Source organism: Alcaligenes sp. PF14 (assembly GCF_037150615.1).
Taxonomy (GTDB): Bacteria; Pseudomonadota; Gammaproteobacteria; order Burkholderiales; family Burkholderiaceae_B; genus Alcaligenes; species Alcaligenes phenolicus.
This window is the reverse complement of record NZ_JBAGRS010000005.1, coordinates 170,915-399,412: the sequence shown is the minus strand read 5'-3', so window position 1 is coordinate 399,412 and position 228,498 is coordinate 170,915. Positions and strand designations below refer to the sequence as shown.

Here is a 228,498-nt window from a genome sequence, read left to right as displayed (position 1 = left end):
AGAGGTGGATACGGACGTACTCAAGACTTTGCCTGCTCGTGAGATCTCCGCCGGTCTGGCGGAGGTTATCAAATACGGCATGATTTACGACCTGGACTTCTTCAACTGGTGTGAAGAGCAGATTGCGCCCATGCGTACGCTGGAACAAGAACAAATCGTCTATGCGATTCGTCGCTCCTGCGAGGTCAAGGCTGAAGTCGTTTCTCAGGACGAACGCGAATCTGGTCTGCGCGCCATTTTGAACTTTGGTCACACTTTTGGCCACGCGATCGAGTCCGGCATGGGCTACGGCCAATGGCTGCATGGTGAAGCCGTGGGCTGCGGCATGATTATGGCTGCCGAGCTCTCCGCCCTGGTTTGCGGCTTGCCCGCTCAGGATGTGGCCCGTATCAAGGCCCTAGTGCAAGCCAGCGGATGTCCGATCACTCCACCACAATGGCCTGCGGACCGTTGGCTGGAATTGATGCAGGTGGACAAGAAAAATGAAGGTGGCCAGCTGCGTTTTGTGCTGCTGGATAAATTAGGCCATGCCAAGGTGCAGGCGGTCGCGCCTGATGTGGTACGCCAGGCATTGGCCCGCTTTACAACGGTGGAACAGGAGTAAAACCTATGCAAATGCTTGCCGCTTATGCCTGTCACCCTGAACAGTCCCGCGGTCGGCGTTATGCAGAGGCAGCGCCCCAAGGCCGTAACGCCTTTCAGCGGGACCGCGACCGGATCATTCACTGCAATGCCTTTCGCTTGTTGGAATACAAAACCCAGGTTTTCATTAACCACGAAGGTGATTTATTCCGAACACGATTGACGCATAGTCTGGAAGTGGCCCAGCTGGCGCGGGCCATTGCCCGCAATCTGGGTTTGCACGAAGACCTTATCGAAGCGATCTCCCTGGCCCATGATCTGGGCCACACTCCTTTTGGCCATGCAGGTCAGGACACCTTGAATAGCTGCATGCAAAGCCTGCGTCCCGAGGCCGGGGGCTTTGAGCACAATCTGCAAAGTCTGCGGGTGGTGGACGAGCTGGAAGAGCGCTATGCCGCCTTCAATGGCCTGAACCTGTGTTTTGAAACCCGCGAGGGGATTTTGAAGCATTGTTCGCTGAAGCACGCCCGTGAATTGGGCGAGGTCGGCCAGCGCTTTATTGATCGTACCCAACCGTCGCTGGAAGCTCAAATGGCCAATCTGGCCGATGAAATTGCTTACAACAATCACGATATTGATGACGGTTTGCGCTCCGGCCTGATCCGCTTGGAACAATTGCTGGAACTGCGCCTGTTCAACAGTCATTACGAGCATGTACAAGCCCAATATCCGGGCTTGAGCGGTCAACGTTTGGTGGCGGAGATTATCCGCGGCATGATCAACACGCTAGTGGTGGATTTAACGGAAACCACGCGCGCCAAGCTGGAAGAGCATCGCCCGGACAGCGTGGATGCGATTCGTCATTTGCCCCGTTTGGCCGGATTCTCGCCAGAGATGCGGGCGCAGGCTGATGAGCTCAAACGCTTCTTGCACGCGAATCTGTATCGCCACTACAAGGTGGTGCGCATGATGAGCAAGGCGCAGAATATTGTGCGTGAACTGTTCCACGCTTTTCTGGATGATCCTCGTTTGCTGGCGGCGGAGCATCGCCGTGAAGACCCGATTGCTCAGGCCCGTGCCATTGCTGATTACATCGCTGGCATGACGGACCGCCATGCCATTCGCGAGCACGACGCTATCTTCAAGATGTAGCTCTTGCAGCCTGTGGTGGAGTTACGCGACCTGCTATTGGCCAGTAGCCGTGTGCTGTTCAGGAGCTCTTCTTCATTGATAAAGCGCCAAAAAACCATGTTTTGGTGCTCGAGGCCTGAACAGCGTGGTCTTTTAAGAGAGACAGCCTTTAGCGCTGCAATAAAGGCTTCAGATAGCGCCCGGTATGGCTTTGCTCGCAAGCGGCAACAGTCTCCGGGGTGCCTTGCACCACAATCTGCCCACCGCCCTGGCCACCTTCCGGTCCCATGTCCACAATCCAGTCTGCCGTTTTGATCACATCCAGATTGTGCTCAATTACGACCACGCTATTGCCCGACTCAACCAGTTTGTCCAGCACTTCCAGCAAGACAGCAATGTCCTGGAAGTGCAGGCCGGTTGTGGGCTCGTCCAGCACATATAAGGTTTGACCGGTACTGCGCTTGGACAGCTCCAGTGACAATTTCACCCGCTGCGCCTCACCACCAGACAGGGTAGTCGCGCTTTGACCCAGGCGGATGTAGGACAAGCCCACATCAATCAAGGTAGTCAATTTACGCGCGACCGCTGGCACCGCATCAAAGTATTCCAGCGCCTGCTCAACCGTCAGGTCCAGCACTTCGCTGATATTGCGGCCTCGGTAGCGAATGTCCAGCGTTTCACGGTTGTAGCGACGGCCCTGGCAGACATCACAAGGCACATAGACGTCCGGCAGGAAGTGCATCTCTACCTTGACCACGCCATCGCCCTGGCAGGCCTCGCAGCGGCCGCCTTTAACGTTAAAGGAGAAGCGGCCTGGGTCGTAGCCACGCAAACGCGCCTCGGGCACGCTGGCGAACAGCTCACGAATGGCAGTGAACATGCCCGTGTAGGTAGCTGGATTACTGCGTGGGGTACGACCAATCGGGGTTTGATCGACGTTGATGATCTTGTCGAAATGCTCCAGGCCTTCCATACGATCGTAGGGCGCCGGTTCGGCATGGGCACGGTGCAGCAAATGCGAGAAGGCGGTTGCCAGCGTGTCGTTGATCAGCGTGGATTTGCCCGAACCGGACACGCCGGTAATGCAGACCAGTCGTCCAGCTGGAATCGCCAGATCAACAGACTTCAGGTTATTGCCGCTGGCACCATACAGACGCAGCCAGTTCAGGCTGTCATCAACAGGACGTCGTTTGGGCACGGCAATCTGACGCTTGCCAGACAGGTACTGACCGGTCAGAGAGTCGGGGTTCTGGGCCAGCTCTGCGGGCGAGCCTTGAGCGGTAATTTGGCCACCATGTTCACCTGCGCCGGGGCCCATGTCGATGACATAGTCGGCGGTGCGTATCATGTCCTCGTCGTGCTCGACCACGATCACGCTATTGCCCAGGTCCCGCAGGTGCTGCAGGGTCTGGATCAGTTTGTCGTTATCGCGTTGGTGCAGGCCAATGGAAGGCTCGTCCAGCACGTACATCACGCCGGTCAGACCGGAACCGATCTGGCTGGCCAGACGAATGCGCTGGGCCTCGCCACCGGAAATGGTGTCGGCGCTGCGGTCCAGAGACAGGTAGTTCAGACCCACATTGTTCAAAAACTCCAGCCGCAGGCGGATTTCACGCACGATGCGGTCGGCAATTTCTTTTTTCGCACCCGTCAGCGACAGGCGCTCGAACCAGGCCAGGCAGTCGGACAGGGCCAGGGCTTCGACTTCATAAATGGCCAGTCCTTTGGCTTGTCCTTGCGCTGCGGAGTGAGTCTGCGTGCACTGTGCGGCATTGTCAGACAGCTGGTCGACATTGAGGGTTGCGGAGTGGGCAGACGCGGTGCCTGCATGATGCTTGCACCCAGTATGGCTTGGAATCGGATCATCCCCGATACGGACGTGACGCGCCTCCAGACGCAGACGTGCGCCATGGCAGGCCGGGCAGGTCTGGGTGCGACGCAGCTTGTTCAGTTCCTCGCGCACGGCGCTGGAATCGGTTTCCGCCCAGCGACGCTGCAAATTCGGAATCACCCCTTCAAATGGGTGCGTTTTTACCGTGGTGCGGCCCTTCTCATTCAAATAGAGAAAGGGAATTTCCTCCGCGCCGGAGCCATACAGCACGGTGCGGCGCAGTTCTTCGGGTAGAGACTCGAAGGGAGCCTCTATATCAAAGTGATAATGAGCCGCCAGACTGGTCAGCAAGGTGTAGGTAAAGGCATTGCGTCGGTCCCAGCCCGCAATGGCACCGCCCGCCAGACTCAGTTCCGGGAAGGCCACCACGCGTTCAGGATCAAATACATCTACTTGCCCCAAGCCACTACAGTCCGGGCAGGCACCTGCCGGATTGTTGAAGCTGAACAGGCGTGGCTCCAGCTCGGGCAGGGAATAGTCACAGACCGGGCAGGCGTAGTGGCTGGAATAGGGCTGCTCCACTCCATTGTCCAGATTGACCACCAGACAACGGCCATTGCTGGTGGACAGGGCGGTTTCCAGGCTTTCTGCCAGACGTTGCTGGCTATCGGGCCGAATGCGCAGACGGTCTATGACCAGGTCCAGGTCGTGTGCCTGTTGGGCATTGAGTGCAGGCAGATCTTCAATGCTGGAGATCTCGCCATCGACGCGTACCCGTACAAAGCCTTGGGCTTGCAGGCCGCGCAGTTCAAGCTGCAGGTCACCAACCAGGCCACGGTGCATGGGTGCCAGCACAGCAATACGGGTTTCAGGTTCCCATTGCAGAATCTGGTCTACCATCTGGCTCACGCTATGAGCCTGCAAGGCCAAGTGGTGTTCCGGGCAGTAAGGGGTCCCGACCCGCGCGTACAATAGGCGCAAATAATCGTGGATCTCGGTAGTGGTCCCCACGGTGGAACGCGGGTTATGGCCTGCTGCCTTTTGCTCGATGGCAATGGCAGGCGACAAACCTTCGATCAAGTCCACATCTGGCTTGTCCATCAGTTGCAAGAACTGACGTGCATAAGCGGACAGGCTTTCCACATAGCGCCGCTGGCCTTCGGCATACAAGGTGTCGAAGGCTAGAGAGGATTTCCCAGAACCGGACAGCCCCGTCAGCACGACCAACTGGTGGCGTGGCAGGTCTACGGAGACATTTTTCAGGTTGTGGGTACGGGCACCACGAATGCGGATGGCTTCCATCGCTTTATTTAGGCTTGTCAAAAGGCAACTTGCTACTATAGCGCGTTGCGTCAGAATTTATGTGAACGGGTATCCGGGCTCTCTGCTAGCCCAGTTGTGACAGAGTATTAAATGAGTACACACCAAACCATGAATACGGCCGGATCGCGCCCAGCGCGCCTGAGTCTGACTCAGCAAGAGCGCAAGGCCAGCATCCTGCTTGCCCTGTTGTTTGCCTGTCGAATGCTGGGTCTGTTTTTGCTGACCCCGGTCTTTGCAGTGGCCGCGCACTCCTTGCCCGGCGGTAATGATGCCGCCCGTGTGGGTCTGGCATTGGGGGCCTATGGTCTGACGCAGGCTGTCTTGCAGATCCCCTTGGGGATGGCATCGGATCGCTTCGGACGCAGGCCGATTATCGTCATCGGCATGGCCTTGTTCGTGATCGGTGGGGTGATATCCGCGCTGGCTCAGAATATTGACTGGGTGACGGTAGGCCGCTGTATTCAAGGTCTGGGGGCAGTTTCAGCAGCCATTTCCGCCTGGGTTGCCGACTCCACCCGTCCCGAAGTGCGCACACGTGCCATGGCGATGGTGGGTGGCTCCATTGGGCTGTCTTTTGCTGTCTCGCTGGTGCTCTCGCCAGTGCTGGTGGGGCAATTTGGTTTGTCGGGACTGTTCTGGGCCATCAGTTTGCTGGGCTTTGTCTGCTTGTTGATTGCCGCTTTTGTCGTGCCCAGCGCGCCTAAAGCACCAGCCTCGATTGTGCAGGTTACCGCCGGACAGGTGTTGCGTCATTTGGACTTGCTGCGCCTGAACTTTGGCGTGTTCTGTCTGCACTTTATCCTGATGTCCCTGTTCATCGTCGTACCGGGCATTCTGGCGACCTTGGGTGGCTACGGTACTCAGGATTTGTGGAAGGTGTACCTGCCCGTTATTCTGGTTTCTTTTGTGCTGATGGTTCCTGCGGTGTTCTGGACAGAGACCCGCAAGCGTCACAAGCATGCGCTGGAACTGTCTGTGTTGCTGCTGATTGTGGTGCTGGCCGTGATGCCATGGGCGCGCGATTCGCTGGTTCCCATGGTGGCCGCGCTGACGTTTTTCTTCATCGGCTTTAATGTGCTGGAAGCCTTGCAGCCTTCCTTGGTGTCGCGTGTGGCGCCACCAGAATACAAAGGATTGGCGCTGGGTTTTTACAACACCTCCCAGTCCCTGGGCGTGTTTGCCGGCGGCCTGATCGGCGGCATCCTGGCAGGGCGAGGGCTCACCCAATGGGTCTTGTGGACCGGAGCTGCTCTGGCTTTGCTCTGGTTGCTGACAGCGCGTGGTTTCAAAGACAAATATTAAAAGGCATTGCCTGTTACGCTTGTGCAAAGACGTGGCAGGCAGCAACAAGTAAAGTGGCTGGATTGGCCGCAAGAATCAAGAGCTGGGCGGAACAGGTGACACCATCAGGTGCTTAGCCATATACGCCGTTCAAGGTGCCGTAACAGGATCGATGGCATGGATAAAACTGCCCTTCCCGGAGCGGGGAGGGAGTGTTAATTAAGGCACGAATCCACGATAATACGGCTTGATTTAGAATTTTTGACTACAGGATTTTTTCATGGCATCGGTAAATAAAGTCATTCTGGTGGGCAATCTTGGCCGCGACCCAGAAGTACGCTACAGCGCAGAAGGCTCGGCCATCTGCAATATTTCCATTGCCACGACTTCGCAGTGGAAAGACCGTACCTCTGGCGAACGCCGTGAGGAAACCGAATGGCACCGTGTGGTGTTCTACAACCGTCTGGCTGAAATTGCAGGTGAGTACCTGCGCAAAGGCCGTCCCGTCTACGTAGAAGGTCGTCTGCGCACCCGTAAATGGACAGGCCAGGACGGTCAGGAGCGTTTCACCACGGAAATCATCGCCGAGCAAATGCAAATGCTGGGCGGCCGTGATGGTGGTGATATGGGCGGCGGCAGCATGGGTGGTGGCGAATACGGTGGCGGCGGTGGTGTACCTGCGCCGCAACGGGCTCAGCGTCCAGCGCCTCAACAACAGCAGCAACAACAGGCCCCACGTAATAACGCTCCTATGTCGGACAATCTGGCCGATATGGATGACGATATTCCGTTCTAAGGCTTAGCCCTTAGGGGGACTGAAGTTCAAAAACCCCGGCAAGCATCGTGCTTGCCGGGTTTTTTTTCGTTCGTACAAACACTAATGTGTACCGATATTCAATCTTGTATACAATCTATAAAAAATGAATGCAAAATAGGAAAGCAATGACCACGATCAAAACAGCAAGTCACAGCGATGGGGTGTATGAGTCGGTGCGTGCTCACGTTCTTGGCCTGGTGAAAAACATTGATGAGCCCGTGCGGGTTCGGGAGGAAGAGCTGGCCAAGATGCTCAATGTCAGCCGCACGCCGGTGCGCGAAGCACTGCTGCGTCTGGGGCAGGAAGGCATTTTGACCATGGAGCCTCGGCGCGGTGCCTTGCTCTCGCCCTTGACCAAGCAGGACTACATCGAATGGCTGAAGCTGCGCATTGAACTGGAGGCCTTTGCGGCGCGTGAAGCCGCCTTGAATGCCTCGCAGCGGGATGTGGATGCTTTGCGCGCGCTGTTTGCGCCCTTCAATCAAGACAATGTGGAAGAGCGTGTCAGCGAATATGCGGCAGCCAATGTGGAATTCCACGCGGCCATCATGCGTCTGGCTGCAAATAGCTTGCTGGAGAAGGTATGGAAGTCCTTTGGGCACCGCGACATGCTCAAGACCAAAACCATCGAGCGCCTGAAACGTGCGCACGAGTCTTTGGCCGAGCACCTGGCCATGATCGACGCGATTGAAAAACGGGACGCAGCGCTGGCAGATCGTCTGGCGCGCGAGCACGTTCAAGGGCTGCTGACGCAAACCTTGAACAGTTCCAACAACATCCGATAAGGAGGTTTGCTGTCATGAAGTTACTGACCTTTGTAGCCGCAGGGGAAACGCATTTGGGCGGCATGCTGGACGATGATCGGGTGGTGGATCTGACACAGGCCTGGGGGATGTACGAGCATCCTTTACGTGCTCGGCAGGCTCCCACTGAAGTCATCGACGCTATTTTTATGGGCGATGAGATCCTGATCAGCCTGCAGCTTTTGATGGAGCAGGCAAGCCAGGCCAAGGCTCCCGTCCATGCTGCTTCAGATCTGTGCTTTCTGGCTCCTGTCCCGAATCCGGCCAAAAACATTTTCTGTGTGGGGCGCAATTACCGCGCCCATATCGTGGAAGGCAATCTGGCACGTGGTCGTGCGGCGGATGACTTCCCCAAAGCCCTGGAGTTCTTCAGCAAACCGCCCACCACGGTGGTGGGGCATCAGGCCCTGGTCAGCCGCCATGCGGCTCACACAAAGATGCTGGATTATGAAGTGGAGCTGGGCATTGTGATCGGCAAGGAAGGCCGGGACATTCCAGTTGAAGACGCGTTGGATTATGTCTTTGGCTACACGGTGATCAACGATATTACGGCGCGTGATCTGCAAGCGCTGCATGGTCAGTGGTTCAAGGGCAAGTCACTGGACGGCACCTGCCCGATTGGGCCGGTAGTGGCATTGAAGACCTCCATTGCCGACCCCAACGCGCTGGATCTTGAATTGGAAGTGAATGGCGAACTGCGCCAATCGGCCAATACGTCGGACATGTTGTTCGATGTGCCCAACATCATCGCCCAGTTGTCGGCGGGCATGACCTTGGAGCCAGGGGACATTATTGCAACAGGCACGCCCTCCGGGGTTGGCTTTGCCATGCAGCCTCCACGCTCTTTGGAACCAGGCGATGTCATCAAAGCTCGTATCCCCGCTATAGGCGAGCTGGTCACTACTATTGAGTAAGGTTGACGACTATGCGCTTTAAATTAATCCTGTCAGGCGTGGCTGTATTAAGCGCTTTAACGGCTGTGCCCTCGCTTGCGACGGCACAGGAATATCCCACCAAACCCATCACCATCATTGTTCCGTTCCCGGCGGGCGGCACGCTGGATAACCTGACCCGCAGTCTGGCGCAGAAAATGTCGGATGACTTCAAACAGCCCGTCATCATCGACAACAAGCCCGGTGCCGGTACGGTGATTGGTACGGAAATCGTGGCCCGCGCCGCGCCGGATGGCTATACCTTGGGGATGGTGGCAAACAGTTTTGCCATCAATCCCAGCCTTTACAACAACTTGCGTTACGACACGGTGAAGGACTTTACGCCGGTTAGCTGGGTGGCCTACACACCGCACCTGCTGGTGGCGAATCCGGATGTGCCGGTCAAGAGCCTGGCGGATGTCATTGCTACAGCGAAATCCAAACCGGGCGAGCTGTCCTTTGCGTCCTTTGGTGCAGGTACATCGCCGCATATTGCCATTGAACGCTTGAAAGCAGAAGCCAAGATTGATGTGCTGCATATTCCGTACAAAGGCCAGGCTCCGGCGTTGAACGATTTGCTGGGCGGTCATGTAGACATGATGTTTGCTAACACGCCTGATGTTTTGCCCCACGTGAAATCCGGCAAGCTGCGTGCAATTGCCCTGGCGAACGATACTCGTCTGGAATCTATCCCCGAAGTGCCTACTTTCAAAGAAGCAGGCGTGGACAATATGAACTCCAACTCCTGGTACGGCGTGATTGTGCCTTCCGGTACGCCAGCACCGATTGTGGAGAAGCTCAGTGCTGAATTTGTCCGTATTGTGAACCTGCCCGAAATTCGTGAACGCTTGTTGGCCCAAGGACTGGAACCTGCGGGTACGACGTCGGCCGAGTTTGCCGAGTATCTGAAGTCTGAAATGGAAATGGCCGCCAAAGTGGTAAAAGCCTCCGGCACCAGCGTGCAGTAAACCCTTAACGAATACGAAAGAGCCCAGAGAGCTCAAGCTACTAATCAGGAGATGAATATGATCAAAGAAATTATCCGTTCCGACAAAGTGACTCCCCCTCGCGCCCCCTTGTCGCCTGCTGTGCGATCCAATGGCTTTGTGTTTGTGTCGGGCCAGCCAGGCTTTTTTGACGATCGCCAGATTGCTGAAAACGATTTCGACGCCCAGATGCATCAGGTCATGGCCAATGTGAAAGCCCTGCTGGAAGAGGCGGGCTCCACCTTGGACCATATCGTCAAAGCCAATGTGATTCTGAAGAACGCTGGTGACTTTGCTCGCATGAACGAGATCTATCGCACTTACTTCAAGGACGGCGAATACCCGGCCCGCACCACGATTGCTGCGGATATGGGGAACCCCTTGTTCCTGCTGGAAATTGAATGCATCGCCGCCGTCGCGGAATGATGAAATGAAAAAAGGCCGACATGAAGTCGGCCTTTTTTATTCAAAACGCTCCCTGAGCGGAACGTCGCAAGCTAATCAAACCTAGGCCAGTTAAAACCGCAAAGATTGCACCAGCGGCAAAGGTGCCTTGGAAACCTATGGTATCCCAGAGCACGCCGGCAATGACGCTGGCCAGCAGCAGGGCGATACCGGTGAGCAGGTGGAACATGCCAAAGGCGGTGCCGCGCAGTTCGGCAGGGGCGCTGTCAGCGATCAAGACGTTGAACAGGCCTTGGGTAAAGCCCATATGCAGGCCCCACAAGGCAACGCCCAGGCCCAGACCCAGCAAGCCGGGCACGAAAGCCAGGATCAGGTCCGCTGCGATCAGCAGGGCCACACCGATCAGCAGCAGGTCAGTTTTACGCATACGATCTGACAGCACACCGGCGGGGTAGGCGGACAGAGAAAAAGCCACACTCATGACGACCAGGACGGCAGGGGCCCACATGGGGGGCAGGCCGCTGGATTCACCCCGCAAGATCAGAAAAGCTTCGCTGAAACGGGCCAGGGTAAAAGCCAGGCCAATTGCGACAACCCACCAGTAGCGGGAACCCAGGCGGCCCAGGTCTTCCCGGTTCAGAGGCAGTTTGCGGGGGCGGGTGGTGGCCGGGATTTTCGGTTCGCGTACAAAGAACACCAGAACGGCGATGGCCGCAAAGGCAGGCAGCACGGCAACCCAGAAGATCAACTGATAGTTGTTTGCCGTCCACCACATCAGGCCGATAGCCAGCAAGGGGCCAACAAAAGCACCAATGGTATCCAGGGTCTGACGCAAGCCGTAGGCGGCACCTCGCATTTCCGGCGGGGTGACATCGGCGACCAAAGCATCACGCGGCGCACCGCGTATGCCTTTGCCGATGCGGTCTACAAAGCGGGCACCGACCAGCCAGTCCAGCGAGTTCGCCAGTGGAAAAATGGGTTTGGTCAGGGCGGCCAGGCCATAGCCAATTACTGCCAGCAGTTTGCGCTTTCCAAAACGGTCGCTGACCGCTCCGGAAAACACCTTCATGATGGAGGCGGTGGCCTCGGCAATGCCTTCAATAAAACCGACCGCCAGTACCGATGTACCCATGACGGTGACCATATAAATGGGCAGCAGGGCGTGGATCAGCTCCGAGGAAATATCCATGAACATGGACACAAAGCCCAGTGCCCAGACGCTGCGGTGGATTTTGGCACGGGAGGCGTCGGCCGTCGGGGTAAGCGCGGGATTAGCGGTTTTCTTCATGAGCGTCATAGACCATTTGGGCATACGCATCCAGCCGTGCCTTGCACTCTTGCAGGCGCTCTTGAGCAACCTGTGCCAGGGGGGCGCCATAAAAATCCAGTTTCTGGATTTTCTCGTACCAGTTTTCCAGCTTCTTCAGATCGGTTTCTTCTTCGTCCAGTTCGGCGTAGGTGAATTTCTGAATCGAAATTTCCTTGTCGATTTCGGCCTCGAAGTCTTTGCAACGGCCCAGCAGTTCCTGGTACTGCTCGTTGCGGTCGTCCGTAAAACGGGCGATGACTTTGTCCTCTTGTGCCTTGTCCAGAGCAATGGTCTCCAGCAAGACGCATTCACCTTCCATGGTCGTGATGTCGTTTTCCAGCACCTTCAGACGGCGCACATGCTCGTCGGTTTTGGGCAGGACACATACCCCGTTTTGCAGATACACCGCACCCAGCGCTTTCAGGCGCCGCCATAAGGCCAGCCGTTTTGCACTAGGTTCAGGGGGGACTTTATAGGTCAGTAACAGCCAGCTCATTGAAGTCATATTCTTGATTTTAAAGTAACGGCCGTTTCATATTAATTGAATTGAATGAATACAAAAAGAAGCAGTGAGGTATGAGCGCCGACCCCGGTTCTGCCTGCTGCCGTCTGAACGGAGGCCGGATTCTGTATCCAAGTGTTTGGTCTTGTATCTCTGCTTGAACAAGAACGCGGCTCTTTATCTTGGGGAAAACCAGTAAAAAATTTCGTGCCAAGCCCGCATGCCGTGTGAGGTTGAACTGTTTTCAGACGGCCTGGTTTGTGGGTTTCTGGCCTTGAAAGGCCGGTCTGTTTGCTACTGGTAGCCGCGGTTTTGCGCTTTCCAAGCCAAGGAGCAATCGCTACCATGACAACACCTATCCACTTTGTTCAGTTTCTTGCACGACCGGTCTCAACCACAAGCAGCGTGCAGACTTCAAGCCCAGGTTTAGGTAAAGCGCTTGTCCTTGGACAAGCTCTTGTTGGTTATGAGGTCAGTTGGTTATGAGGTCAGTGTGTTCGTTTCCGGTTGTTGCGCGATACAGCGCCGCACTTTCGCGGTGGGAATCAATACGGAGGAATGCAATGAGTAAGCAGAAAGCAGTCCAAGCAAGCCAAGGTCCAATCGATGTTGCCGCTATCCGTGCAGCTGCCAAGAAGTTTGTGGACGACGGGGCGGTGGCATCCGGCTACAAGGGTAATCGTGAAGAAATCATTCAGATGCTCAATGAGGCCCTGGCCACCGAGCTGGTCTGTGTGATGCGCTACAAGCGCCACTACTTCACCGCTACCGGCTTGAACAATGAGCCTATCAAAGCCGAGTTTCTGGAACATGCCCAGCAAGAAGCCGAGCATGCCGACCGCATTGCCGAACGTATTGTGCAATTGAACGGCGAGCCGGATTTCAACCCGGCCAATCTGGTCCAGCGTAGCCATGCAGAGTACGACGATAGCGACGATATCAAATCCATGATTCGCGCCAACCTGATTGCCGAGCGTATTGCGATCGAGTCCTATCGTCAGATGATCGAGCGCATTGGCGACACCGACCCGACCACTCGCCAGATGCTGGTTGAAATCATGGCGGTGGAAGAAGAGCACGCCGACGATATGGGCGATCTGCTGGATATCTAAGTAATTTGCGCAGGTGCTCACCAAAACCCCGGTATTTTCCGGGGTTTTTTTCTGCCTGAATTCTGAAAAGGAGTACAGTATCGGCTTTCCTACCTATCGGTAGGTAGTTTTGATTGACATCGCTATATACGGGGGTGTGAGCGTGTTTGAATTTCTGTTCTTCCGCACTGTAGAGGGTGTGACATGAGCGAGCTGTCGCGTGCCAGAAGCCTGGCCTGGCCCTTGATCTTGTTGCTGGCCTTGTTGACGGCATTGGATGCCATGGCCATTGATATGTATTTGCCGGGCATGCCTGCTATCGCGCAGGAGCTGGGGGCTTCCCCTGGCCGGATTCAGCAAACCTTGTCGGTGTTTCTGGCAGGCCTGGCCTTGGGCCAAGGTATTTACGGCCCTTTGCTGGATCGCTTCGGGCGTCGAGTGCCCTTGCTGCTGGGTGTGGTTATTTTTGTGGTGGGCTCGGTTTTTGGCGCTTTGGCCACATCGGTTGAAGCCTTGTTGGCGGCGCGTTTTATCCAGGCGTTAGGCGCCGCAGCGGGCTTGGTCACACCGCGTGCCATTGTGGCGGACTTGTGCGATGTCAAAGAGTCGGCAAGCATCTTTTCCCTGCTGATGCAGGTGATGATGATTGCACCGATTGTGGCCCCCATTCTGGGTGCCTACCTGTTGAGCCATGCAGACTGGCGTGCCATTTTCTGGATGCTGGCGGCATTAGGGACGATGGGGCTGCTCTGGGGACTTAAAGCCATACCGGATTCGCTGCCCGTGAGCCAGCGTGTGCCTTTGAACCCCGGTCATATTGTTCGCGCCTACGGTCGCGAGCTGGGTAACAAGGCTTTCATGGCATATACCGGCTCCGGTGGTTTCGCACTGGCTGCCTTGTTTGTCTACATCAGCGGCTCGGCTTTTGTGTTCACGCAGCATTTTTCCTTGTCGCCGGCCGTATTCAGCTATGTGTTTGCCGGTAACTCGGTGGCGCTGGTTCTGGGTGGGGTCGTCAGCAATTATTTGTTGAAGGCCGGGATGCCCACCTCTCGGGTGCTGGCTTTGGGACTGATTGTCCATACGGCCTCGGCTCTGCTCCTGTATGTGGTGGTGCAAGCTGATGTCGCGGGCCTGATTCTGTATGCCGCCTTGATTGCTGTTTCGGTGGGCTCTTTAGGCATGGTGTTTGGCAACGTGACGGCCTTGACCATGGATGTGGCTGGCCCACAGGCTGGGACGGCTGCAGCCTTGATGGGCATGTTCCATTACCTGATTTCGGCGGTGGTGGGCTATATCGTCAGTCTGGCCATGCCTGGGCCGCAGGTTTTGCCTGTGGCAATTGGTGGCTGCGGTCTGTTGGCTATTGTTCTGTATGTTCTGGCTGGCCGTTGCCGCACGGTGACCCGATCAGTCAGTGAGCTGGGGGTTGTAAAATAGGCAGTTGCTGCGGGCCGCGAAAGCGGCCCTGATCATTGGCCTTTGACTGAGAGCTGTTGGACTGTGAGCAAAACCACGACTGAAAAACTGCAGGATGCCGCGTTGGCGCGCTTTGCTGTTCAGGGCTTCGATGCCACCACCATGAACGAGATTGCCGCTGATGTCGGCATCAAGAAGCCCTCGGTCTACGCCCATTTCCGCAACAAGGACGAGCTGTTTCTGAACCTGATTCCGAAGATTGTGGAAGATGAGCTGAACCACGCCCGTCAAGTTCTGCAGGGAGGCGATGACATCAAGGAGCAGTTGCGAGCGTACCTGGAAGGGATACAGGAGCGCTTTGAGCAATCACATCAAGTGCGTTTCTGGATTCGCACCTTGTTTGCGCCGCCTGTGCATTTGTACGATGTGGTGATGCAGCCCATGCATGTGTTCATGGACGATCTGGAACGCATCATCCATCAAGCCTTGGCACAGTCCGCTTTGGCCAAATCGGAAACAGGTTTGAGCGTGGAGACCCTGGCCATGACGTACATGGCCTTGATCGACAGTCTGCAAAGCGAGCTTCTGTTTGGTGGTGCGCACAAATACCAGCGGCGTCTGGCATCGGTCTGGAGGGTATTTGAGGCGGCCTTGAGAGCAGGCCGCCCGGCCTGATCAGGTTTTCTCGCCGTTCTGGGCGTCCTGATAGGCTTTGGCTGCATTGTGCACGTGTTGGGTGGCCAGCAGGTTGGCCAGATCACCATTACCGGCCACAACCGCATTGAGGATCTGGGAGTGATCTTCCCAGTTTTGGCGGATGCGCTGCAAATTGCTGGGCGCAAATAACAGGGCGGTGCGGTCACGCAGGGAGCGCATGAGCTCGGTCAGAACAATATTGCCCGACATGGTGGCCAGGGTTTCATGAAACTGGCGGTTCAGGGATTTGAGCAAATCCAGATTGCCGGCATCCATGGCTTCATGGCCCTGGCTCAGAATGGTTTGCAGCTTTTCGATATTGGCTGGGTCCCGGCGTTGGGCGGCCAGTTTTGCATTCAATCCTTCGAGCGTGGCGCGCACTTCAGCCATGTTGTAGGCAATCTCGGTCGACAGGATAGCCACTGAGGCCCCACGTCGTGGTTCGATCGTGACCAGACCTTCGGAGGCCAGCTCGCGCAGGGCTTCCCGTACCGGAATACGCGAGACGCCCAGTTCGCTAGCCAATTTACCTTCTACAAGGCGATCCCCCGGATGAAATTCTCCGCTCAAGATACGCTCGCGCAATTGGTCACGGATAACCGCAAACAATGACGCATGTTGATCGCCCAAGCGACGGCTTTCCGCGCCGGAAAGGGTGTTGGGAAGGCTGAAACTGGGGATATTCATGGTGCGACCTGTGCAATTGGGCAAAAGGGCCAGCCACGATTATACGGTGTGAGCGCATTTTTCTGAATATGGTATACAGTTTGCGGCCTAAGCATCCTCATCACACGCTGCGGGCGATCAAGACCACGGCGCTTAGCGAACAAATCCCCAATAGCAGTCTACGCATTAGCGGCATGCTGACTTTATGACGCCATCGTCCTGATAAGGCGAAGCCCAGCAGCATGAAGGGGTAGAGCACAATGCTGAGCATTGCCTGTTGCCAGGAGAACAGGCCAGCCACCATAAGCAGGATCAAGGACAGGCTTGCCCCTAAAAACAGAATAAGACCCAATGAGGCGCGTAGCTGTGCAGGAGCCAGGTTTTGCATGGCAATTGCCAGAGCGGGAGCGCCTACCGAGGTCAGGGTTCCCATGATGCCCGAGGCAATGCCCGCCAGGATCATGTTTCGTTTGGAAGGCAGGATGCGCAAGCCCCAGGCACTCAGTGCGACTGCGGCCAGAATGGCCAGGGCAAAACCCAGATTCACCGCCTCTATGGGTAGTTGTGTCATGGCCAGTATGGCAATGATCGATCCGGTGGCACGGCCACCCAGTGCACAGACAACCACATCGGGCACGATATGTTGACGCTCTCGCAAGGCCGCCAGCAAAGAGACGCTGCCACCCAAGGCCAGTAGAGGGCCTGGAACCAACTGCGGAAATATCAAGGCGGCAATCGGCGCGACCAGCATTGCAAACCCAACTCCGCCAACGCCTTGCAAAAAGGCGGCCAACACAACCAGCAAAGCCATGAGCAGCCAGGAGAGCGGGTCCACCAGATCAATCAAAGCCGCCATAGTTTCCTCTTCATTTGTATAAGGTATTCAATCTAAGTGTTTCAAACATAAAATTCTTAGAGTTTTCCCCAGTTTTTGATAGTTTTTTCTGATTCGAAATCACAATTGAAGATAGTATACCGTTTCAGATGTGCTCGATATTCAGAAAAAAGAGAAGGAAGGGGGATACATGCAAAGCGACGTGGTGCTCAGTGCGGCGCACTGGGCTTATTTGATCAGCGTTCTGGTCATCATCATTACGATGATTTTCCGGGCCAATGTGGTGGTGCCATCGGTTATTGGCACCTTGGCGGTCGTCACCGCCATGACTGGCAGCCCTATCCAAGGCTTCATCAGTATTTTTTCAGCCAGCTTTGTGGCGGCCCAGGAACTGTTCAATATTTTCCTGGTAATCACGTTCATGACTGCCCTGCTGAACTCGTTAAAGAGGCTGGAGGCCGATGTGAAGATGGTGGCCCCCTTCCGCAAGGTCATGGTCAATAGTGCCTCGTCCTTTCTGATGATTGCGGCGGCTACCTACTTTATTTCCCTGTTCTTCTGGCCTACACCCGCTGTACCTCTGGTGTCGGCCATTTTGCTGCCGGCGGCGATTGCGGCTGGCTTGCCTCCCCTGGTCGGGGCGATGGCTATCGCCATCTGTGGGCAGGGCATGGCGCTGTCGTCCGACTACATCATTGGCGTTGCTCCTGGCATCAGCGCCAAGGCAGCCGGTGTCGGAGCCGATGTTGCCGTGCTGGCGGATCGTGCGCTGGTGCTTTCCTGGATTACCGGTGGCGTTGCGCTGACGTTGACATTTTTGCTGATGCGCCGCTATTTCAAACCGGCAGATAGCCGTTTGCTGGATGCCTGGATGCGCCAGGCGCCGGATAGCACCCTGGATGAAGTGGAATCCCAAGGCACGTATGACAAGGCCGAGATTGCTCGTGGCACGGCGGGTAATGAGCACACGGTGCATCCCGGCCTGAGCCCCAAGGAAGAGCGCTATTCGCGCATTCTGGCCTGGATTACGCCACTGGCGTTTCTGGCGGTGATTGGCATCATGCTGTTGCCCCGCTTTATCCCGTCCTTGCCTGTCCTGCGGGGTGGCGACGCCGCCGGTTTGGTAGGGGGCGTGGCCTTTGTGTTGATGATGATTGCCACCTGTATGGCAGAAGGGCCGCGTCGCATGCTGGACACCTGCCCGGATCATATGACCGATGGTTTTGTATTCGCCTTTCGTGCCATGGGTTCGGTGCTGCCCATTGCCGGTTTCTTCTTCCTGGGCGCCAGTGAAGCAACGTCTGCCATTTTGGGCACCCCACTGGAACAAACACCCAGTCTGCTGTTCGAGCTGATCTCGGCGGGGCAGCATCTGATTCCGGACAATCATTTTCTGGTGGCTTTTGGTGTTCTGTTGGTGGGCATGATCTCGGGCATTGATGGCTCGGGCTTCTCGGGCCTGCCATTGACAGGAACCCTGGCCTCGGCCTTGAGCCCGGTATCCGGGCTGGAGGTTGAAACCTTGGCTGCGGTAGGACAGATCGGTGCTATCTGGACGGGCGGTGGCACTTTGATTGCCTGGTCTTCATTGATTGCCGTGGCGGGCTTTGCCCGAGTGCATGTGCTGGATCTGGTGCGAGCCCTGACGGTTCCTGTGCTGGCGGGGATGGCCCTGTCAACAATTTGCGCTGTGCTGGTGTTCGGATGAGCGATATGAGTACGACAGCCTATCGCGCCGGTGAAAAGCAGGGCTTGGGGAAACATTGGGCCGTTGCTGCCGGGCACCCCTTGGCGGTGCGGGCCGCGCAGGCCATGCTGGAACTCAAGGGTAGTGCAGTGGATGCGGCTATTGCTGCCGATGCTGTCATGGGGGTTGTCGAACCTATGGCGACAGGCATTGGTGGCGATCTGTTGGCCATGATTGCATCGCCCGACAGTATGCCAGTGGCTTATAACGGCAGCGGAGCGGCGCCCCTGCTGTTGAAGGCTGAGCAGGTTCAGGCTTTGCCTGTGGGACGGATTCCGGAGCGTCATGTGTTGTCCATTACCACGCCTGGCCTGGTGCGAGGGTGGTGGGATATGCACCAGCGCTATGGCCGTCTGGACTGGGCCTGCTTGTTTCAGCCTGCCATTCAGGCAGCCCGGGAAGGTTTTGCGGTAGCGCCGGTGGCAGCGCGTGAATGGCAGATCTTTGATTTTGTACTGCACCGCGATCCCGTGTGTGCCGCGCTGTATAGGGCGGGCAAGCCTCCCAAGGCGGGGGAGCAATACCTGAACCCTGAACTGGCAGCTGTCTTGCAGGACATCGCCACGCAAGGCCCCGATGCCTTCTATCTGGGGCGTCCCGCGCAGCAGGCAGAGCAGGCAATGGAGCAGGTACAGGGGCTGTTGAGGGCTGAGGACTTTCGCCGCCATAAAGGGTTCTTTTGCGAGCCTGTCAGCGCATCGCTGGGAGAGTTCAGTCTCTATGAATGTCCCCCCAACACGCATGGGGTGGCAGTCCTGGACGCCGTGCAAAGCGCCTGGAAACGCCCGGTTGACCAGGATGCGGCGGAGCTGGAACTGGTCAAGGCGACCGAAGCGGCGATGGCTCAGGCTTCACGGGTCGTGTGTGATCCGGCAGGCAATACGGTCTGCACGGTTGTGGTCGATGCAGATGGGTTGGCGGTTACGTTCATGTCCAGCATTTTTAAACGATTCGGTTCTGCGTATGCCGTGCCCGGCTGTGGATTTGTGCTGCAAAACCGGGGTTTCGGTTTCTCCGAGCCTGGGCATGTGAATGGCCCTGGGCCGGGAAAACGCCCTTATCACACGGTTGTTCCGTCTTTGGCCTTGAAGTCGGGTCAGTTCCATATGGGGTTGGGTGTGGTGGGTGGTTTGATGCAACCCCAAGGCCAGATACAGATATGGACTCGTGTTCTGCGTGATGGCTGGCCTTTGGAGAAAGCCTTGTTTGCACCGCGCTGGCGTTTGGAGGGGGCGGGGCGGTTGGCCCTGGAAGACGGCTTTGATGCAAGTCGGGCGGCCTTCCTGCGTGAACACGGGTACGTGCCACCCGATAAAGGCGTAGGCGAGCTGGCTGGTCGCAGCGATTTTGGCGGCGCTCAAGCTGTTGAGCGCTTGGTGGACGGCCGTTTGCAGGCTGTTTCTGACCCACGCAAAGATGGTTGTGTGGCGCTGGATTGATAATCAGGCAGGGTTATTCCCTACTTTCTAAAATAGTAGACGGTATACAATATACTTAAATAGTCCAAACCTCATCTTTCGTCGGCTGCTGTCAGGGCGACGTCTTTCAACAAGGAAACAGTCATGGAAAAACTGCTGAATCGCGATGAATTTCGCACCGCATTGGAAACCGCCATTAAAGGGAAAAGTGCCAATACTTCCCCTTTCAGCATTGCCTGGGCCAGCGGCAAATTAAGCCGTGAGCATCTGGCTCGCTGGGCTGAAAACCATTACCACTATGTCGGCCCTTTTGCTGACTACCTGGGCTATCTGTATGCCCGCACCCCCGCCGAATACGTAGAAGCCAAAGACTTCTTGCTGGCCAATATGTATGAAGAGGAAATTGGGGGCGACCGTCACACAGACCTGTTGATCCGCTTTGGCGAAGCGTGTGGCACGACACGGGCTCGGATCGAAGATCCTGACAATATGAATGCCACCACCCGCGCCTTGCAGGCTTGGTGTTACGCCATTGCCATGCGTGAAGACCCCGTTGTTGCCGTTGCAGGGCTAGTCGTGGGTCTGGAGTCTCAGGTGCCCTCCATTTACCGCAAGCAGACACCGACCCTGCGTGAAAAATACGGCTTCACCGATGAAGAAGTGGAGTTTTTCGATCTGCATATCGTGTCCGACGAGATTCATGGCGAGCGCGGCTACCAGATCGTTCTTGAGCACGCCAATACCGTAGAGCTGCAACAGCGTTGCCTGCGCATCTGCGAAATTGGCGCCGAGATGCGTCTACTGTATACCACCTCCTTGTACAACGATTACGTCAAAGACGAAATCAGCCTGCAAGAACTTCAGCTGGAAGCAGCCTGAGCCAGACAGCCGAGCGGGCAGATGGGCTGCCCGCCGACCTAGAAACAAGGAAGTACAGCGGTGGACAATCTCAAGGACGTCGTTTTCGACAATTACATTGATGGGCAGTGGCTGCCCAGCCAGAGCGGGCGTACGCAGCCCAATCTGAATCCGGCCGATCGTGACGATGTAGTGGGGGCTTTCCCACTGTCCACGGCTGAGGACGCAAAGGCAGCCGTTGCTGCTGCTCAGGCTGCCTTTGCAGGCTGGCGAGCCACGCCTATCTCCGCTCGAGCTCGTGTGCTGAATGCGGCGGCAGCCTGGCTTGATGCCAATGTGGACCGTATCGCTCAGGGCCTGACGCGAGAAGAGGGCAAAACGCTGGCGCAAAGCAAGATGGAAGTCGGGCGCTCGGCCCAGACCTTGCGTTTTTATGCGGTTGAAGGCCAGACCTATACCGGCGAGACCTTCCCCCAGGATGATGCGCAGCAACTGGTGTACACCCAGCGTGAACCATTGGGCGTGGTGTCCGTGATTGCGCCCTGGAATTTCCCTATCTCCATCCCGGCACGCAAAATTGCCCCCGCCTTGATCACCGGTAATACCGTCGTGTTCAAGCCTTCATCCGACACACCTTTGACGGGCTATTACCTGTGCGAAGCCTTTGCGCAAGCCGGGATTCCGGCGGGTGTGCTGAATCTGGTGCATGGCAGGGCCAGTGAAGTGGGGCCCACGCTGGTGCAATCTCCTCAGGTACGCGCTATTTCGTTTACTGGTTCGACCCAGGCGGGTGAAGACATTTGTCGTCAGGCACGCATGAGCACCCGGACTCAAATGGAGCTGGGTGGCAAAAATCCCTTGATTGTCATGGAAGACGCCGATCTGGATCTGGCCGTCAAACTGGTGGTTCAAGGCGGATTCTCCTTGAGCGGCCAGGCCTGCACAGGAACCAGCCGCGTGCTGGTGCATCGTCAGGTCAAAGAAGAATTCACGCGGCGCCTGGTAGAGAAAGTCAGCGCTTTGACCGTGGGTAATGGTTTGAATGGCAACCCCGATCTGGGCCCGATTGCCACCGAAAGCCAACTGGAAAGCATTCTGGAATATGTGGCCATCGGCAAGCAGGAAGCCACCCATTTACTGGGCGGCGAACGTTTGACCGAAGGTGACTACGCACGGGGCCTGTTCATGCGTCCGGCTTTGTTCACAGACGTGACCCAGCAGATGCGTATTGCCCGCGAAGAGATTTTTGGCCCGGTGATTGCCTTGCTGGAAATCGATTCCTACGAGCAGGCGCTGGCCATGGCCAATGACACCGAATACGGCTTGTCGGCCGCCATTGTGACGCGCAGTGCCGACTATGCGCATCGCTTTGCCAACGACATTGAAGCCGGGACAGTCAAGATCAATCGCACCACAACCGGCAACTTGATCAATGCTCCCTTTGGTGGACTGAAACAGTCCAGCACCTCCACCTTCCGCGAGTCGGGCCGGGCGGGCCTGGAGTTCTATACCCAGATCAAGACCGTGTATCGCGGTATCTGAATTTTATTAACCCGAAATACTGAGAAGACATATGAAAAAGATCCTACGTCTCGAACAGCGCGAAGCGCGCTTGATGGTGGACGCGGCGATTGCCAAATCCAAGGAGATTGGCGTGCTGGAGACCGTTTGCGTGGTTGACGAAGGGGGCTACCCCATCGTGATGGAGCGCATGGATGGGGCACGTATTACCGGCGCCCAGATTGCCTGGAACAAGGCGTTTACCGCTGCAGGCCACAAGCGCTCCACCCACTTGTTCACCACGCCGCCTAATGGCCCCGCCTTGCCGGGTAACGAAGCCTTCGGGATTCAGTTGAGCTTTGAAGGTCGCTTTGCTGCTTTTGTAGGCGGCTACCCCATCGTGGTCAACGGCGAAGTCATTGGTGGCATAGGCCTGAGCGGTGGTAACGGCGAGCAGGATACGGCAGCCGGTGTTGCTGGCTTGCAGGCCTTGGCCGAGGCCTTGAAGGCAGAGGGTCTGGACGTGCTGGTTCAGGCGGACATCAAGAAATAGTGGCATCAGGAGGACGGGTCATGGCCCATCGTGTCGATATCAAGGAAACCGGCGAGCAGTTTTGGGTAGAACCGCAAGAGACCATCTTGCAGGCCGCCCAGCGCCAAGGCGTGCGCATTTATAGCGACTGCGAGTTTGGTGGCTGCGGGACCTGCCGCATTCAGGTCACCCGTGGGAAGGTTTGTTATGAGGATGACTGCCTGCCCATGAGCATTGCTGATGAGGAACACGAGCAGGGCCATGCCGCCGCCTGCCAGGCACGGCTCGATGCCGATATTGAGATCAGTCTGGCCGCACATCGAGATGACTTGCCTGAAACCCGGCAAGTCCGGGCGCAGGTTCACAGCGTGGAAAGGGCATGTCAGGGGATCTGGCGTCTGATTTTACAGTTGCCGCAGGACGTGCAAGTGTCGTTCCGTCCAGGTCAGTATCTGAACATCTTGTTCGAGGACGGGCATGCACGCAGTTTTTCCATGGCCAATGCCGATGCCGCACAGGGGCGCATTGAATTGCATGTGCGGGAAGTGGAGGGTGGGCGTTTCACCCAGGTATGTTTGCCGACCCTGAAAGCCGGCGACGAGCTGCTGCTGGAACTGCCCTTGGGCGTGTTCTATTGGCGTGAGCGCGACTGGCGACCCATGGTCATGGTGGCAACCGGAACTGGCATTGCTCCCATCAAGGCGATTCTGGAGTCCCTGCTGGACAAGGATGATTGCCCGCCTGTCAGCCTGTATTGGGGAATGAATCGGCCCGAAGACCTGTATCTGGCCCAGGAGATTGAATCTTGGGCTGAGCGCTTGTGCGAGTTCCGTTTTGTCCCTGTGCTCTCCCATGCTGACGAGAGTTGGCAAGGCGCGCGCGGCTATGTGCAGCAACAGGTGTGCCGGGATGAACCTGACCTGTCAGAGCATGCCATTTACTTGTGTGGCTCGCCCGTGATGATTGAGCAGGCCCGTGGTTTGTTCAAGGAGCATGGCGCCAATGAGCAGTTCATGTATGCCGACGCCTTCAACTTTCAGTCTGATCCCAGCTCGGCAGAGCCTTCTCTTGTCTAGGCTCGGTGTGGGAGTTGGTCCTGACCGGCTTCGGGGTCGCGCTTCTTGCGGCCGCCAAACAGTTCAGTCAGCGAAGGCAGATTGATGAGCGGGATACGACGGCGCAGATGCTTGCGCTGGGCCAAGTGTGGCAGCAACTGCTCGCCGACGGGACGCTGCAGATAGCGAAGTTCGACGGGGGTTTTCATGATGATCTCGTTAATGGGTTTGAATTGAATTAAGTATACCGCAATAGGGGTTTCTACTCAAATTGACGGATATTTGTGTCTAAAAACAAGAAAAACTGTTGATTGAAGGTTGCGGTTTTTATCTTGGTATACCGTTCTTGGTTTTTTCAGGCGGTCAGGGCTCGCAATCCGGTCGCATTATCGGCAGCCAGCAGGAGGTTTCATGCCAACCATTACTTTTCATAAAAACGGCCAGACGCATGTGGGTGAGGTGCAGGAGAACACCAATCTGGTGGTCCGGGCGGGTATCAAGCAATTTCCCTTTCCGCATTTGACCTACGGTTGTGGCATGGGCAAGTGCGCTAAGTGTGCCTGCCGTGTTCTGGAGGGGGGCGAGCATTTGCCAGCGGCCAACTGGAAAGAGAAAAAACAATTGGGCGAGCGACTGGATCAGGGCTGGCGGCTGGCCTGTCAGCTATGGATTAATCAGGACATCGTTCTGGAGCAAGCTGAAACACAGGAGGTGCAGTGATGTATGTGGTGCTGACCAGCAAGCCAGGGGAATACCGCACGGAACCGGGCGTGGGCGTGGAGATGGTGGCGGCCTATGAATACCATTTTCAGGGTCGTTTCAAGGCGGTGTTTGTCATTGCGCGTATTCAGGAAGGTTCGCGCGTTCGCATTGTGGAAGAGACGCCAAATGGCACGGTCAATGACATCCCTACCCGGCAAATGGAAAAGTTTGCAACAGTCGAACAGGCTTATGAAGAACTGGCCGGATTGACGCACTTTGGCAGCATACAAGCCGAATTGCGTCAGTGTGAGCTTGACGGACACCAGGCAGGGGCACAGACCCCGGCACAGCAGCAATCCTGAGGTAGCAGAATATGGTTCAGATTACATTTGCGTCGAATAATGATTTGGTGGTGTCTGCCGCCGAGAACAGTAACTTGCTGCGGGTTTCCATCCGTGAGCGCGGTGGCATCCCGTTCAAGTGCGGGGGCGGGATCTGCGGCACCTGCAAATGCCGAATTACGGAAGGGCTGAGCAATACGGATGAGGTCAAGGCCAAGGAACACAAGCATTTGTCCGAGCAGGATCTGGCAGAGGGTTTTCGTATGGCGTGCCAGACCTTTGTTCGTGGTGATGTTACGGTGAGCTGGTAAAAGGAGCGGCCATGCTGCATTTGACCGATCAGCAACTACACGAGCTGCTTGATGCGCCTGCCGTACAGGAGGTGCTGGAGCAGGCTTTCATCGAGTTTGGGCAGGGCCAGGCGGCCCAGCAGCGTCGTGTACGCACGCAGGTGGGCGATACCCGTTTGTCGACCTTGGGCGCGGTCATCCCAGGCCAGCAAGTGGCGGGTGCCAAGATTTATACGACCGTGCATGGCGCATTCAATTTTGTCATTGTGCTGTTTGATGCACTGAGCGGACAGGCTTTGGCCACCTTGGATGCTGGCGCCATCACGCAGTGGCGTACTGCAGCCTGCTCGGTACTGGCAGCACAGCGTGGCGCCAATCCCCATTCGCAAACCTTGGGAGTGCTGGGTCTGGGTGCCCAGGGGATGGCGCATGCCCTGCAGTTTTGCCAGACCTTTGATTTGCAACGTGTGCTGGTGTGGAGCCCGAATGTCGATGAGAAGCGCTGCCACCAGCTGGAGCTGGAGTGTGGTGTGCCTGTGCGAGCCGCCCGAGCGGAAGAGATCGCCGCACAGGCGGATATTCTGGTCACGGCCAGCCGCAGTCGCGACCCCCTGTTTGATGGACGCAGCCTGAAGCCAGGCTGCTTTGTCGCCGCCGTTGGCTCCAGTTTGCCAACAGCGCGGGAATTGGATGATGCCTGCCTGCAGCGGGCAGGCAAGATTGTGGTGGAGTGGGGTGAGCAGACTCTTGCGGAGGCGGGGGACCTGATTCTGGCCGCGTCCGATTGCGGCGTTTCGGACAAGTTGTGCGAGTTAAGCGATTGGTTGCAATTAGACCGGGGACAAGGCTACGACGCACAGGGAATTTGCGTGTATAAATCAGTGGGTGTGGCGATTGAAGATATTGCCGTCGCTGGGTTGGCGTATCGCCGCCATCAGCTTGGCAAGACAGCGCAGGAGGCGCTTGCCGCACACTGAAAACGACAATAATTCAAGCATGTTGGGGGTAGGCAATGGGGATGGCAGGCTTTTCTTCTTTAGGCGAATTCAAGCAGGCACTGACCCGGGACTACAACCGCATCAACAGCAGTATTTTTGCATCAGGTGTCGTGACGCTGAAGATTGATGTGCTGGAGGATCGGATCAGCATGTTGGCGGTTCATAAACGCCAGCCTGCCTTGCAGACGTTGAGCCGTGAAAATGCACATATTGCTGATCTGGCGGATCTGTATCTGATCAAGGCCTTCAAAAAGGAGATGAAGCAGGTTTTGGTGGATGAGTATGGCCTTGATGTGGTGGCCATATTCAAGGACTACGACGCCGCGGCGCAATTGTCTTCCACCATGGTGTTGTTGCAAAAAGGAGTGTGAATGCAGTGGCATTGGTGAGAACCGTTGCCCTGAATTCCGAACCGATAAAAAGAAGCTGACTGGTAGACAGTCTTGTTGTCCTTCCGTCCGAAGTGGATTGCCGGATGTGCAATTTGCCCTGGAGCCAAGCTCAGGCCCTGACAGGTCCGCTTGGGGAAGTTGCCGACAGGAAGTGCTCGCATACCGCCGGCCTCGGACTCTGGGATTTCCCAGGGCCCGAGGCCGGCTTTTTATTTGGAGACAAAATCATGGCCTATGTAGCCGATTTGCTGGATGCATTGAACGTAATTACGGGGGGACGCATGGTGTCCTGTATGGATGAGGTCAAATGCGGCCACCATCCCTTCGTGATCTGGAAGTCCTCTGGAATTTACGGCAAGGAAGTACTGGAAATTCCAGGGCTGATTCATGGGGACCCTAACAAGGAAGTGCGCAAGGTGGCGGTGTGCATGACCATGTCCGAATTGAGCATTGAGCTGGCGGGCGCAACCGGGGTGGACGCCATTGTTGCGCATCATCCGATTGCCGATGCCGCCAGTTGCGGGGGCGTGACCCTGAAGGATTACCTGGACCTGTATGGGGTGGCTGCCCTGGAATGTCATGAGGCGTTTCATGGTCTGCATCCGGGCATCGCGTATCTGCATGGCCACAAAGTAGCGAAAAGCGATATTGCCTATGGAGGCATTCATGGCAATGTGATGTTCGTGGGCGAACCATTGGATGGGGTGAGCACTTTGGGCGACATGCTGGATCGGCTTGACGGCTTCATGGGGCTGGATCTGGAGGATCAGGTCTTGCAGGCCGAACGCCGCATCAAGGGCAATGAACACATTCTGGAGACCAGCACCTTGACGCGTGGTGCGATTCGGCTAGGGGAGCGCAACAGTCGCGTCGGTCGTATTTTGCACATTTTTCCGCATACGGGATTCAGCCCCGACCATCTGCGTCAGGCGGTGGCCGAGAACCCGGGCGTTGACACGGTGCTGGCCTCTATCAGCCGGGTCTACGACGGTCATGCGCTTATCGAATGTGCTCGTGAATTGGGTCTGAATTTCCTGGTGGGCAATAGCCACGTGCTGGAGATCCTGGAGAATGGCCTGCCCTTGGCCTATGCCTTGAGTGCCTTGCTCGATGGCGTCGAGGTGGTCATGTTCCGTGATCGGGTGACGTCCACGCCTGTGCACCAGGTGGGCGGGGCCCGCCTGCGTGAATACGCCCAGCATTTTTCGACGGCTCATTTGATGGGCAAGAACGTGTTGAGCTTCCAGTAGGTCCAGCTTCCTGAACGGAGAGAGACATGGATAACAAAACAATAGAAATAGACAAAGTAGTGCATGTAGCGCCTGCGGGCCGTCGGCCCATGGAGCGTATCGAGGCGGTGGGCCTGGGCTTGCTGCTGCTCGCCATGCTGACGCTGTTTTTCTTTCCCGCTACCTTGTCGGGCGCGTTTGATACGGTGCTCAACAAGGTCAAGCCCGTGGTGGTGGATGTATTTTTGACCGGGCAGGTTGGGGTGGCTGTCATTATCAGCGTCATCATTGGACGCTTGCTGGAGCGTTTGGGTTTTACCGATGCCATGATGCGAGTGTTCATGCCGGCGATGCGGGCCATTGGAATCAATCCGGCCGTCATTATTCCCAGCGTGTACAACATTTTTGGCGATATCAACGCCGCTGGTCGTATTTCGGGGCCTTTGTTGCGGCAGGCTGGTGCAACCAAGGACGAGCAAAAGATTGCGGTAGCCACGATGGTGCAGTCTCAGCAGTCGTTCTCGACATTCATGCTGGGCATGATGGCTTTGACCTTTGCCGGAGTGAATGTTTTTGCCGTGGTGCTGATTGCGATCTTCGGCCCCTTGTTGCTGTCTCCCTTATTGCTGTCGCGGCTGGTTTACCGCAATGTTCGCTCGGTGGATCTGTTGGCAGCCCCCCGTTTCACACCGAATATCGATTTTGCGCCCATGCTGTTCAAGGCCGCCCGCGAAGGGGTGGAATTGTTGCTACTGGTCCTGATCCCGGCTGTGGCCCTGGTGTTCTGTGTCATTGGTTTGCTTGAACATATCGGCATTTGGGCACCTATCAGTGATGTGCTTGAGCGCGGTTTGCTTGCGCTGAATATTCACCCTGAAACGGGCGTGCTGGCGATGCTGGTCAGCCCCACTTTGGCAATGGGCAAGTTGCAGGCGATGGCTTCCACACTGGATCCATCTCTGGTAGTGGGTTCATTTGTACTGGCGTCGTCCGGTTTGCCCTTATCGGCTGTCTTTGGACAGATTCCGGTGGTCTGGGCTGAATGCTCGGATCTGAATGAAAAAGAAGTCATGCTGGCCGCCGTTCTGGGCATTGTGATGCGCTTGTTGACGGCAGTGGTACTGGCTGTGTTTCTCACGCCTTTGATTGTCTGAGTTCCTGTTTGTAGTTCCCCCACTTTAGGAGCGCTGATGTTGGCGCTCTTTTTTTATTTTGTCTGTTTTCTCCAGGCGTGGTGACTGCCATCGAACTGCCATAAAACTGTAACAGGGCTGAAAGAACACTTGTTTAACCTGAGCCTGTCGTAGTCTTTTTAAGGCAGGGCACTTCGGTGACTCTGGTTCTTTAAGTTGATGCCTTTTTCTGTCCGGCAGCGTGCGCTGCGGCCCATTGCGCTTATTGATGCTTTGCTTTTGTGCACGGTGTTGTGCCGTGCCGCAAAGCAGGATGCCGGGTGTGGCTTGGCGATGTACTGGCCTGAATGCCTTGTAGGGGACGGAGCATGAACCAGACCCTGGTGACGGTGTTAAGCGGCTATGGTGGCAAAGCGCCAGCCGCCATTCTAGTGCAGGCATGTGGCTTGCGATTGCTGCTGGATGCCGGCGGGCCTCTGTATCCTGGACAGGTGTGCGACTGGTATCAAGGGCTGGAGGTAGACGCCATTCTGGTGACGCACGATCATCAGGATCATATTGGCTCCTTATCCAAGCTGCCTGAACACATACCTATATATGCCACGGCCTCTACGGCGCGCAGCCTGCCTGCTGGGCGGATCTGGCGTGAGCTGCCAACCCGTGGCACGACCTATATCGGCGATATTGCCGTGCGTACCGGCTTGTCCGGCCATGCTTTGGGGGGGGTCTGGCTGCATCTGGATGTGGGCGGTGGGCTGTTCTATAGCGGGGACTTTTCCTGCGAATCCCTGTTGTTCCCCTTCGATTTGCCACCACCTGCGTATCTGGCTTTGCTGGATGCATCTTACGGTTTGTACGATCAGTCTCATCACGTGGCCTGGAGCATTCTGGAGTCTTTGCTGGAGTCGCATCCTGCCTTGTTGCCCGTGCCGCCGTCAGGTCGGGCGATAGAGATTGCCTTGTGGCGCCAGCAGCAAGGTTTTGAGGACTGGAGCATGGACGCGTCCTGCTACGAAAACCTGACCCGCATGATCAGCCAAAGCAGTGACTTGTTGTTGCCGGGTGTGCAGCAATCCTTGCGTGAGTTGATGCCGCGTGCGGCTACGTTTGATCCGCAAGCGCACCTGCTGCTGGCCGGTGAGCCGGACGGCTGTCAGGGCAAGGCAGGGGAGTTGATTCGCGAGCACCAGGCGCGGGTTGCGGACCCCAATGCCCAGTCTGGCGAGCGCTTGTTGATTCACACCGGCTATGTGGCTCCCCATGCACCACGTGGCACGCATACCTTGTGCTGGAATGTGCATCCGCGTTTGACGGATTTACGCTGGCTGGTGGACATGGTGCAGCCACGCTATTGCATGCCTTTGTTCACGCAAATGCATGATTTGCCGACCTGGCGCAATGTGATGGGACCGGCCCTGAGCCTGGAAGGTCACTGGGAACTACCAGCGACCTCCGTAGGCGTGGTTTAAGCGGTGTAGCGTTCCAGCAAGGCTTCGCGTCGAGCGGGGCTGAGCTTCAAGGCGTTCTGGAGGAAGTTCTCCAGATTGCCATGCGTTTCATCAATCGTCTTGAAGGCGGTTTCCAGAAACTCGGGCTGGACGCCCCAGAGAATATCCAGCACTTCCTCGCTGATGCCACGGTTATCGGGCAGATTGGGGCGGCGGAAGAACTGATTGGTCAGCAGATAGTCGTGCATCACATCATCAGGGTGTACGCCAGTGGCGCGGTGCAGTAGGGCGACGGCAAAGCCGGTGCGATCTTTCCCCGCCGTGCAGTGCATGACGACAGGGGTATCGGTTTCCAGCAACTGGTCAAAGACCCGTCCAAACGTAGCGGCATGACCAGTCACGAATTCCGTGTAGGTCTTGTTCATGGTGCCGTAGGCAGCTTTGACGTCCACTTCGCCTTTGGCAAGCATGTCCAGAAAATCAGGCAATACGGTGGGTTCGACGGTCAGCGCATGACTGGTCAGAAAACTGTACTGGTAGGGAGAGCGTTTGCGCTCATGTGCACCCCGGAAATCCAGTGAGCAGGCAATACCCAGCTCTTGCAGGGTGTCCAGGTCCTGGCTGCTTAAATCCGCCAAATGGTCCGAACGGTAGACGCGACCTTTACGAAAGGAGCCGGAGTCTGTGGCATAGCCGCCAATATCACGGAAGTTGCTGGCCCCTTCTAAAGGGCAGGATAGGGAACTGGGCAGCGGCGATACGGACACGGCGGACTCCTGTTGAAACGGTGAAAGTCCCATGTTAACGGTCTTGGACGGGATCTGCATATGACAATGCGGTGACAGCTGGGGAGTGCGGGAGGACCGAAAGCACAATGAATGCAAGTGCACGGTTCTGTATCCTCAGAAAGCCATGTATATTCTTTGCTGGCAAGGCCCAGGCAGACAGGCTGGTACACCGCGTTCACGTTCTTGAGGCTTCGGTTTGCTGAAAATGTGAAAAGACTTCAAGGTGACGCTGGCGTTTGACAGCCTGCACCGACTAGACAAGAACAGGTGCCGTGCCGAGCCAAGGGGGGACAAGTCTGATGACGCATTCACGCATCGCTCGCGTGCTCATGTGCTGCAAAAAGAGCCCCAGGATATTGGCTAAAGTAGGCCCAAGGTATAAGGTCAATGGTTATTTGAATAGACCGGCGATCAGCCCGGGCGGCCCACAACCGTAATTTTTCAAGGAACAAGCATGTTTGAGCATTTGCAGGCCTATGGTGGCGATCCGATTTTCCGTTTGAACGAGGCATTTCACGCCGATCCGCGCGATCGCAAGGTCAACCTGACCATTGGTTTGTATTACGACGACCAAGGCCGTCTGCCTTTGCTGGATGTGGCTCGCCGGGCTGAAGAACAATGGGCGGCCAAGGGCCAGCCCCGTGGCTATCTGCCTATTGAAGGTTTGGCTTCCTACCGCAGCGCCGTGCAAAAACTGGTTTTTGGCGCCGACAGCAAAGTGCTGCAAGAAGGTCGTGTTGCGACCATTCAGACATTGGGCGGTTCGGGGGCCTTGAAAGTGGGTGGCGACTTCCTGCACGAAGCCTACCCCAATAGTGAAATGTGGATCAGCGATCCAGCCTGGGATAATCACCACTCCATCTTCCGTGGATCGGGCATTCCTACCCACACCTACCGTTATTACGATCCAGCCACGCGCGGTCTGGATTTCACCGGCCTGATGGAAGACATTTCCGTCCTGCCCGAGCACAGCATTGTCTTGCTGCACCCCTGCTGTCATAACCCCACCGGGGCTGATCTGAGCGACGAGCAGTGGCTGCAACTGATCCCTGTGCTGCAACAGCGCAAATTGATCCCTTTCCTGGACATGGCTTACCAGGGTTTTGGCCGTAGCCTGGACGAAGACGCTTTCGCCGTGCGCGCCATGGTCGATGCTGGCCTGACGTTCTTGCTGGCCAACTCCTTCTCCAAAAACTTCTCCTACTACTCCGAGCGCTGCGGTGGCTTGTCGGTGGTGTGCCAGAGCGCGGATGAAGCCGATCGTGTTCTGGGTCAGCTCAAGGCCGTGGTGCGTCGCATCTACTCCAACCCGCCATCGCACGGTGGTCAGGCCATTGCCACCATCTTGTCCGATGAGTCCTTGCTGGCCGAGTGGACGGCAGATGTGGAAACCATGCGTCAGCGTATCGCTGCCATGCGTCAGCGTGTGCACGATCGTCTGAAAGAGCTGGCTCCCCAATACGACAGCAGCTACTTCGTCAAACAGCAAGGCATGTTCTGCTACACCGGCCTGACCAAAGAGCAGATCCAGAAACTGCGTGACGATTTTGGCGTGTACGTGCTGGAGTCGGGCCGCATCAGCGTGCCAGGTCTGAACCAGTCCAACGTGGATTACTTCGCGGAGTCGCTGGCTGCTGTGGTGGCCTAAGACACTGACGTCTTTCCAGCAGGATTAAAGAGCGTGTTTATGGCCCCTTCTGGGGCGGTAAACACGCTTTTTTGTTGATGCTGGAAATGCATCCGCAACTGCGTGGATTGCGTGGTAGAAAGCGCTTATGCGTACTTGTCTGATCCAGGCGCTCGACTTGTTTTGCTCACCTGGCTGGGTGCTTGAGCCTGAACTGAAAAGTGGAACGGTGTAGAGCTAAGCCATCGAACAGCCCTGCGCTTATATAGCTGAAGCACTCAATGGTTTAGTGCTTAGCCACGGCCAGGCGAGCAAGGTCTATCGGCAATCCAGCCGTGTTTCGTCGTGCTGCGACATTGCTCAGGCTAATGCTTGCAGCAGCAGTTCCTGATTGATCTGCTCCTGCTGCCGCGCCCGGTTCAACAAATAGCGATGGAAATCCTGGCTATGAGGTGACTCAAATGCACCCGCCCGTCGGGTCAGCACATAGGGCCAGGGCAGAGGCAAGGAATGGGAGAAGGGCAGGATTAGCTGCCCGCTGCGTACTTCCTTTTCTATCATCGAGCATTGCGCCAATACAAAACCCTGACCGGCCACCGCAGACTCCAGCGCCATGTGCGACAGAGAAAAAACCCGGAAGCGGTCCAGGGGCGTATCGCCTATGTCTATATCCAAAGACTCAAACCAGTCGCGCCAGGATGGCGGCGAGGTAAAGCGTGGCTGCCAGTCCGAGGACAGCAAGGGATAGTTCAATAGATCACGAGGATGTCGCAAGGCGGCTTGCCCCTGGAGCAGGGTCGGGCTGCAGGCGGGAACGACACGGTCTGTATACAGCTCGGTAAAGCTGCGGGGGCGGGCGGCGGCCTGACCGTAGGTAATCCGAAAGTCGATTTGCTCGGCTTCCAGATCCGGCTCGGCATGGCTGCCTTTCAGATGCAGTGTCAGCTCCGGGTCGTACTGCTCCTGCCATTGAAATGCCAGCGGAGCCATCCAGGTTTTAAGCATGGACGGCAAAGCGCTGATCGAAAGCAGGCTGGTGTTGCGCGACCGCTCCATTTCTTGCTGGCCGTCGCGTAATAGCTCAAATGCCTGTGTACAGATTTCATGAAAGCGCACCCCTGCCGCTGTCAGTCGCAAGCGTTTGCCTTCTTTGTAAGTCAGGCTGCAGCCCAGCGAGTCTTCCAGCAAACGTAATTGCTGGCTGATGGCACCGGGAGTAATTTTCAGACGACGGGCGGCTTCTTGCAGGCTTTGGCTATGGCCCAGCGTCTCAAAGACTTGCAATGCACGTAAGGGAGGCAAGGTATCCATGATGATCAGACCCCGTCCAGAAAAGTAATTTAACTTTAGAAATTCTAAACGATATGGATAGTAGGCTGAATTTGATTGCGACTATCATGACAAACAAGAGAACATGAATGGGCTCGTTCAGCCATCATGCACCGCATTTAGAGTTGGGGGTAAATCATGTTTGTACGCAATGCCTGGTATGTAGGCGCATTGGCTACACAGCTCGGTCGCAGCTTGCAGCCTGTGCGTATGCTTAGCGAAAACCTGGTGCTGTATCGCCGCGAAGACGGCCAGCCCGTGGCCTTGGAAGATTCCTGTCCACACCGTCGCCTGCCTTTGTCCAAAGGCCGCTTGATTGGCGACCAGGTGGAATGTGGCTACCACGGCCTGACGTTTGATTGCAGCGGCTCCTGTACCAAGGCACCCGGTGTGGCGCAAATCCCTAGAAGCGCGGTGGTGCGCAGCTACCCCTGTACGGAGCGTTTTGGCCTGGTCTGGGTCTGGATGGGTGATCCTGAGTTGGCTGATCCGTCCAAACTGATCGACATCCCCGAGTGGGAGAATCCCGAATGGGGTGTGAACCGTGGCGACGCCATGGAACTGGACTGCAATTACCTGTACGTCACGGACAATTTGCTGGACCCTTCGCACGTGTCCTGGGTACACCAAAGCTCGTTTGGTAGCCCCGACATCATCGGCCTGCCCTTGACGGTGAAGGTTGAGGACAATGGCGTGACGGTCTCGCGCTGGTCCAAAAATGTGGAAGTTGCGCCGTTTTACAAGCAGTTTGTGAAATTTGAAGGCAATTGCGACCGCAAGCAGCAATACGAAGTGCGTTTCCCGTCGCTGGCCGTGATCAAGGCCATCTTCCTGCCCGCCGGTGCGGCTACCGAGGAGCCCAGCGAGTACCACCAGGACGTTTTCCTGATGGACTCCTATAACTTCCTGACGCCTATCGACGAAGAACACACCCGCTACTTCTGGTTCCAGCTGCGCAATTTCAGCCCGGATGACGAGGCCATCTCCAAGATTTTCAACGAAGACGTGCGCCACGCTTTCCTGGAAGACAAAGTGGTTCTGGAAGAAGTGCATAAAGCCCTGAAAGAGCGTCCTGCCGCTTTGGACTTGCCCTTGGATTCTGGTCCCTTGCGCTTCCGTCGCAAGATCAGCCAGATGATCCAGGCTGAACAAGCTGTCGCCAGCGAGACAACAACGGCTTGAGTGCGATGAATACGACTGCATCACCTGTGCCCACCGAAGCCGCAGCCAACCGACGTTTTCGGGACTATCGGGTACTGGAAAAGCTGCGCGAAAGCGACGTGATTACTTCGTTTGTGCTGGAGCCAGTTGACGGTGTTGTGCCACCTTATCAGCCAGGCCAGTATCTGGTGTTCCGTCTGGAGATTGACGGGCAAACTGTGCTGCGTAATTACAGCGTGTCGGGGGACCCAGACTGCACGGATCGTTTGCGTATCTCCGTCAAACACGAGAAGGCTCCGGCAGGCTTGAACGTGGCCGATGGTGTGGCTTCCACCTGGCTGCATCAACACGTGCAGCCAGGTGATGTGTTGAATGCGGCCGGCCCTATGGGCGAGTTCGTGCTGGACGAGAGCAGCCAGCGGCCTGTGGTGTTGCTAAGCGGTGGCGTGGGCCAGACCCCTTTGCTGGCCATGCTGCATCGTCTACTTAAACGCAGCCAGCGTAAGGTGTATGTGATTCATGCATGCGATAACAGCGCGGTGCATGCCTTTGCCGATGAGATGCGTGAGCTGGTGGCACAACGCGAAGGCGTGCAGCTTTACTTCTGCTATCGCAACCCGACTGAACATGATGAGCAAGCAGGTTTGCACCATGTGGCGGGACTGATTACACGTGAGCAGTTGCAGAGTTGGCTGCCACTGGATGATTACGAGTTTTACCTGTGTGGGCCCAGTGCCTTCATGCAGAGCAATTATGGTGTGCTGCGTAGTCTGGGTGTGGCACGTGAGCGCATTCACTACGAGTTTTTTGGCCCGGCGACGGTGCTGGAAAACACCTTGGCGGATGATGGTGCAGCCAGTGCGGTTCAGGATCATGTCCAGCCTGCCCCCTCCAGTCGTGTCGATGCGAATGTGTTGGAGCTGGATTCGCCTGTAGAAGCAGTAAGGGGAGACGCGACAGCAGGGGAAGATGCGGCGCAGACGGTGACATTCCTGCCCGATGGCCGCCAGGCCCAATGGCATGAGGACTGCCCCTCCTTGCTGGATCTGGCGGAAGAAACGGGCTTGAGTCCGGACTTCAATTGTCGCGCAGGCCTGTGCAATACCTGCATGTGCACTCTGGTGTCGGGCGAGGTCGACTATTTTGAAGAGCCGCTGGACCCGGTGCCAGAGGGCAAAATCTTGTTGTGCTGTTCCCGTCCCCGTGGACCGGTGGCCGTGGAATTACCTTAAGAGTTTTTCAATTGCTTGTTGAGGTTTGCCCCGTCCTTTTGGGGCGGGGTTTTTTTCAAAAAAATCATATGCTTCCTTGTTGGAAGTCAGGCGGATTGTCGATGTCTGGAGCAGGGGGTGTGGACATGAGGACTGTTGAAGTGGCGGTCCTACATAGGCTGGCTACCTTGCTATAGCTGGGCTTGTTCGCTTATCCAATCACTAAAGGCACGGACCTCTGCTTTTTGTGTCGCATCGGGCAAGGTCACCAGGGAGTAGGCAAAGCGGGCTGGCCGTTCCTGCGCTGGATTACGGCGCAGGACAATGTATAGGCGCGCAGGCTATACGATGGTTTGACTCAGGCAACAGCGTGGGTGACGTATGACTTGAGTTTGGGGATGGCTGGCGACACACAGAATTGAGTACGTCTGATTGCATTGTCGTCCGCCGTAGCTCGCTCCTGACATTATTCATGAACAGTGACGACGGGTGATCTAAATGAAGGGAAGGCTTATCGAAAGCCTTCCTTTTTTAACCTTAAACCTCGCGTTTGGGCCTTGCCTCCAGCAACATCAAAGCAAGCAAAACCACACTGCTCATTCCCAGCCCAAAGACTACCAGCGGCCACGCAGTGTCCCCATCCAGCAAGGTCACTGCCAAGGTGCCGATCACGCTAACGATCAGGCTTTCCACGCAGAAGTAGATTGCCACGGCGGAACCGGCTACATCATTGAACTGGGCCAAGGCGCCATTGGCGGTGACGGATACCGTCATCACAATGCCCATGGCGGCTAGCCACATGGGCAGGATAAAGCTGCTAAAGGAGGGTTCCAGCAGGAGTTGTCCTGCTGCCAGCAACAGGGCGGCTAGGGCGATCAAACCCATACCGCGTCTCAGGCTCCCGGCCGTTCCCCAGCGAGCCACAAAGGTTTTGGACAGGCGGGTGGTGGCAATCATCACTAGGGCAACACTGGCAAAGGCCAGGCTGAAATTCACTTCTGAATAGCCAGCTTGTCCGATCAAGACTCGGGGCGCGGTCGAGAAGTAAACAAAAAATGTCCCCATCCCGGTGGAGAAGCCCAGGGTATAGACCCAGAAGGCCGGACTCTTGAAGACGGCCAGTGCGCGCTGCTGGGAATGCAGCGGTTTGGCAGGTCGGGTCTCCTGCCATCTGCACAGCGCATGGATCCAGGCTATGAGCCCCATCGCTGCCAAACTCAGGAAGATGGCTTGCCATCCTCCCATACGGGCAATCAGAGCACCTGCAATAGGCCCCAAGGCGGGTACGAATGCCAGGATGGAGCTGAACAGGCTATAGATCACTACCCCTTCGGGGCGGTCTGCATACACATCGCGCACTGTGGCAAACAGGGCCACAAGGGTGGCCGAAGCCCCCAGTGCCTGCAGCACCCGAAAACCAACAAAAGCCCAGGCGGAACTGGACAAGGCAGCGGCGGTTGAGGCCAACACGAACAGGGCGGCCCCTGTCAGCAAAACAGGTCGTCGGCCTATGCGATCCGAAAGGGGGCCAAAGATCAGTTGCCCCGCACCCAATAGCAGCATGTAAAGGCTAAGGGTCAGCTGGATGATGCCTGGGGTCGTACCTAGAAGTCCCGGCATGGCCGGGACGACGGGCAGGTAAATATCCATCCCCAGGGAGGCGAGGATGTCAAAGGGCGCCATCAGCAGCAGGGCAGCCGGCAGCGTATAAGCCCAGGAAGAGCGTGAGGAAGACATAACAAAATTACCACTCGAAAAAGAAATCGGGCGGCGTCTGTTTGTTATCAATCAGCGGGATTGGAAGTACAGAACGCCGCAACAAGACCAGAGCTTGTTGCGGCTTACTCAGTTGCTGACTTAGTGCTCGTCATGCAGACGGCTCCTCTCATAATCGTTTGTTGGTGTGTCGCGGATTGGATACTTTAAGGTGGCGGCTGGCCTGGCCTTGCTGCGACAACTGCTCATTATAGGGGGAGGTTCTTACAGCCTTGAAGCGTCAGCTTGTGGTGGTTGTTTTTATGCCCGACACCGTTTTGGCAAGATGCGACATCGCTGCTCTGGAGCCGCTGGTCTTGTTCTTCTTTACCCGGATGGCGGCGGCTTTCAGCAAACGCTGGAATGTCGGGCACTGCGTATGGTTGGCGGCGGGGCAGTGCGCGGCGTGGCGCAAACCTTCGCTCATGGCTTTCAGGCGCTTGATGGTGGCATCCAGTTGATCGGCCTTGGATAGCAGCAATTGCCTGTCCACCTGCGCAGAACCATCGGGAGGCAGCATGGCCCGTATTTCTTCCAGCGACAAACCGCCCGCTTGCCCCAAGGCAATCAAGGCCAGTTGATCCAGCACTTGGGGCGTAAAACGACGCCGTTCTCCGGGGGCGCTGACTGCACGGATCAGGCCTTCTTTCTCGTAGTAACGCACGGTGGAGGAGGGTAAGCCGGTTTGCTTGGCAACTTCTGAAATATCCATCTTGTACCTGTTGACTTGAAGTTGACTTCAACTTCTATGATTGCTCAAAAACAAAGTGCTTATCAACGGAAAGGATTGCCAATGTTGTCGATCAATGAATGGGTGCATGTGATTCTGATCGGAGTCGGAGCCACTATTTTCATGGATATCTGGGGCCTGATTCAAAGGGCGATGGGCGTTGCCACGCTGAACTACGCCATGGTGGGGCGCTGGGCCGGGCATTTGCTGCGTGGCCAGATCGCACACAGCAGTATCGGCAAGGCTGAGCCGATTGCGGGAGAGTCTGCCTGGGGCTGGTTCATTCACTATGCTGTGGGCATTGTTTTCGCCTTTTTGTTGCTTGCGGTTTACGGCACTGAGTGGCTGCAAGATCCCCGCTGGTTGCCCGCCGTCATGGTGGGCATGGCTACGGTCGTGATGCCCTTTTTTGTCATGCAGCCCGCCATGGGAGCCGGAGTGGCGGCCTCGCGTACCCCCACGCCTTGGACCAACCGCTTGCGCAGCCTGCTGACACACGCGGTTTTTGGTTTGGGCATGTACCTTGCGGCCTTGCTGATCAAGCAGGTGGTTTAAGGATATGTCATTTGTTGGGGCCTCTGTCATGGGTGGCCTGCTCTTTTTGTGCGTCAGCCAGTCCCAGGATGCCGCTTCCGAGCTGACCGGGGACTGAGCAGGAGGCACTAGCAGTATGTGTTTGGTTAGGTCTGGAAAACCGCCTCGCTCATGCAATCAATAAAGGCGCGCAGCTTGGGCGACAGGTTGCGGCTGGCAGGCCAGACAATCCACAGTGGCACGGTGTTATGGGTGCATTCATCCAGAATGGTTTGCAGCCGTCCGCTGCTTAAATGCTCGCCCACGGTGAAATCTGGCAGGCAAGCGATGCCTTGCCCTTGCAAGCTCAGATGCACCCGCATTTCCACGCTATTGCAAACCAGTGTGCGGGGCAGCTCGGGTATGTCCTGAGTTTCGGAAATTGGCCATTGTTCCAGCCGCCCGGTATTGGGGAAGCGGTAGTGCAGGCAGGCATGGTGTTGCAGATCTTTGGCGTGCAAGGGGCGACCATGCTCTTGTAGATATTCGGGGGAGGCAGCCAGGACGCGACGGAACGTGCACAGACGGCGGCGCATCAGGCCGGAATCACTCAAGGCGCTGGCACGGATGGCAGCATCAAAACCTTCGCCAATCACATCGACCAGACGGTCAGAAAAGTCCAGATCCAGTTCCACGGCCGGATAACGCTGCATGAAGTGGCTGATGGCCTGCTGAAACAGGCCGCTGTAGCGCGGCAAGCTGATTCGCAAGGTGCCACGCGGCATTTCACTGGCTTGGGACATTTCCAGTTCTGCCGCTTCGATTTAACTCAAGATGCGTCTGCAGCGCTCCAGAAAAACTTTGCCATCGGCAGTCAGGGCCAGAGTGCGGGTGCTGCGGTGAAACAGGCGCACTTTCAGCCGCTCTTCCAGGCGGGCGATGGACTTGCCTACTGTGGAGGGCGACAGGCCGGATTCGCGGGCCACGGCCGAAAAGCTCAGGCGTTCCGCCACGCGTACGAACAGGCCGATATTGCTCAGGTTTTCCATCATGGTGCCGACTCTATTTAAGAATTTATTTCCTAAGTATTAATAACTGTAGTGTATTTTTCTTTGATGGGGTGACGCTTAAGCTCCTGAAATCGACCCCGATCATGCGGGTATTTCACGCCGTGTTCATTTCTGTTGGGCACGCACGCTTTAGCAGTCAATGAGAACCATGCTTTCCTCTTCTTCATCGCCGGCCATGCGTCGGCTGCAATTATTGTCAGCCTGTTTAACGGCTTTATTGATCCCCTTGTGCTTCACCGGCCCGGCAGTGGTGCTGTCGGCCATCAGTGCAGAGTTAGGTGGTAGTGCCGCCCAGCTGAGCTGGATCATGAACGCGTACATCCTGAGTTACGGCGGTGCCATGATGGTGTCAGGCAGCCTGACGGACATTTACGGCCAGCGCCGCATCTGGCTGATTGGCATGCTGTGGTTTTGCGCCTTTACCATTGCCATTCCTTTCATGCCCTCCGTGTTCTGGATTGATATTTTGCGCATGATGCAGGGCCTGGGCGGTGCCGCCGCTTTTGCCGCTGCCATGTCCTCCCTGGCTCCCTTGTTTGAAGGACGTGCACGGGCGCGGGCGTTCAGCTTGTTAGGCACGTCTTTCGGGCTGGGGCTGTCTTTTGGTCCCTGGTTTTTCGGCTGGATTGTGGAGGCGCTGCAATGGCAAGGCGTGTTCTACGCGACCGGGGCTATTGGCGTGGTCGGTTTGTTGCTGGTTCTGATCAGTACCAAGCCCAGTCAGGGCGGCTCGCAGGGTGCATTGGACTGGCCGGGTGCCATTAGCTTTACGCTGGCTTTGGGCCTGTTTACTTATGGCATGTTGCTGATCCCGGAACGGGGCTGGTCCGATAGCTGGGTGCTGTCCACCCTGCTGGCGTTTGTTGTCGCCTTTGTGGGCTTTGTCTGCATAGAGCGCCGCGTTACGCAGCCCATGATTGATTTGAGTTTCTTTCGTGACCCCGGCTTTGTGGGTGTGCAGGCTTTGGCTGCAGCCCCTGCATTCCTGTTCATCGTGCTGATTGTGTTGTTGCCCGGTCGCTTTATGGGTATTGATGGTTACGGTGCATTGCAGGCCGGGCAGATGATGGTTTGGCTGGCTGCGCCTTTGTTGATCGTGCCTTTTGTGGCGGCCTTGCTGACTCGCTGGCTATCGGCAGGCACCTTGTCCAGCCTGGGTTTGCTTCTGGTGGCCGTGGGTTTATGGACTCTGGCTGAAGGCTTTGAGGCAGGTGGCGGTCCAGCACTGCATCTGCCTTTATTGCTGATCGGCGTGGGTATCGGTTTGCCCTGGGGCTTGATGGACGGGATGGCGGTCAGTGTGGTCAGCCCGGATCGGGTTGGAATGGCGACGGGTATCTTCAATACGGTGCGAATCTCTGCGGATGGTGTGGCCATTGCCGTGGTCAGCGTGCTGCTGGCTACCTTGATTCAGCAGCACCTGAGTGTGGGCAGCACTACGTTTACACAAGCAGCGGTTTTGGAAGCGGCCAGTCGGGCGGCTTTGGGTGAATTGCAGTTGGCCGCGCAACAGCTGCCTGGTTTGGAAGCGCAATTGACTGCCAGTTATGCCGCTTCATTTTTGACGGTGCTGCATGCGCTGGCAGGCCTGGCGGCCTTGATTGCCGGTCTGCTCTTTGTCTTGTTGCGACAGCCCAAGCACGCTTTGCAAACGGCCTAGAAGACACCGCGTGCGCTGCACGCGATGCCCAAGGTGAACGGGCCCCAAACGCCTGGGACAGGTATCCAGGTTTTGGGGGCCGTTCTACACCCACAGCAGCGGTGTGGGCGTGGGTTACGACGGGTGTTCAGGCCTGTTGTTTGGGCAAGGACAACCATTCTTCAGCAGTAATGCGGCTGATGTGCTCAGTCCGGTAGTCCTGCAGGAACGGGTTGTACTTGTTTTCCTCGGTGTGATGATGGCGAAAGCCACACTTGCTTTGCGCGATCTGCGATTGGGCATTGTTGGCAAAGTAGCCGCACCACAGTGCTTTCAGCTTCAGCGTTTCAAAAGCGTGTCGCATCACTTCGTGCATGGCCTCGGGGATCAAGCCCTGGCCCCAGTAGGGCACGCCAATCCAATAGGCAATTTCGCCTTCTTCTTCGCCGATCTCGAAGTTGCTGTTCTTGCCGATCAGGATGCCGATGCAACCGACAGCCCGGCCATTATCTTTGTGCTCGACGGCATACACTTCAGGCATATTGAAAACTGTGCGGATAATTTCGGCACTTTCCTCAACGCTGGTATGCACCGGCCAACCTGCAATCGGGCCGACTCGCTCGTCTTTGGCGTATTCGTACAAGTCCTTGGCATCGGTGTCCTGCCAGGGGCGTAAAATAAGTCTTTCTGTTTGAAGTGTCATTTTCTTTACTCACCATTCATCAGAAAACAGAATAGAAGCTGGCTGGTTTGGCGAACAGAGCAGGACCTTGGTAGTTTCGGTACTTTTAGCAAGTCCTGTCGGTTGCCGGGCCGTGAAGGGCAGAGGAACACCATGCATCAGATTCCACAACTATTCAGCGCCAAAGATAGCTGGCTGACAGGCCAGACCACGCTGGCCGAAGGCGTGGGAATGCCTTTGTCTTTCGGTCATGCCTATATGACCTTGATGATCTGCCTGTCGGGTCGTGCTTTGGTGAGCTTGAACTTCAAGGATCAGGTCGTACGGGCCCATGATGTGCTGGTGCTGGCCGAAGATACGATTACCTTGCTGAGACGGCGCTCACGCGGTTTCAAGGTGTTTTTTCTGTTGATGCCCAAGAACCTGGCGTCAGAAGTGGCTTATCAGCTGCCTAATTCCTTGTTCGTGTTCCTGCACGACAATCCGCGGTGTGTGCCTCCGCAGAGAGATCGAGCTTTACTGGCGGCCTGGTTGCTGCAACTGCACGAGATTGTGCAGACCAGCACGCTGCATCAGCACATCATGCTGCGTAATCAGCTGCAGAATTTCTTTCTACATATTGCCCAGCAGATTCCGTCCGAGTATCAGGGCGGCCAGCCGTTCAGCCGTCAGGAAATGATCAGCTGGCGGTTTTGGGAACTGGTTGGCCAGCAATGCCGGCAGCACAGAGAGGTGAAGTTTTATGCCGATGCGCTCAACATCACCCCGTTTTATCTGTCCCAGCTGAGCAAACAGTTTTTTAACGACAGCCCCAAGGCCTTGATCGACAGGCAAGTGGTTCTGGAGATCAAGGCGCTGCTTTCCTACAGCCAGCTGGCGATCGGGCAGATTGCTGATCAGCTGAATTTTGAGGATCCCTCTTATCTGTGCCGGTACTTCAAGCGCCATACAGGCTTGTCGTTGACCCGCTATCGCCAGCATGAGCAGGCTCGTTCCGGTGTGCTTGGCAAGTGATCAGCTCAAGGGTTAGTTATGCCAGGTCAATGCGACAAGAAAATGGCGATGGTGTATGACTCAGGAGGCCAGAAGCCTGTGCGCCTGATCGATGCGTTTGGGAGTCAAACTCTAGGCAGAGCAGATTTACGGCTCACATCTTGCCAGTGAATTTGTAGCGATCCCCTGGATGCCACAGCCTGGCGTGAGTTGTGAACTGCTCGCTGGAAAAAGTGCGGCGGTCCATCACCAGACAGGGTTGCTGCTCTTTCATGTGCAGGGCCTGCGCGATTCCGGCGGGCGGCACCAGCACTTCAATGCTGTAAAAGCCGGTTGGCAAGGGGGCAACGCGCACCAAGTACTCATTAGGCGTGATCTGGCTCCAGTCCTGCTCCATGTAATCCGGCGCCATTTGCGCGTCCACCAGACGATCTTCGTACTGGATAGGCAAGCCGTTTTCGGCATGAACAATAATGGAGTGAAACAGCGCTGCGCCCGGTGCAATGCCATATAGCCGCGCTTGAGCCGGGCTGGCCTGCAGCCGCTCCATGCTCAGCACCTGACAGCTGTGTTGGTGGCCGCGCTCCCGTATGTCTTGCGCGATGCTGCGTATCTCGATCAGGGTGGACTGGAATTTGGGCTGCGCGACGTAGGTGCCCGAGCCTTTGATGCGGACCAGCAGCTCATCATTCGTCAACTCCCGCAGCGCGCGGTTGACCGTCATGCGCGACACGCCAAATTGTTCGCATAAAGCCAGTTCAGTGGGGATCAGATCACCTTCACGCCATTGGCCGGACTGGATTTTCTCCAGCACAAAATTCTTGATTTGCAGGTAGGCGGGCATGCTTGGTTCAGTTGACGAATGGCTCGTCTGGGGGACATCCATTTTTATGCTTTCCTGTAGGACGTGTTCACACTCAAAAGAGTCTCGCGCAGGCCAGATCTGAGGTCGTGCACCAGGCCGCGAGTGATGCCTTCCCATGCTCGCATTCACGAGCTTATGCAAGGCTCTTTTTTATATGTATAGACAACTTGGAAAAATGACTATACATTGGCATGAGCTTACAAGAAAACCGTTGTTTTGTCGGCGCCAGAACCTGCCCTTCGGGTGTGGAAACAGCCTGCCAGATAGAACCAGCGCGTATCCAGAGACACCTCAGATGGAGGACATCACCATGCCTGATCATCGCTCTTCGGCGGCCAGCCACGATCCTCGCTTCGATCCTGCGCGGCAGATTCATGCCCCTACGGGTACCCAGCTCAGCTGCAAGAACTGGGTGGCGGAAGCTGCGTACCGCATGATTCAGAACAACCTGGACCCGGCCGTGGCCGAGAACCCCCAGCATCTGGTGGTGTATGGCGGCATCGGGCGTGCGGCCCGGAACTGGGAGTGCTATGACCAGATTCTGGCCAGCCTGCGCCAGTTGGAGGATGACCAGACCTTGCTGATTCAGTCCGGCAAGCCGGTGGGTGTATTCCGTACTCATAGCGATGCGCCGCGTGTGCTGCTGGCCAACTCGAATCTGGTGCCCAAATGGGCTACCTGGGAGAAGTTTCACGAGCTGGATCAGGCCGGTTTGTTCATGTATGGGCAGATGACGGCGGGTAGCTGGATCTACATTGGTAGCCAGGGCATTGTGCAAGGCACGTACGAGACTTTTGCTGAAGCAGGTCGTCAGCATTTTTGTGGTTCGCTGGCCGGGCGCTGGATTCTGACTGCTGGTCTGGGCGGCATGGGCGGCGCACAGCCTTTGGCGGCGACCTTTGCCGGGGCTGTATCGCTGACGATTGAATGCAAGCAAAGCAGTATCGACTTCCGTTTGCAGACCCGTTATCTGGATAAACAGGCGCGGGATCTGGATCATGCGCTGGAGTTGATTGCCCAACACACGGTCGCCAAGGAAGCGGTGTCGATTGGCTTGCTGGGTAATGCTGCCGATGTACTGCCCGAACTGGTGCGACGTGCCCAAGCGGGTGGTTTGAAACCTGATCTGGTGACGGACCAGACCTCTGCCCACGATCTGCTCAATGGCTATTTGCCGTCAGGCTGGACGGTGGAACAGTGGCAGGCGGCGCAGAAAGACCCGGCCCAACACGTCCGCATTCAACAAGCGGCTGCCAAGTCTTGCGCAGTTCATGTACAAGCCATGCTGGATTTCCAGAAAATGGGTATTCCGGTTGTGGACTACGGCAATAACATTCGCCAAGTTGCGTTTGATGAAGGCGTGGCCAATGCCTTCGATTTCCCTGGCTTTGTGCCTGCCTACATTCGCCCCTTGTTTTGCGAGGGCAAAGGCCCGTTCCGTTGGGTGGCCTTGTCAGGCGACCCGGAGGACATCTACAAAACCGATCAAAAAATCAAAGAGCTGTTCCCCGACAATCAGCACGTGCATCGCTGGCTGGATATGGCGCAGGAACGCATTGCTTTCCAGGGCTTGCCGGCACGCATTTGCTGGTTGGGTCTGGGCGAGCGTCATCGTGCCGGTTTGGCCTTTAACGAGATGGTGCGCAAGGGCGAGTTGAAAGCGCCCATTGTGATTGGCCGCGACCACTTGGATACAGGTTCGGTGGCCAGCCCCAACCGCGAAACTGAAAGCATGCGTGATGGCACGGATGCCGTGTCGGACTGGCCTTTGTTGAATGCCTTGTTGAATACCGCCGGCGGGGCCAGCTGGGTTTCGCTGCACCACGGGGGCGGGGTGGGCATGGGCTACAGCCAGCATGCTGGCATGGTGATTGTGGCCGACGGTAGTGAGCAGGCTGCGGCCCGTCTGGAGCGGGTCTTGATTAACGATTGCGCCAGTGGTGTGATGCGTCATGCGGATGCAGGCTACGAGCTGGCGATTCAAACGGCCAAGAATTTCGGGCTGACATTGCCCATGATCAAGTAAGAAAAACAGGACAGATAAATGAGCAAGAGTATCGAGCTTTCTCCCGGCGCACTGACTTTGGCACAACTGCGCCAAATCTGGCAGGAACCGACTGTTCTGACTCTGCCACCAGAGGCGATCGGGGCCATGGATGCGTCCTCGGCCATTGTGGCCAAGATCATCCGGGAAGGTAATCCGGCTTATGGCATCAATACCGGCTTTGGCAAGCTGGCCCAGCAACGCATTCCCGACCATGATCTGGAGCAACTGCAAAAGAACCTGATTCTGTCGCACTCCGTGGGGGTGGGCGAGCCGGTGTCCGATGCAGTGGCCCGCTTGATCATGGCCATGAAAATTGCCAGCTTGGCACGGGGCTTTTCGGGCATACGTTCGCATGTGGTTACGACCTTGCTGGATATTCTGAATGCGGGCGTGGTGCCTTTCATCCCGTCCAAGGGTTCGGTGGGCGCATCGGGTGATCTGGCGCCCTTGTCGCACATGACCTTGACGCTGATCGGGGAAGGACAGGCCAAGTGGCAGGGCGAATGGATGCCAGCCCAGCAGGCGTTGGCCAAGGCGGGTATCACTCCCATTGTGCTGGCTGCCAAGGAAGGCTTGGCACTGATCAATGGCACGCAAGTGTCTACGGCTCTGGCCCTGAACGGCCTGTTCCGCACCCAGACCTTGTTCCGTAATGCGATTCTGGCCGGTGCCTTGAGCGTGGACGCCGCCAAAGGCAGTGATGCGCCTTTTGATGCGCGCATCCATGAGGTCCGTGGACAGCCGGGGCAAATATATGCGGCTCGCCTGTACCGGGAGCTGCTGGCTGGCAGCCAGATACGTCAGTCGCATCGCGACAATGACAACAAGGTGCAGGACCCCTACAGCTTGCGCTGTCAGCCCCAGGTCATGGGTGCGATTCAGGACCTGATCACACAGAACGAACGCAGCCTGTTGACGGAAGCCAATGCTGTTACGGATAACCCGCTGGTGTTTCCCGGCAAGAATGGCGAGCCGGATCAGGTGATTTCCGGAGGTAATTTCCACGCCGAGCCGGTGGCGTTTGCTGCCGATGGCTTGGCTCTGGCTATTGCTGAAATTGGTGCCTTGGCAGAGCGTCGAGTCGCTTTGTTGATTGATGCCAGCATCTCTGGTTTGCCACCGTTCCTGGTGCCTTCTGCGGGTTTGAATTCGGGCTTCATGATTGCCCATGTGACCGCAGCGGCCCTGGCTTCGGAAAACAAGTCGCTGGCACATCCTGCCAGTGTGGATAGTCTGCCTACTTCGGCTAATCAGGAAGACCACGTCAGCATGGCAACCTTTGCAGCGCGCCGTCTGGAAGACATGGCACAGAACACGGCCGCGATTGTGGCAATTGAATTGCTGTGCGCGGCACAAGGCATTGATTTTCATGCGCCCTTGCTGACTTCCGAGCGCTTGAAAAAGGTGCAAGACGCGATTCGCCAGACCGTGCCTTTTTACGATCAGGACCGTTACTTGGCTCCCGATATCGAGGCCTTGAAAGCCTTGGTGCTGGATGAGAGCCTGGCGGCGACGGCGGCTGATCTTTTCTAGTTTTCATGAAGTACTGCTGATTGTTTTTGTCTCCACGAACTTGTCCCTGGCATGGGTCCCCACGCCAGGGATTTTTTTGCTTCACGGCGACCCAGCATTGCATTTCTCTGGACTACGCCCTGCTGACATAAGTCCACGGCTGCTGCGTCCCCTACGTAGGCAGGCACGGTATCTGTTATCGAGCGACGGCCTGTATTGCCAACTGAGGCGTGCCAATCAAGATGGATATAAAGCTCACAAGTCATATGGCTGTGGCGATGTGCATGCGCTATGTTCACAAGGAGGATAAGCCCGCGTGGGATGGGCGAGCGGATGGCGAATTGGCTGCTCCACGACGAGAGATTGATAAGTGTGCCCGATACGGGTATAGTTTGGAGGTCGATATGACGCGCGTTCTCAAGCGCAAAGACTTTGCGCGATGGCAGGCGGCCGAGAAGCTGCCTGATATTGCCTTGTGCAAGGCAGTTCAGGAGATGGAAAGCGGTCTGATCGATGTGGACTTGGGTGGCGCCTTATACAAGAAGCGGGTAGCTCGCCCTGGTGGTGGCAAAAGCGGCGGCTATCGCAGCTTGCTTTCGGCCAGAATAGGTAGCCGTTATGTGTTCCTGCATGGGTTCTCCAAGAGCGACAAGGGGAACATCACGCCGGATGAGAAGAAAGCGCTGCAATTTGTAGGGAAGGTGTTCCTGGGCTTGTCGCCTGAAGCCTTGTTGAATGCATTGCAGGCTGACGTGTTATTGGAGGTGCATTGTGAGCAAGATCATCGAATCGCTACGCGGCGACCTGGAGGCGCTCCAGGAGGCAGGAGCGATCGGCAAGGTGACGATGCGCGAGTTTGACGCAATTTGTCCACCGCCAGTTCGGGAGTTCGATGCGGCCGACATCAAGCGGCTGCGAGAAGGCTTGAAGTTCAGCCAGCCGATATTTGCGCTTTATTTGCATACTACGGCATCGACCATACGCAAGTGGGAGCAAGGTGAAACCCATCCCACTGGCCCGGCACTCAAGCTGCTGAATATCATTGCTGACAAGGGCTTACAGGCCATCATTTGATTTTTTTGTACCTAAGCCTTGTTCAGTAGACTGCTCAATGTTTTTTTATAAGCCGCAAATGCCGCCTCTTCCTGAGGATGATGGCCCTCTGTCACACAGGCCTTACCACTGACGAATACATCACGAATCGGGTTGGCGTGGGCGCGTTCGGAAAAGACCAGAGCCGACAGCCAATGCTGCTTATCCAGCCCCGCCAGACTGGGGTGCTCCAGGTCAATCACCATTAAATCTGCCTGATGACCGGGGCTTAATTGCCCGCTGGCTCGCCCGGACGCCTGTGCGCCACCACGTGCGCAGGTGCCAAACAAGTAGTCCGCGACGAAAGGTTGTTGGGACGAAGTCAGCACATTGCGTTGCTGGCTGATCAATCGTTGACCATATTCCAGCAAGCGCAGTTCGGCGCGCCAGTCTACGCAGATGTGGCTGTCTGAACCTATGCCCATTCGTCCTTGCTCCGCCAGAAAGGCGGCGGCAGGGAACAGGCCATCACCCAGATTCGCCTCGGTGCTTGGACACAAACCTGCTACGGCACCGCTGCGGGCAATTTGCTTGCGCTCCTGCTCGTCAATATGAGTGGCGTGGACCAGGCACCAGCGTTCGTCCACATTGAAGTTGTCATAGAGATAGGCCACCGGACTGCTGCCTTTGATGTCCCGGCAGGCCAGTACTTCGGCCATCTGTTCGGCAATGTGAATGTGAATCGGGTGGCGTGAGGGCAGGCTGTGCAGGCCGTCGATTAAGGTACTGATAGAACCAACGTTGGCAGCGCGCAGGGAGTGGGGTGCAACTCCGTAACGCCGGTCAGCACTCAAGGGGTGGCTGTTGTGCAGAGACTCCAGCAGGTACAGCAACTGCGTAGGGCTATTCAGAAAGCGCTGTTGATCCTGACGCGGCGCCTTGCTGCCGAAATCGCTGTACTGGTACAGCACGGGCAGCATGGTAATGGCCAGACCGCTGGCGCTGGCCGCCTCCATGACGCCTTGGGCCAGCAGGCCTATGGGCGCGTAATTCTGGCCGTCGCGCTGGTGATGCAGGTAATGGAACTCGCACACGCTGGTGTAGCCCGCTTTCAGCATCTGAATATAGAGCCATTGGGCAATGGCCTGCATGTGCTCGGGCTCCAGACGGGCAGCGAAGCGGTACATCAGGTCGCGCCAGCTCCAGAAGCTGTCCTGGCCTTGCCCCCGGAATTCAGTCAGCCCGGCCATGGCACTTTGAAAAGCATGTGAATGCAGATTGGGCATGCCCGGCAGTACGGCACCTTGCGCTGTGTGGACGAAGCCCGCCGCGTCTATAGCCTGCTGACTGGCTTCGGGCAGAACGTCTGTCAGTGTGCCGTCCTGGTCCCAGCGCAGCAGTACATTCGCTTGCCACTGGCCGTCCAGATAGGCCCAAGGGGCCCAGAGCGCTTCATGTTTTCGGGGGATGCTCATGGCGATTCCTTACGCAGGTCACGGCTGATTGTGCCTTGGTATACGACCAGGGCGCAGCGTGGCAGGCCCAGCCAGTAGGCCAGTTCGGGCAGGGAGTCTATGTCCCAGGCGACAAAGTCGGCGCGGGATCCGATGCTGAGTTCACCACTGATGTCAGGGGCACCCAAGGCCTGAGCAGCATGGCGGGTGACTCCTGCCAGGGCTTCGGGGACAGTCAGCCTGAAAAGCGTGCTGCCCATGTTCAGCATCAGTAAGAGGGATGCACAGGGGGACGTGCCGGGGTTGCTGTCAGTGGATAGGGCCATCGGCACGCCGTGTTTGCGCAGCAGTTCAATCGGGGGTAACTGGGTTTCGCGCAGAAAGTAGTAGGCTCCGGGCAGCAGCACGGCCACGGTTCCTGCTTTTTTCATGGCGATGACGCCTGCTTCATCCAGGTATTCCAGATGGTCGGTGGACAGGGCCTGGTAGCGGGTCGCCATTTCCGTGCCGCCCAGATTGGAGAGCTGCTCGGCGTGCATCTTGACGGGCAGGCCCAGTGCTTGGGCCGCTTTCAAAACACGTTCGGACTGCTTCAGGTCGAAGGCAATACGCTCGCAAAAGACGTCAACCGCGTCGATCAGTCCTTCTTGTGCCAGAGTGGGCAGCATTTGATCGCAGACCAAATCCAGATAGGCATCGGTTTGCCCGGCAAATTCAGGGGGCAGGGCATGGGCACCTAAAAAGGTGGTGCGCACCGTGACCGGGCGCAGCTCGCCCAGACGGCGGGCGACACGCAGCATTTTGCGCTCGCTCTCCAGATTCAGACCGTAGCCGGATTTGATTTCAATCGCGGTGACGCCTTCGTCCAGCAAGGCATCCAGTCGGTGCAGGGCTTGGGCCAGCAGTTGGTCCTCGCTCAGGGAGCGCGTCGCTTTGACTGAGGACACAATGCCGCCACCCTGACGGGCGATTTCTTCATAGGAGGCCCCTGCCAGCCGCAAGGCAAATTCCTGGGCGCGGTTGTCGCCGTAGACCAGATGGGTGTGGCAGTCGATCAGCCCGGGGGTGACCCAGCGGTTTCCCAGCTTGTGTTCTTGAGTGGCGTCTTGCCACTGCGCAGGCAGGTCATGACGTGGGCCCATCCAGGCGATACGGTCCGCCTGTACAACCAGGCAGCCATCTTCGATGACGTACTCGGGGTCGGCTGTGGGGGCCAGGCGTAAATCGGTCCAAAGTGTGTAGCTCATCATTTCATTCCGTGGGAGCGATATAGGCGTAGACCAGCGGGGCATCAGCAGGGTCGGCCTGCAGTTGCAGGGACAAGGGGGCGGGTGTGCTGCCTGTCAGGGCTTGCCCGGCGCCCAGGGTCCAGCTGTGTGTGTCGGCCTGGAGTTGATAGCCGCCTTGCGGTGCGTATAGAAAATGCGTACCAGCGGCCAATTTCATGGAGTCGTTTCGTCCTTGCCATGCGTGCAAGCTGCCTTGGGCTCGGCCCCGGCGCAGCATCAGGTTCAAGTCCTGTGTCGGACCGAGTGGTAACAAACAGGCCATCTTGTCCTCGCCAGCGAAGGCGTAGGGCTGGAATGGATGCAGCACATGGATATCTTGCTCGTGAATCAACTGCATGTTGTCGCCCTCGATCAACATGATGTGTCGGTCTATGCCGGGGAAGCGGGAAAAATCGCCGGAGGTCTGGACCTGGGCCAGGCTGATGCGCCAGTCAAAGTGCTCATAGCCGGCATGTTCGGGATGGCACAGCACCTCGCGCGTGGTGCCGCCACCGTTTTTCCAGGGCTGCGCGGGCAGGCTGCTGATGTTTAGCAGGCGAAGCAAAGTGGCAGGGTGGGGCTGGCTCATGGTGGCATGGCTCCGGGCGGTTTTTTAATTGTATATACAATAGCTGAGTATAGACAAAGCGCGACGATCGTCTTGAAGGGCAGGCTGTTTTTTCAGGGTAAATCCCGAGCACAAACCCTTGAGCTACTTGCGCTGCAAGCCGCTTGGTGGCAAGGTATACGCTAATAAACCCGAGTCATAATTCATTCAAAGGTGCAGGATGCCTGGTTTTTTCGGCATCCTGCGTTATTTATTGCAAGCTGGAAAGTTTGCATATGAAGTATTTAATCGTTCTTCTTCAGGACTTCCCCGAATCATGGATACCCTCTCGCAGTCTTTTACCTTTTCCCAACGTGCCCAGAAACTGAGTGGCTCCGCAATTCGTGAAATTCTCAAGGTCACTGCGCGTCCCGAGATTATTTCCTTTGCGGGCGGTCTGCCCACTCCAGTCGGCTTTCCTGTCGAGGAAATGCAAAGCGCGTTCAACAAGGTACTGAGCGAGCAGGGCCGTGTGGCACTGCAATACACCACGACGGAAGGCTATCTGCCCCTGCGCCAATGGCTGGCAGAGCAAATGAGCGCCGAAGGCGCCCCTGTGGACGCCGACGAAATCCTGCTGGTGAACGGTTCGCAGCAAGCCCTGGACATGCTGGGCAAGCTGTTCATTGATGAAGGCAGCAAGGTGCTGGTGGAGTCGCCTACTTATCTGGGCGCTTTGCAGGCTCTGTCTGTGTACAACCCTTCTTTCGTGGCTATTCCTACCGATGGCCAGGGCATGATCCCCGAGTACGTGTCGGCTCCTGAAGCCATGGGCGCCCGTTTGCTGTACGCATTGCCCAACTTCCAGAACCCCACCGGCCTGCGCCTGCCTCTGGAGCGTCGTCAGGACCTGGTGGAGCGATGTGCGGCTGCGCATATCCCGATCGTCGAGGACGATCCCTACGGTGAACTGCGTTACGCCGGCGAGCGTCTGCCCAGCCTGCTGTCCTTGGGCCGCAAAGCCGGTGCTACCGTGATACGCCTGGGTACCTTCTCCAAAGTGCTGGCTCCTGGTTTGCGTCTGGGCTACATCGTGGCTCCCGCCAAGATCATCGACAAACTGGTGCAGATCAAGCAGGCCACGGACTTGCACACCTCCACACTGACGCAAATGGCTGTTTACGAAGCCGTACATAACGGTTTCCTGGAAAAGCACCTGCCCAAAGTGCGCGATATTTACCAGAAGCAGTGTGCCATCATGCTGGACGCCATGGACAAGAACTTCCCGACGACGGCCCAATGGACCCGTCCCGAAGGCGGCATGTTCATTTGGGTGACCTTGCCCGAGCACGTGGATGCGACGGCCCTGCTGCAAAAGGCCATTGAGAACCTGGTGGCCTTTGTTCCGGGCGAACCTTTCTACGCCGGCAAGGACGTCAAACGCAACACCCTGCGCCTGAGCTTTGCCACCGTGCCCGAGGAAAAAATTCGCGAAGGCATCGCCATCTTGGGTAAACTCATCAAGGAAGCCTGATCGCCGTTTGGCAGGCAAGGGACGCAGACTGATGGGTCTGCGTCTTTTCATGCGCTGGCCCGGCCAGCGCTGTGGTTTTCAGCGCCGGCCATTGCGTTTTGCTTGCTCCCAGAGCATGAACAGATTCCTGGAATCCACCGCATACCCTCTGCCAGAGGGTATGCCTGTTTTCAGTCTATGGCTTGAGGCCTGGATTTAGGTTTTACCTCTATGACATCTCCATCCGCTTCGGAATCTTCCCCGCGTCCTGATCTGTCCGATATGCGCCCCAACAATGACTGGGTGGCTCGCTATTTGCCAGCATCCTGGGGGCCGTATGCCCGTTTGTGTAGGCTGGATCGGCCTGTGGGCACCTGGCTGACCCTCTTGCCCGCTCTGGCCGCTCTGGTGCAGGCAGCGGACGGTATTCCTACCCTGTGGCGTTTGGTGATCTTTTCTCTGGGCGCCTTGTTGATGCGCGGTATTGGCTGCTGCTTTAACGATATGGCGGACCGTAACTTCGACCATCAGGTTGAACGTACCCGTTTCCGGCCCTTGACCAGCGGCCAGATCACCATGCGTCAGGCGGTGATCTTCGTGCTGGCGCAAATGGCCGTGTGTGCCTTGCTGCTGCTGGCTATCAATGAGTACAGCCGTTGGCTGGCACTGGCCCTGTTCCCGATCGTGATGATTTACCCCCTGTGCAAGCGCTTTACCTACTGGCCGCAAGTGGTTCTGGGTATCTGCTTTAACTGGGGCATGTTGATGGCCTGGTCCGATACGCAGAACATGGTGCCTTTTGGCGCCATCCTGATGTGGGTGGGCGCGATTTTGTGGCAGGTGGGCTACGACTCCATCTATGCCTATATCGACATGGCTGACGATACCAAGCTGGGCCTGCACTCCACGGCTCTGCGTTTCCGCGAGGCAGGCAAAACCTGGATCAGCGGTTTTTACATCGCCGCCATGGCCTGCTGGCTGGTGGGCGGTTTTCTGCTGAACGAGCGGATTTTGTATTACATGGTGATGGCCGTCATCGGCATTCATCTGCTGTGGCAGATGCGGCAGTTTGACGTGCGCTATCCCGAACGAGGCCTGCGCCTTTTCCGTGCCAACATCTGGGTTGGTGTGTTGCTGGTGGTGGCCGCTTTGGCTGGCACGATCAGCCTGGCTTGATCCGTGTTCAAGCAATTTACGTAAAGCTTTAAAGGTTTGAAGAATGGCCTCTCCTCTTGAGTATGTCGCAACGGCGCTATTTGCCATTGCCATCGTCCACACCTTCTCGGTTCCGGTATTTGCCCGCCTGGCCAATAAAGGCGGCAGCCACTCAGGGCTGTGGCACATGTTGTCCGAGGTCGAGGCCGTGTTTGGCGTCTGGGCCTGTGTGCTGGTGGCCTATATGGCCGTTTTTGTGGATTTGCAGTCCGCTATCGAGTATCTGGAAACCCGCAACTTCACCGAACCCATGTTCGTGTTCGCGATCATGGTGGTTGCCGCCAGCCGCCCGATTCTGGAACTGGTGAACAAGACGGTGGCGGTGCTGGCGCGTGCTGTGCCCGTGTCTGACAAGATCTCCACCTACTTCATCACTATGTCGGTAGTGCCTCTGGCCGGTTCCCTGATTACCGAGCCCGCTGCCATGACGTTGGCGGCGCTGCTGTTGCACAAAGCCTATTTCCGTCATCAAGGCCATGCCGGTTTCAAGTATTTGACCGTGGGCGTGCTGTTTGTGAACGTCTCTATTGGTGGCGTGCTGACTGCCTATGCAGCCCCTCCGGTCTTGATGGTGGCCAGTACCTTTGGCTGGGACACCGCCTTTATGGCGACGCATTTTGGTTGGCGTGCTGTGATGGCCGTCCTGATCAATGCCACCCTGGTCACCCTGGTTTGCCGTAAAGCCTTGATGGAAATGGGGCAGGGTATGCCTGAAACAAAACAAGCGCAGCGCCCGGTGCCCATTACCGTCATGGCCATTCACGTGGCTTTCCTGGTGGCGATTGTGCTGGGCGCGCATCACCCCATTGTGTTCATGGCTCTGCTGATGCTGTTTATTGGCTATGCCCACTCCTACAAGCATTACCAGAACCCCTTGCTGGTGCGTGAAGGCCTGATGGTCGGTTTCTTCCTGGCCGGTCTGGTGGTCCTGGGCGGTCTGCAGAAGTGGTGGCTGCAGGATCTGCTGGGCGGCTTGTCGCCCACCGTGCTGTTCTGGGGGGCGACGGCCTTGACGGCAGTAACGGATAACGCGGCACTGACCTATCTGGGCTCTCTGGTGGAAGGCACCTCGGATATCTGGCGCTATATGCTGGTGGCCGGTGCGGTTACGGGCGGTGGTCTGACCGTGATTGCCAACGCGCCCAACCCCGCCGGTTTCTCCATTCTGAAAGGCAGCTTCCCGGATGGTGCGATCTCGCCTCTGCGTTTGCTGCTCAGTGCCATGGTGCCAACCCTGGTCGCAGCCTGCCTGTTTTTGATCTGAACCGGATGGCCGCCAGGGGCGGCCTGTCTGGCCGGGGCGAAGTTCAGTGCGATTGAACGCCAAAAGGGCTAAAATCACGGCAGAAGCGCCCCTGGGAACCCTTTGCGGTTGCTGATTGAGCGGGTCTCCGGCTTGAATTTGCTGGTTTCGACCCTACTTATTTGTATCTCGAAGTTTGTTTCGGCTTTTTGTTAGGGTGAGTCGTGCCTATCTATGCGTATAAATGCAGCTCGTGCCAATACGAAAAAGATGTGCTGCAAAAAATGTCGGACCCCGTTTTGGAGGTTTGTCCAGAATGTAACCAGCCTACCTTTACCAAACAGGTAACGGCGGCCGGATTCCAGCTCAAGGGTACGGGCTGGTATGTAACGGATTTTCGTAACCAGGGTGGCAGCAAGCCCGCGGACAGTGGCGCTACGTCCACACCCGCGCCTGCGACGACACCTTCTTCCTCATCGTCCAGCTAACACCATTTCTTATGCGCCCCTTCAAGCGTTATTTCGTCACTGGCCTGCTCATCTGGGTGCCCTTGGTCATCACCGTCTGGGTGCTGACCTTGCTGATCGAAACGCTGGAGAGCGTAGTGCCGGAGTTTCTGTCTTCGCAGGCCCTGTTCGGCCTGCGGATTCCTGGCTTTAGAATTGTGCTGGTGCTGGCTGTCTTGTTTGGTACGGGTTTGCTGGCGGCCAATTACCTGGGCCGTGCCGTTGTGGATCGTTGGGAATTGCTACTTGGGCGTATTCCTTTGGTGCGTTCCATTTATAATTCCGTCAAACAAGTCAGTGATACGGTGTTGGCACCCGATGGTCAGGCGTTTCGCGAGGCCGTTCTGGTGCAGTATCCCAGGGCCGGTTCCTGGACCATTGCCTTTTTGACCGGCACGCCGGGCGGACAAGTGGCGCAGATTCTGGGAGAGGACTTTGTCAGCGTCTACGTGCCCACCACGCCCAACCCGACTTCCGGTTTTTTCCTGATGATGCCTCGGGCGGATGTACACAAGCTCGACATGACAGTGGATGCGGCGCTTAAATACATCGTATCCATGGGAGTGGTCAGCCCTACCGAGCCGATCGCTTTGCCCCCTGTTTCTGACCAGCCGGAGGGTCCCAAAGGGACACCCCCCTTGGCTGGAACCTGAATTTTCCAATTTGCAGTTTTTACTATTTCGGAGTCATCCTAGATGCGTACGTGTTATACCGGCGAGGTTTCCAAAGAATACCTGGGCCAGACGGTCAATTTGTTTGGCTGGGTACATCGTCGCCGCGACCACGGGGGTGTGATTTTCATTGATCTGCGCGACCGTGAGGGTCTGGCGCAGGTTGTCGTCAACCCTGACAACGTTCAGGCCTTTGAAGTGGCCGAACGTATCCGTAATGAGTACTGCCTGCGCATTACCGGCCGCGTTCAGGCTCGTCCTGAAGGCACGGTCAATCCTGATCTGCGTTCGGGCGAGATTGAAATCGTTTGCGACGAAATCGAAATCCTGAACGCTTCGGTCACGCCTGCTTTCCAGCTGGATGATGACAATCTGTCCGAAACCACGCGTCTGACGCACCGTGTGCTGGATTTGCGCCGTCCGCAGATGCAGAACAACCTGATGCTGCGCTACAAAGTGGCCATGCAATCCCGTCGCTACCTGGACGACCTGGGTTTCATTGATATTGAAACCCCCATGTTGACCAAGAGCACCCCTGAAGGCGCTCGCGACTACCTGGTTCCCTCGCGTGTGAACGCAGGCGAATTCTTTGCATTGCCCCAGTCGCCCCAGCTGTTCAAGCAGATGCTGATGGTGTCGGGCTTTGACCGTTACTACCAGATCACCAAGTGCTTCCGCGACGAAGACTTGCGTGCTGACCGCCAGCCTGAATTTACCCAGATCGACTGCGAAACCTCTTTCCTGAACGAAGAGCAGATTCGCGATATTTTTGAAGGCATGGTCACGCACATTTTCCGCACTGTGCAAAACGTGGAACTGCCCAAGTTCCCCACCATGAGCTGGACTGAGGCCATGCAGCGCTACGGTTCGGACAAGCCTGACCTGCGCGTCAAGCTGGAGTTCGTGGACGTGGCTGACCTGATGCGTGAAGTGGACTTCAAGGTCTTCTCCGCACCGGCCAACGACCCCTCCTGCCGCGTGGTTGCTCTGCGCATTCCTGGTGGTGGCGCCATGCCACGTAGCGAAATCGACGCATACACCAAGTTCGTCGGCATCTACGGTGCCAAGGGGCTGGCTTACATCAAGGTCAACGATGTGACCTCAATCCCTGAAGGTCTGCAGTCGCCTATCGTCAAGAACATCAATGTTGAGGTTCTGAAACAGGTGATGGAGCGCACGGGCGCCCAGAACGGCGACCTGATCTTCTTTGGTGCTGACAAGGCCAAGATCGTGAACGATGCGATTGGTGCCCTGCGTATCAAGATCGGTCACAGCGAATTCGGTAAGGCGAACGGTCTGGTTGAAGAAGGTTGGAAACCCCTGTGGGTGGTGGACTTCCCCATGTTCGAATACGACGAGGGCGAAAACCGCTACTTTGCAGCTCACCACCCCTTCACCAGCCCCAAAGACGGCCACGAAGACCTGCTGGAAACAGATCCTGGCAAGGCCTTTGCCAAGGCTTACGACATGGTGCTGAACGGTTGGGAAGTGGGTGGCGGCTCGGTCCGTATCCACCGTGCTGACGTTCAAAGCAAAGTGTTCAATGCCTTGAAGATCGGCCCTGAAGAAGCACAACTGAAGTTCGGCTTCCTGCTGGATGCGCTGCAATACGGCGCACCTCCACACGGTGGTCTGGCTATGGGTCTGGATCGTCTGGTCACCCTGATGGCCGGTGCCGATTCGATCCGTGACGTGATTGCTTTCCCCAAGACACAGCGTGCTCAGTGTCTGCTCACCCAGGCCCCATCGGCTGTGGACGAGCAGCAGCTGCGCGAGTTGCATATTCGTCTGCGGGCTGTTGAAAACAAGTAAGTCAGAACGGGGGACGGCGTGTCAGTGATTCGGGTAGTTAGCTACAACATTCACAAAGGCCGCTCGGCTTCGGGCAAACGGGAGTCTTTGGCGGATCTGCGCCTGGGACTTTACGGCCTGTCTCCCGACTTGTTGTTCTTGCAGGAAGTGCAGGGGCGTAACCAGCTGCAAGGCAGTCTGGACGCCCAGCACGAATCCCTGGCCGCTGCCTTGCGCATGAATACGGCTTACGGCTGCAACGTGGTTCGCCCTCATACGGACCACGGCAACGCCTTGCTGTCGCGCTTTCCCATTCTGCAGTACGAAAACCAGGACATTTCCGACCATCGTATGGAGCAGCGCGGTTTGCTTCATGCCGTCATTGATGTCGATGGCCGTCCGGTGCATTGCATTGTGGTGCACCTGGGATTGTTCAACAGCGGCCGAGTTCGTCAGGTTCAGGCCTTGCTCGATCGCATCAAGCGCATTGTCCCTGCGGACGAGCCCTTGCTGATTGCAGGCGACTTCAACGACTGGAATAACCGCCTGGCACCCATCTTTGTGCAGCAGCTGAATCTGTACGAGGTATTTTCGTTCTCGCCTCGTGGTCAGGCCGATAACCGTTTCCGACTGCGTCAGCCCATCAAATGGCTGCGTACCATGCGCAAAAGCGGGCTGGTCGTGCCGGATCAAGGCATTCAGCTGGGCGTGAACGGTGCCGCACGCATGACGCCACCGCCTCGTACCTTCCCCGCGGCATTTCCCTGGCTACGTCTGGATCGCGTCTACCAGCGTGGTTTTGCAGTGCGTAATGCCCGTGTACTGGTGGGAGACCCCTGGAAACAGTTGTCCGACCATGCCCCCATCCTGACCGAGCTGGAGCTGCCGTAAAGGGGCGTTCAGTGGTTTCTTAACGCATAGGCCTAGCAAGCATGCCGAGTCTGAAGCGCGATCCACTATGGCACGAAGGTAATCAAATCACCTTGCTGCAAAACGGCCAGGAGTTCTTTCCGGCCATTTGCGAAGCTATCGATCAGGCGAAAAAGCGTCTGCATCTGGAAACCTATATCTTCAACCTGGATGACAGCGGTCACAGCGTTCTGGACGCCTTGCGACGAGCCTGTGAGCGGGGTGTACGCGTACGTGTGGTGATTGATGGCTTTGGCAGTGATGTGCATGCCTTGCAGATTGCCGAGCAGTTGAAGGCCATGCGTGCCCGCTACCGGATTTATCGCCCCAAACCCCAAGGGTGGCGCGAACCGCGCTTGTCCTTGCGACGTTTGCGCAGACTGCACCGGAAAATGCTGGTGGTCGATGAGCGCATTGGATTTGTGGGGGGCATCAATATTCTGGACGACTTTGATGAGGTGCCCCTGATCAATGGACAGGGCAGGCCGCGCTTTGATTTTGCTGTACGCTGCGAAGGGCCCATTGTCGACGATATGGTGCGTGCTCAGCAGGCTTTATGGCTGCGCATGGCCTGGCGCAGACGCAAGGATTGGGACAGCTTCACCCAGCGCTTTACCCTGTGGCGTGAATGGCGCAAGCGGCGTCAGGCGCGCAAGAAGGCGGAGCAGGCCGGGCAGGTTTTTGAAGGAGTACGGGCCTGCTTGCTGCTGCGGGACAATGTGCGCCATCGGCAGCAGATTGAGCAGGCGTATCTGCACTTGCTCGGCAAAGCGCAGGAGCAGGTGGTGCTGGCCAATGCCTATTTCTTTCCGGGCCGTACCTTGCGTCGCCGTATCGAACAGACGGCGGAACGAGGCGTGCGGGTGCGTTTGTTGCTGCAAGGCCATGCCGAATACTTCCTGCAATATCGGGCCTGTAGATTCATGTACGGGAAGTTGCTGGATCATGGCATCGAACTGTACGAGTACAAGGCCAGCTATTTACACGCTAAAGTCGCCGTTATCGACGATTACTCCATGGTGGGCTCGTCCAATCTGGACCCGTTCAGTCTGCTGTTGGCGCGCGAGGCTAATGTGCTGATTCAGGATGTGCCTTTCACCCAGGACCTGCAGGCCAAGCTGGAGTACGAGATCGAGCATAATGCAGCGCGCGTCTACCCGGAGCAGTATCAGCGGCTGGGTTTGTTCAGTCGACTGGGCGATTATCTGGCTTATGGCATGTTGCGCCTGGGCGTGCTGCTGACGGGTAAATCGTCCTTGTATTGATGCCTGCCAGGTGATTTGTACGGGTCTTTACCCATACAAGGTGCCGCCAGCCGGGCAGCGCCTTATAAAATACTCTCTATACTTTAAGAGTTTGGTCCCGAAGGACCGAGTTTGCCGTAACCATAATTACTTTTACCCGGAGGGTGGACCACATGAAAACACGTGCAGCTGTTGCCTGGAAAGCGGGCGCTCCGCTAACGATTGAAGAGGTCGATCTGGCAGGTCCCAAAGCGGGCGAAGTGCTGGTCGAAATCAAGGCGACGGGCATTTGCCATACCGATTACTACACCTTGTCCGGTGCTGATCCAGAAGGTTTGTTCCCAGCGATTCTGGGCCATGAAGGTGCAGGCGTGGTGCTGGATGTAGGTGCTGGCGTGACTAGCCTGCGTCCCGGCGATCACGTGATCCCTCTGTACACGCCCGAGTGCCGCCAGTGCAAATCCTGCCTGTCGCGCAAGACCAACCTGTGTACCGCGATCCGTTCGACTCAGGGCAAGGGCCTGATGCCCGATGGCACCTCGCGTTTCTCCATTGGCGGCAAGCCAGTGCACCACTACATGGGCACATCGACTTTCGCTAACCACATCGTGGTGCCGGAAATTGCCTTGGCCAAGATTCGTAACGATGCACCTTTCGACAAGGTGTGCTACATCGGCTGTGGCGTGACTACCGGTTTGGGCGCTGTGCTGTTCACCGCCAAGGTGGAAGCGGGCGCTAACGTGGTGGTGTTCGGTTTGGGCGGTATTGGCCTGAACGTGATCCAGGGCGCCAAGATGGTCGGCGCTGGCAAGATCATCGGAGTGGACATCAACCCCGAGCGCGAAGCCATGGCTCGCCAGTTTGGCATGACCGATTTCGTGAACCCCAATGAGGTTGAAAACGTGGTCGATCACATTATTCAACTGACTGACGGCGGCGCGGATTACTCCTTCGAATGTATCGGCAACACCAAGGTGATGCGTCAGGCACTGGAGTGCTGCCACCGCGGCTGGGGCCAGTCCATCATTATTGGTGTGGCCGAAGCCGGTGCCGAAATCTCCACCCGACCGTTCCAGCTGGTCACAGGTCGCGAATGGAAGGGCTCTGCCTTTGGTGGCGCTCGTGGCCGTACCGACGTCCCGACCATTGTGGACTGGTACATGGATGGCAAGATCAATATCGACGATCTGATCACCCACACCTTGCCGCTGGAGCGCATCAACGAAGGCTTTGACCTGATGAATGCCGGTAAATCCATCCGTTCGGTGGTGATGTACTGATAGACGTCGCTTGAGAAGGGCGCAGGCAGTCGCCTGCACTCTTTATCCCGGTTTCAGAGCTCGTATGCTGCCCTTGGGCGTGCCACGGGCTTTGGGCCGGATCTGCAATTGAGAACACGAGGGGGCTATGACTCAGACACTGGAACTGCTCAACGAACACCGCTGTTTTAATGGTTGGCAGCGCTACTACCAACACGCTTCGCAGACAATTGGCCTGCCCATGCGTTTTTCTGTGTACATGCCGCCGCAACTACAGGCCAGCGCTCAGAAAGGGGCTGCCAGCCTGGCAGAGGCTATCGGGCAAGGCCGTGTGCCTGTGCTGTTTTTTCTGGCCGGCCTGACCTGCACGGAAGAAACCTTCATGATCAAGGCCGGTGCCCAGCGTTACGCTGCCGAGCACGGCATCATGCTGGTCACTCCTGATACCAGCCCGCGTGGTGCTGGCGTGGACGGGGAGGACGATGGCTGGGATCTGGGAACCGGTGCCGGTTTCTATCTGGATGCCACTGAGCCCGGCTGGAGCAAGAATTACCGCATGGAAAGCTATGTGACCCAGGAGCTGTTTGATCTGGTCACGACCATCTTGCCCGGCGACGCCCGCCGTGTCGGTATCTTTGGTCACTCCATGGGCGGGCACGGTGCCTTGACGCTGGCTTTGCGCCACCCTGGCAAGTACCGCTCCGTGTCGGCCTTTGCGCCCATTGCGGCGCCGACCCGCTGCCCTTGGGGCGAAAAGGCCTTTGGTGCCTATTTGGGTCAGGATCGCCAGGCTTGGGAACAACACGACGCCAGTGCCCTGATGGCCAAGACCAGTACGCCGTATCCTGCCGGTATCTTGGTGGACCAGGGCTTGAGCGATGCCTTTCTGGCCGAACAACTGTATCCGGAAGTATTCGAGCAGGCGTGCGAGCAGGCCAAACAGCCTTTGACCCTGCGCCGTCACGACGGCTATGACCACGGCTACTATTTCATCTCGACCTTCATTCAGGACCATCTGAATTTCCACGCCGAGCGACTGTGATCGCTGGATAAACAAGGTCGCACTTTGTTATTTTCAGGTGGGCGTTAAAGCGTTACTCTCAGGCAGCCACGGTTTTTTGCCTGTTTGTGGCGTCCTGCCCACCGATTTGCCGCAGTTTTCCCTCAAGTAGTGAACTTTTTCTTGCTGCGACGCTCTTATTCCTGTACTCGAAATTTTTAGCACTCCAGACCATCGAGTGCTAAACTCAATGATTGTTGAAATACGTTTTCTGCGGTTTGAGAGCCTTGTTTAGTGCTCTCGCCGGCTGACTTTTGAAGGATTTTCCATGACACAACAAGCGAACGCTTTGGCCCTGACGTCTGGTAATGAACTCGTCGCCGCCGTGTCTAATCCAGGCGCACTGGGGACGATCGAAGCGTATATTTCTGCTGTTAACCGCCTGCCCATGCTCAGCGCCGAACGCGAAACCGAGCTGGGTCAGCGCCTGCGCGACCAGGATGACCTGGATGCTGCGCGTGAACTGATTTTGTCGCACCTGCGTCTGGTGGTCTCCATTGCCCGCCAGTACCTGGGTTACGGCTTGCCGCATGCCGACCTGATTCAGGAAGGTAACGTGGGCCTGATGAAGGCCGTCAAACGCTTTGACCCCGATCGCGGTGTACGTCTGGTGTCCTTTGCCGTGCACTGGATCAAGGCCGAGATCCACGAATATGTCGTGCGCAACTGGCGCATGGTGAAAGTGGCCACCACCAAGGCCCAACGCAAACTGTTTTTCAATCTGCGCCGCATGCGTCCGGACGGTCAAACGCTGGATACGGCCCAGGTAGACGCGATTGCACGTGAACTCGATGTGCGTCCTCAGGACGTCAGCGAGATGGAAGTGCGTCTGTCCGGTCACGATATGGCCCTGGAAGCCCCGGCCAACGACGACGATGACAATTTCGCGCCTATCTCCTACCTGTCCGATGAAGGACACGAGGAACCCACACGCGTGCTGGAGCGTCGTGCCCAGGATATGCTGGAAGGCAGCGGCCTGGAAGAAGCGATCGACACGCTGGACGAGCGTTCGCAGCGCATTGTGCGCGCCCGCTGGTTGCAGGACGATGGCGGTGCCACCTTGCACGATCTGGCCGCCGAATTCGGCGTGTCGGCAGAGCGTATCCGTCAGATCGAAGTGGCGGCGTTCAAGAAGCTGCGCGTCGCCTTGGCGCCTGCGGCTTGAGTCGTTTTAAAGAGTTACAACTTTTCGGGGGAATCCGAAGAACTTAAGCTGATTTTCGCGGACTAAACAATACATTTGCTGATTTTTGCCACCTATGCAATTCGGCATTTGCGCATCCGCTTCGGCTTCTCCTCTTCCCCTCCCTTTTGAAGCGGATGTTTACGGGACACCAGCTAGGTGTCCCTTTTTTTTGTCCTGATTTTTCAGCTGTTTTGCCTGCCGAGTCAGCCCGACCCAGTAGGCAAAATCGATCAGAAGGTCAACGCGGCACGCAGCCAGACGGTGCGGCCAGGATCATTAAAGCGGCTTGCTGCGCCAAAACCAAAACCACTGTTCCCGGCCAGATTCAGGTGTTCGCCGTAAGTCTTGTCGAACACATTATCCACACCGGCAGTCAGGGACAGATTGCGGTTGATCTTGTAGCCGCCATACAGCGACAAGGTACTGAAACCACCTGTAGGCCCGAAGTCGTAACCCACCACATTCCCTTGTCCCTGCGAATAGCGATTTTGCTTGGCCACAATGCGCCAGACACCGCCGGCAGACCAGGGGCCTTGCACATAATCCGCTGTCAGGCGCAGATCGAGCGGGGGCATTTGCGGCAGGGCTCGGCCATCCGTACTGTTACGGCCCCAGGCGTAGGCCAGGCTGCCGCCCAAAGTCCAGTTGGGCGTCGCTTTCCAGTCCGCACCCAATTCGCCACCCATGATGCGGGCCTTGACGTTTCTGGCCTGGGTTTTCATGCCCATCATGCCACCGGGCAGGTAGTCGAACAGGATGTAATCCTGGATCTGGCCAATATAGGCAGAGGCCCAGGCCGAGACCGTTTCATCCTTGTACTGAGCACCAAAATCCAGCTGTGTGGTCTTTTCAGGCTGAATGCCCAGGAAGGCACTGGCGCTGCCTTGCGGGCCGCTGGCCGGGGAAATCAGCTCCCAGTAGTCCGGCATGCGCTGCACATGACCAATACCGGCGTACAGGCTCAAGGGCAGGGAATCCAGATCATGCTCGATACGCAGGAAGGCACTGGGCAGGGTTTCTCTACGGCGCTCGTTCGCACCGGGGTTGGGCTTGCTCATCATGCCACTACCCAGGCTGGGTCGCAGGTCGCGGGCACTGGCCCAATCCAGACGTGCGCCACCAATCAAACGGCTGGCGTCGTTCAGGTCCCAACGGGCTTCGGTGAACAGACCAATATTGTCGAACTCGGCATCTTTCACCCAATCCTGATCGCGGTAGTCCTGCATGCCCATGCCACTGCGTTTGCGATGGCGGCTGCGCATCAAATCGGCACCTGTGGTCAAGGTCAGGTCCTCGCTCAAGGCCCAGTCCATGCTTAGACGGCCACCCCAGGTCAGGCGGTCCACATTGGAGGCCATAGGCATGGACATGCCTCCTCCCGGTTTGAAGGTGCGCAGCCCGTAGTTGTCCATCACGTGATCGGCGTAGTTGTAGTAGAGCTGGGCCTCTACATTGCGCAGCACGCCTTCGTGCATATCCTTCTTGAAACGCAGACCCAAGGTTTCACGCTTGAATTTTGTGCCATCCATGCCACGACCAGCATAGCGGGCATAGCCGTCGCCTGTGCCTGCACTGAGCTCCAGCAAGGTATCGGCATCCGGCGTCAGGCCAATGGCGACGTCCGTATTCCATTTCTTCCAGCGCGAGGGCACACGTTCGCCATCACCGTCCTTGTAGTCCTGAGCGCGATCTTGATTGGCAGTCAGGCGGGCATAGTAAGAGGCATTGCCAGCCGCAAAGTCCACATTGCCTGCGTGACGGCCAGCCGAACCGCCCAGAATACTGGCGTCCAGCGTGGCGTCGTTCTCGGTAAAGCCGGGCGCTTTGCGCTCGAAGCGTACCGTTCCGGCAGAAGCACCCGGGCCCCAGCGCACGCTTTGAGGGCCCTTGATGATGGTCAGTTCATCAAAGGATTGGGGCGAAATGTAGGAGGTCGGCGCGTCCATGCGTGACGGGCAGGCACCGGGCATGGAGCTGCCATTGGTCAGCACATTCAGACGCGAGCCAAACATGCCGCGCAGCACCGGGTCCCCGTTGCTGCCACCATTACGAATGGCCGCAAAGCCAGGAATGGTTTTCAAGTAGTCCGTGCCGTCGCTGGCAGGCAAGGGCAGGCGGGGCAGTTTGGGGTTGGTGCTGAATTGCAAAGGGGATTCAGGAGCCACTCCGGTCACTACGATAGGGCTGAGTTGTTCAATAACGGTGGATTGGGCCAGGGCAATAGAAGGCACGCAGGCCAGCACACCGGCGCTGATCAGGCCGGGGTTTATTAATTTCTTCATGACTAAATTCCGAAGAGCAGCCGTCGTCCAGCGGCAAACCCGCTTGGGCGATGGCAACAAAGGAGAAAAGGCGTGGCGGCAGAGCCGAACGCGGGGAATCAGGCAGGAAGAAGAGAGGGTGGGGCGCGTTGCCCCACAGGCGGGCCACGAATAAAGGCCTGCGCCAGAGCGGGGCTAAGAGGGGGAAGCAGCAAGGGCCGGAACTGGCCCAGGCTCAAAGGCTTGACGACAGCAATCGGCGCGGGCGTCAATGCGGCTTGCAGCATGACGCAGAACGGACAGGTGGCGCTGGTGGTGGCCTCGTCCGAATGGGGCGTGGCGTCCTCGCCTAACAAGGCCGCCCAGTGCTGAATCATTTCAGGGGGCAGGCTTTGTCCTGAAGGCAGACAGAAGGCCAGCGCATACCCCTGATCGGTCTGCTTGGGCATATAGCCCGCAGGGACCATGCCGCGCAGCACCACAGCCAGCAACAACAAGCACAGGCCCAGACGATGGGGCCAGTGAGTCGCAGCGAGGAAGGTGCGCGGGAAATTCATGATGCGAAAGTATAACGAGTTATGTCAGACGTGAACTTGCGCTGGCGCAGATTTTGGCTTGCCGCCGTATCACCGTCCATTTGTGTTTCTGAATGCGGGTCCATAGGCCAAAAAACGTAAATTTTGCGAGAAAAAGATAATTCGGCGGCTGCGTGTCCGGAAAAAGGCGCTATTCTGATTCATGCGGAAAGCGGGGGGATTTTCCGTGCCGATCTGGCCTGCCCATGCCTGAATGCGTATGTACATGCCGATCGACTCAATGCCGATGACAAAGGATGTCGCGATGCAGATTGGGCAGTTTGTTTTTGGGTTGGCAGGCCTGCTGGGGCTGGTTGCCTTTATGCCGCCTTTGGCTGGACGCTTGCGACTGCCGTACTCCGTACTTCTGGCCTTGATCGGCTTTGCGCTGGGCATTTTGCTACACCTGCACGCCTGGGCGCCCAAGATGGTGTCCGACTTCCTGGATACCTTGCAGGCCTTTGACATCTCCTCCGAGACCTTTCTCTACGCTTTCCTGCCCATCCTGCTGTTCGAGACTTCGCTGGCCATGAACTTGCGCCGCCTGCTCGACGATATCGGCGCCATCTTGATGATGGCCATCGTGGCCGTAGTGGTCTGTACCTTTGCCGTTGGCTACGCCTTGAACGCGGCTTCGTCTTATGGTCTGGTGGTCTGTTTGATGTTGGGCGCGATTGTGGCCACGACGGACCCTGTGGCCGTGGTGGGCATTTTCCGTGAAGTGGGCGCACCCAAACGCTTGTCTACCTTGGTGGAAGGCGAGGCTCTGTTTAACGATGCGGCTTCCATTGCCTTGTACTCCGTGCTGTTGGCAGTCCTGACGGGGGGTGGGGAATTAAGTGGCAGCAAGGTGTTGGGCAGCTTCCTGTTCAGTTTTCTGGGCGGTGGTGTCGCGGGTTTCTTGATGGGTCGTCTGGCCAGCGGCCTGTTCGTGCTCTTGCGCGGTTGGCCGGCTGCTGAAGTCACGCTGACCATTGCCTTGGCGTACCTGGCCTTTTTTGTATCCGAGCACTATCTGGGCGTCTCCGGTGTGGTCGCCACGGTCATTTCCGGCCTGGTGGTGGGCTCGACAGGCCGCACTCGCATGTCGCCTGCGACCTTCGAGCTTTTGAGCAGCTCCTGGACTCAGATGGGTTTTCTGGCCAACTCCCTGATCTTCTTGTTTGCCGCCATGCTGATTCCACGCCTGATGGCTGAAATCACCTGGATGCAGATCGGCCTGGTGGCCTTGCTGTTTGTGGTGACCTTGCTGGCACGGGCCGTTATGGTGTTTGCCGTTCTGCCCTTGCTGGGGCGCACCCGCTTTGGCACCCGAGTCAGTCGTCCCTATCGGGTGGTGATTCTGTGGGGCGGCCTGCGTGGCGCTGTTTCCCTGGCACTGGCCCTGGCGGTTACGGAACAGCACGCCATTCCGCATGATGTGCGCCAGTTCATTGGTGTGGCCACCACGGGCTTTGTGTTGCTGACCCTGTTTGTGAACGGGATCAGTTTACGCCCCTTGATTCGTCGTTTAGGCCTGAATCAGCTGACACCGCTGGAACGGCATTTGCGCGATCAGGCTGTGAGCTTGGCCTTGGAAGAGCTGCGCGACAAGACCGAAGAACTGGGTCGGCAAGAGCAGATCAAGCCACAGGTCATCGAGCGCCTGTGTACGGTGTTCGATGCCAGTCAGGCCGGTGTGGCCTCCGGCCAGATCCAAAGCCTGACCGAAGCACAGAAAGTAAAAATGGGGATGGCGATTCTGTCGGCCCGCGAGGTGGAGCTGTTTTACGAACTGCTGAAATCGCAGATTGTGGATTGGAAGACAGCCGAGTCCTTGTTGAGCCGCGCCGAACGCATGAATGATACGGTGCGTCTGGCTGGCTTGGCCGGTTTCGAGGCCGCCATTGCCAATGATTTGCGCTATTCTCGAGGTTTCCGGTCTGCTTTGCGCTTGCACTATCTGTTTGGCCTGCAAGGCTGGCTGGTGCGGGAACTGGACAAGCGTTTCTCGAACCTGATCGCCAAGCGCTCGGTGGCCCAGCGTCTGATACGCTTTGCCGAAACCGAGCTGGCTCCTTTACTGGGACAACAGGCTACGGGCACGATTGTGCAGGCTCACAAGTTGCGTCTGTCTCAACTGGAAGACGCTTTGCATTCCTTGACGCTGCAATACCCGGTGTTCGCGCAGTGGCTGCAAGAGTCCTATTTGGCGCGCGTCGCCGCTTCGCAAGAACGCGCCCACTACCGCACCATGTTGTCCCACTCTCTGATTACCAGCGAGATGTACGCTGATCTGGTCAAGCAGATCACACAACGCTGGCGTTATCTGGACGAGCGTCCCACGCTGGACATGACCATGAGCGCCATGGAACTGATTGCCCAGGTACCCATGTTCGATGGCATTTCCGAGCAAGCCAAGAAGGAGCTGGCGCGACGTTTACGCCCACGTCTGGCGCTGCCAGACCAGAAAATTCATCTTCGTTATGGTGGCATGCGTGTCATGTTCTTTGTGGCGTCCGGGGCGCTGGAGCTGACTTTGCCTGATGGTAGCCTGGTGGAACTGGGGACAGGGCAAACGATTGGTGAAGTCAATGTCGTGGAACATAGCGACCACGTTGGTGAAGTGCGCTCCCTGGGCTATAGCCGCTTGCTGATGCTGACTGAGCGTGATTTCGATACCTTGCGCGGCAAAGATCCCATCTTCAGTGAAAAGATCGAGGCCGTGGTGCGACAGCGCCAACGCGCGTATCAAGTGTGGCAGGAGTTCGAGTCCGGCCAACGCCAACATGAGGAACTGCCACCGCTGTTTGGTTTGGCTCATGCCTTGAGCGAGGCAGAAAGTTTTGTCGGCCCGCCTTTACCCCCGGACTGGGTACGACAGGCGCAGCCCCCCGAGGGACAGGCATAAAAAAAAGCGAGCCGATCACGGCTCGCTTTTTTATTGGGCGTGATCAGATCAAGCGCACCCAGTGATCCAGCAGCAATGCCCCAAACAAGACCGCCAGATAAATAATGGAAAAGCGGAACAGCTTGCGAGACAGTTCATCGCTGTAGTTGCGGTGCAGTTGGTGGGCGTATTGAATGAAGCGTGCGCCCAGCAAGATCGCCGCAGCCAGGTACAACGGCCCGCTCATGCGGATGATAAAGGGCAGCAGGCTGGAGGCCATCAGGATGTAGCTGTAGAGCAGCACATGCAGCGTCGTAAAGGTCTTGCCGTGGGTGACGGGTAGCATGGGCAGGCCGGAGCGCTGGTAGTCGTGTTGACGGTAGAGCGCCAGGGCCCAGAAGTGCGGCGGCGTCCAGATGAAGATGATCAGCACCAGCAACCAGGCCTCAGCCGGTACGGCGTTGGCAATGGCGGCCCAGCCCAAAGCAGGTGGCATGGCACCGGACAAACCGCCGATCACGATGTTTTGTGGGGTCAGGGGTTTGAGAATCACGGTATAGATCACCGCATAACCAATGAAGGTGGCCAAGGTCAGCCACATGGTCAGCGGATTCACCCAGTAATACAGCACCAGCATGCCCATGCCGCCCAACAAACCGGACATGGCCAGCACTTGCGGCGGGGTAATGGTGCCGCGTGCCGTACCGCGCCGAGCGGTGCGCAACATGCGGGCATCAATCTGGCTTTCGATCAGGCAGTTGATGGCAAAGGCGGCAGCCGCCAGCATCCATATGCCCAGCGTACCCGCGACCACGGTGCCCGGATCGGGCAGGCCGGGAGCAGCCAGAAACATGCCGATAACGGCACAGAAAACAGCCAGCTGGGTGACTCTGGGTTTAGTCAGTACCAGATACTGGCGCAGGAGCGAGGCGGGAGCCAGGGTAGCGGTGTTTGTCATACTGTATTCCTTGGGGGACAGTCGACTTGCGGGAAAGCCGTACCAACAGGGTGACGCAGCATAAAACGAGACCGGCAGCTCCCCCATTATGCAGGACGGCAATCAAAAGAGGCCATTGGAAAAAGATCGTGGTTAACCCCGTGATGAGCTGGGCCAGCAGCAGCAAAAGCACCAAAGTCGCGGGGCGACGCAAGATGGGATCGGCGCGTAATTTCCACGCAACGGAACCCAGAACCAGAAACACCAGAAAGGCCATATTGCGATGGACCCAATGGATGGCGGTCAGCGCGGCCTGGGAAATCATCTCACCGGAAGGCAGCTCGCCCAACGCGCGAAACAGCGAGAACCCGCCGTGCAGATCCATCTCCGGTATCCATTGACCGTGGCATTGCGGGAAGTCCATGCAGGCCAGCGCCGCGTAGTTGGTGCTGACCCAGCCACCCAGACCAATCTGAATCGTCAGCAGGATAAAGGCCCCGATCAGCCAGGGTCGCCAACGGCGGGTTACAGGTGAGACTGGCGGTCCTGGGTTTTCGCGCACGGCCAGCCAGGTCATCAAGGCCAGTACGCTCATGCCACCCAGCAAGTGAGTGGTGACAATAATGGGCATCAGCTTGTGAGTGACGGTCCAGGCACCAAAGGCCCCTTGCACGCACACAGCCAGTAAGGTGAAAGCCGCCAGCCTGGCCGAATGCCCCAGCGTATGGCGATGCCGCCATGCCATCCAGACAATGGCAATGATCAGCATGCCCAAAGCCGCGCCCACGTAGCGGTGGATCATTTCAATCCAGGCCTTGCCCCAACTGACCGGGCCATAGGGCATGGCTTGATAGGCTTGTTCGATATGTGCGCCCGCGCCCAGCGGCGTGAGCTTGCCATAGCAACCGGGCCAGTCCGGGCAACCCAGGCCCGAATCTGTCAGACGCACAAACGCGCCGAACATGATCAGGTCCAGGGTCAGGAACCAAGTCAGGTAAACCAGCTTGCGGTAGCGTTGGCGGATATCGGCCATAAACTTATCCGATGCGTGAATTGTTCAGCAGTTTGCGTATATCGGTGCGAACCTTGAGCGGGTCGGCATCGCCGGGGAACAGCATCATCAAGTTGCCATTGGGGTCGATGATCCACATGCCATTCTTGACGGCTTGTTCGGGGGCCTTGCCAGCAGCGTCAGGAGTCAGAAATTCGGCCAGCTGGCGCGGATCGGCGCGCAGCATATGCGTACCTTGATAGGCCTCCAGAATTTGCTCGGTTGGCTGGCCCTGGTCAGTCACAAACCAGACGCGTGCCAGGCGTTCCACGTTCTTGCCTTGGCTGGCGTGGGAGTTGCGCAGAATGAACAGCTTGCGCACGCAGCTTTCGGGGCAGGCGCTTTCATCGGCACTGACCAGCACCCAGCGGCCTCGCAGCGATTGCAGATCAAAGGCCTCGCCTTGCAGATTGCGCAGGGGCAGTGCGGCAGGTTCAGGCACGCTGCGTTGAGGCTGAATCAACTGGCCGTAGGCATTGCTCTCGTCTGGCCGCAGTCCCAGTGATGGCATGTAGTAGGCAGCCAGTGCAAACAGTACCGGCGCCAGACTGATCGCCAGCAGCAGATACAGCGGAGTCATGGAACGCGGGCGGGTAGGGGGTTGAGTCGTGTCCACGTCAGGTTTTCCTTGTAGGGGCAGAGTTGAGTCTGGAGCGTCGCAGCCATTTCCACGCTACACCGATCCAGGCACACAGGGCAATCAGGGCAAAACCGAACCATTGCAGTGCGTAGCCACGGTTCTTTTCAAAGTCGATATTCGGGTCGGGCCAATTGGTTTGCAGCTCCGAAGCGGGAGCCGTCTGGGCCAGCACGCGCGGCAGCACAGGCAGATCAATGCGGCTGCGCAGATCTTCCAGGGCCAGGTTCTGCACGACGGGGGGCGTGCCAGACGGGTCGGGCAAGTGTGCAGGCAAGGGGCTGCTACCCAGCTCAAACAGACGCGGTACGCGCTCCATCAACTCGCCGGAAATGGTTTCGGAGCCGGAAGGAGCAGCCGGAACGCTAGGGGTTTGCCCCGGTACGCGAGCCAGCCAACCACGTAGCACGAGCAGGCTGGAGCCCGCCAAATCGCCCTCATCCAGCACAAAAGGGGTGGCAATCCAGTAGCCCGGCTTACCTTTGAAATTGCGATTATCCAGGAGTACAGTTAACTCACTGCGCCAGGAGCCGTGCACCGCGACAGACTGCCACAAGGCACCTTTATCCAGGCTGGCCTGGGAATCAATATGAAGGGGAGCTTGCTGGCGGCCTTGTTCTATTTGTTGCGCCAGGCTTTGACGTTCCTGCGCGCGGCTCAGTTGCCAGCGCCCCAGGCTAATGAACAGCAGCATCAGCAAACCCAGACAAACCAGGGCAAGCAGGGATCGAGTCGAAGAAGAACGAGAATTGTTGCTGGACATCCATTCAACCTGAAGCGGGGGAGACGTAATGCGTGTGCTAGTCCTGATCGTGTTTCTGGGGATTATTGTTTCGCTGGGTTCGGCCCTGGTGTATTTGATGCGGGACCGGGGTAATTCCAATCGCATGGCCTATGCCCTGACCTGGCGAGTGGGCTTGTCCGTGGCCCTGTTTCTGTTTGTGTTGCTGGCCCATCATCTGGGTTGGATTGAAAGCACTGGCGTGCCTTTGGTTTGAAGTAAAAATCCAGGCCCGAAGACACGGGCCTGGAGCATGAATGGCTAGAACCAGTACACGTACAGATACAAGCCCAGCCACACCACGTCCACAAAGTGCCAGTACCAGGCGGCCCCTTCAAAACCAAAGTGGTGCTCGGCGGTAAAGTGCCCGCGCATCAGCCGTATCAGCATCACCGTCAGCATGGTGGCACCGATAATCACGTGAAAACCGTGAAAGCCCGTCAACATGTAGAACAAGGCTCCGTAAGCGCCGGAAGTGAACTTCAGGTTCAGTTCGGCATAGGCGTGCATGTATTCGTAAGCCTGGCAGGCCACGAAGGCAAAGCCCAGCGCAACCGTCATGAACAGCCAGAAAATAGCGCTACTACGCTTGCTGGCTCGCAGCGCGTGGTGAGCAATGGTCAGGGTGACGCCCGAGGTCAGCAGCAAGGCCGTGTTGATCGTAGGCAGCCACAGCGGGCCTACGGTCTGGAAAGGAGCAACAGTGCCCGCCGGGCCTTGATTCGGCCAGGTGCCGGTGAAGTCAGGCCAGAGCAGGGCGCGGTGATCCAGGTCGCTGAGCAGCGGCGTGGCAATTTCGCGGGTATACCAAAGTGCCCCGAAAAAGGCCGCAAAAAACATCACTTCGGAAAAGATGAACCAGGACATGCTCCAGCGATAGGAGATATCGACACGGGTGCTGTTCAGACCCGTTTCAGACTCGCGCACGGCGTCGCTGAACCAGAAGAACAGCACCAGCAAGAAGCTGAGAATCCCGACCAGAAACACCCAGAAGCCGCCCGGCCAGTTATTGATCCAGGTCGCCGCACCCAACAGCGTCAGGCACAGGGAAAGGCTGGCGCGTACCGGATGCCCCGACAAGCCGGGGACGTAGTAATACGGCGCCTTGGACGGGTGAGCCGTAGTCTCGACATGCATAGTGTTCTCCTTCGGGTCATGTGCCCTTGGGCGCAGTATCCGGCCAGGGTTCAGCTGGCCTGACCAATGAACCAGCGGGCCACCATAATCAGGCCCACAACGAAAACAACCGTGGCGATCAAGGCGGCAATAATCAGATAGACCGGATTGATCTTGGCAATGTCCTGCTCATGGTCGCGGCCACGACGGACTCCAAAAAATCCCCAGGCAATGGCTTTCAATGTCTGGAAAAAACTGAGCTTGCGCCGTGTGAGGTCCCGAAAATCGTCATCCATATCACTGTCCTAAAAATTGACTGCCTTTTAGAAAGGTCCAGGCCATGACGGCAATGACGAACACGGCCAGGAGCAATCCCAGACGGCGGTTGCGACGGCGTTGTTCGGGGGTCATACGGCGTTCCTCCAGTGTTACTTGACGACAGGGGGTACTTCAAAGGTGTGGTGCGGAGCGGGCGATGGAACAGTCCACTCCAGACCTTCGGCACCTTCCCAGGGTTTGGCGCTGGCCACTTCACCCTTGCCACGCGCTGCCTGGATCACGATGTAGATCAGCAGCAGTTGCGACAGGCCGAACCAGAAGGCGCCGATGGTGGCAATCTGGTGGAAGTCCGTGAACTGGCCAGCGTAGTCCACATAACGACGTGGCATGCCCGCCAGACCCAGAAAGTGCATGGGGAAGAAGGTCACGTTGAACGAGATCATGGTGGACCAGAAGTGGATCTTGCCCAGACGCTCGTTGTACATGCGGCCGGTCCATTTGGGCAGCCAGTAGTAGGCACCGCCAAACAGGGCAAAGAGCGATCCGGCCACCAGCACATAGTGGAAGTGGGCCACCACGTAATAGGTGTCGTGTACCGCAATATCAATCGGGGCCACGGCCAGGATCAGGCCGGTAAAGCCGCCAATCGTGAACACGAAGATAAAGCCGATGGAAAACAGCATGGGCGTTTCAAAGGACAGCGAGCCGCGCCACATGGTGGCTACCCAGTTGAAGATCTTCACCCCGGTCGGAATGGAGATCAGCATGGTGGCATACATGAAATACAGCTGCCCGGTTACCGGCATCCCCGTGGAGAACATGTGGTGGGCCCACACCAGGAAGGACAGAATCGCGATGGCGGCGGTGGCGTACACCATGGAGGCATAGCCAAACAGGGCTTTGCGCGAGAAGGCAGGTACGATGGCAGAGACAATGCCAAAGGCCGGCAAGATCATGATGTAGACCTCGGGGTGACCGAAGAACCAGAAGATGTGCTGGTACAGAACCGGGTCACCACCACCGGCGGCGTTAAAGAAGTGTGTACCGAAGTGACGGTCCGTCAGCAGCATGGTCACGGCAGCGGCCAGCACGGGCATCACGGCAATCAGCAGATAAGCGGTAATCAGCCAGGTCCAGCAAAACAGCGGCATTTTCATCAGCGTCATGCCAGGCGCGCGCATGTTCAATACCGTCACCACAATATTGATGGCCCCCATGATGGAGGACGCGCCCAGAATGTGGACCGCGAAAATCGTGAAGTCCATGCCTGGTCCCATTTGCAAGGACAGCGGGGCGTACATGGTCCAGCCACCGGCAGGCGCGCCGCCAGGCACAAAGAAGGACGCGGTAAACAGAATCGCGCCTACGGGCAGCAGCCAGAAGCTGAAGTTGTTCATGCGGGCAAAAGCCATGTCCGATGCGCCAATTTGCAGCGGAATCATCCAGTTGGCAAAGCCCACAAAAGCCGGCATGATCGCGCCGAAAATCATGATCAGGCCGTGCATGGTGGTGAACTGGTTGAACAGCTCTGGCCGGAAAAACTGCAGGCCCGGCTGGAACAGTTCGGTACGCAGCAGCAAGGCCAGCACGCCGCCCTCCAGCAACATCACAAAGGAGAAGATCAGGTACATGGTCCCGATGTCCTTGTGATTGGTGGCGAACAGCCAGCGACGCCAGCCGCTAGGGGTGGCATGGGCATGATGGTGATCATCATGTCCGCTCGGGTTCGCTACATGGTCGACGGTGACGCTACTCATGCTTGACTCCTTGCTGCACTCCCCCTGGCCGTAGTCAGGGATAGATTGATAGTGTGATAGGCGGCGCGCGCAAAATTAGCGCTGTTCCTTGACGTCGGCGGGCATCACGACAGGGTCAGGCCCTTTGCCAGCGTTGCCCCAGGCATTGCGTGTGTAGGTAATGACCGCAGCAATCTGTACATCGGTCAGTTGATTGCGGAAGGCGGCCATCGCGGTGCCAGGGTGACCATTCAACACCGTGTCGATCTGGCCTTTCTTGGGGGCGAGCACAAATTTCGTATCGCCATCCAGAGCGGGGAAGGTGCCGGGCACGCCCTTGCCGTTGGCCTGGTGGCAAGCCACGCAGTTCTGCGCAAAGATCTGTTTGCCGCGCTCGGTCAATTCGTCCTTGGTCCACTCTTTATTGGGATCGTCGGCCTGAGCCGTCATCAAGTCGTTCTGCTCCTGGGCCCACTTGTCGTAGTCTTCTTGCGCCATCACTTGCACCACGATGGGCATATAGGCGTGGTCCTTGCCACACAGCTCGGCGCATTGACCGCGGTAGGTGCCGACCTTGTCCGCACGGAACCAGGTATCGCGCAAAAAGCCAGGGATGGCATCTTGCTTGACGCCAAACTCGGGCACCATCCAGGAGTGGATGACGTCCTCGGCCGTCAGCATGACGCGCACTTTCTTGTTAACCGGCACCACCAGTGGCTTGTCCACTTCCATCAGATAGTTCGGGCCAATGGGTTCGCGGCCTTCAATCTGGGCGCGCGGGGTGGACAGGTTGGACAGGTATTTCACACCCGTGGCCGGACCGTCCAGATACTCGTAGCCCCATTTCCACTGATAGCCAGTGACCTTGACGGTCAGGTCGGCGCTGCTGGTGTCCTTCATGGCCACCACGGTTTTGGTGGCAGGCAGTGCCATGCCGATCACGATCAGGAAAGGGATGATGGTCCAGGCCACTTCCACACCCAGGTGTTCGTGAAAGCGGGCGGCAATCGCGCCCTTGGACTTGCGGTGCCGGATGATGGAATAGAACATCACGCCGAACACGCCAATAAAGATGATGGTACAGATGATCAGCATCATCCAATGCAGCCAGGCAATGTCCTGGGCGATGGGGGTAACCCCGTTATGCAAATTGAGCTGATTGACACGGGGACCACCCTCCATGTGGGTGATCTGAGCCAGGCTTGGCCCTGCCGTCGAACAGGCGGTCAGAGCAAATAAACTTCTCCACATCTTCATTGTTGTCCCTCTTTTGGTGTTGCCATGCCAAACCGGGGTTCGGCTGCGTCAACGCTCCGAAAAATCCAACGCTGGAAGAAACTGCTGTGTTGCAGTGGCGGGCTTGTCGCAGCTAAGTGCTGGTCCGCTCGAAGTTTTTAGTAGCTTATCTGTTCACGGAAATTATATAGAACTTGCTTTAGCCTTCAAGGGCAGGGTATGTCCCTAGAAGACAAGGTTGGACTAAACGCTACAAAAGCCGTAATGGGACAAGGCTTGAATTACAATCGCGGACTATGACTTTGTTCCAGAACCGATCACTTACTCAGGCCCTGCGTCAGCGCATGGCCAGCTTGACCAGTCAGCTGCAACAATTGCCCCCGCCTGGCAGCCGTCCTGTCACTGTTGATGGGCGCGTTGCCGGATGGATCACCCCCAAGGCTGCTCGTTGTATCGAGCCTTTGCCAGGGGTCTCGATTGAAGAAGATGTCTTGCGTCTGAGCGATTGCCCCAGCCAGGAATTGAGCTTGGCTCAGGTCCTGGATCAGGTCGCCTTGCGTTTGCAGGAAGGCGGTTGCATTCGGGCCTGGCGTGACGAGTTGCTGGACGTGGTCGGAGAAGGGCAGTGCCTGTCGCGCATTGAACGCGGTGCGGTACGGCCCTTGGGCTTTTTGACGCAAGCCGTGCATTTGAATGGTTGGTCCACAGACGGCCGTATCTGGGCCGCACGTCGTTCACCCACCAAGTCAACAGACCCGAATATGTGGGACACGCTAGTCGGTGGATTGGCGGTCAGTGGTGAATCGCTGCATACCTCTCTGATACGCGAAAGTTATGAAGAAGCGGGGTTGGCCGAGTCCGTGCTGGACAATTGCACCCCCTTGCGTGTGTCCTTGCGCATGCACCGTCGCCTGCCGGAAGGCTACCAAGTGGAAAATGCTCTGGTTAGCGATTGCGTGCTGGCCGACGATGTACGGCCCTGCAATATGGACGGCGAGGTTAGTGAGTTTCGCTTATTGACGCTGGATGAAGCCTGGCAAATGATAGAAGCAGATTTGTTCACCCTGGAAGCGCAAGTGGTGCTGATCGACAGCATCAAGCAGCATCTGGAACAGCTGGCCTGAACCTGGGAATCACCGGGCAGGCACCAACCCGATGGGAGCTACGCATGAACCCGAATCCTTTTGGTATACCTGATTTCAATGCCCTGGGCGGCGGCAACAATCCCTTGCTGCGCAGCATGGACATGATGGCGCAGGCCTGGAAAAACATGGCCAGCGGTGGTGCGGGCGATTTGAGTTCGGGCATGATGCCCAGCTTGTCCCCCGATGATCTGGATCGTCGTATTCGTGACTTGCGTGCCGTGGAAAGCTGGTTGCAGTTGAACCTGTCCATGCTGAGCACGACTATCCAGGGTCTGGAGATTCAGCGCTCCACCTTGGCGGCTATCAAGACCATGGCACAGCAAGGTACGCAGGCTGCGGGCGGGAAAAATCCCTTTGAAGCCTTTATGGCCTTCAATCCCATGACGGCAGCGGCGGATAGCGCGGCTGCCTCAGATTCCAGGTCTGGGGCCAACAAGCCGGAAGCGGCATCGCAAACGGCATCTCAGCATGCTTCGGCACAGCCTCAACAAGCTGCGCCACAGCCCGAAGCGGCTGCCAAGCAGGACGCCCCAAAAGATAAACAGCCCGGTGCCCAGCAGGACGCCGGTGCAGGCAATCCCGCTGCACAAGCGTGGTGGAACATGCTGCAACAGCAGTTTGATGCCATGGCGACCGCCACAGCCGCATCAATGCAGCAGGTGGAAAATTATCGTCAGCAGGCGAGCAAGGCTAAAGCGGCAGGCTCGTCGGCCAAATCCTCCAAACCGGCAGCTGCCAATGCCCAGACTTCGGCCAAGACCAGTGCTCCGGCAGCAGCCAAGCCGGTAAAAACGGCAGCGAAAGCCGCCACTAAAACTGCGGCCAAGGCGGCCACCAAGACGGCGGCTAAAAAAACCGCCACGCGCAGCACCAAAAGCAGTACCAAAAAGAACTGATCGACCAACCTTGTAGGTAAATTTTTATGCTTAATATCGTGATTCTGGCAGCAGGCATGGGCAAGCGTATGCAGTCTGACCTGCCCAAAGTACTGCATCCTATCGCCGGCAAATCCATGCTGGCCCACGTGCTCGACAGCGCACGTGAACTGGAGCCGGAAAAAGTTGTGGTCGTGGTGGGTCATGGCGCCGAGCGCGTTCAGCAAACCTTCGCACAGGCCGAGCTGGCCTTTGCCTTGCAACAACCTCAGCATGGTACGGGCCATGCAGTGCAACAGGCCGTGCCTGAACTGGTCGGTGGCGATCAGGAAGATGACGCCACGCTGGTTCTGTATGGCGACGTTCCTCTGGTCCAGGCTGACACCTTGCGCCGCTTGCTGCAAGCGCGTGGCCAAGGCGTGGCCGTGCTGACCGAAACACTGGCAGACTCTACCGGCTACGGCCGCATCATTCGCGGTGCAGACGGCACCGTACAACGCATTGTCGAGCACAAGGATGCCAGCGAAGCCGAGCGTGCCGTGAAAGAAGTGAATACCGGCATTCTGGTAGCCCCGACGGCGCGCCTGAAAGATTGGCTGACCCGCATCACCAACGACAACGCTCAGGGCGAGTACTACCTGACCGACATCATTGCCTTGGCGGTTGCCGATGGCGTGCCCGTGCAAGCTGCTCAGCCAGCTGCTGGTTGGGAAACCCTGGGTGTGAACAGCCGCATTCAACAGGCCGAGCTGGAGCGTCTGTGGCAAGCAGAACAGGCTCGCCGTCTGCTGGAAAAAGGCGTGACCTTGGCCGACCCGGCCCGCTTTGATCTGCGCGGCACACTGGAGTGTGGCCGTGATGTGTTCATTGATGTGGGTTGCGTGTTTGAAGGCAAGGTTGTGTTGCAAGACGGCGTGCGTGTCGGCCCGCATAGCGTGCTGCGTGACGTGACGATTGGTGCCGGTACGCAAATCGAAGCTTTCAGCCATCTGCAACAAGCCCAGGTTGGCGAAGAAGCCCGTATCGGCCCTTACGCCCGTCTGCGCCCTGGTGCTGTTCTGGCCAATCACACCCACGTGGGCAACTTCGTGGAAATCAAGAACACCCAGCTGGGTGAAGGTTCCAAAGCCAATCACCTGGCCTATATCGGTGATGCCGATGTGGGGCTGCGTGTGAACATTGGCGCAGGCACCATCACCTGCAATTACGATGGCGTGAACAAGTTCCGCACCGTGATTGGTGACGATGCCTTCATCGGCTCGGATACGCAACTGGTGGCTCCGGTGACGGTAGGCCGTGGCGCAACGATTGGCGCGGGTACGACCCTGGTGCGCAATGCACCGGATGATCAGCTGACCTTGTCGCGTTCGGAACAGCGCAGCGTGTCCGGCTGGAAGCGCCCGATTCGCAAATCTTGATGTGTGTTAGCCCATCTTCGGTATTTCTCCCTTTGCATCGCAAGGGGAGCATTGCTGCTTGCTCTTGTGGCACACAGTGCCCGGATGGGCTGATTCTGGATCGTCGTCATGCGCATTCTGCAGCTTAACTTCGAGCGCGGCTGGCGCGGTGGTGAGCGGCAAACCTTGCTGAGCATCCAGCAGATGCAGCAGGCTGGTCATCAGGTCAGTCTATTGGCCCGACGTGATGAAGCGTTGGCCAGGCGTGCTAAAGAGCAGGGCGTGAGTGTGGTGGAATGCGCCTCCGTGGGTGCCGCGCTGCGTTATTTACTGGTGCATGGCCGGGGTTTTGATATCGTCCATTCCCAAACCGCGTCCTGCATGAGCTGGCTGGCCTTGCTGCATTTCTGGTTGCCCAAACGGGTGGTCTTTACGCGCCGCACGGCTTTTCCGATTGACCGCAAACGCGTCGAGCAACGTAGCGGACAGCAGCCAGACAGCGCTTTGACTTCCAAGGAACGACGCACGCGTTGGAAGTGGCGCAAGGCGGATCGTTTGGTAGCGATCAGCCAGGCAGCAGCGGCAGAGCCGCGTCGCCTGGGCTTTTCCGTAGATGTGATTCCTAGTGCCATCGAGTACGTCGAGCAGGATGAAGCCTATGTGAACCACTTGCGGCTGCGGTGGAATCCGCAGGGCTTGCACGTTCTGGGGACGATGGCGGCACTGACGTCCGAGAAAGACCCCCAGACTTTGATACGCGCGGTTCATGCCTTGTATCAGCGTCGTCAGGACTTTGTGTTTCTGCATTTCGGTGCGCCTGGCTCCGAGACCTCGGCGGCACAGGAACTGATTATGCAGTTGGGCCTGGAAGACTGCTACAAGCTGGCTGGTTTTGAAGCCCGCCCCGAACAGGCTTATCGCTTGATGGACGGCTTTGTCCTGAGCTCCCGGCATGAAGCCCTGGGTTCCAGCGTCCTGGATGCGTTCGTGTACGGCGTTCCCGTTACGGCCACGATGGCGGGCGGCCTGAGTGAGCTGCTGGATAATGGACGCGGCAAATTATGTGCGGTTGGGGATGCACAAGCCATTGCCCAGGCTCTGGATGACACTTTGAGCAATCCGACAGCAGCGCGGCAACAGGCAGCGCTGGCGCATCGCTGGGTGCAACAGGAGCATGACCCCGCTGTCATGGCGCAGCGTTACTTGCGTCTGTATCAGCAACTGGTACAGCAACGTGTACGGAACTGAGCCCGGCTTACATCTTTGGTGCAGGTAAAGGCATCCGCGTCTCGAACTTGGCCTGATGAATCGAAAAGAAGCTGCGTATATTGCGGATATTCGCCTGACTGGTGAATAAAGCGTGAGCCAGCTTGTGATACGCCGTCATGTCGCTGACTTGCAAGATCACAATGAAATCCACCCCGGTCGAAACGCGATAGCATTGCGTCACCGCTGCTTCGGGGGCCATCAGGCGCTCGAATTGCTGCAGGTATTCTTCACCCTGACGGTCCAGCGTAATCTCCACAATGGCCGTCAAGCTGGGGCCCAGTTGCTCCGGGTCCAGCAAGGCAACCTGCCTGCGAATTACCCCTTGTTCGCTTAAACGACGTACTCGCCGCAGGCAGGTCGGGGGAGAGGCATGCACGCGCAAAGCCAGCGCTTGATTGCTGATGGAAGCATCATTTTGCAGTTGCTCCAGAATGCGTAAATCCAGCTCGTCCAGTTCAATCATGACAATGTTTATCTATCTATGATGAAATAAAATTCCGTTAAATAAAATGAATTTATCTTTTCTTTCATATTGATTATTAAATGAAATTTTAATTCATTTCGAGGAAAAAATAGACATAAAATTTTTCATGATTCAGATCAGAATAAGCGGATTGAATTGATTAGTTGGCCCACCGAAAGGGGCCATGAACAGGAGTTGGCTATGTGTGGAATTGTTGGCGCGGTAGCGCAACGCGATATTGTCCCCGTGCTGCTGGAAGGTTTGAAGCGTCTGGAATACCGGGGCTACGATTCTTGCGGCGTAGCTGTTCATGCGCAGGGCCAGTTGTTGCGGGCACGCAGTACTCAACGCGTGGCCGAACTGCAAGAACAGGTCAAGGCAGATCATCTGCAAGGCTTTACCGGCATTGCTCACACTCGCTGGGCAACCCATGGCGCGCCTGCTACTCATAATGCTCACCCGCACTTCTCCGGCAAGGGCAAAGCACGTATTGCGCTGGTGCATAACGGCATCATCGAAAACCACGACGAACTGCGCGCCGAGCTGCAAAGCATTGGCTACGTGTTCGAGAGCCAAACCGACACCGAGGTTATCGCTCACCTGATCGACCACCTGTACAACGGGGATCTGTTCGAGGCCGTGCAGCAGGTCATCCGTCGCTTGACGGGGGCTTACGCCATCGCTGTGTTCTGTCAGGACGAGCCACATCGCGTGGTGGGTGCGCGCCATGGTTCGCCGCTGGTTGTAGGTGTGGGCCAGAATGAAAACTTCCTGGCTTCGGATGCCTTGGCATTGGCCGGCACCACCGATCAAATCATCTACCTGGAAGACGGTGATGTGATTGATCTGCAGATCAATAAAGTGTGGATCATGGACAAGGACGGCCGCGCCGTCGATCGCCCTGTACATACCGTACATCTGCACACCGCAGCCGCTGAATTGGGCCCATACCGCCACTTCATGCAAAAGGAAATCTTCGAGCAGCCCCGCGCTGTAGGCGATACCTTGCAAGACATTGAAAGCGTCACACCCGAGTTGTTTGGTGACCAGGCCTACAAGGTTTTCCAGGACATCGACAATGTGCTGATTCTGGCTTGCGGCACCAGCTACTACGCCGGTCTGACCGCTCGCTACTGGATTGAGTCTCTGGCCAAAATCCCCGTCAATGTGGAAATTGCCAGCGAGTACCGCTACCGCGACAGCGTGCCCAACCCGCGCACTTTGGTGGTGACGATTTCCCAGTCCGGCGAAACGGCTGACACGCTGGCCGCCTTGAAACATGCCCGCAGCCTGGGCATGGAACAGACCCTGACCATCTGCAACGTGGCCACCAGCGCCATGGTGCGTGAGTGCAAGCTGTCCTACATCACCCGCGCTGGTGTGGAAATTGGTGTGGCTTCCACCAAAGCCTTCACCACTCAGCTGACCGCCTTGTTCTTGCTGACTATCGCATTGGCTCAAGTCAAAGGTCACCTGAATCAGGAGCAGGAAGGCGACTACCTGAAAGCCCTGCGCCACTTGCCTACCGCTATCGCGGCTGTGCTGGCTCTGGAGCCACAGATCATGGCCTGGGCGGATCGTTTTGCCAGCAAGGAAAACGCCTTGTTCCTGGGCCGTGGCATGCATTACCCCATCGCCATGGAAGGCGCGTTGAAGCTGAAAGAAATCAGCTACATCCACGCCGAAGGCTACCCAGCTGGTGAACTGAAGCACGGCCCTCTGGCCCTGGTCACCGAAGCCATGCCCGTGGTCACTATCGCCCCACGTGATGAACTGCTGGAAAAGCTGAAATCCAATATCGAAGAAGTCCATGCACGCGGTGGTGAGCTGTACGTGTTTGCTGACGCCGATACCCGCATCGGCAGCAGCGAGCGTGTGCATGTGATCCGTATGCCAGAGCACTACGGCAAGCTGTCCCCCATCTTGCACACCGTGACCCTGCAATTGCTGGCGTATCACACGGCTTGCTCGCGTGGCACGGACGTGGATAAGCCACGGAATTTGGCCAAGAGTGTGACTGTCGAATAAGTTTTTCAGATTACATCGACCGTAAAGAGCCGCTTATGCGGCTCTTTTTGCATTCTTCGCCGTTTGGCAATTTTCGAGTGGTTTTTATAGGGAAATAAATCCTGCGAAAGAGGGTGAGCCTTGCCTGAAAGCCAGTTTATGTGTCGCTGCAAACACACACCGCTAGCGGATTTTGCAGCTCACACTCTATAATTGATAACGATTCTCATTATCTAGCGGTGCGGAGTACCCTCGTGTCATCTTCAGTTCTTCCCTTGTCAGGCATGTATTCGGCCGAGTCGGTCGAGTCACTGTACTGCGACCACCATAGTTGGTTGCAGCGCTGGCTGCATCACCGCTTGGGTGGCGCGGACCAGGCGGCTGACTTGGCGCAGGACACCTTTGTACGTTTGTTAAGCAGCCGTTCTCGCTGGCAATTTACCAGTCCTGGCGAGGCCCGCGCCTACTTGCGCAAGACGGCACAAAACCTGTGCATCAATCTGTGGCGACGTCAGGAAATTGAACAGGCCTGGCTGGATATTCTGGCTGCTACACCCGAGAACTTTTACCCTTCCGCAGAACGCCAGGCCATGATTTTGCAGGCGCTGGAAGAGATCAGCGCCATGCTCAGCAGCCTGTCTCCCAAAGCGGCCAAGGCGTTTACCCTGGCCGTCATTTGCGAGATGACAGACGATGAGGTCGGCGCGGAAATGGGCATTTCCGGCCGCATGGTGCGCAAGTACGTGGCACAAGCCATGTTGGGCTGCATCAGCCTGCATGCTTGCCAGACCGTCGCCGAATTGCGTCAGGAACCTCAATACTAAGCCTCATGAAGCACGGCTCCAGTTTTTCTTCTCCCGCTACACCTCCCCATGCCGTTTTGATGCAAGCCGCTGAATGGTATGCCTGCCTGCGCGATGGCAAAGCCAGTGCGGCGCAGCGCTCTGCCTGGCAGAGCTGGCTCAAGCAGGACGAGATGCACAGCACCGCTTGGCGTTATGTGGAGGAAGTCAGCCGCAGTTTTGAGCCTGTGCGTACCACGCCGGATTCGCGCCGTGTGGTAGAGAAATTGCATACGGCTAACGAGCGTTTGCATCAGCGCCGTCGCGTGCTGACCAGTGTCGCCGTACTGGCAGGCACGGGAGTTCTAAGCTGGCTGGGCTGGCGTCAGTCCTGGCTGCCCTCCAGTGTTCTGGCTTTGGCGGCTGACCACTCTACACAAACCGGAGAGCAGAACCAGATTGTGCTGGCAGACGGTTCCCGGCTGTGGCTGAACACCGCCTCTGCGATTGATGTGCAGTTCACTGCGCAGGTTCGCCATATTGTTTTGATCTCCGGCGAGATCTTCATTCAGACGGCCAAAGACGATACGGACAGACCGTTCACTGTTCAAACTCCGCAGGGCAATATGCGTGCCTTGGGCACGCAATTCAATGTGCGTATGGACAAGGACTGTACGCAGCTGGCGGTCTACGAAGGGGCTGTGCAGGTGTCTACGGCAAAAGGTCAAAACACCGCCACGGTACAGGCGGGCAAGCAGATGCACTTTAGTGCGCAGCGTATCCGGCAAAGCATGGACGCCGATCAGGCGCGCGAAGCCTGGACCCAAGGCGTGCTGGTGGCTGACAACATTGCCTTGCGTAGCGTGATCAAGGAATTGAGCCGTTACCGCAAAGGCTATCTAGGTGTAGATGAGGCAGTGGCCGATCTGAAGGTCTATGGCAGCTTCCCCATTCATGACACGGACCGCGTGCTGAAAATGCTGGCTTCAGCATTGCCGATTCGCATCGATCAGCCCATGCCCTGGTGGACCAGTGTGCAAGCTCTGGATTGATTGAGCAGGGCATTTCACCAACGATGGTCATAAATAATAAAAATAAAAACCTATCAGATTCAAAGGCTTGCCGGATTTTGGCCAAAAAACCTCAAAAAAGATGCAAAAGCAGGTTCCGGGTTTTGGAGACTTGGTGGTTTTAGACAGTAAGAGGACCTGATTGGCGTGAGGCCAATGAAGCAGGAGGCAGCCCGCCGTGGCTGCTCAGTACTGAACATCAACGCAAGAACATCGTTCAGGTTCATCGTTTTTATTGTGACTGACCCGTGTTTTTGAAGGATGTCTCCTTATGCATCGTCGCCCCGATCCCCTTTCCCTGTCCAAGGATGCAGGATCGCATTGCGCCCCTTTGCGTCCACTGGCCTTGGCCCTGTATGTCTTGATGGCCGGTAGCGCGTTTATTGCCAGTACCTCGCCTGCCCAGGCGACCACGCGAAGCAGCCCGACGGCAGACAAGACACAGCGTTATGACATACCAGCAGGCCCCTTGAGCCGGGTGTTGATGCGCTTCTCGCAAGAAAGCGGGGTCTACCTGGTCGGCGCAGGTAGCGTGGCCGAAGGCAAGCAAAGCTCGGGCCTGAAGGGGAATTACAGCGTGGTGCAGGCTTTGGATACTTTGCTGGCAGGCACGGGCATTCGTTACTCGCGCGATGCCAGTACGGTGAACTTGTGGCCCGTCACGGAAACAACTCAGCTGGAACCCGTGCGTGTCAAAGGCACCCTGAATCGGGCGACTGAGGACACCGGCCTGTACACGCTCAATGGCACCAGCAGCACCGCTACTCGTTTGAATATGGACACCCAGCACACGCCGCAGTCGGTCAGTGTGATGACGCGCCAGCAAATGGACGATTTCGGCCTGACCAGCTTCGATGATGTGATGAACTTTACCACCGGCGTGACGGCCAATACGGCCGCGGTGGGAGGCGGGTTTCAGTTTCAGGCCCGTGGCTTTGACATCAGCAATGTGCAAGTGGATGGCGTGCAAAGCAGCTACCGTGCTGCCGGACGTGGAGCATTCAATCCTATTTCTCTGGATATGGATTTATACGACCGTGTGGAAGTCGTGCGCGGAGCGACAGGTTTGTTGTCGCCTACCGGCGAGCCCTCCGCCTTGATCAACTTGATTCGCAAACGTCCGCAAGCAGAATTTGGCGGCAAGTTAAGCGCCCACTACGGCTCCTGGAGCGACAAACGCGTGACGGCGGATGTGACCGGCCCGCTGACTGAAGACGGCCGTTTGCGTATGCGTGTTATTGGTTCGCGCAAGCAGGCGGACTCCTTCATGGATCGCCAGGACCACAAGAACGATTTGCTGTCCGGCATGCTGGAATTTGACCTGACAGACAGAACCTTGCTGACCGCTGGCTACGACTACCAGACCGCCAAGCTGCGAGGCGAAGGCAATATGGGTGTGCCCTTGTTTACCAGCGAGGGCGACCGTATTGACGTTTCGCGCTCCATGTCGCTGGTGCCGGATTGGACCTACTGGGACAAGAAGCATCAAAACGCTTTCTTCTCGGTCGAGCATGAGTTTGAAAACAAGTGGAATGCCAAGCTCAGCTACAGCCATCAACGTGACGATGGCGATGCCCTGATTACTGGCCTGGGGCAGGGCGTGAATCCGGTGGTGCGCCCGGACGGATCCGGTATAGGCATCCGCGCCAACCTGGCCGCCAATGGCTATCGCCATCAGGACAACCTGGAGTTGTCGGCCAATGGTCCTTTCGAGCTGTTTGGCCGCGAGCACCAGCTGATGTTCGGTTTTAACGGCACTCGCAAGCGTGACACCACGTACACCATGCAGGTCAGCGATACCCGCAACTGGTTCATCCCCAATATTTACGACTGGGACGGCTATATGCCCGAGCCCAGCGTCAGCCGCACAGGTGAATGGAACCGGGTCCACACACGCGAATACGGTTTCTTTGCCGGCACGCGCTTGAACATTATTGATCCCTTGAATGTGATCATGGGCATGCGCTTGTCGGACTACAAAACCTACCGTGACAACTACGGTAAAACCGGCCAGTTCACCGGCGTGTCCAACGAGCTGCGCAACCGTAATGAAATTACGCCGTACTTTGGGGTGACGTATGACATCAACCCGAACCTGACGGCCTACGCCAGTTATACCCGCCTGTTCCAGCCGCAAAGCTACAAGGACATCAACGAGAACTTCCTGGATCCCATTACCGGGGTTAACCGTGAAATTGGTCTGAAAGGCAGCTTGATGGAGGAGGCCCTGCAGTTCTCCCTAGCCGCTTTCGAGACCCTTCAGAACAATCTGGCCGTGCTGGACCCTTCGGTGCCGGATGACTTCCTATTGCCTGATGGCAGCCGCCCCTACGTGTCTTCGGGCGCTGGCAACAAAACCAAAGGTTTTGAAGTGGAGCTAAGCGGCGCACTGACCAACAACTGGAATGTGTTTGCTTCTTATAGCTACGCCAGCACTAAAAACGGTGAAGGCGAGCGGATCAACACCTACATTCCCAGCCAAACCTTCCGTCTGGGCACCATGTACCAATTCTCCGGTGCGTTGCAAGGCTTGAGCGCCGGTGCCACCGTGAACTGGTTTGGCAAGCGTGATTTGTGGACGGCTGGCCGTCCTTATACCGCCAGCAATGGCAAGCTGCTGGAAGACACCCATAGCAGCTATGCCCTGGTTGGCCTGCATGCCAATTACCGCGTGAACCAGCATTGGAATGCCAAGCTCACGGTAAACAATTTGTTCGACAAGCGTTACTACGACAACTTCGTGATTTTCCGTGCCCGCTATGGTGCGCCGCGCAACGTGCACTTGTCGATCGACTACCAGTGGTAATTCCTTTTTCCTTTATCTCGAGCCTACCCTTATGACGCCAATTACGACTCGCCATCTTGTTCGTGGTCTGTACCTTGCTGTTGCAATGGCCTTGTCCACGGGCTACGTACACGCCAAGACTCCTGCCCCTGTGGGCTACCAAGCCGTTACCCAAGCACAGATCATGCAAAAACCGACTGCCGCCGAAGTTCTGGAAATTGTCTTCAGCCCCGCTCAATCCAGCTTGTACGTGTCCTCGCCCAACTGGAAGGACGAGACCTTGTCGCGCACGCTGGTGCTGGACCCCAAGACCCTGGAAATCAAGCAAGAGATTCCCATGGAAGCCAAGAGCTTTGGGGTTGCTCTGGATGATGCCGCCAACCGCCTGTATCTGACTCAAGGCTTCAACGGCACGATCGCCGTGGTCGATACTGCCAAGAACGAGGTAATGAAGCGCATTCCTGTGCAGGAAAAAATCAATTTCCAGGACGCCATCAATGCTGCTGACTTCGGTCAGGCACGTAAAGATGGCTTGTTGAAGATGATGGAGCGTTTCAAGATTACCGAGGACTTCCAGTACAAGACGCGTGAACTGGTCGTGGACAAGAAAAACCACCGTGTGTTCGCGCCTGGCTTGGGCCTGGGTTTTGACAGTGTGCTGTTCGTTATAAACACCCAGACCCTGGAGCTGGAAAAAGTACTGCCTGGCTTTGGCTATAACGTCGTGGGCATTACCCTGGACGAGGCCAATAACCGATTGTTTGTCTCCAATATGCAGGGCCAGATCATGGTCGTGAACACCCAGACCTTGAACATCGATCAGGTCTGGGAAATTGAAGCCGACCAGTTGCTGAACCTGGCGTATGACCCGGCGCAGAACCGATTGTTCGGTGTGGACCAGGGGATTGACCGTGATGACGCGCGTAACCTGCATCTGGAGCGTGAATACAAGCGCCGCAGCGCTGGTCATCAAGTGTTTGTGCTGGATGCATCCAACGGTAAACCCCTGGCAACCATGCCTACCGGCGAAGTGCCTATTGGTGTGCGTTTTGACGCCGAGTCCCAGCGTCTGTTTGTCGCTAACCGAGGCGGTGTGCGCGAGAAAGAGGGCAAGGGTTCGGTCAGTATTTTCGATACGGTGAACTACAAGCCGCTGCAAACCATTGAGCTGGCTCCACACCCCAACAGCTTGGAATATATCCCCGCTGAAAAAGCCTTGTACGTGTCGGTGAAGAACGACGGCAACAGCAAGGAAAAAGGGACTAAAGAGCGTATGGTGCGTATCCAGTTCTAAAAGGCCAAAGCAGCCTGATTGATTGACAAGGTGGGACCCAAAGCCCGGGTTTGGCGTGATGCCGAACTCGGGCTTTTTTACGCGTATGGATTGCTTGCGAAATTTATTCTTAATCTATAAGATTAGATATCTAATCAAATGATATGTTCTATGTGGAAATGGGGCAAACAGTGCTGCAGTCTTGCGCTGCACGCCATTTCTTTGTTGCTCCACCTGTAAACGCTACATATCCAATTCTTCAGCCCCTATTACGTATCCTCAGTGAAAGGAAAACAGCTCATGTCTCATTATTTGATCGAGCTTTATACGCCTAATGCCAAGTGGAATGCCTTGCCCGTCGAGCAGCGCCAGACCTTCCTGGCAGGTCTTCAGGAGGCGATGGGCGGCCTCTCAACCCTTGGTATTGAAGTGCTGGCCCTGACCGCTACCGAGCGCGATATTGATTGCTCCAGTGCGCACCGTTTCATGGGTGTTTGGCGCTTCCCTGATCAACAAGCTTGCCGGGCCTTGCTGGCCGGCATTAAAGCCAGTGGCTGGTACGAGTACTTCGATCATGTGAATGCGGCGGGAGCAGAAGGGGGTTTTGCTCAACACCTGGCGGAGCTGGCTAAGGATTCTCAGCCTGTTTGAGGGGCAGGCAGTCAGGCGGGGCGGTTAAAAAACGTTCATAGATCAGAGTTTATGTGATATAAACGGTTATCTATGAACGATTATGGTTGTCTGCACCATGCCCAGGAAACTCGCTCCTGCCCCGTTTTACCTGCCAGCCGTCGAGTCACGGGCTCTGGTGTGGGGGCGCTGCATTCGTACTCAACGTGTCGCTCAGAAAATTACAGCTCAAGTCTTCAGCTCAAGAGTCGAGGTCTCGGAAAGTACATTACGCCGAATGGAGCGAGGCGATCCGGCTGTGGCGATGGGGAGCTATTTGACTGCCCTGGCAGCACTCGGTCTGCTCGAATCCATCGTGCCTATGCCTGATGCTCATTGGAGCAGTGGGGATATGAAGGGGCGCGCAAGACTGGACAGAGATGACGATGAGTATTTCTAAGCCTCTATACGTCTATTTGCAGCGGCCTGATACGGGGCAATGGGTGACCGTTGGCCGGTATATCCACGACTCGTCAGCCCAGCTTGGCCAGTTCATGTATGCGCCCAGCTATCGGGATGCAGGTCTGCCATGGTCAATTGATCCGGTTAACTTACCGCTGAGTGGCTCCGTCCCAATTCAGGCGAGTCGCTACGGTGGCCTGCATGATGCGCTACGTGATACTTGTCCCGACGCCTGGGGCCGGTTACTCATTCAAAGGCAACACGGATTAAGCGATAGCTCTCCAAACCATGCTTATCTTCTGAAGGCTGGTAATGCGGAGCGTTGGGGAGCATTGGCGGTCGGCTCTTCGCCTAAACCCTCGATCGCAGAATTGTCCGCACCGCCCATCACAGAAATTGAAAAGCTGAGCGCAGAGCTGCAAGCCATGCAGTTGCGCCGCCCTCCGGTGGACCCGCATTTGCGTCGACGACTGATGGCCACGCCCAGCATGGGAGGGGCAAGACCCAAAGCAACCGTTCGTGATGGAGATCAGTTCTGGCTTGTGAAGCCGATCCTGCCATCTGATACCGAGGATATTCCGCGTCTTGAGCATGCAACTCAAGAGTGGGGCCGGGCAGTGGGCTTGAACTTTGCCCAAACCGCATACACGGGCTTTGGGGAAGATTCCGCACTGAGTGTAATGCGCTCATTGAGGTTTGACCGCCAACATGGCCTTCGGGTCATGACATTGAGTGCGGCATCCTTGTTGCAGACGGAGTACCCCGGTCATTCAGGCTCATCGGCCTGGAGTTATCCCAACTTGGCTCGAACGTTGACGATGATAGGTGCGCCTCAGGAGGATGCCATTGAATTGTTCTGTCGCATGATTTTCAACGCGGTCATTGGCAATGACGATGATCATCCCCGCAACCATGCCATTCATTATCTTCATGATCAGGGCCGGTGGCGTTTGACGCCCGCTTTTGATGTCGTTCCCAATCCAGATTTCACCCCTCAGTATCTGGCGATGGAGTTGAGTCATGGAAGCCGCCAGATCAGCCGAGCCAATGCCTTACATGATGCCAAAGCCTTTGGCTTGTCAGGTGATGAAGAGGCGGTAGAGCTGCTTGACGGGCTGCTGGACAGGATAGAAGGGCGGTTTGATCAGGTGCGCCTCCTGCTTGGGCCTCGCCTGGAGTCGCTCATGCAGGAGCGGCTGTCTGAAGGGTTGCAGCGCATGCGCATTATGTAGTGACTCGGACGTGCCCCAAAGCTTGGGTTTGAGGTACTTGCGTAGCCCTGGTTCGGCGTCATGCTGAGCCAGGGTTTTCTATTAAACAAACACCGTGCTCAACACATAGTATGAGGTGCAGCCGCCTAACACGCCAAGGAGCAGCCCGCCGCGACCCCAGTAAGCCAGAAGGGCGGTGACGCTGAGAGCAAACAGAGCAGGTATGGCTGCAATCTGTATTTCCTGCATGAAAATATAAGCAAGGAAATTTAGAAAAACCGCTGAAGGTAAGATTGTTTCCATCCAGTTGGCGAACCTATCTGGGAACTGGAAATTGAAAGCTACGGGTAAGACTCGCACGAGCAGGCTGGTCAAAAAGAGTGCGGCGATGGAACTACTGATACCTTCATTCACGGGCTTTCCATTTATCTAAAAGTAGGGCGTTGATCATTACGCTCGGGGGCCAAAAATAAGTCGCGCCAAGCAAGGAGTAGAAGGCGATAGCCAAGGCCATGCACAGGGCAATCAACACAATCTGCTTGCGGTACATGCCGATGATCCTTGCCTTCAGTTGCAGGACAGACAGATAGACGAGCACCACACTGGCTGGGACACCGAGATGAATATGGGTATTGAGCCAGGTAGGTGGTATGGACTTGGCAATGACGGCTCCCAACACCCCGGAAACTACCCAGAATATGAAGATGGTGAGTCGTATGCAGAGGGCTTCTGCCACCGTGTCGCTATTTCGTTCCGTGCCATACGCCTCGTCACCCAGCATGTGAGATATCAGAATCCGAGAGAAAAAGGGCTTGGGCAGCCGCTTGCCAGTTGTGAGGGCAATAGGAAAGTAGCGGCAGTTAATGGATGCGCAAATAATCAGTATTGTCAGAAAACTGGTGTTGGACTCAGCCAGCGGCAGTACAGCAAACTGCCCGCTACCCGTAAATCCCAGCAAGCCAGCGGCCAGGATTTCAAGAACGCTCCAGTCGGCTCGATACGCCAGCACACCGAACAGCATACTGACCGGAACAATCGCCAGAGCGGATGGGAGCACTCTGATAAGAGCCTGCGGGATGAGCGCATTCGCTTTTTGATCTGTGTCTGGGGCAGTCTTTGTTTTTGAATAGTCTTGCATACGCTCAGGTCATAGACGTGTGTTCGTGATTAAGGCTGAAGCTCGGCTGACCTTAAGGAACTAGTCATTGCATGAGATGAGCCATGTCGTCTGTCTGTAGAGTCCAAAGACATGCTAGCGATCCAGGTGCAAACGGGTCTTGTACGATCGTGCAAGTTTTCTCTAGGAGCGGTGCATTAGCTGGGCCCACCGACCAGGAGGCAAGCCGTACACCTTGGAGAATTGGTGTGTCATATGACTTTGATCGCTGAACCCGCAGGCGGCAGCGACATCAGCCAGGGCGGCTCCAGTGAGGATCATTTTCTTTGCCTTATCAAGGCGTCGCAGGCTTACGTAACGATAAGGGCTTGTCCCGAACAAGGTACGGAAGTCTCTCGATAGGCTCCATCTATCCGTACCGGAAACGTGCTCTAGCTGATCCAGGGTAAGAGCTGAACTGGGCGTATCGAGGATGAACTGCCTGGCCAGTTCAGCGGCTCTGTAATTGAGTTTTTTTCGCTGTCTGCTTTTTTGTGATGCGTTACTAAGTGCCTGGGCTATGTCATAGATTCCATCGTCTTCTTCCAGACTATCCAATTGGAATTCCATGCTGCTGAGCATATTGGAAATGGCAGACACAATCCTTTGATCAGAAGAGGTCCCTCCCGGAATAAATGGTAGAGGGCGGCCTCCTAATACTTGCTGAATGGTTTCTGGCTGGATGTAAAGGATCTTGTAGTGAAATCCAGCTTCGGTTCCTGCCTCGCCGTCGTGCAGCTCATCTGGATGTATCACGATTGCATTACCGGGCAGGCTATGCCGCATTGACTTCTGGTAGTTGAAGTTATGCACACCGTTGAGCGTAATGCCCAGGGCATATGTGTCATGTCTATGGGGAGAGAAGCCGTAACCGGAAAAGAAAGCCTCCATTCTTTCTATTTTTGACGTTGGTTGGGAGATTTTCGTCCAGTCTTTCTTGCTTTGCATTTTCTAAGACTCGATTGGTATGGCCCTTGTTATCTATTAATACGCTGTTTTATCGGGATACATCATAGCAGTCCTGATTCCTGCTTTTCCTGGCTGCTGAGCTCCGGGTGACTCATCCATACGTGTTCATGAAAAGGTGTTTTACCGCTGGCACCTTATTGGTTGCATCGATAGCCAGTGCGAATTAATCGATTTGTCGCCCTTGGTATGCCTCTCTACGATGACTAGCAACAATAAGGAGGCAAACCATGACGGCGTATTTTTCCAACCCGGTTCGTACCTGCTTCGGCCCGGGAAGTTTGAATGAAATTTCTACCTTGGCGGCCAACAAGAAAGTCACCTTGGTGACCTTTCCGGAGGCTCGTGGGCTGGGTTTGGTTGAGCGTATCGGGAATTTGCTGGGCGACAGGCTGATTCATGTTGTCGAAGATGTGCAGCCAAATCCCGATGTCAGTTACTTGAAGGATGTTTACGAGTCCTTCTGGCAGCAAGCCGGGCAAACGGACATTGTGCTGACCGTGGGCGGGGGCAGTGCCATTGATACGGCCAAGGCGCTGATTGTGGGGACTCAGACGGGCACCTTCCAGGAACTGCTGGATCTCTTGTCCACCGGCAAGGCTTTTACTCCTGTTCAGGCCAAGTCCTTGATTGCGGTGCCTACAACCGCAGGGACCGGCAGCGAGGTCACTCCGTGGGCCACGATCTGGGATCAGCAAGCACAGAAAAAATACTCTTTGCATCTGGAACAAACCTGGCCTGCCGTTGCCATTATTGATCCGGAGTTGATGCTGACAGTGCCGGAAAAAGTGACGGTCTCAACGGGTTTGGATGCCTTGTCGCACGCCCTGGAGTCGATCTGGAATGTGAATGCCAACCCCATTTCTGACACCTTTGCGGTCTCTGCCATTCAGGACATCCTTACCTATTTGCCCTTGCTGCAGAAGGATCTGGGTAATATCCAGCTGCGCTCCAAAATGGCGCTGGCGGCCTTGAAAGCGGGCATGGCGTTTTCCAATACCAAGACCGCCCTGGCGCACTCCATCTCTTACGAAATGACCTTGCGTCACGGCTTGCCGCATGGCATTGCTTGCTCCTTTACCTTGCCCTTTGTACTGGGCCTGGCCTGGGGCTGTGATCCATCCCGGGATCTGGTGTTTGAAAGCCTGTTTGGCCCTGATCGCAAGCAGGCTCAAGCTCACTTGCGGGACTTCTTGCTCAGTGTGGGCGTCAAGACCGAGTTTGAGGACTACGGCGTAGGGCCGGACGAGCAGGCTGCCATGATCACTTATGCCATGCAGGGTGCACGCGGCAAGAACTTTATCGCCGCCTGAGTCATAAAAAAAACGAGAGACAAACGAATGAAGGGAGAGAGGAAAGATTCCCCCCCTTCTCATACCGCATGAATAGAGCACTCCTCTGGCCTGGCTTGCCAGCAGCGGGGGAGTGAAAGGAGCTGGTTATGAATCACGCAACAAGTCTGTCGGGGGCCACGGCGGCATCCGGGTCTTCGTTTCGTCGGGCCCAATGGCGCATGCTGCTGGCCGCGATGTTCTGTTATCTGTTTTTCTATACCGGGCGGCAGACTTTCGGGTTTGCAATTCCGGGTTTGAAAGAAGAGTTTGGCTTTAGCAGTGCTGCCCTGGGCTGGGTATCGGCCGCCTTGTTATGGGCCTACGCCATTGGACAAGCCATCAATGGCAATCTGGCGGACAAGTATGGCGGTCGTCGCATCATGTCTGCTGGGGCGATTCTGTCGTGTGGCGCGAACTGGGTAGCCAGCTTTGCCACTGGTTTTTTCAGCCTGATCATTCCCTGGGGTGCCAATGGCTACTTTCAGGCGCTGGGCTGGGCACCGGGCAGTCGCCTGATCTCCAACTGGTGGGGTGTGTCCGAGCGCGGCAAGGCCTATGGCTTATACGTGTTTGCTGCAGGCTGTGCGTCGATTCTGTCGTATGTCACCTCGATCGTGGTGATCGATGTCATGCATCTGGACTGGCGCTGGATTTTCCGGCTGCCCGTATTGCTGATGTTGCTGGGCGGAATCGTGTTTTATCTGGTTGCTCGCGAGCGGCCAGAGGATATGGGTTTTGAGCCTTTGGCCGATACGGGAGTGGCCAATGCCAACGATCAGGCCAAGGCGCTGGAAGGGGAGAAGGAGTCCTCCTGGGAGCGTTACAAGGCTGTTCTGAAAAACAAGCGCCTGCTGATCGCTGCCTTGTCCCTGGGCTTTCAGAATGCAGCCCGATACGGCTTGATTGTCTGGGTGCCGGTCCATTTTCTGGGCGCGGACTGGAAGACGGGCGATAGCCTGATTGATCCCAAGTGGATCACGATCGCTCTGCCAGTGGGCATGGCCGTTGGAGCGCTGAGCAATGGCTGGATTTCAGACCGTCTGTTTGGCTCCAAGCGTTACCTGGCCATCATGCTCTATACGAGCCTGGGTGCCTTGACCAGTCTGTGGATGTGGACCTTGCCGGTTCATAGCACTTTGGGCCTGGTGGCGCTATTTCTGTGCGGTTTCTTTGTGTATGGACCCGCTTCCAGCTTCTGGGCTTTGTGTCCCGATCTGGTGGGAGCCAAACGTTCGGGCACGGCAACCGGTGTCATGAACTTTTCTTCCTATCTGTTCGCCGGTCTGGCCGAGCCCATGATCGGGAGCGTCCTGGATTCGACGGGGGATACCTCGCTGATCTTTGTGATTGTGTTGATTGCGTGTGCCTGCAGTGCGCTGGTGGCACTATTCATACGTCGTTAATCATCACTCCTGAGGCTTGTCCATGCACCAGTACCACAAATGGTTGAGATCGTTTTATGCCGTCGCCCATACCGGCGGTTTCACCTCGGCCGCACGTTATCTCAGCATTGGGCAGCCTACCGTCAGCGAACAAGTCCGGGCTTTGGAAAAGCGTTTTGATGTCGAGCTGTTTTATCGCTCCGGCAATCAGCTGGAACTGAGCTCGGCCGGACAGCAGCTCTACGAGATCACCAAACCCTTGTTTGATCTTGAAGAGGAAGCGGTGCAATTGCTGGAGAGTTTCAAGCAGCGTAAATCCGGCCTGTTGCGAGTGGGGGCGGTCTCGCCACCTATCGCGATGGATCTGATTTTCAAGCTGGGGCAGAACAATCCGGATATTGAATTGAAAACCTACTTTGCCTCGGCCAGCGAGGTGCTGGAAAAGCTGTACGACTTTGATGTGGATGTGGCCTTGCTGGCGCATCCCAAATCAGATCCAAGCTTGTACACCCGGCTTTACCAGCGCTATCCGGTGGTGGCTGTAGTGCCCGAAAAGCATCCCTGGTGCTCGCAGGGTCGGGTATCGGTTCAGCAGCTTCAGGATGAGCCTGTCGTGCTGAGGGAGCAAGGTTCACGCACCCGCCAGATTATTGAGGAGGGTTGCAGGCAGCATCAGATCAGGATCAATTGCGTGATGGAACTGAACAGCCGCGAGGCCATTGTGCATGCCATACGTAAAGGGCTGGGCATTGGTTTTGTCTCAGCGCCGGAGTATGTGGATATTCCCGGTACCCGGCTGATCACGTTCGACCAGCATCCTTTTTATATCGACTACTACCTGTGCTGCCTGGAATTACGAAAAGACCGACCACTTATTAATGATTTGTTCATGGATCTGGAATCCACCCATTAGCTTGTTTACACCGCATTTCGCGTTTGGAGAACGATGATGACGTATCAGCAACCTCAACAAGTACAGGCCGTTATTTTTGACTGGGCAGGCACTGTCGTTGATTTTGGCTCTTTTGCACCCACGCAGATTTTTGTCGAGGCTTTTGCCGAGTTTGGTGTGCAAGTGTCCCTGGAAGAAGCTCGTGGCCCCATGGGGATGGGCAAGTGGGATCACATCCGCACCTTGTGCAATGTGCCCGAGATTGCCGAGCGCTATAAAGCCAAGTTTGGCCGTGTCCCCAGCGACGACGATGTCACGGCGATTTACGAGCGCTTCATGCCTTTGCAGATCGAAAAAATTGCCGAGCATTCGGCCCTGATTCCGGGAGCGCTGGAAGTGATCTCCAACCTGAAAAGTACCGGTGTCAAAGTAGGATCCTGTTCTGGCTACCCCAAAGTGGTCATGGATAAAGTGGTCGAACTGGCAGCGAAAAATGGCTACATGGCAGAATGCGTGGTCGCAACGGATGAGGTGCCCAATGGCCGCCCGTACCCGGCCCAGTCGCTGGCCAACGTGATTGCCTTGGGTGTGTCGGACGTGGCCGCCTGCGTCAAAGTAGATGACACCTGGCCCGGCATTGTGGAGGGACGCAGTGCGGGAATGTGGACCGTGGCACTGACCTGCTCGGGCAATGCTCTGGGTCTGACCTACGATGAGTTCAAGAAGCTGCCTGCCGACAAGCTGCAAAGCGAACGCGAGCGTATTGGGGCCATGTTCAGCGATTCGCGCCCGCATTATCTGATCGATACCATTGTTGATCTGCCCGAGGTGCTGGCAGACATCAACCGCCGCTTGGCCAATGGGGAGATGCCTCAAAGCAGCTGATTTGAGGTATTTGCGAAATCCAGGTTTGGCATCATGCTGGACCTGGGTTTTCTATCTCAAACAAACACAGTACTCAACAAATAGTACGAGCTGCAGCCGCCTAGCACGCCTAAGAACAGGCCGCCGCGATTCCAGTAAGCCAGAAGGGCGGTGATGCTGAGAGCAAGCAGAGCAGGTATGGCTGCAATTTGTATTTCCTGCATGAAAATATAAACAAGGAAATTTAGAAAAACAGCTGACGGTAAGATCGTCTCCATCCATTTGGCAAGCCTATCAGGAAACTGAAAATTAAAAGCCACGGGTAAGACTCGAACTAGCAGGCTGGTTAAAAAGAGTGCGGCGATTGAACTACTGATTCCTTCATTCACGGGCTTTCCATTTATCTAAAAGTAGGGCGCTGATCATTACGCTAGGGAGCCAAAAATATGTTGCTCCAAGCAAGGAATAGAAAGCGATCGCCAAGGCCATGCATAGGGCAATCAACACAATCTGCTTGCGGTAAATGCCGATGATTCTTGTCTTCAGTTGCAGGGCAGACAGATAGACAAGCACCACACTGGCGGGAAAACCAAGATGAATATTGGTGCTCAGCCAGGCAGGTGGAATGGACTTGGCAATGACTGCTCCCAACACCCCTGAAACTACCCAGAATGTGAATATGGTGAGTCGTATGCAGATAGTCTCTGCCACAGTGTCGTTATTTCTTTCCGTGGCATACGCCTCGTCCCCCAGCATGTGCGACACCAGAACCCGAGAGACAAAGGGCTTGGGCAGCCGCTTGCCAGTTGTGAGGGCAATAGGAAAGTAGCGGCAGTTAATAGATGCGCAAATAATCAGTATTGTCAGAAAACTGGCGTTGGACTCAGCCAGCGGCAGTACAGCAAACTGCCCGCTACCCGTAAAACCCAGCAGACCAGCAGCCAGAATTTCAAGAGTGCTCCAGTCGGCTCGATACGCTAAAACGCCGAACAACATGCTCACAGGAACAATAGCCAGAGCGGATGGAAGCACTCTGATAAAAACTTGCCTGATGCTGTGTGTTTGGAGGCCATCGTTAGTGGTGTTGCGGCTCGCCATGATCTTGCCTTGTTCTAAACATTCTTGAGTAGTCCAGCGAGATGCTAGTTACTGAGGCGGAAAAGGGTCTTGTACGATCGTGCAAGTTGGCTGCTAGGCGCGCAGCATCAGTTTGGACCAGCGGCCGGGGGGTAGCCCATACACTTTGGAGAAGTGGTGCGTCATATGACTTTGGTCAGTGAAGCCACAGGCAGCGGCAACATCGGCTAATGCGTTGCCAGTGATGATCATCTTTTTGGCTTTTTCAAGGCGCCGCAGACTCAGGTAGCGATACGGGCTCGTGCCAAATAAAGCACGAAAATCCCTTGATAGACTCCATCGGTCTGTACCCGAGACTTGCTCCAAGTGCTCCATTGTCACGACTTGGCCGGAGGTATCCAGCATGAATTGTCGAGCCAGCTCAGCAGCTTGATAATTCAATTTTTTCCGCCGCTTATGGGGCTGGGATGCGCCATGAAGTGCTTGGGCAATGTCATAAATACCATCGTCCTCCTCAAGACTATCCAGCTGGAGATCAAGGTTGGAGAGCAGATTGGCAATTGCAGACACCAGTCTTTGGTCTGAGGAAATCCCCCCGGGGATAAACGGTAAGGGTTTGCCGCCCAGTATCTGCTGAATCGTTTCAGGCTGAAGATAAAGAATTTTGTAGTGAAAGCCCGCCTCGGTTCCGGCCTCACCATCGTGAAGTTCATCCGGGTGGATGATCACTGCATTGCCTGGCAGGCTGCGCCGCATTGATTTCTGGTAATTGAAGTGATGGACACCATTGAGGGTGATGCCTAAAGCGTAGGTGTCATGTCGATGGGGCGAAAATCCATAGCCAGAAAAGAACGCCTCCATTCTTTCTATCTTTGAGCTTGTCTGGGAAATTTTCGTCCAGTCTTTTTGGCTGTTCATGGCTTGGTTTGAATTGTGTTTGATTTAGCAGTGACCATGGCTCATCGATGCATAAGATTCCTGATGATAAAAACCATAGTAGTCGTGAATACACTTTTCATGGTTATGGGCTAGTCATAGGAAGATGCCACAAAACCACTGCTTTGCTGCACCGCATCTCAAGGAAAACCTCCATGTACGGCGGCTAAGCATGGCGGCACACTGAAAGATAGGCCACGCCCGCCCGGGGCTTGGCCTATTTTCGGGATGAGGTCTGATGCAGTCTTCACATGTGGCACACGTCCAAGAGATCACGGCTGTTTGGCAGGGCAGCCTGTCCCGGCGCGATCAGGCTGTGGTCCACAGCTGGAGACGATGCATTGAGCATCACAGACTGGACCCGGCGCAGGCTTGCGAGGCCTATATCGTGCCGGACTCCCAATTGCGCGAGCATCGTCAGCAGTCCGAAGCCCTGATCAATATTGCGCGCTCCGGGCTGGAGCGTCTTTATCAGCAGGTCTCCGGGCTGAATTACGTGCTGCTGCTATCTGATAACAAGGGCGTCACGGTTGATTTCCTGGGCTCGGATGGACAGCGTGATGCCTTGCGGCAGGCTGGTCTGTATATGGGCTCGGAATGGTCTGAAGAGCGTGCAGGAACCTGCGCGGTGGGCACTTGTCTGCACACGGGCGAGGCTCTGACCATTCATCAAAACGATCATTTCGATCATATGCACGCGCCCCTGTCCTGCACGGCGGCGCCTATCTATCATTACGACGGCGAGCTGGCTGCGGTGCTGGATTTATCCTTGCTGCAGTCGCCGCAGGCCAAGGCCAGCCAAGGTTTGGCCCTGCACCTTGCCAATGCGGCGACCCGCCGTATTGAGCTGGCCAATTTGATGGCCTGTCACCGTCAGGAATGGATTTTATGCTTGTCGCAGTCGCCGGAGTTTCTGGATATTGATCCGGAAGCGGCTATTGCGATTGATGGCTCCGGCCGTATCAAGGGCATGACGCATACGGGTGCTCGCATTCTGGCGCGGGCGGCGGGGGTGGATTGGCGTAATCCTGCGGGCTTGTTGGGGCAGAGCTTGATGCGCTTTCTGCATCTGGAAGTGGACCAGTTGCCTACCTTGATGCGTTACCGCCCCACGCAGGAGCGTGTCGTTATGGCACGTGATGGCAGTGTGCTGTTTGCCCATGCCATTGAACCCCGACGTGTGTTGAGCAACCGGTCTGTGGGGATGGATGGGGCAGCCGTGGATGCCGCCTTGCCACAAGCCTTGCGAGGTTTGGCAGGCACAGATGCGGCCATGCAGTCCATACTATTGAAAGCCGCGCGTTTGGCAACGCGGGAAATGCCGGTGTTGTTGCAGGGCGAAACAGGTTCGGGCAAAGAGTATTTGGCACGTGCGATTCACACGGCCAGCGGTCGTGGCGGGAATTTTGTGGCCGTCAATTGTGCGGCCTTGCCCGAGAGCCTGATTGAAAGCGAATTGTTTGGCTATCTGGCCGGTACGTACACCGGCGGTGCTGCACGGGGCCGTGCGGGTTTGATCGAGGCGGCTGATGGAGGCACCCTGTTCCTGGACGAGATCGGCGATATGCCGCTGGCCCTGCAAAGCCGTTTACTGCGTGTGCTGGCCGAATCCGAGGTGATGCCTTTGGGCGCACGCACAAGCAAGCGCGTGGACCTGCGTGTGATTTCAGCCAGCCACCATGATTTAAGTGCCTTGGTAGAGCAAGGCCGCTTTCGTGCGGATTTGCTGTATCGCTTGAATGCGGCAGTGCTGGCCTTGCCCGCTTTGCGTCAGCGTAGTGATCTGGAATGGTTGGTGCAGCAGATATTGCATCGGCGTAATAAAGGCGATGTGCCCGGTTTGTCTCCCGAGGCCTGGCAAGCGCTGCAAGCCTACGAGTGGCCGGGTAATTTACGCGAGCTGGACAATGCGCTGGTGCTGGCATTGGCCTTGGCGGAAGGTTCCTGCATTGAGGTGCAGGATTTGCCGGAGGCCTTGCGAGAGCGGCGTCTGGCCACATCTACAGGCAGCCCAACGGCCGCAGCCGTCTCTGCCGGAGAGTCGTCCTGGCAGCAGGTTTTGCAGGCCTGTGGCGATAACGTGAGTGCAGCGGCCCGGCAGTTGCGTATCAGCCGGTCCACCTTGCATCGTTATATCAAACGGGCAGGCGTAGCTCGCCAAGAGTCGCCCTCTGGCACAGGTTGCGACACCTGATGCACCACCTGTGTCACCGCTGGCACAGTTTCACTGCCTTAAAACAGGCGGCACCCCTTTAAAACAAGCCACTCCCGGTTTGGCACGGTGTTTGCTATGTACTCCATAGCTGGGCAACAAAAGCCCGGCGCAACATTAAAACGATATGGAGACAAATCATGCAAACACAGCAGCAACTGCAGCCGTCTGCGCGACAGTTGGACACGGTTCTTGAACAGCTGACCCATGCGCTTGCCAGCAATGCACCGGACGATGCGGCAGCCCTGTTTGCCGAAGAATGTTTTTGGCGTGATCTGGTCATGTTCACCTGGAATATCCGAACCATGGAAGGGCGCGACCAGATCCGCGACATGCTGACGCAGCAGCAACAAGGCGCCGTGTCAGCCAGGTTCGAGCGCGACAGTGCCGAGCCGGTCAGTGACGACGGCCAAGGTCTGGTGGAGGGCTGGTTTCGTGTGGAAACTGACCTGGCGCGTGGCTACGGCCATATTCGGGTCAAGGACGGGAAGATCTGGACCTTCCTGACCACCATGTCGGAATTGAAAGGGCACGAGGAGCCTTTGGGTGTGCGCCGCCCCATGGGGGCCGAGCATGGCATTCGCCGTGGGCGTCAGACCTGGCAGGAACGTCGTCAACAGGAGCAGGCTGAGTTGGGCACGACCGAGCAGCCCTATGTGCTGGTGATCGGCGGCGGGCAGGGTGGTATTGCGCTGGGCGCGCGCCTGCGGCAGTTGAACGTACCCGCGCTCATCATTGATCAACATGCCCGCCCTGGCGATAGCTGGCGCAAACGCTACAAGTCGCTGTGCCTGCACGACCCCGTCTGGTACGACCACCTGCCTTACATGCCTTTCCCCGATAACTGGCCTGTCTTTGCACCCAAGGACAAGATTGGCGACTGGCTGGAAATGTACGTCAAGGTGATGGAGCTGAATTACTGGAGCAGCACCGTATGCAAGAAGGTGCGCTACGACGAGTCCAGCCAGACCTGGGAGGTGGAGATCGAACGTGATGGCAAGCCCATGACGTTACGGCCACAGCAATTGGTCTTTGCTACGGGCATGTCCGGCAAGGCGAATGTGCCCAGCATAAAGGGGCAGGATGTGTTCAAGGGTGAACAGCAGCACTCCTCGCAGCATCCCGGACCGGAAGCATATGCGGGCAAGAAAGTAGTGGTGATCGGGGCCAATAACTCGGCGCACGATATTTGCGCGGCGCTGTGGGAGGCGGGGGCAGATGTCACCATGGTGCAGCGTTCGTCTACCCACATTGTGCGATCCGACTCCTTGATGGAGATCGGCTTGGGAGATCTATATTCTGAACGGGCACTGGCATCGGGAGTCACCACGCGCAAGGCAGATTTGCTCTTTGCCTCCCTGCCGTACCGCATCATGGCGGACTTCCAGATTCCTGTGTACGACAAGATCCGCGAGCGCGATGCACAGTTCTATCAGAAGCTGGAGGAGGCAGGCTTCATGCTGGATTGGGGTGACGATGGCTCCGGTTTGTTCATGAAGTATCTGCGTCGTGCTTCGGGTTATTACATCGATGTGGGCGCTTGCGAACTGATTATTGATGGCAGCATCAAGCTGAAGTCCCGGACCGACATCAGCCATCTGACAGAGAACGCTGTGGTACTGACAGACGGCACGGAACTGCCTGCGGACCTGGTGGTGTATGCCACGGGCTACGGTTCCATGAATGGCTGGGTGGCCGATCTGGCAGGCCAGGAAATGGCGGATAGGGTAGGCAAGTGCTGGGGTCTGGGTTCGGAAACCACCAAAGATCCAGGGCCCTGGGAGGGCGAGCAGCGCAATATGTGGAAGCCAACGCAACAGCCGAACTTGTGGTTCCACGGCGGCAATTTGCATCAGTCGCGTCATTATTCCCAATACCTGGCCTTGCAGCTTAAAGCGCGTCAGGCTGGCTTGCCGGTGCAGGTTTACGGGATGCAGGAGGTGCATCATCTGCGTTGATCGATAGTGACTTTGTTGCTTGGGTAAGAGTGCGCAGTCTGCACCTTGTTCTGATTTTGGCCAGATTATCAATTCGATGATCTGGCTTTTTTTCGCTTGTCGGCTGCGGAGGGCGTGTTTGCGCGACAAGCATCGCGGCTAAGGCGGTGGTTTTGTTAGCAGCCCTGCTAAATTTTTTACTTTATGTATCTGCCCTGAGCGGCTCCTATCCAGTGAGCGAGGCTCTGCTTGACTGCTCTGTTCGTGCCCAGAATTTTTCGCCTCAAAGGGGCCTCCGTTTCTTCGTCAGGAACGTATGGAAACCAGCCGTGCTGCGTGTCAGGGCGGATTTTGTCTGGCCTGCATGATGGCCAGGATTGGCCTGAAACAAGCCGCTTTCCATAAGTGAGGTGAATAGGGATGTATGAAGTTTGAAGAAAATACTTATAAAGAAAACGCTTGTAGCATTTTGTAGTTTTCAGCCTGGTCGGGAATGTTACGGTGGAACCATCCATCGCAAACAACGAAATTTTTGTTGATTGATTTGGACTCCTTTTAATAGCAGGGATAAAGGGTTTTTAAATTAAAAATTCCCTTTCTGATATTGGAGAACTTATATGAAAAAATCCGCCATCCTATCCAGTGTGTTGATGACTACTGCTTTGAGTTTTGGTCTGCAAAGCGGTGCAATGGCTAATGAACCAGCCGTTAATCAGGATCACTCGGCAAGCGCAGGCGAAGCCGTCAGCGATACCTGGATCACCACCAAGATCAAGGCTGATCTGGCCAGCACCAAGGATTTGAAGAGCACGGATATCTCTGTTGAAACCAATAATGGCGTCGCAACATTGACCGGTACCGTGCCCAGTGAAATTGAGCACAAGAAAGCCGTTGCTGCAACGGAAAGTGTGAAAGGCGTTGTGAAAGTCGATTCGTCGGGATTGAAAGTAAAACCGGAATAAAAGTTCCGTCATCAATCCTAATTGTGAATTCCCGTTGAAACAGGAGAGCGACTATGAATGAAGATACGATCAAAGGTAAATGGAAACAGTTGTCTGGCAAGATTCAGGCCAAATGGGGAAAACTGACCAATGACGATATTGATGTTGCCGAAGGCAATACCGAATATCTGGTCGGTAAAATTCAGGAGCGCTACGGCATTGCGCGTGAGGAAGCTGAAAAGCAAGTTCGCGACTTTAATGGCGGCGCCTGATCCCCTGGCTTGATTGCCCAGGACTATAAAACGCCCTGCATATGCAGGGCGTTTTTCTTTGTGCCTTGGCAAGGTTGCTGTCAGTCCTCATCCATCTGCTGGTAGCGTTCGACGAGGTAATCCAGCAATGCTCGCACAGCTGGCATCTGCCCCCGGCGGGAGGAAAACACGGCATGAATGATTTCGCGTTGTGGAGCCCAGTCCGGAATCAGTTTCACCAAAGAGCCGTCGGCCAACTGATCGCAGACTACCAGGGTAGGCAACTGCACCACACCAACGCCTTTTAGTGCTGCGCAGCGCAAGGCCGTCATATCGGTGGTAATCAGGCGAGGCGTGTGATGCAGCACGGCTTGTGCGCCATCGGGACCATACAAGGTCCAGGTATGGCTTTGCTGTGGCAGCCCCAATGCCAGGCTGGGATAGTCCGCCAGATTAGCGGGTGAGCCGGGCATTCCGTGGCGGGCAATCAGCTCCGGGCTGGCTATCAAACATTGACTGCGGTCAGACAGAACACGCATCACCAGATCGCTGTCTTGCAATGGTGGCGGGCGCACGCGGATCGCCATATCCAGCGCTTCCCCGATCAGGTCCACGCGCCGGTTGGTGGCATCCAATTGCACCGTGACATGCGGGTAGCTGACCATGAAGTCGGCCAACATATCACTGACATGGGCGTTCAGTAAGGTGATGGGGCAACTGAGGCGCACCACACCGCGAGGCTCGGCACGTGTCAGTTCGATGGCTGCCTGTGCCGCTTCGGCCTCTACCAGCATGGCCTTGCAGTGCTCGTAATAGGTCTGGCCAATCTCGGTCACGGTAAAGCGGCGGGTGGAGCGCTGGATCAGCCGCACTCCCAGGCGCTCTTCCAGTGCAGCCAGCCTGCGGCTAAGCGTGGATTTGGGTAAACCCAGTGCGCGACCGGCCGGGGCAAAGCCGCCGTGATCCACAATCTGAACGTAGAAGTACAAGTCGTTTAAATCTTGCATGGCAGTTTTATCGTTCCATAAATGGAACATAGATGGCCGATTTAGGGGGCTACTGGCTTCGTTGTCCCGAGTTTATTCTGTCTCTTATGTTGAAACAAGGAGATGGACATGAAGAAAATTCTTGGTATCTATAGCGCTCCCCGTCCTCACTGGGTGGGCGACGGCTTCCCCGTTCGCTCCCTGTTTTCGTACCACACACACGCAAAACAGTTGAGCCCCTTCCTGCTGCTGGACTATGCCGGCCCTGCCGAGTTTGCTCCCAGCAACCACAAGCGCGGCGTTGGCCAGCACCCACATCGGGGTTTTGAAACCGTCACCATCGTCTACAAGGGCGAGGTTTCACACCACGACTCCACGGGTCAGGGCGGCACGATCGGCCCCGGTGATGTGCAGTGGATGACGGCCGGCTCGGGCATCTTGCACGAGGAGTATCACTCCGACGCTTTTGCTCGTTCTGGCGGCACTTTGGAAATGGTACAGCTGTGGGTCAACCTGCCTGCCAAAGACAAGCGTGCTCCCGCTGGCTATCAGGCCATTACCGATCAGCAAATTCCTGTGGTCGCACTGCCTGATGCTGCTGGCATGGTGCGCGTCATTGCCGGTGAAAAGGATGGTGCTGCTGGCCCTGCCAAGACCTTTACCCCCATGAATGTATGGGATATGCGTCTGAATCAGGGTGGTATTGCCGAGCTGGAAAGCCCTGAAGGCTGGACAGCCGCCTTGGTGGTGCTGCAAGGCACCGTACTGGTCAATGGTCAAAGCGTGGCTCGTGAAGGGCAACTGGTCGTGCTGGATCGGACAGGCAGCCAGTTCAGCGTGGAAGCCAATAACGACGCCGTTGTCCTGCTGATCAACGGTGAACCCATTGATGAGCCCATTGTGGGACACGGCCCCTTCGTCATGAATAGCAAGCAAGAGATCTTGCAGGCTATGGATGACTTCAATAATGGCCGCTTTGGTGCCATGGCATCGGGATCGGCATCGTAGTAGTGCAAGGCTGGGGGGGCTGCGTGAGCCGCCCTCGCAGTTTGAACAGAGGGCCGATGGCTGCCCTGATACGTAATTTGCAGCGCGATACCACCAGCGCTGTGGCAGTACCGGGTACTACCCTGTGGTACCCGATCTTTTCAATCCCCTTTGAGGAAAACTGAGATGACTACGCCCTACAAACGTCTTGATAAAGACCAAGCCGCTGTTTTGCTGGTTGACCACCAAACCGGATTGCTGTCCCTGGTTCGCGACATTGATCCAGACAAGTTCAAGAACAATGTGCTGGCTCTGGCCGATCTGGCCAAGTACTTCAACTTGCCCACCATTCTGACCACCAGTTTTGAAGAAGGCCCTAATGGTCCTTTGGTCCCGGAGCTGAAAGAAACCTTCCCGGATGCGCCTTATATCGCTCGCCCTGGTCAGATCAATGCCTGGGATAACGAAGAATTCGTCAAAGCCATCAAGGCAACGGGCAAGAAGCAGCTGATCATTGCCGGTGTGGTGACTGAAGTGTGCGTGGCTTTCCCGGCCCTGTCGGCTTTGGAAGAAGGCTTTGATGTGTTCGTGGTCACCGATGCCTCGGGCACATTCAACGAACTGACACGTCACTCGGCCTGGGATCGCATGTCTTCGGCCGGTGCTCAACTGATGACCTGGTTTGGCGTGGCTTGCGAACTGCACCGCGACTGGCGTAACGACGTGGAAGGTCTGGGTGCCTTGTTCTCCAACCATATCCCCGACTACCGCAACTTGATCAATAGCCACACCAAGTTCACATCCGGTAAGTAAATCGCTTCGGCGCTGCGCTGGTCACTTGAGTGGCCAGCGCTTTTGGCTGTTTGAAACCCAGCCCCCAGATCTGTTTTCAGGAGTTCGACCCATGAGTACACACAGTTCCGAAGTCTCTTCATCCTTTGATTGTCCCGAAGACATCAACGGCGAAAAACGTGTTCAACGTGTTGCCGGGCGCGGCGCACAAGTGGGTGGGGGCATTACCGTCAGCCGGATTCTGCCTTCCTCGCAACGGCGTATGGTGGGGGCCTGGTGCTTCCTGGATCATGCAGGGCCTGCCGTGTTCACGTCGGGCTCCGGCCTGCGTGTGGGCCCTCATCCACATATTGGCCTGCAAACCTTTACCTGGATGATTCAGGGCGAGGTTCTGCACCGTGACAGCCTGGGCCATGTGCAAGTGGTCAAGCCTGGTCAGGTGAACTTGATGACAGCCGGACGCGGTATCAGCCATACCGAGGAGTCCTTGCCCGGCGAGGACAAGCTGCATGCGGTTCAGCTCTGGATTGCCTTGCCGTCCAAGGACGCCACCTGTGAACCCGCTTTTGACCACCATCCTGACTTGCCTCATTGGCGTGAGGGCGAGTGCGACTTTACCCTGCTGGCCGGTACCTATGCACAGCATCAGGCACCCAGCAAAATGTATTCGCCTATGGTGGGGATGGATTTGAGCAGCTCCAAGGCTGGGGAAGTGAGACTGAATTTGAACCCCGAGTTTGAGTATGGCTTTTTAGTCGTGCAAGGCACCCTGGGTATTCAGTCCGAGCAGTTCGAGGCCAATGAACTGGCCTATGTGGGCCGTGGCCTGACGCAGTTGAGCTTGAGTCTGAGTGCCGGCAGCCGAGTCATTGTGCTGGGTGGTGAGCCGTATACCGAGGAGCTGGTGCTGTGGTGGAATTTTGTTGGTGAAAACAAGGATGTCATCGGCCAGGCACAACGCGATTGGCGTGCGGCCCATGAGCGCTTTGGTGTGGTGCATGGCTATGACGGTGAACCCTTGATTGCGCCGGATCTGCCATGGGAAAGCAACTGATTTTCAGTGACGGCTGCTGGTTCTGATCGTCTATTTCGATGACGCTGGCGGTGGTTTGCTGGCTGCCTGTCCTGGTTTCCGAGCAGGGCTATGGCGCATGTGTATTTCGCCCTTATCCCGTTGTTCAGATGGCCCCTTTCGGGGCCATTGTGTCTGTGTACAGTTTGCCTACCGTGACTGGCGGTCTGCCTGTGATCGGAGTACAAAACAGTGTGCTGGTGCAAGCAAGGCCACAGGAAAAGGTCTGTACGGCTGCGGTCAAGCCCTTTTGTTTGCACAACAGCGTTGAACAATTTCTAAAAGGTAGCTGGAATGCGATTGAAAGATAAAGTGGCCATAGTCACCGGTTCGGCAGCTGGAATTGGTTTGGCAACAGCCAGGAAGTTTGCCCAGGAAGGAGCGATTGTGGTGTTGTGCGATCGTAATGCGGATGCCGTCAATCAAGCAGCGCAGTCTTTAAGTGGTAATGGCGTTACCGCCGTAGGCTACACCGTGGATGTGACGGACCGTGCACAGATTGACGCCATGGTGGCGGATGTGAAGCAAAAGTTTGGCCGCATTGATGTGCTGGTGAACAATGCCGGCATCACCAAGGACGCCAAGCTGGTACGCATGACCGAGCAGCAATTTGATGATGTGATTGATGTGAACCTGAAAGCGGTTTTCAACTTCACTCAGGCCGTGGCCGCGGTGATGCTGGAGCAGGAAAGCGGTTCCATTCTGAACGCTTCCAGCGTGGTGGGTTTGTACGGCAATTATGGTCAAACCAATTACGCGGCCAGCAAGTTCGGGGTGATAGGCTTTACCAAAACCTGGGCCAGGGAGTTGGGCCCCAAGGGGATACGCGTCAATGCCGTCTGTCCCGGTTTTATCGAGACAGACATTCTGAAAACCATCCCCGAAAAAGTGCTGCAAGGCTTTCGTGATCATTGCTGGCTGCGCCGCATGGGCAAGCCTGAAGAGATCGCCAATGTGTATGCGTTTTTGGCCTCGGATGAAGCCAGCTTCATCAATGGCACGACGCTGGAAGTGTCGGGCGGTTTGACGGTTTAATACCGTGTTCTGAACGATGGCTTGGAGGATTCTTGTTTGAATCCTGAGCCGCCACAAAAAAGCCTGAATCTGCTTTAAGTCAGATTCAGGCTTTTTCTACGGGAACAAGCGGCTTGGCGTTGTCGCTGTGAAAGTTGCAGGGGGCGTTTCAGGCCCCCCATCCGACAGCACCTACCCTCTATATAGAGAGGACTGTTTTATTAATCCAGCTCGGGGTGGCGGTCCACCAGACGCTGGCGTTTTTGTTTCAAGGCTTCCAGTTCTTCCTCGGCCTTGGCAATGGCTTCTTCCACATCTTGCACGCTTTGTTCGATGTGGTCATACGCTTCTTGCAGCAGTTCCTTGGCTTCCTTGCGGTTGGAGGCGGTAGGTGTATCGCCGCGCAAGGGGCGGTTCGCCGTTTCGGGCAGGAACAGGGCGGTAATCAAGCCGATGACACTGGCAAACATCAAATAGTAGGCAGGCACCAGCAAGTTGTTGGTCTGCTCCACCAGCCAGGCCGCAACCGTAGGCGTCAGGCCCGCCACAATAATGGCGATGTTAAAGGAGGCGGCCAAGGCACTGTAACGTAGCCGGGTCGGGAACAGGGCGGGCAGGGTAGAGGCCATGACCCCGGTCAGGCAGTTCAGTAAAACGGCCAGAATCAGCAGCCCCAGGAAGATCTGCACATTGCTGTCGCTACCAATAAAGTGAAAAGCGGGAATCGCAAAGATCAGCAGGCCTAGACTACCGGCCATCAGGAAGGGTTTGCGACCTATCTTGTCGCTGACAAAACCCACCACCGGTTGCACGAACAGCATCCCTATCATCACCACCACAATAATGAAGACACCATGTTCTTCGGCATAGCCCAGGCTGCTGGACAGATAGGTAGGCATATAGGTCAGCAACATGTAATAGGTGATGTTGGTGACCAGCACCATGCCAATACAAATTAGCAGGGCTTTGCGGTACTTGGAGAAGATCTCGCCAAAGGAAACCGTGGGGCGCTCTGTCAGGGCGGCGCGGTCTTCTTTCTCCATCTTTTCCAGTTGCTCGGTAAAGGCGGGAGTCTCTTCAGCGGCATGGCGCAGGTACAAGCCCAAAATACCCAGTGGACCGGCAATCAGGAAAGGAATGCGCCAGCCCCAATCCTGGAAGGTCTCTTCGGTCAGGGACGTTTGCAGCAGCACGACCAAACCGGCGCCCAGAACAAAGCCCGCGATAGAGCCAAAGTCCAGCCAGCTACCCAGGAACCCGCGCTGCCGGTCGGGCGCGTATTCGGCCACAAAAACTGCCGCGCCAGTGTATTCACCGCCTACGGAAAAGCCTTGGGCCAGCTTGCACAGCAGCAGCAAAATGGGTGCCCAGATGCCGATGGATAGATAAGAGGGAATCAGACCAATCAGGAAGGTGCTGATGGCCATGATGATGATGGTCAGGGATAGCACTTTCTGACGGCCGAACTTGTCCCCCATCAGCCCGAAGAACACACCGCCTAGAGGCCGCACCAAAAAGGGCACCGAGAAGGTACCCAGGGCGGCGATGGTTTGTACTGCGGGAGAGGCATCGGGGAAAAAGACTTTACCCAAGGTGGCGGCCACAAAGCCGTAAACGCCAAAGTCAAACCATTCCATGGCGTTGCCCAAGGCAGCGGCGGTTACGGCTTTTTTAAGTTTGCTGTTGTCTACGACGGTAATGTCGTCAATGTGAAGCGGCTTGGCGTTGCTGGATGCCGCGGAGGACTGCGTCATATGGCTTCTCCTGGAGAGCAGGACAATGACCTGCAGGTTCGCCCTTGTGCTGTCGATCCCAGAGAAGGAGCACTGGCATGACGGCATTGTGATCAGGCGAGGCTTGGAGGCGATTCTACGTCCAGCTTTGCTGTTCGTCTATCGAAGGGAAAGGGTCGAGCAGTCAGGGCCAAGTCGCGAGAAAAACGGGACGCGACTTGCCGTCCTTATTGTTACTGAGCCCAAGCCTGTCTCCCACCACATTTGCACATACTTACAGGGCGCGGCATCCAGGCGGTAAAGGAGCTTTTTTCACGTAGGCTCGCACCTCATCGACCAATGCCGCCGCCGCGGGCGTCAAGTCATGTTCTTGGTGAAACATCAGACACAAGGTACGGACCAGCGTGGGGGCCTGCAGCAAGGAGAAGCTCAGACCGGGCATCAACACCCGTTGTGCCGCCAAGGCGGGCAGCAGGGCAATGGCCAGACCACTTTGCACCAGCGCTGCTTGCGAGGTGGTGCTGGACGCTTCATAAAACGGGGCCGAGGTTTCGATGGGCAGGTCCGGGCGGGACTGCAGCACCGCCATGATGCCGGTTTCGTCTACGACGCCCACCAGCTTGCGCTCATTCAGAGCAGACCAACTGACCGTGTTGTTGGTATCCGGTTTGATCAGCTTGTCGTCGCTGCGATAGAGCACGCCAAACTGGTCTTCCAGTAAGGGTTGACTGTCCAGCCCTTGGACATCCGCCCAGGGGCTGGTCAGACCAAAGTCGATCTCCCCAGCCACGATCTGGCGCTGAATGCGTCCCGAGTTGTCATCCCGTAAATACAGGCGGACCGCCGGATGCTGCTGAGAGAAATTGGCGGCTGCCGGTGCTATCAAATCCGTAATGGCCGACGGCGCTGCGGCCACACTGACCCGCCCGCTTTTCAATTCCCCATAGCGCATGACATCGCTGATGGCGCCATCAAAATCTGCCAGCAGGCGGGTGATGCGCGGCAGGAACTCCTGACCAATAGGCGTCAGGGATACACGCCGACTGGTGCGGTTGAACAAGGTGGTATTCAGGGCAACTTCCAACTGCTGGATCAGGCCCGTGACCGAGGATTGTGTTTGAAAAAGACGACGCGCGGCATGGGTGAAACTGGCCTCCTGGGCCACGGCGACAAACGCGTTCAAGTGCTTGAGCGTGATGTGCTTGGGAAGTCTGTCCATATCATTTTCTGATTAATCAATTAACTTAAACAATTTTTCATATTAATAATACCTTTGGATAATGCGGTCAACTCCCCTTTTTGTGGGAGGGTTAGTGGAGACGTAGATGCAGACAGACGACCGCAGGCTGGACGTCAAGATCAGCAATGGCTGGATTATTGATGGCTTGGCCACCCCGCGTTGGCGTGGTGATGTGGGTATTCGAGAAGGACGGATTGTCGCCGTGGGCGACTTGAGCGCCTGGCACGCCGATCAATCGGTGGACGCCAGCGGCCATGTGGTGGCTCCTGGATTTATTGATACTCACGGCCATGATGATTTGATGTTCATCGAGCGGCCTGTTCTGGACTGGAAAACCAGCCAGGGCATTACGACGGTTGTGGTCGGCAATTGTGGCGTCAGCGCTTTCCCGGCTCCTTTGCCTGGCAACTCGGCAGCGGCTTTGGCCTTGCTGGGCGATTCTCCCTTGTTTGCAGACATGGCGCAGTACGTGCAAGCCGTGCGCAAGCTCAAGCCCATGATCAACGTGGCGGCTCTGGTCGGTCACGCGAATCTGCGCATGGCCGTGATGCAGGACCCCTTGTCCCAGCCGAATGCCGATGAACAAAAGGCCATGGAAGCCTTGCTGGCCAAGGCCTTGGAAGAAGGCGCCGTGGGCTTTAGTACCGGCCTGGCTTACGAGCCCGGCTGCATGGCCGAGCCGGCCGAACTGGAAGGTCTGGCCCGTGTTGCCGCTTCCAAGGGCTCCTTGCACACCAGCCATATTCGCAATGAAGGCGACACGGTGCAGGAGTCGGTAGAAGAAGTGCTGGCGGTAGGCCGCCAGACGCAGTGCGCCACCCTGGTGTCGCACCACAAGTGCATGATGCCGGCCAACTGGGGCCGCAGCAGCCATACCTTGGCCAATATTGATCGGGCCCGCGCCGATGGCGTGCAGGCCACCCTGGATATTTATCCCTATTCGGGCAGCTCCACGATCCTGATCCCCGAGCGCGCCCACACCATAGACCAGATTCGTATTACCTGGTCCGAGCCTCACCCCGAGTGCAATGGCCTGTATCTGGCCGAGATTGCCGAGCAGTGGGGCTGCGACCGGGAAACTGCCGCACGGCGTTTGCTGCCTGCTGGCGCGATTTATTTTGCGATGGACGAGAAAGAAGTCCAGCGCATTTTCAGCCACCCATGTTGCATGGTGGGCTCGGACGGATTGCCTGCGGATGCGCATCCCCACCCTCGTTTGTGGGGGAGTTTCACGCGCATTTTAGGGCGGTACGTACGCGAAGATGGCCTGATGTCCCTGGAGCAGGCGGTTGCCAAAATGACCGCCATGCCTGCCTCGGTCTTCGGGCTGGAAAACCGCGGCGTGTTGCAAGTCGGCGCCTGGGCGGATCTGGTGGTGTTTAATCCCGAAACGGTGCAAGATTGCGCCACCTGGGAAGAGCCCACCTTACCGTCTCAAGGTGTGCAGACCGTGTTTGTGAATGGCGTACAGGTTCACCCTGTTGCCCCGGAGCAGCGGCCCGGCCAGGTGCTTGATCGCGCCTTTGCCGCTCAGGCACAAAGCCTGGATGCGCCGATTATCCCGCTATAAGCGGCGCGTCGGACAAGAAAACAGTCGCTGTGACCTGGGGCGGTCAACCAGGGCAGGGCGATTGCATCACATGCAGGCCGGTTTTTGAAAACTGGCCAGGAAGGATCGTTAAGGAGACGACATGAGTGTCATTCAGCAACAAATGCCAACGGGCAAGCGCAATGCTGCCATGGTGGTGTTTTTAATTGGCATGGCGATTGCCTTGTACACCCACTTTTACATGCCGGGTGAAAGCTCCCTGTGGGGCTTGACGCCGGTAGTGGTGTTTGCGCTTATCGCCTTGTTGGGTGTGGATATTGTTCTGGCCACGATTGGTGCGATTGTATTGGGCGCCATCATGACCAGTACGACGCCCATTGCCATGGGCAAACTGCTGGCCGAGTCCCTGGGCTCGTTCATCGCCGTGGTGGGTTTGATTATTGTACTGGGCGCCGGGGTGGGTGAAGTGGCTGCCCGTACGGGTGCCGCCGAGCAATTGGTGCGAGCTATTGTGAAGCGTATTGGCTTGTCCAATCCGGTGCGTGTGCGTCTGGGCATCATGGTGGCCTCCACCTTGATCTGTGGCGCTCTGGGTACGCTGGCTGGCGGTAACGCCATTATTGCTGCGGTGGTGATTCCAATTGCCGCGGCCGTGCGTCTGTCCCCTCCCGCTGTGGCTGCCTTGTTCCAAAGTGCCGGTTCCGCCGGTCTGGTGCTGGGCCCATTCACCCCTAACGTGGTGACGGTCACGGGTCTGACCGGTCTGAGCTACACCGATTATCTGCTGGTTGCTGGCTTGCCCATGGCAGCGGCGACCTTGCTGACCGGCTGGTTCATGTCCGGTCGCATTCAGAAGATGACCAAGGACCATTTCCAGTACGAAGAAGCCTCGCAAGGTCCGGCTGCTTTTGACGTGAATGCCAAGGCTTCCCCCAAGGCTGTGCGCGCTGCCTGGGCTTTCTGCATCACCATTGTGGGTCTGGCTGCGGTGGGTATCGCCTCCAAGGCCGGTTTTGCTTACGCCATTATCGTGATGGTGTCTCTGGGTGCGGCAACCGGTCTGGCCGGTGGTATGAATCCACGTGAAATTCTGCAGGCCATGTATGCCGGTGCGGGCAAGCTGATCTGGATTTTCTTCCTGTTCTGGCTGTTCAACCCGGTGCTGGTGCTGGTGGATCAGCTGAACGCCTACCACGCCTTGCTGGATTCGGTGCAGCCCTATCTGGTGGGTATTAGTGGCGCTGTGCTGTGCATGTTGATTGTGGCCTTTAACGTGGTTGGTCACATACCGGGTGCTGCCGTGGCGCAGATGACTTTTACCGCCAAGATTTTTGGCCCCGTTCTGGCTGCGGCCGGTGTGGGCCCTGCAGCTACCGCTGCCGTTATTCTGGGCAGCTCGCAGATTGACTGGTTTGGTCCTTTCCCCTCTTCGGACATGTTCGGCCAGATGGGCCTGGCGCGATCCACTCAGCTCAAATACATGTTGTATAACGGCTGGGCGGTCATGATCATCAATTTGTTGATGTTCGCCGGTCTGTTCATGATTCTGGTCTGAGTACTGAAGGAGAGTGTGTATGTTTACCTTAGGAAGCGAGTTGCTGGATGCGCCACTGGTTCGTGAGCGCCTGCAGGAACGACTGGAGCCTTTGCTGACCCAGGAGTCCGCCCGTATTTCGATGGCGGTCTACGCTACCGACGGTACCTCCTTGTTCGAGTGGCATGCGCAGCGCGTCATGCCCTCGGCCAGCCTGATCAAAACGCCCATGCTCCTGTGCCTGCTCGAGCAAGTTGCCCAGGGCAAGCTGTCGCTGGATACGGTTTACCCTCTGCCCGAGGGCGACCGTACCCCTGGCACTGGCATCTTGAGCCAGCTGCCCGGCGTGCCCAGCCTGAGCCTGCGCGAGCTGGCCCTGCTGATGATTATCCTGAGCGATAACGTCGCCACCAATGCCCTGATCGATTTGCTGGGCATGGATAACATCAACGCCTGGAGCGCCCAGGCCGGTTTGCAGCATACGGATTTGCAGCGCCACATGATGGACATGAAGGCGCGCGAGGCCGGTAAAGACAACTGGACGACCGTTCAGGATGCCTGCTCGACCTTGCTGTATCTATTGCATTCGCCTGCCCTGCCGGAAAGCCTGCGTCAGCAGGGGCTGGACATGCTGGCGGATCAGCGTGAACGAGGTCACTTTGCGGCAATTTTGCCTTCTATCGCCCAACTGGCTCACAAGACCGGCTCCTTGCCCGGCCTGCGTCACGATGCCGGTATCTTGACGATGGGCGAACGCAGTGTGGTGCTGGCCGTGATGGCCGATGGCTTTACCGATGGCCGCACCAGCACCTCTTTATACGGTGGCCAGGGAGCGGGTGTCTTGTCCCGTCTGGCCTTGGAAACGGCCCGCGCCTTGCAGTATTGAGCCGGTCCGAAAGGATAAAAGTATGCCTACGACACGTGTTGCCCTGGTTCAATTGGATAGCGGCCGCGACCGCCAAACCAATCTGGACCAGCTGGAACATTGGGTGCTGGCCGCTGCCAAAGACGGCGCACAACTGATTGTGACTCCCGAGTACAGCGATGTACGTGGTGATACGGAATGGTTGCAGCAAAATGCCACGCCCATTCCGGGTCTGGTGACCGATCACATGGCCAGCCTGGCGCGCCGCACCGGAGCCTGGATTCATCTGGGTTCCATGCACGAGCGCCGTCCTGATGATCATCGCCTGGGCAACACGAGCGTGACGTTTTCACCAGAGGGTGAAATCGTGGCGCAATACCGCAAAGTGCATTTGTACGATGCGGTGGTGAACGGTCTGGAATACCGCGAGTCCGACGATTTCTGCCACGGCCAGCGTCTGCAAAATGTGCAGGTCGGGGATCTGAATCTGGGTCTGAGCATTTGCTATGACATGCGCTTTGCCGAGCTGTTCCGTACCTTGCGTGCCCGTGGCGCGAATGTGCTGGTAGTGCCTGCCGCCTTTAATGTGCATACCGGCCGTGACCATTGGGAAGTGCTGTTGCGCGCCCGAGCCATTGAAAATCAGTGTTACGTGCTGGCCGCCGCGCAGATCGGCGGTCCCGGTCCTGCCATGCCGTGCTTGGGTCGCAGCATGATTATTGACCCTTGGGGCACCGTATTGGCCTGTATGCCTGATCATCCAGGCTATATTTGCGCCGATCTGGACCCCGCTCGCGTGCAGCGCATGCGTGAATCACTTCCGGCCTGGCAGCACCGCCGGGGTGATCTGTATCCTATTCCTTCTTGATTGTGTGCTGAAACAGACTGGAGTCTGCCATGACTGTACCTGCTGCCTTTGAGTTTTATCCGGGCACTGCCCCCTTGTTGATTTCCATGCCCCACTCGGGCACCTACGTGCCTTCGGACTTGCTGGCGCGTTTTACGGAGTCAGCGCGTCAGGTGCCGGATACGGATTGGCATATTCCACGCTTGTATGAGTGCGCCCAAAAATTAGGTGCGTCCGTGCTGGTGGCGACGTATTCGCGGTTTGTGGTGGATCAGAACCGCCCGCCTGACAATGCCAGCCTGTATCCCGGTCAAAGCGTCACCAGCCTGTGTCCCGTGGACACGTTTGGCGATGAACCCATCTACCAGCCTGGCCAGGAACCGGACGAGCGTGAGGTTGCCCAGCGTCGCGAGACCATCTGGTTGCCGTATCACCAGAAGCTGGAAGAAGAGCTGACGCGTTTGCTGGCCCTGCATGGCCGTGTGGTCCTGTGGGATGCGCATTCGATTCGTTCGGTCGTGCCGCGCTTTTTTGAAGGCCGTCTGCCGGATCTGAATTTCGGGACCGCCAATGGTCAGAGTTGCGATCCAGCCTTGAGCGAACGTCTGATGAAAACCGCCTCGGCCAACAAAGATTACAGCAGCGTGTTGAATGGTCGTTTCAAAGGTGGCTACATTACCCGCCACTATGGACGTCCCGAGCAGAACATCCATGCTGTGCAGCTGGAAATGGCACAGTGCTGCTATATGGAAGAGCAGTGGCCCTTTGAGTACAAGGAAGAGGCTGCCCGCAACATTCAACCCCTGATTGAGGCCTTGCTGCGCGACGCGCTGGCCTTTGCGACCGAGTCGTAAATTCATCCTGAGCCCCGGCACAGACAGGCCGGGGCGCTACACTATCGCCTTGGCCACGGTGGCCGTAGAGCGACTCATTCATGTCTGACCTTTCCCCGCCCCTGTTCGAGAAACTGTGCTGTCCTTTGGACGGCTTGCCGCTCTCGTTTGAGGCTCCCAGCTGGCGCTGCCCCTCGGGCCATTGTTTCGATACGGCCAGCCAGGGCTATATCAATCTGCTTCCTGTACAAAACAAGCGTTCACGTGATCCGGGCGACAGCAAGGACATGGTGGCGGCGCGGCGTCGTTATCTGGGGTCCGGGGTGTACGAGCCTATCGCCGCTGGCGTGTGGCGTGCCTTGATAGATGGCCTGGAAGGGGAGGCGCCTTATGCCTGTCTGGATGCGGGCTGCGGCGAAGGCTATTACCCGCGTTATTTGCGTCAGCAGGATCAGGATGGGCAGTTGGCCCTGATTGGTCTGGATATTTCCAAGTGGGCCGTCATGGCAGCGGCGCGCAGTTCCTCGGACATACGTTGGCTGGTGGGTAGCAATGCTCAATTGCCCGTGCCGGATGGTGCTTTGGATGCCTTGCTGTGCATGTTTGGCTTTGCCGTGCCCGAGGAGTTCTTGCGGGCGTTGAAGCCGGGCGGTATCTGGGTGCAGGTGGAAGCGGGGCCAGACCATTTGCTGGAACTGCGCCGCATTATTTATCCGACCTTGAAAGCCGATAAGGACGAGACTTTGCAGTCCCCGGTCGGTTTCAGTCTGGAAGCTGTTGAACGTGTCCGTTGTCAGATCAGCCTTGATTCACAAGAGAAAATTGCCGATCTGCTCTTGATGACGCCACATTTGTTCCGAGCCAGCGCGCAAGGGTTGGAGCAGGCTCGTCAATTGACGAGCCTGGATATTCAGGTGGATGTGCGTATCAAGGTCTTGCGTCGTCTTTAAGCTGATCTGCTCTGAGCGTCGCTGGCAGCAGGATCGCAAATTTCTACGCGGTTGCGTCCATTGCGCTTGGCCTTGTAAAGCGCTTCGTCCGCCAGTTTCAACACCGTGCTGTGTTCTCGGGCATGCAAGGGCCAGTGTGCCAGCCCGATGGAAATCGTAATGGGTGAGCCAGTTGGGCTATTGGTTTCGCTGATCAAAATGCGCAGGCGCTCGGCCAGTTGCACGGCCTGGTCTACATCCTGATCGGGCAGGAAAATACAGAACTCTTCACCCCCGACCCGACAGATCAGGTCCGTATCGCGGGTGCAGGCCCGCATGGTGTCGGCCAGAAAGCTCAGCACCAGATCGCCCACATCGTGCCCGTAGGTGTCGTTCACGCGTTTGAAGTGGTCAATATCCACTGTCAGCACGGAAAAGGGGGTGTCCGTTTCTTTCCATTGTTGCAGCACAACAGCCATGCCTCGGCGGTTGTTCAGCCCGGTCAGCGGGTCGGTATTGCGCTCCACATCCATGACGCCCATTTTGCGATTCACACGCTGCAAGCCCAGCAACATGGCCAGCTTGATCTGGCGGGACTCGAAATACCAGGCATGAACTTGTTCGATGCGCGAGCTGGCCTTGGCTGAGTCCAGATGCGGAGCCTGGCGAGCCAGTTGTCGCAAGGGTTTGGCGATCAGCATGGCCAACATCCAGATCAGGATCTGCACCGCCAGGAAAAAGGGGATGGAATTGCGCAGCACCTTGCCCAGCAGGACCGTTAATTCATCCAGCACCACTTTGGTGGGACTTTGCACCACAACGCCCCATTTCACATCGTTGCTGGGCGCAAAACCGGCCAGCATGTCTACACCTTTCACGTTGCGCAGGGATAGAGCGCTACTCTCGCCCTGGCTGACAGCGTCAATGGCCGGGTTGCCGTGTATGACTTCGCCAATCCGGGCGACGTCACGGTGGAAAATCAGCCGTTTGTGCTGGTCGACCACATAAATGTAAGATCCATCACGATAAAAGTGCTCGCCTAGTAAGGCGTTCAGGCTATTGGGCTCGTGCAGGTAGATGGAACCGCCTACCAGGCCCTTGTAATTGCCTTCCGCATCAAAAATCGGGTGGGACAGGAAGATCAGCAAGCGCCCGGTTGCGGACAGATAGGGCTGACTGACCACGGGCTTCCTGGTTTTCAGTGCCAGTTTTGTGCCCTCCCCTCGTAGTGTCGTGCCAAGCAGGTTGAGCTGTTGAGGAGCATTGGCCAGAACCCGGCCCTCGGTATTCAGAATCAAAACCGAGTTAAAGCTATTGTTTTGTTCTTTCAGGCGCCTTACCTCGTCACGTAGCATGGGCTCGTTGCCCTGATTCAGGGAGCGGGAGAGTTCATTGGCGCTATAACGAAGTTGCTGTTGCAAATTGGCGATGAAGGCATCGGTGCTGCTGGCCAGTTTCAGCGCGTAGGCGCGGTTCTTTTCCAGCGCTTGCTCGATCAGCAAGGAACGCTCCGCTGAATAGGCTCCATACAAGGTGTAGCCCATGGTCAGCAGACTGCTGGCAGTAGCCAGCAAGAGAATCAGCCGGCGCAGATCAACAAAAAACATGAGGATGGGCGAACGCTCGAAGTAAAGGGAGGGGCTGGGGAGGCCGAACAGACGGTCGTAAGACGCCTAAAGCATTATACGTAAAGAATGTTTCCGAGTTTGAGGAGGTGTGACCCAAGGCCACAGGAAGGACGTCGCGCAGGGCAGGGGATTACGCCAGAGTGTAAGATGTGAAATGGTCTAGACCAATAGACAGTTACCACATGTGTATCGCTGGCTGGGTAGATTGGATGGTATCGGCCGGCACTTTTCCATGGAGATCCCGATATGAAAAGCGTAGATAGTTTTAAGGCTTTGCACCAGTTGGATGTCGGCGGGCAGTCCTACGACTACTATCGGTTAGATGCGGTTCGTGGAGATGGCCTGGATGTTGCCAGCCTGCCTTATGGCTTGAAGATCCTGCTGGAAAACTTGCTGCGCACCGAAGACGGTGGCGATGTCACGGCCGATGATATTCGCGCCCTGGCCGCCTGGGACCCTGCTGCCGAGCCCGATCGTGAAATCGCCTTTACCCCCGCACGCGTTGTGCTGCAGGACTTTACCGGTGTGCCAGCCGTTGTGGACCTGGCCGCCATGCGTGAAGCCATGCAGGCCTTGGGCGGTGACCCGCAAAAAATCAACCCCCTGGCACCGGTAGAGCTGGTTATTGACCACTCGGTGATCGTGGACGACTTTGGCAAGCCCAGCTCGTTTGAACGCAACGTGGAAATCGAATACGAGCGCAATATGGAGCGCTACCAGTTCCTGCGCTGGGGCCAAAGTGCTTTTGATAACTTCAAGGTCGTGCCACCGGGCACCGGTATTGTTCACCAGGTGAACCTGGAACATTTGGCCCGCGTGGTCTTTACGCGCGATGAACAAGGCCGTCAGCTGGCGTATCCCGATACCTGTGTGGGTACGGACTCGCACACGCCTATGGTGAACGGTCTGGGCGTGGTGGCCTGGGGCGTAGGCGGTATCGAGGCCGAAGCTGCCATGCTGGGCCAGCCCATTTCCATGCTGATCCCTCGCGTTGTGGGTTTCAAGCTGACGGGTCAAATGCCTGAAGGCACCACGGCTACCGACCTGGTGCTGACGATTACCGATATGCTGCGTCAGCATGGGGTGGTCGGCAAGTTTGTGGAGTTCTACGGTCCCGGCGTCAGCGCTGTGCCTTTGGCCAACCGTGCCACTATCGGCAATATGAGCCCTGAATACGGCTCCACCATCTCCATGTTCCCCATCGACGAGGAAACCCTGCGTTATATGGAGCTGACGGGCCGCAGCAAAGAGCAGATCGAACTGGTACGCGCCTACGCCAAGGCTCAGGGCCTGTGGCACGATCCGCAGCACGAGCCTCGCTACTCCGAGCGCCTGGAGCTGGATCTGTCCACCGTCGTGCCTTCGATTGCTGGTCCCAAGCGTCCTCAGGACCGTATTGCCTTGTCTTCCTCCAAACCGGCATTCCGTACCGCTGTGCGCGACTTGCTGGGCGACGATGTAGCGACCTACGATGAGGCCGTGGAAGAAAGCTTCCCCGCGTCGGACGTGCCTTCGCACAAACCGCCAGCACCTCGGAAAGCGGCGGTGGAGTTTACGCTGGCCGATGGCAGCAAGTGCACGCTGGATCATGGCTCGGTCGTCATTGCCGCGATTACTTCGTGTACCAATACCTCCAACCCCAGCGTCATGATGGCCGCCGGTCTGTTGGCCAAGAAAGCCGTGGAAAAGGGCTTGAGCCGCAAGCCTTGGGTGAAAACCAGTCTGGCCCCCGGATCGCGCGTGGTCACGGACTACTACCAGCGTGCAGGCCTGACTTCCTATCTGGATAAGCTCGGTTTTGATCTGGTTGGCTACGGGTGCACTACATGTATCGGTAACTCTGGCCCCTTGATTCCAGAGGTCAGCCAGGCCATTAACCAGAACGATCTGGCCGTGGTGTCCACGCTGTCCGGTAACCGCAACTTCGAGGGCCGTATTCACCCCGAAGTGAAGATGAACTACCTGATGTCGCCACCGCTGGTGGTCGCCTACGCCTTGGCGGGCACCATGGATATTGACCTGTACCACGAGCCTTTGGGGCAGGGCAGCGATGGCAAGGATGTATTCCTGAAAGACATCTGGCCGTCTGCCGCTGAAGTGCAGGACGTGATCAGCAAGGCGATTGCCTCGGATATGTATCGTGATGGTTATGCCGATGTGTTCGCCGGTGACGAGCGCTGGCGCTCTCTGCCTACCCCCAAAGGGGATCGTTTCGAGTGGCAGGATGATTCCACCTACGTGCGCAAACCGCCTTACTTCATTGATCTGAAGCGCGATCCAAGCCCCGTCTCGGACATTCGAGGTGCGCGCGTGCTGGCCAAGCTGGGCGATTCAGTGACAACCGATCACATCAGTCCCGCCGGTTCGATTGCGCGTACCTCGCCTGCGGCAACGTACTTGATGGATCACGATGTCAAACCGCAGGATTTCAACTCCTACGGTTCGCGTCGCGGTAACCATGAAGTCATGATTCGCGGCACTTTCGCCAACGTGCGTCTGCGCAACCAATTGGCTCCGGGTACAGAAGGCGGCTATACACGCGACTTCACGCAAGATGGTGCACCAGTGGCCACGATTTACGATGCCTCGCGCAATTACTTGAATGCCGCTGTCCCGCTGGTGATTCTGGCCGGCAAGGAATACGGCTCGGGTTCTTCGCGTGACTGGGCGGCCAAAGGTACGGTGCTCTTGGGCGTCCGTGCAGTTATTGCCGAGTCCTACGAACGTATTCACCGCAGCAACCTGCTGGGCATGGGCGTGATGCCTTTGCAGTTCCCGGCTGGTCAGAACGCCGAAACCTTGGGCCTGGCGGGGGATGAAATCTTTGATATTGAAGGCATTACCGCCCTGAATCAGGACAAGATTCCCGAGAAGGTCAAAGTGCGTGCGGGCGATATCGAGTTCGAGGCTCTGGTCCGAATTGATACGCCTAGCGAAGCGCATTACTACCGTCACGGCGGTATCATGCAGTACGTTTTGCGGGGCTTGTTGAAAGCGTAAGCCTGGCAGCAGGTCAAGGCGTGTGCATGCACGCCCAACAGTGCGTCAGTTGTGCCCTGTGCAACTGGCGCACTGGTGTGTTTGAAGGGCCGGCACGGTTGCCGGCTCTTTGTTTGGATAAAGAAAAATGGCAAATACCCAAGAAGCGTCTTGGTCTGAACTCCTGTCTGGCCGTAATGGCTTGCGCTCACTGGCCTTGGCCGGGGGCGTGGCCGTTCATGCGATCAACGTGTACGTGGCGACCACGATTCTGCCCTCGGTGGTGGAGGATATCGGCGGGCTGGAGTACTACGCCTGGAATACCACGCTATTTGTGGTGGCCTCGATTCTGGGCTCGGCCCTGTCGCCACAAGTTCTGGAAAAACTGGGTCTGCGTCACAGCTTCTTGATGTCCTTGCTGTTCTTTGCCATTGGCACGACCCTGTGCGCGGCAGCGCCTTCCATGCCTTTCCTGCTCTTTGCCCGCACGATTCAAGGTTTGGGCGGCGGCTTGCTGCTGGGCCTGAGCTATTCTTCGATCCGGCTGGTATTTGAAGAGCGACTTTGGCCGCGCGTCATGGCCTTGGTGTCCAGTATGTGGGGCGTGGCAACCTTGTCGGGCCCGGCGATTGGTGGGATATTTGCCCAGATGGGGCAGTGGCGTCTGGCTTTCTGGAGTGTCCTTCCTTGTGCTGCTTTGCTGGCTATTCTGGTCTGGACGCAATTGCGCGATGCGCGTGCGCCTGAAACTCGTAAATCCGGTTCCACTTTGGGCAAGGTATTGCTGCTGACCGCTTCTGTGCTGGTCATGTCCGCAGGTAGCCTGTCTACTTCCTGGATGATCAATCTGGGCGGTGTGCTGGGCGGGGCGATTCTGGTTTATTTGATGGCGCGTGCCGACAGCAAGTCGGCCAGTCGCCTGTTTCCGCAGGGTACTTACTCCATCAGCACGGCCTTGGGCAGTCTGTATGCCGGTATTGGTCTGGTCAGCGTGGCCGTGGCAACGGAAATTTTCATTCCCTATTTCCTGCAGATCATCCACCACATGAGCCCGCTGAAAGCAGGCTACCTGACGGCCTTGATGTCAGGCGGCTGGACCCTGGGTTCTATTGCCAGCTCCAGTCGGGGGCTGAAAACCGGGGATCGCATGATTATTGCCGGGCCTGTATTGTCGGGCCTGTCTCTGGTAGCGCTGGGTGTCTTTATCCCGTGGGTAGGCTTGAGTGAAGGCACGGACTATTCCTGGGCCTTGTACCTGTCTTTATTGGGAGTCGGAGTGGGGATTGGTCTGGCCTGGCCGCATTTGCTGACGCGGGTATTTCATTCCGCGCCCAAGGGGCAGGAGAATATTGCCTCGGCCGCCATTACCACCTTGCAGTTGTTCACGATGGCATTGGGTGCGGCCTTGGCAGGAATCATTACGACAGCCTCGGGCTTTGTGGACCCCGGTGGGGTGCAGGGCGCACGCCAGTCGGCGCAGGCTCTGCTGTGGTTGTTTGCCCTGGCGCCCCTTCTTGCAGCCTTCTTGTCCGGGCCTGCGCGTCGGGTGCGCCCCAAGGCTTAGTCCTGGACGGTGCTTTTGGGCAGGCGGAACAGCTCTGGATCCGGGCCAAGACGGCCGTCGGCCTGATCCAGGCTAGCAATGGCGGCCATATCGGCTTCGCTTAGCTCAAAGCTGAAAATGTCCATATTGTCGCGCTGGCGCTCGGGGGAGTTGGACTTGGTAATCACCATATTGCCCAGCTGAATCTGCCAGCGCAGCATGATTTGCGCCACGGAACGGCCATGTTCCTTGGCAATCCTGTTCAACACCGGGTTGTCCCACAGCGTGCCCAATCCCAGCGGGCTCCAGGCTTGCGTCTGGATGGCGTGGTCTTCGTGGTAATGGCGCGATTCAGCCTGCTGAAAGCCGGGGTGCAGCTCGATCTGGTTCAGTACAGGCAACACACCTGTCTTGTCCAGCAAGGTTTGCAGGTGCTGGGGCAGGAAGTTGCACACCCCAATCGACTTCACACGACCTTCATTGCGCAGATTGATCAGCGTTTCCCAAGTCTGGATGTACTGGCGGTTCTTGGGCACGGGCCAGTGAATCAGGTACAGATCCACATAATCCAGCTGCAGCTTGTCCATGCTTTCTTCAAAGCCTGCACGGGTATTGTCGTGGCCATGCATGTCATTCCACAGCTTGGTGGTCACAAACAGCTCTTCGCGTGGCACCTTGGACTGACGAATCCCTTGGCCCACCTCGGCCTCGTTACCGTAGATGGCGGCGGTATCGATCAGGCGGTAGCCTGCTTCGATGCCACTGCACACCACATCGGCCGTTTGCTCGGCAGGTACCTGCCACACGCCCATGCCCAGTTGTGGCGCACGGTTATCGTCATGGAAGGTGATTGTTGGGGGGGTAGTCGACATAGGTCTCTCCTCGGTTGAGTGCACGGCAAAACAGCCAGGACATGGCTGATGAAACCACCGCGCATTGGGAACGATCGGGCTCTAGAGTACAGGCGGTGTCAAAGCAAAAGTCCTTAAAAGGACATGAATCCGCATGGGATGGACACGCGAAGCTTGTACGTAGGCAGGAAATTAGCTTATTGTTTTTTGTCCTGCGGCGATTATAGAGGCGTCGACTGGATTTTTTCTTAAGATGTTGCAATCTGCATCATTCATGATCCCATATAAGCTTTAGCTCTATGGGATTCCAGCTGGAGTAAGTATGAGCGTACATACCACGCAGGTCCGCGTTAGCGTACCCGCCTTGATCGCCTGCAAGGGCAAACAAAAAATTGCTTCATTAACAGCCTACATCGCGCCTATCGCACGTATGCTGGACGAGCACCTGGATATGATTCTGGTGGGCGATTCGACCGCTATGGTGGGCTATGCCATGCCCGATACCTTAAGCATTACGGTCGATATGATGGCGGCCCATGCTGCTGCCGTGGTGCGTGCGACTCAACATGCTTGTATTGTCGTGGATATGCCGTTTGGCAGCTATCAGGAATCACCCCAGCAGGCATTTGCCAATGCATCGCGTATGCTCGCCATCAGCGGTGCCCAATCGGTGAAGCTGGAAGGCGGTCAGGCCATGGCTGAAACCACGCGCTTCCTGGTCGAGCGCGGCGTGCCCGTGCTGGCACACGTGGGTTTGATGCCCCAGTACGTCAACACCATGGGCGGTTACAAGGCTCAAGGCATGACAGATGCCGCTGCCCAACGTGTGCTGGAAGACGCTGTGGCTCACGCACAGGCGGGTGCCTGGGGTGTGGTGCTGGAAGGGGTGGCAGAAGGTCTGGGTCGCCGTATTACTGAAACCATCGCCATTCCGACCATCGGTATCGGTGCGTCCCCCGCATGTGATGGCCAGGTTCTGGTGACGGAAGACATTCTGGGTCTGACCAATGGCAAGATCCCCAAATTCGCCAAACCCTACGCGGATGTGGGTGCCTTGATCTCCCAGGCAGCCGGTCAATACGCGGCTGAAGTGCGTGATGGTTCTTTCCCCACGCTGGATCAATGTTTCGGTGTGAAACGCTAGTCCGGCTAACTATTCCGCATTAGAATATTCCGTGTTGATAAATGCGGCATTCACATAGAACGACATGGAAATTCGCCAATTAGAAGCCTTTGCAGCGGTGATGTCTGCTGGCAGTGTTACCGCTGCTGGCAGACTGCTGGACCGCTCTCAGCCAGTGGTTAGCCGCCAGATCCAGGAGCTGGAACAGGAACTGGGCTTCAGGCTTTTTACCCGCACCCGTCCGCAGGTCACCTTGACTGAACAAGGGCGCGAGTTCTATCTGGAAGCCCGGCCCGTGCTGATGAATCTGGAGGTGCTGCAAAGCCGCGCTCTGGAAATCGCCCGTGGGGGCCTGCGACCTCTGCGCATCGTGACTACTCACGCCTTGGCGATTGGCTTGGTGCCGCAAGCGCTGGGCATCATGGAGCAGCACGATCCGGCCTTCAAGCAAAAGCTGATTATTGATACGGTAAAGCCGGAAGAAGTGGTGCAAGCCATTGACGAAGGGAGGGCCGATCTGGCGGTGACCAGTTTGCCGCTGGACATTGATGGTTGCACCTTGCATTGGTCAGGTCAAAGCCCCTGCCTGCTGGGCATGGCCGTCAATCATCCCCTGGCCAAACAGGAACTGGTGCGTCTCAGTGATATTCAGGGCACCCCCCTGATTTCCATCCAGAACCGCCACCGCTTGCGTCATACCCTGGCAACCGCCTTGCTGCGTGCCAGTCCGGAAGCTCCGGAAGATATCCGTCATATCGAGGTTGCTTCGTCGTTGGAAGGCCTGGTTCTGGCTAGCCAGGGTGTAGGCGTGTCCTTGATTGACCCCTTTACCGCCCACGGCCTGCCACTGCCCAACGTCGTGCTGCGCCCGATTGATATCCACGTTCCTTATATGGTCGGTGTGGTGTCCTTGCGATCCCGCGAATTGCGTCCCGATGCGCAGCGCCTGGTCGAAGCCATGCGGCAGTATGTGCTGCAATTCATCCCGCGCTTTGTGCTGGGGGACGACACCGGCTTACCAAGTACGCAAGACCCGTTTGACTCACTGTAATCAACACGCTTGTTGATCAAGGCTCGGGCGGCTTTGCTGGATGCTCGTCCGCCTCTGCAGGCCTTAGGGGATCATCGCGTACGCCAGAACTTCCAGCTTCATGCCCGGCTCCACCAAGGCTGCAACGCCAACACTGGCGCGGTTGGGGAAGGGCGCAGAGAAAAACTCTCTGTACACCTTGTCGATGCTGTCCATGTCGGCAACATCGGTCATGTAGATCAGCACTTGGGTGACATTTTCCAGGCTGCCACCGGCCGCTTGCGTGGCCCGTTGCAGATTGGCAAAGGTCAGGCGAGCTTGCTGCTCGATGCTTCCCGTATCAATGCTGCCGTCCGGCCGGACAGGTCCGTTCACCGTAAACAGCATTTCCCCCTTGGCTTTGACGGCCCAGGAAAACGCTTGCTTCAGGGGTGGCAGCCCGACGTCGACAACTTGTTTCATCACTTGCTCCGAGTAGAGGTGACCGGCAAGGACGCAAAGAGCGCGTGCGTGGCATCGCCCAAGCGGGTGTTGGGACGAGCCTGGTCAAGAATGACATCGAAGTGGTTGCGTGCTGGCATTTCGATGGGGGGCAGATACCGGACACCCAATGCATCAAGCGCATCGGCAAAAGCCTGACTCTGGCGTTTGAACTCCGAGGTTTCGATTTCTCCCCAGCTGATGATGGCGGGCGGAAAGCCCGTCAGATCAAGCAGTTGGGGGCTGATCGCCTGTGCGCTCGCCGTGTCCAGAGACAGTGCCTCATTGATGCTGGTGCCAATCAGGGGCTGCAGGTCGTAAATGCCTGAAACCAGTACCGCCGCTGCGGGTGCCCCTACGGGTAAATCGGCATCATCTTTCCATCCACGCAAGCAGCACATGGCAGCCAGATGCGCGCCGGCAGAACTGCCGGAAACGACGATGCGTTGCGGGTCAAAGCCCAGTTCTTCGCCATGTTGATGCAGCCAGCGCAGAGCCTGGCGGCACTCCAGCACCATGTCGTGGACAGAGGCTTGCGGTGCCAAGGTGTAATCAATGGCGGCAAAGGCAATGCCGGCCTCGGTGCAATCCGGGGCCGAGAATAAAGAGGAGGCTTTGGAAAGCTCCTGCCAGTAGCCGCCATGAATAAACAGCAGCAGCGGCGGGAGGGATTCCGAGTCGTGGGGTGCAGGTAAAAAGAGGTCAAGCTTATGCGCAGCGGCATTGCCATAGGCAAGCTCGGCATGCCGAGCTCCGCTTTGCAAAGCTGCTGCGCTAAGTGTGGCGTAGTCCTCGATGTAGGGCGCGTAGTTCCCGCCTATACAGGAGCTGGGCGAATATTCGCGTTCGCGCTCCTGCGCGGAGAGTAAGTCGTGTGGAGCCTGCATTACAGCGCGGTCCGAACAGTCCAGATTTCAGGGAACAGCACCACATCGAGCATCTTGCGCAGGTAGCTGACGCCGCCTGTGCCGCCCGTGCCGCGTTTGAAGCCGATGACGCGCTCAACAGTCGTGACATGGCGGAAACGCCAAAGACGGAAGGCGTCCTCAATGTCGGTCAGCTTCTCGCCCAGCTGGTATAGATCCCAGTGTGCATGCGGGTCACGGTAGACCTCCAACCATGCAGCTTCCACCTCGGGGCTGGCTTCGTAGGGCTGTGTCCAGTCACGGTCCAGGTGATCGGCGGGAATGGCAAAGCCCTGGCGGGCCAGCAGGCGTAGCGACTCGTCATAGAGCGAGGGGGCACGGTACGCCTTGTCGACCATCTGGAGCAGGTCTGGCCTATGGGCATGGGGCTTGAGCATGGCCGCATTCTTGTTGCCCAGAGCAAATTCAATGCAGCGATACTGCGCGCTTTGAAAACCGCTGGAGCTGGCCAGATAAGGGCGCATCGCCGTGTATTCCGGCGGGGTCATGGTCGAGAGCACGGTCCAGGCACTGACCAGCTGCTCCATGATGCGCGAGACCCGCGCCATCATCTTGAAGGTGTCGGCGTAGCGGTCGGCTGCGATGGCTGCAGTGGCGGCGGTCACTTCATGCAGCATCAGTTTCATCCAGAGTTCGCTGGTCTGGTGCTGGATGATGAACAGCATTTCGTCGTGGGCAGGCGAGAGCGGGTGTTGAGCGCCCAGCACCTCGTCCAGGTGCAAGTAGTCGCCATAGCTCATGGATTGGCTGAAATCCAACTGCGCTTTTTCTTCCGAAACAATGCGCTCTGTCTCGCTGATTCCCTTGTCAGCCGATGCTTTGGAAGCATTCATTTGTTCTGTTCCCGGTACGTTAATAATGATCTGCGCGACCTGTGGAACAGGTCGCGTGGGTCGATAGAAAATCAAAGTCGCGTTGCGCGCCGAGGGGAGTTTGCAATGCATCTTGCCCGAAGGTCTCCATCAGCGGCAGGATGCGGTCACCTGAGTAGGCGGGCATAGGGGTAAAGCTGAAATGGGTCTGTGGTTTCATAATTTCATCCCACTTAAATTTATGCGTTGATCTTATGGATTTAAGGGTCTTGCGCCAAGCTGTTTTTTATAGAAGCATAACTTTTTCTGAAAAACTTAAAAAACGGGTTTTTTTATGCAAATAGAACTGGATCAGGTGGATGGCAGTTTGCTGGCTGAGCTGCAAGGAAACGCCCGGCTGACAACAAGCGAGCTGGCGCAAAAAGTGGGCATATCGCAGTCGCCTTGCTGGCGCCGGATTCGACGTATGGAAGAAGCCGGGCTTATTTCAGGCTACCACGCCCGGCTGGATCGGCGTGGCCTGGGTTATGGCGTGGTGGCCTTTGTCAGCATCAGTGTGGACTTTCAAAATGAAGAGCGTTCGGTGCAATTTGTGGAGGCCGTGCGCGATATTCCGGAGGTGGTGATGTGCCACGGCATTGCCGGTCCGGCGGATTTTTTGCTGATGGTCGTGGCCAAGGATCTGGACAGCTATTCGGAATTGTTGCAACGAAAATTGCATCGTTTACCCGGTGTTCGGCAAGCGCAGACCAGTTTTTCCTTGCAGGAATTCAAGGGCCTTAACGCGCTGCCAATCCCAGCAATGGCCGGCTCTGCAGCCTGATCAAGTGCTCTGCAAAAGCTGATGCGCGGCTCGCTCACAAAGCGTGTCGAGTCGCTCATCACGAATCAGGTGGCTAAGGGTTAGCTCTGATTTGTTGTCGTAGAAGTCCGTCCTTAGAATTGATCAAAAATCACAAATCTTTGCTCGAATTCACGTTGTGACGGAATTTAATGAAACATTCAGATGCTGCAAGCACAAGCGCTCCGCTCGAAGCTTTTCAACCCATCGTTCGGCAATCCGTCAACGAAGCGGTCTATCAAGCCCTACGTAACAAGCTGATGCACGGTGAGTACCGTGCGGGCCAAGTGCTTGGCATTCAGTACCTGGCCGATGCGCTGGGCACCAGCACCATGCCCGTGCGCGAAGCATTGCGCCGTCTGGTGGCACAGCAGGGGCTGGAGCCTTTGCCTAACGGCACTACCCGTGTTCCTTTGATCACCAAAGCCTGCCTGAGCGATATTCGCCGCGCCCGTGTTTTGATCGAAGGCACCGTCACCGAATGGGCGGGGCCTTTCCTGACTCCGTCCGTGCTGGATCAGCTGGAACAACTGGCGCAAGAAATCACCCAAGAGCGCCGCACGCCCAAAGGCGTGGCCAGCAGTCTGGAAAAAAACCGGATCTTTCATTTCACGATTTACGGAGCTGCTCAGTCTCCCGTCATGCTCGCCATGATCGAGAGCCTGTGGCTGCAGTCGGGCGCTTACTTGCGTGAAACCCGCGAGCAGCTACACAACGAAGACTCTGCCGATCACCTGCACGAATCCACCGTCAAAGCGCTGCGCACGGGCAATTTTGCCCAGGCGCGCCAATACATTCAGGAAGATGTTTCCTGGATCTTCGACCGCTTGGACCTGGCCGATTAAGTCGATCTCTCAACTACTCATCACCACCAAAGACCATGCTAAAAAAACATAGATCAAAAGCAGTGACCGAGGGCGTGACTCGCACCCCACACCGAGCCTTTCTGCGTGCAACAGGCCTGGACGATGATGATCTGGACCGTTCGATGGTCGCCATCATTGGAACCGCCGGAGACAACACACCCTGTTCCAAATCGCTGGGCCCACAAGCAGACAGCGTTCGCCTGGGTGTAGCCCAAGGTGGTGGCGTACCCGTCATGATGAACACGATTTCCGTGTCCGATGGCACCTCCATGAACCACGCTGGCATGCGCATGAGCCTGGTCTCGCGCGAGATGATTGCCGACAGCATGGAAATAGCCGTGCGTGGCCATGCCTATGACGCTTTGGTCGGTTTGGGCGGTTGCGACAAGACGCTGCCCGGCACCCTGATGGCCATGGCGCGCCTCAATGTCCCTTCGGTTTTCATTTACGGTGGCTCCATGTTGCCGGGCTACTCGCCCGATGGCACTGAAAACACGGTGCTGACTGCCATTGAGGGTGTGGGTCGTTATCAGACTGGTGCGATTTCCCTGGAGCAACTGCACGGCATTGAGCGCACCTGTGCCATGACCGTGGGTTCCTGTCCGGGCCAGTTCACCGCCAATACCATGGGTATGGTAGCAGAGGCTTTGGGCATGTCCTTCCTGGGTTCGTCGACCACCCCGGCGGTTTACAGCCAGCGGCACGCACTGGCTCGCCGAGCTGGTCGCCGCGTGATGGAGATTCTGGAAAACGGTGGTCCTTTGCCGCGTGATCTCATCACCCGCAAGAGTCTGGAAAATGCCGCAGCGGCTGTTGCAGCGACTGGCGGCTCGACCAACGTGGCCTTGCATATCCCTGCTATTGCGCACGAAGTGGGCATTCGTTTCACCATGGACGATCTGGCCGAAGTGTTCAACCGCACGCCGCTGATTGCCGACCTGCAGCCTGGCGGCCGTTATCTGGCTCGCGATCTGGACGTGATCGGTGGGGTGCCTGTAGTGCTCAAGGCACTGCTGAAAAGCGGCCACCTACACGGCGATGTGTTGACCATTACCGGCGAAACCTTGGCCGAAGCCCTGGAGAGCTTCCCCGATGTGGATGGCCGTATCGTGCGTAGCAGCGATCAGCCCATCCATGCGTCGGGCGGTCTGGTCGTGCTCAAGGGCAATCTGTGCCCCGATGGCGCCTTGCTGAAGATTGCCGGCTTGAAGTCTCTGGTTTTTGAAGGCCGTGCTCGCGTCTTTGAAACCGAGGAAGATTGCATGGCCGTGGTGTCCAAGCAGGCCTACGAGACTGGCGACGTGCTGATTATCCGCAACGAAGGGCCCAAAGGCGGCCCCGGCATGCGCGAGATGTTAAGCGTTACCGCCGCTATTTACGGCCATGGCAATGGCGAGAAAGTGGCACTGCTGACCGATGGCCGTTTCTCCGGCGCGACACGCGGCATGTGTATCGGCTATGCCAGCCCCGAAGCGGCAGCCGGTGGGAACATCGGCTTGGTGCGCGACGGCGACCGTATCACCATCGATGCCACGCAAAGCAGCATGCAGCTGCATGTGTCCGACGAGGAGCTGGCTGCACGCAGAGAGCAATGGAAACCCTTCGTACGAGATCGTTTGGCTGGCGCGCTGGAGAAGTACGCACGCCTGGTTGGACCGACCAATGAGGGGGCAGTGACTCACTCGGGTGCTGCCGAGTGGCCGCAAGAGCAGCTTGAGGACGTATAAGATGAAACTCGGTTTTTGCGGTTTGGGATTGATGGGTGCTGCCATGGTGCAGCGCCTTCTGAAAGCGGGTCACGAGGTCAAAGTCTGGAATCGCTCCAGGGAAAAGGCCGAGCCGCTGGCAGCGCTCGGCGCGCAGATTGTGGGCACGCCACGTGAAGCGGCTGAAGGCACCGACGGCGTCTTGTTATGCCTGTTTGATGCCAAGGCTGCCGAGGCTGTGGTGTTCGGTGCGGACGGGATTGCTCAGGCAACGGGCCTTAAATGGCTGGTGGATCACTCCAGTATCGACCCTGAGGCCACACGCAAATTGGCCGCCCGTTTGCTGGAAAGCTGCGGAGCGGACTGGATTGATGCCCCGGTGTCTGGCGGTATTCCCGGCGTGGAGGCCGGTACCCTGGCCATCATGACGGGCGGTAGTGAAACCCATATGGCTGAAGCCGAGGCCGCCATGCGCGCCTATGCCGGCAATATTACGCATATGGGGCCTTCCGGTACCGGGCAGGCGACCAAGCTGTGCAATCAGGCCATTGTGGCGACCTCGATTGCGGCGCTGGCCGAAGCCATTGGCTTTGCCCAGCGCAATAACATCAATGTGGACAAGCTGGCACCGGCGCTGGCGGGCGGCTGGGCGGACTCCAAGCCCTTGCAGATCTTTGCCCCGCGCATGATAGAAGCCCAGGCGAAAAGCATCGGTGCGCTGTCCACCATGCTCAAGGATATCGACACCTTGATCGCCAATGCTCAACACAGCGGTGCGCCTATGCCGGTTGCGGCCAGCGTGCAGCAAATGTTGCGCGTGGCAAGCGCCATGGGTTTGGGTCAGGCCGAAGTGTCTGCCTTGGTCAGCGTTGTGCTGCCCGAGCAGCGTGACGCCTTCCTTAGACAGATAGACGCATAAGACAGGCGGCTCCCATGCAACTATCCGCTAATCTCAGCTGGTTGTATCGGCATCTGGACTGGAGCGAACGTTTCGAGGCTGCAGCGGCTGACGGTTTTCAGGGCGTCGAGATTTTACTGCCCTATGACTATGCACCCGGCTGGTACGCCAGTCAGTTGCAAGCCGCCAAGCTGGAACTGACACTGATCAATACGCCGATAGGCGAGGGGCAGGGCAGGTTGGGCTGGGCGGCCATTCCCGGCGCACAAGCGCAGTTTCAGGAAGCCTTTGATCGCGCCCGTGCTGTGGCACAGGCTACCGGCTGCCGCCGTATTCATGTGATGGCGGGTGACGTCAGCCCTTTTGCACAGCAAGACTGTCGGGCCGCACTGCTCAGTAATCTGGAACAGGCTTTGGCCCTGGCTGAAGCGGATGATCTGGTGCTGACGCTGGAGGCGCTCAACCGCAGCGATATGGCCGGGTACTTCTATTATTTGCCCGAGCAGGTCATTGAGGTGCTCCAGCATTTCAACTCCCCGCGCCTGCGTCTGCAGTTTGATTACTACCACTGCGTCAAAGAAAGTCTGGATGTCCCGTCCAGCGTGGCAGTCTGTGCTCCCTGGATTGGCTATGTGCAGATCGCGGGTGCCGATGGTCGCTACGAGCCTGATCTTGCACAGCATGATTTGCTGGCAGGCGTAGCCGCTCTGCCCGCCTTGGCTTACGACAGCTGGCTGGGTTGCGAGTATCAGCCTCGCGGCTTGCCTTCAGAAGGTTTGGCTTGGTGCCAGCCCTTGCGTGATCGTGGTGTGCTGGCTGCGCCACGTCAGCGTGATGCTGCTTGCATGCAGGCTGCCGGGAGATAAGCCATGAAGCACGTCTTGATTACCGGCGCCAACGGCTACATCGGTCAAGCGCTTGCTCGTGCGGCGGCCAAACTGCTTGCGGCTAATGAGATTCAAAGCCTGACGCTGACGGATTTGGCTTTTGAAGAGCAAGGCTATCCCCACCTGCCTGGACTGCGTTGCATTAGTGGTGACTTGTCCGATAAAGCCGTGCTGGGGGCGGTGCTAACGCCGGCACCCGACACGGTTTTCCATCTGGCCTCGGTGACCAGTCGGCTGGCTGAAGAGAATTTTGCACGGGGTTTGCGCGTCAATATAGACGGCACGATAGGCTTGTTTGAGCATCTGCGACAGCAAGGCCAGTGTCCCGTTGTGGTGTATGCCAGCAGTATCGGTGTCTTTGGTACGCCACTGCCCCAGCAGGTGGATGACAACACGCCCGTCGCACCCACTTTAAGTTACGGGACGCAGAAGCGGATGGTGGAACTGCTGCTTGCCGATTACAGCCGCCGGGGTTTTCTGGATGGCCGCTCGGTTCGTTTGCCTACTGTGGTTGCCCGCCCCATGACTGCTGAAACAGCCTTGTCTTCATTTGCCAGCTCTTTGATCCATGCCTTGGCTGCTGGAAGCACTTACGAGTGCCCCATCGGCCCCCAAGGCTGGATCTGGCTGCTTTCCTTGCCCGCCTGTGTGCGGCACCTTCTGACAACAGCGAGCCTGGAAGCCGCTCGCTTGCCCGCTGGTCGGGTGTGGAATCTTCCCGCCCAGCGTCTTCAGGTGGCAGACCTGGTACAGGCTGCCAAATCCCGCTATGGCCGGGGGGCCGATGCGGGATTGAGCTTTCAGTCCAACCCTCAGTTTGACCAGCAGTTTGCCCAGTGGCCGCCTTTGACAACGGCAATCGCCACGCAGTTGGGTATGCATCATGACGGCGATGCCGAAACCTTGATTGAGCAGGCCCTTGTCTCCTGACGGGCCTGGCTAACTATACCTATAACGAACTACCACCAAAAAAGGATTTCCCCATGAAGAACCGATGGATTTCTCGCCTGTTGGGTATGGCCTTAACCAGCCTGGCAGTGGCAGCTGGTCCCGCAAAAGCAGACAAGCCTGTGGAGCTGACTTTCTCTGCCTGGATTCCGCAAACGCATGTGCTGGTGGCGAACTTCATGAAGCCCTGGGCCAAAGAGGTGGAGCAGGCCACTGAAGGGCGCGTCAAGATCAACTTTCTGACCAAGGCCGTGACCAACCCGGTTGGGCACCTGGATGCGGTACGCAATGGGATTGTGGATCTGGCCTTTATTTCCTACTCCTATTACCCCGGCAATTTTGATTTGATGAAATTTGCCATGCTGCCGTTCTCGGGCAATAGCGCCGAGTCTACTTCGCTGGCGGCCTGGGACATTTATAGCAAGTACCTGCAAGATGCCAAAGAGCATCGCGGTATCAAATTGCTAGGCATTTATGGACACGGCCCAGGCAGCGTCTACACCACTGACAAGCAGGTACAGAACATTGCCGACTTCGAGGGCCTGAAGCTGCGCATTGGTGGTGGCATGCAGGCCGACTTGTCCAAGGCCCTGAAGGTGAACGCGGTTGTGAAGCCAGCCTCCGAATCGTATGAGCTGCTGAGCACTGGCGTGGTGGACGGCGTGCTGTTCCCGCCCGAGTCTGTGGCCTCTTTCCGCCTGGATACGGTGGTCAAGCACGCCACGGTTTTCCCTGGTGGCCTCTATGCGGATCTGCACGGCATCATCATGAACCCGAGCGCCTTTGATCGTTTGTCTGAAAAAGACCGCGAGATTCTGATGAGCCTGTCCGGTGAGCATATTGCTCGCCTGGGCGGCAAGGCCTGGGGGGATGCAGACGTGGCCGCCATGAAGATCCTGGAAGAGCACAAGGTGCAGTTTCATCCTGCCAGCGATGAGCTGATTGCCGCCGTCAAAGAGCGCACAGCGTCCTTCGAGCAGGCATGGCTGGATGCTGCCAAGGCCAAGGGCATAGACGGGCCTGCTGTACTGGCCGAGTTTCGTGCCGACCTGAAGCAGCGGGAAAGCGCGAATTGATCAGCACACGCAGACTGTCTTGAACCTGCTGTGCGCCTCGTGCGCCAGCAGCCCCGGAGCTACAAAGCATGAACTCCATTCTCTCTTTATTAAGAGCGGGTCTTCGACGTTTGACCGAGTTATGCATGGTCTCGCTGGCCTTGCTGACTCTGGCTGATGTATTAGGGCGCTACATTTTCAACGTATCGGTCATGGGGGCGGTAGAGCTGACCGAAATATTGATGGTAGGTGTCATTTTCTGCGGCATCGTTTTTGCCACCATGGAGCGTGAACACGTTGTTGTTGATTTAGTGCCTATTCCTGGTGGGGAGAAGGGTGTCCGTGTCGTCCATGTCACCAGCCACCTGCTGGCTGCTGGAATCAGTGCCTTGCTGGCCATGGTCAGCTGGACACAAGCCGAGTCGGCGGCCGAATACCTGGATCAGACCACTTTGCTGGGGCTGCCATTGGCTCCGGTTGTTTATTTCATGAGCATCATGCTGTTCGTCAACACCATCGTGGAGCTGGCTCAGCTTCGCCGGGATCTGAACGCAGACACCGCCCATCTGGAAGAAGAGGCACAGAATGACTGAAGCACTGATTGGCTTTGCAGCCATGCTCCTCTTGATCTTCCTGCGGGTGCCGGTGGCGTTTTCCATGGCCCTGGTGGGCTTTATTGGCGTTGGCATCATGCGCAATTGGCCTTCTGCCTATGCCATGACCGGCGCAGTCGTGCGTGAAAGCGGATTTCAGTATTTGCTGTCCGTGTTGCCGCTGTTCATCTTGATGGGTAATTTCATTACTCAAGCCAAGTTGTCCAAAGAACTGTATGCCGCGGCGTATGCCTTCCTGGGCCATCGTAAAGGCGGTTTGGCCATGTCTACGGTGGTGGCCTGTGGTGGCTTTGGTGCGGTGTGTGGCTCCAGCCTGGCAACAGCGGCCACCATGTCCAAGGTGGCTTATCCGGAAATGCGCAGACTGGGCTATAGCCGTGCGCTGGCTTCCGGTTCCATCGCCGCCGGTGGCACGCTGGGCATTCTGATTCCGCCCTCTATTGTCATGGTGGTCTATGCCATCTTGACCGAGCAAAGCATCGGCAAGATGTTTGCTGCCGGTATTTTGCCAGGCCTGCTGGCCATTATTTTCTATCTTCTGGCGGTGCGCTGGACGATCTGGCGTGACCCCAATGCGGGCCCTCCCGGCGAGCGCATGAGCTGGAAAGAGCGTTTGCTTGCGTTGCGCGATGTCTGGGGCGTGCTGGTGCTGTTCATCATCGTCATGGGCGGTATTTACGGCGGGATCTTCAGTTCTACCGAAGCGGCGGGGATTGGTGCGTGTGGTGCCTTCCTGTTCGCGCTGTTGCGTGGCCGTTTGACCTGGCAAGTGCTTTCCAACGTGCTGGTCGAGTCGGCGCGTACCACGGGGATGCTGTTCATGGTGCTGATCGGAGCCTTGCTGTTTTCCAGCTTCATCAACTTCACCTCCATGCCTGGCGATTTGCAGGATTGGGTGCAACAGTTCGATATGAGCCCGATCGTGGTGATTCTGCTGATTTGCGCGATTTACATCGTGCTGGGCAGTGTGTTGGAAAGTATGTCCATGGTCTTGCTGACCGTGCCTATTTTCTACCCCTTGGTGCAGCACCTGGGCTTTGACCTGATCTGGTTCGGCATCATCGTGGTGGTGGTTACGGAAATCAGCTTCATCACCCCGCCCGTGGGCATGAACGTGATGGTCCTGAAAAGCCTGCTGCCCGACGTGAAGATGAGCACGCTGTATCGGGGTGTGATTCCCTTCGTGGTAGCCGACGTTTTCCGCCTGGCGGTGCTTTTGGCCTTCCCGGTCATCTCGCTGCTTTTGCCCAAATACCTTGGATAAAAACGGATTCGCAATATGATTATCGACCAAAGAACCTACACCATCCCCACCGGCCTGCTGCGCGATTTCCTGTCCTTGTACGCTACGGAAGGACGTGCCATACAGATCGAACATCTGGGCCCCTGCCACGGCTACTACACCACGGAAGTAGGCGAGTTGAATCAGGTGGTGCACCTGTGGGCATACGAAGATATGGCTGACCGAGAGGCCCGTCGTAATGCCTTGGAGGCTGACCCCCGCTGGTTGGCCTATCGCCGTAAAGCCGCCGCTGCGGGGCATGTCATACGCCAGAGCAATGCACTGTTGAAACAAGTCGATTTCGACGTTTTTACGAGCGAATGATGACCATGAGCCAGAAAATTCTTCAAGCCTGCCCCTTGCCACCACCGCTGGCGGGCAAACTGCCCGCCTTGTGCCCGGTCGAAACCCTGAGCGATGCGCCTGATCAAGCGGCGTTCTTGCGTGAGCGCGGCGCTGAATTCACGGTGCTGATCACCACCGGAACGCAGGGCGCAGACAAGGCACTGATTGATGCCTTGCCAAACCTGAAAGCGATTTGTAGCCTGGGCGTTGGCTACGATGCCATCGACCTGAATGCCGTCCGTGCGCGTGGGGTGATGCTGAGCAATACGCCGGATGTTCTCAACGATTGCGTGGCCGACTTGGCCATGGGCTTGCTAATCGATACGGTGCGGGGCATTTCTGTTTCTGACCGTCACGTTAGGCGTGGTGACTGGCCGCGTGTCGGTCCCACCATGCCAAGCACGCGGGTCAGCGGCAAACGTCTGGGCATGTTGGGCATGGGCCGAGTCGGACAGGTGATTGCACGTCGCGCGATCGGCTTTGACCTGGAGATCCGCTATCACACACGTAGCGCCAAACCCGAGTTGCCTTGGCAGCACGAGCCTTCGCTGCTGGCCTTGGCGCAATGGTGCGATTTCCTCATCGTGGCGTGCCCCGGCAGCCCGGAAACCTATCACCTGGTGTCTGCCGAGGTCTTGAACGCTCTTGGGCCCCACGGCTACCTTATCAACGTCGCCCGTGGTTCTGTCGTGGATGAAAAAGCCCTGGTCGCCGCTCTTGAAAACGGCCAATTGGCAGGAGCAGGGCTCGATGTGTTCGAGAACGAACCTGAAGTGCCAACTGAATTGCTGAGCAATGATCGGGTCGTAGTATTACCCCATGTAGGGAGCGCGACCCGTGAAACCCGAGCGGCCATGTGTGATTTGGTATTGAAGAATGTGGAGCGTTTCGTCAAGGAAGGGGAGCTGGTGACGCCGGTGAGGCTATAAGGGTTCTAGGGTTCGTAAAGGGCCACGCATTGGCAGGTTTGGAGCAACAACTCTGCTTTCAGATGATGACCCAATGCTGAGTCTGTAGATAGAGCGTTTGGTGCCAACCAGGGTGATGGCGTATTACTTTGGTCCCCTGGTCTTGGCACAAGCTTCCCCGTCAATTAGGTGTATTTTCCTTGTATGAAGCGATGCGTTCAGTCATATACTTGATGCTTAAACAATTAAATTGAATCGGGCCTTGAATGCCCGGCATCAGGTGGGGAGACAGCTTGCATCATGCGGCTCAGCATTCAGGACTTTCAGTTAGCGGCTCAAAGCAGCCTGCCCCGTTTTGTCTATGACTATGTTGCAGGCGGGGCAGAAGACGAACTTTGTCTGACTCGTAATCAGGCAGATTTGCAGGCTCTGACTTTATCGCCGCGCAGTTTGCGTGACACTTCGGCACTTTCAACAGAGATAGAGGTCTTTGGGCGACGATGGTCAGCGCCTTTTGGCGTAGCCCCTGTTGGCCTGATCGATGTCGTGCGCCCTCGTGGGGATCTGCACGCTGCACGTGCCGCAGGCAAGGCTGGCTTGCCGTATATCTTGTCTACAGCCTCCAACAGCCCCTTGGAGCAAGTGCGTGAAGTCTGCGAAGGCCCATGCTGGATGCAGCTGTATGTGATGCAAGACAGGGGTATGGCCAATTCCATTCTGGATCGTGCCCGCCAGGCTGGATTCGAGGCCCTGGTTTTGACCGTCGATGTGCCCGTAGGGGGGTATAGAGAAAAGGACATACGCCATGGCTTCAAATTGCCGTTTCGTCCCGGTCCCCGCTTGTTACTGGATATGGCGTCGCAGCCCCGCTGGTTGTGGCGTCAGGCCTTGGCAGGGCAACCCCAGTTCGTCAACCTGATGCCTACGGAAGGAGCCACATCTGCCCAGGCGCAGGCGGCACTGCTGGCCCGGAGCATGGACCGCCGTTTAGTGTGGGACGATGTCTCCTGGTTGCGCTCCAAATGGGATGGCCCCTTATTGATCAAGGGGGTGCTGCACCCTGAAGACGCGCGGCAGGCTCTGCGCTACGGAGTAGATGGGCTGGTCGTTTCCAATCATGGTGGTCGACAACTGGACTGCGCACCTTCAACAATCAGTGTCCTCCCGCAAATCATGGATGTCGTCAAAACGCAGATGCCGGTGTTTATTGATAGTGGTTTTCGGCGGGGTTCGGATGTCGCCAAAGCCATTGCTTGCGGAGCAAGTGGCGCATTCTTGGGGCGCGCCGTGGCCTATGGTTTGGCTCAAGGTGGCGAACAGGGTGTTGCACAGGTGCTTAGTCTGATCGCCCAGGAACTGGAGCGAACGATGATTCTGTTGGGGGCTTCATGTCCGGCAGATTTGGCTCAATGTCTTGTATCCTCTACCGACTAAGGTGTCAGACACTTGCTGAAATCAGCATCGAGAAGTTTACCTGGGGGGATTTGTGAAAGGAAGCTGTCTTTGCCAAGGCGTGGTCTTTGATATCACCGGCTCCATTACGGATCTGCTCTATTGCCATTGCCGTATGTGTCGCAAGTCTCATGGTTCTGCGTTCAGGGCGCGGGGCAAGGTAAAGACTAAAGACTTTCATTGGCTTCGCGGGCAGGAGCTGTTGTGCTTTTATGAGTCCTCGCCAGGGGAACACCGTGGCTTTTGCTCTCGGTGTGGATCAAATATTTTGACCAAGTTTGATCAGAAGCCGGGGGAGCTAGGCTTGGCGCTAGGTGTATTGGATGATGACCCTGGTGCGCGTCCCACGTGCCATGTGTTCGTAGGTTCGAAAGCATCTTGGCATGAGATTACTGATGATCTGTCTCAGTACGAAGCATTCCCGCCAGAGTAAAGGCAAGATCCCGACAGCAGAAAAACAAAACGCCAAGCTTTCAAAAGCTTGGCGTTTTGTTTTATTCGTGGTGCCGGCTAAAGGAGTTGAACCCTCGACCTTCGCATTACAAGTGCGCTGCTCTACCAACTGAGCTAAGCCGGCGAATTGACGATTATAGCCGGGTTTTTCGCCAAGAAGCAATCATCAGAAAAATATTGCTGTGGTGCACACCACGCCAGCCCAGCCAATAGATAGGTTCTGGTTATAAGAGCATGATGAAAATGTCGTTTTAAATGCCTTTTCCCCTACCCATAATCTGATCTATCCAAGCTGCGCTTATATAGATAGCACGCGATTGAACATCAGTGACGGGCTCCGAAGGCCGCGTCCGGGACCTTTGGGGAACACCATGAAATTGAAGTCTGTTGTTGGCTCTGCCTTGTTGTTGGCGTCTTTGCTGGGTGGCACGGCCAGTGCCCAGGTTTCTTTGCTGAACGCCTCGTTTGACGTGGCGCGCGAGACCTTTGCGGCGATCAATCCCAAGTTTGTTGAACACTGGAAAGCGACGACTGGTGAAGACATCAAGATTGACCAGTCGTTTGCAGGCACCTCCCGTCAAGCCCAGGACATTATTCAGGGCAAGAAAGTAGACACTGTCACCTTCAACCAGGTTACTGATATTGAATTCCTGGCCGAGCGCGGCGCGGTGGCCAAGGACTGGGCCAGCAAGTTCCCGAACAACAGCTCGCCTTACTACAGCACCATCGCTTTTCTGGTGCGCAAGGGCAATCCCAAGAACATCAAGTCCTGGGACGATCTTGTGCGTGACGATGTGAAGCTGGTGTTCCCGAACCCCAAGACCTCGGGTAATGCCCGCTACACCTATTTGGCGTCCTGGTTGTACGCCAATGAGGCTTTCGGCGGTGACGAAGCCAAGATCAAGGAGTTTGTCGGCAAGGTGCTGGGGAATGTAGAAAGCTTCCCCACAGGTGGTCGTGGTGCGACCGTGGCGTTTGCCCAGAATGGTCAGGGCGACGTTTTGCTGACCTTTGAATCCGAAGTGATCAATATTGCTGCCAGCGATGAGTTCAAGGGCAGCGAGCTGGAAGTGGTGGTGCCCCCTGTCAGCGTATTGGCCGAGTTCCCGGTAGCCGTGGTGGACCGAGTGGTCGACCAGAAAGGCACTCGCAAGGAAGCAACCGAGTACCTGAAGTTCCAGTACACCCCCGAGATTCAGCGCCTGCTGGCTGGTTTCAACTACCGTGTGACGGATCCTGCCGTGGCCAAGGAGTTCGAGTCCAAGTACGCGCCGGTCAAGCTGATCAATCCTACTGATGTTCTGGGTTCCTGGACTGACATCCAGAGCCGCCACTTTGCTGCTAACGGGGTGTTGGACCAGTTGCTGGCCAAGTAATTCATGAGTCGTACTCTTGTGGGCGGGGCGCAGGATTCCGGGGCGAAGGCTGCGCTAAAGCCCATCTTCTTTCTGCGTCGCCCCGTCATGCCGGGTTTTGGACTGAGCTTTGGCTTTAGCGTCCTGTACCTGTCCATTATTGTGCTGCTGCCTTTGTCGGCCTTGTTCATGTACGTCAGTGACATGAGTCTGGCCGATTACTGGCGTGCGGTGACTGATAAACGCGTTGTCAGCAGTTATCAGGTCACGATCAGTGCCGCTTTTTACTCCACTGTGATTGCCAGTGTGGTGGGCTTCATCATTGCCTGGATTATCACGCGCTTTGAGTTTCCGGGGCGCCGTCTGATTGATGCTTTGGTGGACCTGCCGTTTGCCTTGCCAACGTCGGTAGCAGGTTTGACCTTGGCGACGCTATTTGTGCCTGGTGGCTGGTTTGGCCAGTTTCTGCCGGAGGGTTGGAAGGTTGCTTATCAATACCCCGGTATTGTGTTGGCCATGACGTTCACCAGTTTGCCCTTTGTGGTGCGTATCGTGCAGCCCGTGATTGAAGAGCTGGGTGCCGAGTATGAAGAGGTTGCCCACACCTTGGGTGCCAGTGGCTGGCAGACCTTCAGCAAGGTGGTGTTCCCACCGCTGATTCCTGCTCTGGTGACTGGAGCGTCTCAAGCTTTTATTCGTAGCCTGGGTGAGTTTGGCGCAGTCATCATGATTGCGGGCAATATTCCCTTCAAAACTGAAGTGTCGTCCCTGATGATTTTTGTGCGGCTGCAAGAGTTCAATTACCCGGCCGCTGCCGCGATTGCCTCGGTGATCTTGATCGCATCCTTGCTGCTCTTGTTCACCTTGCAGATGGTGCAGAATCGTCTATTGGGCTGGCAGCGGAGGGCACCATGAGAAAAACACCTAAAAGCACGGCAGACCGCCTGATTTTGGCCTTGGGCATTGTGTTGGTGCTGGGGCTGCTGGTAGTCCCCTTGGTACTGATTTTCTCCAAAGCCTTGGGCGATGGTTTGCCTGCCTTGTGGAGCAATCTGCAAGAGGACTATATGCTGCATGCCATCGGGTTGACTCTGTTTGTGGCGGTGCTGACGGTGCCCCTGAATATGGTCTTTGGCATCTTGCTGGCCTGGTGTCTGACGCATTACCAGTTCCGTGGTCGTCGTTTGCTAAGTACCTTGGTGGATTTGCCTTACGCGGTCTCTCCGGTGGTGGCGGGCCTGTGTTACCTGGTGGTCTACGGTGTGGAGTCGTCCCTGGGGCAATGGCTAAGCGCGCGTGACATTCAATTGATGTTTGCCTGGCCGGGTATCTTGATGGTCACTATCTTTGTGACGACGCCTTATGTGGCTCGTATCCTGATTCCCATCATGCAGGCTCAGGGTTCGGATGCACAGGCGGCGGCTCTAAGTCTGGGTGCAAACGGCTGGCAGATCTTCTGGCATGTGACGCTGCCGGATATCAAATGGGCCTTGCTCTATGGCGTGGTGTTGACCAATGCCCGTGCGATTGGGGAGTTTGGGGCCGTGTCCGTGGTGTCGGGCACCATCATGAATCAGACTTTGACCTTGTCCTTGCTGGTGGATCAGCTGAACAACGATAACAAGGCAGCAGCGGCTTTTACAGCGGCTGCGTTGCTGGCGGTGTTCGCGATTGTGTCTGTGATGCTCAAGAGCCTGCTGGAGTGGCGTGTGGCGGCTGGACGTCGCCGTAATCAAGTGGAGGCAGTACAAGGGTAGATGGTGGGCTGGAGGCTTGGGAAATATTTTCAGTGGCGTTAGGTGGCTGAGTATTCCCTGAGGTGGTTTAAGTAGCTGATACTGATCTGCCAAGCCAAGCCAAGCCAAGCCAAGCCAAGCCAAGCCAAGCCAAGCCAAGCCAAGCCAAGCCAAGCCAAGCCAAGCTAAGCCAAGCCAAGCTAAAGCCAAAGCGTGGGTGAATGCCGAGCTTGGAACCCAAATAAATAGAGCCCCATGCGGGGCTCTATTTTTGTCTGCGTCGAACGTGCCTTATTTGACGATCTTCAGGTGCGAGACCTTGTCAGCGTCTTTCTTGGCAGCGGGAGCTTCCGGAGCCGCTTCAGGAGCGGCGTCCGGTGTGTCACCTTCTGCGTAAGGCTCGGACTCCACCACCTCAAAACCCATACCAGCGCCTGTTTCGCGTGCGTAGATGGCCGATACAGCTGCCACGGGTACGAAAATGTCTTCCGTGACGCCGCCAAAGCGGGCCTGGAATTCAATGTAGTCGTTGCCCAGGATCAGGCCATTGGTGGCCAGATGCCCGATATTCAGGGTGATTTGACCATCCTGAATATGGCCGCGTGGAACAACCGTGTTGGCGTCTACCGTGACCACGATGTGTGGGGTGTATCCGTGGTCGGAACACCATTCGTGTAGAGCGCGCAGCAGGTAAGGCTTGGTCGAGGTTTCTTGCATAGTGGATTAGCGACGCATGACTTTTTCGGAAGGAGTCAGTGCTTCAATGTAGGCAGGACGCGAGAATACGCGCTCGGCGTACTTTTGCACAGGAGCAGCGCTCTTGGGCAGTTCGATACCGTAGTGGTCCAGGCGCCAGAGCAGGGGAGCGATCGCCACGTCCAGCATGGAGAATTCTTCGCCCAGCATGTACTTGTTCTTGAGCAAGATGGGAGCCAGCTGCGACAAGTGGTTGCGGATTTGCTGACGGGCCAGTTCTTGTGCCTTGGCATCCGCGTTGCGGCGGTCTTCCAGGGCGGCCACGTGCACAAACAGTTCCTTTTCGAAGTTGTACAGGAACAGGCGTGTGCGGGCGCGCATGGTGGGGTCCGCAGGCATCAGCTGAGGATGCGGGAAACGCTCATCAATGTACTCATTGATGATGTTCGATTCGTACAAGATCAGGTCACGTTCTACCAGGATTGGCACCTGTCCGTAGGGGTTCATGACGGCGATATCTTCAGGCTTGTTGTACAAGTCGATGTCGCGGATCTCGAAATCCATGCCTTTTTCAAACAACACGAAACGGCAGCGCTGTGAGAATGGGCAAGTTGTTCCAGAGTAGAGCACCATCATGGTAGGAGATTCCAGTCGTAGAAATAAAAACAAGAGCCTCACGGCTCAGAATTTAAAACCCTGCAAGGGGTTTTAACAATAAAAAGCCGGGCAGGCTAGTTAAGCCTGCCCGTCTAGCATAGCGTTTTACTTGATGTCTTTCCAGAAAACGCTGTTCAGGCGCCATGCAACGGCAAAGAACAAGAGCAGGAACAGGATCACGCCCACGCCAATTTTCTTGCGCTCCAGCTGCACAGGCTCGGCCATCCAGTCCATGAAGTTGGCCAGGTCGGCCACGTCGCTGTCGTATTTGGCAGCAGCCTTGGCGTTAACAGGCTCAAGCTTGACGCTGTCAGTAGCGTGGCCGGTGTAATCGGCCAAAACTTCTTTCTTGACGTCGGAGAAGCCGGCTGGATCGTAGGTGGCTGTGGTCTTGACCCATTCCTTGCTGCCATCGTCCTTGGCTTCCTGAGCTACGGTCGTGCGGTGCAAGGTGACGCCACCTTGGCGCTCCCACATGGCGTGAGGCATACCCACGCTTGGGAAAACCAGGTTATCCCAGCCGGTTGGGCGGGATGCGTCACGGTAGAAAGTGCGCAAGTAGGTGTAGATGTAGTCTGCGCCGCTGGGGCCCAAGTTGGTGGACTTGGCACGCGCAATCACGGACAGGTCCGGAGGAGCGGCACCAAACCACTTCTTGCCCATTTCAGGGGTCATGGCGATCTTCATCAGATCACCCACCTTGTCCGAGGAGAACAGCAAGTTTTTCTTGATGTCCTCTTCGGTCAGGCCGATGTCTGTCAGCTTGTTGTAGCGCATGGAGTTGGCGCTATGACAGTTCAGACAGTAGTTCACAAACAGTTTTGCGCCATTTTGCAACGCCGCCATGTCATTCATGCGGTCGGGCGCGCGCTCCAGGGCATAGCCACCTTCGGCGGCCACAGCCACCGTGCAGGTAAGGGACAAGGCCAGAGCGCCAAGCAGTTTCTTAATCATGGTCATTCCGTTTCGTGTTGGGGGCCTAGTGAGGGCGGAAAGTCACGCGATCAGGTTCGGGTTTGAACGTACCCATGCGGCTCCATACTGGCATCAGCAGGAAGAAGGCCAGGTAGATCACCGTACCGATCTGGCTCAGCAGGTTGAACAAGTCGTTCGGAGCCTGTGTGCCCAGGTAACCCAAGATCAGGAAGTTGATGATGAAAATCGCGTACAGCACTTTGTGCCAGGTAGGACGGTAGCGAATCGACTTCACAGGCGATTTATCCAGCCAAGGCAGGAAGAACAGGATCACGACCGTACCACCCATGGCCACCACGCCCCAGAACTTGGCGTCGATAACACGCAGCAGCACAGCAACAGCGATCAGGACAGCGGGTACGACCAGGCGCCAGATACCGGGCAGCTTGCCTTTGACGAACAGCACCAGAGCACCCAGCACGGAAGCACCGGCCAGAACCCAGGTAAAGTCGGCAGTCGTGGCACGCAGCATGGAGTAGAACGGCGTGAAGTACCAGACAGGAGCAATGTGCGGAGGAGTCTTCAGTGCATCGGCAGGGCTGAAGTTGTTGAACTCCAGGAAGTAGCCGCCCATTTCAGGGGCAAAGAACACAATAGCGGCAAACACAATCAGGAAGCCCGCCACACCCAGGATGTCGTGCACGGTGTAGTAAGGGTGGAAGGGGATGCCATCCAAAGGACGACCTTGAGCGTCTTTGGGGCCTTTCTTGATTTCCACGCCGTCGGGGTTGTTGGAACCCACTTCGTGCAGAGCGATCAGGTGAGCCACAACCAGACCCAGCAGGACCAGAGGCACCGCAATCACGTGCAGAGCAAAGAAGCGGTTCAGGGTGGCGTCGGACACCACGTAGTCACCACGGATGAAAATAGCCAGATCAGGACCAATGAAAGGAATGGCCGAGAACAGGTTAACAATCACCTGGGCGCCCCAGTAAGACATCTGGCCCCATGGCAGCAGGTAGCCCATGAAGGCTTCAGCCATCAGACAGAGGAAAATGGCAACGCCAAAGATCCAGACCAGTTCACGTGGCTTGCGGTAAGAACCGTAGAACAAGCCGCGCAGCATGTGCAGGTACACCACCACGAAGAACATGGAAGCGCCTGTGGAGTGCATGTAGCGGATGATCCAGCCACCGGGCACTTCACGCATGATGTATTCAACCGACTCAAAGGCCAGCTTGGCATCAGGCTTGTAGTTCATGACCAGGAAAATACCAGTCACGATCTGGATAACCAGCACCAGCAGTGCCAGAGAGCCAAAGAAGTACCAGAAGTTGAAGTTCTTCGGCGCGTAATATTCTGACATGTGCTCTTTGTACATGGATGTCAGGGGGAAACGCCTGTCAATCCATCCCAAGAGTCCTGTCGTTTCGACGGTTTTCTCGCCAGCCATGAAACGGCTCCTTTATCTTTTTAAATAGTACGTATTGGGTTACAGCCGCCTTAGGCCTTGTTGTTTTCGTCTACGCCGATGGTAACCATCGTGCCGTCAGCCGAGAACTCGTAGGGCGGGATTTCCAGATTGTCTGGAGCAGGCTTGTTGCTGTAGACGCGGCCGGCCAGGTCGAACGTGGAGCCGTGGCAGGGGCACAGAAAGCCGCCTTCCCAACCACCGGGCAGACCAGCGCCAGCGCCAGCAGCCAGATGCGGGGTAGGGGAGCACCCCAGGTGGGTGCAGATACCGATACAGATAAAGATTTCAGGGCGACGCGAACGGTATTCGTTCTTGGCGTACGCAGGGGTGTAACCGGGGCGATCCGAGTCAGGGTCGGCCAGCTGGCTGTCCAGCTTGGGCAGTGCGTCCAGCTGCTCTTTGGTGCGGTGCAGAATCCAGACGGGTTTCCCGCGCCATTCCACGGTGCGCATCTGACCGGGGGCGATACTGGAAATATCGACCTCTACGGGAGCGCCGGCCGCTTTTGCTTTCTCGGAAGGAGCAAAGGAGCTGACAAAGGGAACAGCTGTCGCCACACCAGCGACACCACCTAATGCACAGGCGGTGGCGACCCAGGTGCGGCGCGAAGGATCGGGCGGAAGATTGAAATCAACCGCGCCTATGGCATCGGGCTGTGTCGTATTCTGACTCATTCTAGTATCCTTATTCCTGCCCGACTCGGGCAATACCACAATTTACGGATTTGGGCCTGGGTATATTATTCAACCGCACATTATACGCGTTACCCAGCGCAGCATAACTTGATCAAAGGTGAACATATGAACAAGGCTCGAGGTTTCCTGAACGAATTCCGGGAGTTCGCAGTTAAGGGCAACATGATGGACCTTGCGGTCGGTGTCATTATTGGCGCTGCTTTTGGCAAGATTATCGACTCGCTGGTAAAAGACATCGTCATGCCCGTCATCAGTTTCATCCTTGGCGGCGAAGTGGATTTTACCAACCAGTTCACGGTCTTGCGTACACCAGAGGGCTTTACCGGCCCAGAAACCCTGGAAGCTCTGAATGCGGCCGGTGCTGTTGTTTTGTCGTGGGGTAACTTCCTGACCATTTTCATCAACTTCATCTTGCTGGCCTTCGTGGTGTTTTGCATGGTCAAGATGATTAACCGTATGCGTGCCACCGTGGCCAAGGCTGAAGCTGCTGAGGCCGTACCCGAACCAACCCCTGAAGACGTCATCTTGCTGCGCGAGATCAGGGATTCGCTGAAAAAATAAAAGCCCGGACTTATCAAAGCTTTAAGGTGCCTTTCGGCACCTTTTTGTTTATGTAAACCCACCGGCAGGGTCAAGTTTGCCCGCGCCGGATGCCTGATTTTAGCCTTTCAGGGCCTGGGCTTGTCTAGCCTGTGGCGCTTTAAAGCTTGTTCAAGGTCATATGCGCGGGTTTTTGATGAAATCAGATCGGGTTATCCAGATCGATGAACTCCACTTCTATGCCAAACTGGCGAGCGATTTCTTCGCCCAAAGCCTTGGCCCCATAGCGTTCGGTTGCGTGATGGCCGGCTGCCATGAAGGCAATATTGTTTTCCTGCGCACCGTGAAATGTCTGTTCCGAAGCCTCGCCGCTGATGTAGAGATCGGCCTGCGCAGCGATGGCGCTATCAATAAAGCCCTGTGCCCCTCCTGTGCACCAAGCTATTCGGCGGATTTTCCGTTGTAAATCGCCAACAACCAGTGGCTGCCGTTGTAAATTATTGCAAACTGTCAGGCTGAATGTTTCCAGTGAAACTGGGGTTGGCAGTTCACCCAGCCAGACCAGTCCATCCGGACCACAGGTTTGTGCCACGCCGTCTGCGTCGCGCAGCACCTCGATGCCTAACTGGCGAGCCAACTGGGCGTTATTGCCCAGGACAGGGTGAGCGTCCAGGGGCAGGTGATAGCCCAGGAGGTTAAGCTGATGCGTCAGGACGCGTTCGATACGAGTTTTTCGGGCGCCTACAATGCACGGGTTTTCGTTTTTCCAGAACCAGCCGTGGTGCACCAAAATTGCGTCCGCCTGGCGGGCAATAGCGGCATCAATCAGTGCCAGCGAGGCCGTCACGCCGGTGACGAGTTTGCCAATATAGGGCTTGCCTTCGACCTGAAGCCCATTGGGACAATAGTCCTTGAAACGGGCGACATCCAAGGTGCTATTGAGCCAGCTGGCCAGTTCGGCTGTTGAAACCTGAGTCATGGAAATCCTTATCTGAAAGAGTGCTATGCGTCGATTGTGGCTAGTGTTTGCTCAAGCGGTGACAATTTGTCTGGCGGGCTTTTTTATTGTAGTGACGCTGCGGCCGCAGTGGGTGGGCGCGCCCGAGGCTCCCGTCCGTTCTACGAATACGGTGGTTTTGCCTGCACCGGTTCCGCCCCTGGTCCCCGCGGCTGCTATGGAGCAGGATGGCCCGCTGTCGTATGCCTCGGCTGTCACTAGCGCCGCGCCGGCGGTCGTTAATGTGTACACCAGCAAGCATTTGGAAGGCAATTCCCCCTTGCTGGAAGATCCTGATCTGCAGCGCCTGTTTCGCGAACTGCCCGACTTGATGGGTCGCCGCTCCACAATCAACCTGGGTTCGGGCGTGATCGTACACGAGCAGGGTTATATCCTGACCAATTACCACGTGATTGAAGCGGCTGATGCCATCGAGGTGGCATTATCGGATGGACGTCAGGCCAAGGCGCGTCTGATTGGCTCGGACCCTGAAAGCGATCTGGCCGTGCTGAAAGTGGATCTGCCCAAGCTGGCTGTGATCCAGACCCAGGAACAGGATCAGTTGCAGGTGGGCGATGTGGTGCTGGCCATTGGCAATCCTTTCGGAGTGGGTCAGACCACGACGATGGGCATTGTCTCCGGCTTGGGACGCAATCGCCTGGGCATCAATATTTACGAAAACTTCATTCAGACCGATGCCGCCATTAATCCCGGCAACTCGGGTGGGGCCCTGGTGGATGCGGTTGGCCGTCTGGTGGGAATCAATACCGCTATTTATTCCGAAACGGGCGGTTCGCTGGGTATCGGTTTTGCCATTCCGTCCTCGACTGCGCTGGCCATCATGAACGAAATTATCCGTAATGGTGAAGTGACGCGCGGCTGGCTGGGCCTGGAGCCACAGGACATTACCCCGGACCTGATCAAGTCTTTCAAACTAAAGAGTGATGCAGGTGTGATTATTGCCAGTGTGCAACGTCACGGTCCGGCTGCCGAGGCGCATTTGCAGGTGGGCGATATTGTGTTGCGCTTGAATGGTCAGCAGGTGGCCGATTCAATTGGCCTGCTCAATCAGATTGGCCCAGTGCAACCCGGGCAGACCGTGACATTAAGCGTATTGCGCGATGGCAAGGAGCTGGACGTTCCCGTCAAGGTCGGTATGCGACCTCAGGTGCGCAAATAGGGCCGGCAGCTTCTCCTCTTCGCTGGAGTTCACCGAAAGGGCGTAACGGTGCGTTCAAGGCCTTGCAGGCCGTACAGGCTCTTGGGTAGTGTGTGATGCTTGCGTGGTCAGGCGATTTGCATTTGGCTACGCTGTTTTGCAGATCGTAGTGGCGCGAAGGCTTGGCAAGGTATCTAAAAAAATGGCTCTCTGGGCTACTCCTTTTGGAGCAAGGCAAGAGAGCCATTTTTGGGTCTGCACGCCATGTGACGCGTACAAACAGGTGTTGCTTTGATCGTTTTACAGATCCAGCTCGCGGCCTTCGCTGTTTTCCGCTTCCCGTTTCTTGATCAGGCTGGCGGCCAGAATCCCTAATTCATAAAGCAGGCATAGCGGGGCGGCCAACAAGATCTGGCTGACCACATCGGGCGGAGTCACGATAGCGGCGATCACAAACGCGCCCACGATTACATAACCACGGATTTCGCGCAGCTTGGCTACCGTTACAACGCCTGTTTTCACCAGCAAAATCACGGCGATAGGCACTTCAAAGGTAATGCCAAAGGCCAGGAACATGGTCATGACAAAGCCCAGATAGGCTTCGATGTCCGGTGCTGGTGTAATCGATTGCGGGGCAAACGAGGCGATGAAGTGAAACACGGTGCGGAACACCACGAAATAACAAAACGCCATGCCGGCAATGAACAGCAAGGTGCTGGTCATGATCAGCGGCAGAGCCAGCTTCTTTTCGTGGTTGTACAAACCTGGCGCAATAAAGGCCCATGCCTGGTAGAGCACGATAGGCAAGGCCAATACGAACGATGCCATCAAGGTGACTTTGACCGGCACCATGAAGGGGGTAATCACCCCGGTGGCAATCATGCGCGTACCCTCGGGCAGAGAGCTCATCATGGGCTGGGCCAGCACATCATAAATGGCCGAAGCGCCAGGATACGTAAACAGCACGATAAAAATCCCGACCACGGCAATGACCGCGCGCAGCAGGCGTGTACGCAGCTCGACCAGGTGGGAGATGAAGGTATCTTCTTGAGGCGCTTCGGTGCTCATGCCGTCGGTCCTTTAGAGGGTTGGGCGGGAGCATCCGTAGGACGGGGAGCGTCGTCACTGGCTGGCGCACTGGGCGCTGGCTGGGCGGCTGCATCCGTATCGGGCTGACTGGCAGCCGATTCTTTCGCGGGGGCTGCGTCGGGGCTCGCCTTGGCGCTCTCGGCGGTATCCGAGAAGGCCTTGCGTGCGGACTCCGACGCGTTTTGCAGGGTGTCGCGGGCTTCTGTCAGAGGCTGGCTGATGCTTTTGCCCGTGTCCTCGACCGAACTGCGCACCGAGCGCGCGGCGTCCTCCATCTGGTCTTTGAGCTTGTTCACCTCATCCAGATTGATTTCGCGTTGAATATCGGTCTTGACCTCGTTAACGTAGCGCTGCGCGCGGCCAAGCAAATGGCCGACGGTGCGCGCTACTTTAGGAAGACGTTCGGGACCGATGACGATCAGGGCAACCACTCCAATCAGGAGCAGTTCGCTAAAGCTGACATCAAACATTCAGACTCACACAAGAAGGGGATCAGGCGCGATCGGACTTTTCCTTGGCCTGCACGTCGATCGTTTGAGGATCGGCAGCGCGTTGGCTGACGGTTTCGGGTGTTTTTTCTTCTTCACCCACGTCTTTCATGCCTTCTTTGAAACCTTTGACTGCACCGCCCAGATCCGAGCCGATATTACGCAGTTTCTTGGTGCCGAAAACCAGGGCAACGATGACCAGAACGATCAGCCAGTGCCAAATGCTAAAGCTACCCATAATGTATCTCCCTTAAGCAGCCATGGCTGCGCGTTGTTGCCATGGGCGCTCACCGCCCAAGATGTGCATGTGTAAATGGTTGATTTCCTGCCCGCCATCCAAACCGTTGTTGATGACAATGCGGAAACCGCCTTCAGGGCCGGGGCGACAACCAGCCTTTGCGGCCAGGGAAGGTGCCAAAGCCATCATTTTACCCAACCATTCGCTATCCTGGCCCGATACGTCCTGCATGGACACGACGTGTTTCTTGGGGATTACCAGGATATGGATAGGTGCAGCTGGGTTGATGTCGTGAAATGCCAGAAAGTCCTCGTCCTCGTACACTTTTTTGGACGGGATCTGATCGGCAGCAATTTTACAAAACAGACAGTTCTCGCTCATAGCAACCTCGGTAGCGAAGCACTTGCTGGGCAAGTGCCAAAAATCTAGGTATCAGGACAGTGTAGCGCGTCTAAATGACAGAATTACACCTGGTCCTTAGGGCGCGAAGCTTTTTCTTCCAGCCCAGATGTACCTTCGCGGCGCAGCAGTTCTGTCAGGACATCGCGGGGCTCCAGACCGTAGTAAGTCAGGGCCACCAGGCTATGAAACCACAGGTCTGCCGTTTCGTAGACGATGCGCTCGCGTTCTTCATCCTTGGCAGCCATGACCAGCTCGGTCGCTTCTTCCCCGATTTTCTTCAGGAATGCATCCGGTCCCTTGGCCAGCAGCTTGGCGGCGTAGGAAGAGGATGGGTCCCCGCCTTGTGCAGGCAGGCGGGACTTCAGGGTGCGGCCAAGATGATCGAGGATGGTCTCGACAGTAGGTTGTTCGCTCATCGGTAAATATGCTCCGGGTCTTTCAGGACGGGGTCAACCGCCACCCATTGTGCCTGATCGCTCTGGCCTTGCAGCTGGCGATAAAAGCAGCTTTCACGACCCGTATGACAGGCGATCTGGCCAACCTGCTCCACGCTAAGCAAAATAACGTCGCCATCACAGTCCAGGCGCAAGTCGCTGACGTGCTGCACGTGGCCGGATTCCTCGCCCTTGCGCCACAGGCGCTGGCGGGAACGCGACCAGTACACGGCGCGGCCGGTGCTGACGGTCTCTTGCAGGGACTCCTGGTTCATCCAGGCGACCATCAAGATTTTGCCCGTGGCCTGGTCCTGCGCAATCGCGGGGATCAAGCCTTGTTCATCAAAGCGGATTTCAGCCAGCCAGGCCGGTAAGTCAGCCATTAGCGTCGCACCTGAATACCTTGCGCAGCCATGAAATCCTTGGCTTCGGCAATAGTGTGTTGACCGTAGTGGAAGATGCTGGCGGCCAGTACGGCACTGGCGCCGCCCTTGATCACGCCATCGGCCAGGTCTTGCAGGCCGCCCACTCCACCAGAGGCGATAACGGGAATGGAGACCGCCTCGGACACGGCACGAGTCAGTTCCAGATCAAAGCCGGATTTGGTGCCGTCGCGGTCCATGCTGGTCAGCAGCAGTTCGCCGGCGCCGTATTCGGCCATGCGGGCTGCCCATTCCACCACGTCCAGGCCGGTTCCACGACGACCGCCGTGGGTAAAGACTTCCCAGCGTGGTGCTTCGTTTTCGGCGCTGACACGGCGTGCATCAATGGCGACGACCATGCATTGCTTGCCATGGTGATCGCTGGCGGCACGCACCAGGTCCGGGTTGCTGATGGCGGCGCTGTTAATGGACACCTTGTCCGCACCGGCATTGAGCAGGCGCTGGATGTCGGCCACTTCACGCACACCACCGCCCACTGTCAGGGGGATGAAAATCTGGCTGGCCACCTGTTCGATGATGGGCAAGATCAGATCACGGTTGTCCGAGGTGGCCGTAATGTCCAGGAAGGTCAGTTCGTCGGCGCCCTGGTCGTTGTACTTGCGGGCGATCTCGACCGGGTCTCCGGCATCGACCAGATCCACAAAGTTGATGCCTTTGACCACACGGCCAGCGGTCACGTCCAGACAAGGAATGATGCGGCAGGCTAATTCGTTGGTGACGTCCTGGCTCATGCCTGGTACTCGTCAGCGAAGGTTTGCGCCTCGGCAAAATTCAGGGTGCCTTCGTAAATGCTGCGACCCAAAATCACACCTTCGATGCCTTCGTGCTCTACGGCACACAGGTCTTCGATGTCTTTCAGGTTGGTAACACCGCCGGAGGCGATGACGGGAATCTTCACGTGCTGGGACAGCTTGACGGTGGCTTCGATGTTCACGCCAGTCAGCATGCCGTCGCGGCCAATATCGGTGTAGATAATGGACTCGCAGCCGTAGTCTTCAAATTTCTTGGCCAGATCCAGTACGTCGTGGCGGGTCAGCTTGCTCCAGCCGTCGGTGGCGATTTTGCCGTCACGGGCATCCAGGCCAACAATGATGTTGCCAGGAAAGGCGCTGCAGGCGTCTTGCAGGAAACCAGGGCTTTTGACAGCGGCAGTGCCAATAATGACATAGCTCATGCCAGCGTCCAGGTAGCGCTCGATGGTATCCAGGTCGCGGATACCACCGCCGATCTGTACGGGAATTTCACCGTCGATGGCAGCAATGATGGATTTGATGGCTTCGCTGTTCTTGGGCTTACCGGCAAAAGCGCCGTTCAGGTCCACCAGATGCAGGCGCCGGGCCCCTTGTTCCAGCCATTGTGTTGCTATTTTGGCCGGATCATCCGAGAAAATAGTGGCATCGTCCAGGTCACCCTGGCGAAGGCGCACACAACGCCCGTCTTTGAGGTCGATGGCGGGAATCAAAAGCATGGTCTTTAGCCGTAAAAAACGTAAGAAATACTGGGTCGGAAAAAGTCAGAACAACGCCGGGAAGCTTGCTTGAAAAATCATGGCTTCCAGTTGGCGAAATTCCGGAACAGTTGCAGGCCGTTGTCTGCGCTTTTCTCAGGATGGCATTGCAACGCAAAAATATTAGCGTTTGCTATCGCCGAGGTAAAGCGTTGGCCATACTGCGTCGAACCACAAGTTTGATCTATATGCAGCGGATCGACAAAGTAGCTATGAACAAAGTAAAAGAACGCGCCATCCTCAATGCCAGCCCATAAGGGATGATCCTGAGTCTGGTGTACGCGGTTCCAGCCAATATGGGGCACTTTCAGCCCGGGGCCGGAGGCGTGGTCGCTGCTTTTGTAGTTCGGGCCCTCAAAACGGCGCACTTGGCCGGGAATCAGACCTAAACAGGGGACATTGCCTTCCTGACTGGAATCGAACAGCATTTGTTCGCCTACGCAAATGCCCAATAAGGGCTTGTTGCGGGCGGCTGTCAGCAAGGCATCACGCAAACCGGATTGGTCCAGGTGGGCCATGCAATCGGGCATGGCACCCTGGCCGGGTAAGACAACCCGGTCCGCATCCAGAATGGCTTGAGGGGTTTGAGCAAGAACGATGCGCGCATCAGCTGCGGCGGCATGCAGTGCTCGGGCAACCGAGAAGATGTTGCCCGAACCGTAATCGACAATAGCGATAGTGGTCACGATGTGTGTCCGAAGGACGTTTACAGAACCCCTTTGGTCGAAGGCACCACGCCTTCGCTACGTGGGTCCAGCTCCAGAGCCATACGCAATGCTCGGCCAAAGGCTTTGAACACGGTTTCGCACTGGTGGTGTGCGTTTTCGCCGCGCAGGTTATCGATGTGCATAGAAACCAGGGCGTGATTGACAAAACCCTGGAAAAACTCGCGTGCCAAGTCTACATCGAACTGGCCGATTCGTGCGCGGGTAAAGGGCACAAAATAAAACAGGCCGGGGCGACCGGAGAAGTCCACCACTACGCGCGAGAGCGACTCGTCCAATGGTACATAGGCATGGCCGTAGCGGCGCAGACCGGCTTTGCTGCCTACGGCCTTGGCAAAAGCCTGGCCCAGTGCAATGCCGATATCCTCGACAGTGTGGTGATCATCGATGTGGGTGTCGCCCTCACAGTGCACGTCCAGGTCAATCAGACCGTGGCGGGCGATCTGGTCCAGCATGTGGTCCAGAAAGGGCACGCCGCTGTTGAGCGAGTGACGGCCGGTGCCGTCCAGGTTAACGGCCACGCGGATGCGGGTTTCATTGGTATTGCGGGTAATCTCGGCGGTACGCATATCAGTGCCGGCGGCAAGGCCGGTATCAGGATTGGTTCAATCGGAATTGCGCGCTGGCAGCGTGGGCGTACAGGCCCTCGCCTTGTGCCAGCGTAGCGGCTATGGGTCCCAGTGTTTGGGCGCCTGATTCTGAAACCTGAATAATGCTGCTGCGTTTCTGGAAATCGTAGACGCCCAAAGGTGACGAGAAACGCGCAGTGCGTGCCGTCGGCAGGACATGGTTAGGCCCGGCACAGTAATCGCCCAGCGATTCGGAACTGTAAGGGCCCAGGAAAATGGCGCCAGCATGGCGGATTTTGCTCAACAAGTCCTGGGCGTTACGGGTAGAGACTTCCAGGTGTTCCGGTGCGATATGGTTGCTGATCTTACAGGCCTCGTCCAGATCGCGGACGTGGATCAGGGCACCGCGACCAGACAGGCTGCGACGGATGATGTCCGCGCGTGGCATGGTGGGGAGCAGACGTTCGATGGCCGCTTCAACCTGGTCCAGGAAGTCCGCATCGGGACACAGCAAGATGGCCTGGGCCAGCTCGTCGTGTTCCGCCTGGGAGAACAGGTCCATGGCCACCCAGTCAGCAGGAGCACTGCCGTCGCTGATGATCAGGATTTCGGACGGGCCGGCAATCATGTCGATGCCAACGACGCCAAAGACGCGGCGTTTGGCAGCGGCGACATAGGCGTTGCCGGGGCCGACAATCTTGTCTACCGGCGGGATGGTGTCCGTACCGTAAGCCAAAGCGCCTACAGCCTGCGCGCCACCAATAGTGAACACGCGATCGACACCGCCCAGGGCGGCAGCCGCCAGCACGATGGGGTTGCGCACGCCATCGGGTGTAGGCGTGACCATGATCAGCTCTGGAACACCCGCCACTTTGGCAGGAATGGCGTTCATCAGAACCGAGGAGGGGTAAGCGGCCTTGCCACCGGGGACATACAGTCCCACACGGTCCAAGGGGGTAACTTGCTGGCCCAGCACGGTGCCATCGGCTTCCGTGTAGGTCCAGGTTTCAGTGCGCTGATGCTCGTGGTAACGACGCACACGCTCGGCGGCCTGTTCCAGTGCCTTGCGCTGATCGACAGGCAGGCTGTCCAGAGCCGCAAACAGTTCTTCTTTGGAGATTTCCAGTGCCGAGGCCTGTTCAACAGCCAGTCGGTCAAAGCGCTGGGTGTAATCCAGCAAGGCCGTGTCCCCCTCATGCTGGATACGATGCAGAATTTCGGCACAAGCGTGCTCGATAGACGCGTCTTCGGACGCTTCGTAAGCCAGTAGAGTGCGCAGTTCGGCATCGAACTGGGCGGATTGGGAGGTCAGGCGATGGATCAGTGACATGTCGCTATGGGAAAAAGCTAAGGTTCAAAGGCCAGTGTATAACATTTCGCTTAGGCAAAAGGCGGTCTGCGCCTTTTGCGCAAGCAGGATTGTCAGGCTGTTTATCCCCCGCCCGTGGCAGGGGAAGTTTTACTCGTCTACCGAAGCGCGAGAGAAAGCGTCGATCAGGGGTTGCAACTGGGCACCACGGTTCTTCATGGCAGCCTGATTGACGATCAAGCGCGAGGAAATGGGGGTGATGTCTTCCACTTCCACCAGCTTGTTGGCACGCAAGGTGCCGCCGCTGGAGACCAGGTCCACAATGGCGTCGGCCAGACCGACCAGCGGAGCCAGTTCCATGGAGCCATACAGCTTGATCAAGTCCACATATACGCCTTTGCTGGCGAAGTGCTCGCGGGCAGCGCGGGTGTATTTGGTGGCGATACGCAGGCGCGAACCTTGCTTGACGGCCGAATGGTAGTCAAAGCCTTCGGCCACGGCCACACACAGGCGGCAACGGGCAATGTTCAGGTCCACGGGCTGGTACAGACCGCCGGGGTGCTGTTCCATGTGCTCGTACAGCACGTCCTTGCCGGCAATCCCGATATGGGCGGCACCGTATTGCACGTAAGTTGGCACGTCGGTGGCACGCACAATAATCAGACGCAGGTCCGGGTTATTGGTGGGCAGGATCAGTTTGCGCGACGTTTCGGGGCTTTCCAGCACCTTGATGCCTGCCTCTTCCAGCAAGGGCAGGGTTTCGTCAAAAATCCGGCCTTTGGACAAGGCCAGCGTCAGAGGTTGATTTAAACCGGCGGGACTCATTAGGTTTCCTTGCTGCTGATTCGCTCGATGTTGGCGCCTACGGCTTGAAGCTTGGCTTCCATGCGGTCGTAGCCACGGTCCAGATGGTAGATGCGTTCGACGGTAGTGTCACCCCGAGCCGCCAGGCCTGCAATGACCAGGCTGGCTGACGCACGCAGGTCGGTTGCCATGACGGTGGCGCCAGTCAGGTAAGGAACGCCGGTAACGACGGCCATATGGCCTTCGATATCGATCTGTGCACCCAGTCGGTTCAGTTCCTGTACGTGCATGTAGCGATTTTCAAAGATGGTTTCCACGACCGAGGCGGTGCCGTCGGCAATGGTGTTCAGTGCCATCAATTGAGCCTGCATGTCCGTGGGGAAGCCGGGGTATTCGCTGGTACGGAAGCTGACCGCCTTGGGGCGACCATTCATGCTGGCCTTGATCCAGTCCGAGCCGGTTTCAATCTGCAGTCCGGCTTCGCGCAGCTTGTCCAGCGTGGCGCCCATGGCGTCAGCATCGGTATTGCGCAAGGTCAGTTCGCCACCGGTAGCGGCAACGGCGCACAGGAACGTACCGGCTTCAATACGGTCGGGGCAGATGGTGTGTTTGGCACCGTGCAGGCGCTCGACACCGTCAATGACGATACGGTCGGTACCGTGGCCCTGGATCTTGGCACCCATTTTGATCAGCAGCTCGGCCAGATCAATAATTTCCGGTTCGCGGGCTGCGTTTTCCAGAATGGTTTGGCCTTCAGCCAGAACGGCGGCCATCATCAGGTTTTCGGTGCCGGTGACTGTCACCATATCCGTGCGCACCACGGCACCGCGCAAGCGTTTGGCGCGGGCATTCACAAAGCCGTGCTCGACATGGATTTCTGCACCCATGGCCGCCAGACCCTTGATGTGCTGATCCACAGGGCGTTGGCCAATGGCACAACCACCGGGCAGGCTGACGCGTGCCTCGCCAAAGCGCGCCAGCAGGGGGCCCAGCACCAGAATGGAGGCGCGCATGGTTTTCACCAGTTCGTAGGGCGCTTCCAGATTGGTGATGTTGCCTGCATTCAGCTCCAGTGTGCCATTGCGCTTCTGGGTGACACCCAACTGTCCCAACAGCTTCAGAGTAGTGTCGATGTCACGCAGACGCGGGACATTGTCCAGGTACACCGTGTCAGCAGCCAGCAGACTGGCGCACAGAATGGGCAGGGCGGCGTTTTTGGCGCCAGAGACGGTGATCTCGCCATTCAGGCGTTGTCCGCCTGTGATGCGTAATTTATCCATTCGGATTGGCCTTGTATTCGTCGGGGGTAAGCGTGCGCATGGACAGGGCGTGGATTTCGGCTTTCATCCGGTCGCCCAGGGCTTTGTAAACCAGTTGGTGACGCGCAATCAGGCGTTTGCCTTCAAAGGCGGTGCTGACGATCAGGGCCTCAAAGTGCGAACCATCGCCTTGCACTTGCAAGTGTTCACAGGGCAGGTTGTCGGCAATGTATTGGTGAACTTGTTCGGGGGTCGGCAACATGAAATCAATTCCGTAATTTATAGCCTGAGGCAAGCAGGCGTAGCGAAATCAGACACAGCGCAACAAAGACGCTGGCGACAACGGTTAGGCTGAACCAGGGAGAAATATCCGAGGCGGCAAAAAAACCGTAGCGGAACCCGTCAATGGTATAGAGCAACGGGTTCCAGTGTGAAACAGTTTGCCAGAAGGGTGGCAGGCTATGGATGGAATAGAACACACCCGACAGAAAGGTAGCAGGCATGATCAGGAAGTTCTGGAATGCCGCCAACTGGTCGAATTTTTCAGACCACAAGCCGGCGATCAGACCCAAGGCTCCCATGATGCCGCAAGACATGACGGCAAACACCAATACCCATAAAGGCTTGGCCACAGGCAGGGTCACGAAGAACAGCGACACCAGCCACACACAGAGGCCCACACAGACACCGCGGGCGATGGACGCCAGCAGATAGGCGGCGAAAATCTCGCGGTGCGAGAGCGGTGGCAGCAGGATAAAGACCAGATTACCTGTAATGCGGCTTTGGATCAGTGATGAGGACGGGTTCGCAAAAGCGTTTTGCAACATGCTCATCATCATCAGGCCCGGAATCAGGAAGGCGGTGTAGGGCACGGAGTCGTATACCGTGACGCGGCCTTCAAGGACGTGGGCGAAAATCAGCAAATACATCAGCGCCGTCAAAACGGGCGCAGCAATGGTCTGAAAGCCCACTTTCCAGAAACGCATCAGCTCCTTGCGCAGCAGCGTAGGAAAGCCCGAGCCCATCTTGGGCTGAGGGGGCAGGCTCAGGGTGCCGATCTTGGCAGCGGGGGCGTCCGTGTTTTGAGGTACGCCCCAGTGCTTGGGAGAATTGTTCTGGTTCACAGTGCGACTCCCATTTTTCCTTCGTTGTGCATGATGCGCACAAATGCATCCTCCAGATCGTGGCCGCCTGCGCGCTCCATAATGGCTTGCGTGGTATCCAGGGCGACGATCTTGCCACTTTTAAGCATGGCCAGGCGACCACAGAGGGCCTGGGCTTCTTCCAGATAGTGGGTGGTCAGCAAGATGGTGTGGCCTTGTTGATTCAGGCGAATAATGAACTCCCACAGCGTGCGGCGCAGGTCCACGTCCACACCGGCAGTGGGCTCATCCAGAATAATGACAGGGGGGCGGTGCACCAGTGCCTGGGCGACCAGAACGCGGCGCTTCATGCCGCCGGACAAGGCGCGCATGTTCACATCGGCCTTGTCGCTCAGGGCCAGATTGGCCAGAATCTCGTCGATCCAGTCGTCATTGTTTTTCAGGCCAAAGTAGCCCGATTGCAGACGCAAGGTTTCACGGACGGTGAAAAAGGGATCGTAAACAATTTCCTGTGGCACCACGCCCAGCGATTGGCGGGCTTTTTGATACTGGGTGCGCACATCGTAACCACAGACACTGACCTGGCCGCTGGTGGGACGGGTCAGGCCGGCCAACATGGAAATCAGGGTTGTTTTGCCGGCGCCGTTAGGGCCGAGCAAGCCGAAAAATTCACCATGTTCGATAGTCAGGGTGACCTGATCGACGGCCAGAAAACCGGCATCGGAACGGGGAGGGGAAAACAGGCTTTTGAGTCCCCGGCTTTGGGGAGCGAAGCGTTTACTGACGTTATCGAGTTTGAAGGCGGACATGGCAGTTTGGGTTGGCCTGACGCGGGTGTGGCGGGGGAAGTCGTCGCTGTAGCGTCTTTGTTAACTAAACAGGCCTACGCATGGGCGTAGACCTGTTTGGGGGTGATCAGGCTCTTTATTATAGAGTACGACTCTGGTCTGCTTAAGAATGCCCGACCAAAGCGCCCGTGCTTGCCACGGCCTGCCTTAACTGTTTTGTTTGTTCAGCGCCTGAATCAGGCCATCAATACCACCTTGCTCAATTTGCTGGGCAAACTGGTTGCGGTAGTTTTGAATCAGCCAGATGCCTTCTACGTTCAAGTCGTAGATTTTCCAGCCTTCCGGTGTTTTTTCCAGGCGGTAATCCACACCGACCGGGCCACCGTTGGACTGAGTCAGCGAGGAGCGCACCACCACGTCGTCTGCATTGGAATCGCCACGGAAAGGCAGGATGGTCAGCTGTGTCTTGTCATCCACGCGGGACAAGGCGCCACTGTAGGTGCGAACCAAGGTGCCCTTGAACGCTTCGACCAGTTTCTGACGCTGTTCTGGGTTGGCTTGACGCCAGTAGCGGCCCGCGGACAGACGTGTCGTCTTTTCCAGGTTCACGTAGGGCATGATGTTTTCGTTCACGGCAGCCAGAATGGCAGCGCGGTCACCCTTGCGGATGGCGTCGCTTTCCTTGACCACTTGCAAGGCTTGATTGCCGACCGATTCAACAAACTTGTTGGGCTCCCCTTTGGGATCTGCAACTTGTGCCTGGGCTGCGATGGCGTGCAAACACAGAGCCAGGGCCGCACAGACGGTCAGGATCCAGGAAATCAGGCGAGAGGGGGAGGACTGCAAAGCAGTCCCGCCCAAGGCGGGACGGGAAATCATAAAAAACTCCAGAAGAATGTTCTGCGGGCAGCGCGTTTTTATTCGTCTGCGTCCGAGTAGTCAGGTAGGTCCTGGCTGGTGTCGCCACCGGTGCGGCGGGCTTGCACCATCGCATGGCGTCTTTGCAGGTAAGCGTCGCGTATGAAGCTGTAGCGGTCAAGGGCGATGTCGTTAACAAGTTTTTCTGCATCCAGCACGCCAGCACGGGCATCCAAGGCCCACAAACCCAGGATGCTGTTGCGTACCGGTACATCCTTGATCGCCATGATCGGACCCGTGGAGGAGAAGCCCTCCAGGAAGCTGGTGCCACGTGCCACACCGTCGCGAACGGTGCTGGGGCCAAAGAAGGGCAGAACCACGTAAGGGCCAGACTTGACGCCCCATACGCCCAGCGTCACACCAAAGTCGTTGGGGATGCGCTTGGAGCCATTCATGGTGGCAACGTCAATACAACCGCCCAGGCCCATGGTCGAGTTGAACAGGACTCGGCCCAGGGTGTTGAAGAAGTCAACGTGCTCGCCTTGCAGGAAGCTGTTGACGGCCGACCAGGCATCGCCCAGGTTGTTGAAAATGTTACTAATACATGTGCGTGCAGGCTGCGGCGTCAGGGCGTTGTAGCCTTCTGCAATCGGTTTGATCAGCGCGCCGTCCACGGTTTCGTTAAAGGCGTAGATGCCACGGTTCATGCCTTCCCAAGGGTCCTGGGGGTTGGGGTTGGGCACACTGGCGCAACCGGCCACAAGCGCAGCACTGGCACCGATCAGGCTCAAACGGACTCCACGAGGCAGGGAGTAAGAGCGGCGAGTTGTTGTATTCATGGTTGTGTCGTCTGTAATGAGCATGAACGGGCGGGTTTGCTTACTCCGATTTGGAGCCGCCGTCCTTGGAGGCCGTGTTGTAGAGGAACTTGCTGATCAGTTCTTCCAGCACAACCGCGCTTTGAGTATAGGTAATGGTGCTGCCACCTTGCAGGTCCTTGTCGTCGCCACCAGCAGTCAGGCCAATGTACTGTTCGCCCAGCAGGCCTGACGTCAGGATGGAGGCCGAGGTGTCGACAGGAAACTTGTAGTGCTCGTCCATATCCAGGGTGACCACCGCTTTGAAGTCCTGGTTGTCAAAACCAATGGAGCCAACCCGGCCAACGACCACACCGCTGGCCTTGATGGGAGCGCGTGGTTTCAGGCCACCCAGATTATCGAACTTGGCCGATACCTGGTAGGTTTTTGCAAAGGAAAAAGAACTGAGGTTACCCGCGCGCAGGGCCAGGAATGCCAGTGCGACCAGCCCCAGCAAAACAAACAGGCCAACCCAGAAATCGGTTTTCTCGCGATTCATAGTTGAGCAATTCCTAAATAGTTAACTGAACATAAGGGCGGTGAGCAGGAAGTCCGTGCCCAATACCGCCAAAGCGCCGCTGACGACCGTGCGTGTGGTCGCGCGAGAAACGCCTTCGGGCGTGGCCTTGGCATGCCAGCCCATATACAGCGCAATCAAGGTCACGATCAGGCCAAATACCAGGCTTTTGATCACTCCGTTGAGTACGTCATCAATCACATCGACACCGTTTTGCATTTGCGACCAGAAGGCGCCTGCATCAATGCCGATCATCTGCACACCGACGACATAGCCGCCCAGGATGCCGACCATGGAGAACACGGCGGCCAGAATGGGCATGGCAATGATGCCGCCCCAAAAGCGCGGTACCAGCAGGCGGCGCAAGGGGTCCACCGCCATGACTTCCATGGCGGCAATCTGTTCACCGGCCTTCATCAAGCCGATTTCAGCGGTTAACGATGTACCGGCCCGGCCTGCAAACAGCAGGGCGGTGACGACCGGTCCCAGTTCACGTACCAGAGACAGGGCGACCAGCAGGCCCAAGGCCTCTTCGGAACCATAGCGGTTCAGTGTGTAATAACCTTGCAAGCCCAGCACAAAACCCACGAACAGTCCGGAAACGGCAATGATCAGCAGCGAATAGTTGCCAATAAAGTGGATTTGCTGGGAAACCAGACGGGGGCGACGCCACAGCAAGGAGGAACGGGCCAGCAAGGCCACGAACAAACGGCTGAAGGCACCCAGGCCGTAGATGCTATTGCGTATCGCAGCGCCTAGCGCGCTAATCGGGGCGGTGATGAAATTCATGAGCGCGTCGTCCGATTCTGGAGCCAGGCTTCAAAAGCCGGGGTGACGGGATAGTTAAAGGCAATAGGGCCATCGGGTTCACCACGCAGGAACTGCTGCACGTAAGGATCCTTGGAAGCGCGCAGCTCGGTGGGCGTGCCCTGGGTCAGCAAACGTCCCTGGCCAACAATATAAACCTGGTCGGCAATCGCAAAGGATTCGGCCACATCGTGCGTAATCAGTACTGAAGCGCAGTTCAGGCGGTCGGTCAGGTCGCGAATCAGCTGCGCGGTAATGCCCATGGAAATAGGGTCCAGGCCGGCAAAGGGTTCGTCGTACAGAATCAGCTCGGGCTCCAGCACAATGGCACGGGCCAGGGCAACCCGGCGGGCCATACCGCCAGAAATTTCATTGATGCCCAAATGGGCAGCCGCGCGCAGGCCAACGGCGTCCAGCTTGTCCAGTACACGGTCCTGAATGGCGGCTTCGGAGTCGTTCGTCAGCTCCCGCAGGGGAAACGCCACGTTTTCAAACACGTTCAGGTCCGTAAACAGGGCACCCTGTTGAAACAGCACACCCATGCGTTGGCGCGTCTGGCGCAGAGCCTCGCCGTCCAGCTTGGCCAAGTCCTGGCCAAAAACCGTAACAGTCCCTTTCTGAGCACGAATTTGTCCGGTCGCAGCACGCAGAAGTGTTGTTTTTCCGGAACCTGACCCCCCCATCATGGCGACGACCTGACCTTTCTGAACGGTCATGGACACGTCCGCGAGCACGGTAAAGGCACCGTAGCCCAGCGAGGCGGAGTCCAGATTTAGTACGGCTCGGTCAGTATTTACAACCATGTCGCGGGCAAAAGGGGATAAAAGGACCTGCCATTGTACCGCTTGCAGCTCCGGCGTCTCAATGTCTTGCGCGCTATGGGGGCGGGATCGTGGCGCTTTTATGAGCCATTTTGTGGCTCTTGATACAGCCACTTACTTCAAACCGGCTTTGGTGGTGAAGTCGCCCTTTTTTGTGTCGAATTTGTTTTAGATAGCGGGTTGTATCAAGGCGAACAGCAATCCGCCGCCTGCCAGCAACCATAAAGGGTTGATGCGACTTAGCAGCAAAATGGCTGTACAGGCCAGAGCCGTGCCCCAGGCCCACAGTCCGCCCTGGGCCGCTTTCAGAATTGTGCCGCTGGCGGCCAGGATCATGCCGGCGGCAATGGGCAGCAGACCAATTTCAATGGCGCGGATGATGCGTGTGCCCTCATAGCGCTTCCAGATTGTTGCCAGGTAATAGATCAGCAGGGCAGAGGGCAGGAAAATGGCGACGGATGCGGCCAGGGCACCGGCCCAGCCAGCCGCCTTCCAGCCCACCAGGGTGACAAGCAAGGATTTCGGGCCGGGTGTCAGGCGCGACAGGGCGAACAGATCCAGAAATTCCTGATTGCTGAGCCAGCCGTGGATTTCTACCGATTGCCGGTGAATCTCCGGGATGATGCTTTGCCCGCCCCCTATAGTCAGAAAAGACAGGGGTGCAAAGACGCGCATGAGCTGGAGCAAAACCGTGATCATGGTTGCTCCACCGTTTTGTCTCCAAGTTGCAGCCAGGCGTACCAGACGGACAGCGGTGCACAGATCAGAATAACGGGGATCAGGCTCCATTCCATGACGAAAATGCCGGCAAAAACGGCCAACATGAGGGCAATGGGCACGATTCCGGTGGCTGCGCTGCGCGCCGAGCGTACGCCCATTTCAAGAGACAGGCCAATAGCGGCGGCGGCAATTCCGGCCATGACTTGAGGCACCAGGGTAGAGCCCGTCAGTTGTTCCAGACCAATCAGCATCAAAATGGCCAGCAGTAGCGGGGGAAGCACCATGCCCAGCGTGGCAACTAACGCCCCAGGCCCGGCCAGCAGACGATAACCAATCCATATAGAGAGGTTCACCACATTGATGCCGGGCAGTGCTTGGGACAGCGCCAGACCGCTAAGAAAATCTGCCTGGCTCATCAGGCGCCGCTGAACAACAAACTCACGCATTAACCAGCCACTCAAGCCCCCACCAAAGCTGGTCAGGCCAATGCGGGCAAAGATCAGAAATAGAGCGCTCAGGGATAAAGGGGCTGCTTCTTGAGACCGGGTCATAGAGCAATGAAGGCGGATAGGGCTCGTCAAAAGTGGAAGTTTGAACATTCTGGCATACAAATTAAGCCGTTCTTGCCCTCTTGTGCGCTCGGGTGGCGGCCTGATCCTTCTTGCTGGGGGTGCGGCGTGGCCTTTACTGGCAAGAAAACGGCTGTCGGGCAGCGGTCGTTCAAATTTTTTTCTACCCTCAAGCGCTGCTTTTTTGTTTGAAATATTTAAAGATAAAAATTAATTAAAATGGGTGCAAAAATTAAATAAAAAATGAATTGAAATAAATAAGAAAAGTATTAAAAAAATAACTTGAAACCATGTGTGATGCCCACTTGAGGGGACGGGTGCTTCCGGCGGCTAATGAAGGGTGTAATGAGCTTTTTATGGGTTCAATCTGTTGAAATAAAAGAGATTGAAACGATCGTTTGAATTTATGGTGGGTTGCTGGAGCGGCTGAGCAGCCCGATCCGGATCCAAACATGGACAGTTTCATGAAGATGGATTTGATCTATACCCATCTTTGATTGAAAATAAAAAAGACTTTATGGTCGTAAAAGCGGTTGTGCGTGTACGATTATTCGATTGCCTCGCATCGTAGAGCGTCCGTTTGGGACCTTATGCTGCGTGGGGTTTCAGTTTCCTGGAGACAAACCTATGACATCTAGTTCAGCCAGTGCAGTGACGGGCAGTGCCCGTACCTTGCGTCGGGTCGCCGTGTGCGGTGCCGGCGTCATGGGCGCGCAAATTGCCGCCCATTGCGTGAATGCAGGCATACCAGTAGTTCTGTTTGATCTGCCCGCCCGCGAGGGGTCCAAAAATGGCATCGCCCTGCGTGCCATTGCCAATCTGCGCAAAATGAATCCCGCTCCTTTGGGTACGCCAGACCTGGCCGACCTGATCGAGCCCGCCAACTACGACGACAACCTGGACCGTCTGGCCGATTGCGATCTGGTAATCGAAGCCATTGCCGAGCGTCTGGACTGGAAACAGGATCTGTACCGCAAGATCGGGCCAGCACTGAACCCTAATGCCATCATCGCCAGCAACACGTCCGGCCTGTCCATCACTTCCCTGGCAGATGTTTTGCCGGAAGCGCTGCGTCCACGCTTTTGCGGCGTGCACTTTTTCAATCCGCCACGCTACATGAGCCTGGTGGAGCTGATCCCCACGAAATACACCCAGCCAGAGCTGCTGGATGTTCTGGAAACCTTCCTGGTATCGCAACTGGGCAAGGGCGTGGTTCGCGCCAAAGATACCCCCAATTTCATCGGTAACCGCATTGGTGTTTTTGGCATTCTGTCCGTGTTCGAGCAGGCTCGTCGTTTCTCCCTGACTTACGAGCAGGTTGATGAATTGACGGGTACACGTCTGGGTCGCGCCAAATCGGGTACTTACCGTACCGCTGACGTGGTTGGCCTGGACACTCTGGCACACGTGATTCGCACCATGCAGGATCAGCTGCCCGATGACAGCTTCAAAGCACACTTTGGCCTGCCACCAGAAGTGCAGGGCCTGATTGATGCAGGTGCTTTGGGTCAAAAGACCGGTGCCGGTTTCTTCCGCAAGAAGGGCCGTGAAATCCAGCGTTTCGATGCTCAACAGCGCGATTACGTGGCTGCTGACCAGAAAATCGATCCTGATGTCGCCGCCATTCTGGCTGTACGTGACCCGGCTGAGCGCCTGCGCCAGCTGCGCGAGTCCGACAAGCCTCAGGCTCAATTCGTGTGGGCCGTACTGCGCGATACCTTCCACTACAGTGCCATTCATCTGCAAGACATTGCCGACAACGCCCGTCAACTGGATCTGGCCTTGAAATGGGGCTTTGGTCACAAGCAAGGCCCGTTCGAGATCTGGCAGGCTGCCGGATGGCGTCAGGTGGCCGAATGGATCAACCAGGATATTCAAGACGGCAAGACACTGAGCAGCCAGCCGCTGCCAGACTGGGCGACTCGTGGTCCTGTGTGGGAAGCGCAAGGCGTGCATACCGCTGCCGGTTCCTGGAATCCGTCGCAAAGCCGCTTTGAAGGCCGTAGCGATTTGCCTGTTTACCTGCGCCACATTGGCACACCTTTGCTGGTGGGCGAGGTCGAGTCTCTGGAAACCACCACGGTTTTCGAAGATGAGTCGGTACGCTGCTGGACGCTGCCTGCACCGCACCCACAAGACGTGCTGATCGTGTCCTTCAAGACCAAGATGCACACGCTGAGCCCTGGTGTGGTCAATGGCATGTTCAAGGCGATTGAGCTGGCTGAAGCCTCGTATCAGGCTCTGGTGGTGGCCCAGGATGGCGATCCATTCTCCGCTGGCGCTGACCTGAAAGCCATTTTGCCCGTGTTCGAGAAAGAAGGCGTGGCCGGTGTTGAGCCGGTAGAGCGCGCCATGCAGGACATGGTTCTGCGTATCCGTTACGCCCAGGTGCCTGTGGTGGCTGCGGTTGCCGGTCTGGCTCTGGGTGGTGGTTGCGAACTGGCTGTGCATTGCGCGCACCGCGTCGCTCACTTCGAGTCCTACATTGGTCTGGTTGAAGTGGGTGTGGGTCTGGTTCCAGGCGCAGGTGGTCTGGCTTACTCGGCTCGTCGCTCGGCTGAACTGCAAGCCATGGGTGCACCTGATGCCCCGTTGCTGGCCTACCTGAAGCGTTTTGCTCTGGCTATCGCCAGCGCACAGGTGTCGCGCTCCGCTCTGGATGCGCGTCAGCTTGGCTTCCTGAAAGAGTCCGACACCATCGTCATGAATCGTCAGGAACTGGTTTATGTAGCCGTTCGTCAGGCACAGGCTCTGGCCAGCGCTGGTTGGCGTGCTCCATTGCCACGTCGCTTTCCGGTTGCCGGTCGCGATGGCATCGCCACGTTGAAAGCTCAACTGGTGAACATGAAAGAAGGTGGTTTCATCTCGGAATATGACTTCCATATTGCCGAGAAGGTCGTAACCGTGATCTGCGGGGGCGATGTGGATCCTGGCTCGCTGGTGGATGAAGCCTGGATGATGGCGCAAGAGCGGCAGGCCTTCCTGGAGCTGCTCAATTCCCCCAAGACCCAGGAACGTATTACTGGGATGCTGACCACTGGCAAGCCAGTGCGTAACTAGAGCGGATCAAGGAGTAGACATGACTGTACAACAAGCTTATATCGTCGCTGCCAAGCGTACGCCCATCGGAAAAGCGCCTCGCGGTGTGTTTTCGTCCTACCGTCCTGACGAGCTCTTGGCGGAAGCCATTCGCGGCATGCTGGCCGATGTGCCCAAACTGGACCCTGCCGCCATTGAAGAAGTGGTAGCTGGTTGCGCCCTGCCTGAAGGCCCGCAAGGTTTTAACGTTGCGCGTATTTCTGCCTTGCTGGCAGGCCTGCCGCATACCGTGGCCGGGATGACCGTCAACCGCTTCTGCGCCTCGGGTTTGAGCGCCATTGCGATTGCGGCCGACCGTATCCGTACGGGCCAGGCAGACATCATCGTGGCTTCGGGTGTGGAATCCATGAGTCAGGTGCCGGTGATGGGTGTGAATACCACGTTCAGCCCCGAGATTTTCACTTCGGACGAGAACTACGGGATCGCTTACGGCATGGGTCTGACCGCTGAAGAAGTAGCGCGTCAGTGGAAAGTCTCCCGTGAAGATCAGGACGCGTTTGCCTTGGCCTCGCACCAGAAAGCCGTCAAGGCTTGGGAATCGGGCGAGTTCACGGGCGAAGTTCTGCCTGTGACGGTGACACGTCGTCAACCGAACCTGAGCACGCAGGAAATCTCCGTCAAAACTCAAGTGGTTGATCGTGACGAAGGTCCACGCCCTGATACCAGCCTGGAAGTGCTGGGCAAGCTGCGTCCCGTGTTTGCAGCGCGTGGTTCGGTCACGGCTGGCAACAGCTCGCAGACGTCGGACGGGGCAGGTGCCTTGCTGGTTGTTTCCGAACGCGCCTTGCGTGAGCACAATCTGACTCCGCTGGCCCGTTTCGTGACTTTCTCGGTCCGTGGTGTGCCACCAGCAATCATGGGTATCGGTCCTAAAGAAGCCGTGCCTCATGCGCTGGCCTTGGCTGGCTTGAAGCAAGACCAGATGGACTGGATCGAGCTGAACGAAGCCTTTGCTGCTCAATCTCTGGCGGTGATTCGTGATTTGGGCCTGGACCCCGAGCGCGTCAATCCACTGGGTGGCGCTATTGCCATGGGTCACCCTCTGGGTGCGACTGGTGCCATGCGTGCCGCCACCGTGGTTCATGCCTTGCAGCGTCGTCAGCTGAAATACGGCATGCTCACCATGTGTATCGGTACAGGCATGGGAGCCGCCGGGATTTTCGAGCGGACATAATTTCCGATCTGCTGCTGTTTCTATCGTTGCTGGACAAAGCCGCCTTCGGGCGGCTTTTTTATTGGGGCGTCCCCTGCATCGGCGGGCAATAGCACAATACGTGTAAGCAAATTTGCTTAAAACCCCCTAAATGTCAAAAAAGTAAAGTTTTGTTGTTGTCATAGAGTAGACATGGGCTCGGGCCATAGTCCTTTTCATTGTGTTGAACAGCTCACACGGAGGATGTATGGGATTGCCCTCGCGCATGGTGTCCAGCCTGCATGTTCCCCCCATGTTCTGGCAGGGACGGGTCAAGGCTCGTCTGGAGTCGGGGCAGTTTGAAGTCGACTGCGGCGAGCGCTGCTGGATTGTGCCGCAGGCCGTCAGTTGCCTGGTGCAGCCGCAAGTGGGTGACAAGGTCTGGGTAGGCGGTGCCGATGGCGAGCAGGCCTATGTGTTCGCCGTGCTGGAGCGTCCCCAGGGTGGGGCTTTGCATCTGGTCGCCGACCAAGGCTTGCATGTGCAGGCGGCGCAGGGTGGGGTACATATCCAGTCCGAGGCGGACCTGACTTTGCAGGCAGGTGGCCATTTGCGCCAGTCTGGCCGGGAGATGAGCCTGACCGCAGGCACGCTGCGGATTTTGTCGCGCGTGCAGGAAACCGTGGCGGATCGCCTGTCCCAAGTGTGCAATCACGTATTTCGTCTGACTGAAAAAGAGGAGCGTTGGCGTGGGGGCCGCATGGACGTGCAGGCCCAGCATCAAATGCGTTTGCATGCCCGCCATACCTTGATGACTGCGCGCGAGCTGGTCAAAGTCGACGCTGACCAAATCCATATGGGGTAAGTATGCTGACAGAACGCCTTGTACAAGTGCATAGCCCGCTCGGGCCGGAAGTCTTGCTATTTCAGGCTCTGCAAGGTCGGGAAGCCTTGTCCCAGCCTTTTGAATTGCAGGTGGATGTGGTCTGCAATACCCCCTTGCTGGATTTGCGCAGCTTGCTGGGCGAGTCCCTGAGCCTGGAAATCAAAACGCCTTTTGCGGTGCCGCGCTTTCTGGATGGTCGTATCAGTGCATTTCGCCTGATGGGTAAAACCGGCCGCAGCGATCGCTTCTACACGTATCGGGCCACCTTGCGCCCCTGGCTCTGGTTCTTGAGCCAGAACATGGACAGCCGGATCTTTCAGGAAAAGACCGTGCCCGAGGTTTTGCAGGACGTGCTGGGCCGCTACCCCTTTGCCTGGGAGTCGCGCCTGACGCAGGACTACCCGCGTCAAACCTATTGCGTTCAGTATCAGGAAAGCGACTTTCAGTTTGTTAGCCGCTTGATGGAGCGCGAGGGGATTTACTACTGGTTTGAGCATCGTAATGGCGCCCATACCTTGGTGATGGCCGACGATGTGGGTCAACATGCGGCTGCGCCCTGGCTTTCTGAGTTGCCCTTTGTTTCCCCCGATCGGGTAGCGCATCCCGATGTTGAGCATATCCATGCCTGGCACCCGTATGAGCAAGTCACTCCGGGCCGCTACGCGACCGCTGACTACGACTATTGCAAGCCGGGAGCCAGCCTGGACGCCACGCGTAGCAACCCGGCTGAACACGCCTTGGGTGATCTGGAAGTCTACGAATGGGCGGGTGGCTACACCGAGCCTCAACATGGTGAACATTACTCCCGCTTGCGGCTGGAAGCCTTGCAGGCAGTACGTAGCCAGGCTCAAGCCCAGACTAATGCGCGTGGTGTCGCGCCGGGTTATTTGCTGTCCGTACGCAATCATCCGCGCCCCGAGGACAACCGCGACTATCTGGTGACGCAGGTCGATTACGACTTTCTGGATGTAGGCCATACCGGCGAGAGCGGCATGGCCAGCCACTACTTCATCGATTTTCTGGTGATCCCGTCCAGCCAGCCGTATCGCCCGTTGCGACGCACACCTATTCCGCGTACCTACGGCCCGCAAACCGCCAAGGTGGTGGGCAAGAGCGGCGAGCAGCTGTGGACTGATCAATATGGTCGCATCAAGGTGCAGTTTTTGTGGGATCGCTACGGGCAGGCGAATGAAAACAGCTCTTGCTGGCTGCGAGTCTCCAGCCCGTGGGCAGGTGGCGGCTTTGGGGGCATTCAACTGCCCCGAGTGGGCGACGAAGTGATTGTGGATTTTCTGGGGGGTGACCCGGACCGGCCCATTGCCGTCGGTCGTGTGTATAACGCCAGTAATATGCCGCCCTGGAACCTTCCGGACAATGCCACACAAAGCGGCTTTCTAAGCCGTTCCAAAGACGGTGATCCCAGCAACGCTAACGCCTTCATGTTCGAGGACAGAGCCGGACAGGAGCGTATCTGGCTGCATGCTGAGCGCAATCTGGATACGGAAGTCGAGGGTGATGAAACCCATACCGTCGACGGTAACCGGACTACTGTGGTCACAGGCCACGATACCTTGAGCGTCATGGCAACCCGCACGACAACGGTGCAGGATCTGGAAACCGAGACATTTAATAGCGGCGTCGTACGTACGGTCATCGGGGATCTGGTTGAAACCATAGAAGGCGAGCAGACCCGAACTCATACCGGTGATGTGACGCGTACCGTGACGGGCAATGTCACCGACACCTTGACCGGCGATTTGACCCGAACCATCACCGGCGAGGTCACTCATACGGTCACGGGCGATGTCACGGATTCCATCACCGGCACTCGCAACTCCACCCAAACCGGCGATTACACCCGCACGATTACCGGCGCGGTGGATTACACCGTGACTGGCGATGTCAAAGAAACCATTACAGGTGATGTGGACCTGACCACCACCGGCAATATCACTGACACCCTGACTGGCAAACTGACCAAAAGCATTTCCGGTCCTGTGGACATTACCGCCGCAGCGGGCGTGAACATCACCACGCCTAGCTGGAAGGTGAATGTCACAGGTATTGAAAAATGGTGGATTCCGCATACCGAAAAAGTGACGGGGTTCCGCCTGAACGGCACGATTTCCTCGCTGGATGCCTGGGGTATTCGGGCGCAGGGCTATCTGGTCAATTTCCAGGCTGCCGTCATGAAGATGGACCACTCGGCCTTCAAGGACGAGAAAGCCTACGCCGCGATCAAGACCAGTGCGGTGTATCTGGGCAAGCAGGCGGTGCGCGTCGGCAGTTCGGCTCTGCGTTTGGCCAAGTCCGGCTTGCACATCTTTTTTTAAGGACGTCCGCGACGATGCTGGGACAGATTATATGGATGGCTTTCAGCGCTTTGATGGGAGCCATCATGATTTCGATTGGTATTGCTCTGGAGTGGCGGGATTGGCTGCCTTATCTGGTCATCTTGCCCATGTTGATCGCAGTGGGTGGTTTTGTGGCTGGGTATAGGGGTTTTACGCGCTATTGGCGTGCTCGTCCTGAGGAACGCTTGTATCAGCGCCTGCATCGTGCCGAGGTCGTACCGCAACAGGCCGTGATCGTATCTCAGGATGAGCTGCTGCCAGAGGTCTTCAAATCTGCTTATCCGCTAGTGCGCCTGGGTCTGGACGTGGATGGCCAGAAAACCCATGTGGATGTGCTGGTGCAGCCCGAACTGAGCAAGCGATTCAAGCCGGGTAATTGGGTCAGCGTACTGTGCGATCCGACCAATCCCCAGTTGTGCGCCCTGAACCGTGAACAGGTGACCTTGCAGCTGAAACCCGCCGCCAACTCCTATGGGGATTGATTGATGGTGGCGCTGGCTTCGCAGTTGATCGGGGATGACGCACACGTGGGTCCGGAGCAGTCAGGCAGTGCTCCTGCTCCAAGTCAGTCCTGCTCGTGCTCTCCCAAAGGACAAGTCCCATGCGCATCGTAAAGCCCTTGCGCTTGGGTGTTTTGGCACGCCCCTGGAGCTGGCGCGGACAACACGCGCTAAGCGTGTCGGTACAGGCCTGGTGCTCCATGGATGCCCCGCATCTCTTGAGCACCGATGCACGTATGTGGCAAAGCGTATCCGGCCTGATGCAGGACGACGATGTGCTGGACCTGGCCTTGCCCAAACCTTGTGCAGAGTTTCTGGTCTCTGGCCATGCCTGCGCTCCTGGTGGTGAGCCGGTATCCCAACTGGCAGTACAGGCACGTGTCGGCCCGATAGAAAAGCAGCTGGCTGTATTTGGGCAACGTCAGTGGCGGCAAGGCAGACCGGGGGAGGCAGAGCCTTTTACCCGCGTGCCTTTGGACGGAAGCCGTAGCTGGGGCGGGCCGCAGTATCCCGATAATCCCGCCGGCATGGGAATGGAAGCAGCCAGTCCGGGCGAACCGCTTTGCTTGCCGCAGGTAGAGCCTTGGGAAGGGCGCTTGCACCGTTCTGGCCAGCAGGGCCGTCCAGCGGGTTTGGGGCCGGTATCGCCTTTGCGACCACGTCGCTTTCGTTTGGCGGGCCGTTATGACCCCGCCTGGCAGCAAGGCGATCCAGGCATGATGCTGGACAGCCTGGACCCACATTTTTTCAATGCTGCTGAACCGGACCAGTGGTGGCGTGAGCAAGGTCATTGGCCCGCAGACAGTTCTTGGGAACTACACCATCTGCACGCCCAGCGACCCCGGTGGAGTGGCAGCTTGCCGCAGTGGGAGGCGATCTGCTGGTATCAGGATCGTCGTCTACCTGGTCTGCAAAAGCTGGACCTGCGGCACACCACCGTCTGGTTCTTTCCTGATTTGGGCCACATGCTCTTGCTGTACCAAGGGAGCGTGCCGCTTCAGGATGCGCAGGCGCAAGATGTGAACTTATTAATGCCTGCCCTGGAGCCCTTGGGGCAGCCGCGTGGTCAGGACCATTACGAGCAAGTGCTGCGCTTGCGTAGCGAAGGCGATCAGGCCGGATTATTTGCCTTGCGTGATCAGGATTTATTACCTGCTGACTGCTGCGGACCTTTGGATGATTCTCTGACTAACTCAGACGACCCCTTGTCCCTGACCATGCGGATGCGCCTGGAGCGCTGGGCGCAGGACGCGGCACAGGAACACCCGGCTTGGCAGAACGAGCTGTTTTCCTTGGCGCAGGCTGGGCCTCCCAAACCTATGGATGTGGACCGAACGGATTGGGTGCAGGAAGTGCGCCAAGCCAATCGCCAGCAATGGGAGGCGCGTCAGCAGATGGAAGAGGGCATGGCGAAAGTGCAGGACTTGCAGCGTGAATCTCCATTTCAGGATCAGGCCGGCACCCGTGTTACGGCGCGCGATACGCAGCAGATGTTGTATGAGCTGGATGCAGCGGCCAGCGACCAGGCGCCTGTGTCCGGCTTGCTATCCAAACCCATGGAGCAGGCCAGACGTGCGATGCAAACTTATGCCCCTGCACCGCCTGTTGCCTCTGATCTGCGTCAGCAGCGTTTGCGCAGGCGAGTGGAGTTGATTCTGGCCGGAACTCGCAATCTGTCTGGCCTGGACTTGAGCGGTTTGCATTTGCAGGACTTCGATTTCTCCGGGGTGCGCTGTGTTGGCACCTGCTTTAACGATGCGGTTCTACGGCAAGGCACGTTTGCAGGAGCTGATTGCTCGGGAGCCACATTTGTGCGGGCGCGATTGGAGCAGGTTCAATTCAATCAATCCCAATTGGATGATGTGGATTTCAGCGCGGCAGTACTGCAATCCGTACAGTTTCGTCAGGTGCAGGCGGCCCGATGGCAGCCGCGCGAGTCCAGCTGGCAGGATGTCTTGTTCCAGCAGTCGAACCTTCAGGAGCAGGAGTGGCTGGATGTGGACTTGCTGCGCTGCACCTTCGAGACCTCGCAGTTAAGTGGCGTGCAATATTTGATGCGCTCGCGCTTGTCCGAATTGTCTTATCTGGATTGCCAGTTGCAGCAATGCGCTTGGCTGGACTGTGATCTGCGGGACCTGTCCTTGAGGGGCTCCAGCCTGGAGGACACGTCCTGGCTGCTGGGTCTGTTGGACGGTGTGCTCGATTGCCGTGACAGCCGCTGGCGTCAAAGCGTGGTGTCCGGCGTGGACATGCCGGGGTCAGAATGGCGCGGTGCCCGCCTGGAAGAAAGCAATTTGCGTGGGCTGGATTTGTCGCAATCCTGTTTTGAACAGGCCCAACTGATTCGCTGTGATTTATCCGGTGCCAATCTCCAGGGGTCGCAATGGACGCAGGCCCGCCTGAGCGACTGCATTCTGATCGAGACTGACTTTAGCCAAGCCATCATGAACAAGGTGGATATGAGCAATAGCCTGGCCGGGGGCGCGAATGTTCAAGGCACGATGCTGGACACCGTGAACTTCTTCCGCGCTGATTTGACGGGCTTGCAAACGGATGCGCGTACCCGCAGCCGCAAACTGTATTTACGCACGGCACGTCGCGATCCTGCCGGGGGGCAAGTCTGATGGACGCACATGCTTTGCGTTTGCGCATTCGGCAAGGCGAGCCTTTGCTGGGGCTGGACATCAGCGATCTGTATTTGCCACCGGGCGATTATTCAGGAGCGGTGTTCATCGCTTGCCGTCTGCCGCGTGTGCAAGCCTTGGGCGTCAATCTGGCGGGTAGCCGCTTTCATCAATGTGACTTGAGCGGAGCAGTACTGGACGCCAGTGTGCTGGATGGCTGCGCCTTTATGGAATGCGTGTTGATCGGCTTGTCCTGCAAGCATGTCCAGGCCAGGGAGGTGATGTGGCAGGACTGTGATTTACAGGGCGCTATCTGGCAAGGCGGAGCCTGGAGCGACAGTCACTGGGCGCAATGCATTTTGCAAACGGGCAACTTCGACCAAGCTCTTTTGCAGCGTTGCACTTGGACTGGCTGCCGCGCAGGGGGCTTGTCCTTGCAGTCGACCCGTCTGGAAGATGTGGTGGTCACCGAAATGGATTGGCGGGGCAGCACTCTGGCCGGTAGTCGCTGGCACAGGGTGACGGCCAAAACCTGCAATTTCCAGGGCATGGACCTGTCGGGGCTGGATTTCAGCGGCAGTGTCTTGATGGAGTCCGACTTTACTCAAGCGGATCTAAGCCACGCTTGTCTTTGCGGCACCAATTTCAAGTCTGCCATCTTGAATCAGGCCGTGCTGAACAAGGTCCAAGCCAAGCAGGCTTTATTTGTTCATGCACAGGCTCAAGGACTGCAGATTCGGGAGGCGGATCTGACACAAAGTCTGTGGGCTCAAGCCCACGCTCCCGAGGCAGATTTTCGTGGCTCTTTTTTGCAGCAGGCCTACTTCGCGCAGGCAGTGTTGGAGCGGGCCCGTTTCGAGCATAGCCAACTGCGCTATGCGGATTTCTCGTATGCAGATTGCCGCCGTGCTCGCTGGGATGGCGCACATTTTGAGCGCACCCAGTTTCATCGTTGCTTGCTGGACAAGGCCGGGCAAGAACAGGCCGCAGGCTGCCTGCCCAATGACCCGGCCTTGCATGAGTCTGAGAGCTGGACCGCGCGTCATATGAATCTTGAATAAGGAGCCCTGATGTTTGCCAATTGCCAACGGGGCGGCATGGATATTGCCTTCCCCGACATCTGCAAGACACCACCGGCTCTGTTGCCGATTCCTTACCCGAATTTTGCGACGGGCCTGATGGGTATTCCCAATGCCTGGAACATCCTGTTGCAGGGTGGGCCTGCCCATAACTTGCTCACAACGATACCCTTGAGTAATGGTGACAATCCGGGTGTGGCTTTGGGCTTGATCTCGCAAACCGTGATGTCGCGTTCGCGCTCCATTACCTGTGTGCCTAATGTGCTGTGGAAGGGAATCCCGGCGACCCGTCTGACTAGCTTGAGCATGCAGAACACGGTGAATACGGTGGGCATGCGGGTAGTGCCCAGCCAGTTCAAAGTGCTGTTGCTAGGTGGCGGTGGTGCCGGGGGCGGCGCCGGTAAAGGCGGCAAGGGTGTGTCGGGCAGTGGGCCGGATGCGGCACGCAAGGCAGCGGCACGCGAAGCCAAGCGTGCACAGCTGAAACGCAACCGGCGTCGGGGTGCGCAGCGAGAGCGCGAGGTCGAGGCCGAGCTGAAGCAGGAAGGCCACGAGGTCATGGGCACGCAGGTGTCTGCAAAAACACCATTGACTCGCCGTGTGATCGATATACTGATCAAGGACAAGAACACGGGCAAAATCCGGGCGGTCGAAGTCAAGAGCGGGGGAGCGCGCCGCTCCGCAACCCAGAAGGCCAAGGACAAGGCAATGGAGAGCAAGGGCGCAGAGTTGATTGGCAAGAATGCACCCAAGCAGCCACTTCCCAAGAACATACGCATACCTACGGAGGTACGACATTGAAAACGCACACTGATCCCGTTAAATATGACGCTGTGGACTGGCATGTGGGCGGGGACTACCCCTCTGATCTGGGCCCGCAAGGTGGTCGCACGCACATCGGCATGTATCTGGCCTGGCTGGTGGAAAAAGGCCTGCTGGCCAATGCTTTTATGGACCGCTACCCCAACGAGGTGCGCCAGTGCCGTGATCACATGATCAAAGGCTCGCAACTGCTGCAAGAGTGTTGCGACGATGTGCTGGTCAGCGAAGACATGTCCGAGCAGGGCAAAGCCTTTAGCGATTTTTACTACGACGAGCTGTATCTGGATGATTACGTGGATACGCTGGACGACGAGGTTTTGCCATCCATCTATCACGTGCCTGACGATTGGGACAGCTACGAAACCTTGCGGCCGGTTCTGGAGCAGCGCTACCAGCACTGGCGACAGGAGCAGGGGCTGGACGACTAGCACCTAGCTGATCTCTATTTGCTTCCTTTGAAAAGCGCTGCCTGCGGGTGGCGCTTTTTCTTTATTTGCTTCAAAAAGAGCGTAAATACATCCATTTTGCAAAATAAGTAAGGAAAAATTTTCGTCAAAAAGGTGTCACCTTCAGTTCCTAGACTGGCTCCGTGATCAGTTATCCGAGACGACAGCTATGGTCGAAGGAATACAGGAGCAGTGGCAGCCAGCCTGGATTTTGGCTCCCGAAAACGCCCACTACGGCGAGAACCTGGAATACGAAGCCGACTTTCTGGCCTTGATGCAGGCTTTGCAAGTACAGGGCGAGCAGCAGTTTGGCCAAACTATTATCCCGGCTCAGGTTCCGGACTGGACGCGCATCGTGCGCCTGGTGCAGGACTTGCTGGACCGCTCGGCAGATATTCGCTTGCTGGTGGTACTGGCCCAGGCGAGATTGCAGACAGGTGGATTGCCCGCCTTGGTGGAGGTGTGCGACTGGCTGTTGAGCGCCCTGCAACAAGGCTGGGAGCACGTTCATCCGCGTCTGCACGACGATGGCGAGCTGGACCCCTTGCCGCGCGTCAATGCGCTGGCCGGGCTGTCGGCTATTGATGGTCTGGGTCGCCTGATGCGTGAGGCTCCCGTGGTCAGCCTGGGGCATCGTCAACTGAATTTACGTGAAGTCGGCTATGTGCTGGATGGCAGTCAGAAAGATAGCGGCCTTCCGGGTCGTGACCGTCTGGTCGACGAGTTGCGCCGTGCCTTTGCCGCCGGCCAAAGCCAGACCGTGGCCTTGAGCCGTTTGCGTCAGTTCCGCCAGGAACTGGAGGCCTTGGTGCATCGCCATCTGGATGCTGAGTGGTCCGTGCGTCTGGACGGAGCCTGGGACACCGTGGAGGCTGCCTGCGCGGTGCTGGATGCGGCGACTTCACTGTCTACCCCTTCTGCTCCCGAGCATGTGCAGGAAAGTCACTCCACCATTTCCGTGTCGCCGCAGCCTGCTAATCAGGTACCGCCGGTGATGGGCTTGGCGGGCTGGCAAAACCTGCATGTTTCATCCCGCGAAGAGGTGGTGTTGTTGCTGGACAAGCTGGTGGCGTATTTCGAACAGCACGAACCCAGCCATCCTGCCCCTTTGCTGCTGCGTCGTGCCCAGCAACTGGTGCCCATGGGTTTTCACGAGCTGATTCGTGACCTGGCTCCCGGTGCCTGGGATCAGATCCAGGTTTTCATGCCTCGATCCGAAGTGGCGACAGCCGCTTCTTAATTCCATAAATCAACTGGAGAAGACCTGATGTCTGTGAAATCCAATTCTGGCAGCGGCCAGAAATTCCTTGGGCGCAATCGGGCTCCGCGTGTGCAAATTGAGTACGACGTTGAACTGTACGGCGCCGAGCATCGTGTGCAACTGCCTTTCGTGATGGGTGTGCTGGCGGATCTGGCCGGGCACAACACGGAGAGCCAGCCGGAGCTGGGCGAGCGCAAGTTTATGGAAATCGACGTGGACAACTTCGATGACCGCATGAAGTCCATCGCACCCAAGCTGAACATGCAGGTTCCCAACAGCCTGAAGGGCGATGGCGTGCTGGGAGTGGAAGTGTCTTTTGACTCCATGGACAGCTTCTCCCCGGCTGAACTGGCCCGTCAGATCGAACCTTTGGCTCGCCTGCTGGAAGCTCGTACCCAGCTGGCGAATTTGCTGACTTATATGGATGGCAAAAGCGGGGCGGAAGAACTCTTGTCCCGTCTCCTGCAGCAGCCCGAACTCTTGCGCGCCCTGGCTGGTCGCCCGCCCCAGGCCCTGACGATGGACGAGTCCCAGCCCGATCAGGACAACGAGCCCAAAGCATAAGGAGCCCACCCCATGACTTCCACCCAGACATTGACCGCCACTCGCGACACGGCCCAGCTGGATGAACTGTCCAGCCTGTTGCAGCAAGAGTTTCGTCCCAAAACCGAGCAGGCTCAGCAGGCGGTTGAGTTTGCCGTCACCACGCTGGCCGAGCAGGCGTTGGACCAGTCCGTGACTTTGAGCGATGACGCCTATCAAACCATTCAGGCGGTGATTGCCCAGATCGATCAGAAGATGACCGAGCAGATCAATCACATCCTGCATCACCCCGAATTTCAGCGGCTGGAAGGGGCCTGGCGAGGTTTGCACCATCTGGTCAGCAACACCGAAACTGATGAGCTGCTGCGCATTCGGGTGATGCCCGCGACCAAGAAGGAATTGGCGCGCAACTTGAAGCGCTACAAAGGGGTGGCCTGGGATCAAAGCCCCTTGTTCAAGAAGGTGTATGAACAGGAATACGGCCAGTTTGGTGGCGAGCCCTTTGGCTGCCTGGTGGGGGATTATCACTTCGACCACAGTCCGCCGGATGTAGAGATGCTGGGGGAACTGGCCCGTATTGGCGCGGCGGCCCACAGCCCGTTCATCGCGGGAGCGGCGCCTTCCGTGATGCAGATGGAGTCCTGGCAGGAGCTGGCCAATCCGCGTGATCTGACCAAGATCTTCTCCAACACCGAGTACGCCGCCTGGCAAAGCCTGCGCGAATCTGATGATGCCCGTTATCTGGGCCTGGCCATGCCGCGTTTTCTGGCGCGCTTGCCCTATGGCGCACGTACCAACCCGGTTGATGAGTTCGACTTCGAGGAAGATACCGACGGAGCCAGCCACGACCGCTATACCTGGGCCAACTCGGCCTATGCCATGGCGGTGAATATCAACCGATCGTTCAAGCATTTTGGCTGGTGCACGGCAATTCGCGGTGTGGAGTCGGGCGGTGCGGTCGAGAACCTGCCTTGCCATACCTTTCCCACGGACGATGGCGGTGTGGACATCAAATGTCCCACGGAAATTGCCATCAGCGACCGCCGCGAGGCCGAGCTGGCCAAGAACGGATTCATGCCCTTGGTACACCGCAAAAACTCCGATTTTGCGGCCTTTATCGGCGCCCAGTCCTTGCAGAAGCCCCAGGAATATTACGACGCAGACGCTACCGCCAATGCCCGTCTGGCCGCGCGCTTGCCCTATCTGTTTGCCTGCTGCCGTTTTGCGCATTACCTGAAATGCATTGTGCGCGACAAGATCGGTTCCTTTCGCGAGCGCGACGATATGGAGCGCTGGCTAAACAGCTGGATCATGAATTACGTGGATGGCGACCCGACCAACTCCTCGCAGGAAACCAAGGCACGCAAGCCGCTGGCCGCCGCCGAAGTCTCGGTGCAGGAAGTACCGGACAACCCCGGTTATTACGCTGCCAAGTTCTTCTTGCGCCCGCACTACCAGCTGGAAGGCCTGACGGTCTCCCTGCGCCTGGTGTCCCGTTTGCCTTCGCTTAAAGGCGAGCAGAACTGATTCCCACCCTGGCCTTTTGATGGCCTTATTCGACCTCCAAGGAGAAAAGCGTGTCTGTTGATATGTTCATGAAAATTGAAGGCGCCAATGGCGAATCCAAAGACTCCAATCACAAGGATTGGACCGATATCCAGTCCTTTTCGTGGGGTGCCTCGCAACCGGGCAGCATGAGCTCGGGCGGTGGCGGTGGCCAGGGCAAGGCCAATTTCAACGATCTGCATGTGGTCGCTCGCATCGACAAGGCCGCGCCTGCCGTGATGAAGCACTGCGCCAGCGGCAAGCACCTGGGCAAGGTGGAGCTGTCGGTGTGCAAGGCCGGTGGCGAGCAGGTGGAATACTCCAAAATAACCCTGGAAGAAGTGCTGGTGACTTCGGTTCAGCTCAATGCCGAGCGCGATGTGGAAAGCGTAATGGTCAATTACTCCTTCCAGGCCGCACGCGTCAAACAGCAGTACTGGGAACAGTCCGACCGCGGCAGCAAAGGTGCTGAAACGCTGGTGGCCTGGGACATCAAGCAAAACAAAGAAGCCTGATCGGGCTTGGGTTTTCAGGCAGGGCCGCTATGGACCGCTTTCGCTTACCGGGACGCCGCGGGGCCGCGCTGATGCGCGGTCAGGCGGATCGCTTGCAACCTTGTCTGCTGGACAGGCTGACCGACGAGCGGCCCGATCAAACCTGGGAACCTCCCCAGCCCATGAGCCAGTACCAGATGCGTCAGGCGGTATTGCGCGATCTGGGTCATTTGCTCAATACACCCAATCAGGGGGCCACCCCCTTGATGCAGGCCTTGGCTCATGTGCGCCGCTCCTGCCTGAACTACGGCATGAGCCCGCTGGCGGGCAAGACCATGAGCGAGGTGGAGTGGCTGGATGTGGAAGAAGCGTTGCGTACCGCCATCCTGCATTTCGAGCCTCGCATTTTGCCCGATACCTTGCAGGTGCATTGTCTGGATCACAGGGCTCAGCGCGATTTGCATAACGTCTTGAGCTTGCGTATTCAGGGCCATGTCTGGTGCGAGCCGTATCCGCAGGAATTCTTGCTGCGCACCAGTATTGATCTGGAAAGCGGGCAGTTGGACCTTGAAGAGAGTTACGCGTCGGGATGAATCCGGAGCTGCTGCATTACTACAACCGTGAATTGGCTTACCTGCGCGAGCTGGGAGCCGAATTTGCGCAAGCCTACCCCAAAGTGGCGGCCCGTCTGGGTGTGCACGATACGGCGGTGGCTGACCCCTATGTCGAGCGTCTGCTGGAAGGCTTCAGCTTTCTGACGGCTCGCATTCAGATGAAGATGGACGCGGAATTTCCCCGTCTCAGCCAGCAATTGCTGGATGTGATTCAACCTTCCTGGTTGATGCCCACCCCCAGCATGGGACTGGTGCAGTTTCGTCCCAGCATGAGCGAAGGTGCTCTGGCCAAAGGTTTTACCATGCCGCGCCACACCGCCTTGCGCTCCCGTATTCCAGCCGGAGAACAAACCGCCTGCGAGTTTTCTACTTGCCATGCCGTGGACTTGTGGCCCATGAGCTTGTCGCAGGTACGTTTAGGCGATGTAGCAGCTGATCTGCCTCTGGCGGCTTTAGGTAGCCGGCAGGCCGCGCAAGCTCGTTCGGCCTTGAAACTGGACTTCACGGTGCATGGCGGTTTGACACTGGAGGAGCTGGCTCTGGATGAGCTTAGCCTGCATCTGGACGGCCCGGAATCTGACAGCAGCTTGCTGCTGGATGCCTTGCTGCGGCAGGCGTTGGGGGTGTTCATCCAAATGGAGGACGAGGCCCCACAATTCCTGGCTACGTCTGATTGTCTGACACACGATGGCCTGGAAGATGATCAAGCCATCTTGCCCATGGTGTCTCACGAGTTCTCCGGCCATCGCTTGCTGCGGGAGTATTTCGCCTTGCCGGGCCGTTTTGCTTTTGTACGGCTGCGTGGTCTGCAAGCAGCTATCGCCAGAGGACGTGCGCAGGAGCGAAAAAGCCGCCGCTGGAGCCTGCATATTGTCCTTAAGCAGGCTTGGCCCGATCTGGCGGCACGCGTTGGCCCTGGCCATGTGCGTTTGTATTGCACGCCTGTCGTGAATTTATTTCGTCGACGCAGTGAACGCATGGCCTTGCGCCCTCAGGCAACAGATCATCATGTGGTCATGGACAGAACGCGTCCCATGGACTTTGAAGTTTGCCTGATGGAGCAAGTGCAAGGACATGGCCGACAGGGCACGGACGATGTGCTGTTTCGCCCCTTGTATGCCAGCACGGCGCAGGATGCAGGACGCTATGGCAGTTACTACACTGTGCGACGCGAACCGCGTGTCGTGTCTGATACCCAGAAACGCTGGGGTGGCCGCAGCAGTTATTGCGGTAGCGAAGTGTATTTATCGCTGGTGAATCAGCACGAGCAGTCCGAGTTTTTCGGCATGAGTCAGATCAGTGTCACGGCCTGGTGCAGCAACCGTGATTTGCCCTTGCTGCTACCGCGCTCGCCCGAGTCTGACTTCAGCCTGCAGGTTTCGGCCCCTGTGGTCGGTGTCAGTTTATTGAGTGGTTTGACCCGTCCGCGAGCCGCATCAACCGGCGGCCGTCAGGCCTGGGATTTGATTTCACAGATGAGTCTGGCCCAGTTGGGTGTGGCCCAGTCCGACCCTAAGCAGGCTGCAGGTCGCTGGCGTGCCTTGCTGGCCCCGCATGTGGACAGCGCTGATGCCGGTGCCTTGCGTCAGTTGGCTTCCATTGTGGCGGTGCAGGCACGGCCTGTGCAGAGGGCCATGCCGGTGCCAGGACCCTTGGTGATGGCGCGTGGCGTGCATTTTGAGGTCACGCTGGACCAAAGTGGTTTTCCCGGTGGCCGTCCCTTTGTTCTGGCCGCCGTGCTCAGTCGTTATCTGGCCCGTCATGTCAGCCTGAACAGTTTTGTCTCTACCCAGTTTCGTTCCGAGACAGGGGTGGAACTGGGAGCGTGGGGGCCGCAAGCAGGTACGCGGGCGGTGCTGTGAACCGGGCCGAGCAGGAACAGCTAAAGCCCCAGGCTTCTTTGGAAGAGCTGGGCCGTATCATTCAGCAATGGCCTTATGGCCATGATCTGTTTCGGGTTTTGCGGGCCGTCGATGCCTTGCAAGCCGCCCAAGGCCAGCCTCGTTTGGGAACCGCGCCTACGCCTCGCCAAGAAGATGTGCGGGTAGGTCAGCCGCCTAGTTTGGCTTTTGCGGCCTCCAGTGTGCAAACCGCTCGTTGGGACGATGAACAACTGCATCTGGATGTGCAGGGTTTTGGTTTGTGGGGGCCCAACGGCCCTTTGCCGCTGCACATGACGGAGTACTTTTTTCAGCGTAGTCGCAACTTTGGTGACCGCGCTGGTGTGGCCTTTCTGGACCAGTTTCACCACCGTCTGTTTTTACTGTTTTTCAGAGCCTGGGCACAAGCGCAGGCAGTCTGTGACCTGGAACATGATCAGGATGGTTTTACACGCTGGCTGGCCAGCCTGGCCGGAGTCGGGAGCCAGAGCGAATCGGCTCCCATGAGCGACCATGCGGTCCATTTTCAGGCACCCGCGCTGGCGTCTCAAACCCGTAGCGCGCCTGCTCTGCAATCGCTTCTGGCCAGCTATTTCCAACTGCCCGTCAGCATTCAGCAGAACGTGCCGGCTTGGGTGCCGCTGGATGATCAAACTCAGGTCAGCCTGGGCCGCAGTTGTTCGGGGCTTGGGAAAAATACCGTTCTTGGCGCACGTATTCTGGATGTGCAGCAAACCATACGAATACGGATTGGCCCTTTGAGTCGGCAGGACTATGGACGCTTCTTGCCAGGTCGTCCGGCCTGGCGACAATTGCGCTATTGCCTGGCTTTGTATCTGGGCTTGGAGTGGTCGGTTCAGTTGCAACTGGTGTTACAAGCCAGCGAGCAGCCTGATCTGGGTTTGGGGGCGGGCTTGGGTCTGGGCCAGGAGACCTGGCTAGGTCAGCCCGGCACACAGGACAGAGCGGATCTGTGCCTGTTTCTGGACAGCCGTCCAGATTGGCAAGATCCGCGCAGCTAAGGCTTAGGCCTGACGCATTCCCTGCAAAAGATCGAACTCGTTTTCCTTGTCGGACAAGGTGCTGACCCACTCCGGGGCGCGACCCAAATCTGGCTGCCAACTGGCTGCCGGAATGGTGCTGTCGGTGCTGGGTGAACTGGATGGTTTGGCTGCTGTATCGAAGGGGTGCTTGTCCGAGGGCGCAGGCATGGGACCACCGACCGGGACCATGCCGGGAACATGCAGATCTGCGAAAGGATCGGCCGCCGGCGCAGCTGCCAAAGGCGTTTCATCCTGTGTGACGGGGCTGACTCCCGATTCCACCCGGTAGTGCATTTCCCCCAAGGTCAGGCGATCCCCATTCTGCAAGGTCTTGACCTGTGCCAGTGCCAATTCGATGCCATTCACGGCGACCTGACCGTCTGCGCTAGCTCGTTGAATCGTCAGCACATCGTGCTGGCGACGCAGGTAAGACAGCACGGGCGGCGTTTGATTGTTATCGGGCAAAACCAGATCAGCCTGAGTCCAGGAACCGCAGACCAGACCGGGTTCAGGAACAGGGCGCGGGGCTCCACCGGACTCTGCTTGCAAACGCCAATCTACAGCTGTGCTCATGGCTGTGCTCCTGCCACTTTTTCATAAACCGGGCCCCAGGTGGGGTGACCGCGCTCGGCCTGGGCCAGGGTAAAGCCAGGGTCTACAGCCCGTGCCTGCTTGAAACGCTCTTCACACAAAAAAGTGTAGTCGCGCACGCAAAAGCTGAAGGCCTGCAGTTTCAAGGCTTCGCTGTATTGATTGGGTGCGGCAGCAGGCAGGGTGCTGGAGCGGCCCACTTGCCGGATCACGGTGCTGTAGTCACCTTCATTAAAGGCAGAGCGTATTTGCTCCAGTTCAGCTTCGGCAGCCGGGCTGAAAACAGCCACTGGCTTGTTCTGAGTTTGGGCGCAGGCTGTCAGTAAAAGGGCCAGAGCCGGAACGATCAGGCGGGCAGGTAAATACATGGCAGGAAAAAGAAAAGTTGTACTTGCCCTCAAGACTAGGAAAGGAAAAAGACAGCCACATGACATGACGCGGACGGTTTTGTAAGAGTTGTTGCGCAAGGGTAAGCACCGAAACACCCCGTGTCCTTAACAAAGTTGTCGTATTCATGCTTTTAGATGGGGCGCATTGCCATTCAAGGAGACATCGTGACCGTTCGCCGATTGCTTCGTTTGTGCGCGCTGCTGATGCTGGGGTTGCTGGCCTCGTGCGCGTCCACCTCCAGTCGCATGGCCGTGCCCTACGAGATTGTTCTGACTGCGGATGAACAGCTCAACCCGGATGCCACGGGTCGGCCTTCCCCGGTACAGGTGTTTGTGTTCGAGCTGCGCTCGGGCAGCACCTTTGAATCCAGGGACTTCTTCGCCCTGCAGTCCGACCCGCAACAAGCCTTGCAGGCGGATCTGCTCAATGTGGAGCAGATCGTGCTGCGCCCCGGCCAGACCCATACCTTCAAACGGCCGGGCGATTTGCAAGCCACCGCTGTTGGCGTGGTCGTAGGGTATCGCGAGCTGGATGCCAGTGTGTGGCGTGTCCTCTTGCCGCTGCCCGAGTCGCGCACCACCAATATCTACAAGTTCTGGCAGTCGGCCCCGGACGCCGTCCAGGTCAGTCTGCAATTACGCAAGAACGCCATTCATGTCGTTGATTGATGGGCGTGGAACGGAATATTTCAATGGATAAAGTCATTTGGACCGAAGGGCTGTTTTTACGGCCTCAGCATTTTCAGCAGATGGAGCGCTATCTGGAGCACTATGCCCACGCCGGAAGGCGGGCTGCGCAGCCGTTTTGCTGGGGCTTTGAAACCTTGAGTCTGGACGAACAGGCCCTGAGTATGGGCAGTGTCGCCTTACGCGAAGCGCGCGGTTTGTTGCCGGATGGCACGCCCTTTGATTGCAGGCCGGGAGCGATGCAGATTGTGGCCTGGACGGCCCCCGAAGTGGTGCGTCCCGAGCGTCTGATGCTGGTGCTGCCTCGTCGTCAGGCCGGGCGAGCAGAGATTCAGTTTGATGGGCACAGCTCGCGTCGTTCGCGTTATGTGGTCAGCGAGCAGGATTTGTATGACAGCAGTGGTTTGTCACCTGAACCCTGCCTGTCGCAGCTGGGGCGTTTGCAGCCTGTTTTGCTGCCCGAATCCGAGGTGTATGAAGACAGTGTAGCCATGCCCGTGGTCCGCATTATGGAGCGCAGACCCGACCGCTCGCTGGTGTTGGACCCGGATTTCATTCCCCCTATCTTGTCCATTCAGGCCCATGCCCGGCTAAGTGCTCTAAGCGCGGATGTACAGGCTTTACTGCAGGCCCGTGCCCAAGCTCTGGCAGAACGCCTGGGGCCGGGAGGGCGCGGGCAGGGCGATGTGGCCGACTTCATGATGCTGGAGCTGGTCAATCGCTATCGGGCTGCCTTGTGGGCCATGGAGCAGCGCGTACATGTACATCCTGGCGAGCTGTATCAGGCCTGGATGGAATTGCATGGTGCTTTGGCTACCTACACCCAGGACGGGCGTCAGCCGCTGATCTGGCCTTCCTATCAGCATGACGATCTAGCCCAGTCCTTTTTGCCGCTGGTGCTGGAGTTGCGCCGTGCTCTGTCCGTGGTCCTGGAGCAGCAGGCGGTTTCGATTGCGCTGGAGGACAAGGGGCAGGGCGTACGTCTGGCCCAGATTGCGGATCGTGCGCTCTTGCTGCAGGCGGGTTTTGTGTTGGCCGTGCAAGCCGATTTGCCCGCCCAAACCGTGCGGCAGCATTTTGCGGCACAGGTGAAATTGGGGCCGGTAGAACGCATCCGCGATCTGGTGCATCTGCAATTGCCGGGCATCGGTTTGCAGCCTTTGTCTGTCGCGCCACGAGCCTTGCCGTATCACGCAGGATTCACCTACTTCGAGCTGGAAAAAGGCGGCGAGCTGTGGCGTCAGCTGGAGCAGAACGGCGCATTGGCCCTGCATTTGGCCGGAGACTTCCCCGGCCTGCAACTTGAGTTTTGGGCAATACGCCGCTGACCCGGAGCATGGCTATGAACGAGACAGTTTCCTGGAATAACGGCCCGGTCCCGGACGAGCGCCGATCGCGGGCGGATGCACCGCGTTTTGTTGCGCAGGGGGCCAATCCCCTGTTGGAGGCCGCCAACCCTTTGCTGGTGATGGTGTCCGATATACGCCGCAGTGCCCGACATGCAGATCCGGCAGGTCTGCGTGCCAAGCTGGTGGCTGAAATCCGGCAATTTGAATTGCGCGCACAGGCCGTGCCCGTGGCCAATGAAACCATTTTGGCCGCTCGTTATTGCCTGTGCACGACCTTGGATGAGGCGGCCGCGCTAACCCCTTGGGGGCAAGCCGGAGTCTGGTCCTCGCACACTTTGCTGGTCACTTTTCATAATGAAACCTGGGGCGGCGAGAAGTTCTTTCAGCTTCTGGATAAATTGATGCAAAGCCCGGCGGCGCATTTACAGCTGTTGGAGCTAATGTATTTCTGCCTGGCTTTGGGTTTTCAAGGCCGCTATCGCGTGCATGAGCAGGGCGCCAGCCAGCTGGAAACCGTGCGCCAACGGCTGTACATGAGCTTGCGCCAGTATGGGCAGACGGTACCAGCCGCTCTGTCCCCGCATTGGCGCGACAACCCGGCGCAGAAAGTTGGCAAGCCTTTGCCTGTGCCTATCTGGGTGGCCGTTTGTGTGGCCTTGCTGCTGTGCTTGTTGATGTATCTGGGTACCAGTCTGTTGCTGAACCGGCAGTCTGATCGGGCTTTCGAGGACATTGTGGCTTTGCGCCTGCCGGCCTTGCAGACACAGGGCCAACCACCGTCTAGTGGCGTCGCACCGCCAGCACCTTTGGCCTTGGCAGAGCTGCTGGCCCCCGAGGTGGCCGAGGGTCTGCTGACCGTGCGAGATCAGGCCGATCGCAGCGTCATTATCCTGCGCGGCGACGGCCTGTTCGATTCAGGAGCTGACCAGATCCGTGCGCCGTTGCTTCCCGTTATTGCACGTATCGCAGATGCAGTGGAAGCCGCGCCGGGCTTGGTGCTGGTAGATGGCTATACCGATAACGTCCCCATACGCAGTGTGCGCTTTCCTTCCAATTTTCATCTCTCGCAGGCTCGTGCCGATTCGGTCAAGGCCGTCTTGCAGGAGCGCTTGAGTCAGCCAGAACGTGTACGCGCACAAGGCCGGGCCGATGCTGCGCCTGTGGCAGACAATGGCACCGCTCAAGGTCGGGCACAGAACCGACGGGTGGAGATCACGATCGTGCCCTTGAGCAAGGAGGCCGGGCAATGACACGTCTTTTGAGTCTGGTCTTTAGCCGTAGCGTCTGGACCTTTGTGGGTGTGCTGATTCTGCTGGTGCTGATCTGGTTGCTGGGGCCTTTGTTGGCGATTGGCCAAACCCGGCCATTGGAAACCGAGCCGTCGCGCTGGATTGCGATGGCTGTGGTGGTGGTGTTCTGGTTGCTGCGCTTGTTGTGGCGCAGCTGGCGTGAAGGCCGCTTGAACGCGCAGTTGCTAGGCCAATTAAGCCGCCCGGCGCAGAAGGCATCAGCATTGAGCAATACGGCTACGCCGCATCCTTTGCAAAGCCAGTTTGATGAGGCCATCGAACTGCTCAAGCGGATTCGCTTCGGTTCGCATATGGGCGGACGCTTGCGCTCCTTGCTGTCGCGTCAGTACGTGTATCAGTTGCCCTGGTATGTGTTCATCGGTGCACCCGGAGCAGGTAAAACCACAGCGCTGGTCAATTCTGGCTTGCAGTTTCCCTTGTCGGAGCGCTACGGAAAAACGTCTCTGCGAGGTGTGGGGGGCACGCGCAATTGTGACTGGTGGTTTACCGACGAAGCCGTCCTGTTGGATACAGCAGGACGCTACACCACGCATGAAAGTGATCCGGTAGGAGATGAGCAGGAATGGCGTGGTTTCCTGGGCCTGCTCAAGCGCTATCGCCGCAGGCAGCCGATAAATGGCACTTTGCTGACTATCAGCGTGCCAGATTTGTTGTCCAGCACGGCCGCGCAACGTCACGATCATGCGCAGGTCTTGCGCCAGCGCCTGGCTGAATTGCGCGAGCGTTTGGGGATTCAGTTTCCTATCTATGTGCTGGTCACCAAAATGGATTTGCTCCAGGGCTTTCAGGAGTATTTCGACCATTGTGATCGTCAGGAACTGGAGCAGGTCTGGGGCTTCACCTTGCCTTATGAAAGCTCGCGCGAAGCGGGATTTTCCTTGTCGCATACCTATGGGCGCGAGTACGAAGCCTTGCATCAACGCCTGGAGCGTGGTCTGGCGGCCGTGATGGCCGAGCAGCCCAACGAAAGCGTGCGTGCCGAAGCCTATCTGCTGCCACAACAGTTTGCTCGCCTGGGGCCGGTGCTGGAGGAGTTTCTGGAACAGGTGTTTAGCCAGTCCCGCTTCGAGGCACCCCTGTTGCTGCGCGGCGTGTACTTCACCAGTGGTCGGCAAGGAGGTGTGCGTCTGGATCAGGTGCGGGACTCCATGCGCGAGTATCTGGAAGTGGATGTGCAGGCGGATCAAGCGCAGCCAGTGGCCGGTCAGGGCCGCAGCTATTTTCTGACCCAGCTGCTGAAAGAGCTGATCTTTCAGGAGGCCGGTGTTGCAGGCCGCGACGAGCGCTGGGAGCGCCGCGTGCGCTTGCGTCATTTTCTGGTCTACGGTCTGGTGGCGGTGGGTGTGTTGCTACTGGGGCTGGCCTGGAGTCGCAGCTTTCTGTTGAACCGCAGCTATGTGGAGCAGGTTGAAGGACGTGTTCCGCAGGCTCAGCAACAGGCGGACCAAACACAGGTGCTGGATACCACCCCGGCGGTCGGCTTGCTGCCTTTGCTGGATATGTTGTCGTTGCTGCCGCAAAGCGATCAGTTTCCCTTGAATGCGCCCGGTTTGGAGCGGCGCATGGGCCTGTATCAGGGTGACAAGATGAAGGCCGCTGCCGATACCGTCTACCAACGCGCTTTGGAGAAATTGCTGGCCCCCTTGCTGGCGCGTCGTATCGAAACCGTGTTGCGTAGCGAGCAGGCGCAGGACCTGGAGTACGGCTACGAGGCCCTGCGCGCCTATTTGATGCTATACGACACGCGGCGCTATGACGCTGCCCATTTGCAGACCTGGTTGCTGGGCAGTTTGAAGCAGGACTTGCCGGCTGGCTTTACCCAGTCGCAATACGACAGGCTGGAGAGCCATGTCCGTGCAGTGACGCAGGCGGGCTTGCTCTTGAATCCCTTCCCGCGCAATGAAGCCTTGATTGAACAAAGCCGGGAACGTCTGGCGCGTATCAGTCTGGAGCAGCGCACTTATAGCCGCATGCGCCGTATTCTGGCCGCCACACCCGGTTTGATACCTATGTCGGTCTCAGGCATGGCCGGGCCATACGCGGCCTCTGTATTCAAGCGCGAAAGTGGCAAACCGTTAACCGAAGGGATAGACGGTCTGTACACCTACGAGGGGTACTGGACCGTGGTTGAACCACGTATCGACAGCGAATTGCAGCAGATGCGCGAGGATGACCGCTGGATTCTGGGGCTGGATACGGGCGCAGGGCAGTCCGAGGCGGCGCGTCGTGCGGCAAGCCAGGAGCTGCGTCGTCTGTATCTGCTGGATTATGTGCGTGTGTGGGATGAGTATCTGGCTGATTTGCGCCTGCTGCAAGGCGGCAGCTTGCTGGAAAACATTCAGCTGGCCCGCACCTTGTCCATGGCCGATTCTCCCTTGAAGCAGTTGGTCCAGCAGGTGGCTTTGCAAACTCGTCTGTTGCGAGAGGATGCGCAGCAGGGGGCCTCTTTGGGGGCACAAGCCAAAGTGCGGCTGGACGATACCCGGCAGGCGTTGGAGCAGATGTTTGGCCCGGTCGGCTTGGAGGGTAGTCGTCGTAATGAGCCCCAGGCCAAGCAGGTAGAGGCGATTGTGGATCAGCACTTCGAGCCTTATCACCGTCTGGCCTCCAGTAGTGGCGGGGCACCAGCGCCTATTGATGGCACCCTGGAGTTGCTGGATGAGTTCTATGCTTTCTTGACCTCCTCGGATGCTGCTCTGCGCAGCGCGGGTACACCGCCGCAGTCCAATGTCTTGACCAAGTTGCAGGCAGAGGCAGGTCGGTTGCCTGGGCCTTTGCGTGATGCGCTGGATCAGTTTTCGGTAGGTGCTTCTGCCGAGATCGCGTCGCGGACTCAAGCCAGTTTGGGGCAGTTGGTAAATGCCACTATTGGTCAGTTTTGCCGTAGTGCGATTGCCGGTCGATATCCCTTCGCCGCTCAATCCAGGCAGGATGTCGCACCTAATGATTTTGCCCGCATGTTTGCGCCGGGTGGCTTGATGGATGCCTTTTTTCAAGAGCATCTGATGCATCAGGTGGATATGTCAGGTGGACGCTGGCGTTTCAAACCGGGCATAGATGGGCAGGCAGCGGCCAACTTCCGTTATCTGGATGCGTTTCAGCGTGCGGCTGTGATTCGGGATGTGTTCTTCCCGGCAGGCAGTAATCAACCGCGTATTGATATGGCGTTCACTCCGGTTCAGCTGGATGCAGAACTGTCGCAAGTGCTGCTGGATGTGGATGGCCAGGTGCTGCGTTATGCCCATGGCCCACAGGTTGCCATGGGGGTACAGTGGCCGGGGCCGCGCGGGGGCCGTCAGGTCAGTCTGGAGGCACAGCCACAGTCCGAAGGCTCGGGGATGAGGGCGACCGGTGCCTGGGCGTTGTTGCGATTGCTGGACAAGGCACAGCCTGTATCGGGTGCGTCTGCCGGGGCACAGCGCTTGTCTTTTGCTTTGGGGAGTCGTCAGTTTGTGGTGGATGTGGTGGCCAATAGCTCCAGGAATCCGTGGCGTTTGGCGGAGATGAGAGGGTTTAGCTGCCCGGGGAGCCATTGAGATGCGCCAGGATGATTTCGACTCCAGCCCGGAGGTGATGTGGTACGGCAAGATTCCGGCCATGGGGGACTTTGTACGTCGACGTATGCCTGAGCCGATTTTGTTGCCGTGGGAGCGCTGGTTCAGCAGTGGTGTCAGCCAGATTCGTTCGCCCAGCAAGACTGCTGGAGCCAATATGCCCAGCTCGCCTGTCCATGCCTGGGGATTTCTGATGTCCTTGCCGCAAGGGGGCGTGCAAGCAGGAGCGGTCATGCCCAGTCAGGACCGGGTTGGGCGCGAGTATCTGGTGTGCGCTTTGGTGCCTTTGAATGCCGAGCAATGTCAGCGTGTCCGTCTGCCTGTACTGGCCAATATGGTTGAGCAATTGGGCCTGTCCTTGCAGCAAGGGGTGCGGTTTTGCTGGGCGGCAACCCAGTTGGATCAAACTTTGTGTAGTGCCGTGCCTTATGCCGGTTTGCTGGCGGAGAGTGTTGCCGCCCAGTCCGAGCAGCGTGATGCCGGGCAGGACATTCTGGATGTTTTGTACGGCTCTCGTGCGCCGTCTGTGCCACAAGACCCGTGGGCTGTCCTGCAGCCTTGTCTGGAGCCCGGCTCCCACCGTAGTTACTGGTGGTGCCTGGGCATGAACAATCCTGGCTGGCGCAGCGTGACGCACAGCGGCGAGCTAAGTCTGGCCCTGTTTCGGCGCTTGTTCGTGTCAGCAACAGCGGCAGATGCAGCAAGCCGCGCCTATCAACCATGGTGAGACCTTTCATGAAACGTACAAACTCTGCCAAGGATGTCCAGGGTCGCCCTTTGGGGCAGATTCTGGACTCTTTGCTGCTGGACCAACGGCTGGTGATTCTGGATCAATTGGCCTTGCAACTGGCCGAGCTGCATGAGCACCAGGAATGGTATGGCGTGCTGGGGCTGGATACGGTGGTTTTGAGTGATGAAGGTCTGGTTCAGTTATTGCCGCTGGAGCAGAACATGCACAAGCGCAGTCTGGCACAGGCGCGTGCTCAGGGTATGGCCTTTGATGAGCCTTGCGCGGCCCCCGAGCAATATGTGGATGATCCTGTGCGGCCTGCTGGCCCTTGGACGGATGTCTACGCTTATGCGGCCTTGCGCTGGCAACTGACAACGGGCTTTCCTCTGATGGCCGCCCCTTGGCGGCAGTTGAAAGATCCTGTGGTGATGGACGAGGACGCGGACGGTCCGACGCAGGCCATGTTGCAGGGTCTGGCCCTTGACTGGGTGCAGCGGCCTCAGTCCATGGCTTCTTACCGAAGGCTGGAACGATTGGGGCAAGTGCCAGAGCCTGTGCCCGCACATGCTCTCGCTGCGCAAACTGTGCTGCCGATTACGCCTGAACGGCGGCCTTCCTTGCCATTGTGGCTGGCGGGCTTGGCAGTAATCGTTCTGGCAGGGCTGGGGGCGGCGTATTGGAGCGGCGATGGCGATACTTCCGGGCCCGCTGTTGCTTCGTCTGATGCCAATCGTCCGGCGGTGGTGGGCGACACGCCTGAGGAGTCCACATCAAGGCCGGGACCGGGATCAATCACGTCGGAGTTGCAGGGCGGGCTGGTAGCGGATGGAGAGTCCAAGCCGAATGATGTGGCTGCTTTGGGTGCAGGGGTGGGGTCTGCCTCCCAATCGGGGCAGCCTTCGGTGGCAGGATCAGATCAGCTTGGGTCGCAGTCGACAGGTGCACAAAATGACTCGGTGACAGGGCAGCAATTAGCCCAGGCTTCGGGCTCGCAAGCCGCGACAACAACGGAGTTGAAACTGCTGGCCGAGTCGGGAGCTTTGCAGCCTGCTTTGCCAGTTCAAACACAAAACACATCGGATGATGCAGCTCGCCTGGTTTTGGCCGATCATGCTGCCGGAACAGCCGGAACAGCCGGAACAGCCGGAACAGCCGGAACAGCCGGAACAGCCGGAACAGCCGGAACAGCCGGAACAGCCGGAACAGCCGGAACAGCCGGAACAGCCGGAACAGCCGGAACAGCCGGAGCCGCTGGAGTTACAGGAGCTACTGGAGGGGGAGCAGCAATAACAGGCGCCCCCGGAGTTAATGAAACTACCGGGGCAGCGGGAAGTGTCGGAGCAATGGGAATTACCGGGACTGCTACGGCCACTGCATCAGGGGTGGCCGCAAGCACGCAAACCGACTCCTCTGAGCCTTCCGCGCAAGTCGATCATGTGGAACAACTGGATCCTGTCGCTGCCAAGCCTGCGCCACCTGCCAAGGGCACAATCGCCCTGGATATACGGCCTTGGGGGGAGGTCTATGTGAATGGCCGAAAGCAAGGTGTCAGCCCGCCTTTGAAGTCCTTGTCACTGGCGCCAGGCTCGCACCGCATTGTTGTCAAGAATGCGGGATTGCCAGAGTTCAGCACAACAATTCGAGTGCGCTCAGGAAAGACGGCCAGCGTCAGTCACGAGTTCAAATAGGCTGCGAGAACCGAGAACCGAGAACCGAGAACCGAGAACCGAGAACCGAGAACCGAGAACCGAGAACGAAGACGCTTGAAGGCGGCGTAGCTGACTTACGTCGTCTTGCGCTTGCCGATCAGCCCTGTAGCCAGCAATGTCCCGAACAGAACGGTACTCATACCGATCAGCATCTGTGCGGTCAGGGCCTCGTCCAGCAGCAAGGCACCCCACAACACCCCAAAAGGTGGCACCAAAAAGGTCACCGTAATGGTTTTGGAGGGGCCGACATTGGACAGAAGGCGGTAAAAAATCAGATAGGCGACGGCCGTGCACAGCAGGGATAAGGACAGCGCAGCCCCCCAGGCATGCAGGCCCGGAAACTGTGCGGGCCACCAGTAAATGGCTGCGGGCAATAGAACCAATGTTGCGCTGACCATGCTGCCTGCTGCTACTGCCTGTGGCTGCACGCCGCGCAGATAGCGGGCGGTAAAGTTGGCGGCAATACCGTAAAACACTGTGGCCAGCAAAGATGCCAGCACAGCCCAGCCTTCGGCGCCTTTATTGAAGCTGAGCTTGTCGTACACCAGAATCAGAATGCCCAGGAAGCCCAGACACAGGCCCAGAATCCGGCTGGGTGTCAGGCGCTCTTTCAACCAGACTCGTGCCACCAGTGCGCCGAACAAGGGAGCCATGGCATTCAAGACGGCCAGCAAGCCAGACTCCAGTCGCAAGGCTGCGAAGGCGTATAAGGAGAAGGGCACGGCGGCATTCAGAATGCCCAGCGCAAAGATGGGTTTCCAGTTCGCCAGAAAGATGGGCAAGCGTCCGGTGACGGTGATGTAGCTCATCAAGGCCAGGGCGCTGACACCGACCCGTATGGCGGTCAGGGGAAAGGGGCCAAAGTCGGGGACCGCTTGCAGCGTAAATAAAAACGAGCCGCCCCAGATGGCGGCCAGCAGGAATAAATCGCGTAAGTCTTTGGGGGACATGGGAGTCAGATTGGTGGCGGCGGTCCGCATGGGCCGCATAACAGAGCCGATTGTAATCCTCTGGTAGCGACCAGGACACTGATGCGGGGCGTTCAAGTGGAAGGTCTGAAATCCCTTGATGCTTTAAACAGACAGCTCGTTGTTCAAAGCCCGTTTCAGGACGTTGAAGACGCGTTTGTCCCCGCATTGAGCGACGTTGAAGCGCAGAAACTGGACAGCATCAGGAGCTTGGCTGAAAACAGGGCCAGGGGCCAGTACGATGCCATGGGGTAGACAGGCGCGTGTCAACGTCAGGGCATCATGCCCGGCGGGCAGACGGACCCAGAGAAACATGCCCTCGCGGGGGCGCAGCCATGGCGTCAGGCCAAGTTGCTCCAGCTGTGCCACGGCATGATCCATGGCTTTGGAGAGCCGGTATCGAACTCGTTCCAGATGTTTGCGATAGCCGCTGTCGCCAAGCGCGCTGTTCAGAATATGCGAGGCCAGGCGGTTGCTGCTGAAACTGGTGGCGGTACGCAAGTCGACCAGGCTCTCGATCCACGGAGTCTGGGCTGCGATATAACCGCAGCGCAAGGCGGCCGACAGTGTTTTGGAAAAACTGCCTATCTGTACTACGCGGGACAGCCCATCCAGCGCGGCCAGTCGGGTAGCGGGCCGGGTTTCCAGGTCCCCGAAAATATCGTCCTCAATAATGTAGAGGTCGGCACGTTGTGCCATGGCCAGCACGCTATGGGCGGTCATGGCCGAAAGACGTGCGCCGGTTGGATTGTGTATGCCTGAATTGGTGATGTACAGGCGGGGTTTGTGTTCTTTAAGGGCAGCCTCAAAGGCCGCCAGATCAGGGCCCTGATGGGTGTAGGGCACGCTGGCGATTTTGGCCCGATGCGCTCGCAGCAGCGCATGGAAATTGAAGTAGCAGGGGTCGTCCACCAGGACCGTATCGCCTGGCTCCAGAAAGAAGCGACAGAGCAGATCAATGGCTTGAGTGCCCGAGTCGGTCAGCATGATGTGATGCGGGGCAGCATCTATTTCGGACTGCACGAGACGACGGGCCAGCATTTGTCGCAAGGGTTCCAGACCCAGAGGCGAGCCGTAGTCCGTCAAGTCCGCGCTGGGACTACGGGCGGCCTTACGTAAACCGCGGCGCACTCCTTGATCATACATCCAGTCCGAGGGCAGCCACCCGCAGCCAGGCATCAGGACATCGGCCTCGGCTTCCAGAGATTGGCGCGAGATCCATAAAGGATCGATATCCTTTTCCAGAGCTGGTTCCAGGGCGGCCAAGCTGAGTGGAGCCAAAGGAGCCGTCACATAAAAGCCGGAACCCGCGCGAGCCTCGATCAGACCTTCAGCGGCCAGCCTGCCATAGGCTTCGACAATCGTGGATACCGACACGCCTGCCGATTTTGCTTGTGCGCGTACGGATGGCAGGCGGGTACCGGGCGGGTAGGTCCGTGCCGCGATGCGATCACGTACGGATTGCATGATGTAGTCGATACGGGTCAAAGCAGACATGAGGCTGGCTCGGGTACGGTGTATGGGTCCGGTGAGCAGTACAGTTTTTTAAAACTGTACTGGACTGTGCCTGTGTATGCTGGCATAGCTGTGTTGTACTGACAAGCATCTTTGTTGGAGAGTGAATGATGGATAGCAAGGCAGTCAGCTGGCTAAATGGCTTTATAGGCGTAGCAATCTTTGCCGGATCTCTGCCGGCTACACGTGTTGCTGTGCTGGGCATGGATCCTTTTTTCCTGACTGGCGCGCGAGCGGTAGTCGCTGCCTTGTTGGCAGCGGTCTGGTTGCTGATCGGGCGTGTGGCACGGCCAAAGCGATCAGACTTGTTACCCCTGGCCGTGGTTGGTTTTGGTGTCGTGCTGGGATTCCCCTTGTTGACGGCGCTGGCCTTGCAGTACATCACTTCGGCGCATTCTATTGTGTATGTCGCCTTGTTGCCGTTGTGCACAGCCCTCTTTGGGGTGGTTTTGGCCGGAGAGCGGCATAAGCCCGTGTTCTGGCTGTGCTCTGTTTTAGGCTGCTTGCTGGTGATGGCCTATGCCGCGCGAGAAGGTCTGGATGCGGCCTGGCAAGGGGACCTGTATATGCTGGCCGCCGTGGTGGTGTGTGGCTTGGGTTATGCCGAAGGTGGACGCCTGTCGCGTCGTTTGGGTGGCTGGCAAGTTATTTGCTGGGCCCTGGTGCTCTCCTCGCCTTTCATGTTCGTCATGATGCTGTGGTTCTGGCCGCAAACATTCAGCAATGTGAATACAGCAGCCTGGTTAGGTTTCGGCTATGTGTCAGTGTTCAGCATGTTCCTGGGATTTGTGTTCTGGTATCGGGGGTTGGCGCAGGGAGGGATTGCCGCAGTGGGGCAACTGCAGTTGTTGCAGCCTTTTATGGGCCTGGGACTGGCTGCCGCCTTGCTGGGTGAGTCCGTCAATGCCAGCATGATCTGGGTGACTTTAGGCGCTGCCTTGTGCGTGGCGGGGGCGCGGCGCTTTGCTTCGTGATGGCAGAAGCCGGACGATAAAAAACCGGCCTGTCTCATTCATGGACAGGCCGGTTTCAAGACAAGCTGAGCAAGCGTTTTAGGCTTCCGCGTGCTTGGCTGCTTCTACCGCTGCATGCGTATCTTCTTTAGCACCATTAAAGAATAAGTTCAGCAGAACGGCAGCAATCGAGGTCAGCAGGATGCCCGATTCGATCAGCGGGTGAATGGCGTGAGGCATCCACTGCATGTAGTTGGGCGCAACCAGAGGAATCATGCCCACGCCAATGGAGATAGCCACAATCATGGAGTTGTTGCGGTTGGTCTTGTAATCCACGCCGGACAGAATGCGGATACCAGTAGCCGTCACCATACCGAACATCACAATCCCGGCGCCGCCCAGAACCACGGTGGGCAGGGACTCAACCAGGGCAGCCATTTTGGGCAGCAGGCCCAGAATGATCAAAATCACACCCCCGGCCACGCAGACAAAGCGGCTGCGCACGCCTGTCACGGCAACCAGGCCCACGTTTTGCGAAAAGCTGGAGTAGGGGAAGGTGTTGAAGATACCGCCCAGCAAGGTGCCCAGACCGTCGGTGCGCAGGCCGCGTGCCAGATCTTTCTGATCCACTTTCTTGCCTGTCATGTCGCTAAGAGCCAGGAACATGCCGGTAGACTCAATCAGCACCACAATCATGACCAGTGTCATGGTCGCAATGTGCAGGATATTGAACTTGGGCATCCCGAAGTGGAAGGGCAGAACCAGATCAACCCAAGCTGCATTGGCGACTTTCTCGTAGGTCATGATGCCCATGGCCGAGGCCACAACGGCGCCAATAACAATACCCAGCAAGACGGCCACGTTAGCCAGAAAGCCTTTGGCAAATTTGGCGATCAGCAGAATCGAGGTCAGCACGATGGCGGCAATACCCAGGCCAGTCAGGTTGGCGTAGCGCGGGTTCGGTACCGTTGCTTTCAGGGCCAGACCTTCTGGAGGTGGGGGCAAGGCCGAGCCGGGCATGGCCGCGGCCGATTGTGCGTGCTGAATCCAGGCCAGGTGGTCGGGGTTGATGACCGTGGGGGCGGTAGGGCCAACAGGGTTACCGAAAATCCAGTTGATCCCCACTCGCATCAGCGTAATGCCGATCATGGCAATAATGGTGCCGGTGACCACAGGCGGGAAAAAGCGCAGCATGCGGCTGACGGCAGGGGCGATGATCATGGTGATGATCCCTGCCCCGATGACCGTGCCAAAGAGCAACTGGGCTCCTTCCTGGCCGGGGTTGGCCTGTGCCATGGAGACCATGGGGCCGACAGCGGCAAAGGTCACACCCATCATGACGGGCAGCTTGATACCAAAATACTGCGTAAAGCCCATCGATTGGATGATGGACACGATGCCGCAGACAAACAGGTCAGCAGCAATCAGGATCGATACTTCTTCAGACGTCAGGTTTAATGCCCGGCCCACAATTAGTGGAACCGCGACGGCACCGGCGTACATTACCAGAACGTGCTGCAAGCCCAGTGCAGCCAGCCTGCCGTTCGGTAATCGTTCGTCGACGGGTGCGGTGGTCGCGTTCGTACCCATGAAATGTCTCCAGAGTGGATTAATTATTAGATGAAGCCATTTCAATGTAACGGCGTGCGACAGCCCTGTCATAAGACAATTCGTATAGAGCCTAGGTGGACCTAGCTATAGATGAGGGATAACCCCCAAAAAAAACGCCCTGATTTGGGCGTTTTTGATGCGGCTAAGGGAAAACACTGCTTTGGTGACACATGGTCAGGTCATGGGGGAAGGTCGTTGTATACCGGCACCAGTAACGGGTTCGCGCTCGTCGCGCGTATGTCGTGTTTGTATCAAAAATGAGTTTTTCACTACGACTTGATGGTTGTGTCAGGCCTATTGGAACGTCAGCAAGTGTAAGTTATGACTGCCTTGTAAGCTGCCTGATAGTCCTGAAAAAGCTCGTCTGGCGGCTTTAGCACAGCATCGGATTGTTACAGTGCGGCCCTGCCCGATTTCAATTCTTTATAGATTAGAACAACTGCGTAATGGTAACATTCGCAGCTGCTAATCTTTTTGCAGTGCAGCAGGCTACCGCCAAGTAGGCAGGATTTTTTGGCGAAGAACAGTCTTTGCTTAATGTCGAATTGAAGTTTTTATTTCGCTAAAGGTGGCGACGAAATAAAAAAATCTTTGATATTTTGCCTAGTGTCTTGATTAGACAGCCTTGGTAAATATACCCAAGGCTTTGTTATTTTTCAAACACTCGTTTTTTTTGGTTAACAATAAATAGAATAATATCGTCAGGGAATATTTTATTTGAATATTTTATTTTTAGCATTATTGCTTAAATAAAATTCGAAAATAAATATCATCGAATTGCATAGAGTTTATATATATTCCATGTAATTGGGGTTTGTAAATCATAGTAACGGGATGTAAGTTTCGCCATTGTTTACTGGTGTGCTGCCTGCGACACGGCTATGTCAGAAGTCGTTGTCCGAAATAGCGTTTTATCAAATATGACTATTCCGTGCTCCGCGGTGACAGGGCAAGTCAGTAAAGATCGAAAGGGTAGGGTGCGTGTCTCAAAATACAGGCAAGGGTGCTAAGGAGTTAGAAGCATCCCGTACGGATATTAATAAAAGCAATACTGCGTCTGGAGCAATCGCCATTATTGGTATGGCGTTTCGCTTTCCGGGTGACCTGTCGCAGCCCGACCAGTTCTGGAATGCCTTAATTGAAAAACGCGACCTGGTTACGGAAATCCCGGCGGATCGCTGGGCGACGGCCGAGTTGCAACACGATAAAAGGTCCGAGCCGGGGCGTAGCATTACTTTTTCGGCTGGTGTCTTGTCGCGCATCGACGAGTTCGATGCGGACTTTTTCGGCATTTCCCCTCGCGAAGCCGCCTGGCTGGACCCCCAACAACGCTTGTTACTGGAGCTGTCCTGGGAAGCCATGGAGAATGCGGGCGTCTTGCCCTCCAGCATGGCCGGTAGTGACTGTGCGGTTTATGTTGGTATTTCCGGCCTGGATTACGGCATGCGCGGCTTGGATGATTTGTCCAGCCTGACAGCCCATATGATGACCGGCAATACCATGAGTATCGCCGCCAACCGTCTGTCCTATATCTACGACCTGCACGGTCCGTCCATGGCGGTGGATACCGCCTGCTCGTCTTCTTTGGTCGCTTTGCATCAAGCCTGCTCAAGTTTGCGCAATGGCGAGGCTTCAACCGCCTTGGTCGGTGGCGTCAATCTGTTGCTGCACCCTTATCCCTTTGTTGGATTTACCAAAGCGTCGATGCTGTCGGCAGATGGCCGTTGCAAGGCGTTTGATGAGGCTGGTAATGGTTACGTGCGGTCCGAAGGTGGCGCGGTACTGATGCTCAAGCCCCTGGAGCAGGCGCTGGCCGATGGCGACCAGATACAGGCCGTCATTTTGGCAACAGGCGTGAATGCCGATGGGGCTCGCAAGACCGGCATTACTATTCCTAGCTGCCAGGGACAAATTGAGTTGATGCGCTCCGTGCTGGAGCGCAGTGGCCTGACAGCGGCTGATGTTGACTTTGTAGAAGCCCACGGTACCGGTACAGCCGTAGGCGATCCTGTTGAAACCACCGCCATCAGCGCGGTGTATGGCAAATCGCGTGAACAGCGTTTGCCTATTGGTTCAGTCAAAGCGAACTTGGGCCATATGGAGTCGGCCTCCGGCATGGCTGGCCTGGTCAAGACAGTGCTGGCATTGCAGCACCAAGCCTTGCCGCCTGCTTTGCATTTGAATACCCCCAATCCCGCCATTGATTTTGATGGTTTGAATCTGGAGCTGCTGCCCCAGGGCCGCGAATTGCAGCGCACCGATGGCAAGCCTTTGGTCGCAGGACTTAACTCGTTTGGCTTTGGTGGTGCCAACGCCCACGTCTTGTTGCAGGCTCCTGTAGCGACAATGGCCCAATCGGTAACGGTGCCGAACTCGGGTTTGCCGCCTTTGGTTTTGTCGGCCAAGACAGAAGCCGCTCTGCGTGAGCAAGCGGGTAATTATGCGGACTTGCTGGACGGCAAGACGGCGCAAGATTTTTACGATGTCAGCTACGCGGTCACTCACCGTCGTCAGACTTTGGCTCGTTGTTTGATCATTCAGCCCGAAACGGTTGAAGAAGGCGTGGCGCAATTGCGTGCTTACGCGCAAGGCCAAGCCCCACAAGGTTTGCAAACCGTAGACGCCCTGAGCAAAGAAGGCCAATTGGCCTTTGTCTACGCCGGTAACGGAGCGCAGTGGCTGGGCATGGGCGTGACCTTGTTGCGCGAGTCCCCTCGTTTTGCGGCTTTGCTGTCCGAACTGGACGCCATGATGCAGCCCTTGGCGGGCTTTTCGCTGCTGGAGCAATTGCAGGCCGAACCTGCCGCTTCCCGCATGGACGACACGACAGTCGCCCAGCCTTTGTTGTTTGCTGTACAGGTTATTGTGACGCGCATGCTGCGCGAAGATGGCATTGAACCTGATGCCGTGGCTGGCCACAGTGTGGGCGAAATCGCTGCTGCCTGGGCCGCTGGTGCCTTGGATCTGGAACAAGCCATACGCGTTATTTGTGCCCGTAGTCAGGCTCAAGGTCTGACTCGTGGCCAAGGCCGGATGGCCGTTATCGGTCTGTCCCAGGAAGCGGTGAACACCTTGCTGGAAGGCTTGGGTGCGGACTTGGGCGTGAATGTGGCGGGGGTAAACAGCCCTTCCAATATCACTCTGTCCGGCAGTCTGGACGGCTTGCTGCGCATTCAATCTGCCTTGGAAGGCCAAAGCGTTTTCTTCCGCCTGCTGGATTTGGATTACGCCTTTCACAGTCCCTATATGGATGGCTTGCTGCCGCATCTGGAAAAGAGCCTGGGCGATTTGCAGCCCGGTCAGCAGGCTCCACAAGCCCGTTTTGTCTCGACCGTTACGGGCGACGAACTGTCCCCGCAAGAGCTGGGCGTGGATTATTGGTGGCGCAATATTCGCGAACCCGTGCAGTTTGAGCAGGCTATTGCCTGTCTGGCGAACCAGGGCTGCCGCGTATTTCTGGAAATTGGCCCGCACGCCATTTTGCAGCGCTACATTCGTGAAACCCTGACTCAGTGTGAGGTTCAGGGTGTGGTGTTGTCCAGCTTGCGCAAGCATGACGATGGCCCGCAGCGGCTGACTGATACGGCCTTGCATACCCTGGCTTTATTGCCGACCCAGTTGAAAGCCCGTTTTCCCGTTGCTGGCAATCCAGTGGAGCTGCCCGTTTACCCATGGCAGCGCGAGCGTCATTGGTACAAGAACAGCACAGAAGGGATGCGCTCCATCGAGCGTCGTCGTGTGCATGATTTGCTGGGTTGGCGTTTGCCGGATAGCGATATCAGCTGGGAAAACGTGCTGGACCCGGTGGTTTTGCCTTGGCTGGCGGATCACAAAGTGGGTGGTGCCATGGTGTACCCAGGTGCCGCTTATCTGGAAATGGCTTTGGCTGCAGCCCGCGAGTGGCTGGGCGAAGCACTGATCCTGGTGGACGAGCTGGATATTCTGGCTCCGCTGGTTTTTGATGGTGAACATGCCCGCAGCCTGCGTTTTGTGCTGAGCCCGCGTGATGGCAGCTTCCATATCAAGAGTCGCCAACGCTTGAGCCAGGACGAGTGGGTGGTACACGCCAGCGGTCGTATTCTGGCTTCGGATGAACGCATGCCCGTGGCGGAGCTCTCGCCCCTGGCCTCGGCTGAACTGCAGATTGATCGCGATCGACACTATCGCTTGGCGCATTCCCTGGGTCTGGATTACGGTCCGGCCTTCCAGGGTTTGAAAGCATCGCAGGTGCAAGGTACTTATCTGAATGCCGAACTGGAGATGCCCGTCAGCCTGGAGCAAGATGGCTATCTGTTGCACCCGGCCTTGATGGACGTGTGCTACCAGTCTCTGGTGGATTTCTTCGCACAAGATATTGAAGCAGGCCAAGGCGTGGCCTTGTTGCCTGTGAAAGTAGGCCGTTTCACCCTGTCTACAGAAGGACAGGTAACGCATTTCCGTGCCCACCTGCGTCGTAGCAGTGCCCGTTCGGTACTGGCAGATTTCGAGCTGTATGGTGCTGATGGCCGTTTGTTGGCCAGCGCCCAGGCCTGCCGTTTCCGCGCTGCGTATTTCTTGCGCCAGGATCGCCACGCGGTGTCGAACTGGCAAATTACCCCGTATCTGCGTCCTCATCCTCGCGATGAGCGAGTTGCCGTTACGCTCTCGCCTGAGCAACTGGCCCAAAGCGGCTGGGCAGCACTGGCTGACCAGCAGCAAGAGCGAGAAACCTGGTTCCATCAGACTTTGCCTTTGCTGGATGCCTTGAGCCTGTCCTTTATTTATGAAGCCTTCCAGAACGTAAAGCCTTCCGAACTCAGCACCGAAGTATTGAATAGCCCGTATGGCCGCTGGCTAAGCGAGCTGTTGCGCGCTGAAGAGCTGCTGCAAGATGACGAAGGCTATCGTGTGGTGGAGCAGGCCGATATGCCTGCCGCCCAGGACTTGTGGCGCACAATTTTGCAGGATTCGCCTAGCAGCTTGCCGCAACTGACCCAGATTGGTTCGGTCGGACGCCAATTGCCGGCCTTGTTGCGTGGCGATATTTCAGGCGAAAAACTGCTGGCTTCCTTGCGCCGTTCCCCCGTGGTTGAAGTGCTGTATGACGATGACCCCATGTATCTGGGTGTGCGTCTGGCACTGGAAACCCAGTTGCGAGAACTGGCTGCGAACTTGCCCGCCTCCCAGCGGCTGCGCGTACTGGAAGTCGCCGTAGGCCCAAGCGATTTGCCCAAGACTCTGGCTGCTTGCCTGTCCGAAGACCAGTTTGAATACGTATTGGCTTTGCCAGATGCTGATTTGCAGGCTCGTCAGGCAACGCAGCACCATGCTTTGGCCAACGTGCAGGTGCTCGGTTTTGATCTGCAAGACTGGCAACTGGAGCAGGTCGATAAGCCCCAGTTCGATGTCGTGATTTTGCGCCACAGCCTGCACCGTACCGTGCATGTGCCTCCCGCCCTGATGCGGAGCAAGCAATGGCTGGCGACGGGTGGGGTCTTGCTGGTGGCCGAGTGTCACCCTGACTGGCATGCAGACTTCTTGTCCGGTCTGGACCAAAGCTGGTGGCACGCCGCCGGTGAGTCGCAATCCTCCTCCTTGTTGTCGCCCGAAGGCTGGCACACGGCGTTGGAGCAAGCAGATTTTGAGCAGGTGCAAACTGCGCAAGAGCCTGCCGCACAGGAATTGAGTGAGGGTGCTTATTTGTTGCTGGCCAAGGCCGCGACAACGCAGGCGATTCCAAACCAGGAAGCCGTCGCTGCAGCGAAATGGGTCTTGTTGTTTGATGAGGCTTCTCAAGTTCAAGCCCATTCGTTGCAAGCCCGTTTGGAAGCAGCTGGCCAAACAGTTAACGCTCAAATCTGGCCGCTCAGTGCAGACATTCTGGCTGATGAGAGTCCTCTGAATGTAGTGCAGATGCTGGGTTGGGCCGATACTGCTGCTGCGGTCAGCCAGACCAGCGCCCAGCTGCTGAGCCTGACGCAAGATCTGTCGGCCCGTACCGCTGCAAGTCGCCTGTTCCTGGTGACGCAAGGCGGTGCCTTGCCGGCGATGGCAGAGGAATTGGATTGGGCGGTGAATCCAGTCCAGTCGGCCTTGTGGGGCTTTGGTCGCGTCGTGATGAACGAGCTGCCCGCCTTGTCCTGCACATTGATTGATCTGGCCGGTGATGTGAATGCCAGCGATGTCGCTCAGCGTCTGGAACTGGAGTTGCTGTGGCCGGATGAAGCAACAGAAATTGTCTTGTCTCAAGACGCACGCCACACCTTGGTGCTGAAAGAGGCTACTGCGGCAGCGACTGCCCAGCTAAGCCAGGATGCCCGCTTCAAGCTGGACTTTCAGGTGCCCGGACAACTGCGCAATCTGGAATGGCAAGCTGTTCAAGCGCCGAGCCTGGCTGCAGATCAGGTTGAAGTCCGTACCATGGCCGCGGGCCTGAACTTCCGTGACGTGATGTATTTGATGGGCTTGTTGCCGGACGAAGCCGTCGAAAACGGTTTTGCCGGTGCCAGCCTGGGTCTGGAGTTCTCGGGTGTGGTTACACGCGTTGGTGCTGATGTCACCAATTTGATGGTAGGCCAGCCGGTGATGGGCTTTGGTTCCTCCTGCTTTGCCAGCCATGTGGTGACACGTGCGGATGCTATCGCTCCCATGCCTGAAGGCTGGGATTTTGAAGCTGCCGCCACCGTTCCAACGGTGTTCTTCACGGTCTACTACGCCCTGACGCATCTGGCTCATATCCAGCCCGGTGAAAAAGTGTTGATACACGGTGCCGCAGGTGGTGTGGGGATTGCTGCAATCCAGCTGGCCCGTCATTTGGGCGCAGAGATTTATGCCACTGCTGGCACGGACGAGAAACGCGTATTCGCCTCCTTGCTGGGTGCTGACCATGTGTTCGATTCGCGCAGCCTGAGCTTTGCTCAGGACGTGATGGACGCCACTGGCGGTGAAGGTGTGGACGTAGTGCTGAACTCGCTGGCGGGTGAGGCCATGCGCCGCAGTTTGGACGTCCTGAGTCCTTTTGGCCGTTTCCTGGAGTTGGGCAAGCGTGACTTCTTCGAGAACACGCCGATTGGTCTACGTCCCTTCAAGAGCAATATCAGCTACTTCGGTATTGATGCCGACCAACTGCTGACGGGACGCCCAGCTTTGGCGGGACGTTTGTTCAAGGAAGTCATGGAGCTTTTCCATGATGGCGCGCTGTTCCCACTGCCTTACCGTAGCTTCGGTGCCGAGCATGTGGTTGATGCATTCCGCGCCATGCAGCAGGCTCGTCACATCGGCAAGCTGGTGGTCTCCCTGAAGGATGCCCAACCCCGTTTGCCTGCAAAACAAATCGCTGCCCCTCTCGACTTGTCCGAACAGGGCACGTGGTTGGTTACGGGTGGCTTGTCTGGCTTCGGTTTGGCTTCCGCCCAATGGCTGGTCAAGCGTGGCGTGCGCTCTCTGGTCCTGGCTGGTCGCCGCGGTGCCGAGACCCCTGGTGCACAAGAGCTGCTGAAGCAGTTCCAGGCACAAGGCTGTCGCGTGCAATTCGTGGCGTGTGACGTTACGGATTCCGCAGCAGTACAAGCTGTTGTCGCGCAGATTCAGACGGGTGATAGCCCACTGACTGGCGTGTTGCATGCTGCCGCCGTGTTTGATGATCGCCTGATCGCCAATATGGATCAGGATAGCTTGAACAAGGTACTGCAAACCAAGTTGGTGGGTGCATGGAATCTGCACCTGGCTACTCAGGATTTGAAGCTGTCCCACTTCGTGCTGTATTCGTCTGTGACGACCTCTATTGGTAACCCCGGACAGGCGAACTATGTGGCCGCCAACGCGGGCCTGGAAGGTTTGACGCGCTTGCGCCAGAACCTGGGTCTGGCGGCGTCCTGCATTGCCTGGGGACCGATTGGCGACGCAGGTTACCTGACCCGCAATGAAACTGTGAAGGACAGCTTGGGCAAACGTCTGGGCAAGGCACCGTTGCAGTCGGATCAGGCACTGGATCAACTGGATCGCGTCCTGGCCGTCAATGGCGAAGTGTCCATTGTGGCCAACTTCGACTGGAATGCCTTGGCACGCTTGCTGGCCTCGGCCCAAAGTGAACGCTTTGCCATCTTGAACCGTGCCCGCAAGGATCACGACTCAGGCAGCGATGGCCAGGATATTCACACCTTGATCGCGGGTAAAACGCCCGAGCAAATTCACGCTTTGGTGGCCGAGTGGGTGGCGCAGGAAGTTGCCAACATTCTGCGCACCGAAGTAGACCGTATTGAAACCCAGCGCTCCTTGCATGATCTGGGCATGGACTCCTTGATGGCTGTGGAACTGGCCCTGGGGTTGGAGCAACGCTTTGGCGTGCAGTTGCCCGCCATGGTGCTGAATGATTCTCCCACCGTCTGGAACGTTGCGGCCCGCATTGTGGACAAGCTGACGGCCGGTGGCGAGGACTCGGCAGAGCAGGACGCTGGGCACTTGGTGGCCGATGTCGTACGTCAGCACGGGGACGATATGTCCGAGGCTGACTTGCAAGGCTTGGCAAAAGATGTACAGCGATTGGCTGAAACAGGAACATCACTGATCAATGAGTAAGAACGATCTGGCGCCAGGCAGTAAAGCACAACTGATACAGCGCATTCTGGGACGTAAAACCGGGCAAGCGGCCAGCAATGGCCGCATGGCCGAGCAGTCCGCCACCCATCAGGGGGCGGCCAGCCATATCCCGGAGTCCTACACCCGCTTTGACCGTCATCCCGGTTACGAAAAAATGCTGGTGCCCAAGGCCATGGCTGATCGTATGGGCGTGCGTAACCCCTTTTTCCGCAGCCACGATGGTGTGGCCGCTGCGCGCACCCGTATCGACGGGCGCGACTATCTGAACTTTGCCAATTACAACTATCTGGGTCTTTCTGCACACCCGGAAGTGAATGCGGCCGCCAAAGCTGCGATGGACCAGTACGGCACATCGGCTTCGGCCAGCCGTTTGGTAGCAGGCGAGCGCCGCGTCCAGCGTGAATTGGAAGAAGAGCTGGCGCAGAACTATGAGGTGGATGATTGCGTGGTTTTTGTCAGTGGACATGCCACCAACGTCAGCACCATTGGTTACTTGTTCGGTCCCAAGGATCTAGTGATTCACGATAGCCTGATCCACAACAGTATTTTGCAAGGCATCCAGTTATCGGGTGCCGCCCGCCGTTCCTTCCCTCACAACGACAGCGCCGCTCTGGAGCGCATTCTGGCCGAGATTCGTGGCCAGTTTGAACGTGTGCTGATTGTGATCGAAGGCTTGTACAGCATGGATGGCGACATTCCGAACCTGCCTGCATTTATTGACATAAAGCGGCGGTATAAAGCGTTTTTGATGGTCGATGAAGCCCACGCCCTGGGCGTGCTGGGCAAGACAGGCCGCGGCTCGCACGAGCATTTTGGTGTGGCAGGCCGCGATGTCGACATCTGGATGGGTACCTTGAGCAAGACCCTGGCAAGCTGCGGTGGCTATATCGCTGGCGACCGCGCGCTGGTGGAGCTGCTCAAATACGCCGCCTCCGGCTTTGTGTACAGCGTGGGGATTTCTCCCGTGCTGGCGGCTGCTTCGCTTAAAGCCTTGCAGATCATGCGCCGGGAACCCGAGCGTGTGCATACCCTGCAAGAGCGTGGCAGCCAGTTTCTGAATTCGATGCGCTCGATGGGAATCAATACCGGCTTTGCCGAAGGCTACGCCGTGATTCCCGCGATTACAGGCAGTTCTCTTAAAGCAGTCAAACTGTCCGGCCAGTTGTTTGATGCCGGTCTGAATGTGCAACCCATTATCCATCCTGCAGTGGAAGAAAAAGCAGCGCGTTTGCGCTTTTTTCTGTCCTCCACGCATAGCCAGGATGACATAGACCTGGCGTGTGAAACCGTTCACACGCTCATGAAGAAATAAGATGGCTCAATTACTACACACAGCAGTAAGCAAGATTGCAGCAATGGGGCGACCCGTACTGGCCAGCACCCTGGTCGCCGTACTGGCCGGATGTGCCACGATGCCTGATTGGATGCCTGCAGACGGCCCCAGCCGCCAGCAAGTACAGGAACGACGTGAAGGCCGTATCGAAGGCATCACCCTGGTCAACGTGACAGACGAGTTGACCAAGAAGTTGGCCGCTAAAAAGCGCATGGGTGACTTTGCCGCCCAGTTCCCCAGCACAGGTTCGAACAACTACCTGATTGGCCCTGGCGATGTGCTGGAAGTGTCAGTTTGGGAAGCACCGCCTGCCATGCTGTTTGGCAGCATTTCCCTGGATCCCAAGGCAACGGCAGCAACCACCAATGCAGTCGCTTTCCCTCAGCAGATGGTCACGCCCGACGGCATGATCAGCATGCCTTTCGCTGGCCGTATTGCTGTCAAAGGCCGCAACACCCAACAGATTGAAGAAAGCATTGCCAAGCGTTTGCAAGGCAAGGCCAATAATCCGCAGGTTCTGGTGCGAGTCATTCAGAACAACACCTCGAACGTGACGGTCGTGGGGGAGGTCAATCAAAGCGTCTTGATGCCCTTGACGCCTAAAGGTGAGCGTTTGCTGGATGCCCTGGCCGCAGGCGGTGGCGTCAAGCAAGCAGTCAACCGCATTGCCATTCAGCTCTCGCGAGAGCTGAACACATCCACCATGGCGCTGGATACGATTATTCGTAATCCGAACCAGAACATCATGCTGAAACCGGGTGATGTGATCACGGCGCTGTACCAGAACCAGAGCTTCTCCATTTTGGGTGCCACCGGCAAGAACGAAGAAATTCCATTTGAAGCTCAGGGCATTTCCCTGGTACAGGCCCTGGCCCGTTCGGGTGGTCTGGATACGTCACGAGCTGATGCCCGCGGTGTGTTTGTCTTCCGCTTTGAGGATGCTGCGCTGGTGGACGGTGCGCCTGAATCAACACTGCTGGACAAGAAGGGCGTCGTGCCCGTGGTGTACGAGATCGACCTGCGTGACCCGGCTTCTTTCTTTGTGACGCAGAACTTCCCGGTGCAGGATAAGGACGTGATCTATGTCTCGAACTCGCCAGCGGCGGAGTTCCAGAAGTTCCTGCGTCTAGTGGTGTCGGTGGCTGTGCCTAGTACGACCTTGAACAACATGATGAAGTGATCGTGCGCATGTTTAAGAACAACTCCTTCAACAGAGGCCGAGATGAATAAGCAGGTGCGCAGCCCCATGGCCGTCACTTGGGCGGTCTGGCGGGCGTTAGTTTTGCGAGAGTCCCTGGATCGCTTGTTTGATATGCGGGCTGCCTGGTTCTGGTTGTTGATGGAGCCAGTGCTGCATATCAGTTTCATCACGTTCATCTTCACTGTGATTCGTTTGCGTACAGTCGGTGGCATTGATGTCACTGTCTGGATTGTGGTGGGCATGTTGGCGTTTTTCATGTTTCGCCGTACAGCGATGCAGGTGATGTACGCGGTCGATAGCAATAAGCCTTTATTTGCATACAGACAGGTGCAACCTTTTGATACCTCTATAGCTCGTGGAGTCTTGGAAGCATTTCTAATGACCTTAGTGTCCGCAATTATTTTGACGGGCGCGGCACTGCTCGGGCATGACGTGCGGCCTGACGATCCTTTGCAGGTTGTGGTGACGATGTTCGGGTTATGGCTCTTTGGCGTGGGCTATGGCTTGGTTGCCTCTGTATTGATGGCCTTGGTGCGCGAAACTGAGCACATACTGAAAATCATGATGATGCCTTTGTATTTGATTTCAGGGGTCATCATGCCTATTTCTGCTGTTCCTCAACCTTATCGGGATCTGCTCTTGTTCAATCCTTTAGTGCATGGATTGGAGTTGGTGCGCAAAGGCTTTTCGAATTACTACCACATGGTGCCGGGCATCAGCATGGGGTACCTGTATCTGTGGGGGATAGTCAGTCTGTTTTTAGGCCTGATTTTGTATAGACGCTTTACACAGCAGTTGGTGATGAAATGATCGTCGTCAATGATGTTTATAAGCGCTACAAGACCGCCCATGGCGTGGGCCGTTGGGTATTGGAAGGAGTAAACCTGACAATCCCACCCAAGGTAAATGTGGGTTTGATTGGCTCTAACGGTGCCGGTAAATCTACCTTGCTGCGCTTGATCGGCGGGGTGGATCATCCCAATAAGGGGACTGTGCAGCGTTTGTGCAGGGTTTCCTGGCCTATGGGGAATGGGGGGCTGGAGGGTACCTTAACGGGCCGCCAAAACGCGAAGTTTGTGTGCCGAGTTCATGGGCATCAAGAGGATTTGGCAGATCGGCTCGTTTTCATTAAAGATTTTTCTGAACTGGGCCGAGCTTTTGAGGAGCCAGTCTATACCTATTCCTCTGGCATGCGCTCTCGCCTCCAGTTTGCCTTGTCGTTTGCTTTTAATTTCGATGTGTATATTTCGGACGAGGTGACGGCGGCGGGTGATGCGGCATTCCGTAAGAAAGCAGCTGATGCTTTCAAAACCATGACAAATCGTGCAGGCCTGATCATGGTGGCCCACGACAACAACACCTTAAGACAATTTTGCCAGGCTGGAGTCTGGCTGCATCAAGGGCGAGCGCACTGGTTTGACCAGATTGACGATGCGCTCAATGCCTACAAGGATTCACTTCCAAAATGACAGATACACCTCAAGTCACTACGCAGGCTGCTAGTGCCGCTCCTGATAAGGCTGTTTCAAAGAGACCTTCTTTTGGGGCCCGCCTCCGCTCATGGTTTTCATTGCGCTTATTTGATCATGCCGTACGTGTGATTCTGATCCTGGCTGTTTTGACGTCGGCGTACTGGTTGATCTTTGCCTCGAACCGCTATGTGTCCGAGGCAAACGTCATTATCCGAAAGACAGACTCGGTAGGGGCGCCGTCTTTTGATCTAGGAATGTTGGTATCGGGTGTAGCGACTGTTGATCGCGCGAATCAGCTGTTGTTACGTGATTACTTGCTGTCCGTGGACATGCTCAAGAAGCTTGATGAGTCTTTGGACTTACGTACGCATTACAGCTCCTCGGACCATGATGTTGTGTCGCGGATGTGGTTTCAGGACGCCTCGCTAGAGTGGTTTCATCGTCATTATCTGCGTCGTGTAGAGGTGGAGTTTGATGACTTCTCTGGTGTGTTGCGCATCAAGGTCCAAGCTTACAACCCCGAAATGGCACAGGCTATTACCCAGCAGTTGGTCCAGGAAGGCGAGCGTTACATGAACGTGCTTGGCCATGAAATGGCCCAGGTGCAGGTCGACTTCTTGGTTACCCAGGTTGACCAGGCTCAGGAGCGTTTCCAGAAAGCCAGCCAGGATCTGCTGAACTATCAGAATGAAGCCGGTTTATTGTCCCCTCAGGCCACAGCAGAAAGTATTAATGCGATTGTGGCTGCCTTGGAAGGGCAGCGGGCTCAGTTGCAGACCCAATTGGCCTCTTTGCCCAAGTCATTGGATCGTGATCATCCCAATATTCTGATGCTCAAGCAGTCACTGAGAGCAGTGGACCAACAGATCAAGCAGGAAAAGCTGAAGTTGGCGACGCCGTCAGGTGGAACTCTGAATGCCTATGTGGAAGAGTTTTATCGCTTGGATATGAATGTGAAGTTCACACAAGAGCTCTACAAGTCGTCTTTGACTGCTTTGGAGAAAGGCAGGATTGACGCCACTCGCATGTTGGAGAAAGTGTCTGTGCTGCAGTCCGCCACGTTGCCCGAGTATCCGATGGAGCCACGCCGCCTCTACAACACCTTGGTGACCTTGCTGTTGGCGTTGATCCTGGCCGGCATTTTGAAATTGCTCAAGAGCATCGTCCTGGACCATGTGGACTAATAAGAAAGATAGGAAATCTATTTAAATGTCTATGTCACCTGTTGTGCCTTCTGAATTAGGTCATGAGAAGCTGGTAACCACGCATGCACAATGTATGGAAGAGGAGAACCGGCTGTTGTTTGATCAACTGCAAGTCGTGCAGGAAGAGTTAGGGCGCTTGCACGATCATCCTCAAGGAGTTGGGAGTGACTTGAAGCCGACAGTCATTAATGTGGCACCTGTGGATGTGCGGCTTATCGAGGCCCAGGCGGAAAGTGTGCGCTTGGAGTGTTTGCTTAAGGTGCAAACCCAGCTACATGATTTAAAGACTCAATATGCTTTAGCTAAACAGCTTGGCGACATTTTGATTGAGGGTGTGCAGTCTACAGGCTCGTTGATCTCGGTGCCTGGGCGTTTGCGTCAGGCTTGGCGTCAAAGTCGTCGCATCCAGCCTCCTGCTGCATTGGGTGGGAAATCTTTCGACAAAGTTATTCAGGCGTATCAGCAAGGAGGGGACCAGCAGGTAGAGGCCTTGCTGAATCAGGCTTCAGTCTCAAAAAGCGTGCAAGCCAGTGCGTGGACAGCTGTGGCCCGGACGTATATGACGGCTGAGCCAACCTTGGTTGCGGCGATGGCGCGCCGTGCCTTTGCGTTGGAGCCACGTGGGTTCCGCCAAAAATGGTTGGCGTTCCGATTGCATGAGTCTGGTGATTTACTTGAGGCAGAAGCACTCTTGGCGCTCTTGCCCGAAGATGTGTCTTTTACTGACTCTGAGGCGCGTCAGCGTGATCGTTTGCTGAAGCAGGCGAAAGAGTTTCGTTTAGATCAAGTCCGCTCTGTATCTGAGGTTGAGGCGCAGCATGCAGCGGTGCAGCGTCAGTGGGCGGAGTTGGCTGAATCACGCAACGAGATGGTCAGTACTCTTAAACAGCAAGGAATACAGCTGTCTAGCGTGCGCGATGAGGTGCAGCGTCTGAATCAAGAAAAACAAGAGCAATTTGTAGTAGTTGAAGCATTGCGAGTACAGATCCAGCGATTACAGCAGGATCATCAGAAAACCCTTCAAGAGCGAGGCCAGCAAGAAGATCAACAGCGACAGCTCCTGCTTCAGGAGCAGGGCAATACGCAGGCAGCACTCAAACAAGTAGCGGATTTGAAGCGTGAGCTGGAGCAAGAAGAACAGTTGAAGTTACAGAAGCAACGTGAGTGCGTGGGTTTGCAAGCTGATCTGAAACGGATCAGGCAAGCTCTGGAGGGCAAAGAGGCACAAGCAGGGCAATGGTTTGAACAATGTGTCACTGTGCAAGGTGGCTTGGCGGATATGGCCCAGCAATGTGAGCAGCTTAAGGATGAGCTGCAGGTGCATCACCGCGAGAAAGAGGAGGCCTTGTCGCAGCTTCAGATTTTGCGTATCGCTCATGATGAGTCACTTGCAATTGCAGAGCAACGTTTGGAGGAGGTTGAGTCCCTGTTGGTGCAGTTACAGGAATCAGTTGCAGAGTGTGAGGAACTTCGGGTGCAACTGCGGGATACTCAGGAAGCAAGGGACTCTTTGCTTTTGCAAGTGCAGGAGTTGATGGAGGCCCGTGATGGGTTGGATGTGCTTGCTGGCCATCGCTTGGATGAAGTGCACGCGTTGCAATCTCAAGTGCAGGCAATAACGCAGGAACTAGATGAAGCAAGGCAGCAAATCAATGTGGAGCGAACAGACCATAAGTCTTTGCAGGCTCAATTGAATCAAGCTTTTCAAGTTCGTGATGAGTACATTGCTTTAGCCGCACAGCGTCAGGGAGAGTTGTTGCAGCAAGCTAAAGAGCAACTGAGCTTGGAAAAGAGTAAAGCCGCACTGGAGGCACGCCAACTTGAGTTACAGCAATCATTGTCGGCGCAGACTGCGCGTGAAACAGATCTGCTAGAGCGCTTGAGTGCTCAAGTGCAGTCCTTGGTCGCTCGTGACGTGGCAGCTCCGGGGATACAAGAGGAATTGTTTAAAAAACAATCCGAAGAGCTACTCCGTGTTCGTCGCCATCTTGAAACAGCAGTGAAGAAGAATAGTGCTAATGCTGTACGTCAGCTCCAGTCTTTTGTTGGGATGCAAGAGTATTTTGCCACTGGAGTGCTACCTGCATTTAACAGTGAGGCCCACAGTTGGCCAATCTCTGCAGACTTTGCATTATGTTTGATGCGGCAACTGGTGCTTATACCCTACGACCTTGTCATTGAGTTTGGGTCAGGTATGTCCACCGTTATTGTGGCTAAGACATTGGCGTTGATGGCGGAGCGAGGTGATGCCCGGCAGACCCAGTTCGTGTCCTTCGAGCATTTGGAGTCGTATTACGAGCAAACCTTAGCTCATCTCCAACAAGCAGGGTTGGAGCAGGCTGCACAGCTGACACTGGCGCCACTCAAGGACTGGCAGTCTGCGGACGGCCAAGTGTATCCGTATTACAGCTGCCAAAGCACCTTGGTCAAACTGGCCAAACAAAAGCAAGTTACTCGCAAACGCATTTTGGTGATTGTAGATGGCCCTCCAGCGGCTACGGGCCCTCAAGCTCGATACCCCGCAGGCCCTTTGTTGATGGAGCATTTCCCTAATGCCCAGATTGATTTTTTGATGGATGACTATATCCGTGAGGATGAAAAACAAATTGCTCAGCATTGGTTGGCAGATATAGAAGCCCGAGGACTTGCTGGTACATCCACTGAATACAAACTTGAAAAAGATGCCTGTTTATTAACTGTTCACCCTAAAGACACAAAGTAATTTTATGAAGATTTTGACTGTATTTGGCACACGACCGGAGGCCATCAAAATGGCTCCGGTTGTTAAGGCCTTGGCTGCTGACTCTGCATTTGAAGCGCGCGTTTGCGTCACAGGTCAGCACCGCCAGATGCTGGATCAGGTTCTGGATATTTTTTCTATCAAACCTGATTTTGACTTGAACCTGATGAAGCCAGGCCAGGACCTGTATGACATCACCAGTAATGTGTTGTTGGGTATGCGTGATGTGTACAAACAATGGCAACCAGACATGATCCTGGTGCATGGTGATACGACTACCACCATGGCCGCAGCTTTGTCGGCCTATTACGCCAAGATCAAGGTCGGTCACGTAGAGGCTGGCTTGCGTACTCATAATAAGTACTCGCCGTGGCCAGAGGAAATGAACCGCCGTCAAGCAGGCGTACTGGCTGATGTGCACTTTGCTCCAACCGAGCAATCACAATCGCATTTGTTGCGTGAAGGTGTAGATCCCAAGACGGTACACATTACGGGCAATACCGTCATCGATGCGCTGCTGGATGTGGCAGCACGCGTACGTCAGGACTCGGAACTGCGCAGCCGTTTTGAGGCTCAGTTCTCTTTTATCAATCCAGCCAAGCGCTTGGTTTTAGTGACGGGGCATCGTCGCGAAAACTTTGGCTCTGGCTTTGAAAACATCTGCCTGGCCTTGCGCCAGATTGCCTCCCGTGGCGATGTGCAGGTGGTGTATCCAGTGCACTTGAATCCAAATGTTCAGGAACCAGTACGTCGTATCTTATCCGACGTTTCCGATGTTCATTTGATCGAACCACTGGATTATTTGCCCTTTGTTTACCTGATGGATCGTTGTGACCTTTTGGTCACCGACTCCGGGGGCATTCAGGAAGAAGCGCCTTCTTTAGGCAAACCGGTATTGGTGATGCGTGACACGACCGAGCGCCCTGAAGCCGTGGATGCAGGAACTGTGCGTTTGGTGGGAACAGAAACACAAGCCATTGTCAGCGCTGCCACGCAGCTGCTGGATAACGCTGCTGAATATGAGCGTATGGCACGGGCGCACAACCCTTATGGGGACGGCAAGGCCGCCACCCGCATTAGTGAAATTTTAAAAACCTTGATCTCTTGATTCGGAAGACCAGCATGTTTGAAACTCTCTCCATGATCGGCCTGGGCTATATCGGCCTGCCTACTGCAACATTATTCGCCTCACGCCGCAAAAAGGTCATTGGCGTTGATGTGAACGCTTACGCGGTTGACACGATCAATCAAGGCCGTATTCATATTGTTGAACCTGAACTGGATATGCTGGTGCAGGCCGCCGTGCACGGTGGTTACTTGCGCGCTACGCTGACCCCAGAACCTGCTGACGCGTTTCTAATCGCCGTCCCGACCCCCTTCCTGGAAGGCAACAAGCCTGACCTGAGCTATATCGCCGACGCCGCTAAAGCCATTGCGCCAGTGCTGGCCAAAGGCAATCTGGTTATTCTGGAGTCGACGTCTCCTGTTGGTACGACCGAGCAATTGGCGCAGTGGCTGGCTGAAGCTCGTCCTGATCTGAGCTTTCCTCAGCAGGCAGGCGAGGAGGCTGATATTCAGGTGGCCTACTGCCCAGAGCGTGTTTTGCCTGGTCGCGTAGTGCATGAACTGGTTAGCAATGACCGTGTTATTGGTGGCATGACTCAAAAAGCTACCGAGATGGCGATTGAACTGTATCGGATTTTTGTGGAAGGTGCCTTGGTACCAACCAATGCTCGCACTGCCGAAATGTGCAAACTGACAGAGAACAGCTTCCGCGACGTGAATATCGCATTTGCCAACGAGCTGTCCCTGATTTGCGATCGCTTGAATATTAATGTGTGGGAACTGATCAGCCTGGCTAACCGTCACCCACGCGTTAATATTTTGCAGCCTGGTGCCGGGGTGGGTGGTCACTGCATCGCCGTGGATCCTTGGTTCATCGTGGATAAGACGCCTGAAGAAGCTCGCATTGTGCGCTTGGCTCGTGAAATTAACGACTACAAACCTGAATGGGTTGTAGAGAAGGTTAAAGCGGCCATATTAGATGTACTAACAGCTAGAGTTGGTTCGAGCATGGGTGCAATTAAAGTAGCTTGCTTAGGGTTGGCATTTAAGCCTGATATTGACGATTTGCGCGAGAGCCCAGCTTTAAAGATTACAAAGAAAATTAGTGAAATTGGATGCCAGGTATTAGCTGTGGAGCCAAATGTAGATGTTTTACCTTCTAGTATAAAGGCTGAAAATATCAAGCTGGCTGCATTGCAAGAGGCTTTGATAGATGCAGATGTTATATGCGTATTGGTGAAGCATAAATCCTTTGTTGAGAACATTGATTTAATTCTTGGCAAGGAAAATATGATCGATGTTGTCGGTTTGGTTGTTTGATCTTGATCTAATATAAAAGGCATTTTTGTTCGGCTACTGAAAAGGTGGCCGAACAATAAAGAGTTGTATATGAACAATTCAAGTAAGCTAGTTTCGGATGCATATAATAAATATAAAAATGGGGATTTCCAAGGGGCTTTAGAGCTTTATCAGGAGGTTTCTGGTTTTTTGGGTGAGGAGTTTTTTAAAGTTAACATTTATTTCTGCAAAAAGAAATTGCAAGAAATTTCGGATTATCGTAAAGAAGAGCCAGATCCCGCTATTGCAGATCTTGTAGAGACGTTAGCTACTTTGAATAATGGATGGGTGAGCGATAGGGTAGAAAAATATAAAGGGTGTCGAAGTGCTGATGAGAAGATCTTGTTTGATTTTTGGACTGCTGCATCAAGTGGTTACGTTGCTGCGCTAAGTTTTTTTAAGTCAAATATAGCTAGTAGAGATAGTGTTAAAGAGCTGTTGTCCTTGGATTTGGTCGAATCTCAAAAATGGCTTAAAGAAAATAATAAAAATGAGTATATCTTTAGTGTTTTGAAATGCGCATATTCAATTCATGGAAATGAAAAGGTTTTAAGGTCGCTGTTTTGGGCTGCTTTAAAAATAGGGCAGTATGAAATAGCTAAGAATGCAGTCAATCTTATTTCAAAAATTGGTAAAAAGAGATTGAGTACTGCGGAGTGGTTGGAAAAAGCAAGGGAGAAAATAAGTGAAAGTTCAGGGGCGTATGATCTAATAAAAAGTAAATTATCAAAAACAGGCGACAAATCCTACACTCCAGTGTCAAAGAAAATAGCCTATTTTCTGCATAATAGTCTTCCTTACTCATCGGGAGGCTATGCTACTCGCGGCCATGGTTTGGCTGTGGCCTTAACTGAGCTAGGATACAACGTTGTCTGTGCTTCTCGACCAGGTTACCCATTTGATATACCAGGTGATCATGAAGGGAAGATATTGCCTTCAGAGGACGTTATTGATGGATTGCGATATCTAAGGATTTTTGATCCATCGCGCAAAGGTTTGAGTGCCGTGGATTATATGTTGTCAGCTTCTGAGAAAATTGTTGATTTTTTGAAGGAACACAGAATTGAAATTGTGGTTGCTGCATCTAATCATTTGAATGCAATTCCAGCGGCAATTGCTGCTAAACAAGTTGGAATTCCATTTATATATGAAGTTCGTGGTTTTTGGGAAATTACCCGGCTTTCTAGAGAGCCGGATTTTAAAAATACTAGATTGTATGTGACTCAAATAGAAAATGAGAAATTAGCAGCTACGTACGCGGATGACGTATTTACATTAACTTCACCGATGCGAGACGAGCTAATTAAAAGAGGGATTAGTCATAATAAAATTACAATCTTGCCTAATTCTTGCGATCCAAAAAAATTCTCTCCTAGAGGGCGGGACAGGGAGTTGGCGGCTAAATTGGGCATTCCAGATGATGTGCCTGTTATTGGATATATAGGAAGTTTTGTACAGTATGAAGGGCTTGATAATCTAGCACAGGCATGTGCG

209 protein-coding genes, 1 tRNA gene and 1 pseudogene (2 of these 211 only partly in view) are annotated in these 228,498 nt (G+C 56.7%); 132 read left to right on the top strand and 79 right to left on the bottom strand.

Annotated features, from left to right (window positions below; genetic code table 11):
• Both aroB and WFM49_RS13295 read left to right on the top strand, forming a co-directional pair.
• Window positions 1-604, top strand: partial view of a 3-dehydroquinate synthase gene (gene aroB, locus WFM49_RS13300; RefSeq protein WP_022983678.1) — the 3' portion only. Its footprint begins 485 nt before the window's first position; 604 of the gene's 1,089 nt are visible here — the last part of the coding sequence; its start codon lies beyond the left edge, outside the window; it ends in the stop codon at window positions 602-604.
• A gap of 5 nt (window positions 605-609) precedes the next feature.
• Entirely contained in the window at window positions 610-1,734 is a 1,125-nt protein-coding gene (locus tag WFM49_RS13295) for a deoxyguanosinetriphosphate triphosphohydrolase (protein WP_009461973.1), read from the top strand.
• 148 nt (window positions 1,735-1,882) lie between these two features.
• Here WFM49_RS13295 and uvrA read toward each other — a convergent pair whose 3' ends face one another.
• Window positions 1,883-4,846 (bottom strand): excinuclease ABC subunit UvrA, encoded by a 2,964-nt coding sequence (gene uvrA, locus WFM49_RS13290; RefSeq protein WP_336973729.1) that lies wholly within the window; start codon window positions 4,844-4,846, stop codon window positions 1,883-1,885.
• A 111-nt stretch (window positions 4,847-4,957) separates the two neighbouring features.
• Between uvrA and WFM49_RS13285 the strand changes: the two genes are divergently transcribed.
• The 6 genes from WFM49_RS13285 to WFM49_RS13260 all read left to right on the top strand — a co-directional run bounded on the left by WFM49_RS13285 (window position 4,958) and on the right by WFM49_RS13260 (window position 10,112).
• Window positions 4,958-6,169 carry an MFS transporter gene (locus WFM49_RS13285; protein ID WP_022983677.1) on the top strand — a complete coding sequence of 404 codons (1,212 nt, stop codon included), beginning with the start codon at window positions 4,958-4,960 and terminating at the stop codon, window positions 6,167-6,169.
• A 259-nt stretch (window positions 6,170-6,428) separates the two neighbouring features.
• Entirely contained in the window at window positions 6,429-6,944 is a 516-nt protein-coding gene (gene ssb / locus WFM49_RS13280) for a single-stranded DNA-binding protein (protein WP_336973687.1), read from the top strand.
• A gap of 146 nt (window positions 6,945-7,090) precedes the next feature.
• Complete coding sequence (locus WFM49_RS13275) at window positions 7,091-7,750, top strand: GntR family transcriptional regulator (protein WP_009461966.1); 660 nt, start codon at window positions 7,091-7,093, stop codon at window positions 7,748-7,750.
• A 14-nt stretch (window positions 7,751-7,764) separates the two neighbouring features.
• Window positions 7,765-8,682, top strand: coding sequence for a fumarylacetoacetate hydrolase family protein (locus tag WFM49_RS13270; RefSeq protein WP_083055022.1), 918 nt, complete (start codon window positions 7,765-7,767; stop codon window positions 8,680-8,682).
• Between the two features lie 11 nt (window positions 8,683-8,693).
• Window positions 8,694-9,668, top strand: a complete 975-nt coding sequence (locus tag WFM49_RS13265; protein ID WP_254500180.1) for a Bug family tripartite tricarboxylate transporter substrate binding protein — start codon at window positions 8,694-8,696, stop codon at window positions 9,666-9,668.
• 57 nt (window positions 9,669-9,725) lie between these two features.
• Window positions 9,726-10,112 carry a RidA family protein gene (locus WFM49_RS13260; RefSeq protein WP_172400387.1) on the top strand — a complete coding sequence of 129 codons (387 nt, stop codon included), beginning with the start codon at window positions 9,726-9,728 and terminating at the stop codon, window positions 10,110-10,112.
• A 40-nt stretch (window positions 10,113-10,152) separates the two neighbouring features.
• Here the strand turns inward: WFM49_RS13260 and WFM49_RS13255 are convergent, their stop codons facing one another.
• Entirely contained in the window at window positions 10,153-11,379 is a 1,227-nt protein-coding gene (locus WFM49_RS13255) for an MFS transporter (protein ID WP_336973679.1), read from the bottom strand.
• Window positions 11,363-11,896, bottom strand: a complete 534-nt coding sequence (locus tag WFM49_RS13250; RefSeq protein WP_009461956.1) for a Chromate resistance protein ChrB — start codon at window positions 11,894-11,896, stop codon at window positions 11,363-11,365. The genes WFM49_RS13255 and WFM49_RS13250 overlap by 17 nt, the downstream gene beginning before the upstream one ends.
• 569 nt (window positions 11,897-12,465) lie before the next feature.
• On the opposite strand from WFM49_RS13250, the gene WFM49_RS13245 reads away from it, so the two are divergent.
• The 3 genes from WFM49_RS13245 to WFM49_RS13235 all read left to right on the top strand — a co-directional run bounded on the left by WFM49_RS13245 (window position 12,466) and on the right by WFM49_RS13235 (window position 15,087).
• Complete coding sequence (locus tag WFM49_RS13245) at window positions 12,466-13,014, top strand: ferritin-like domain-containing protein (RefSeq protein WP_009461955.1); 549 nt, start codon at window positions 12,466-12,468, stop codon at window positions 13,012-13,014.
• A gap of 183 nt (window positions 13,015-13,197) precedes the next feature.
• Entirely contained in the window at window positions 13,198-14,433 is a 1,236-nt protein-coding gene (locus tag WFM49_RS13240) for a multidrug effflux MFS transporter (protein ID WP_009461953.1), read from the top strand.
• 63 nt (window positions 14,434-14,496) lie between these two features.
• The gene (locus WFM49_RS13235) at window positions 14,497-15,087 is read left to right on the top strand and encodes a TetR/AcrR family transcriptional regulator (RefSeq protein ID WP_009461950.1); all 591 of its coding nucleotides are present in this window, start codon (window positions 14,497-14,499) and stop codon (window positions 15,085-15,087) included.
• Here WFM49_RS13235 and WFM49_RS13230 read toward each other — a convergent pair whose 3' ends face one another.
• Window positions 15,088-15,795 (bottom strand): GntR family transcriptional regulator, encoded by a 708-nt coding sequence (locus WFM49_RS13230; RefSeq protein ID WP_009461948.1) that lies wholly within the window; start codon window positions 15,793-15,795, stop codon window positions 15,088-15,090.
• 100 nt (window positions 15,796-15,895) lie between these two features.
• Complete coding sequence (locus tag WFM49_RS13225) at window positions 15,896-16,630, bottom strand: sulfite exporter TauE/SafE family protein (RefSeq protein ID WP_035269638.1); 735 nt, start codon at window positions 16,628-16,630, stop codon at window positions 15,896-15,898.
• Window positions 16,631-16,799: 169 nt separating this feature from the next.
• Here WFM49_RS13225 and WFM49_RS13220 point away from each other — a divergent pair, with 169 nt between their 5' ends.
• From WFM49_RS13220 to WFM49_RS13195, 6 genes are all read left to right on the top strand, one after another.
• Entirely contained in the window at window positions 16,800-18,317 is a 1,518-nt protein-coding gene (locus tag WFM49_RS13220) for a hypothetical protein (protein WP_009461936.1), read from the top strand.
• 5 nt (window positions 18,318-18,322) lie between these two features.
• Window positions 18,323-19,795, top strand: a complete 1,473-nt coding sequence (locus tag WFM49_RS13215; protein ID WP_336973675.1) for a gamma-glutamyltransferase family protein — start codon at window positions 18,323-18,325, stop codon at window positions 19,793-19,795.
• A gap of 123 nt (window positions 19,796-19,918) precedes the next feature.
• Window positions 19,919-20,653: a TenA family transcriptional regulator gene (locus WFM49_RS13210; RefSeq protein WP_022983674.1), complete on the top strand. Its 735-nt coding sequence runs from the start codon at window positions 19,919-19,921 to the stop codon at window positions 20,651-20,653.
• 60 nt (window positions 20,654-20,713) lie between these two features.
• Entirely contained in the window at window positions 20,714-22,174 is a 1,461-nt protein-coding gene (locus tag WFM49_RS13205; RefSeq protein WP_060185515.1) for an aldehyde dehydrogenase family protein, read from the top strand.
• Window positions 22,175-22,205: 31 nt separating this feature from the next.
• Entirely contained in the window at window positions 22,206-22,685 is a 480-nt protein-coding gene (locus WFM49_RS13200) for a GlcG/HbpS family heme-binding protein (RefSeq protein WP_022983673.1), read from the top strand.
• A 20-nt stretch (window positions 22,686-22,705) separates the two neighbouring features.
• Window positions 22,706-23,740: a 2Fe-2S iron-sulfur cluster-binding protein gene (locus WFM49_RS13195; RefSeq protein ID WP_009457374.1), complete on the top strand. Its 1,035-nt coding sequence runs from the start codon at window positions 22,706-22,708 to the stop codon at window positions 23,738-23,740.
• Here the strand turns inward: WFM49_RS13195 and WFM49_RS13190 are convergent.
• Window positions 23,737-23,928, bottom strand: coding sequence for a hypothetical protein (locus WFM49_RS13190; RefSeq protein ID WP_009457375.1), 192 nt, complete (start codon window positions 23,926-23,928; stop codon window positions 23,737-23,739). The two genes, WFM49_RS13195 and WFM49_RS13190, sit on opposite strands and share 4 nt — an antisense overlap.
• A 202-nt stretch (window positions 23,929-24,130) precedes the next feature.
• Between WFM49_RS13190 and WFM49_RS13185 the strand changes: the two genes are divergently transcribed.
• The 8 genes from WFM49_RS13185 to WFM49_RS13150 all read left to right on the top strand — a co-directional run bounded on the left by WFM49_RS13185 (window position 24,131) and on the right by WFM49_RS13150 (window position 30,273).
• Window positions 24,131-24,439, top strand: a complete 309-nt coding sequence (locus WFM49_RS13185; RefSeq protein ID WP_009457376.1) for a 2Fe-2S iron-sulfur cluster-binding protein — start codon at window positions 24,131-24,133, stop codon at window positions 24,437-24,439.
• Window positions 24,439-24,783 carry a hypothetical protein gene (locus WFM49_RS13180; protein ID WP_009457377.1) on the top strand — a complete coding sequence of 115 codons (345 nt, stop codon included), beginning with the start codon at window positions 24,439-24,441 and terminating at the stop codon, window positions 24,781-24,783. Before WFM49_RS13185 ends, WFM49_RS13180 begins: the two co-directional genes overlap by 1 nt.
• Before the next feature lie 11 nt (window positions 24,784-24,794).
• Window positions 24,795-25,073 carry a 2Fe-2S iron-sulfur cluster-binding protein gene (locus tag WFM49_RS13175; RefSeq protein WP_009457378.1) on the top strand — a complete coding sequence of 93 codons (279 nt, stop codon included), beginning with the start codon at window positions 24,795-24,797 and terminating at the stop codon, window positions 25,071-25,073.
• Between the two features lie 11 nt (window positions 25,074-25,084).
• The gene (locus WFM49_RS13170) at window positions 25,085-26,029 is read left to right on the top strand and encodes an ornithine cyclodeaminase family protein (RefSeq protein WP_009457379.1); all 945 of its coding nucleotides are present in this window, start codon (window positions 25,085-25,087) and stop codon (window positions 26,027-26,029) included.
• A gap of 41 nt (window positions 26,030-26,070) precedes the next feature.
• Entirely contained in the window at window positions 26,071-26,421 is a 351-nt protein-coding gene (locus WFM49_RS13165) for a hypothetical protein (RefSeq protein ID WP_035269656.1), read from the top strand.
• A gap of 248 nt (window positions 26,422-26,669) precedes the next feature.
• Window positions 26,670-27,692, top strand: coding sequence for a Nif3-like dinuclear metal center hexameric protein (locus WFM49_RS13160; RefSeq protein WP_009457381.1), 1,023 nt, complete (start codon window positions 26,670-26,672; stop codon window positions 27,690-27,692).
• A gap of 26 nt (window positions 27,693-27,718) precedes the next feature.
• Entirely contained in the window at window positions 27,719-28,825 is a 1,107-nt protein-coding gene (locus WFM49_RS13155; protein ID WP_022983672.1) for a hypothetical protein, read from the top strand.
• A 347-nt stretch (window positions 28,826-29,172) separates the two neighbouring features.
• On the top strand, window positions 29,173-30,273 hold the full coding sequence (locus WFM49_RS13150) for an MBL fold metallo-hydrolase (RefSeq protein WP_009457382.1): 1,101 nt from the start codon (window positions 29,173-29,175) through the stop codon (window positions 30,271-30,273).
• Here WFM49_RS13150 and WFM49_RS13145 read toward each other — a convergent pair.
• Window positions 30,270-31,019, bottom strand: a complete 750-nt coding sequence (locus WFM49_RS13145; RefSeq protein WP_022983671.1) for a tyrosine-protein phosphatase — start codon at window positions 31,017-31,019, stop codon at window positions 30,270-30,272. The genes WFM49_RS13150 and WFM49_RS13145 overlap by 4 nt on opposite strands.
• Before the next feature lie 475 nt (window positions 31,020-31,494).
• Here WFM49_RS13145 and WFM49_RS13140 point away from each other — a divergent pair, with 475 nt between their 5' ends.
• Window positions 31,495-32,688 carry an amino acid aminotransferase gene (locus tag WFM49_RS13140; protein ID WP_042485435.1) on the top strand — a complete coding sequence of 398 codons (1,194 nt, stop codon included), beginning with the start codon at window positions 31,495-31,497 and terminating at the stop codon, window positions 32,686-32,688.
• Window positions 32,689-33,027: 339 nt separating this feature from the next.
• Here the strand turns inward: WFM49_RS13140 and WFM49_RS13135 are convergent, their stop codons facing one another.
• Window positions 33,028-33,978 (bottom strand): LysR substrate-binding domain-containing protein, encoded by a 951-nt coding sequence (locus tag WFM49_RS13135; protein WP_336973665.1) that lies wholly within the window; start codon window positions 33,976-33,978, stop codon window positions 33,028-33,030.
• 156 nt (window positions 33,979-34,134) lie between these two features.
• Between WFM49_RS13135 and WFM49_RS13130 the strand changes: the two genes are divergently transcribed.
• A complete protein-coding gene (locus tag WFM49_RS13130; RefSeq protein ID WP_009457395.1) occupies window positions 34,135-35,178 on the top strand; it encodes an aromatic ring-hydroxylating dioxygenase subunit alpha in 1,044 nt (347 codons plus the stop codon).
• Window positions 35,179-35,183: 5 nt separating this feature from the next.
• On the top strand, window positions 35,184-36,389 hold the full coding sequence (locus WFM49_RS13125; protein ID WP_336973662.1) for a 2Fe-2S iron-sulfur cluster-binding protein: 1,206 nt from the start codon (window positions 35,184-35,186) through the stop codon (window positions 36,387-36,389).
• A gap of 516 nt (window positions 36,390-36,905) precedes the next feature.
• On the opposite strand, the gene cml is transcribed toward WFM49_RS13125, so the two are convergent.
• Both cml and WFM49_RS13115 read right to left on the bottom strand, forming a co-directional pair.
• Window positions 36,906-38,105 (bottom strand): CmlA/FloR family chloramphenicol efflux MFS transporter, encoded by a 1,200-nt coding sequence (cml, locus tag WFM49_RS13120; RefSeq protein WP_254500185.1) that lies wholly within the window; start codon window positions 38,103-38,105, stop codon window positions 36,906-36,908.
• A gap of 259 nt (window positions 38,106-38,364) precedes the next feature.
• Complete coding sequence (locus WFM49_RS13115; protein ID WP_203145313.1) at window positions 38,365-38,835, bottom strand: helix-turn-helix domain-containing protein; 471 nt, start codon at window positions 38,833-38,835, stop codon at window positions 38,365-38,367.
• An 81-nt stretch (window positions 38,836-38,916) separates the two neighbouring features.
• Here WFM49_RS13115 and WFM49_RS13110 point away from each other — a divergent pair, with 81 nt between their 5' ends.
• Window positions 38,917-39,408, top strand: coding sequence for a DUF2938 domain-containing protein (locus tag WFM49_RS13110; protein ID WP_336973657.1), 492 nt, complete (start codon window positions 38,917-38,919; stop codon window positions 39,406-39,408).
• A gap of 125 nt (window positions 39,409-39,533) precedes the next feature.
• Here the strand turns inward: WFM49_RS13110 and WFM49_RS13105 are convergent, their stop codons facing one another.
• The gene (locus WFM49_RS13105; protein ID WP_336973654.1) at window positions 39,534-40,169 is read right to left on the bottom strand and encodes a LysR substrate-binding domain-containing protein; all 636 of its coding nucleotides are present in this window, start codon (window positions 40,167-40,169) and stop codon (window positions 39,534-39,536) included.
• 21 nt (window positions 40,170-40,190) lie between these two features.
• Window positions 40,191-40,418, bottom strand: coding sequence for a LysR family transcriptional regulator (locus WFM49_RS13100; RefSeq protein ID WP_336973652.1), 228 nt, complete (start codon window positions 40,416-40,418; stop codon window positions 40,191-40,193).
• Between the two features lie 166 nt (window positions 40,419-40,584).
• On the opposite strand from WFM49_RS13100, the gene WFM49_RS13095 reads away from it, so the two are divergent.
• The gene (locus tag WFM49_RS13095) at window positions 40,585-42,096 is read left to right on the top strand and encodes an MFS transporter (protein ID WP_250756296.1); all 1,512 of its coding nucleotides are present in this window, start codon (window positions 40,585-40,587) and stop codon (window positions 42,094-42,096) included.
• A gap of 127 nt (window positions 42,097-42,223) precedes the next feature.
• Here the strand turns inward: WFM49_RS13095 and WFM49_RS13090 are convergent, their stop codons facing one another.
• Window positions 42,224-42,778 carry a GNAT family N-acetyltransferase gene (locus WFM49_RS13090; protein ID WP_336973648.1) on the bottom strand — a complete coding sequence of 185 codons (555 nt, stop codon included), beginning with the start codon at window positions 42,776-42,778 and terminating at the stop codon, window positions 42,224-42,226.
• 132 nt (window positions 42,779-42,910) lie between these two features.
• Between WFM49_RS13090 and WFM49_RS13085 the strand changes: the two genes are divergently transcribed.
• Complete coding sequence (locus tag WFM49_RS13085) at window positions 42,911-43,771, top strand: AraC family transcriptional regulator (RefSeq protein WP_250756294.1); 861 nt, start codon at window positions 42,911-42,913, stop codon at window positions 43,769-43,771.
• A 133-nt stretch (window positions 43,772-43,904) separates the two neighbouring features.
• On the opposite strand, the gene hutC is transcribed toward WFM49_RS13085, so the two are convergent.
• Window positions 43,905-44,594 (bottom strand): histidine utilization repressor, encoded by a 690-nt coding sequence (gene hutC, locus WFM49_RS13080; protein WP_230940569.1) that lies wholly within the window; start codon window positions 44,592-44,594, stop codon window positions 43,905-43,907.
• A gap of 316 nt (window positions 44,595-44,910) precedes the next feature.
• Between hutC and hutU the strand changes: the two genes are divergently transcribed.
• From hutU to WFM49_RS13060, 4 genes and pseudogenes are all read left to right on the top strand, one after another.
• Window positions 44,911-46,641, top strand: coding sequence for a urocanate hydratase (hutU, locus tag WFM49_RS13075; RefSeq protein WP_336973645.1), 1,731 nt, complete (start codon window positions 44,911-44,913; stop codon window positions 46,639-46,641).
• Between the two features lie 18 nt (window positions 46,642-46,659).
• A complete protein-coding gene (gene hutH, locus WFM49_RS13070; protein ID WP_336973642.1) occupies window positions 46,660-48,195 on the top strand; it encodes a histidine ammonia-lyase in 1,536 nt (511 codons plus the stop codon).
• 383 nt (window positions 48,196-48,578) lie between these two features.
• Window positions 48,579-48,959 (top strand): annotated as a pseudogene (locus WFM49_RS13065) (type II toxin-antitoxin system RelE/ParE family toxin); the annotation flags it as partial.
• A complete protein-coding gene (locus WFM49_RS13060; RefSeq protein ID WP_031233072.1) occupies window positions 48,946-49,248 on the top strand; it encodes a helix-turn-helix domain-containing protein in 303 nt (100 codons plus the stop codon). The pseudogene WFM49_RS13065 and the gene WFM49_RS13060, both read left to right, overlap by 14 nt.
• Before the next feature lie 11 nt (window positions 49,249-49,259).
• Here the strand turns inward: WFM49_RS13060 and WFM49_RS13055 are convergent, their stop codons facing one another.
• Genes WFM49_RS13055 through WFM49_RS13045 form a run of 3 tightly spaced genes read right to left on the bottom strand, consistent with a single transcriptional unit; the run spans window position 49,260 to window position 52,517 of the window.
• A complete protein-coding gene (locus WFM49_RS13055; protein WP_250756292.1) occupies window positions 49,260-50,681 on the bottom strand; it encodes a formimidoylglutamate deiminase in 1,422 nt (473 codons plus the stop codon).
• Complete coding sequence (gene hutI, locus WFM49_RS13050) at window positions 50,678-51,907, bottom strand: imidazolonepropionase (RefSeq protein ID WP_336973639.1); 1,230 nt, start codon at window positions 51,905-51,907, stop codon at window positions 50,678-50,680. The genes WFM49_RS13055 and hutI overlap by 4 nt, the downstream gene beginning before the upstream one ends.
• 4 nt (window positions 51,908-51,911) lie before the next feature.
• Window positions 51,912-52,517 (bottom strand): HutD/Ves family protein, encoded by a 606-nt coding sequence (locus tag WFM49_RS13045; protein WP_254500190.1) that lies wholly within the window; start codon window positions 52,515-52,517, stop codon window positions 51,912-51,914.
• 295 nt (window positions 52,518-52,812) lie between these two features.
• Between WFM49_RS13045 and WFM49_RS13040 the strand changes: the two genes are divergently transcribed.
• From WFM49_RS13040 to rpoH, 11 genes are all read left to right on the top strand, one after another.
• The gene (locus tag WFM49_RS13040) at window positions 52,813-54,009 is read left to right on the top strand and encodes an aminotransferase-like domain-containing protein (protein ID WP_009457443.1); all 1,197 of its coding nucleotides are present in this window, start codon (window positions 52,813-52,815) and stop codon (window positions 54,007-54,009) included.
• Window positions 54,010-54,219: 210 nt separating this feature from the next.
• A complete protein-coding gene (ubiA, locus tag WFM49_RS13035; protein ID WP_009457445.1) occupies window positions 54,220-55,164 on the top strand; it encodes a 4-hydroxybenzoate octaprenyltransferase in 945 nt (314 codons plus the stop codon).
• Between the two features lie 43 nt (window positions 55,165-55,207).
• Window positions 55,208-56,467 carry a putative Na+/H+ antiporter gene (locus WFM49_RS13030; RefSeq protein WP_009457459.1) on the top strand — a complete coding sequence of 420 codons (1,260 nt, stop codon included), beginning with the start codon at window positions 55,208-55,210 and terminating at the stop codon, window positions 56,465-56,467.
• Window positions 56,468-56,730: 263 nt separating this feature from the next.
• A complete protein-coding gene (locus tag WFM49_RS13025) occupies window positions 56,731-56,934 on the top strand; it encodes an FmdB family zinc ribbon protein (protein WP_371478382.1) in 204 nt (67 codons plus the stop codon).
• Window positions 56,935-56,945: 11 nt separating this feature from the next.
• Window positions 56,946-57,605 (top strand): DUF502 domain-containing protein, encoded by a 660-nt coding sequence (locus WFM49_RS13020; protein WP_009457462.1) that lies wholly within the window; start codon window positions 56,946-56,948, stop codon window positions 57,603-57,605.
• Window positions 57,606-57,647: 42 nt separating this feature from the next.
• Complete coding sequence (gene aspS, locus WFM49_RS13015; RefSeq protein WP_009457464.1) at window positions 57,648-59,435, top strand: aspartate--tRNA ligase; 1,788 nt, start codon at window positions 57,648-57,650, stop codon at window positions 59,433-59,435.
• A gap of 18 nt (window positions 59,436-59,453) precedes the next feature.
• Window positions 59,454-60,305, top strand: a complete 852-nt coding sequence (locus WFM49_RS13010) for an endonuclease/exonuclease/phosphatase family protein (RefSeq protein ID WP_009457467.1) — start codon at window positions 59,454-59,456, stop codon at window positions 60,303-60,305.
• Window positions 60,306-60,346: 41 nt separating this feature from the next.
• Window positions 60,347-61,588 carry a cardiolipin synthase ClsB gene (gene clsB / locus WFM49_RS13005; RefSeq protein WP_035269720.1) on the top strand — a complete coding sequence of 414 codons (1,242 nt, stop codon included), beginning with the start codon at window positions 60,347-60,349 and terminating at the stop codon, window positions 61,586-61,588.
• A gap of 152 nt (window positions 61,589-61,740) precedes the next feature.
• On the top strand, window positions 61,741-62,847 hold the full coding sequence (locus WFM49_RS13000) for an S-(hydroxymethyl)glutathione dehydrogenase/class III alcohol dehydrogenase (protein ID WP_022983664.1): 1,107 nt from the start codon (window positions 61,741-61,743) through the stop codon (window positions 62,845-62,847).
• A 127-nt stretch (window positions 62,848-62,974) separates the two neighbouring features.
• The gene (gene fghA, locus WFM49_RS12995) at window positions 62,975-63,868 is read left to right on the top strand and encodes an S-formylglutathione hydrolase (RefSeq protein ID WP_009457471.1); all 894 of its coding nucleotides are present in this window, start codon (window positions 62,975-62,977) and stop codon (window positions 63,866-63,868) included.
• Between the two features lie 286 nt (window positions 63,869-64,154).
• Window positions 64,155-65,051, top strand: coding sequence for an RNA polymerase sigma factor RpoH (rpoH, locus tag WFM49_RS12990; RefSeq protein WP_009457472.1), 897 nt, complete (start codon window positions 64,155-64,157; stop codon window positions 65,049-65,051).
• A 251-nt stretch (window positions 65,052-65,302) separates the two neighbouring features.
• Here the strand turns inward: rpoH and WFM49_RS12985 are convergent, their stop codons facing one another.
• On the bottom strand, window positions 65,303-67,354 hold the full coding sequence (locus WFM49_RS12985) for a TonB-dependent copper receptor (RefSeq protein ID WP_009457474.1): 2,052 nt from the start codon (window positions 67,352-67,354) through the stop codon (window positions 65,303-65,305).
• Window positions 67,355-67,452: 98 nt separating this feature from the next.
• On the bottom strand, window positions 67,453-67,890 hold the full coding sequence (locus tag WFM49_RS12980; protein WP_336973628.1) for a DUF2946 family protein: 438 nt from the start codon (window positions 67,888-67,890) through the stop codon (window positions 67,453-67,455).
• Window positions 67,891-68,173: 283 nt separating this feature from the next.
• On the opposite strand from WFM49_RS12980, the gene WFM49_RS12975 reads away from it, so the two are divergent.
• The gene (locus WFM49_RS12975; protein ID WP_022983663.1) at window positions 68,174-70,798 is read left to right on the top strand and encodes a cation:proton antiporter; all 2,625 of its coding nucleotides are present in this window, start codon (window positions 68,174-68,176) and stop codon (window positions 70,796-70,798) included.
• 43 nt (window positions 70,799-70,841) lie between these two features.
• On the opposite strand, the gene cyoE is transcribed toward WFM49_RS12975, so the two are convergent.
• The 4 genes from cyoE to WFM49_RS12955 are packed head-to-tail and all read right to left on the bottom strand — an operon-like array spanning window position 70,842 to window position 74,165.
• Entirely contained in the window at window positions 70,842-71,735 is an 894-nt protein-coding gene (gene cyoE, locus WFM49_RS12970) for a heme o synthase (RefSeq protein WP_022983662.1), read from the bottom strand.
• On the bottom strand, window positions 71,674-72,747 hold the full coding sequence (locus WFM49_RS12965; RefSeq protein ID WP_022983661.1) for a COX15/CtaA family protein: 1,074 nt from the start codon (window positions 72,745-72,747) through the stop codon (window positions 71,674-71,676). The genes cyoE and WFM49_RS12965 overlap by 62 nt, the downstream gene beginning before the upstream one ends.
• A 4-nt stretch (window positions 72,748-72,751) precedes the next feature.
• Window positions 72,752-73,381 (bottom strand): SCO family protein, encoded by a 630-nt coding sequence (locus WFM49_RS12960; RefSeq protein ID WP_009457482.1) that lies wholly within the window; start codon window positions 73,379-73,381, stop codon window positions 72,752-72,754.
• Between the two features lies 1 nt (window position 73,382).
• Window positions 73,383-74,165, bottom strand: coding sequence for an SURF1 family protein (locus WFM49_RS12955; protein ID WP_009457483.1), 783 nt, complete (start codon window positions 74,163-74,165; stop codon window positions 73,383-73,385).
• Between the two features lie 28 nt (window positions 74,166-74,193).
• Between WFM49_RS12955 and WFM49_RS12950 the strand changes: the two genes are divergently transcribed.
• The gene (locus WFM49_RS12950) at window positions 74,194-74,400 is read left to right on the top strand and encodes a twin transmembrane helix small protein (protein WP_009457485.1); all 207 of its coding nucleotides are present in this window, start codon (window positions 74,194-74,196) and stop codon (window positions 74,398-74,400) included.
• A gap of 44 nt (window positions 74,401-74,444) precedes the next feature.
• On the opposite strand, the gene WFM49_RS12945 is transcribed toward WFM49_RS12950, so the two are convergent.
• The 5 genes from WFM49_RS12945 to coxB form a co-directional block, all read right to left on the bottom strand.
• Window positions 74,445-75,320: a cytochrome c oxidase subunit 3 gene (locus WFM49_RS12945; protein WP_009457487.1), complete on the bottom strand. Its 876-nt coding sequence runs from the start codon at window positions 75,318-75,320 to the stop codon at window positions 74,445-74,447.
• 50 nt (window positions 75,321-75,370) lie between these two features.
• On the bottom strand, window positions 75,371-75,595 hold the full coding sequence (locus WFM49_RS12940) for a DUF2970 domain-containing protein (RefSeq protein ID WP_003805158.1): 225 nt from the start codon (window positions 75,593-75,595) through the stop codon (window positions 75,371-75,373).
• A 1-nt stretch (window position 75,596) separates the two neighbouring features.
• A complete protein-coding gene (locus WFM49_RS12935; RefSeq protein WP_009457495.1) occupies window positions 75,597-75,710 on the bottom strand; it encodes a cytochrome oxidase small assembly protein in 114 nt (37 codons plus the stop codon).
• Window positions 75,711-75,727: 17 nt separating this feature from the next.
• Entirely contained in the window at window positions 75,728-77,335 is a 1,608-nt protein-coding gene (gene ctaD / locus WFM49_RS12930) for a cytochrome c oxidase subunit I (RefSeq protein WP_009457496.1), read from the bottom strand.
• A 75-nt stretch (window positions 77,336-77,410) separates the two neighbouring features.
• On the bottom strand, window positions 77,411-78,571 hold the full coding sequence (coxB, locus tag WFM49_RS12925) for a cytochrome c oxidase subunit II (protein ID WP_009457497.1): 1,161 nt from the start codon (window positions 78,569-78,571) through the stop codon (window positions 77,411-77,413).
• Window positions 78,572-78,846: 275 nt separating this feature from the next.
• On the opposite strand from coxB, the gene WFM49_RS12920 reads away from it, so the two are divergent.
• The 4 genes from WFM49_RS12920 to WFM49_RS12905 all read left to right on the top strand — a co-directional run bounded on the left by WFM49_RS12920 (window position 78,847) and on the right by WFM49_RS12905 (window position 83,215).
• Window positions 78,847-79,674 carry an NUDIX hydrolase gene (locus WFM49_RS12920; protein ID WP_009457498.1) on the top strand — a complete coding sequence of 276 codons (828 nt, stop codon included), beginning with the start codon at window positions 78,847-78,849 and terminating at the stop codon, window positions 79,672-79,674.
• A 44-nt stretch (window positions 79,675-79,718) separates the two neighbouring features.
• Complete coding sequence (locus WFM49_RS12915) at window positions 79,719-80,591, top strand: PhaM family polyhydroxyalkanoate granule multifunctional regulatory protein (RefSeq protein ID WP_336973620.1); 873 nt, start codon at window positions 79,719-79,721, stop codon at window positions 80,589-80,591.
• A gap of 26 nt (window positions 80,592-80,617) precedes the next feature.
• The gene (gene glmU / locus WFM49_RS12910) at window positions 80,618-81,988 is read left to right on the top strand and encodes a bifunctional UDP-N-acetylglucosamine diphosphorylase/glucosamine-1-phosphate N-acetyltransferase GlmU (protein ID WP_336973618.1); all 1,371 of its coding nucleotides are present in this window, start codon (window positions 80,618-80,620) and stop codon (window positions 81,986-81,988) included.
• Window positions 81,989-82,096: 108 nt separating this feature from the next.
• Window positions 82,097-83,215 (top strand): glycosyltransferase family 4 protein, encoded by a 1,119-nt coding sequence (locus tag WFM49_RS12905; protein ID WP_336973616.1) that lies wholly within the window; start codon window positions 82,097-82,099, stop codon window positions 83,213-83,215.
• A 7-nt stretch (window positions 83,216-83,222) separates the two neighbouring features.
• On the opposite strand, the gene WFM49_RS12900 is transcribed toward WFM49_RS12905, so the two are convergent.
• Window positions 83,223-83,699: an Lrp/AsnC family transcriptional regulator gene (locus tag WFM49_RS12900; RefSeq protein WP_336973614.1), complete on the bottom strand. Its 477-nt coding sequence runs from the start codon at window positions 83,697-83,699 to the stop codon at window positions 83,223-83,225.
• Window positions 83,700-83,900: 201 nt separating this feature from the next.
• Between WFM49_RS12900 and glmS the strand changes: the two genes are divergently transcribed.
• The 7 genes from glmS (at window position 83,901) to WFM49_RS12865 (ending at window position 93,919) form a co-directional block, all read left to right on the top strand.
• Complete coding sequence (gene glmS / locus WFM49_RS12895; protein WP_022983659.1) at window positions 83,901-85,727, top strand: glutamine--fructose-6-phosphate transaminase (isomerizing); 1,827 nt, start codon at window positions 83,901-83,903, stop codon at window positions 85,725-85,727.
• A gap of 233 nt (window positions 85,728-85,960) precedes the next feature.
• Window positions 85,961-86,530 (top strand): sigma-70 family RNA polymerase sigma factor, encoded by a 570-nt coding sequence (locus tag WFM49_RS12890; protein ID WP_336973611.1) that lies wholly within the window; start codon window positions 85,961-85,963, stop codon window positions 86,528-86,530.
• A 59-nt stretch (window positions 86,531-86,589) separates the two neighbouring features.
• Window positions 86,590-87,540: a FecR domain-containing protein gene (locus WFM49_RS12885; protein WP_336973609.1), complete on the top strand. Its 951-nt coding sequence runs from the start codon at window positions 86,590-86,592 to the stop codon at window positions 87,538-87,540.
• A gap of 289 nt (window positions 87,541-87,829) precedes the next feature.
• Window positions 87,830-90,364, top strand: a complete 2,535-nt coding sequence (locus WFM49_RS12880) for a TonB-dependent siderophore receptor (RefSeq protein ID WP_336973607.1) — start codon at window positions 87,830-87,832, stop codon at window positions 90,362-90,364.
• A gap of 31 nt (window positions 90,365-90,395) precedes the next feature.
• Window positions 90,396-91,637 carry a YncE family protein gene (locus WFM49_RS12875; RefSeq protein WP_324576824.1) on the top strand — a complete coding sequence of 414 codons (1,242 nt, stop codon included), beginning with the start codon at window positions 90,396-90,398 and terminating at the stop codon, window positions 91,635-91,637.
• 279 nt (window positions 91,638-91,916) lie between these two features.
• Window positions 91,917-92,267 carry a DUF6616 family protein gene (locus WFM49_RS12870; protein ID WP_009456904.1) on the top strand — a complete coding sequence of 117 codons (351 nt, stop codon included), beginning with the start codon at window positions 91,917-91,919 and terminating at the stop codon, window positions 92,265-92,267.
• 404 nt (window positions 92,268-92,671) lie between these two features.
• Window positions 92,672-93,919, top strand: coding sequence for a type II toxin-antitoxin system HipA family toxin (locus WFM49_RS12865; RefSeq protein WP_336973604.1), 1,248 nt, complete (start codon window positions 92,672-92,674; stop codon window positions 93,917-93,919).
• Window positions 93,920-94,000: 81 nt separating this feature from the next.
• On the opposite strand, the gene WFM49_RS12860 is transcribed toward WFM49_RS12865, so the two are convergent.
• From WFM49_RS12860 to WFM49_RS12850, 3 genes are all read right to left on the bottom strand, one after another.
• A complete protein-coding gene (locus WFM49_RS12860; RefSeq protein ID WP_009456900.1) occupies window positions 94,001-94,312 on the bottom strand; it encodes an AzlD domain-containing protein in 312 nt (103 codons plus the stop codon).
• A complete protein-coding gene (locus WFM49_RS12855; RefSeq protein WP_009456899.1) occupies window positions 94,305-95,036 on the bottom strand; it encodes an AzlC family ABC transporter permease in 732 nt (243 codons plus the stop codon). Before WFM49_RS12855 ends, WFM49_RS12860 begins: the two co-directional genes overlap by 8 nt.
• 162 nt (window positions 95,037-95,198) lie before the next feature.
• Window positions 95,199-96,002 (bottom strand): AraC family transcriptional regulator, encoded by an 804-nt coding sequence (locus WFM49_RS12850; RefSeq protein ID WP_009456898.1) that lies wholly within the window; start codon window positions 96,000-96,002, stop codon window positions 95,199-95,201.
• A gap of 248 nt (window positions 96,003-96,250) precedes the next feature.
• On the opposite strand from WFM49_RS12850, the gene psrA reads away from it, so the two are divergent.
• The 4 genes from psrA (at window position 96,251) to phnX (ending at window position 100,513) form a co-directional block, all read left to right on the top strand.
• Complete coding sequence (psrA, locus tag WFM49_RS12845; protein WP_336973601.1) at window positions 96,251-97,333, top strand: iron-containing alcohol dehydrogenase PsrA; 1,083 nt, start codon at window positions 96,251-96,253, stop codon at window positions 97,331-97,333.
• A 128-nt stretch (window positions 97,334-97,461) separates the two neighbouring features.
• On the top strand, window positions 97,462-98,757 hold the full coding sequence (locus WFM49_RS12840) for an MFS transporter (RefSeq protein ID WP_035269757.1): 1,296 nt from the start codon (window positions 97,462-97,464) through the stop codon (window positions 98,755-98,757).
• A gap of 22 nt (window positions 98,758-98,779) precedes the next feature.
• On the top strand, window positions 98,780-99,649 hold the full coding sequence (locus tag WFM49_RS12835; RefSeq protein WP_035269759.1) for a LysR substrate-binding domain-containing protein: 870 nt from the start codon (window positions 98,780-98,782) through the stop codon (window positions 99,647-99,649).
• Between the two features lie 36 nt (window positions 99,650-99,685).
• Window positions 99,686-100,513, top strand: a complete 828-nt coding sequence (gene phnX, locus WFM49_RS12830) for a phosphonoacetaldehyde hydrolase (protein ID WP_035269761.1) — start codon at window positions 99,686-99,688, stop codon at window positions 100,511-100,513.
• A gap of 56 nt (window positions 100,514-100,569) precedes the next feature.
• Here phnX and WFM49_RS12825 read toward each other — a convergent pair whose 3' ends face one another.
• The 3 genes from WFM49_RS12825 to WFM49_RS12815 form a co-directional block, all read right to left on the bottom strand.
• Window positions 100,570-100,881 (bottom strand): AzlD domain-containing protein, encoded by a 312-nt coding sequence (locus tag WFM49_RS12825; RefSeq protein WP_009456887.1) that lies wholly within the window; start codon window positions 100,879-100,881, stop codon window positions 100,570-100,572.
• Window positions 100,874-101,590: an AzlC family ABC transporter permease gene (locus WFM49_RS12820; protein ID WP_336973597.1), complete on the bottom strand. Its 717-nt coding sequence runs from the start codon at window positions 101,588-101,590 to the stop codon at window positions 100,874-100,876. Before WFM49_RS12820 ends, WFM49_RS12825 begins: the two co-directional genes overlap by 8 nt.
• Before the next feature lie 93 nt (window positions 101,591-101,683).
• A complete protein-coding gene (locus tag WFM49_RS12815; RefSeq protein WP_009456883.1) occupies window positions 101,684-102,487 on the bottom strand; it encodes a helix-turn-helix domain-containing protein in 804 nt (267 codons plus the stop codon).
• Window positions 102,488-102,743: 256 nt separating this feature from the next.
• Between WFM49_RS12815 and WFM49_RS12810 the strand changes: the two genes are divergently transcribed.
• From WFM49_RS12810 to WFM49_RS12795, 4 genes are all read left to right on the top strand, one after another.
• Entirely contained in the window at window positions 102,744-104,699 is a 1,956-nt protein-coding gene (locus WFM49_RS12810; protein ID WP_336973595.1) for a sigma-54-dependent Fis family transcriptional regulator, read from the top strand.
• 158 nt (window positions 104,700-104,857) lie between these two features.
• Window positions 104,858-106,675, top strand: coding sequence for an NAD(P)/FAD-dependent oxidoreductase (locus tag WFM49_RS12805; protein ID WP_250756276.1), 1,818 nt, complete (start codon window positions 104,858-104,860; stop codon window positions 106,673-106,675).
• Between the two features lie 596 nt (window positions 106,676-107,271).
• The gene (locus WFM49_RS12800; RefSeq protein ID WP_009456877.1) at window positions 107,272-107,616 is read left to right on the top strand and encodes a BON domain-containing protein; all 345 of its coding nucleotides are present in this window, start codon (window positions 107,272-107,274) and stop codon (window positions 107,614-107,616) included.
• 53 nt (window positions 107,617-107,669) lie between these two features.
• Window positions 107,670-107,867: a CsbD family protein gene (locus tag WFM49_RS12795; protein WP_009456875.1), complete on the top strand. Its 198-nt coding sequence runs from the start codon at window positions 107,670-107,672 to the stop codon at window positions 107,865-107,867.
• 80 nt (window positions 107,868-107,947) lie between these two features.
• Here the strand turns inward: WFM49_RS12795 and WFM49_RS12790 are convergent, their stop codons facing one another.
• On the bottom strand, window positions 107,948-108,853 hold the full coding sequence (locus WFM49_RS12790) for a LysR family transcriptional regulator (RefSeq protein ID WP_336973591.1): 906 nt from the start codon (window positions 108,851-108,853) through the stop codon (window positions 107,948-107,950).
• Window positions 108,854-108,961: 108 nt separating this feature from the next.
• Between WFM49_RS12790 and WFM49_RS12785 the strand changes: the two genes are divergently transcribed.
• From WFM49_RS12785 to fabG, 4 genes are all read left to right on the top strand, one after another.
• Entirely contained in the window at window positions 108,962-109,840 is an 879-nt protein-coding gene (locus WFM49_RS12785; RefSeq protein WP_336973589.1) for a pirin family protein, read from the top strand.
• A gap of 165 nt (window positions 109,841-110,005) precedes the next feature.
• Window positions 110,006-110,632, top strand: coding sequence for an isochorismate family cysteine hydrolase YcaC (ycaC, locus tag WFM49_RS12780; RefSeq protein WP_009456862.1), 627 nt, complete (start codon window positions 110,006-110,008; stop codon window positions 110,630-110,632).
• Window positions 110,633-110,723: 91 nt separating this feature from the next.
• Window positions 110,724-111,665, top strand: a complete 942-nt coding sequence (locus WFM49_RS12775; protein ID WP_336973587.1) for a pirin family protein — start codon at window positions 110,724-110,726, stop codon at window positions 111,663-111,665.
• A gap of 312 nt (window positions 111,666-111,977) precedes the next feature.
• Window positions 111,978-112,718, top strand: a complete 741-nt coding sequence (fabG, locus tag WFM49_RS12770) for a 3-oxoacyl-ACP reductase FabG (protein WP_009456856.1) — start codon at window positions 111,978-111,980, stop codon at window positions 112,716-112,718.
• A gap of 200 nt (window positions 112,719-112,918) precedes the next feature.
• On the opposite strand, the gene proP is transcribed toward fabG, so the two are convergent.
• Window positions 112,919-114,451, bottom strand: coding sequence for a glycine betaine/L-proline transporter ProP (proP, locus tag WFM49_RS12765; RefSeq protein WP_022983652.1), 1,533 nt, complete (start codon window positions 114,449-114,451; stop codon window positions 112,919-112,921).
• 253 nt (window positions 114,452-114,704) lie between these two features.
• Complete coding sequence (locus tag WFM49_RS12760) at window positions 114,705-115,649, bottom strand: LysR family transcriptional regulator (protein ID WP_022983650.1); 945 nt, start codon at window positions 115,647-115,649, stop codon at window positions 114,705-114,707.
• Between the two features lie 106 nt (window positions 115,650-115,755).
• On the opposite strand from WFM49_RS12760, the gene WFM49_RS12755 reads away from it, so the two are divergent.
• The 6 genes from WFM49_RS12755 (at window position 115,756) to WFM49_RS12730 (ending at window position 122,248) form a co-directional block, all read left to right on the top strand.
• Window positions 115,756-117,240, top strand: a complete 1,485-nt coding sequence (locus tag WFM49_RS12755; RefSeq protein WP_088451816.1) for an N-acyl-D-amino-acid deacylase family protein — start codon at window positions 115,756-115,758, stop codon at window positions 117,238-117,240.
• Between the two features lie 121 nt (window positions 117,241-117,361).
• A complete protein-coding gene (locus tag WFM49_RS12750; RefSeq protein WP_336973581.1) occupies window positions 117,362-118,774 on the top strand; it encodes a gluconate:proton symporter in 1,413 nt (470 codons plus the stop codon).
• A gap of 19 nt (window positions 118,775-118,793) precedes the next feature.
• Window positions 118,794-119,639 carry a serine hydrolase gene (locus WFM49_RS12745; protein WP_009456850.1) on the top strand — a complete coding sequence of 282 codons (846 nt, stop codon included), beginning with the start codon at window positions 118,794-118,796 and terminating at the stop codon, window positions 119,637-119,639.
• A 22-nt stretch (window positions 119,640-119,661) separates the two neighbouring features.
• Complete coding sequence (locus WFM49_RS12740) at window positions 119,662-120,486, top strand: carbon-nitrogen hydrolase family protein (protein ID WP_336973579.1); 825 nt, start codon at window positions 119,662-119,664, stop codon at window positions 120,484-120,486.
• A gap of 29 nt (window positions 120,487-120,515) precedes the next feature.
• Window positions 120,516-121,319, top strand: coding sequence for an N-formylglutamate deformylase (gene hutG, locus WFM49_RS12735; RefSeq protein ID WP_009456846.1), 804 nt, complete (start codon window positions 120,516-120,518; stop codon window positions 121,317-121,319).
• 80 nt (window positions 121,320-121,399) lie between these two features.
• The gene (locus WFM49_RS12730) at window positions 121,400-122,248 is read left to right on the top strand and encodes a putative RNA methyltransferase (RefSeq protein WP_254500208.1); all 849 of its coding nucleotides are present in this window, start codon (window positions 121,400-121,402) and stop codon (window positions 122,246-122,248) included.
• Here the strand turns inward: WFM49_RS12730 and WFM49_RS12725 are convergent.
• On the bottom strand, window positions 122,245-123,834 hold the full coding sequence (locus tag WFM49_RS12725) for a sensor domain-containing diguanylate cyclase (protein WP_250756271.1): 1,590 nt from the start codon (window positions 123,832-123,834) through the stop codon (window positions 122,245-122,247). The genes WFM49_RS12730 and WFM49_RS12725 overlap by 4 nt on opposite strands.
• Before the next feature lie 267 nt (window positions 123,835-124,101).
• Here WFM49_RS12725 and acnA point away from each other — a divergent pair, with 267 nt between their 5' ends.
• A complete protein-coding gene (gene acnA, locus WFM49_RS12720) occupies window positions 124,102-126,855 on the top strand; it encodes an aconitate hydratase AcnA (protein ID WP_137430534.1) in 2,754 nt (917 codons plus the stop codon).
• A 127-nt stretch (window positions 126,856-126,982) separates the two neighbouring features.
• Window positions 126,983-128,398, top strand: coding sequence for an MFS transporter (locus tag WFM49_RS12715; protein WP_336973573.1), 1,416 nt, complete (start codon window positions 126,983-126,985; stop codon window positions 128,396-128,398).
• Here the strand turns inward: WFM49_RS12715 and WFM49_RS12710 are convergent.
• Window positions 128,395-129,249 carry an aldo/keto reductase gene (locus WFM49_RS12710; RefSeq protein ID WP_336973570.1) on the bottom strand — a complete coding sequence of 285 codons (855 nt, stop codon included), beginning with the start codon at window positions 129,247-129,249 and terminating at the stop codon, window positions 128,395-128,397. The genes WFM49_RS12715 and WFM49_RS12710 overlap by 4 nt on opposite strands.
• A gap of 301 nt (window positions 129,250-129,550) precedes the next feature.
• Here WFM49_RS12710 and panB point away from each other — a divergent pair, with 301 nt between their 5' ends.
• Window positions 129,551-130,372 (top strand): 3-methyl-2-oxobutanoate hydroxymethyltransferase, encoded by an 822-nt coding sequence (gene panB / locus WFM49_RS12705; RefSeq protein ID WP_009456821.1) that lies wholly within the window; start codon window positions 129,551-129,553, stop codon window positions 130,370-130,372.
• A gap of 64 nt (window positions 130,373-130,436) precedes the next feature.
• Window positions 130,437-131,402, top strand: a complete 966-nt coding sequence (locus WFM49_RS12700) for a LysR family transcriptional regulator (RefSeq protein ID WP_009456820.1) — start codon at window positions 130,437-130,439, stop codon at window positions 131,400-131,402.
• A 63-nt stretch (window positions 131,403-131,465) separates the two neighbouring features.
• Here the strand turns inward: WFM49_RS12700 and WFM49_RS12695 are convergent, their stop codons facing one another.
• Genes WFM49_RS12695 through WFM49_RS12680 form a run of 4 tightly spaced genes read right to left on the bottom strand, consistent with a single transcriptional unit; the run spans window position 131,466 to window position 133,819 of the window.
• A complete protein-coding gene (locus WFM49_RS12695; RefSeq protein ID WP_035269810.1) occupies window positions 131,466-131,843 on the bottom strand; it encodes a RidA family protein in 378 nt (125 codons plus the stop codon).
• The gene (locus WFM49_RS12690) at window positions 131,843-132,748 is read right to left on the bottom strand and encodes an alpha/beta hydrolase (protein WP_336973566.1); all 906 of its coding nucleotides are present in this window, start codon (window positions 132,746-132,748) and stop codon (window positions 131,843-131,845) included. The genes WFM49_RS12695 and WFM49_RS12690 overlap by 1 nt, the downstream gene beginning before the upstream one ends.
• Window positions 132,748-133,620 (bottom strand): tryptophan 2,3-dioxygenase, encoded by an 873-nt coding sequence (gene kynA, locus WFM49_RS12685; protein WP_021447253.1) that lies wholly within the window; start codon window positions 133,618-133,620, stop codon window positions 132,748-132,750. The genes WFM49_RS12690 and kynA overlap by 1 nt, the downstream gene beginning before the upstream one ends.
• 19 nt (window positions 133,621-133,639) lie before the next feature.
• Window positions 133,640-133,819, bottom strand: a complete 180-nt coding sequence (locus tag WFM49_RS12680) for a hypothetical protein (RefSeq protein ID WP_021447252.1) — start codon at window positions 133,817-133,819, stop codon at window positions 133,640-133,642.
• 114 nt (window positions 133,820-133,933) lie between these two features.
• Between WFM49_RS12680 and WFM49_RS12675 the strand changes: the two genes are divergently transcribed.
• The 13 genes from WFM49_RS12675 (at window position 133,934) to WFM49_RS12615 (ending at window position 145,834) form a co-directional block, all read left to right on the top strand.
• A complete protein-coding gene (locus tag WFM49_RS12675) occupies window positions 133,934-134,422 on the top strand; it encodes an Lrp/AsnC family transcriptional regulator (RefSeq protein ID WP_009455426.1) in 489 nt (162 codons plus the stop codon).
• A gap of 170 nt (window positions 134,423-134,592) precedes the next feature.
• The gene (locus WFM49_RS12670) at window positions 134,593-135,285 is read left to right on the top strand and encodes a GntR family transcriptional regulator (RefSeq protein ID WP_336973564.1); all 693 of its coding nucleotides are present in this window, start codon (window positions 134,593-134,595) and stop codon (window positions 135,283-135,285) included.
• A 35-nt stretch (window positions 135,286-135,320) separates the two neighbouring features.
• Window positions 135,321-137,033: a dihydroxy-acid dehydratase gene (ilvD, locus tag WFM49_RS12665; protein WP_031232959.1), complete on the top strand. Its 1,713-nt coding sequence runs from the start codon at window positions 135,321-135,323 to the stop codon at window positions 137,031-137,033.
• A 1-nt stretch (window position 137,034) separates the two neighbouring features.
• Window positions 137,035-137,931 (top strand): NAD(P)-dependent oxidoreductase, encoded by an 897-nt coding sequence (locus WFM49_RS12660; RefSeq protein ID WP_009455433.1) that lies wholly within the window; start codon window positions 137,035-137,037, stop codon window positions 137,929-137,931.
• Window positions 137,932-137,945: 14 nt separating this feature from the next.
• Window positions 137,946-138,776 carry a hydroxypyruvate isomerase family protein gene (locus WFM49_RS12655; RefSeq protein WP_268379519.1) on the top strand — a complete coding sequence of 277 codons (831 nt, stop codon included), beginning with the start codon at window positions 137,946-137,948 and terminating at the stop codon, window positions 138,774-138,776.
• A gap of 3 nt (window positions 138,777-138,779) precedes the next feature.
• Window positions 138,780-139,727, top strand: coding sequence for an NAD-dependent epimerase/dehydratase family protein (locus tag WFM49_RS12650; RefSeq protein WP_035269821.1), 948 nt, complete (start codon window positions 138,780-138,782; stop codon window positions 139,725-139,727).
• Between the two features lie 53 nt (window positions 139,728-139,780).
• A complete protein-coding gene (locus tag WFM49_RS12645) occupies window positions 139,781-140,821 on the top strand; it encodes a TRAP transporter substrate-binding protein (protein WP_021447249.1) in 1,041 nt (346 codons plus the stop codon).
• 68 nt (window positions 140,822-140,889) lie between these two features.
• Window positions 140,890-141,393 carry a TRAP transporter small permease gene (locus WFM49_RS12640; protein WP_235332453.1) on the top strand — a complete coding sequence of 168 codons (504 nt, stop codon included), beginning with the start codon at window positions 140,890-140,892 and terminating at the stop codon, window positions 141,391-141,393.
• A complete protein-coding gene (locus WFM49_RS12635) occupies window positions 141,386-142,678 on the top strand; it encodes a TRAP transporter large permease (RefSeq protein ID WP_035269825.1) in 1,293 nt (430 codons plus the stop codon). Before WFM49_RS12640 ends, WFM49_RS12635 begins: the two co-directional genes overlap by 8 nt.
• 15 nt (window positions 142,679-142,693) lie before the next feature.
• Window positions 142,694-143,020: an NIPSNAP family protein gene (locus tag WFM49_RS12630; protein WP_035269826.1), complete on the top strand. Its 327-nt coding sequence runs from the start codon at window positions 142,694-142,696 to the stop codon at window positions 143,018-143,020.
• Window positions 143,020-143,970 (top strand): 2-hydroxyacid dehydrogenase, encoded by a 951-nt coding sequence (locus WFM49_RS12625; protein ID WP_336973727.1) that lies wholly within the window; start codon window positions 143,020-143,022, stop codon window positions 143,968-143,970. The genes WFM49_RS12630 and WFM49_RS12625 overlap by 1 nt, the downstream gene beginning before the upstream one ends.
• Window positions 143,971-144,249: 279 nt before the next feature.
• Window positions 144,250-145,383: an alpha-hydroxy acid oxidase gene (locus tag WFM49_RS12620; protein WP_336973553.1), complete on the top strand. Its 1,134-nt coding sequence runs from the start codon at window positions 144,250-144,252 to the stop codon at window positions 145,381-145,383.
• Between the two features lie 52 nt (window positions 145,384-145,435).
• Window positions 145,436-145,834, top strand: a complete 399-nt coding sequence (locus WFM49_RS12615; protein WP_336973551.1) for a GFA family protein — start codon at window positions 145,436-145,438, stop codon at window positions 145,832-145,834.
• A gap of 68 nt (window positions 145,835-145,902) precedes the next feature.
• On the opposite strand, the gene WFM49_RS12610 is transcribed toward WFM49_RS12615, so the two are convergent.
• Window positions 145,903-145,978 (bottom strand) — tRNA-Thr (locus WFM49_RS12610).
• 247 nt (window positions 145,979-146,225) lie between these two features.
• Between WFM49_RS12610 and cysP the strand changes: the two genes are divergently transcribed.
• The 3 genes from cysP to cysW are packed head-to-tail and all read left to right on the top strand — an operon-like array spanning window position 146,226 to window position 148,966.
• Entirely contained in the window at window positions 146,226-147,230 is a 1,005-nt protein-coding gene (gene cysP / locus WFM49_RS12605) for a thiosulfate ABC transporter substrate-binding protein CysP (RefSeq protein WP_042485687.1), read from the top strand.
• Window positions 147,231-147,233: 3 nt separating this feature from the next.
• A complete protein-coding gene (gene cysT, locus WFM49_RS12600) occupies window positions 147,234-148,124 on the top strand; it encodes a sulfate ABC transporter permease subunit CysT (protein WP_051359144.1) in 891 nt (296 codons plus the stop codon).
• A complete protein-coding gene (cysW, locus tag WFM49_RS12595) occupies window positions 148,121-148,966 on the top strand; it encodes a sulfate ABC transporter permease subunit CysW (protein WP_336973547.1) in 846 nt (281 codons plus the stop codon). The genes cysT and cysW overlap by 4 nt, the downstream gene beginning before the upstream one ends.
• Window positions 148,967-149,236: 270 nt before the next feature.
• Here the strand turns inward: cysW and WFM49_RS12590 are convergent, their stop codons facing one another.
• The 5 genes from WFM49_RS12590 to petA all read right to left on the bottom strand — a co-directional run bounded on the left by WFM49_RS12590 (window position 149,237) and on the right by petA (window position 153,361).
• A complete protein-coding gene (locus tag WFM49_RS12590) occupies window positions 149,237-149,662 on the bottom strand; it encodes a ClpXP protease specificity-enhancing factor (protein WP_009455465.1) in 426 nt (141 codons plus the stop codon).
• A 6-nt stretch (window positions 149,663-149,668) separates the two neighbouring features.
• Window positions 149,669-150,277 carry a glutathione S-transferase N-terminal domain-containing protein gene (locus tag WFM49_RS12585; RefSeq protein WP_009455466.1) on the bottom strand — a complete coding sequence of 203 codons (609 nt, stop codon included), beginning with the start codon at window positions 150,275-150,277 and terminating at the stop codon, window positions 149,669-149,671.
• A 126-nt stretch (window positions 150,278-150,403) separates the two neighbouring features.
• Window positions 150,404-151,258 (bottom strand): cytochrome c1, encoded by an 855-nt coding sequence (locus WFM49_RS12580; protein ID WP_336973544.1) that lies wholly within the window; start codon window positions 151,256-151,258, stop codon window positions 150,404-150,406.
• A gap of 19 nt (window positions 151,259-151,277) precedes the next feature.
• Window positions 151,278-152,666 carry a cytochrome b gene (locus WFM49_RS12575; RefSeq protein ID WP_009455468.1) on the bottom strand — a complete coding sequence of 463 codons (1,389 nt, stop codon included), beginning with the start codon at window positions 152,664-152,666 and terminating at the stop codon, window positions 151,278-151,280.
• A gap of 50 nt (window positions 152,667-152,716) precedes the next feature.
• On the bottom strand, window positions 152,717-153,361 hold the full coding sequence (petA, locus tag WFM49_RS12570; RefSeq protein ID WP_009455469.1) for a ubiquinol-cytochrome c reductase iron-sulfur subunit: 645 nt from the start codon (window positions 153,359-153,361) through the stop codon (window positions 152,717-152,719).
• A 126-nt stretch (window positions 153,362-153,487) separates the two neighbouring features.
• Here petA and mscL point away from each other — a divergent pair, with 126 nt between their 5' ends.
• Entirely contained in the window at window positions 153,488-153,943 is a 456-nt protein-coding gene (mscL, locus tag WFM49_RS12565; RefSeq protein ID WP_009455470.1) for a large conductance mechanosensitive channel protein MscL, read from the top strand.
• A 181-nt stretch (window positions 153,944-154,124) separates the two neighbouring features.
• Here mscL and WFM49_RS12560 read toward each other — a convergent pair whose 3' ends face one another.
• Window positions 154,125-154,901 carry a Nif3-like dinuclear metal center hexameric protein gene (locus WFM49_RS12560; RefSeq protein WP_336973541.1) on the bottom strand — a complete coding sequence of 259 codons (777 nt, stop codon included), beginning with the start codon at window positions 154,899-154,901 and terminating at the stop codon, window positions 154,125-154,127.
• 25 nt (window positions 154,902-154,926) lie between these two features.
• On the opposite strand from WFM49_RS12560, the gene WFM49_RS12555 reads away from it, so the two are divergent.
• Window positions 154,927-156,099, top strand: coding sequence for a S1C family serine protease (locus WFM49_RS12555; protein ID WP_009455472.1), 1,173 nt, complete (start codon window positions 154,927-154,929; stop codon window positions 156,097-156,099).
• Between the two features lie 279 nt (window positions 156,100-156,378).
• On the opposite strand, the gene tatC is transcribed toward WFM49_RS12555, so the two are convergent.
• The 23 genes from tatC to WFM49_RS12440 all read right to left on the bottom strand — a co-directional run bounded on the left by tatC (window position 156,379) and on the right by WFM49_RS12440 (window position 172,367).
• Complete coding sequence (tatC, locus tag WFM49_RS12550; RefSeq protein ID WP_009455473.1) at window positions 156,379-157,146, bottom strand: twin-arginine translocase subunit TatC; 768 nt, start codon at window positions 157,144-157,146, stop codon at window positions 156,379-156,381.
• Window positions 157,143-157,637 (bottom strand): Sec-independent protein translocase protein TatB, encoded by a 495-nt coding sequence (gene tatB / locus WFM49_RS12545; protein WP_254500218.1) that lies wholly within the window; start codon window positions 157,635-157,637, stop codon window positions 157,143-157,145. Before tatB ends, tatC begins: the two co-directional genes overlap by 4 nt.
• 22 nt (window positions 157,638-157,659) lie before the next feature.
• A complete protein-coding gene (gene tatA / locus WFM49_RS12540) occupies window positions 157,660-157,893 on the bottom strand; it encodes a Sec-independent protein translocase subunit TatA (protein ID WP_021447245.1) in 234 nt (77 codons plus the stop codon).
• A 12-nt stretch (window positions 157,894-157,905) separates the two neighbouring features.
• Window positions 157,906-158,274, bottom strand: a complete 369-nt coding sequence (locus tag WFM49_RS12535) for a histidine triad nucleotide-binding protein (protein ID WP_026483636.1) — start codon at window positions 158,272-158,274, stop codon at window positions 157,906-157,908.
• Between the two features lie 83 nt (window positions 158,275-158,357).
• Window positions 158,358-158,711 carry a phosphoribosyl-ATP diphosphatase gene (locus tag WFM49_RS12530; protein WP_021447244.1) on the bottom strand — a complete coding sequence of 118 codons (354 nt, stop codon included), beginning with the start codon at window positions 158,709-158,711 and terminating at the stop codon, window positions 158,358-158,360.
• Window positions 158,708-159,112: a phosphoribosyl-AMP cyclohydrolase gene (gene hisI, locus WFM49_RS12525; protein WP_009455478.1), complete on the bottom strand. Its 405-nt coding sequence runs from the start codon at window positions 159,110-159,112 to the stop codon at window positions 158,708-158,710. Before hisI ends, WFM49_RS12530 begins: the two co-directional genes overlap by 4 nt.
• A complete protein-coding gene (hisF, locus tag WFM49_RS12520) occupies window positions 159,112-159,903 on the bottom strand; it encodes an imidazole glycerol phosphate synthase subunit HisF (RefSeq protein WP_250756257.1) in 792 nt (263 codons plus the stop codon). The genes hisI and hisF overlap by 1 nt, the downstream gene beginning before the upstream one ends.
• The gene (hisA, locus tag WFM49_RS12515; protein WP_009455480.1) at window positions 159,900-160,640 is read right to left on the bottom strand and encodes a 1-(5-phosphoribosyl)-5-[(5-phosphoribosylamino)methylideneamino]imidazole-4-carboxamide isomerase; all 741 of its coding nucleotides are present in this window, start codon (window positions 160,638-160,640) and stop codon (window positions 159,900-159,902) included. Before hisA ends, hisF begins: the two co-directional genes overlap by 4 nt.
• Window positions 160,641-160,717: 77 nt before the next feature.
• The gene (gene hisH / locus WFM49_RS12510; RefSeq protein ID WP_250756256.1) at window positions 160,718-161,365 is read right to left on the bottom strand and encodes an imidazole glycerol phosphate synthase subunit HisH; all 648 of its coding nucleotides are present in this window, start codon (window positions 161,363-161,365) and stop codon (window positions 160,718-160,720) included.
• A gap of 20 nt (window positions 161,366-161,385) precedes the next feature.
• Window positions 161,386-161,973 carry an imidazoleglycerol-phosphate dehydratase HisB gene (gene hisB, locus WFM49_RS12505; protein WP_009455482.1) on the bottom strand — a complete coding sequence of 196 codons (588 nt, stop codon included), beginning with the start codon at window positions 161,971-161,973 and terminating at the stop codon, window positions 161,386-161,388.
• A 25-nt stretch (window positions 161,974-161,998) separates the two neighbouring features.
• Complete coding sequence (hisD, locus tag WFM49_RS12500; RefSeq protein ID WP_250756255.1) at window positions 161,999-163,303, bottom strand: histidinol dehydrogenase; 1,305 nt, start codon at window positions 163,301-163,303, stop codon at window positions 161,999-162,001.
• 129 nt (window positions 163,304-163,432) lie between these two features.
• Window positions 163,433-164,107, bottom strand: coding sequence for an ATP phosphoribosyltransferase (gene hisG, locus WFM49_RS12495; protein ID WP_009455485.1), 675 nt, complete (start codon window positions 164,105-164,107; stop codon window positions 163,433-163,435).
• The gene (gene murA, locus WFM49_RS12490) at window positions 164,107-165,366 is read right to left on the bottom strand and encodes a UDP-N-acetylglucosamine 1-carboxyvinyltransferase (protein ID WP_009455486.1); all 1,260 of its coding nucleotides are present in this window, start codon (window positions 165,364-165,366) and stop codon (window positions 164,107-164,109) included. Before murA ends, hisG begins: the two co-directional genes overlap by 1 nt.
• Window positions 165,359-165,607 carry a BolA family protein gene (locus WFM49_RS12485; RefSeq protein ID WP_009455487.1) on the bottom strand — a complete coding sequence of 83 codons (249 nt, stop codon included), beginning with the start codon at window positions 165,605-165,607 and terminating at the stop codon, window positions 165,359-165,361. The genes murA and WFM49_RS12485 overlap by 8 nt, the downstream gene beginning before the upstream one ends.
• A gap of 4 nt (window positions 165,608-165,611) precedes the next feature.
• Window positions 165,612-166,370, bottom strand: coding sequence for an ABC transporter permease (locus WFM49_RS12480; RefSeq protein WP_051359148.1), 759 nt, complete (start codon window positions 166,368-166,370; stop codon window positions 165,612-165,614).
• 95 nt (window positions 166,371-166,465) lie between these two features.
• A complete protein-coding gene (locus WFM49_RS12475) occupies window positions 166,466-167,257 on the bottom strand; it encodes an ABC transporter ATP-binding protein (protein WP_336973533.1) in 792 nt (263 codons plus the stop codon).
• 186 nt (window positions 167,258-167,443) lie between these two features.
• Window positions 167,444-168,115 (bottom strand): MlaC/ttg2D family ABC transporter substrate-binding protein, encoded by a 672-nt coding sequence (locus WFM49_RS12470; RefSeq protein ID WP_009455492.1) that lies wholly within the window; start codon window positions 168,113-168,115, stop codon window positions 167,444-167,446.
• Between the two features lie 38 nt (window positions 168,116-168,153).
• On the bottom strand, window positions 168,154-168,933 hold the full coding sequence (locus WFM49_RS12465) for an MlaA family lipoprotein (protein WP_051359147.1): 780 nt from the start codon (window positions 168,931-168,933) through the stop codon (window positions 168,154-168,156).
• 40 nt (window positions 168,934-168,973) lie between these two features.
• A complete protein-coding gene (mlaD, locus tag WFM49_RS12460; protein WP_009455494.1) occupies window positions 168,974-169,450 on the bottom strand; it encodes an outer membrane lipid asymmetry maintenance protein MlaD in 477 nt (158 codons plus the stop codon).
• 21 nt (window positions 169,451-169,471) lie between these two features.
• Complete coding sequence (mlaE, locus tag WFM49_RS12455) at window positions 169,472-170,257, bottom strand: lipid asymmetry maintenance ABC transporter permease subunit MlaE (protein ID WP_009455496.1); 786 nt, start codon at window positions 170,255-170,257, stop codon at window positions 169,472-169,474.
• On the bottom strand, window positions 170,254-171,078 hold the full coding sequence (locus tag WFM49_RS12450; RefSeq protein ID WP_009455504.1) for an ABC transporter ATP-binding protein: 825 nt from the start codon (window positions 171,076-171,078) through the stop codon (window positions 170,254-170,256). Before WFM49_RS12450 ends, mlaE begins: the two co-directional genes overlap by 4 nt.
• Before the next feature lie 186 nt (window positions 171,079-171,264).
• On the bottom strand, window positions 171,265-171,795 hold the full coding sequence (locus WFM49_RS12445) for a chromate transporter (protein ID WP_021447240.1): 531 nt from the start codon (window positions 171,793-171,795) through the stop codon (window positions 171,265-171,267).
• Window positions 171,792-172,367 (bottom strand): chromate transporter, encoded by a 576-nt coding sequence (locus WFM49_RS12440; protein WP_009455508.1) that lies wholly within the window; start codon window positions 172,365-172,367, stop codon window positions 171,792-171,794. The genes WFM49_RS12445 and WFM49_RS12440 overlap by 4 nt, the downstream gene beginning before the upstream one ends.
• Before the next feature lie 645 nt (window positions 172,368-173,012).
• On the opposite strand from WFM49_RS12440, the gene WFM49_RS12435 reads away from it, so the two are divergent.
• The 16 genes from WFM49_RS12435 to tssG all read left to right on the top strand — a co-directional run bounded on the left by WFM49_RS12435 (window position 173,013) and on the right by tssG (window position 192,686).
• Window positions 173,013-175,445 carry a 3-hydroxyacyl-CoA dehydrogenase/enoyl-CoA hydratase family protein gene (locus tag WFM49_RS12435; RefSeq protein WP_442893034.1) on the top strand — a complete coding sequence of 811 codons (2,433 nt, stop codon included), beginning with the start codon at window positions 173,013-173,015 and terminating at the stop codon, window positions 175,443-175,445.
• A gap of 19 nt (window positions 175,446-175,464) precedes the next feature.
• Window positions 175,465-176,658: an acetyl-CoA C-acyltransferase gene (locus WFM49_RS12430; RefSeq protein ID WP_009455514.1), complete on the top strand. Its 1,194-nt coding sequence runs from the start codon at window positions 175,465-175,467 to the stop codon at window positions 176,656-176,658.
• 226 nt (window positions 176,659-176,884) lie between these two features.
• Complete coding sequence (locus WFM49_RS12425) at window positions 176,885-177,481, top strand: DUF3540 domain-containing protein (RefSeq protein ID WP_121739824.1); 597 nt, start codon at window positions 176,885-176,887, stop codon at window positions 177,479-177,481.
• Between the two features lie 2 nt (window positions 177,482-177,483).
• Window positions 177,484-179,835 (top strand): type VI secretion system Vgr family protein, encoded by a 2,352-nt coding sequence (locus tag WFM49_RS12420; RefSeq protein ID WP_336973524.1) that lies wholly within the window; start codon window positions 177,484-177,486, stop codon window positions 179,833-179,835.
• Between the two features lie 35 nt (window positions 179,836-179,870).
• Entirely contained in the window at window positions 179,871-180,338 is a 468-nt protein-coding gene (locus WFM49_RS12415; protein ID WP_230940567.1) for a hypothetical protein, read from the top strand.
• A 119-nt stretch (window positions 180,339-180,457) separates the two neighbouring features.
• On the top strand, window positions 180,458-182,980 hold the full coding sequence (locus WFM49_RS12410) for a DUF2169 family type VI secretion system accessory protein (protein WP_336973522.1): 2,523 nt from the start codon (window positions 180,458-180,460) through the stop codon (window positions 182,978-182,980).
• Window positions 182,980-184,041, top strand: a complete 1,062-nt coding sequence (locus tag WFM49_RS12405; RefSeq protein ID WP_336973520.1) for a pentapeptide repeat-containing protein — start codon at window positions 182,980-182,982, stop codon at window positions 184,039-184,041. The genes WFM49_RS12410 and WFM49_RS12405 overlap by 1 nt, the downstream gene beginning before the upstream one ends.
• A 9-nt stretch (window positions 184,042-184,050) precedes the next feature.
• The gene (locus WFM49_RS12400; protein ID WP_009455523.1) at window positions 184,051-184,860 is read left to right on the top strand and encodes a DUF4150 domain-containing protein; all 810 of its coding nucleotides are present in this window, start codon (window positions 184,051-184,053) and stop codon (window positions 184,858-184,860) included.
• Window positions 184,857-185,309 (top strand): DUF7832 domain-containing protein, encoded by a 453-nt coding sequence (locus WFM49_RS12395; RefSeq protein WP_009455524.1) that lies wholly within the window; start codon window positions 184,857-184,859, stop codon window positions 185,307-185,309. Before WFM49_RS12400 ends, WFM49_RS12395 begins: the two co-directional genes overlap by 4 nt.
• A gap of 187 nt (window positions 185,310-185,496) precedes the next feature.
• Entirely contained in the window at window positions 185,497-186,567 is a 1,071-nt protein-coding gene (gene tssA, locus WFM49_RS12390) for a type VI secretion system protein TssA (protein ID WP_239054831.1), read from the top strand.
• Window positions 186,568-186,594: 27 nt separating this feature from the next.
• Window positions 186,595-187,152 (top strand): type VI secretion system contractile sheath small subunit, encoded by a 558-nt coding sequence (gene tssB, locus WFM49_RS12385; RefSeq protein WP_086061191.1) that lies wholly within the window; start codon window positions 186,595-186,597, stop codon window positions 187,150-187,152.
• Between the two features lie 12 nt (window positions 187,153-187,164).
• Window positions 187,165-188,658, top strand: a complete 1,494-nt coding sequence (gene tssC / locus WFM49_RS12380; protein WP_009455530.1) for a type VI secretion system contractile sheath large subunit — start codon at window positions 187,165-187,167, stop codon at window positions 188,656-188,658.
• 50 nt (window positions 188,659-188,708) lie between these two features.
• Complete coding sequence (locus WFM49_RS12375) at window positions 188,709-189,191, top strand: Hcp family type VI secretion system effector (RefSeq protein ID WP_035270090.1); 483 nt, start codon at window positions 188,709-188,711, stop codon at window positions 189,189-189,191.
• A gap of 29 nt (window positions 189,192-189,220) precedes the next feature.
• On the top strand, window positions 189,221-189,763 hold the full coding sequence (gene tssE, locus WFM49_RS12370; protein ID WP_021447237.1) for a type VI secretion system baseplate subunit TssE: 543 nt from the start codon (window positions 189,221-189,223) through the stop codon (window positions 189,761-189,763).
• Window positions 189,760-191,646 (top strand): type VI secretion system baseplate subunit TssF, encoded by a 1,887-nt coding sequence (gene tssF, locus WFM49_RS12365; protein WP_336973509.1) that lies wholly within the window; start codon window positions 189,760-189,762, stop codon window positions 191,644-191,646. The genes tssE and tssF overlap by 4 nt, the downstream gene beginning before the upstream one ends.
• On the top strand, window positions 191,610-192,686 hold the full coding sequence (tssG, locus tag WFM49_RS12360) for a type VI secretion system baseplate subunit TssG (protein WP_235484323.1): 1,077 nt from the start codon (window positions 191,610-191,612) through the stop codon (window positions 192,684-192,686). Before tssF ends, tssG begins: the two co-directional genes overlap by 37 nt.
• Window positions 192,687-192,689: 3 nt before the next feature.
• Here tssG and WFM49_RS12355 read toward each other — a convergent pair whose 3' ends face one another.
• Together WFM49_RS12355 and WFM49_RS12350 are read right to left on the bottom strand one after the other, a co-directional pair.
• Window positions 192,690-193,280 (bottom strand): hypothetical protein, encoded by a 591-nt coding sequence (locus tag WFM49_RS12355; protein ID WP_336973506.1) that lies wholly within the window; start codon window positions 193,278-193,280, stop codon window positions 192,690-192,692.
• Window positions 193,277-193,666 (bottom strand): TssQ family T6SS-associated lipoprotein, encoded by a 390-nt coding sequence (locus WFM49_RS12350; RefSeq protein ID WP_026483661.1) that lies wholly within the window; start codon window positions 193,664-193,666, stop codon window positions 193,277-193,279. Before WFM49_RS12350 ends, WFM49_RS12355 begins: the two co-directional genes overlap by 4 nt.
• Window positions 193,667-193,852: 186 nt before the next feature.
• Here WFM49_RS12350 and tssJ point away from each other — a divergent pair, with 186 nt between their 5' ends.
• The 6 genes from tssJ to WFM49_RS12320 are packed head-to-tail and all read left to right on the top strand — an operon-like array spanning window position 193,853 to window position 203,005.
• Window positions 193,853-194,356, top strand: a complete 504-nt coding sequence (gene tssJ, locus WFM49_RS12345; protein ID WP_235484320.1) for a type VI secretion system lipoprotein TssJ — start codon at window positions 193,853-193,855, stop codon at window positions 194,354-194,356.
• Window positions 194,357-194,379: 23 nt separating this feature from the next.
• Window positions 194,380-195,702: a type VI secretion system baseplate subunit TssK gene (gene tssK / locus WFM49_RS12340; protein ID WP_336973504.1), complete on the top strand. Its 1,323-nt coding sequence runs from the start codon at window positions 194,380-194,382 to the stop codon at window positions 195,700-195,702.
• A gap of 14 nt (window positions 195,703-195,716) precedes the next feature.
• Complete coding sequence (locus WFM49_RS12335) at window positions 195,717-196,973, top strand: DotU family type VI secretion system protein (protein WP_254500232.1); 1,257 nt, start codon at window positions 195,717-195,719, stop codon at window positions 196,971-196,973.
• A complete protein-coding gene (tssM, locus tag WFM49_RS12330; protein ID WP_336973501.1) occupies window positions 196,970-200,569 on the top strand; it encodes a type VI secretion system membrane subunit TssM in 3,600 nt (1,199 codons plus the stop codon). The genes WFM49_RS12335 and tssM overlap by 4 nt, the downstream gene beginning before the upstream one ends.
• Window position 200,570: 1 nt before the next feature.
• Window positions 200,571-201,314, top strand: coding sequence for a type VI secretion system-associated protein TagF (gene tagF, locus WFM49_RS12325; protein ID WP_250756243.1), 744 nt, complete (start codon window positions 200,571-200,573; stop codon window positions 201,312-201,314).
• A gap of 8 nt (window positions 201,315-201,322) precedes the next feature.
• Complete coding sequence (locus WFM49_RS12320) at window positions 201,323-203,005, top strand: PEGA domain-containing protein (RefSeq protein ID WP_336973498.1); 1,683 nt, start codon at window positions 201,323-201,325, stop codon at window positions 203,003-203,005.
• A gap of 95 nt (window positions 203,006-203,100) precedes the next feature.
• Here the strand turns inward: WFM49_RS12320 and WFM49_RS12315 are convergent, their stop codons facing one another.
• Window positions 203,101-204,006, bottom strand: a complete 906-nt coding sequence (locus tag WFM49_RS12315; protein WP_021447235.1) for a DMT family transporter — start codon at window positions 204,004-204,006, stop codon at window positions 203,101-203,103.
• Between the two features lie 93 nt (window positions 204,007-204,099).
• Entirely contained in the window at window positions 204,100-205,491 is a 1,392-nt protein-coding gene (locus tag WFM49_RS12310; RefSeq protein WP_336973496.1) for an aminotransferase-like domain-containing protein, read from the bottom strand.
• Window positions 205,492-205,619: 128 nt separating this feature from the next.
• Here WFM49_RS12310 and WFM49_RS12305 point away from each other — a divergent pair, with 128 nt between their 5' ends.
• Window positions 205,620-206,483, top strand: coding sequence for a DMT family transporter (locus WFM49_RS12305; RefSeq protein ID WP_035270575.1), 864 nt, complete (start codon window positions 205,620-205,622; stop codon window positions 206,481-206,483).
• Between the two features lie 78 nt (window positions 206,484-206,561).
• On the opposite strand, the gene WFM49_RS12300 is transcribed toward WFM49_RS12305, so the two are convergent.
• Complete coding sequence (locus WFM49_RS12300) at window positions 206,562-208,052, bottom strand: nucleobase:cation symporter-2 family protein (protein WP_125301999.1); 1,491 nt, start codon at window positions 208,050-208,052, stop codon at window positions 206,562-206,564.
• Window positions 208,053-209,054: 1,002 nt separating this feature from the next.
• Between WFM49_RS12300 and WFM49_RS12295 the strand changes: the two genes are divergently transcribed.
• From WFM49_RS12295 to WFM49_RS12250, 10 genes are all read left to right on the top strand, one after another.
• Complete coding sequence (locus tag WFM49_RS12295; protein WP_336973493.1) at window positions 209,055-216,629, top strand: SDR family NAD(P)-dependent oxidoreductase; 7,575 nt, start codon at window positions 209,055-209,057, stop codon at window positions 216,627-216,629.
• A complete protein-coding gene (locus tag WFM49_RS12290; RefSeq protein WP_009463527.1) occupies window positions 216,622-217,962 on the top strand; it encodes an aminotransferase class I/II-fold pyridoxal phosphate-dependent enzyme in 1,341 nt (446 codons plus the stop codon). Before WFM49_RS12295 ends, WFM49_RS12290 begins: the two co-directional genes overlap by 8 nt.
• A gap of 1 nt (window position 217,963) precedes the next feature.
• Complete coding sequence (locus WFM49_RS12285; protein WP_240688315.1) at window positions 217,964-219,163, top strand: polysaccharide biosynthesis/export family protein; 1,200 nt, start codon at window positions 217,964-217,966, stop codon at window positions 219,161-219,163.
• 42 nt (window positions 219,164-219,205) lie between these two features.
• Complete coding sequence (locus WFM49_RS12280) at window positions 219,206-219,994, top strand: ABC transporter permease (protein ID WP_125302012.1); 789 nt, start codon at window positions 219,206-219,208, stop codon at window positions 219,992-219,994.
• On the top strand, window positions 219,991-220,653 hold the full coding sequence (locus WFM49_RS12275) for an ABC transporter ATP-binding protein (protein WP_250756237.1): 663 nt from the start codon (window positions 219,991-219,993) through the stop codon (window positions 220,651-220,653). Before WFM49_RS12280 ends, WFM49_RS12275 begins: the two co-directional genes overlap by 4 nt.
• A 101-nt stretch (window positions 220,654-220,754) precedes the next feature.
• Window positions 220,755-221,840 carry a chain-length determining protein gene (locus WFM49_RS12270; protein ID WP_336973488.1) on the top strand — a complete coding sequence of 362 codons (1,086 nt, stop codon included), beginning with the start codon at window positions 220,755-220,757 and terminating at the stop codon, window positions 221,838-221,840.
• A 25-nt stretch (window positions 221,841-221,865) separates the two neighbouring features.
• Window positions 221,866-224,583 carry a hypothetical protein gene (locus tag WFM49_RS12265; RefSeq protein ID WP_254500240.1) on the top strand — a complete coding sequence of 906 codons (2,718 nt, stop codon included), beginning with the start codon at window positions 221,866-221,868 and terminating at the stop codon, window positions 224,581-224,583.
• A gap of 4 nt (window positions 224,584-224,587) precedes the next feature.
• Complete coding sequence (gene wecB, locus WFM49_RS12260; RefSeq protein ID WP_083054873.1) at window positions 224,588-225,709, top strand: non-hydrolyzing UDP-N-acetylglucosamine 2-epimerase; 1,122 nt, start codon at window positions 224,588-224,590, stop codon at window positions 225,707-225,709.
• A 14-nt stretch (window positions 225,710-225,723) separates the two neighbouring features.
• Complete coding sequence (wecC, locus tag WFM49_RS12255) at window positions 225,724-226,986, top strand: UDP-N-acetyl-D-mannosamine dehydrogenase (RefSeq protein ID WP_254500241.1); 1,263 nt, start codon at window positions 225,724-225,726, stop codon at window positions 226,984-226,986.
• A 69-nt stretch (window positions 226,987-227,055) separates the two neighbouring features.
• Window positions 227,056-228,498 carry the 5' portion of a glycosyltransferase family 4 protein gene (locus tag WFM49_RS12250; RefSeq protein ID WP_336973484.1) on the top strand. Its footprint extends 519 nt past the window's final position, so the window shows 1,443 of its 1,962 coding nt (coding positions 1-1,443); it begins with the start codon at window positions 227,056-227,058; the stop codon falls past the right edge of the window.

Excerpts from the sequence above, each read along its gene's own strand:
- WFM49_RS13295 (WP_009461973.1), top strand. The coding sequence starts at position 610 with ATGCAAATGCTTGCCGCTTATGCCTGTCACCCTGAACAGTCCCGCGGT.
- uvrA (WP_336973729.1), bottom strand. The coding sequence starts at position 4,846 with ATGGAAGCCATCCGCATTCGTGGTGCCCGTACCCACAACCTGAAAAAT.
- WFM49_RS13285 (WP_022983677.1), top strand. The coding sequence starts at position 4,958 with ATGAGTACACACCAAACCATGAATACGGCCGGATCGCGCCCAGCGCGC.
- ssb (WP_336973687.1), top strand. The coding sequence starts at position 6,429 with ATGGCATCGGTAAATAAAGTCATTCTGGTGGGCAATCTTGGCCGCGAC.
- WFM49_RS13275 (WP_009461966.1), top strand. The coding sequence starts at position 7,091 with ATGACCACGATCAAAACAGCAAGTCACAGCGATGGGGTGTATGAGTCG.
- WFM49_RS13270 (WP_083055022.1), top strand. The coding sequence starts at position 7,765 with ATGAAGTTACTGACCTTTGTAGCCGCAGGGGAAACGCATTTGGGCGGC.
- WFM49_RS13265 (WP_254500180.1), top strand. The coding sequence starts at position 8,694 with ATGCGCTTTAAATTAATCCTGTCAGGCGTGGCTGTATTAAGCGCTTTA.
- WFM49_RS13260 (WP_172400387.1), top strand. The coding sequence starts at position 9,726 with ATGATCAAAGAAATTATCCGTTCCGACAAAGTGACTCCCCCTCGCGCC.
- WFM49_RS13255 (WP_336973679.1), bottom strand. The coding sequence starts at position 11,379 with ATGAAGAAAACCGCTAATCCCGCGCTTACCCCGACGGCCGACGCCTCC.
- WFM49_RS13250 (WP_009461956.1), bottom strand. The coding sequence starts at position 11,896 with ATGAGCTGGCTGTTACTGACCTATAAAGTCCCCCCTGAACCTAGTGCA.
- WFM49_RS13245 (WP_009461955.1), top strand. The coding sequence starts at position 12,466 with ATGAGTAAGCAGAAAGCAGTCCAAGCAAGCCAAGGTCCAATCGATGTT.
- WFM49_RS13240 (WP_009461953.1), top strand. The coding sequence starts at position 13,198 with ATGAGCGAGCTGTCGCGTGCCAGAAGCCTGGCCTGGCCCTTGATCTTG.
- WFM49_RS13230 (WP_009461948.1), bottom strand. The coding sequence starts at position 15,795 with ATGAATATCCCCAGTTTCAGCCTTCCCAACACCCTTTCCGGCGCGGAA.
- WFM49_RS13225 (WP_035269638.1), bottom strand. The coding sequence starts at position 16,630 with ATGGCGGCTTTGATTGATCTGGTGGACCCGCTCTCCTGGCTGCTCATG.
- WFM49_RS13220 (WP_009461936.1), top strand. The coding sequence starts at position 16,800 with ATGCAAAGCGACGTGGTGCTCAGTGCGGCGCACTGGGCTTATTTGATC.
- WFM49_RS13215 (WP_336973675.1), top strand. The coding sequence starts at position 18,323 with ATGAGTACGACAGCCTATCGCGCCGGTGAAAAGCAGGGCTTGGGGAAA.
- WFM49_RS13210 (WP_022983674.1), top strand. The coding sequence starts at position 19,919 with ATGGAAAAACTGCTGAATCGCGATGAATTTCGCACCGCATTGGAAACC.
- WFM49_RS13200 (WP_022983673.1), top strand. The coding sequence starts at position 22,206 with ATGAAAAAGATCCTACGTCTCGAACAGCGCGAAGCGCGCTTGATGGTG.
- WFM49_RS13195 (WP_009457374.1), top strand. The coding sequence starts at position 22,706 with ATGGCCCATCGTGTCGATATCAAGGAAACCGGCGAGCAGTTTTGGGTA.
- WFM49_RS13190 (WP_009457375.1), bottom strand. The coding sequence starts at position 23,928 with ATGAAAACCCCCGTCGAACTTCGCTATCTGCAGCGTCCCGTCGGCGAG.
- WFM49_RS13185 (WP_009457376.1), top strand. The coding sequence starts at position 24,131 with ATGCCAACCATTACTTTTCATAAAAACGGCCAGACGCATGTGGGTGAG.
- WFM49_RS13180 (WP_009457377.1), top strand. The coding sequence starts at position 24,439 with ATGTATGTGGTGCTGACCAGCAAGCCAGGGGAATACCGCACGGAACCG.
- WFM49_RS13175 (WP_009457378.1), top strand. The coding sequence starts at position 24,795 with ATGGTTCAGATTACATTTGCGTCGAATAATGATTTGGTGGTGTCTGCC.
- WFM49_RS13170 (WP_009457379.1), top strand. The coding sequence starts at position 25,085 with ATGCTGCATTTGACCGATCAGCAACTACACGAGCTGCTTGATGCGCCT.
- WFM49_RS13165 (WP_035269656.1), top strand. The coding sequence starts at position 26,071 with ATGGCAGGCTTTTCTTCTTTAGGCGAATTCAAGCAGGCACTGACCCGG.
- WFM49_RS13160 (WP_009457381.1), top strand. The coding sequence starts at position 26,670 with ATGGCCTATGTAGCCGATTTGCTGGATGCATTGAACGTAATTACGGGG.
- WFM49_RS13155 (WP_022983672.1), top strand. The coding sequence starts at position 27,719 with ATGGATAACAAAACAATAGAAATAGACAAAGTAGTGCATGTAGCGCCT.
- WFM49_RS13150 (WP_009457382.1), top strand. The coding sequence starts at position 29,173 with ATGAACCAGACCCTGGTGACGGTGTTAAGCGGCTATGGTGGCAAAGCG.
- WFM49_RS13140 (WP_042485435.1), top strand. The coding sequence starts at position 31,495 with ATGTTTGAGCATTTGCAGGCCTATGGTGGCGATCCGATTTTCCGTTTG.
- WFM49_RS13135 (WP_336973665.1), bottom strand. The coding sequence starts at position 33,978 with ATGGATACCTTGCCTCCCTTACGTGCATTGCAAGTCTTTGAGACGCTG.
- WFM49_RS13130 (WP_009457395.1), top strand. The coding sequence starts at position 34,135 with ATGTTTGTACGCAATGCCTGGTATGTAGGCGCATTGGCTACACAGCTC.
- WFM49_RS13125 (WP_336973662.1), top strand. The coding sequence starts at position 35,184 with ATGAATACGACTGCATCACCTGTGCCCACCGAAGCCGCAGCCAACCGA.
- cml (WP_254500185.1), bottom strand. The coding sequence starts at position 38,105 with ATGTCTTCCTCACGCTCTTCCTGGGCTTATACGCTGCCGGCTGCCCTG.
- WFM49_RS13115 (WP_203145313.1), bottom strand. The coding sequence starts at position 38,835 with ATGGATATTTCAGAAGTTGCCAAGCAAACCGGCTTACCCTCCTCCACC.
- WFM49_RS13110 (WP_336973657.1), top strand. The coding sequence starts at position 38,917 with ATGTTGTCGATCAATGAATGGGTGCATGTGATTCTGATCGGAGTCGGA.
- WFM49_RS13105 (WP_336973654.1), bottom strand. The coding sequence starts at position 40,169 with ATGTCCCAAGCCAGTGAAATGCCGCGTGGCACCTTGCGAATCAGCTTG.
- WFM49_RS13100 (WP_336973652.1), bottom strand. The coding sequence starts at position 40,418 with ATGATGGAAAACCTGAGCAATATCGGCCTGTTCGTACGCGTGGCGGAA.
- WFM49_RS13095 (WP_250756296.1), top strand. The coding sequence starts at position 40,585 with ATGCTTTCCTCTTCTTCATCGCCGGCCATGCGTCGGCTGCAATTATTG.
- WFM49_RS13090 (WP_336973648.1), bottom strand. The coding sequence starts at position 42,778 with ATGACACTTCAAACAGAAAGACTTATTTTACGCCCCTGGCAGGACACC.
- WFM49_RS13085 (WP_250756294.1), top strand. The coding sequence starts at position 42,911 with ATGCATCAGATTCCACAACTATTCAGCGCCAAAGATAGCTGGCTGACA.
- hutC (WP_230940569.1), bottom strand. The coding sequence starts at position 44,594 with ATGCCCGCCTACCTGCAAATCAAGAATTTTGTGCTGGAGAAAATCCAG.
- hutU (WP_336973645.1), top strand. The coding sequence starts at position 44,911 with ATGGAGGACATCACCATGCCTGATCATCGCTCTTCGGCGGCCAGCCAC.
- hutH (WP_336973642.1), top strand. The coding sequence starts at position 46,660 with ATGAGCAAGAGTATCGAGCTTTCTCCCGGCGCACTGACTTTGGCACAA.
- WFM49_RS13055 (WP_250756292.1), bottom strand. The coding sequence starts at position 50,681 with ATGAGCATCCCCCGAAAACATGAAGCGCTCTGGGCCCCTTGGGCCTAT.
- hutI (WP_336973639.1), bottom strand. The coding sequence starts at position 51,907 with ATGAGCTACACACTTTGGACCGATTTACGCCTGGCCCCCACAGCCGAC.
- WFM49_RS13045 (WP_254500190.1), bottom strand. The coding sequence starts at position 52,517 with ATGAGCCAGCCCCACCCTGCCACTTTGCTTCGCCTGCTAAACATCAGC.
- WFM49_RS13040 (WP_009457443.1), top strand. The coding sequence starts at position 52,813 with ATGGATACCCTCTCGCAGTCTTTTACCTTTTCCCAACGTGCCCAGAAA.
- ubiA (WP_009457445.1), top strand. The coding sequence starts at position 54,220 with ATGACATCTCCATCCGCTTCGGAATCTTCCCCGCGTCCTGATCTGTCC.
- WFM49_RS13030 (WP_009457459.1), top strand. The coding sequence starts at position 55,208 with ATGGCCTCTCCTCTTGAGTATGTCGCAACGGCGCTATTTGCCATTGCC.
- WFM49_RS13025 (WP_371478382.1), top strand. The coding sequence starts at position 56,731 with ATGTCGGACCCCGTTTTGGAGGTTTGTCCAGAATGTAACCAGCCTACC.
- WFM49_RS13020 (WP_009457462.1), top strand. The coding sequence starts at position 56,946 with ATGCGCCCCTTCAAGCGTTATTTCGTCACTGGCCTGCTCATCTGGGTG.
- aspS (WP_009457464.1), top strand. The coding sequence starts at position 57,648 with ATGCGTACGTGTTATACCGGCGAGGTTTCCAAAGAATACCTGGGCCAG.
- clsB (WP_035269720.1), top strand. The coding sequence starts at position 60,347 with ATGCCGAGTCTGAAGCGCGATCCACTATGGCACGAAGGTAATCAAATC.
- WFM49_RS13000 (WP_022983664.1), top strand. The coding sequence starts at position 61,741 with ATGAAAACACGTGCAGCTGTTGCCTGGAAAGCGGGCGCTCCGCTAACG.
- fghA (WP_009457471.1), top strand. The coding sequence starts at position 62,975 with ATGACTCAGACACTGGAACTGCTCAACGAACACCGCTGTTTTAATGGT.
- rpoH (WP_009457472.1), top strand. The coding sequence starts at position 64,155 with ATGACACAACAAGCGAACGCTTTGGCCCTGACGTCTGGTAATGAACTC.
- WFM49_RS12985 (WP_009457474.1), bottom strand. The coding sequence starts at position 67,354 with ATGAAGAAATTAATAAACCCCGGCCTGATCAGCGCCGGTGTGCTGGCC.
- WFM49_RS12980 (WP_336973628.1), bottom strand. The coding sequence starts at position 67,890 with ATGAATTTCCCGCGCACCTTCCTCGCTGCGACTCACTGGCCCCATCGT.
- WFM49_RS12975 (WP_022983663.1), top strand. The coding sequence starts at position 68,174 with ATGCAGATTGGGCAGTTTGTTTTTGGGTTGGCAGGCCTGCTGGGGCTG.
- cyoE (WP_022983662.1), bottom strand. The coding sequence starts at position 71,735 with ATGACAAACACCGCTACCCTGGCTCCCGCCTCGCTCCTGCGCCAGTAT.
- WFM49_RS12965 (WP_022983661.1), bottom strand. The coding sequence starts at position 72,747 with ATGGCCGATATCCGCCAACGCTACCGCAAGCTGGTTTACCTGACTTGG.
- WFM49_RS12955 (WP_009457483.1), bottom strand. The coding sequence starts at position 74,165 with ATGTCCAGCAACAATTCTCGTTCTTCTTCGACTCGATCCCTGCTTGCC.
- WFM49_RS12950 (WP_009457485.1), top strand. The coding sequence starts at position 74,194 with ATGCGTGTGCTAGTCCTGATCGTGTTTCTGGGGATTATTGTTTCGCTG.
- WFM49_RS12945 (WP_009457487.1), bottom strand. The coding sequence starts at position 75,320 with ATGCATGTCGAGACTACGGCTCACCCGTCCAAGGCGCCGTATTACTAC.
- WFM49_RS12940 (WP_003805158.1), bottom strand. The coding sequence starts at position 75,595 with ATGGATGACGATTTTCGGGACCTCACACGGCGCAAGCTCAGTTTTTTC.
- WFM49_RS12935 (WP_009457495.1), bottom strand. The coding sequence starts at position 75,710 with ATGACCCCCGAACAACGCCGTCGCAACCGCCGTCTGGGATTGCTCCTG.
- ctaD (WP_009457496.1), bottom strand. The coding sequence starts at position 77,335 with ATGAGTAGCGTCACCGTCGACCATGTAGCGAACCCGAGCGGACATGAT.
- coxB (WP_009457497.1), bottom strand. The coding sequence starts at position 78,571 with ATGAAGATGTGGAGAAGTTTATTTGCTCTGACCGCCTGTTCGACGGCA.
- WFM49_RS12920 (WP_009457498.1), top strand. The coding sequence starts at position 78,847 with ATGACTTTGTTCCAGAACCGATCACTTACTCAGGCCCTGCGTCAGCGC.
- WFM49_RS12915 (WP_336973620.1), top strand. The coding sequence starts at position 79,719 with ATGAACCCGAATCCTTTTGGTATACCTGATTTCAATGCCCTGGGCGGC.
- glmU (WP_336973618.1), top strand. The coding sequence starts at position 80,618 with ATGCTTAATATCGTGATTCTGGCAGCAGGCATGGGCAAGCGTATGCAG.
- WFM49_RS12905 (WP_336973616.1), top strand. The coding sequence starts at position 82,097 with ATGCGCATTCTGCAGCTTAACTTCGAGCGCGGCTGGCGCGGTGGTGAG.
- WFM49_RS12900 (WP_336973614.1), bottom strand. The coding sequence starts at position 83,699 with ATGATTGAACTGGACGAGCTGGATTTACGCATTCTGGAGCAACTGCAA.
- glmS (WP_022983659.1), top strand. The coding sequence starts at position 83,901 with ATGTGTGGAATTGTTGGCGCGGTAGCGCAACGCGATATTGTCCCCGTG.
- WFM49_RS12885 (WP_336973609.1), top strand. The coding sequence starts at position 86,590 with ATGCAAGCCGCTGAATGGTATGCCTGCCTGCGCGATGGCAAAGCCAGT.
- WFM49_RS12880 (WP_336973607.1), top strand. The coding sequence starts at position 87,830 with ATGCATCGTCGCCCCGATCCCCTTTCCCTGTCCAAGGATGCAGGATCG.
- WFM49_RS12875 (WP_324576824.1), top strand. The coding sequence starts at position 90,396 with ATGACGCCAATTACGACTCGCCATCTTGTTCGTGGTCTGTACCTTGCT.
- WFM49_RS12870 (WP_009456904.1), top strand. The coding sequence starts at position 91,917 with ATGTCTCATTATTTGATCGAGCTTTATACGCCTAATGCCAAGTGGAAT.
- WFM49_RS12865 (WP_336973604.1), top strand. The coding sequence starts at position 92,672 with ATGAGTATTTCTAAGCCTCTATACGTCTATTTGCAGCGGCCTGATACG.
- WFM49_RS12855 (WP_009456899.1), bottom strand. The coding sequence starts at position 95,036 with ATGCAAGACTATTCAAAAACAAAGACTGCCCCAGACACAGATCAAAAA.
- WFM49_RS12850 (WP_009456898.1), bottom strand. The coding sequence starts at position 96,002 with ATGCAAAGCAAGAAAGACTGGACGAAAATCTCCCAACCAACGTCAAAA.
- psrA (WP_336973601.1), top strand. The coding sequence starts at position 96,251 with ATGACGGCGTATTTTTCCAACCCGGTTCGTACCTGCTTCGGCCCGGGA.
- WFM49_RS12840 (WP_035269757.1), top strand. The coding sequence starts at position 97,462 with ATGAATCACGCAACAAGTCTGTCGGGGGCCACGGCGGCATCCGGGTCT.
- WFM49_RS12835 (WP_035269759.1), top strand. The coding sequence starts at position 98,780 with ATGCACCAGTACCACAAATGGTTGAGATCGTTTTATGCCGTCGCCCAT.
- phnX (WP_035269761.1), top strand. The coding sequence starts at position 99,686 with ATGACGTATCAGCAACCTCAACAAGTACAGGCCGTTATTTTTGACTGG.
- WFM49_RS12820 (WP_336973597.1), bottom strand. The coding sequence starts at position 101,590 with ATGGCGAGCCGCAACACCACTAACGATGGCCTCCAAACACACAGCATC.
- WFM49_RS12815 (WP_009456883.1), bottom strand. The coding sequence starts at position 102,487 with ATGAACAGCCAAAAAGACTGGACGAAAATTTCCCAGACAAGCTCAAAG.
- WFM49_RS12810 (WP_336973595.1), top strand. The coding sequence starts at position 102,744 with ATGCAGTCTTCACATGTGGCACACGTCCAAGAGATCACGGCTGTTTGG.
- WFM49_RS12805 (WP_250756276.1), top strand. The coding sequence starts at position 104,858 with ATGCAAACACAGCAGCAACTGCAGCCGTCTGCGCGACAGTTGGACACG.
- WFM49_RS12800 (WP_009456877.1), top strand. The coding sequence starts at position 107,272 with ATGAAAAAATCCGCCATCCTATCCAGTGTGTTGATGACTACTGCTTTG.
- WFM49_RS12795 (WP_009456875.1), top strand. The coding sequence starts at position 107,670 with ATGAATGAAGATACGATCAAAGGTAAATGGAAACAGTTGTCTGGCAAG.
- WFM49_RS12790 (WP_336973591.1), bottom strand. The coding sequence starts at position 108,853 with ATGCAAGATTTAAACGACTTGTACTTCTACGTTCAGATTGTGGATCAC.
- WFM49_RS12785 (WP_336973589.1), top strand. The coding sequence starts at position 108,962 with ATGAAGAAAATTCTTGGTATCTATAGCGCTCCCCGTCCTCACTGGGTG.
- ycaC (WP_009456862.1), top strand. The coding sequence starts at position 110,006 with ATGACTACGCCCTACAAACGTCTTGATAAAGACCAAGCCGCTGTTTTG.
- WFM49_RS12775 (WP_336973587.1), top strand. The coding sequence starts at position 110,724 with ATGAGTACACACAGTTCCGAAGTCTCTTCATCCTTTGATTGTCCCGAA.
- fabG (WP_009456856.1), top strand. The coding sequence starts at position 111,978 with ATGCGATTGAAAGATAAAGTGGCCATAGTCACCGGTTCGGCAGCTGGA.
- proP (WP_022983652.1), bottom strand. The coding sequence starts at position 114,451 with ATGACGCAGTCCTCCGCGGCATCCAGCAACGCCAAGCCGCTTCACATT.
- WFM49_RS12760 (WP_022983650.1), bottom strand. The coding sequence starts at position 115,649 with ATGGACAGACTTCCCAAGCACATCACGCTCAAGCACTTGAACGCGTTT.
- WFM49_RS12755 (WP_088451816.1), top strand. The coding sequence starts at position 115,756 with ATGCAGACAGACGACCGCAGGCTGGACGTCAAGATCAGCAATGGCTGG.
- WFM49_RS12750 (WP_336973581.1), top strand. The coding sequence starts at position 117,362 with ATGAGTGTCATTCAGCAACAAATGCCAACGGGCAAGCGCAATGCTGCC.
- WFM49_RS12745 (WP_009456850.1), top strand. The coding sequence starts at position 118,794 with ATGTTTACCTTAGGAAGCGAGTTGCTGGATGCGCCACTGGTTCGTGAG.
- WFM49_RS12740 (WP_336973579.1), top strand. The coding sequence starts at position 119,662 with ATGCCTACGACACGTGTTGCCCTGGTTCAATTGGATAGCGGCCGCGAC.
- hutG (WP_009456846.1), top strand. The coding sequence starts at position 120,516 with ATGACTGTACCTGCTGCCTTTGAGTTTTATCCGGGCACTGCCCCCTTG.
- WFM49_RS12730 (WP_254500208.1), top strand. The coding sequence starts at position 121,400 with ATGTCTGACCTTTCCCCGCCCCTGTTCGAGAAACTGTGCTGTCCTTTG.
- WFM49_RS12725 (WP_250756271.1), bottom strand. The coding sequence starts at position 123,834 with ATGTTTTTTGTTGATCTGCGCCGGCTGATTCTCTTGCTGGCTACTGCC.
- acnA (WP_137430534.1), top strand. The coding sequence starts at position 124,102 with ATGAAAAGCGTAGATAGTTTTAAGGCTTTGCACCAGTTGGATGTCGGC.
- WFM49_RS12715 (WP_336973573.1), top strand. The coding sequence starts at position 126,983 with ATGGCAAATACCCAAGAAGCGTCTTGGTCTGAACTCCTGTCTGGCCGT.
- WFM49_RS12710 (WP_336973570.1), bottom strand. The coding sequence starts at position 129,249 with ATGTCGACTACCCCCCCAACAATCACCTTCCATGACGATAACCGTGCG.
- panB (WP_009456821.1), top strand. The coding sequence starts at position 129,551 with ATGAGCGTACATACCACGCAGGTCCGCGTTAGCGTACCCGCCTTGATC.
- WFM49_RS12700 (WP_009456820.1), top strand. The coding sequence starts at position 130,437 with ATGGAAATTCGCCAATTAGAAGCCTTTGCAGCGGTGATGTCTGCTGGC.
- WFM49_RS12695 (WP_035269810.1), bottom strand. The coding sequence starts at position 131,843 with ATGAAACAAGTTGTCGACGTCGGGCTGCCACCCCTGAAGCAAGCGTTT.
- WFM49_RS12690 (WP_336973566.1), bottom strand. The coding sequence starts at position 132,748 with ATGCAGGCTCCACACGACTTACTCTCCGCGCAGGAGCGCGAACGCGAA.
- kynA (WP_021447253.1), bottom strand. The coding sequence starts at position 133,620 with ATGAATGCTTCCAAAGCATCGGCTGACAAGGGAATCAGCGAGACAGAG.
- WFM49_RS12680 (WP_021447252.1), bottom strand. The coding sequence starts at position 133,819 with ATGAAACCACAGACCCATTTCAGCTTTACCCCTATGCCCGCCTACTCA.
- WFM49_RS12675 (WP_009455426.1), top strand. The coding sequence starts at position 133,934 with ATGCAAATAGAACTGGATCAGGTGGATGGCAGTTTGCTGGCTGAGCTG.
- WFM49_RS12670 (WP_336973564.1), top strand. The coding sequence starts at position 134,593 with ATGAAACATTCAGATGCTGCAAGCACAAGCGCTCCGCTCGAAGCTTTT.
- ilvD (WP_031232959.1), top strand. The coding sequence starts at position 135,321 with ATGCTAAAAAAACATAGATCAAAAGCAGTGACCGAGGGCGTGACTCGC.
- WFM49_RS12660 (WP_009455433.1), top strand. The coding sequence starts at position 137,035 with ATGAAACTCGGTTTTTGCGGTTTGGGATTGATGGGTGCTGCCATGGTG.
- WFM49_RS12655 (WP_268379519.1), top strand. The coding sequence starts at position 137,946 with ATGCAACTATCCGCTAATCTCAGCTGGTTGTATCGGCATCTGGACTGG.
- WFM49_RS12650 (WP_035269821.1), top strand. The coding sequence starts at position 138,780 with ATGAAGCACGTCTTGATTACCGGCGCCAACGGCTACATCGGTCAAGCG.
- WFM49_RS12645 (WP_021447249.1), top strand. The coding sequence starts at position 139,781 with ATGAAGAACCGATGGATTTCTCGCCTGTTGGGTATGGCCTTAACCAGC.
- WFM49_RS12640 (WP_235332453.1), top strand. The coding sequence starts at position 140,890 with ATGAACTCCATTCTCTCTTTATTAAGAGCGGGTCTTCGACGTTTGACC.
- WFM49_RS12635 (WP_035269825.1), top strand. The coding sequence starts at position 141,386 with ATGACTGAAGCACTGATTGGCTTTGCAGCCATGCTCCTCTTGATCTTC.
- WFM49_RS12630 (WP_035269826.1), top strand. The coding sequence starts at position 142,694 with ATGATTATCGACCAAAGAACCTACACCATCCCCACCGGCCTGCTGCGC.
- WFM49_RS12625 (WP_336973727.1), top strand. The coding sequence starts at position 143,020 with ATGACCATGAGCCAGAAAATTCTTCAAGCCTGCCCCTTGCCACCACCG.
- WFM49_RS12620 (WP_336973553.1), top strand. The coding sequence starts at position 144,250 with ATGCGGCTCAGCATTCAGGACTTTCAGTTAGCGGCTCAAAGCAGCCTG.
- cysP (WP_042485687.1), top strand. The coding sequence starts at position 146,226 with ATGAAATTGAAGTCTGTTGTTGGCTCTGCCTTGTTGTTGGCGTCTTTG.
- cysT (WP_051359144.1), top strand. The coding sequence starts at position 147,234 with ATGAGTCGTACTCTTGTGGGCGGGGCGCAGGATTCCGGGGCGAAGGCT.
- cysW (WP_336973547.1), top strand. The coding sequence starts at position 148,121 with ATGAGAAAAACACCTAAAAGCACGGCAGACCGCCTGATTTTGGCCTTG.
- WFM49_RS12590 (WP_009455465.1), bottom strand. The coding sequence starts at position 149,662 with ATGCAAGAAACCTCGACCAAGCCTTACCTGCTGCGCGCTCTACACGAA.
- WFM49_RS12585 (WP_009455466.1), bottom strand. The coding sequence starts at position 150,277 with ATGATGGTGCTCTACTCTGGAACAACTTGCCCATTCTCACAGCGCTGC.
- WFM49_RS12580 (WP_336973544.1), bottom strand. The coding sequence starts at position 151,258 with ATGACCATGATTAAGAAACTGCTTGGCGCTCTGGCCTTGTCCCTTACC.
- WFM49_RS12575 (WP_009455468.1), bottom strand. The coding sequence starts at position 152,666 with ATGGCTGGCGAGAAAACCGTCGAAACGACAGGACTCTTGGGATGGATT.
- petA (WP_009455469.1), bottom strand. The coding sequence starts at position 153,361 with ATGAGTCAGAATACGACACAGCCCGATGCCATAGGCGCGGTTGATTTC.
- mscL (WP_009455470.1), top strand. The coding sequence starts at position 153,488 with ATGAACAAGGCTCGAGGTTTCCTGAACGAATTCCGGGAGTTCGCAGTT.
- WFM49_RS12560 (WP_336973541.1), bottom strand. The coding sequence starts at position 154,901 with ATGACTCAGGTTTCAACAGCCGAACTGGCCAGCTGGCTCAATAGCACC.
- WFM49_RS12555 (WP_009455472.1), top strand. The coding sequence starts at position 154,927 with ATGCGTCGATTGTGGCTAGTGTTTGCTCAAGCGGTGACAATTTGTCTG.
- tatC (WP_009455473.1), bottom strand. The coding sequence starts at position 157,146 with ATGAGCACCGAAGCGCCTCAAGAAGATACCTTCATCTCCCACCTGGTC.
- tatB (WP_254500218.1), bottom strand. The coding sequence starts at position 157,637 with ATGTTTGATGTCAGCTTTAGCGAACTGCTCCTGATTGGAGTGGTTGCC.
- tatA (WP_021447245.1), bottom strand. The coding sequence starts at position 157,893 with ATGGGTAGCTTTAGCATTTGGCACTGGCTGATCGTTCTGGTCATCGTT.
- WFM49_RS12535 (WP_026483636.1), bottom strand. The coding sequence starts at position 158,274 with ATGAGCGAGAACTGTCTGTTTTGTAAAATTGCTGCCGATCAGATCCCG.
- WFM49_RS12530 (WP_021447244.1), bottom strand. The coding sequence starts at position 158,711 with ATGAGCGAACAACCTACTGTCGAGACCATCCTCGATCATCTTGGCCGC.
- hisI (WP_009455478.1), bottom strand. The coding sequence starts at position 159,112 with ATGGCTGACTTACCGGCCTGGCTGGCTGAAATCCGCTTTGATGAACAA.
- hisF (WP_250756257.1), bottom strand. The coding sequence starts at position 159,903 with ATGAGCCAGGACGTCACCAACGAATTAGCCTGCCGCATCATTCCTTGT.
- hisA (WP_009455480.1), bottom strand. The coding sequence starts at position 160,640 with ATGCTTTTGATTCCCGCCATCGACCTCAAAGACGGGCGTTGTGTGCGC.
- hisB (WP_009455482.1), bottom strand. The coding sequence starts at position 161,973 with ATGCGTACCGCCGAGATTACCCGCAATACCAATGAAACCCGCATCCGC.
- hisD (WP_250756255.1), bottom strand. The coding sequence starts at position 163,303 with ATGTCACTGATCCATCGCCTGACCTCCCAATCCGCCCAGTTCGATGCC.
- hisG (WP_009455485.1), bottom strand. The coding sequence starts at position 164,107 with ATGAGTCCCGCCGGTTTAAATCAACCTCTGACGCTGGCCTTGTCCAAA.
- murA (WP_009455486.1), bottom strand. The coding sequence starts at position 165,366 with ATGGATAAATTACGCATCACAGGCGGACAACGCCTGAATGGCGAGATC.
- WFM49_RS12485 (WP_009455487.1), bottom strand. The coding sequence starts at position 165,607 with ATGTTGCCGACCCCCGAACAAGTTCACCAATACATTGCCGACAACCTG.
- WFM49_RS12480 (WP_051359148.1), bottom strand. The coding sequence starts at position 166,370 with ATGGGCTCGGGCTTTCCTACGCTGCTGCGCAAGGAGCTGATGCGTTTC.
- WFM49_RS12475 (WP_336973533.1), bottom strand. The coding sequence starts at position 167,257 with ATGTCCGCCTTCAAACTCGATAACGTCAGTAAACGCTTCGCTCCCCAA.
- WFM49_RS12470 (WP_009455492.1), bottom strand. The coding sequence starts at position 168,115 with ATGATTTCCCGTCCCGCCTTGGGCGGGACTGCTTTGCAGTCCTCCCCC.
- WFM49_RS12465 (WP_051359147.1), bottom strand. The coding sequence starts at position 168,933 with ATGAATACAACAACTCGCCGCTCTTACTCCCTGCCTCGTGGAGTCCGT.
- mlaD (WP_009455494.1), bottom strand. The coding sequence starts at position 169,450 with ATGAATCGCGAGAAAACCGATTTCTGGGTTGGCCTGTTTGTTTTGCTG.
- mlaE (WP_009455496.1), bottom strand. The coding sequence starts at position 170,257 with ATGAATTTCATCACCGCCCCGATTAGCGCGCTAGGCGCTGCGATACGC.
- WFM49_RS12450 (WP_009455504.1), bottom strand. The coding sequence starts at position 171,078 with ATGGTTGTAAATACTGACCGAGCCGTACTAAATCTGGACTCCGCCTCG.
- WFM49_RS12445 (WP_021447240.1), bottom strand. The coding sequence starts at position 171,795 with ATGATCACGGTTTTGCTCCAGCTCATGCGCGTCTTTGCACCCCTGTCT.
- WFM49_RS12440 (WP_009455508.1), bottom strand. The coding sequence starts at position 172,367 with ATGACCCGGTCTCAAGAAGCAGCCCCTTTATCCCTGAGCGCTCTATTT.
- WFM49_RS12435 (WP_442893034.1), top strand. The coding sequence starts at position 173,013 with ATGACATCTAGTTCAGCCAGTGCAGTGACGGGCAGTGCCCGTACCTTG.
- WFM49_RS12430 (WP_009455514.1), top strand. The coding sequence starts at position 175,465 with ATGACTGTACAACAAGCTTATATCGTCGCTGCCAAGCGTACGCCCATC.
- WFM49_RS12425 (WP_121739824.1), top strand. The coding sequence starts at position 176,885 with ATGGGATTGCCCTCGCGCATGGTGTCCAGCCTGCATGTTCCCCCCATG.
- WFM49_RS12420 (WP_336973524.1), top strand. The coding sequence starts at position 177,484 with ATGCTGACAGAACGCCTTGTACAAGTGCATAGCCCGCTCGGGCCGGAA.
- WFM49_RS12415 (WP_230940567.1), top strand. The coding sequence starts at position 179,871 with ATGGCTTTCAGCGCTTTGATGGGAGCCATCATGATTTCGATTGGTATT.
- WFM49_RS12410 (WP_336973522.1), top strand. The coding sequence starts at position 180,458 with ATGCGCATCGTAAAGCCCTTGCGCTTGGGTGTTTTGGCACGCCCCTGG.
- WFM49_RS12405 (WP_336973520.1), top strand. The coding sequence starts at position 182,980 with ATGGACGCACATGCTTTGCGTTTGCGCATTCGGCAAGGCGAGCCTTTG.
- WFM49_RS12400 (WP_009455523.1), top strand. The coding sequence starts at position 184,051 with ATGTTTGCCAATTGCCAACGGGGCGGCATGGATATTGCCTTCCCCGAC.
- tssA (WP_239054831.1), top strand. The coding sequence starts at position 185,497 with ATGGTCGAAGGAATACAGGAGCAGTGGCAGCCAGCCTGGATTTTGGCT.
- tssB (WP_086061191.1), top strand. The coding sequence starts at position 186,595 with ATGTCTGTGAAATCCAATTCTGGCAGCGGCCAGAAATTCCTTGGGCGC.
- tssC (WP_009455530.1), top strand. The coding sequence starts at position 187,165 with ATGACTTCCACCCAGACATTGACCGCCACTCGCGACACGGCCCAGCTG.
- tssE (WP_021447237.1), top strand. The coding sequence starts at position 189,221 with ATGGACCGCTTTCGCTTACCGGGACGCCGCGGGGCCGCGCTGATGCGC.
- tssF (WP_336973509.1), top strand. The coding sequence starts at position 189,760 with ATGAATCCGGAGCTGCTGCATTACTACAACCGTGAATTGGCTTACCTG.
- WFM49_RS12355 (WP_336973506.1), bottom strand. The coding sequence starts at position 193,280 with ATGAGCACAGCTGTAGATTGGCGTTTGCAAGCAGAGTCCGGTGGAGCC.
- WFM49_RS12350 (WP_026483661.1), bottom strand. The coding sequence starts at position 193,666 with ATGTATTTACCTGCCCGCCTGATCGTTCCGGCTCTGGCCCTTTTACTG.
- tssK (WP_336973504.1), top strand. The coding sequence starts at position 194,380 with ATGGATAAAGTCATTTGGACCGAAGGGCTGTTTTTACGGCCTCAGCAT.
- WFM49_RS12335 (WP_254500232.1), top strand. The coding sequence starts at position 195,717 with ATGAACGAGACAGTTTCCTGGAATAACGGCCCGGTCCCGGACGAGCGC.
- tssM (WP_336973501.1), top strand. The coding sequence starts at position 196,970 with ATGACACGTCTTTTGAGTCTGGTCTTTAGCCGTAGCGTCTGGACCTTT.
- tagF (WP_250756243.1), top strand. The coding sequence starts at position 200,571 with ATGCGCCAGGATGATTTCGACTCCAGCCCGGAGGTGATGTGGTACGGC.
- WFM49_RS12320 (WP_336973498.1), top strand. The coding sequence starts at position 201,323 with ATGAAACGTACAAACTCTGCCAAGGATGTCCAGGGTCGCCCTTTGGGG.
- WFM49_RS12315 (WP_021447235.1), bottom strand. The coding sequence starts at position 204,006 with ATGCGGACCGCCGCCACCAATCTGACTCCCATGTCCCCCAAAGACTTA.
- WFM49_RS12310 (WP_336973496.1), bottom strand. The coding sequence starts at position 205,491 with ATGTCTGCTTTGACCCGTATCGACTACATCATGCAATCCGTACGTGAT.
- WFM49_RS12305 (WP_035270575.1), top strand. The coding sequence starts at position 205,620 with ATGGATAGCAAGGCAGTCAGCTGGCTAAATGGCTTTATAGGCGTAGCA.
- WFM49_RS12300 (WP_125301999.1), bottom strand. The coding sequence starts at position 208,052 with ATGGGTACGAACGCGACCACCGCACCCGTCGACGAACGATTACCGAAC.
- WFM49_RS12290 (WP_009463527.1), top strand. The coding sequence starts at position 216,622 with ATGAGTAAGAACGATCTGGCGCCAGGCAGTAAAGCACAACTGATACAG.
- WFM49_RS12285 (WP_240688315.1), top strand. The coding sequence starts at position 217,964 with ATGGCTCAATTACTACACACAGCAGTAAGCAAGATTGCAGCAATGGGG.
- WFM49_RS12280 (WP_125302012.1), top strand. The coding sequence starts at position 219,206 with ATGAATAAGCAGGTGCGCAGCCCCATGGCCGTCACTTGGGCGGTCTGG.
- WFM49_RS12275 (WP_250756237.1), top strand. The coding sequence starts at position 219,991 with ATGATCGTCGTCAATGATGTTTATAAGCGCTACAAGACCGCCCATGGC.
- WFM49_RS12265 (WP_254500240.1), top strand. The coding sequence starts at position 221,866 with ATGTCTATGTCACCTGTTGTGCCTTCTGAATTAGGTCATGAGAAGCTG.
- wecB (WP_083054873.1), top strand. The coding sequence starts at position 224,588 with ATGAAGATTTTGACTGTATTTGGCACACGACCGGAGGCCATCAAAATG.
- wecC (WP_254500241.1), top strand. The coding sequence starts at position 225,724 with ATGTTTGAAACTCTCTCCATGATCGGCCTGGGCTATATCGGCCTGCCT.